Genomic DNA, 230686 nt, shown 5'->3' with positions numbered 1-230686 from the left:
GCGTGCTGTGGTTCCCCGCTACGGGCTCACTCGCAGAAGTCCGCCGCATTGATGAGCGTCCAGCCGGACTTGCGCCGCCATTCCTCGTACTCGCCGTGAAGGACCGTCCGCAGGTCGCCGGGGATTCCGGCCGCCACGTCGTACAAGGTGACCTGCAGAGCCTCAGCGAGCCTCGCGAGCGCGAGGTCCATGGCAGCCGTCAGCTCCGCGTCGAACTCCGGTTCCGCGGGCGCCGTCAGGTCATATGTCCGCGCGATGGACAGCATGTCCCCGAGCAGCTGGTAGGCCGCGTCCTTGATGACGATCCGAGCACCACGGAGGAGATGCCGGGGAGTGCCGTCCAGGACCTTCTCTAGCGACTTAAGCGTGTAGTCGAGCGCGAAGTTCCTGTCGATCCACATCTGCGCGTGGAGGGAGCAGCGTCCGATGCGCCAGTCCCTGAACCGTGCGTCGACCCGGCCCATGGACGGCCTGACCTCGCCGAGGAGCCCCGCGGCCTGCGCCTGCTTGGTGTAGCTCGCTCCGATGAGGCATTCCATCGAAACCATCATGTAGGAGATGGCCTGGTAGAAAGGGCGCCCGATTGTGTTGTTGCTGATGAATCCGTCGTCGCGTACGCCGTCTACGATCTCCTCGGCGGACAGGTGCGAGACGGGATGCAGCAGCAGGTCGGTACGTCCCTGGAACCGGTACGTCTCCTCGAGTTCCTCTAGCGTCATGAGCTGGTCGAAGGTGATATAGGTGAAGCGCGGCGGCACGCCCAGGGCGGTTAGGGTCCGTATTCCCAGGGCGTTCTGTTCCGCCGTCGTCTCCTTGTTGAAGCGTTCAAGCACCGATGTCACGCCGGACTCGATGCCGAATAAGCAACGGCGCAGACCCCGCTCAACCAAGGCCCGCCACATGGTCGCGCGTTCCACATGCCAGTCGCGCCCCTCCGTGCGGGACACCACTTGGTCGATGCGGCAACTGGTCTCCCAGGAGAACCCTGCGTCGTGGATCTCCTCTGCCATGGCCAGCGCTCTGGGTACGGCATCGTCGCCACGCCCAACGAATTCCTCGTCCACGAAGTAGATCGTCCGGGAGGTCGAAGGGTGGCGATCGAACACCTGCCGCATTTCCTGCAGTATCCAGGGAAACGTTTCCGGGACGGCACCGGCCCATGTGCCCTTGTGGCCGCGCGGGCAGAAGGAGCAGAAGTTGGTGCATCCGCGCGACCCTTCCAGCTGGGCGACTCCCCGACGGACGAAGGTTTCTTCGAGGAGATCGAGCTCTGGAAAGTAGTCGGTTTGGAGCCGGTTGGCCACGGCCCCCGTCCGCCGGAACGGCGTGATGGCCAGCGCGCCATCACCCCGTGCGCCACCATGAAAGCCGATGCCACGGATCTGCTGGAGGTTCAGATCACCGTGCCAGTAGGCGAGTACATCCTGGATGGTTGGCTCACCTGCGGCCCGCCCGATGAGTAGTCGAGGGAAGCGCTCCAGGAGGGTGTGCTCGTTGCGCACCGTTAGACTGCCGCCGGCGAGGATCAGCGGCGGGGCTTCTCCCGTCTCCGTCCCTTCGAATGTCTCTTCCAGCAGCCGGAGCATGATGTCATGCTGGCCGAACGTCGCCGATACGCCGAGTATGTCAGTTCCTCCCCGCGACAACTCCTTGAGAATGTCCTCAAGCGTCACCCCAAGCTGCATGTCCATGAGCCGGATCTGACCGGTCAGCGTGGCCCTCGCGGCACGGGCAAGGTCCGAGACGGCCAGCGGGAAGCGGGGGAGCGGGAAGTGCTCCGGATGATAGAGGGACACCAGCAGCACGCGCGGGCGGATCAGCCTCGTAAGCGCGTCGGTCATGAGGTCAGCCGACGAGAGCCACGTGTCCGGTTCGTGAATGCGTATGCGGCCCTCGGTCCACGTCGGCCATCTCCTGCTGGCGTGCGAGCGTCCGGACAGGTCGGCAGCTACCCACTGGTCTGAACCCCCGGCGTCCACGAGGACGAGGCGGCGGTCGAGCGAACCAGTCACGATGACGCGTTCCGGGTCGACGCTGGCCGCGTCGGAGATGGAGTCATGCATGCGATTCGGGTCTGTGAAGTTCAGATCTCTCGCGATCGCTTCGGCCTTCGCTTTCGGCACGCTCAGGCGGTCCAATAACCGAGCGGCCCTCTCAGTCAGCGACATGTCTGGGCTAACGATCACTTCTCCCCCGTTCGGTAGGCTGGAACATGGAGTGTTCTCGCAATTACGATCAGGGGGTATGGAGGTCGACGACTCCCGCTTCAACGAACTCTTCGACAAGTTCCGCCGTGTCGGCGCAAGCCTCTTCTTCCGCCACCTCGTACTCATCTGCCAGCATGCGCCCGATCTCCCGGATCGAGCGGCCACCATCAATCCACAGCCATATGCGTTCGGCCGCCTCGGACAGCTCGAGCACGTCCTCTGACTGCGCACCGGAAACCATGATGTTTCCCCGGTAGCGGCGCACACGTGCGTCGAGTTTGACCACGGGGACGGATTCGTATCTCGAAAATTCGGAGGCGGCCATTCAGGCACCCACCTCCAGCGAAAGCCGCTTACACAGCATGAGGACGCTCTCCACCCACTGCTCAGCGCCCTGAGGTAGATCCCGCATGGTCTCGACGGCCCAGTAGGCCTCAAACGGCAGGGCCTCCAGTGCGCTCTCCCGCACCCGCCGGGCCCGCCACTTCGGGTTCTGTCCGGTCTCTCCCACACTGCACATGAGCGCGTCGACTGTGAAGCCGAAGGCAATCCTTGCAGAGAGCACGGCGCTCTCGATGTCACCGGACTTCAGCTGACCTGCGGCGTCCTCGACGTAGTTGTCCGCAGTGTTGAGCATCCAGGCGGCCATCAGGAATCGAAAGGCCGACTCCTCCACAGCCTTTCGGGTCCGCTCCAGCCAGTCGGCTCCGTGCAGCGGCACTCCATGCCCGATGCGCTCCAGGAAGTCCTTCTCGCAGAAGTTCATCCCAGACACCACTTCCGTGGTCTCCCCCTCGTCCGGCCAGCGGACCTTGCCGAGGAGCTGGTCAACCTGGCTCTCCAGCCAGTACTCGACATCCCAGCGCTGGCCGTCGATGTAGAAGGTCTCCACGGGGATGGCGTCCGGGTCCAGCGCGACAACCTGCGTGCCGACGGTCGGGCCAGACCAGGGCTCTGACGTGATGATGTAGACATCGAGATCGCTGGTGACGTTCCCCCATCCACGGACCAGTGAGCCGCCGACGAAGACGGACTTCATCCCATGGGGAAGCAGTGCACGCGAGCGAAGCTCGGCAAGGCAGTTATCGAAAGACACTTTCGGGTTTCCTTCGTCGCAGGGTCTGGGAGAACCGCGCGGACTGGACGGCTCCGCCTGATCAGCGCTTACAGAGGGACGAGTCCGTCTCCACCGTTTCCAGTAGGCCGAGATCGACCGACTCGTCGAGCAGCGCACCCAGGGGTCCCACCGACAAGCCGGCTATCGCGCACACCTCGTCTACCGCATGCACTCCGTCCAGGTTCCGCAGAAAGGCGAGCCATTCCTGGCTGTCGTCGTCCAGGACGTACTCCAGGGATCCGTTCACGGCGAGGTACCAGGTGGTGTCGTCGGTGGACGACCTGAGAAGGGTCACCTCGTCCGCGAGCCTCAGCACGCTCCGCTCGCTCCACGCTGGTGCTGTCAGCACGCGACGGGACAGGCCCTCCTGCTCGGAGTCCCAGTCCGTGACGGGGACCCGAGGGCGGATCTCGGGGAGTCGTGCGGCGCTCTCCGAGGGGGGAGGCGGCAGCTCGGTGGTCATGACATCGAGGAGACACAGGTTCAGCAGCGGAAGCAGCCGTTCCACGTAGCCGGACATCGGTGCCTTCTCAAGATGCCGCACCGTTTCCCGCATACGGTCCGCGTCGAGGTACTCGCGCCCGCGCGGGGATGCGAGGGCCATCTCCAACAGCGCTCCGCCGTCCTGGACGAGCATCCGGGTGAACATGAGCTGCGTGTGGCGGGTTCCGTCGCCGTAGAAGAAGGGCACCTTCGGCCGCTGGGCCACCTCCGGTGGCAGCAGGTCGCCCACGGCTTCACGGATGATGGCCTTGTCCCACAGGAGTCGTTCGCGCAGCCCCACCGGGATCGTGGAGACCAGTTCCACGAGTCTGCGATCGAGGAAGGGGACTCGCGCCTCGATGCCGCTGCCGGCAGCGGTGCGGTCCTCGTGCCAGCAGTTGTACTGCTGGATATCCCGCATCTTGGCCGTCACGAATGCGCTGTAGGGGTCGCTGACGGGCCCCCAACGTTCCAGTGCCGAATCGGTCAACAGGCCGGACTCGGTGCCCTCCCACCAGGCCGAGAGTCCCGGCCGGCGTTGTGTGGCACCGCCACGCGCCATCTCTGCAAGCGACGCCTCGAAGCCTTGCCAACCTCCTCCGGCTGCTGTCAGCACGGAGTAGCCGCCGCAGTACTCGTCAGCAGCGGCACCGAGAAGCATGCCCTTGATGTGGGGGAACTCCGCTTTAACCACTCTGTGCAGCTCATGTTTGAAGTACTGCTCAGGGCCACATGTCGGCATCTCCGTGAGCCACAGAAGGTGCTGCCACTCGTCGACGGTCGGAACGAGCGAGCCGTGGAACTCGACCTGATGGTTGGGTATCCCCAACTTCTCGGCGATCCTGTGCGCGTGCTCCGCATCACCGTTCGCCATGGTCGAACCGCTCAGCACGGTGAAGGTCTCCAGCTGCACCGTCTGCGAGGCCAGCGCAGCAACGGCCGCCGAGTCGACTCCCCCGCTCAGGAAGAGACCGATGGAGGCATCGGCCGTCGCGCAGTCGGAAACTGACGATGCAAGGATTTCCCGGAAGTCGTGTACCAGTGCCTGCACGTCGGCAGCTGCGCCGGCCTTGAACGAGGGCAGCTTCCAGTAAGTGTGGGTCCTGGTCGTGCCGTCTGCCAGGTCGATGTCGAGGATGGTGGCCGCGGGAACGGACTCCACCCCTTCAAACCAGGTGGTTGGCCGCGCGTGGTCGATGACAGGAGCCGCGGTCAGTGCCGGGCTCGCGAGCGCGTCGTCCCACGCCACTTGGCGGGGGCACTGAGGGTCAGAGAAAAGGGCCTTGATCTCGGAGGCAAAGACAAGCCGCTCCCGGTTGCGGCTGTAATACAGCGGCTTGACGCCGAAGTGGTCCCGGGCAAGGAGCAGATGGTTCCGCTGCCGGTCCCACAAGATCAGGCCGAACATACCGCGTACGTCTTCGAGGAAGGACAGTCCGCGCTGCTGGTAGAGGTGGACCAGGACCTCACAGTCGGACTTCGTCCGGAGGACCGTTCCGGCGGCGAGGGTTCCGGCGAGCTCCCGATGGTTGTACACCTCGCCGTTGGCGATGAGTACAACGGACCCGTCATCGCTGATCAGAGGCTGTCCTCCGCCTTCGGGATCAACGAGTGACAACCGGGTGAAGGCCATCCCCACGGCGCCGTCCCGGAGTAGTTCTTTATCGTCGGGTCCCCGGTGGGCCAGTGTCCGGGCCATGGCCTCCAGAATACCGTCTGCGCTTGCGTCCAGATTTCGACCGTCGAGACGCGCGAGGCCGCCCAGTCCACACATTTCTGTCCTCCACCCATGAAGCGGCGCACCATCGATGCCCGGGGAACGCCATCCGGGGATTACCGGATGACGTTCCCCGACTCTTGGACTACTTGTTGTCCATGAGGACCACGTTGAAGTTGACCTTCTTGGCCTGCGGCTTCTGGTACTTCTTCATGAATGACACCCCCTCTCCGTCAGTACGGTGAGAGACCGCCAGACACTTGGTCCGGCCAGCTCAAGGAACTCATTCATCGTAGAGACGAAAACCCGGAGAGTTCAAGCCCCAATTCTGCTTTTATTTCACACGACGAGAAGTCATTTTTGCGCACGCTGAAACACCATCCGGCACCGATAAAGGAAACGGACGGTCCTAAAAGTCCAGGATGTTAAAGAAGGCCGGCCTCCTGGAAGGCATCCCCCGTCGCCGGGTCTCGCACGGCCCCGACCTCCTTGAAGTACCGAACCGTTGCCCGCGATGCTTGCCTAATGTCCAGGGCCAATCGATCGGCCGGATAAGACTCCACAAGCACCTGCGCAACCTCGTCACGCGTGAGTCCGATGTCCAGGAGGGCAGCGCCGAGAAATGTGTAATCGGGTTCGAGGAAAGCCCGGATCAGTCTGGGGGCCAGCACCCCGGCAGCGCTTCGCTGACGGGCATCGAGCGCACTCCACAGATAGCGAAGGAAGTCCCTGAAGTAGGCGTGATGGCGGCCCTCGTCCTCGGCGTGATCGGCTACCACCTCCCGGACCGGCCGTGGAAGGCGGCGATCCTTCGGTAGATCCGATAGAAGGGTTGACACGAGCGTCTCGCTGACTACCGCGAAGAGTAGATCGTCAACGCCCCGCAGATGCCGCTCGGAGGTCATCCGGATGCCGCGGAGCCGGCCCAGGAATGCGGGGGCGCCCACTCGGAGCCGTGCCACTCCCGTGTGTGCCTCGAGCTGGTCCACAAGATCCCTGGAGAACTGCGCGTGCCACGCCTCGTCGGTAGATATCTTGAAGGCGTCCGACTCCATGGACGGCGGGAGGTCGAGCCCGCTACTACCCGAGCCGATTCTCGCGACCACTGGAATGACTGCAGCGGTTTCCAAATCGGTCGTGAAGCATAAGTAGTTGTAGAGCTGTTGCAGCAGAAGGCGGTGCCTGGCCCCCGGTTGTCCCGCTCCCTCGATGAGGGGATGGGAGGCGGCCGGGACAAGTTCGGGCGGGAAGAACGTAATTCCCTCTAACGCGCCGTCGAGGACACGACGCGGCTTTACCCGAACGCTCGCCCGCTCCTCCCACTTGCCGAAACTGCTCTTGTACTCCATCCCGGACGCCGGCGTGAGGCCGGGTTCGGATACCCCTAACGGGATTCCGCCTTCAATCGCGGGTAGATTGTCGATAGCTTGGTCCCGGTAACTCCGCAGTCCGCCCACACCCCCCACTCAGAGCACCGCGTCCGGCACATCCACGGACGTTGGATCGGCCTGCAGTACAGACCTCAGCCTCTTGGCGGAAACATCGACCTCTTCCCCAGGCGGCAGGTCGAAACGGCGCCAGTTCCAGCGACTGCCGAACTCCCGCAGATTGGCCAGACCGCGCTCCTGGTATTCGATGAACGTCTCGCGGCTGAGCCGGGAGTAGCCGGCGTGCATGCCGAGTTCCCTCGGCTGAAAGGTTGAGCGCCGATCGAAGACCGAGCCGACGTCCGTCTCCATCAGGACGACGACGTCAGGGATGCGCACACCATCGAATATGGTCTCCAGTTGCTCCAGCCGGTAACCCTGGGCGAGCAATTTGGACCAGAACTTGTAGAACCAGCCATCCACGATCACGTTGTACCCCGCCTCGAGGGCGGGTCGCAGGACCGTCTCGGAATGAGCGGTGAACCACGAGGCTTGTAAGGTGACCCAGAAGGATGGTGGTAGATCGGTGGAGTCGCCGCTGTACCAGAGCATAGTAGCGGCTTGTTTCATCAGCTTTGCCGAATATTCAGAGGTGAGCGACTCTTGGCGCCGCGAAATAAACAGATATCGCCCGTCGGGATCGGCCGGTAAACGGAATTCCGGCACCGCCTCGACCGCGAATAAGTCTGGATAGGATAAGTCGGAGATCTCCCGCGCCAGAGTCGTCTTCCCCGCGCCGTCAATCCCTTCCAGAGCAATGAACTTGCCAGTCAATTACCCCTCCCCCGTTGGCCACGTAAGTAAACGTCAGGGACTGCGAACAGCAGTCTCCCTGTACGCACCATCCTCATGGTGCTCTTCGAAGTTGGCCAAGGCAAGCACTTAACGAGATTTACTCTCCTGTAACATCGACAAAACACTAGGACTTACGGCTATTTGTCCGACTATGATCAAACATCAGAGGCAGCCGCGTGAGTGCCTGATTCACCCTCAAGAAGCAGTTCCAACTGCAAGGCCGAGTGGTCACTCAGTCCGGAAAGCCGGGGTTCGTGGAGATAACGGCATGTCACCACCCCTGGCAGATAGGCCTCACTGGTGAAAACATGGTCGAACCGGTAGCCGAGGGCGCTGCGTCGGCCGAACCAGCTGTGCTCCTCGGCGTCCGGATGCGCATGCCGGAAGGCATCAGCCAGGCCGGCTGTGGCGAAGGACCGATAAAAGTCGTACTCCCAGGCTCCGAAGACCTTGTGGTGCGGGCGATGTCCTGGTTCCACCACGTTGAGGTCTCCGGCCACCACCACGGGACCCGGCCCGAGGCTGTGCACCAGAGATGGCAACTGGACGCTCAGAGCATCCTGAAACGCCCGTTTGTCCTCGTTCCGGCGTTCCCGAGAGCCTCGGGACGGCACGTACACGCCTGCGACCCCGACCGGCCGACCTGCGACTCGCAGCCGGAGAGCCACCAGCCGGTGCGGCATCACTACCTCGTGGGCCACCTGCTGGGCGTCGTGGTCCCGAACGGCCGCGACGACACGGTAGTCGCCGCCGGCGTCTTCCCCCACGTAAGCCTGCCAGCCCTGCTCGCCGAGTTCCTGCACCAGAGCCCCCGGCTCACCCACTTCGGTGAGCAGTACCACGTCCGTGCCGGGGGTGTCCCACAACCAGGCGACTTGACGGCGCATCCGCGGCACCGCTGCGTGCTGCACGTTCCACGTGACCACGCGCAACCGGTCCCGCGCGGTAGGCGTGCTCCGGCAACCGTCCATGCCGAATGCGAGTTGCAGATTCACATTACTCACCCATCGATCGTTAGCGCGGTCCCCTGGCTACAGACCGTGGCCGATATGAGGGACGACGCTCACGCCCCGACCTCGTCGAGGAAGACCTCCCCAACGCGATCAAGATCAGCCCGCAGGCGTGCGTACACGCCACGGGCGAACTCAAACTCCTCCTCGCTCAGCGGAGCCCCGAGGCAGGTGTAATTCCGCTCAACCTGCTCCGGACCCGTGAAGCCGCACAGGACGACAGCGTGCTCAGCGCGCTGAAGGCAGTACCGCAACGCGACCCGGGTGAGCGCGTCAGAGTCGTCTCCGAAGCGGTCGCGCAAGGGTCGCAACCCCCGTTGGATCACGTCGAGGGAGCTAGCGGTAAACCACCTCTTGCGCAGCCGAATGTCACCGGGCCCGAACTCCGGGGGTGTGTTTGGGTCGTACTTGCCGGTGAGCAGGCCCTGCGCCAGTGGTTTGTTGAGCAGAAGGGCGACTCCCTGACGGGCCGTAAACGTGAAGAGGTCCTCGTCGCCCACCATCGTCTCAGGGCTGAGGGCGTTGTACCGTGTGCACAGCACGTCGGGGCGGACACGCCGGAACACCTCCGCGAACCGTATCCGCTTGTCGCCCCGCCGATCCTTCGGTATTGCCAACCGCTCCGTGGCCAATCGATGCGGCCCCCGCATGCCCACCGCTCGAATCAGGCCGTCCTGCTTCAGGGCGTTCAATTGCTCCACGGCCTGGTCGAGGTACCGGTCGTCGCCCCCGAAGTCGAAGTTGTGCAGGAAATAAACATCCAGGTAGTCCGTACCCAGGTTCTCCAGCGTCTGCTCGAATTGATGGCGCAGGTGCGGCGCAGCGTATGCGTTCTCCGCAGTGCCCCGCATGTACCCGACCTTGCTGGTCAGAAAGACATCCGCACGGGGTACATCCTTCAAGAATCTGCCGAGCAGGCGCTCCGAGTGCCCGAGCCCGTAGACGTCTGCGGTGTCGAAGAGATTGGCTCCGTGCTGGAAAGCCATGTGCAGACCGTCCAGTGACCGACTGTCGTCGGCGGTGGACCAGCCCATGGGCAGTCCGAGATTGTGAGCGGGGCCCCCAATCGCCCAGCAGCCCACGCCTAAGGGATGCGCAGTAAGTGCATCGAGCAACTTCCGCGGAGCGAGAGCCGAATTGTCCATTATTCCCCATTTCTAGCAGGCAGCCGCGAACCCCATCGGTGCGCGCGATGCTGCAGCCTGTACCCTATCGAGCTGGTCAACTACCCTGCAGATGTGACGTCATGGGGTGCAGCGGAGAGCAACAGGCCATCTGAGACAGGAACCCAGCTTGATCTTCCAGCCGTTCTCGACGAAGGCTGGGCCGATCTGTCCTCTTTTCCGACCAGCGAAGCACTCCGGGCTGAGGCTTTCTACCGACAGATCCGCCAACAGGATCCGCTGCTCCTCCAGTCACAGTCGACGGCGATCCGGGACATCCGACTCCGAACCGGATTCGAGGCCGTCGACATCGGCTCCTTCGGGTTACGGCTCAACCTTCGATCTTCCGACCTCGATCTCGGTATCAGCTGCGCGCGAGCGCAGTGGGATGGACTGACCTCGAAGCTGCTCCCTGGCTTCCGTCTGCTGGGGGAGCATGCCACTCGATTCTCCAACTCCCGGTTGGCCCTTGCATCTGAGTACGAGAACGTACAAGTGGACTTGAGCGTCCTGTCGCCACCGGACTTCGAGAAGGCGTGTCGCATGCACAGGCACATCGCTGCCGCGATGTCCCTCACGGAGCGAATTGCCTATACCTGGGTCAAGCATCTCCTGAACAGGGCAGAGGCATTGGACGAATACGAGCGATGGAAGTGTGTTCCCTACTTCCGCTTTTGCCTCGACTTCCGCCCCTCGAGAACCGTGCGCACGAGGCCGGTTGACTAGCCCTCATGCGTAGACTGCCTGTCCCCAATTTTCGACGATTCCCGTGTCAGGCGTTCTCGTTCCACGGCAGCTTGGTGAGGGAGGGCCAGATTTGCCGCCATCGATCGGTCTTGGTCTCGTAAACAGCCCGGGGAGCAACCCCTTCAGGGTTCGGACGCAGTACCAGGTTGAAGAGGTCCTCGAAACCGAAAGGAGCGGTGACGGTCAGCTTTCCTCCAGAGTCAAGGTGTAGGCCGACACAGCAACACGTCGCCGCAAAGGAGCGGATGGCATCCTCAAGGTCGCGGTAGGGGCGGATCTTCTTCCCGAATTTCGCTTCATACCAGAGATGCACGCGAGCCTCGTTCCGAGGTTCGAGTTCGACGTCTAGACCCTCACACGCTTGGACACAGCGCCGCAACACCCGGTCTTCAGCCTCGTAGGACAGGTCCCCGGACTCAAAGAAGAAAAGGTCGTGGTCACGGATCCCTGTGGAGAGGTCTCCGTAGCCGGAGGCAACGTTCCAAACGGTCTGGAAGAGGCAACCAGCGGTGAGCTGCCACGGTGGGATGTCCAAGCCCGAAAGGCGCTCCAAAACTGCCCTGTTGCTCCGACTGCGAAGCACCGTCGCGGCGAACACATGGGCCTGCTCGTCTAGGTTTGCTTTGCTCAGGTCTCGCAGGTCGTCGCCGTCCAGGTCCCTGTACTGAGGATGGTCGCGGACGACCGAGTAGTCCAACACGATCACCCGCCACACCTTGCCACATCGGGGCACGGCCAGCTACCGACTCGGTTCTTCCACCTCGATCGGACCGCCGAGGAAAGCTGCAAGGGCCGGTGGGTTCAACGTTCCCGTGCCGCGCTGCCGCTGCCTGCCTCTCAGCGGGGGTTGTCGGATGTTCCGCCCAGTACGCGGAGTCATTGGAGCAGCGGGCGTCGGTCGGTGCGCGGGTTCCAGTCCGTGAAGGCGATCGACGTCGGCTAACAGAACGCGGCAAAAGGCCTCCCCCGCTCGAAGGTGAGAGAAGCACACGTTCTGGTGACTGCCGACACGCGTGCTTCTGGAGCCGAAGCAGTCTCGCTAGAGTGCGAGGCTTGGCCTACAGCAGCGTCCGGTCCCCCGACGACGGAGAACGCCCTATGAGCGACGTGTACCAACCGCCTGCGAACCTGCCCGTTCCTGAAGACGACGGCGCGGCCGACCATCTTCCCGGCCGGAAGGTGCCATACCTGGAGCTGCCCGGTACCGACGGCACCGCAATCCACATCAATGCACTCGGCATCGGCCGCGCGGTGCTCTACATCTACCCGCTCACGGGCCGCCCGGACACCGACCTCCCCCAGGGCTGGGACTCCATCCCCGGGGCGCGCGGCTGCACTGCAGAGGCATGCGACTTCCGCGACCACCATCAGGAACTTCTTGCGGCCGGCGCACAACGAGTCTTCGGCCTGTCCAGTCAGGACACCGCATACCAACGCGAGGTCGTCGAGCGGCTCCGCCTGCCGTTCGAGATGCTCTCCGACCCCTCGCTGAGCTTGGCGGCAGCACTTGACCTGCCCACTTTCGAAGTCGATGGGCTGACCCTATTCAAGCGGCTGACCCTCGTCATTCACAACGACAGGATTGAACACGCGTTCTATCCAGTCCGTTCCCCGCACGAGCATGCGCAGCAGGTCTTGGCTTGGCTGCGCGACAGCCCTGCATAAGCGTTGCCGACCGAGTGGTCATGACGGTCTGGCCGACTGCGTGCACCCGAACTGGCGCCGGGCTTAGCTTGAGATTTAACCTTCAGTGATCGTTCAATGTTCGGGTCGTTCACCCACATGGGAATCTCCCTGACATGGCGATGACCTCCGCTTCACGCTGTGTGATGTCTAGTCGCACAACGGCAGTGGAGGTCGTCGGTGTCGAGTGTTGTCCATGAAGCAGGGCATCGGCAGGTGCTTGCCGAACTGTCCTCCTTTCGAATGGAGTTGTACGCGGCGATGCCCCGCCGTGCGGATGCGCTGTTCGAGCTGGTGGACGCGGTCCTGTGCGCGGGTTCTGCGGTGGTGTCGCTGCCGGAGTTGTCGCTGCAGTCGGTGCATCGGCGTGGGCACGGGGCGATGTATGACGCGCTCGCCGCGGGCCGGATTGAGGTGGCCCGCGTACGGATGGCATTGGCCGGCCTGGAGCTGCCCCGTGGAGCGGACCGGCAGATCTCGATCGCGCTGGACGTCACTGCCTGGCCACGGCCCGACGCCGAGTGCTCACCGGACCGGTTGCACTGTCACCGGCCGTGTCGGTGCGACGGGGTCCGGCAGACGATCCCGGGCTGGCCCTACCAGGTCGCCGCCGCGCTCGGCGGGGGCCGCACGTCATGGACCGGCCCGCTGGACGCGGTCCGCCTCGGCCCCAGCGACGATGCGACCGCGGTTACCGCCGCCCAGATCCAAGATCTGCTCGTCCGGCTGCGCGAGGCCGGGCAGTGGCGCGAAGGCGACCCCGAGGTGCTGTTCGTGCTGGACTCCGGCTACGACATTGTGCGCCTGACATGGCTTCTGCGTCACGAGCCGGTACGGCTGCTCGGGCGCATCCGCGCCGACCGCGTCATGTACCACCCGCCCGGCCGCCGCAAGGGCCCCACCAAAGGCCGCCAACCCCGCCACGGTGAAGCGTTCCGGCTCGCCGACTCCACACACCCGGACCCGGTCCAGGAATCCACTACCCGCCATGACAGGTTCGGCCGCGTGACCGCCCGCTGCTGGGGGCGTCTGCATCCCAAACTGGAACGCCGGCAGGGCGGCTGGGCCGACCACCCCGGTGAACTGCCCAACGTCGAGGGCACCCTGGTCCACCTCGCGGTCGAGTACCTGCCCGGCCACCGGGACCCCAAGCCCCTGTGGCTATGGCACTCCGTCCCCGATGCCACCGCCCACGACGTCGACCGCCTCTGGCGGATCTTCCTGCGAAGATTCGACATCGAGCACACCTTCAGGTTCTTCAAGCAGACACTCGGCATGACCCGACCCCGCCTGCGCCACCCCGAACAAGCCGACCGCTGGATCTGGCTGATCATCGCTGCATACGCCCAGCTCCGCCTCGCTCGAGCCCTGGCCAGCGACCTCCGCCGCCCCTGGGAGAAGCCTCTGACACAAGAACAGCTCACCCCCGGTCGGGTCCGCCGCAGCTATCCCCGGATCCGGCAGATCCTGGGCACCCCCGCCAGACCGCCGAAAGCCTCCCGCCCAGGCCCAGGACGCCCACCAGGCCGCAGCACCAGTCCCGCACCCCGCCACCCCGTCGGCAAACAGCGACACAAAAAGGACACCCCTCAACCCTGAGGGCCGAGGGGAAACCTTAAAATTCAAGTTTAGACCGTCCGGCAGTAGGTGGCGGAGCACGGTCGCGATGAGGGGTGGCAGCAGAACGGGCACAGGCCCCGAGTGATCATGGAATTCTCTACGCTCTGTGACCACGAAGGACGACTGTGCCCGCCCTGCCATCATGCCTGTTTGAACCTGCCTGGGACCAGTTCAGGGCCCTGCTGCCCGATCGAGCCGAGTTTGACCCCGGCCATCCGCTCGGCTGCCATCGGCGGCGCATACCGGACCGCGTCGTGTTCGACCATGTCGTCCAGGCACTGGTCCACGGCTCCGGATACGAGCGTGTCTCCTCGCCCGGATGCTCTGACCGCACGATACGACGGCGTGTCAAGCTGTGGGCTCACATGGGGATAGCGCAAGCGCTGCACCGGATCGTCCTGGAGGCGTACGACCGCATGATCGGCCTCGGCCTCGATGAGATCTCGGTCGACGGCTGCATCACCAAGGCGCGGTGCGGCGGGCAGAGAGCGGGGCGCTCACCCGTCGACCGGGGCAAGCAGGGGCTGAAGCGCTCGGTCGCCTCCGACGCGTGCGGGGTCCCGCTTGGGGTCGTGTCCGACGGCGCGAACCGGCACGACTCTCCGCTGCTCGGCCCCACGCTGGCAGCGGCCGAAGAACAGGTCGGCGTGATGCCGGAAGCCGTCAACGTCAACGTCAACCTCGATCGCGGATACGACAGCACAAAGTCACGTGGCGAGTTGGGATTCTCCGCCGAGATCGCCCGCAAGGGCGTGCCAGCCCCGATCCAAGCCGGCAAGCGCTGGGTGGTGGAGCGCACGCAGTGCGCCACGAGGCGCTCTGTTTGTATCCCCGGCTCAACCGGGAGGAACTCGGAAGGAGGTTCCTGGGCCGAATGACTTACCTGGATCCGAAAGGTGAAGGGGACAAGAGCATGTCAGAAAACCGGTGACCGGGCCCAGTTGTCAGGGACGGTGTGCCGGGCGGCCCGCGCGATATGGCGAAGGCTGGATTGTTTGAATCCTAATCTCCAGAAGATGCAAGTTCCCATCCGTCGGAAAGACAGCTGAAACCGACGCCGACCCTGCATTGGTTTCGAATGTGACAACTGGTGCAACTGCCGGGGTTCGGAGCGATGTCCAGCGAGGACATTCAAGGAGATGAGTGGGACGCCTGTGTCGCGCTAGAACGTACAGACAGGGACGAACGTGGGATCGCCTACGGGATGCGAGTCCTATGGCGACGGAGGCCCCGTAGTAGTCGCCGGAGTCACGACCGGCCAGGGAGGACGGGAAAGCCGTCCACATTGGGCGAAGGGGGCCAGGTGATTCGGACACCCGAGACTCGGGAGGTATGCGGAATGCAGAGCGCCAAAACGGTGCTGGGTGTCCTGCGTGAACGCGGCAGACGCGGTCTGCCGTGCGATGAACTGTATCGGCAACTGTTCAATCCGCAGTTGTATCTGCTGGCCTACGGACGTATCTACGCCAACCATGGCGCGATGACGCCCGGGGTCACGTCGGAAACCGTGGACGGCATGTCCCAGCGGAAGATCGACCGGATCATCGAGGCAATGCGCCACGAGCGCTACCGCTTCAAGCCGGTCCGGCGCGTGCACATCCCGAAGAAGAACGGGAAAACGCGCCCGCTGGGGCTGCCGACCTGGTCGGACAAGCTCGTCGGTGAAGTGGTCCGCCTGTTATTAGAGGCGTACTACGAGCCGACGTTCTCCGACCGCTCACATGGGTTCCGTCCCCGCCGAGGTTGCCATACCGCGTTGCGGGAGGTGGACCGCACATGGACCGGGACGTCCTGGTTCATCGAGGGGGACATCGCCGACTGCTTCGGCAGCCTGGACCATCAGGTCCTGCTGTCGATCCTCGGCGAAAAGATCCATGACCAGCGGTTTCTACGGCTGGTGCGCAACATGCTGACAGCCGGATACCTGGAGGACTGGAGATGGGGTGCCACGCTCTCCGGAGCGCCGCAAGGCGGAGTGGCCTCCCCGGTCCTGTCCAACATCTACCTGCACAAGCTGGACGAGTTCGTCGAGACAGTTCTCATTCCGGAGTACACCCGAGGAAAACGCCGGGCCCGAAACCCGGCCTATCTGGAGTTGCAGAATCTGCTGGCGAAAGCCCGCCGGCGCGGCGACCGGGCCCAAGCCCGCACGCTGCGTCAGCGGATGGTCAGCCTGCCGAGCGCGGATCCAGGCGATCCGGCATACCGCAGGCTGCGCTATATACGCTACGCGGACGACCATCTCCTCGGTTTCACCGGACCGAAAGCCGAGGCCGAGCAGATCAAGCAACGCCTGGCCCAGTTCCTGCGTGACGAACTCAAGCTGGAACTGTCCCAGGGAAAGACGCTGATCACTCACGCCCGCACCCGGGCAGCGAGGTTTCTCGGCTACGAGATCACGACCCAGCACAACGACACGAAGAAGACAGGCCGTTACCGACGGGTCAACGGCCAGATAGCACTCCGTGTCCCACGGGACGTGATCAAAGTCAAGTGCGCCCCCTATCTCGCCCGCGGAAAACCCGCGAAGAAGACAGCCCTGATCAACAGCACCGATCACGCGATCGTGGCGACCTACGGGACCGTCTACCGGGGCGTCGTCCAGTACTACCTGCTTGCCGGAGATGTCTTTCGGCTGCACCGGCTGCAATGGGTGATGGAGACGTCCATGCTCAAGACTCTCGCGGCCAAGCATCGCTCGTCAGTGTCGAAGATGGCCGCCAAGCACAAGGCCAGAATCGACACCCCCAACGGGATCCGAGTGTGTTTCGAGGCCCGAATCGAGCGGAAGAGCAGGGAACCGCTGGTGGCACGGTTCGGCGGGATCCCGCTCCAACGGCAGCGGACGGCGGAACTCGCCGATCGTGAGCCGATCCGGGTGGACTTTCCGCAAAAGGAACTCATCGCGAGGCTCCTGGCGGATACCTGCGAGATCTGCGGGAGCAAAGGCAACGTGCAAGTGCACCACGTCCGCGCCCTCGCCGACCTCGCACATGCCGGATGGCAGCCCTCTGACTGGGCGCGCGTCATGCTGCACCGACGACGCAAAACCGTCGTGGCCTGCGACACCTGCCACGACCGCATCCACTCAGAACGGCCAGCCAGACCACTCACGCAGTAGTCACTGGAGAGCCGGATGACCGGGAAACCGTCATGTCCGGTTCGGCGGGAGGCCGCGCGGAACAGGACTCGTCCCCACGACGGGCACCTCGCCGCGCGGCCGACCCAACCTCGTGGATGAACGACTACGGCAAGCAGCGGCGCTGCACGGAGAGGAGTGGCGAGGTCGTGGACTTTTACCTCTACCTCGCCGCCGCACTCGTCACGCTCCGCATGCTCATTCGACGCTCGGCGAGCCGCTACCGCTGGGACGGCCGCCCCACCACCCGATGCCTCAAGTGATCCATTTGCCGGTCGGTCTTACTCAGGCAACTTTCCGTACTGGAAAAGGAATTGACGTCACGTCACTCCGGGGCAATATGTTCGTAACAAAGCGCTGGAATTGCCGTGAAGGAACCGGCTCCCGTCCAGTTGAGGACATTGGCACTCAAGGGACATGGCCTCTTCTTTACAGCAAGACAAAAGGATGGCTGACTACGCACATCTTTCGCACGCCTAGCCTCTTGAGGTTCCCTTGCGCACACCTCCGTCCCCCAGACGCGGGCTGACCGTCGCGGTCTCCGTCCTCGTGGCGCTGACGGCGACCGGGCCGGTCGCTTCGGCCGAGACCCGCACCTCTTCCACGCCGGCCACCGCGTCCCCCGGGCTCGCCGCGCCCAGCGCCGCACGCCCCGACGCGGCGGGCACCGTCACCCTGATCACCGGCGACAAGATCGAGGTGACCGTCAGTAACGGCCGCACCACCGCGACCGTGTCCGATCCGCAGGGCCGGCTGGGCGGCGCCCATGTCATGTCGGTCGGCCCCGACACCTACGTGTACCCGGACGAGGCGCTGCCCTGGATCGCGTCGGGCGCGCTCGACGAGCGACTGTTCAACGTCAGCGAACTACTCAAGGACGGCTACGACGACGCCCACAGCGACGGGCTCCCGCTGATCGTCACGTACACCGACGCCGCCGCCCGTGCCCGCAGCGCGAAGACCCCGGACGGCGCGCGGAAGACCCTGACGCTCAGCAGCATCCAGGGCGCCGCGATATCCGCCGAGCACGCGCGGGCGAGGGACTTCTGGTCCTCCCTCACCGGCGCAACCGCCAAGAGCGCGGCGGGGGCCCAGCCCTCCGGACGGCTGACGGGCGGCATCGCCAAGGTGTGGCTGGACGGCAAAGCCAAGGCGACGCTGGCCGACACCACCGCGCAGATCGGCGCGCCAGAGGTCTGGCAGGGCGGCGACACCGGGCAGGGTGTGGACGTCGCCGTCCTGGACACCGGCATCGACGCCGCGCACCCGGACTTCGCCGGCCGGATCGCCGCGTCGCAGAGCTTCGTACCGGACCAGGACGTCACCGACCGGAACGGCCACGGTACCCACGTCGCCTCCACGGTCGCGGGCACCGGCGCCGCGTCCGGCGGCACGGAGAAGGGTGTCGCCCCGGGCGCCTCGCTGCACATCGGCAAGGTCCTGGACAACGACGGCAGCGGTCAGGACTCCTGGATCCTGGCCGGCATGGAGTGGGCGGCCCGCGACCAGCACGCGAAGATCGTCAGCATGAGCCTGGGCGGCGCCCCCACCGACGGCACCGACCCGCTCAGCCAGGCCGTGAACAAGCTCAGCGCGGAGACCGGGGCGCTGTTCGTGATCGCCGCCGGCAACTCCGGCCCCGCGCCGTACTCCATCGGCGCGCCGGGCGCGGCGGACGCCGCGCTCACCGTCGGCGCGGTGAACGGCCCGGGCAAGGGCGTGGACCAGCTGGCCGAGTTCTCCAGCCGCGGCCCGCGCGTCGGCGACAACGCCGTCAAGCCCGACCTGACCGCCCCCGGCGTCGACATCCTCGCCGCCCGCTCCCAGTACGCCCCCGAGGGCGAGGGCGCGTACCAGACGATGAGCGGCACCTCCATGGCGACGCCGCACGTCGCGGGCGCCGCCGCCCTGCTGGCGGCCAAGCACCCGGACTGGAGCGGACAGCAGCTCAAGGAGGCGCTGGTCAGCACCACGGCGAGCACCCGGCGGTACAGCCCCTACCAGGGCGGCAGCGGCCGGCTCGACATCGCCACGGCCGTGAAGGCCACCGTGGTCGCCTCCGGCGCCGCCTTCGCCCAGGTCCACTACCCGTACACGCCCGGCCAGACGATCCGCAGGGACGTCACCTACACCAACACCGCTGCCCAGCCCATCACCTTGGACCTGGGCCTGATCGCGGAAGGCATCCCCGACGGGCTGTTCACCCTCTCCGACAGCCGGCTGACCGTGCCCGCGCACGGCACCGCCACCGTCGGCGTCGTCACCCACCTCGACCTGGCCGCCGACGACGCCGCCTACACCGGTCAGCTCACCGCCACCGGCCCCGACGGCGCGGTCCGCGCCCGTACGCCGATCGGCGTGAACAAGGAGGGTCAGCGCGTCAAGCTCTCGGTCACCGCGAAGAACCGCAAGGGCGCGGGTCTGCCCGGCACCCTCGTGCTGAAGGACGTCGACCACGACACCGTTCCCAAGCTCTACACCCTGGACTCCTCGGGCACCTTGGACCTCAGCCTGGTCCCCAGCAACTACGCGGCCTGGATGTACGCCGACGTCCCCGGCATCGACGGCACCCACACGCTCGGCTACGGCGTGTTCTCCGCGCCGCAGATCGACCTGAGCAAGGACCGCTCGATCCGCTTCGACGCCGCCGACCTCCGCAAGGCCGCCGCGTTCACCCCGCAGCCGACCGCCAACAGCTACATGCGGATCGACCAGTACCGGTCGTACGGCGACCTGTTCCCCTTCGTGGACAGCTACATGCCGGAGTACTGGCGATACGACAGTCTCTGGGCGGCCCCGACGTCCAAGGTGACGCACGGCTCCTACACCTTCGCCACCCGCTGGCGGCAGATCCAGCCTCCGCTGACGTTCGCGTCGGGCTCCCAGAGCTATGACGGCGTCACCGTGCAGAGCCTGTCGCCCGTGCTGCCCGAGGGCAGCCGCACGTACCGGGCGCTGTGGGCCGGGGACGGCTCCGCCGCAGAGTTCGCCAAGGCCAAGGTCCGCAACCAGGTGGCCGTCGTCCGCCGCAGCGACACGGTGTCCGCCCCCGACCAGGCGGCCGCCGCCGCCAAGGCCGGCGCGAAGCTGCTGCTGATCCTGAACGACGGCTACGGCAAGCTGGACCCGTGGGCCGACCTGCCCGACGCGGCCCCGCTGCCGGTGGCCTCGCTCGGCACCGACGACAGCGTCCGCCTGCGCGCCCGGCTCGGCCGGGCCGGAACGGCGACGCTGAAGGTCGTCTCGCACCCCCACCCGCGCTACCTGTACGACCTGGTCCGGCACTACAGCGGCGCGATCCCCCGGACGCTGACCTACCGGCCCGGCCCGAGCGACCTCGCCAGGATCGACGAGTCGTTCCGCGACACCAAGCAGGGCGAGGCGGTCGAAGGCCGCGACGACCTGTCCGTGGACGGCGGCTGGTCCATGCTCGGCCGGTCTGTCCCGGTCGCGGCGCAGGGCACGCTCACCTCGTGGGTCACGGCGGGTCCCGGTGTCAGCTGGGTCTCGGGCGCGGGCATGGCGGATCTCGGCCAGGGCGGCGCCCCGCGCTCGTACAAGGCGCGCGGCACGTACCGGGAGACCTGGTTCTCACCCGTCCAGCACCCGCGGCTCCTGAGCGACGCGGTCCACACGGCCCCGTTCCGGGTCGGCGACGTCATGAGCCCGTCGTCGATCAGCGCCTGGGGTGACTCCGGCGGCCACGCGGGCGTGGCCTGGGCCGACGGCGACACCTCGAAGGTCTCGCTCTACCAGGGCACCCAGCTGCTCGGTGAGACGGCCAACGACGGGATCTTCTCCGTCGAGGACCTGCCCACCGACCGGCTGCCCTACCGCCTGGTGGTCGAGGGGAACCGGAACCTGCCGGGCCGGCCGTACTCGACCCGCACCCGCACCGACTGGGGGTTCACCTCCGGCACCACGGACTACACCGTCCTGTCTCCCCTGCCGCTCATCCAGCTGGACTACGCGGTGGCCACCGACCTGTCCGGCCGGGCGGGCAGGCGCTCGGCGGTGTCCGTCACCCCCTCGCACCTCAAGGGCGTGACCGAAGGCGGCACGATCCGCACGGTGACCCTGGACGTCTCCTACGACGACGGCGCCACCTGGCACCGGACCACATCGCGCCACAAGGGCGCGGCCTGGACGGCGTCGCTGAACGCCCCGTCCAAGGCCCGCTTCGCGAGCCTGCGCACGACCGCGAAGGACGCCGAGGGCAACACGGTCAGCCAGACCGTGATCCGCGCCTTCGGCCTCAAGTAGGCCGTCAGTACGACCTGTGGGCCCCTGTCCGCCACCGTGCGGGCAGGGGCCCCGCCGTCGGCGGGCCCCTGCCCGCACGGCTGTCACCCCGCGAGGCTGAGGTCCTTGTGGACCGCGCGGGCCACCGCCTCGATCGTGGAGATGCCGGAGGCCATCGTCTTGTTGTCGTGGGTGAGCACGGCGACGCTGTAGTCGTGGCCGCCGCCGGTGAAGGCGCCGCCCAGGCTGTGCACCCGCCAGCCGTGGGTGGCGCGGGACAGCCAGCCGTTCTTGACGTGGACCACCGCGGGGACGGCTCTGGCTCTCAACCGTCTCGCGCCGGCCGTCCCCGACGCGACCGCAGACGAGCAGGCGGAGCAGCTCGCAATCCTCGTGGTAGAAGGGCTGCTCCCGTCGGGAGTCAGGACTCTACATAGAGCCGACCCACTGCCAGTGCGTTGCAGTTATGCAAGACCGCTAATACCAGCGCGCAGCAGGGCGTCGTCGCTGCTCACGGTCCCGCGTGGCTTCGAACCCCAGAGGCGAACGAGACCAGCTGTGGGGCATTCCCCTGGCGGTGCGAAAATGCGCTGACAGGGTGGCAGCGGGCTGCAGTCCAGGGTATGCACCCCGAGCCCGCAGCCAGACACCAGGGAGAAAGCGTCCACAGCCCCTCACGGTCAAGGACTTGCGCAGTCCGGGACGGACTCGTCAAGAGGGTGCCGCCTCGCCGCGGACGATCGGCAGTGCGGACAAGAGGTCGTCAGGACCGACGACGACCACCGCGATGCGCCTCTCCTCCCGGAGCCTGCCGCAGCAACACCGAAGCGGCCGGTACAGGCGCTGCGCAACCAGTGCCAGCCCGTACGCCGTGGCCGTAGCGCAGCGGCGGACGCGGGATCCCGTCCCGATCGGTGAATTCCGACGGCGCCTGTTCCTCGAGGACGGTGAGTTCTCGCGGCAGTGGGATGCGGGTGCGGTAGAGGCGGTGAGTTGCTGCTACTTCCCGGTCGGCAGGAGTGTCGGGGGCGGTGAGTTCCCGGCAGTGGACAGTGAGGGCTTCCTGCACGATGCGGTGGTCCAAGCCCGGGGCGCGGGACTTGCTACGGAGGGTGTGGGCGAGGTGGCGGCGGGCTTCAGCAAGCAGGTGCCGACGGCGGAACCGGCCCTGCCGCATAACCGCCACGACCCCGGTGACGTACGCGGCCGCAGCGCACGGGGTATCTGCACGGGGGCCCGCAGTAGCGGTCCTCCAGACGTACGGAACGCTTCGCAAGGTCTTGGGCGATGCTGCCCATCACGGCGGCCGCACTGCCCTGACCGGCCCCCGTTCCCAGCAGGCGCCATCACCGCGTGTCATATGTGGTGACCCTGCGTGTCTACCTGAGTGCTGTGCATCTGGCATATCCCAGAGGCCCGTGACTGGCCTCCACCCATGAAAGGAACGTCAGTGAACGCTCGATTTGGCGTGCGCCGAGGCGCGCTCGCGGTCATAGCCCTGGCCGCGATAGCGGCGTCGACAGTCCCAGGATCGACGGCTGCCCTCGCGGACGAAAGAGATCTCTTCGCAGACAACTGGGGTGTGATCACCCGTAACACGATCGGCTCCCCCGTCGCCATCCTGAGGAACGGACCGGTCGGCTCCTTCGGCGTACCGGCATCCGCCGCCCGGCCGCCCTACGGCACCGGCAGCCTGGGCATCGAAGTCGCGAACAACTCCACCACGCTGACTCCCCCCAGCGAGAAGGTCGACTTCGGCAACGAACGCGACTTCTACGGCAACCCGGTGCTCGGCCTGACCAAGGTCGGCTTCCACGTCTTCCAGACCAGTGAGAACGTCGGCTACGGCGGCCCGACCAACATGCCGAACATCAGGTTCGAGATCGATCCGAACATGACCGCCGGCGACAACTACTCCACCATGGTGTGGACCCCGCCCGCCTCCCCCGTGGTGGACCGCTGGAGCCCGTACATCGACGCCACCACGACCGGCACCTGGTTCCTCACCGGCAACGAGACCTCCTGCACCCAGGCCACCCCGTGCACGTTCACCCAGCTGAAGGCCTCCTTCACCGGCGGCATCGCACCGCCGACCATCCTCACCGTCGCCGTCGGCAAGGGCCGCGACAACATGTGGATCGGCGCCGTCGACGGCCTCCGCATCAACCACAACATCTACGACTTCGAAGCCGACGGCGTCAAAACCCGCCTCCAGCTCTTCGGATAGGCAGGCAGGCCGAGCCGGCACCAAGCCAGCCCACCACCTGCTCCTCGCGCCCACCGCTGGCCATGGGTAGAAGCCTGCCCGACGAGCGAACACCCCGGCCCCTGACCCCGACACGGGGCCCTTCCGTCGCGATCTCTCGCGCCCACGACAGCAACGTTCACTTGCTCAGTAACACCCCCTGACAGTCACCTCGCGCCATGTGCCGCCGTGAGCGACTCACTGACACGTGACGGCACCTCCCCGCCCCGCTGCTGTCATGAGGCGGCACACGACCGCACAGCCACCCCTACGGCCCGCCCTCTGCGGGCCGCCATCCCACCAACCAGCCCAGCGCAGCAGCTCCCCAGGCCGCCCCCACGACGGCCGGAGAGGCGGGCACACCCCGCGCAGGGACAGCCGCACCACATCAACACCCCCCTCTGCAGGAGAAGTCAGACCGGCAAGCACCCGCAATACCGCCTGTGACCAGGGCGAATGCCGCTCGGCCGCCGGAGGGTACGCAACACCCGCCGCAACCCCTGCCGCAACGCCCGCCGCAACGGCTCTCGCATCGCCTGCCGCAACCCCCAAGGCGGTCCCCAGCGTGCGGCCCCGCCCCTCGGCGGCACTCTCGCTCCCCGGCACAGCGCCAGGCCAGCGACTGTCCGGCCAGGCCCCGCAACGGCCCAAGACCCAGGCACACCCGTGCAGAGACAGCACCCAGGCCCGTCAGCCCCCTCCAGAGGGAGAAGTCCGACCCACCCGCACCGGAAAACAGGGCCCTGACCAGCCACAACGCGCGCCGCCGCCACGTGGACCCGCAAGGGATAGTGCAAGGGATAGTGCAAGCGCCTCCACAGCCGCCGTCACGACCACGGTGCGCCGGAACGGGCTCGTTCCGGCGCACCGTTGGGCAGGCCGCCCCAAACGTGCTGCGGGCGAAGGAAGCCCCGCAGGGCTCAGCAGCATCCGGGCACCTGCCCTCCCCGCGCGCCCAGCCTGGGCGCGCCGCCTCGTGCCAGGCCGGGGTGGGCGCCGGCCGCGCAGCGGGGACGTACCAGCCGCCGGACCACCCAGCGGCGGGGAAGCGTTCCCAGCCGAACCCGCCCGCCTCTTCCCACCTCTCCATCCTGCTGTTCTGGCGTTCAAGGGGCGGTTCCAGGGGAAGTCAGCGCCGCAGGCCCCACTCACCACCAGGTGCGAGCTGCAGCGACATGCCGGTGAGTCACGGCAGACCCGCAGGTGATGCCGCAGGTAATGGCGCAGGTGATGCCGCAGGTAATGGCGCAGGCGTTGCCGCAGGTGATGCCGCTGGCCGGGGCCGGGGTGCACGCGATGGTGCACGGGATCGTGCATGCAATAGTGAACGGGATGGTGCCGCGGGTCTGCCGGGCCGGCCACCGTGCCCCGTCGGGCAATGACTTGGGCCAGCAGACGACGCAGGGTGACATCCCGAGGGGGTGATCAAGAGCGGGTGAGCACGTCATGGCGGAGTACCGCTTCACACTGGCCCGCATCGTGCGCACCGGACCGATCACCGCACACGCGGTCCCGGACGAATGAGCACACGGTCAGATCACCGTTCCCATGCCCACGCTCGGTCGGGGAAGTGCCGCCTGCGGTGTTCGCAGCCGCCGTGACACGGTCGGCCAACTCATCGAAAAGTCTGCGTGCGGCCGCTGACTTCATGTCAGGCGCGGGCCAGTTCGGCAGCGCCGAAGGAGACGTTGAACCGATCGCACCAGATACTCACGCTGGTGTACTTCCCGAGATCTGCGTTGGCGGGCAGCGGGTAGTTGTGGCTGCCCTTGTTGCCCTTGAGCTTGCCGAGACTGAGGTAGGCGCCGTCGTCGAAAACGTCCCAGCCGTCCTTGCCTGGCTTCACCGTCGCGTCCGTGATCCAGACTTTCAGGTCAGGGCCGTTGCTGGTGTCCAGGTCTTCCGGGCGCAGCACCCGGGAGCCATCCGGGAGCCGGACGATTTTCACGCTGCCGGTAGTCGCGTGCTCGTGAATGTGTCCACACCAGCCGTGGGCGCGCCGCTGGCGCGGGCTGGCTTCCAGTTTCGGTAGACCTTGTGCCCTCGCGCAACGCTCAGGTTTGGGCGTGTTCACCTCAGCAGTGCATCAACCAAACGAGGGGCAAGACGCCGGTGCTGCAGCAACGTCCCAAGCCCTGCAACGCGGGATTTGGAGAACGTCCCGCTCGACGCAATCCGGCACCCGCACCACGCTCAGCCGGTACCCCTTCACCAGGCTGACAACAAGCCGTGGCGCACGGTTCCGCAGCCGCGGCACGTCATCACGGCGACCATCACAGGAAGTAGGAAACCGCACTTTGACACCACAACCCTCACCCATTCAGCCCGACCCCAGCCTCACACGCCAGCTTCGGCAGTCACGAGTAGGGACAACTGCCGGTCGCCGCACGGGTCATGAACGCGGTCCGGGGGCCGGACGCGTGTCAGGTCCCTGCGCCCAGGGTGGTGGGCCCGGCGGCCGGGGCGCGGGTGCGGGCTGTAGCGGCAGGGAGCCGGCTTTGCGGCGGCGCAGGGCGTTCAGGCGGGCTTGGACTCGGGTGTGGGTGTAGCGGTTGAGGGCGTTGGTCAGTTCCTCCCATTCACGGGCGCTGTCATCGGTGGGGCGGCGGCCGAGGATGTCCAGGCCGGCGTCGTCGTGGCGCCTGCGGTAGTCCGCGATGGCGATGACCAAACGGGTGTAGGTGTGCTCGTCGGCGGCGCTGTCCTGACCAGGGAGGGTGATGCCTGCGATCCAGGCCTCGGGGGCTGGCCCGCCGGTGAGAGCGGCGGTGAGGGCACGGCGACCCAACGCAGCGGCCTGGGTGAGGTGAGCAACGTCGCTGAGGGTCGGCGCGGGACGGCGGCCGGGGACAGGGGGCACGAGCGTGGGCTGTGCAGGCGGGATGGGTGCGGGGCCCGGTGGCGGGGTCAGGGGCGGTGTGGGTGGTGGGGGTGGCACGGTCGGGCCCTCGACCTTGGGTGGCGCAGGCAGCTTCATGGGCGGTATTGGCGGTGGGGGCAGCGGGATGGGGGCGGGGGTGGCGGGTGGTCTGCTGGGACGGCCGGGAGGTGTGGGCAGTAGCGCCGGGGCCAGTTCGCCGGGGCCTTGGGCGCGGGTAGGACGTCGGCCGGGGGTCAGGTCGCGGATGCGGGCGGTCATGGCGTCCCAGGCCGCGGCATCAACGGGGTTGTCCGGGCGTGGGCCGAGGCCGGGCGCCGTGGTGATGGCCTGGCGGGTGCGCCACAGTTCGGTCAGGGCGCAGGTCAGCTCCCAGGCGGTGCGGCGTTCAGGGGAGTCGGCGGGCAGGGGCGGGCCCAGCGGTCGGGCCCAGGCCGGGGGCGAGGCGGCGAGGGTGCGGCCGCGTTGGGCCAGGGCCCAGTCGAGGATGCGGTGGCGTACGGCGAGGTGGTGGCGCCAGTGGGCGGGAGTCGCGGGGTGGTCCTGGGCGGTGCGGTCGGCTACCCAGTCCGGTATGCCGGACGGGTGCGGGGGCCGTTGCGCGCGCCGGCCCGGCGTCCCCGAGCGGCGGCGCAGTTCGGCGTTGACGGCGTCGGTGAGCGCATCGGCCCCGGCAAGGACGGTGCGGGCGTGACGCAGCCGCTGGTCGGTGTCGAAGACGCGGGCGCTGTGGTGGCGGCGTATCGCGGCCAGGAAGGACTGTGACAGGCGCGGGGTGCGGTCGCGTTGCCAGTCCTCGCGCGCCGCGTCCCGCCAGGGTAGGGCGCGGCGCAGGGCGTCCTCGGCGGTGAGCGCGGCCACGGTGTTCGCAGCGGCAGGCGACATAGGGGTGCCGGTGCGTTCGGCGTCACGGCATGCGGTGCGGACGGTGGCCAGGTGGGTGTCGAGTTCGGTGCGGGTGAGCGGGCCATAGGGGCGGTGCGGCCAGGCCGGGTGGGTGCGGCCGGTTCGGGTGACCGGGACCGGCAGCGCGCTGGCGGCGGCGTCGGCGGCCTGCAGTTCGCTGTGGGCGGCCGCACCCAGGCTCGCGGCCCGGGCCATGAGGGTGTGGAGTCGGTGCGACGGCAGTGCTGCCAGCACCCGCCTACCGGAGGCCGCGCCCTGATCGACGCGAGTCAGGCGCTGCAGGCGCCGGATAAGGGCCGCGGCCGGATCCTGACCGTCAGTGAGACTCGGGCCGTGCACGGACTCGGTGCCGTAGGTGGAATGCGGGTTGGGCATGAAGCCCGGGCCCGGCGCGGGATCCGGGCCGACAGTGGCCTCCCCGGCGGGCGTGGTGGCCCGCGCGAGGAGGCCGGGCAGGTCGGCTCCGGCGTGTTCGGCCTTCAGGAGCGCGCGGGCCACAGTGGGGAAGGTGTCCGCGGCCAGCACCGTGGCCGCCTGGCCCGGGCCGAGGGCGCGCTCCAGGAGGCCGGTCAGGCGGTCGGTAATGGCCGCCGCGGCAGCGTCCGCGTACTGTGCAGCCAGCGTGGCCGGGTCGATGGCCTGACGCTGCAATTCGGCGGTGGCTTCGGTCGCCGACACCTGCCTGCGGCGCCGGGCCGCGATCGTCTCCAGTACCTGCGCGACGTCCTGACCGTCGTAATCCAAGGCCAAGTACAGGCGGTTGGTGTGCCGGCCGCGGGTGAGCTGGACGTAGACGCCTTCGCGGGTGGAGGCGGGTGTGGCAAGCGCGTGGGAGGTGTCGACGGTCATGCCCTGGGCGCGGTGGATGGTGGAGGCGTAGCCGAGTTCGCAGTGCGCGGCCACATAGGCGGCGGTCAGGCGGGTCCGTCCGTGGTGGCCGGTGTGACGGACGAGGAGAGACCCGTCGGGCTCGATGGCTTGGACGGTCCAGGTGTCGCCGTTCTTGACGAAGTCGAGGCCTCCACGCACGGTCCGGCGGCGGTCGTTGCGGCGGGTGACGACAACGTCGCCGACATGGGCGCGCAGCCCCCCGCGCAACCGGGCGGAGCGGCCCGCCGTGACGGTGCCACGGTCAAGGTGCCAGGCCTGCGCCCGGGCGTTTAGCGCCGAAACAGTGGCGGTGTCGGGGGCCGTCATCACCGTGCTGCGCCCGGCCGCGGTGTCCTTGGCCCACGCGGCGAAGGCGGCCTGCTGCATCCGGTGCGGTGTGCCGGCGGTGATACGGCCGCGGTCCCGGTACCAGGCGAATGCCTCCCCCAGGTGGTCGCTGTCCCGCAAGACCAGGGACGCGCCGGCCTCCCCGTCGGTGCGGAAGCGGTGCAGCCGGTCCAGTTCGAGCACTCCCCCGCCCGCGGTGATCATGCGCAGCGCGCCGCCGGACTCGACCGCGGCCAGCTGGCGGGGATCTCCCAGCAGCCGCACCAGCGCCCCGGCCGCAGCGGCATCGGCGACCACCTTGTCCAGCAGCCGGGTTCCGGCCATGCCGGCCTCGTCCACCAGCACCACATCACCTGGCCGCAGATCGAAAGCCTCCCTAACCGGGCGGCCTTGAGCGGCCAGCTCGCGCCCTCGCAGCCAGGAGTGCAGGGTGTGCGCGGGCCGGTCAAGGTCGGTGCCGAGCACCCCGGCGGCGCGGGCGGAGGGCGCGAGCGGGATCAGGCGGCCACCGGCCGCGTCCACGGCCGCGGCGAGCAGTCGCATCGCGGTGGTCTTCCCCGACCCGGCCGGCCCCAGCCCGGCCAGCAGCAACGTGTCCGACACAGCGAACGACGCGGCCAGTTCACGTTGTCCGGCATCCAGCCGCCCGCCGTGTCGCGCGGCCACGCCGGCGAACACCTCCCGCCCGACCGGCGCCGCCGCACGCGTCTTGGTGGCGGCCAGCAGCCGCTCCTCGGCCGCCAGCAGCGAGCGCGTGGTGTAGGCGCGGGACCCGATCGACCGGTAGACGCTCTCACCGTCGGCGCGGGTCAGCTCCGGATGCGCCGGGTGAAGGTCGGGCGGGCTGACCTCCTCGCAGTCCGCGTCGGCCAGGGCCCGATCGGCAATCGCGTCGGCGGCATCGGGCGGGGCCGTCGCCCCGGCCAGCGTGCGGGCCAGGTAGCGACGGGCCTCGGCCAGCACATGCCGGTGACGGAACACCGCACGGCGCGCGGAGACTTCGGCAAGCACCTCGGCCGCCGCCCCGGCGACATCCACCTCCGCCACCCGCCCACCGCCCGGACCTAACCCCGTACCAGAAGCCGCTTCACCGGCAGTACGTCCGGCAGCTGCCCCAGGGCCGGCGATCATCCCCGCGGCGGCTTCCTGACGGACACCGGCCGAGGTGGTTTCCCGGCCGGTGGCCTGGGAGCCGGACGCTTGCCGGGCGGCGGCTTGCGCCGCCCTCAGCACGCCGTCCACCGTCGCCTGGTCCGTGGCGGCGATCGCCCGCCGCCGCCAGCCGGCCAGCAGCGCATCCAGCGACCGCGCGGCAGGCTTGGCCTCACGCGTGGACACCCGGGCCTGCTCCAGCAGCCCGTACCGCACAGCCGGACCGGGCTGACGGCCGTACCGACGCTGGTAGTCCTCCAGCAGATCGCCGGCCAGGTCCCGGATCGCGCTGCCGCGCTGAGAAAACAGCTGCCGCAGCCGCGGATCGATGCCCATGACCTGCATCACCGGACGCTGCCCGGCCGTCACCTCCACCGGCTCGGTCCGCAACCCCAACCGCCCGCACAGCAGCTCTAAGGCACGCTGGTTGAACAACTCCGAGGCGCAGACGATCTCCCGGTACAGCAGGCGGGCATCCAGGTTCTGCCACTTCCCGTCCGGGCCCTGAACGCGGGGGCTGATCACGGCATGCTCGTGCAGCATCGGATCCCCGGCCCGCGACTCGTAGTGCAGATACACCGCCGCCACAACCCCAGGCCTCGCCCTCAACTGGGCGCTTCCGCCGGCCCCTGTGCGCACCGCCAGCGCGTGGTCCTCGATCCACGCGATGGTCTCCGTCCGGGCCTGCCCCTGCACCTCGAGCACGACTTGGCGCACCCGTTCGTCTCCGAGCGCGAACAGCAGCGACAGCTCCTGACACGAAAACGTCAGGTCGTACCCGGTGCGGGCTTGGCGCTGCTTTCCGGTGTGGGAGGCCAGGAACCGGGCGAGTTCCTTTCCGTCGCCCGGCGCCCGCCGGTATGCGGCACGAAACGCGCGCGCGGCCACTCGCATCTTCAGGTTCCTGGCCTCGGCCGCCGTCAGCGGCCGGCACAGCTGCTCACTCGCCTGCTGCAGCACCTGCTCGATCTGCCGGTCCAACGGCGAACCTTCCGCAAGGCTGGGTATCGCAGGACCGAGTTTGGCCGCATCCCACGCCTGCTTCTTCGTCGCGCCCGCCCATGTTTCACGCGCCACGATCGCCTCGGCGTCCGGGTGCATCCCCAGCCCGAACAACGCCCGCATCTGCGGCTCGCTCACCTCACCGGCAAGCCCCAAAACCGCCGCGCCCCGCCCGTGCCACTGCCCCACCGGCACCCCGGGCATAGCCGAGGACACCGCGACCCCGCCACCGCGCGCCCCATCACCCTGGGCGATGTTGCGCCGGTAGTAGGCGTATCCAGCAGCTGTGACGGCCTTGCATGTCATTCCCACCCGGCCACGGCACCACAGCAACCAGCACCCGCTACGGCACAGCCAGCCGGCCTCCCCCACCCCGGGCAACAATCACGCTTGGCGTTCCACCCGACGGAACCAACCCCTCACAACGCCACCCCGACCCCGCAAGTGCCAGAGGTGCGAACAACACCCACCAACACCCAGCCGGAGCCCACACCCGCCACCCCACCGCACGTCCACATCGCGGCCTCAAGCCCCGCCGGCAACCACCCTTACAGCGACCTACCCAGCGCCCCCGCCCCACGCCCGACACGACCACATACCCCACACTCACAGCGAGCCAGACAGCTCAAAGCACGGAGCGGGCCCGCAGCACCTCCGTAAGGAGCGCAGGGCAGCACCAGGCCACCCGCCACAGGATGCAGGCGCGGGCGCGGGCGCGGGCGCGGGCGCACGTGCCCGGCCACGGGTGGTGTCCGCGTGGCTTCCCGCCTGGCCCCAGTTGAACGAGCTCTCCGGCCCCAGTAGGCGATCTTCAGAGGGCGGCGCGAACGAATGTCTGGCCCCGCGCTGCGTCCCACAGATCCCGACCCCTGCCCTACCCGCAGCCGGGCGAATGGTCAGGGCGTGAGTGAGCGCCTGTGTTGGCTGTGTGGGGGCAGTGCGCTTCGCAAGGTGACGGTTCGGCCTTGTACCCGGGCCGCCGTGAGCAGGGTGCTGGCCGCGGCGCAGGCCTGGACCGCTGGGAGCGGGCGTGACTCCGCGGCCGGTGAGCAGATGGGTGCAGGCGATGAGGCGGGGCCGGCTCAAGGTTCGATGGGATCGCCGTTGAAGGTGCTGTCGGTGTCCTTGGTCAGCCTGGGCCGATCGGCTGGTCCCCGCGCAGTTCCCGTAGCCGGGCCAGCAGGTCCTGCATGGCGGTGGCTTTGTCATGAGAACGGGCTCTGGCCCAAATTGTGTGGAGCGGTAACTCTCCGTCGCGGTCTTCGGGCAGGCGCTCAGTCGGTGAAATTACCGGTTTCGGACGGTACACGTGGTGGGCCGTGGTCGACGAGCCGCAGGAGCTGTGGGCTTGGCATGTCAGAAGTGGCCAATAGCCTCAGGCGCCATGGGCATACAGATTGATGTAGTGGCGGGTTACCCGATCAACGATGAGATGGAGAGGGTGCTCGGGTTGGCCGAGGCGGTCGGCGAGCCCGTCTCTGTCACGTTCATGTGGGAGGGGCGTGAAGAGTCGGAACGCGCGGTGCTGGTGCCCGCGGCCACGCTGGCGCTCTGGGAGCACTGGGCCCCCGCCGCGTACCCGACGAGTGGAACTGGAGACGAGAACCAGGCTGTGGCAGAGGAGCCGGAACTGGCCCATCCAAAGGAATTCGGCGCGTTCACGCTCTTTCGTCGTCGCGTAGGAGGGCGTACGGCGGTTGCTCGCAAAGGCGTGGTGGTCGCCGAGCTACTGGACCCCCATGAGGCTCACTGGCTCCAGGAGAAGGCCCGCAATGTCCGCCAAGGCTTCATGGATCCGAAGCAGAGGGCGGCGTTCGAGGACTTCCTTGCCCGGCAGGCATCCCTCGATGAGCAGTGACGCGCCGACTCGCACTTCGTGGCCTTGTAGTGGATCTGCGGCTTTTGTTTGCTTTATGTGATGGACTGACGCCTGGTCACGCCAATATGACTCGTTTGCGAAGGAGTTCGAACCCTGCGCGGCCGAACATCTGGCGCTTGAGCATCTTGATGCGGTTGACGTGTCCCTCTACGACACCCGAGTTCCAGGGTTGTGTGAGGCCGGCGGTGACGGCGTCGAGGTCGCGTTCAAGGTGGTGGGCGAACCGGCTGAGACTGATCAGGTCGGTTGTGGCTCTGGCCGATTCGATCCACTGCGGGAGATAGTCGCCTTGCAGGTGGGTGACCATGTGGGCGAAAGAGCGCACGTGCTCGACGAGGGTTGTCAGCTCAGGGCAGTTCGCCAGCGCGGCCTTGAGCTGGAGCCGGTCATTTTCGGTCAGGGCGTCGGGGTGCGTGAGGATCCAACGTGTGACGGCACGGGGGGATGGGGGCCGAGGCCCAACCGGCTGGGGCTTGCCGCGCAGTACCCGGCTGACGTAGTCGCGGACGCTGTTGTAGCCGCGTGGATAGCCCTGCTCGCAGAGCTCCTCCCACAGTTTCCAGGCGTTGGTGCAGCCCTCCTGCCAGCGCTGGTCGAGGTAGGGCTTGTAGGCGTCAAGCGGGGTGGCACGGCTTTGCCACTGGCCGGTGAACAACTCCTCTGGGGTAGTGGCTCGGGAGAAACGCATGACGGTGTTGAGGCTCATGCCGAGCTGCCGGGCGGCGGACCGCTTGCTGTGTCCGGCTTCCAGAAGCGCGTGGATGGTGGCGTGCTTGGCGCGGGTGCGTTCGGCGAACCGGTGCCCTGTCGGCCAAGGCGATGACGTGGTCGGATCCGTTTCCTTTGGTGGTTCGTCCGGCGGTGCCGGGGCGGGGCGCAGGCAGCCGCGATGCCGGTAGACGCACTTCTCCGCGGCCTCGCCAAGGTTGTGCCAAAGGTGCCACCGGTCAGCGACCTGGAGAGCCTGAGGGGCACCGCGGGTGGCGCCTTCGGCGAAGAAGGGGGCGCGGTCGCGGCAGATGATCTCGATACCAGGGCGCTCGGCGAGCCAGGCGGCGAGCGTGTCCGCGTCCCGGTCGGGCAGCAGGTCGATCGGACGACGTGTCTCGACGTCGACGAGCACAGTTCCGTAGATCCCACCCCTGCGCTGGGCGTATTCGTCCACGCCGACCACGCGAGGCGCGGCGGTGGGCGGGTCCGGGAGCGAGGCGACAAGCCTCAACAGGGTATTGCGACTGACCGGGGCCCCGAAGGTATCCATCATCCGGGCACCAGCCCGGCCCGCGAGCGCGAGACCGACCGAGACCAGAGTCGACCTCAGCCGCTCGGTCCGCCGGCCAAACCGACGCGTCAGGCCGGACACCTGCTCGGCGAAGGTCTTGCGCGGACAGGAGTCCTGCGTGCAGACGAACCGACGCACCCGTAACGACACCACGACGAACCTGCCCACTGCTGGTAGATCACGGGGAAACCGCAGGTAGGAGCCGTGTATTCGGCCTGACGAGCATCCGCATCCCGGGCAGGCCGCCCGACTGGAAGTCGTACGGGCCTCGATCCGTACGACCGTGTCGGTCACCTCGACCGACTCCACGGACACACCGTCGATCGAGGAGAACAGCAATTCATCCAGCTGCGGCGGCACTTCGTTCACGGAGAAGGACTGTCGACCACACCGCATTCCAGCCGGGCGATTTTCGGGCGAACTCAACACACATCACATGAAGATCAACAGTCACCCTGCGTACGCAACCACAAGAAGTGGACCAGAGCCTGAGAACGGACAGCAGATGCTCATCACTTCGGGAGGCGCCGCTGTCCGGCGCTGTTCGATTGGTAACGGCACCCAGGCGGTCCCGCTAGGGCGTGTATCGAAAGTGGATCTTGATGTGTGATGATCTTGGTTCGTGGCGCGTGGAGATCTGACGGACGAGCAGTGGGCTGCGCTGGAGCCGCTGCTGCCAGTGCGCAAGAAGGCCGGTCGACCGGCGATATGGACCCGGCGACAGCTGATCGACGGCATACGGTTCCGGGTCCGTACCGGCATCCCGTGGCGGGACGTGCCTGGGCAATACGGCCCGTGGGGCCGGGTGTACGACCTGTTCCGCCGCTGGCAGCGCGACGGCACCTGGCAGCGGATCCTCACCCAACTCCAGGCCCGCGCGGACGCGAAGGACCTGATCACCTGGGATTTGAACGTCGACTCCACCGTCTGCCGGGCCCACCAGCACGCCGCAGGGGCACGGAAAAGGGGGACCTCCAAAAGGAACCACCCGGCGGAATCACCGTCGAGCCGGACGACCACGGGCTCGGACGCTCCCGCGGCGGGTTGACCACCAAGCTGCACCTGGCCGTCGAGCAAGGCCAAAAGCCCATGTCGATCGTGATCACCGCAGGCCAGCGCGGGGACTCCCCGCAGTTCGAGGTCGTCCTCGGCCGCGTCCGGGTACCCCAGCTCGGGGCTGGTAGACCCCGCACCCGACCCCTGCGCGTGCGGGCCGACAAGGCGTACGCCTCCCGCAAGAACCGCGCCTACCTGCGACGACGCGGTATCCGCTGCACCATCCCGGACAAGGCCGACCAGGCCCGCAACCGCAAGAAGCGCGGCTCGCGAGGCGGCCGGCCACCGAAGTTCGACCCGGAGGACTACAAAGCGCGGCACGCAGTCGAATGCGGCATCAACCGCCTCAAGAGACACCGCGCCGTGGCAACACGGTACGACAAACTCGCGGTCCGCTACGAGGCAACAGTCCTCATCGCCGCCATTAACGAATGGCTGTGACCAGCACTTTCGATACACGCCCTAGAGGCGGCCGGTGCGTACGTGCTGCGTGAGGTTGTCGTGGATCTCGCGTAGCCATGGGGTGCGGACGGCGGGCAGCCGGGTCAGGGTTCGCTCGAAGACCCCCCAGTCGATCTGGAACACGTCATGCACACTCGGTGTCGGCGGGTCGTCGCGAAGGACGCCGTCGGGTAGCAGACCCGATGCGGGGACGGGCAGTTGCCGCTCGGGGAAGACCAGCCGGAGCCACACCCCGAACGGCAACGGCACCAGGCAGGCCGGAGCGGGCGAGGCGTCCGGGGCCCATGCCTTCCCGGTCTGCGGGTGGGATGGCACGAGTAGCGTGTCGTTGCTTAATCCTGGGTTATTTGGTTGGGATGGTGGTGTCCGGCAGATGTTCCTTCCCTTCTGCCGAGCGGGAGTTGGTGTGATGGGTTCGCAGAAGAAGAGGCCGGTGGTGCTGACCGCGGCCGATCGTGATGAGTTGGTTCGGGTGACCACGACGGGGGTCCATCCGGCCTCGGTGATCAGGCGGGCGCGGGTGCTGCTCGCGCTGGACACCTCTGCTGGTGAGATCGACTCCCAGGATGCGATCGCTGCCCGGGTCGGGGTCTCGGGCGAGACGCTGCGGCTGGTGGCCAAGCGGTTCGCCGAGAGCGGTGGTGACGTCGAGGCGACGATCCAGCGGAAACCGCGGGATCTCCCGCCGGTGCCCTCGCCGGTGACTGGTGAAGTCGAGGCCCGGCTGATCGCCCTGGCGTGCTCCCAGCCTCCTGCAGGCCGTGCCCGGTGGTCGCTGCGGCTGCTGGAGAAGCACGTCGCCCTGGTCGAGGGCATCCCCGATCTGGACCACTCAACCATCGGGCGGATCTTAAAAAAACGAGGCTGCGTCCTCATCTGAGGAAGTGCTGGACCATCCCACCACGAGCAAACCCGCAGTTCGCGGCCCGGATGCAAGACGTGCTGGCCGTCTATGCCCGACCTTATGACTCGGCCCGCCCAGTGGTGTGCATGGACGAGAAGCCCTACCAACTCCTCGCCCATGCCCGCGACCCGCTCCCGGCCCGCCCCGGCCGCGACGCCCGCCAGGACAGCGAGTACATCCGCTGCGGCACGTGCTCGATCTTTGTGTGGGTTGAACCCCTGCGCGGGTGGCGCCGAGTAGACGCCCAGCCTCGTCGCACCCGGATCGACTGGGCCGGCCAGGTCAAGCGATTACTGACCGAGGACTACCCCGACGCCGAGACCGTGGTCCTGGTCATGGACAACCTCAACACCCACGGCATCGCCTCACTGTACGAAGCATTCGAACCAGCCGAGGCCTTCGCCCTGGCCCAACCCCTCGAGATCCACCACACCCCCAAACACGGGTCATGGCTCAACATCGCAGAGATCGAACTCTCCGCACTGACCCGGCAATGCCTCGACCACCGCATCGCGGACCTCGACACCCTCAACACCGAACTCTCAGCCTGGCAGAACACCACCAACACCGACCAACGTCAGGTGAACTGGCAGTTCACCACCCACGACGCACGCACCAAACTCCGCCACCTATACCCCACACATTAGCTGCGACAGTCTACTAGCTACGTCGTAGCCGACAATTCCGATGCCCAGGGTGGGGCAGGGAACTCGTCGTCATGTGAAAGCCCCGTCAGTGTCTCTGCTCCGGAGTCAGGACGTGTCGGGTCCGGTCCCCGATCCAGGCCGCTTCGAGGATCGCGGTCAGACTGGCAGTGTCGGTCGGGCCTGGATGGTTCTGGATCAAGCGGGTGACGCCACTGGCCATCTCCGCGAAGCGCGGGAGGTCGGCGCGTGCCACGCCGATGTCCGCCAAGGTGGCAGGGATGCCGATGTCGGCAAGGAGCCCGTGGAGCCAGGTGAGGAACGTATCTGCCGCCTCGGCATCCGAGGCGTCGGTCACGTCGAGCCCGCACACCCCGGCGAGGATGGTCAACCGGTCACCGATGGCATCCCTGGCCGCGTCCAGCGCGTAGGGCAGCAGCAGCCCGACGCCCAGGCCGTGCGGTGTGTGGGTGGCTGCGCCGATGGGGTACTGGAGGGCGTGCGGAGCCGCGTTGCCTGCGTGGGAGAATGCGAGCCCGGCCAGCATGGACCCATAGGACATGTCCGCGCGCGCGTCCTTGTCGCCTCCGTCCCTGACGACCTGGGGCAAGCTGCGGGCGATCCGCTTCGCGGCCAGGAGAGCGTAGTGATCGGTGATCGGGTTGCGGCCGAGGAAGACCTGCTCCACCGGGTCGCGCGGTCCGTGGGCCCGGGGTCGCGCGGTGTAGCTCTCCACCGCGTGACAAAACGCGTCGATACCTGAGTGGGCGGTGACGGTCGCAGGACAGGTGTAGGTGAGCTCGGGGTCGACGATGGCGAAGTCGGGCACGATGTGGACGCTGGAGACCCCCACCTTCAGCTCGCGGTCCGGGTCGGTCAACACCGAGACGGGCGTGAGCTCGGAGCCGGTGCCTGACGTCGTCGGGACCGCGACGAGAGGAATCGTCGGCCCCGGCACCTTCGACTCGCCGTAGAAGTCGCGCGGCGTCCCACCGTGGCGCCGGATGACACCGACGATTTTGGCGAGGTCGATCACCGTGCCACCCCCGATGGCAAGGATGACGTCGGCGTCCACCTCTGCGGCAACCGAGACGGCCAGGGCGACATCGGCGAGTGGCACGTCCGGAGTCGCGTCGGAAAACACTCCGACGACTCCGACCTTCTCCCGCACGGCGGCCACGATCTCGGCCACGCCCGGCTGCCCCAGAAGAACCCGGTCGGTCACGATGAGGACTCGCGAGCCACACTCGGCCACCACTCGTGGGATGTTCTGCGCGACCCCTTCGCCCACTATCAGCTGGCGTGGTCCGCGGACGGTCTCAAGCATGTCAGTGCCTCTCTGGAACGTCGGCGGTGATGTGCTGGGCGGACGTCCAGTTCACCTGCGAGACCAAGACGGCGTCGGCTGCCGGGTGGCGCAGGAGCGCGCCGGGCTCCCGGACTCGGCCGTGCCCGGGCGCCCTCGGGTCCATCGCGATGAAGACGTCGCCCCTGGTGGGCGGGTCGGTCGGGTCGAGGGTCCCGCGGACATCGTTGCCAAGGGCGGTACGAGTCAAGGCCGCGACCAGGACCTCGATCATGAGCCCGAGGGCGTAGCCTTGGGGACCGCCGAAAGGGCTGATCGCGCCATCCACCGCCGCGGCCGCGTCTGTGGCGGGCACACCGGCGGAGTCGACGGCGTCCCCGGGTGCTGGCGGATACGTGCCGGCCATGGCCCGGGTCCCGCCCCACGGGTTGAGAACGGTCAGGTCATGTGTGCACAGGGCGCGGTGATCCTCGGGGGGCACCCGGAGCAGCAAACCGGTCACGGTAGGTCGATCGCCGCGTAGGTGACGTCGAGGTACTCAAGGATGCCCTCGTGCGACCCCTCCTTGCCGATCCCGGACTGCTTCACGCCTCCGAACGGAGCTGACGGGTCCGAGATCAGACCACGGTTGATGCCGACCATCCCCGTCTCCAACCCCTCGGTGAACCGGAGCGCCCGCTGGAGGTCGCGGGTGAAGACGTATCCGACCAAGCCGTGCTCGGTGTCGTTGGCCTTCGCCATTACCTGGTCGTCGGACGTGAACGAGATGATCGGCGCCACCGGGCCGAAGATTTCCGCCTGCAGTATCCGCGCGTCTTCGGGCACGTCGGCCAGGACCGTAGGCGGGTAGAAGTGGCCCGGCCCATCCGGACGCCCGCCCCCCACCACGACACGGGCGCCGCGATTGACCGCGTCGGCGACGAGCTCGTCGATCTTGGTGACCGAGGCCTCGTCGATCAACGCCCCGACGTCCACGCCGTCGTCGAGACCATGGCCCAGCGAGAGCGCGCCCATCCGCTGGGCGAAGCGCGCCGTGAACTCCTCGCGCACCGGCTCCTCGACGTAGATTCGGTTGGCCGCGATGCAGGACTCCCCGATGTTGCGCATCTTGGCCACCATGGCACCGTCGAGCGCGACGTCCAGGTCCGCGTCGGCACACACGATCAAGGCCGCGTTGCCGCCCAGTTCCATGGAGGTGCGCAGCACGTTGTCCGCCGCCTGTCGTAGCAGCACTCGCCCGACCTCGGTCGACCCGGTGAACGAAAGCTTGCGGGTCCGACGGTCGGCCAGCAGTGCTGAGACCACGTCGCCGGCACGCTTGGTTGTCACGACGTTGACGACGCCCGGGGGAACGCCGGCCTCCTCCATGATGCGGGCCAGGAACAGCATGGTGAGTGGCGTCTGGGCGGCCGGCTTGGTGATCGTCGTGCAGCCCGCCGCCAGCGCAGGAGCGATCTTGCGGGCACCCATGGCCAACGGAAAGTTCCAGGGCGTCACGAAGACGCACGGTCCGACCGGCTTCGGCACGGTGAGGATGCGATATCCACCAGCGGGAGCGGTGTTGTAGCGCCCCTCGACGCGCACCGCCTCCTCGGCGAACCAACGGAAGAACTCGGCGCCGTAGGCCACCTCTCCCCGAGCCTCGGCGAGCGGCTTGCCCATCTCGAGCGTTATCAGCCGGGCGATCTCCTCGGATCGCCCGGTCAGCGCCCGGTACGTCGCGGTCAGCAACTCCGACCGTTTTCGCGGCGGTGTCGCCGCCCACTCCGCCATTGCCTTGCTCGCCGCGTCCAGAGCGGCGAGCCCGTCAACGACGTCGGCGTCCGGCACCTCGGCGATGCTCTTGCCGGTTGCCGGGTCCTCGACGACAAAGGTGGCTCCGCCGGCGGCGTCGCGCCAGGCGTCGCCGATCCGGAGCCGCCGGTGCTCGGGGGGCAGGACGTTCATCGGGTCACTCATCGCGTCGCCTCCTGTGATGTTCTAGGTGATGTCCGGCGTGACCGCAGCGATCGCGCCACGCGCGTTGACGAACGGGGTTGCACGACCTGGTCGGGGTCGAGGTTGCCGAGCGGGTCGAACGTGGCCTTGGCCCTGCAGCCAGGGTCCGCAGGGCGACGCCCGCGCCACCGATCGCCTTCTTGGGCCATGGCTGCTTCAGCGTCGTCAGGCCGTGCTCACCGGTGACGGTCCACCCGAAGCTCGATCGCCATGTGCGGGCGCATGGTGGGGTCGCCCTGCGCGGTCACCTACCGGCCTCGGACAGCGCCAGCCCGGTGCCCGCATCGAACAGGTGCGCACGGTCCAGGTCGACCGTGACACGCAGCCGCTCGCCCGGCGTACCCGTGACGGTGGGTCGTGCCTTGACCTTGAGGATCTCCGTCCCCACTCGGACGTCGACCACCGTACGGTCACCGAGCGGCTCAAGGCCGTAGAGCTCACCCGACAACGAGGCGTCCCCACGCTGCTCGATGGACAGGTCCTCCGCCCGCAGGCCCAGCAGCAGCGGACGACCGTCCTCAGCCGTGGTCCAGCGGGGGCGCGGCAGCGTCCAGCCTTCCGACCCGACCAGACGATTCCCCTCAGCGTGGCAGGAAAGGAGGCTGATCGCCGGGCTCCCGACGAAGCCTGCGACCCACTGGTTGGCCGGTCGCTCGTACACCTCGGTCGGCGTTCCGACCTGTTGCACCTTCCCCTCCTTGAGGACCGCGACCTGGTCGGCCATGGACAGGGCCTCGACCTGGTCGTTGGTCACGTAAACGAAGGTTCCCCCGAGACTGCGGTGGATGCGGGTGAGCTCGGTGCGCATCTCGACGCGGAGCTTGAGGTCGAGGTTCGTCAGCGGCTCGTCCATGAGAAACGCGCGCGGGCGACGGACCAGCGCCCGGGCCAGGGCGACACGCTGCATCTCACCGCCCGACATCTGCGCGGGACGACGCTGCAGCAGACGTTCGATGTGCAACAGGCTCGACGTCTGCTCGACGGCAGCGGCGATCTCGCTCGAAGAACGGCGGCGTGCCCGCAGCGGCGAAGCGATGTTCTCGTACGCCGTGAGCCGAGGGTAGAGGGCGTAGCTCTGGAAGACCATGGCCAGGTCGCGTGCGGCCGGGGGGTCACCGGTCGCGTCCCTCCCGTCCAGATGCACCGACCCGGCGTCAAGCTGCTCAAGGCCGGCGATCGCCCGCAGGGTCGTCGTCTTGCCCGCCCCGGAGGGCCCGAGCACGACGAAGAACGAGCCGTCCGGCACGTCCAGCGTCACCCCGTCCAGGGCCTGGACTTTGCCGAAGGACTTGCACAGCCCGTGCACTGCCACGGTTCCCATCAGGCCACCAGCTCTTCCGTGCTCACGTCGTAGACCGGCGGGGGCCCGCCGGTGTGCCGCAGCCCGACCGGCGCGTCAGCGGCGAACCGTACAGTCGGTGACATCCGAACCCGTACGTCGCGCCGGCCGCCGTGGTCGACCACACAGATGATTTCGTCTCCCAGCCACTCCGCCGAGACCACGCGGGCCGGGGCCGAACGCTCCGCCCCTGGTTCCGTGACTTCCAGCGCCTCCGGCCGGACGCCTGCGACCAGGCGACGGTCGCGCGGCAGGCTCGGCGGTGGCGGGAGGACCAGTCCGCCCTGACTGCGCAGCTTCCCGTCGGCCACCTCCACCTCGATCAGGTTCATCGGCGGGGAGCCGAGGAATGCGGCACAGAAAAGACTCGCCGGACGGTCGTAGACCTCCAGCGGCGTGCCGATCTGCTCGACGCGGCCCTTGTTGAGGATGGCGATTCTGTGGCCGAGCGACATCGCCTCGACTTGGTCGTGGGTGACGTAAACCATCGTCGTCCCCAGTTCCCCCTGCAGGTGCTTGATCTCCGTGCGCATGTCCGCCCTCAGCTCCGCGTCCAGATTGGTGAGGGGTTCGTCCATGAGGAACGCGCGCGGTCGTCGCACCAGGGCGCGAGCAAGCGCGACGCGCTGCTGCTCCCCGCCGGACAGCCGGTGCGGTCGCCGGTCCAGGAGCGGAGCGAGCCGCATCAGCCGGGCGGCCTCGTCGACCCGCTCGCGCACCTCCGCCTTGGGCAGTCCCTCGGCCCGCAGTGGGAACGCCAGGTTGTCGCGGGTTCTCAGATGCGGGTAGAGAGCGTAGAACTGGAACACCATGGCGATGTCGCGCTCGGCGGGCGGCAGGTCGTTGACCAGCGTGTCGCCGATGCGGATGTCGCCCGTCGTCTGCCTCTCCAGGCCGGCTACGGCTCGCAGCGTGGTCGTCTTGCCGCAGCCCGAAGGGCCGAGCATCACGAACAGCTCGCCGTCGCCGATGGACAGGTCCACGTGATCAACCGCGACCGTCCCGTCCGGGTAGCGCTTGTGCAGCGCGGTCACCTCGATGCCCGCCATCAGCGTCGCACCGCCCCGAGCGTCACACCGGCGACGAGGTGCTTGCGCACCAGGTAGGCGAAGACGAGCACCGGTAGGGCGAACACCACGGAGGCGGCGGCCACGAGACCCCAGTCCACCGTGGTTCCACCGATGAGGCCGGCGATGGCGGGCGGGGCCGTCCGCACGCTGTCGCTGGAGGTGAGGAAGATGGCGAACACGAACTCGTTCCACGAGAAGATGAGTGCGAAGACCGCCGTCGCGGCGATGCCGGGCAGGAGCAGGGGAAGGGTGAATCGCCGGAACGCCTGCAGGCGGGTGTAGCCGTCGAGCATGGCGGCATCCTCGTACTCTGCGGGCACCTCGTCGACGAACCCCTTCATCATCCAGATCGTGAACGGGACGTTGAACGCGGCGTAGATCAGGATCAGGCCGAGCTTGGTGTCGATGAGTCCGACTTGGCGGTACATGAGGAAGATCGGGATCACGACCACCACGGGCGGCATGAAGCGGGTGGACAGGATGAAGAACAGTTGGTCCTTCTTGGCCTTCACGGCGAAGCGCGAGTAGGCCCAGGCCGCCGGGACCCCCAGCACGGTGGCCAGCGCGGTGGAGACCCCGGCGACCACGACGGAGTTGAGGAACGCGACGGACAAGGCCGAGCGACCGCCGCCGGGGGCGACGAACACGTCCTTGAAATGGCCCATCGTGACCTTGAAGTCGAAGAACTTGGCCGGGACGGCGTAGACGTCCCGGTTCTCCTTGATGGACGTCTCGATCATCCACAGCACCGGAAAGAGCATCACAACGGCCAGCACGGTCAGCAGCGCGACCTCCAGCACGGAACGGCCCCAGCCGCGGAGGCGACGCGCGGGGGGCGTGTGATCCCGGACAGGATCTGTGGGCGCGGCCTCGTCGACGGATACGGCCATCAGTCCTCCTTGAGCTTGTTCAAGTAGCGCAGGTAGAGCTGCGTGAGGACCATGACGACGAGGACCATGAGGATCCCGTACGCCGAGGCGGTTCCGGTGTTGAAGCCCAGGAACGCGACCTTGTAGACGTGGAACGACAACGTCTCGGTGGAGACCCCCGGACCTCCGCTGGTGAGGATGTAGACGAGGTCGAACAGCCGGAAGGCCTCGATGGCCCTGAACAACACCGCAATGAGGAGCAGCGGCCACACCAGCGGAAGAGTGATGGTGCGGAACCGGAACCACTCGGACGCCCGATCGATCGAGGCGGCCTCGTACAGGTACTTGGGAACCGCGGTGAGGCCCGCAAGTGCGATGAGCATGATGAACGGCGTCCATTGCCAGGTGTCGACCACGATCAGGGACATCAGTGCCGTTCGCTTCTGGGTGAGCCACTCCACCTGCCCCAGGCCGAGCGAGCCGAGCATGCTGTTGATCACGCCGAATTGCGCGTCGAACATGAATCGCCAGAACAGTCCGACCACGACCGGCGACAACATCATCGGAACCAGGAACAAAGTGGTCAGCAGTCCTCGCCCGTGCGTGCGCCGTGAGATCAGGTAGGCGATGGCGAAACCGAGCACCGTCTGCAGGGTGACCGCGCCGACCACGTAGATCAACGTCGTCAAGGCCCTCAGGTGGACCTGCGCCGACGTCAGGATGGCGGTGTAGTTCTCGAACCAGATGAAATGGGCCGGCCCCCCGCGGGTGGCCGAGTAGTCGGTGAACGACAGGTACAACGCCCACAGCAACGGGAACACCGACATGCCGAGCAGCAGCAGCAGCGCCGGGGAGATGAAGGCCACGGCGAGCCCGCGGTCGCTCAAGCGGCGGGACCGACGTGGTGCAGGCGGCGTCGCGGACGCCACCTGCACCGCGTGGTCGGTCGTCAGAGTGGTGGGGTCACTCACAATCCGCCGCCGCCCTTGCGGCTGCCGGAGTCGAGCACGCTCTGCTGCTCCTTGGCGATGTCGTCGAGCGCGTCCTTCGGCTTTTTCGCGCCGTTCAGAGCCGCGTTCACGTTGGTGTTCTCGATGTCGACGAGGCGCGCGTACTCGGGCACGTTCCACATGTCCCGCATCCGCGGAACGGAGTCGGCGTACACCTGGTTGAACGGCCCGGCATTGAGGAACTCGGGCGACTGCAGGGCGTCCGTACGTGCGGGCACGCCACCAGCCGCGGCCCACTTCTTCTGGATGTCAGCCTGCTCGAACCACTTCATGAAGTTCAGGGCCTCCGCCTGGTTCGCTTCGGCGGAGTAGGCCGACACGTGCATCCCCATGCCGCCGAGAGGCACCAGGTTCGTCTTCTGGCTCGGCAGGGTGGCAAAACCGAGCTTGTCGAGGATCTGCTCCCGCGTGGTGCCGAGCGTCGACTGCTTCGGGTCGAGCAGGCCGCCGCTCGCGGCGATCCAGTTGAACGCGATGCATGCCTTGCCCTGGGCGACCGCCGCGTTCACCTCGTCGATGAACCAGTTGCCGGAACCCTTGGCGGTCAGCGGCTTCATCTTGTTGACCAGGACGTCCATCGCCTCATGGCCCGCGGTGTCGTTGAGGACGCCGTCGATCTTGCGCGTCTTGGAGTCCCAGAGGTTGCCGCCGTAGAGGCCGTTGACCGTGTTGTAGGTCACGGCTGCGGCGTCGGAGCCGTTGGCCTGGTGGAAAGCCAGCCCGCTGACGCCGGGGTGGTCCGCCTGGCACTTCTCGGCGACTGAGATCATCTGGTCCCATGTCTGCGGTGGCTTGTCGCCGATCAGGTCCTTGCGGTAGATCATCGTCCAGGTGTCGCCGAGCAGCGGCAGTCCGTACATGCTGGCGTTTTCGTCGCGCTTGCCGGTCTCCGCCTGGGGGAACTGGCCGTAGGCCGCCAGGAGGTACGGGTTGTAGGCCTTGACGTCGATGTTCTTCTTGACGAAGTCGGTGATGTCGAGGATGTTGCCGTTCGTCACGGCCTCGCCGATGTGTTGCGAGTCCAGGATCGGGATGTCGAAGTCGGTACGGTGCGCTGCAAACTGGGTGAACATCGCGTCGTGCCAGTTCGCGTTCGGCACGGTGTTGACCTTGATGGTCACGTTCGGCCGCTCCTTGGCGTACTCCGCGTTCGCGAAGGCTTCCAGCGCGTGGGCGGGGGGCCAGTCGAACCAGATGAAGCTGAGGGTCAGCGGGTCCTTGGTGAGCTCCGGGATGGTCGCCGGTGCCTTGGGGGCGCTCGCCTGCGTGTCGCCGCCGCAAGCCGCCACGGTCGTGGCCACCAACATGGCCGCCGTCGCCAGCTGCACCTTTCGACCGGGAACGGACAGTCGTCCTAATGGCTTGGGATACCGCATCCTCGTGCCTGCTTTCTGGGTCGGGACTTCTGGAGCCTTGCTGCGTGCTTCGCCGAGCAGTTGCTGGGTGCAGGCGTGTTGCCGGCTGTCGCAGGGGCTGACCCGCGGACCGGCGTCACGAGTACGCCGCGACGTATTGGGGCTTCAGGCGGTCGAGAGGTCCTTCGGCCCTTGTGCGGCCCGGCGGCGAACCAAGTAGGACGTCGAGCATCTTCTTAGGAGCTCAAACTGATCGAAGCGGAGCGATGGCGGGCGGTTCCGCAATGGGTGAAGGATGGCTGGCGTCCGTCACCTTTCCTATACGATCCAAGCGGGCATCAACATCCCGCAGCATGCGACCGATGTCAACAGGTTCGCAAAGACGATAGAAAGGACCTCACGTCACGATGGACGACGAAGCGATGATCGCGAGGGGCCGTGGGGCCATGACGGACGGAACGCCGCCGGGAAGATCTCGTGGCCGGCTTGCCGACGAGGTGTACGACACGCTGCTCGGACAGCTGATGTCGCTACGGATCGAGCCTGGCTCCCGCGTCACGATCGACGTCCTGGCGCGAGAGCTGGGGGTCTCGCAGACGCCGATCCGAGACGCTCTGAACCGGATGGAGGCCGAGGGCCTGGTGGTGCGTGTGCCCCATGCCGGATATCACATTCCCCCCCAAATCACCCGTCAGCGATTCGAGGACATGCTTGAGCTCCGCCTGCTCCTCGAGCCGGCAGCGGCGCGCAGATCCGCCGAACGTGCATCGTTGCAGCAGGTAGCCGGCCTGCGACGAATGCTGGAGGAGATGGCGGAGCTGGAGGGAGGCAGCGGGCCCACGGCCTATGGCGCCTTCGGACTCCGCGACGCCGCTTTTCACGATCTCGTCGCCCTGGGCGCGGAGAACCAGGTCATCCGCGAAGCGCTCGCTCGCCTGCACACGCACGTGCACCTGTTCCGGCTTCTCCACGACGCCCAGGTCACTCACTTGGCCATGGCCGAGCACGAAGAAGTCGTGGCCGCGATCGCCGCGCGTGACCCCGACGCCGCCGCCTACGCCATGCGTCGGCACATCCTGCTGTCCGGCGAGCGGTTCCGACGGTTGTTCGACGAGGGCATGGGCTCGGACGGAATGGCGTAAAGGGTTGACGGGCGGGCTGGGCCGAGGAATGCTGACGCAATCGGATCAGATCCGATCGGATCCGCCTCACCCGCCTCAGATGCGAGGAGAAGCAGGTGCCCAGAGCGCTGCTTCTGACCGGCGACGCCGCCGAGGAGCTCGACACCATGTATCCCTACTACCGCGTGCAGGAGGGCGGCTGGGGCGTTGACGTCTCGTCACGGACGATGCGTGACGTTCAGCTGGTCATCCACGAGTTCGACCCCAACTCCGACGCCTACGTGGAGAAGAACGGCCGAAAGCTGCCCGTCGACGTGCCCTGGGCCGACGTCGACGTCGAGCGCTGCGACGCCCTCATCATCCCTGGGGGACGTGCCCCCGAGTGGATCCGGGTCGACGCCGACGTCAGGCGCATCACCGAGCACTTCTTCGCACGCAACCTCCCGATCGCGCTGGTGTGCCACGGCGCGCAGGTGCCGGCTGTGTACGGGCTGCTGAAGGGCCGGAAGACAGCGTGCTTCCCTCCCATCACCGGTGACATGGAGAACGCGGGCGCGACAGTCATCGACGCTCCCGACGTCGTGGACGGCAACCTCGTCTCCTGCCGGGGCTGGCCCGACATGCCGCAATTCGGCAGGGCCATGATGGAGCTCTTCTCGAAATCCATCAACTCCGCATCGGCATGACCACACCTCACCTGCCCTGGTGAAGCCCGAGCCACTCTCCGCCCTGTGCCACCGCAGTTGTCATGCACCGGTCGCCAGAGGCCAGGCCTCTGGCGATGTCGGCCACCTGGTGGCTCGATCCTGGCCAACCTGTTCAACCCGCGAGTGATCGTCATCGGAGGCGATTCGCCTCGCCGGCCCAGTGGCTGCTGCCATACGCACAAGATCAGCTGCAACGGCTCGTGGTGGCAGCTCCAGCCGCCCAGTGCCGATTCGTCGCTTCCACGCTCAGCTTCGGCGCCGCCTCCCGTGACGCAGCGAGCATGGTGATCAACCACATCATCGACGCCCCGACCGCGATCACGGATTTACCCAGGCCGGCACCTTGACGACGACCCCACAGACCTGGAGACGGCACCACCCTCCAGCAACCGCAATATCCGCTACCACCAAGTGGCAATGAGCGCGACGGCGCGCGCCGTGCCTGACATCCCCAGGCAGGAAGGGTTTTTCATGTCACCACGTCATCGCCCGTGGGCCAGGCTGCTCGACGCAGCCCCGCCAGAAAACGGACGACGCCCGAGACGTCGCACCGCGACCACGATGGCCTTAGCCCTCATCGCCCCTTTCCTCACGCTCCTCGCGACGCCGGTGAGCGCCGCGGCCCCCACCGCGGCCGAGCCCGCTTTCGTCGCTGCACCGGCGCTGCCGCAGCAGCCCGCGCCTCCCGCCAAGCCCGCACCACCAGACGTCCGCTTCAAGGTACTCGTGGTGCGCAGCACCCAGGACGCGGTGTCATCGGCCGGCCTGGCCGCGATCCGGGATGCGGCCAGAACGGGTCATTTCACGGTCGAGGCGCCCGGGCCCGCTGACGTGGGCGACCATTTCACGGAGAAGAAGCTGGCGCAGTACCGCGCGGTCGTGTTCTTGGACACGGGTCTCGCGAGCCCGCTCACGGACGCGCAACGCGCGAACTTCGAGAGCTACTTCCGCGACGGCGGCGGCTTCGTCGGCGTCGGCTCGGCGGTCGAGACCGACGAGTCCTGGTCGTTCCTGACTGACATCCTGGGGACGCGTGCGTCCGGCAGTACCGACGTGCAATCGGGTGACGTGAAGGTCGCCGACCGCGTCCACGACGCGAGCAAGGAGCTGCCGCAGATCTGGTCGCGGACCGACAAGTGGTACAACTACAAGAAGAACGTCCGCGGTGTGTCACACGTCCTCGACACCGTCGTCGAGGACCCGTTCGGGCCGCAGCCACAGGGCGCCGACCTCGACGGGATCGCCGGGGGCACGATGGGCGCCGATCACCCGGTCTCGTGGTGCAAGGACTTCCAGGGCGGCCGCTCGTTCTACACCGGCCTGGGCAACACGGCCGCGAGCTTCGACCCCGGCCTCACCAAGCACCTCAAGGGCGCGATCGGCTGGGCCGCGGGCCAGGCCGACCCGGCCTACAGCGATTGCGGCGCCACCGTGCTGGCCAACTACCAGCAGACGAAGATCGGCTCGCCGCCGAACCTGCAGGAGCCCATCGGCTTCGACCAGCTGCCGGACGGCCGCGTTCTGCAGACGGACCGCCTCGGCTCGCTGCGCATGCACGACTCGACCACGGGCGTCACCACGGTCGTCGCCAACTTCGCCGATCCGAACCTGCCGATGACGCAGCAGATCTACTCCGCGGGTGAGGACGGGCTCTATGGCCCGGCGGTCGACGCCAACTTCGCGACCAACAAGTGGGTCTACCTCTACTACTCGGCGAAGGAGGTCACCGACGTCAAGCTGAGCGACGGATCGGTCGTCACCCAGATCACGCCGAACACCACCCCGCCGAACGTGGCGGCGTCTAAAACCGCGTGGGATCCGTACGTGGGCTATTTCCAGCTCAGCCGCTTCAAGTTCGTCGACGCCACCGACAGCACGTCGGCGCACCTCGACATGGGCTCCGAGCAGCAGATCATGCGCGTGCCGGTCAACCGCCAGGAGTGCTGCCACGTCGGGGGCGACATCGACTTCGACAAGCACGGCAACCTCTGGATGGTCACCGGCGATGACACGCCCGCGGGCGGCATCAACGCCGGCGGCTACGGGCCGTACAACTCGCAGAAGACCGACGAGCAGCAGACCGTGCGCGTCACCAACTCGACGGGCGGCACGTTCACGCTGACCTTCGAGGGCCAGACGACGGAGCCGATCGCGTGGAACGCGGATCGCGATGCGATCGACGCGGCGCTCGAGGCGCTCTCGAACATCGAGGCGGACGAGATCCAGACCAGCGGCGGCCCGGTCAACACGTCGAACGTCAACGTGTTCTTCCGCCGCGGCAAGCAGCAGTCCGATCAGCCGCAGATCACCGCCGACGGCGCCGGCCTGACCGGCACCGCCACGCCGGCGATCGCCACCAACACGGCGCAGGCGGGCGGCTGGTATCAGCGGCTCACCGGTGACTCGCGCCGCAGCGCGCTGAACACCAACGACCTGCGCGGCAAGGTGCTGCGGATCAAGGTCAAGAACGGCGACATCTCCGCCGCCGACGCCAACAAGGCCGCCCTCGGCTCCCGCACGGGCGCCTACTCGATCCCGCCGGGCAACCTGTTCCCCCTGGTCGCGGGCAAGCCGCGGGACAAGACGCGGCCGGAGGTCTACGCGATGGGGTTCCGCAACCCGTTCCGGATCCAGGTCGACGAGAACGACGTGGCCTACATCGGCGACTACTCGCCCGACGCCCAGACACCGCAGCGCTCGCACGGCCCGGCGGGCACCGGCCGCTACCAGATCGTGCGCAAGCCGTCCAACTACGGCTGGCCGACCTGCTACAAGCGCGACCTCGCGCACTACCAGTGGAACTTCCACGAGTTCGCTCCCGGCACCACCACCGCGGGCACGCCGCTGAACAACCCGCCTCAGAAGTTCGACTGCGACGGGCCGACGCAGCGCAACGACTCGCTGTGGAACATTGAGGGCGGTCCGACGGTCGAGCCGGGCCTGAGGGACGTCCCGCCGGTCACCGACCCGGACATCTGGTACTCCTACCGCGACAACAACTCGAGTGCGCCGCTCGGCACCCCGTGCGAGGCCTACTACGCGCCGAGCCAGGGCCCGATCGCACCCGGCTCGACGACCGAATGCCCGCGGTTGTTCCCCGAGCTCTACACCGGCGGCGTCGGTCCGCACGGGGTCACGAAGTACCACTACGACCCGAAGAACCCGAACCCTCACAAGTTCCCGGCGTACTACGACGACTCGGTGATCATCAGCGAGTGGACGCAGGACACGCTGCGCGAGGTCAAGCTCGACAAGCAGAACCACCACGTCCAGAAGATCAACAACTTCCTGGATTGCGGCAGCCGTGCCAACGCCGGGGCAGGCACGTTCCGGTTCGAGTGCGACAACCCGATGGACTTGCAGTTCGGTTCCGACGGCGCGTTCTACATGCTGACCTACGGCAACGGGTTCAACGTCATCAGCCCCGACGCGGGCATGTACAAGTGGGAGTACGTCAAGGGCAAGCGCGCGCCGAAGGTCGTGCTCACCACGGACCGCACCGACGGCTCAACGCCGCTGACCGTGAACTTCTCCAGCGCCGGCTCGCTGGATGAGGATCCCGGCGACTCGATCCGCTACGAGTGGAACTTCGGCGACGGCTCGGCGATCGAGACCGACCCGAACCCGGCACACACCTACACGCAGTCCGGCCGCTACACGGCCGTGCTGACCGCGCTCGACTCGTCCGGCAAGCAAGCCTCGACCAGCACCGTGATCACCGTGGGCAACACGAGCCCGACGGTGGTCGTCGATACGCCGGTGGAGGGCGGGACGTTCGCGTTCGGCGACGACATCCCGTTCTCGGTCACGGTCACCGACCCCGAGGACGGGACGGTGGATTGCTCCGAGGTGCAGGTGACGTTCGTGCTCGGCCACGACTCGCACGGCCACGCCGAGGAGTCCGTCAACGGCTGCTCGGGCGTGCTCCACACGGACGCCGACGACGTCTCGCACGGCGGCAACGTCTCCGGCGTGGTCCAGGCGCGCTACACCGACCACGGCGGTCCGGGCGGCGTCCCACAGCTGACCACGACCGGCCAGCACCAGATCCGCCAGAAGCACCAGGAGGTGGAGTTCGTCGTCAACCAGTCCGGCACCAACACGGCGACCAACACCGACGGCGGAGCCGGCGTGCACCGCGGCAGCCTGGGCTCGGGCGACTGGCTCCAGCTCAACGGCCCATTCAACCTGACCAACATCGATTCGATCACGTTCCGCGCGGCGGACGCGGCGAACGGCCGCACGCCCGGGTCGCCGCTGGCGGCAATCGAGGTCCGTCAGGACTCGATCACCGGGCCGATCCTGACCACGGCCAACCTCGTGTCCACCGGCGGGACGGGAACCTGGACGAGCCAGACGTTCCCGGTCTCGATGTCCGGGACGCATGAGCTGTTCCTGGTGTTCCGCTCGGTCTCGTCCGGCGCCACGGGCGGCAACCTGTTCAACCTCAACTGGGCCGAGTTCATCGGCACGGGCGTCGGCACCTAGCGAACCCGCCCGTGCCGACGGACCCGGGTTCGTCGGCACGGGCATCCGCACCCAGCGAACCCGCCGGAACAGCGGTAAGAGAGAAGATACTCATGCGAAGAAGGTTTTACACATCGGCAGTGGCCGCCTTCCTGACGGCGGCCGCACTCACCCCCGCGACACCGTCGTGGGCACAGGAAACGACACCGCCGACGATCAACGTGGCGACGCTGTCGCCCTCTGCGCCGACCGGCCAGAACAGCTGGTACACCGGCCCGGTGACGCTGAACGTGTCGGCGACCGACGACGTCGGCATCGCCAAGTTCCAGTACTCGCTCAACGGCGGCGCCGCCTACGTCGACGTGCCCGTCGAGGGGGCGCCGACGTCGGCCACGGCGTCGGCGGTGATCACGCAGGAGGGCAACACCAGCGTCCGGTACCGCGCGGTCGACACGTCCGGAAACATCGCGGCGTTCCGCTCGATCTCGGTCCGGATCGACACGCGCGCGCCGGCCGCATCGTACCCGGCGATCACCGACGGTCACGTCGGTCACGTCGCCACGCTCATCCCGACGCGCACGGACCCCTCCCCCGGCTCGGGCGGAGTGGCTGTGCTGAACATGTACCTCGACGGCAAGCTGGTCCCGCCGTTGCCGGTGCAGACCTCCGACCTGTCGCTCGGCGTGCACACGCTCGCGGTGCATCTGTCTGACGCTGCTTCCCGCAGCGCGAAGTACACGCAGACGTTCATCGTGACGACATCGTTCGCGGACGTCGACACGCTGCTCACCCGGTTCGAGACCGCCGGCAGCGTCCCGGCGGAGGTCGGCGCGACGCTCCAAGCCAAGCTCGACCAGGCGAAGGCGCTCGCCGACGCCGGTTCGGCCAAGCGCGCGAGCCAGGTCTTGAACGGATTCGTCTCGGTCGCCGGCCGGATCCCGCCCGGCTCGGCCCGCAGCACACTCCTGGGCGATGCGCGTTACCTGATCGACCAGCTCAACGGCCAGCTCGCGCCGGAGCCCGCGACGGGCCTCGAGTCCGAGCCCGCGGAGGGCCCGAAGGTCATCCCGGACCCGGTGCTCGCCCCGCTCCCGCACAAGCCGGACGCCGACTACAACGTCCTGGTCTTCTCCAAGACGACGGGCTTCCGGCACGACCACATCCCGCACACCGTGGCCGCGATTCAGAAGCTCGGCGTCGCGCACAACTTCAACGTCGACGTCTACGACCCGCAACTCCCGACGGTCACGCTGCCCACGAGCCCGTTCCTGAGCCTCGCCACGCTCAAGCAGTACGACACGATCGTCTTCGAGTCCAACGTCGGACACCCGGGCCCGCTCGATCGGACCACCGAGCAGCCGAACTTCGAGGCCTACATGAAGCAGGGCGGCGGCTATGTCGGCCTCCACGGCGCCGCCGACTCGTTCGAGATCGGCACCTGGCCGTGGTACGGCAACCTCGTCGGTGGGTTCTTCACCAGCCATCCGAGCGGCCAGAACGGGTTCGGCCAGTGCGGCAGCTGCATCCACGCCGAGGTGGTGACCGAGGACAACACGCACCCGGCGACCGCGCATCTCCCTGCCCGGTGGTTGACGGTCGACGAGCTCTACAACTTCGACCGCAACATGCGAGCCGACGTGCACACGCTGCTCAGCCTCAACGAGGACAGCTACCAGCGCAGCCTCAACAGCGGCAACGCGGCCACCAACCCGCTGCGGCTGATGAACGGCGACCACCCGATCGCATGGTGCCAGAACTGGGACGGTGGCAAGGCGTTCTCGAACATCCTCGGCCACTTCCGGACGGAATACTACGACGACGCGTTCATGCAGATCATCCTCGGCGGGATCGAGACGACCGCCGACCGCACGGACGCCAACTGCTCGTCCTACCGCGAGGCCAGCCGGCTGATCGAGGCTGACCGAGCCGCCGGGCTGCTGACCGCGGACGCCGCGGACGCCGCCGATGCCGCCCTGGACATCGCGCGGGACAGCTACCTGGCAACCAAGTACACCACCGCCATCCCGGCACTGAACTCGATTGTCGACCTGGCGAACGACAAGGCCTCCGGCGACGCTGCGGCGCGTTCCGAGCTCGCGCGGCAGGCGCGCGAGCTGCGGGAGTGGATGCAGAACCTCAACCGCTGACCCGTTCACGCGGCGGGGGCGGCGAATCGCCGCCCCCGCCGCGCTGACGCTGGAGCGCGCACCACTATCGCGGATTCATGCACGACCTTCTCATGATCATCGACGAGACATCGGCAGGGGCCGCACGTGACCCATCTTCCCAAGGGAGCGGTATGCGGTCGGTTCGACGCCCTGCAGGCGGCGAACACCAGGTCCAGGCCGACGGCGGTTGCGCCGGCAGGGGCGATCACCAAGGCCGATCGCGAGGTCGTGTTGAGCCTGCCGAATGAAAGGAAAGAACGCGTTCCGCGATGCGGAGAACGGATGCGTCCGCGATCGGAGGGGAGGAAGACGACGGTGACCCTTCGACGAGTCCAGTAGCATTCCCCACATTTCCTATACGATCCAAGTGGTCGTCACCATGCAGCAGCGTTGCGACCGATGTCAACAGGTTCGCGAAGACGCGAGAAGGAACCCCATGTCACGAGGGACGACGAAGCGACGATCGCGAGGGGCCATGGGCCCATGACGGGCGGAACGCCGCCGGGAAGATCTCGTGGCCGGCTTGCCGACGAGGTGTTACGACACGCTGCTCGGACAGCTGGCTGACGTGCTACGGATCGAGCCTGGCTCCCGCGTCACGATCGACGTCCTGGCGCGAGAGCTGGGGGCCTCGCATACGCCGATCCAAGACGCTCTGAACCGGATGGAGGCCGAGGGCCTGGTCGTGCGTGTACCCCATGCCGGATATCACATTCCCCGCCAAATCGCCCGTCAGCGATGCGAGGACATGCTTGAGCTCCGCCTGCTCCTCGAGCCGGCAGCGGCGCGCAGATCCGCCGAACGCGCATCCTTGCAGCAGGTGGCCGGCCTGCGACGCATGCTGGCGGAGATGGCGGAACTGGAGGGAGGCAGCGGGCCCGTGGCCTATGACGCCTTCGGGCTCCGCGACGCCGCTTTTCACGATCTCGTCGCCCTGAACGCGGAGAACCAGGTGCTGTCCGGCGAACGGTTCCGGCGATTGTTCGACGAGAGCATGGGCGCGGACGTAATGGCGTAAAGGGTTGACGGGCGGGCTGGGCCGAGGAATGCTGACGCAATCGGATCAGATCCGATCGGATCCGCCTCACCCGCCTCAGATGCGAGGAGAAGCAGGTGCCCAGAGCGCTGCTCCTGACCGGCGACGCCGCCGAGGAGCTCGACACCATGTATCCCTACTACCGCGTGCAGGAGGGCGGCTGGAGCGTTGACGTCTCGTCACGGACGATGCGTGACGTTCAGCTGGTCATCCACGAGTTCGACCCCAACTCCGACGCCTACGTGGAGAAGAACGGCCGAAAGCTGCCCGTCGACGTGCCCTGGGCCGACGTCGACGTCGAGCGCTACGACGCCCTCATCATCCCTGGGGGACGCGCCCCCGAGTGGATCCGGGTCGACGCCGACGTCAGGCGCATCACCGAGCACTTCTTCGCACGCAACCTCCCGATCGCGCTGGTGTGCCACGGCGCGCAGGTGCCGGCTGTGTACGGACTGCTGAAGGGCCGCAAGACAGCGTGCTTCCCCCCCATCACCGGTGACATGGAGAACGCGGGCGCAACGGTCATCGACGCCCCCGACGTCGTGGACGGCAACCTCGTCTCCTGCCGGGGCTGGCCCGACATGCCGCAATTCGGCAGGGCCATGATGGAGCTCTTCTCGAAATCCATCAACTCCCCATCGTCATGACCACACCTCACCTGCCCCAGTGACGGCACTTCGGACCATCACAGTCGACGGCTCCCCCGTCCACGTCATGGAGAGCGGCACCGGGCCCGCGGTGCTGATGCTGCACGGCTCCGGACCCGGTACGACCGGATCCGGCGCCTGGACAACGACGGCACAGGCGCTGGGCACGTCCTGGCACCTGGTGGCTCCTGACCAGGCGGGGTTCGGCCGTACACCCATCCCGTCGGGCTCCAGGGGTGGGCTCCGGCTGTGGACGGAGCAGGCCGCGGGCCTGATGGATGCTCTCGGCGTCGAGCACTACGCCGTGGTGGGCCACTCCATGGGCGGTGCCGTGGCCCTGGCGTTGGCGGCCGCGCGTCCCCAGCAGGTCACCCATGTCGTGGCGGTCTCGACGATGGGCGCCCCCGGGGCGCCGCTGTCCGCCGACCTCGACGCGGTCTGGGCCGCCCCCGCCGGCCCGCTCGGGGCACGAGACATGTTGAGTCGCCTCGTCCTCGACCAAGCGCTCGTGACCGAGTCGGCCGTCGCTGCCCGTGCAGCTGCGATGCAAGCGGGGGCGGCCGCATTCGCGTCGTTGTTCCCTCCACCCAGGGCACGTTGGGCCGACGAGCTCACCCTCTCGGCGCAAACGCTGGCAGGGGTCCGCGCGCCCGTGCTGCTCGTCCACGGCGCCGAGGACCGAGTCACCCCGCTCGGGACAGCAGCCCTGCCCCTGCTCGAACACCTGGCCGATGTCCGTCTGCACGTGCTCGGCCGATGCGGGCACGTGCCGGCGCTCGAGCACCCGCACGACTTCAGGCGACTCCTGTCGTGCTTCCTCGGCCGGGAACGAGGTCACTAGTAGCGTGTCGTTGCTTAATCCTGGGTTATTTGGTTGGGATGGTGGTGTCCGGCAGATGTTCCTTCCCTTCTGCCGAGCGGGAGTTGGTGTGATGGGTTCGCAGAAGAAGAGGCCGGTGGTGCTGACCGCGGCCGATCGTGATGAGTTGGTTCGGGTGACCACGACGGGGGTCCATCCGGCCTCGGTGATCAGGCGGGCGCGGGTGCTGCTCGCGCTGGACACCTCTGCTGGTGAGATCGACTCCCAGGATGCGATCGCTGCCCGGGTCGGGGTCTCGGGCGAGACGCTGCGGCTGGTGGCCAAGCGGTTCGCCGAGAGCGGTGGTGACGTCGAGGCGACGATCCAGCGGAAACCGCGGGATCTCCCGCCGGTGCCCTCGCCGGTGACTGGTGAAGTCGAGGCCCGGCTGATCGCCCTGGCGTGCTCCCAGCCTCCTGCAGGCCGTGCCCGGTGGTCGCTGCGGCTGCTGGAGAAGCACGTCGCCCTGGTCGAGGGCATCCCCGATCTGGACCACTCAACCATCGGGCGGATCTTAAAAAAACGAGGCTGCGTCCTCATCTGAGGAAGTGCTGGACCATCCCACCACGAGCAAACCCGCAGTTCGCGGCCCGGATGCAAGACGTGCTGGCCGTCTATGCCCGACCTTATGACTCGGCCCGCCCAGTGGTGTGCATGGACGAGAAGCCCTACCAACTCCTCGCCCATGCCCGCGACCCGCTCCCGGCCCGCCCCGGCCGCGACGCCCGCCAGGACAGCGAGTACATCCGCTGCGGCACGTGCTCGATCTTTGTGTGGGTTGAACCCCTGCGCGGGTGGCGCCGAGTAGACGCCCAGCCTCGTCGCACCCGGATCGACTGGGCCGGCCAGGTCAAGCGATTACTGACCGAGGACTACCCCGACGCCGAGACCGTGGTCCTGGTCATGGACAACCTCAACACCCACGGCATCGCCTCACTGTACGAAGCATTCGAACCAGCCGAGGCCTTCGCCCTGGCCCAGCGCCTCGAGATCCACCACACCCCCAAACACGGGTCATGGCTCAACATCGCAGAGATCGAACTCTCCGCACTGACCCGGCAATGCCTCGACCACCGCATCGCGGACCTCGACACCCTCAACACCGAACTCTCAGCCTGGCAGAACACCACCAACACCGACCAACGTCAGGTGAACTGGCAGTTCACCACCCACGACGCACGCACCAAACTCCGCCACCTATACCCCACACATTAGCTGCGACAGTCTACTAGTGGCTCGGCTCGGATGCCACCAGGTCGAGCTGGTCTTCCTGCCCACCTACGGATCGTGGCTCAACTGGATCGAATCCGAGTTCGCGGCCCTGCGCTACTTCGCCCTCAACGGCACCGACCATCGCAGCCACGGCGAACAGAACGCCGCCATCGGCGCCTACATCCGCTGGCGCAACGCACACGCCTGTCCCGCGTCAAGTAACTGGCAGGTTTTCGGGTTCGGGAAAGTTGGGGACGAGAGGGTCGGCGGCGCCGGTGTGGACGTCGTGGGGGCGGTTCCAGGCGAGTGCCTCGTGGGGCCGGACCGTGTTGTATTCGAGCCGGTAGTCCTCGGCGTGGCGGACCAGGTCGAGGGCGTCGGGTATCTCCTCCAGGAACAGCTTCTCGTACTTCAGCGAGCCGAAGCCGCGCTCGCGTGACCCGTTCTGCCCCGGCGTGCGGACCCGGGTGCGGACGTGCCGTAGCTCGGGGCGGGTGGCGATGAACGCCTCGAACCGGAACGAGCGGAACGGTCCGCCGTTGTCGGTGACGATCGTGACCAGCGGTTGCACCGCGCCGTCGGCGTCCCGTGGGGCAAGCTGTGCCAGCGGCCTGCCGGCCAGCCGCGCAGCTTCTGCCAGGGCAAGCTCGACGGCGGCGATCGCGTCGTGCTGGTTCGCGGTGGGCGAGATGTGCCATCCCAGTTCGTACTTCGACCAGTAGTCCCGGCAGCCTGCAAGCCGCCAGGTCCCGCCCGCAGCGGTCTCGAACTCGGAGCAGTCCAGCTGCCAGACCTGGTTCGGGCCGATCGGCTCGGTGGCGAAGGCGGCCTTGCGGCGGGCAGCGAGCTGCCGTCTTTCTCGCTGGTAGTTCGCCTCCAGTAGCAATGCCCTCGTCCCGTAGTAGCCGTAGCACGGTGGCTTGCGAGACCCGATGGCCGTCCCATCGGCACATCGCCCACACCTTGCGATGCCCCCACGCCGGATGCGCGAGCGCGTGCCGACGGGCGGTGTCCCGGACCTGCTCGCGGGCCGGACGCGGCCACGCCCCCCGCGGCTCGGCATCGCGGCGGGCACGGGCCTGATGGCGGCGCCAGGTCCGCTCGGGCACGCCGATCAGACGGCAGAACCTCGCGGTCGGCATGCCCGCATCGACGCGGATCACCTCGAGGTCCTCGAAGGGCCCGGCCGGCCCTCCGCGGACTTCTTCCACACCCGCAACTCGACCGCGGCCTCGCCCAGCGCCTGCGTCAAGTCGGCGACTTGGGCCTCGAGCTGCTGTTCACGGCTGCTCGGGCCGGACCTCCCCGCCGCCAGCCCGGCCCGGCCGGACTCCAGGAACTGGCGCTTCCAGTTCCCGACCGACTGCTCGGACACCTTCGCCCGCCGCGCGGCCTCGGCAACGGTCATCTCACCGGCCAGGATCGACAGCACGATCCGGACCTTCTCCTCCGGCGGCACCGCCGGCGGTCTCACCATGATCGATCAGACTCCCTCACGGGACAGGACCCACAAGAAACGAGCCCTGCCACAAAGTCTGACGCGCGACACACGCCACCCCTGTGGGAGCGGATGTTCACGGACGCCCGCGCACAGCAGTCATCGAGGCTGTCGTCGCTACCTCCGACCGTCGCGGCTTCGCCGTGGCCCGCGCCATCACCCCGGTGTTGCGGCCGCTGGTACGAGCGGCCGCCGCTCGCTTGTGGCGGGACGATCTGGCGTATGCCGAACGCCGCTGGCAGCTACGGACCCGAGGCCGTTAGCCGCGCAGTGCCGCAGGCGGTGCCCCGGGGGCCTGGTGTTGGCCACGCCCGCAGGCTCGGCGACGGCCTGGGCGCATGGAGGATTCTTCGTCTACCGACGTGCCCCTCCTGCCGCCGGCCGGCAATACGTGCGGCATCATTTCCGCACAGAGCCTTGCCTTGTGCCGTTGTTGTCGCTGGGCTTCCCATCGGGGGCGGAGGCACTGACACCGTGAGAGCCCCAGTTGCCGAAACCTTTCAAGGAGTGAGGCAGGAGTCGGACTCCGTCGCTTGGCCATTCATCCGGTTCTCGCCACTCGGTCACCCGGTGCCGCTCTCCGTCTTGGTGCCCGGGTCCATGGTCCGGGGGGCAGGGCTGGCCGTGTTCCTGCCGCGTGTGCCAAGCTCCGCAGCGGGGCTGGGGCTCTTGCTGCGGCGGAGGTTCCTTGCTGCGGGCCCACACTCCGAGGGACACCGCCCCGACCAGAATGCCGACGAGGAAAATTCCCACGACCAGCGGCGCGATGCCGACAATGTAGCCGTGAGGCACAGCCAGCTGGATCAGTTCGGTTGCTGCCATAACAGACACGCTCCTCTGGTCCTGACACGCACAAGAACGGGCGGATGGTCGAGATCTTCACAGGGCCAATATCCACCGATTGCGGACACTCATCATTCCGGCTGGTTGCGGTCAGCGGATGCAGAGCACAGAGCAATGGTCATGACCTGTGGCCGACCTCGGGGCGGACACGAGGGGCGTCCCCAGCCGAGTGATCGACTTCTGGTCATCGAGCAGGCCGACGTTGCACCGCCGGTCGGGAAGGCACGTCCGGGCTGAGCGCAAAGGCCTGCGGAGATCATGGTGCCGCCCACTGAATACCACAGCTGGTAGACCTGTCCACCGGACAGGTCCGGCATGCGGTCGTAGAGAAAGCCAGCCTGCTCTTGCCCCGGAGAGGTCACGACCGACGTACGGCACGGCCAGCTACATCCAGGCCCTTGAGCGGCACGCCGTCTACGAACTCACGTACGCGCTGGCGAACCTGCCGGCTTCCGATGCGCGGGTTTCCCTTCAGCAGATCGCCGAATCCGTGCTGGGCGTCCTCAGACCTCGGACCGCCCGTTGGGGCCTGACGCTGCACGAACTGCTCCTCAGCGTCGGCGAGGTGACCACCACCGAAGTCAAGGACGAGGCCCGCATGGCCGCGCAGCACGACGACACCTCCGCACAGATCTTCACCGGCCACATGACCATGAACGTCCTCCCGCACGGGCAGATCACCCACCAGGCCAATGGAAGGCTCGAGTCGATGAGCACCTGGAACATAGACCGCCAGGAGATCTCTGGTGGGAACGTGCAACAAGGCGACGGCAACCACCAGTTCAACAGCCCTATAAACCCGGCAAGCGCCGGCAAGGCCAGGGAGGTCGTCGCCGACCTCCTGAGTGCACTGCGCACCGCGGCACAGGCGCGTCCTCCAGTGAGCCGCTGATCGCCGACGCCGAGGTCATCGAAGGAGAACTCACAGCCGCACAGGAGGAAGACAGGGAGCCTGACGCCGGCCTCCTGCGGCGCACCTGGCTGCACATGCGCACCTCGGCCGAACCAGCGGCCATCGCCGTCGCCGTCGCCGTCGCCGGCAGCGCAACCGCATCACTGGTCACCCAACTCGGCCACTTGTTCGGAGTGGCCTGACGCAAGCGCCGTCGTGGATGACCCGCGGCACCGTGGGTCCGGCGCTACCACGTCCGGGGGGCGCAACACCGACACGGCGGGACATCCGCGCGCTGTCTACCCCCTGCCAGGGGTGCGCGGTAGTCGGGGGTGGCACGTACAGGCACAGGCTGCGATGGCCTGGCCCGCGGATCCACCAGGGCCCCGGCCCGCGGCATGCGCACGGCGCGGGGTAAGGATCTCCGGGGGCCCGGCGCACCGTGCCGGGAGCGGTAGCGGCCTCCCGCGCCAGCGGACACTCGGGCCTGAGGGATCCGGGTAGGCCACTCCCCCAGTCGCGCCGTCTTTCGGATCTGGTGCAACCGTCCCTGGCCGGCGGATGTCCGGATCAAGAAACGAGGCCGGCGGTTGCCCCCGGCCATCGCCGCCGTCACGGAGCTGCCGTGCCGGAACCAACCCGTAGAGCCTTCACCGATCCCGGAGAGGGGCACGATGACATTGTGCACACGCGTTCCGATGTCGCCGGTTCCCCGGATTGTGGCCGCCGCCCGCAAGAGGGAGGGTGGTCTCGGGAGGGGCGCACGCGTGTCACGGATGCGGCCGGGGGCTTGGCGAGCGTGAAGCAAGTTGTCAGAGTCCGGAACCGGCGAAGCGGTCGGCGCCGGGGGATGGGGCGCACACCGATGTGCGGTGGCCGACGCGAGATCGTCCACTCCGGGCAGGCGTACGGAGGTGTCGTACATGTCCGAGAAGAACCCAGTGCACGCGAGCCTTGCCGGGGATCACGAGGTCTCGCTGCCGCCTGAAGTCAAGTTGCTGCAGGAAGTCACTCCTCCCTTCTTCCCCGAAGGCGCTTCGGGAATGACCATTCTCGTCGACTGGCCTCCCGGTCACCCCGGGCTCCCCCCGCACCGCCACTCGGGGCCCTCATTCGGCTACGTGATGGAGGGCGCGCTCCGGTTTGAACTCGAGGGCGAGCCGGAACGTGTGATCAAGGCTGGCGAGACCTTCTGGGAGCCAGGCGGAGACATCATCCACTACCAGGACGGTAACGCCCTGTCGGACGGACCGACCAAGTTCCTGGTGGTCATGGTGTGCGCGCCGGGTCAGCCGATGCTCACTGTGGTCGACGAGGAGGAATTGAAGGAACGGGCTCACCTGCGCGCGCCTCGTCCCTCCGCAGGCTGACGCCCGACAACGGCGGCGTCCAGCACCCGGGTGACGACAGCGGAGGAGTTCCCCGGTCTCCAGGACCACGACCTCCTGGGCCGGTCCCTTCGCGACGTACGGCGATGGCCTGCGGACCTTCCTGGCAGGACGCACAGGCGGGCGTCCGGCCTGCGGCGGCCAGCTCCTCGGCAAGAGTGGCGGAGGACAACGTGGGTCTGGCCGAAGCGCGGTTGCCAGCACCACTGAGGAAAGAGGCGAGCACGACGACGCGGCTGCCCGATCCGCGCGTTGATCTCGGTGAACAGCGTTTGAGGGGACGCGCCGGAAGCCGGGACCCGGGCGGTACGCGCCGTGGTCATTTGACGTGCCCGTCGCGACCGGTGCCGGTGCGGACCGGAACTACTCGGCGTCCGAATGGTTGATGCAGTCATGAGGCAGGGTGATCTGGCAGACGCGGAGTGGGAACGGCTGCGGCCGTGCCTGCCGGTCAAAGACATTGGCGTGGTCGGTGGCGGATCACCGCAGGTGATCGCCCGAATCCTGCATCGGGATCGGACCGGGGTACGGAACTGACGTAACTGGCCGGAACGATTCGGGCCGTGGAAGACCGTGTGTGAACGGCGCGTTGTGTCGGCCGACGGAGCCGGGGAGAGCGGCTGGGACGTCTCGGTGGACTCCGCCATCGTCCGTGCGCATGACCACGCGGCCGACGGCACCGACCCACCCCCGGTCCCCGCGTCAAAGGGGACCGAGCAGGCAGAACAGAGACGCCCGATCAGCGGCGGTGGCCGTGACGGGCATCTCCGCCGACCCGGCGGCCGAGTCGCTCCTTGCGCGGCATACGTGGTCTGCGCGAGCACGTCGTGGCGCATATCAGCTCTGCGGTTCGCCCGAACGCAGTGCTGTCGGGGGGAGCTTGGGACCCCACAGTGCCCGGTGTCGCCGGCGACTGAATGCGTCAGCTGGATGGACCGGTCTTCGGGGCCGGAGCGGTCCGGAGTGCTCCGCACGGGCGCTCACCTCCTCATTCCGGTCCTTCTTCAGCGCAGCAGACCAGCCGTCGGCCCGCCAGTCGGGAAACTGCCACACCCACGGGTCCGGGGCACGGGAGAGCCCGCACACGGCCGCGCATTCCCGGCGCACCGCGCCGAACGACCTCTCGGCATCCACGGACGGCGTGGGGCATCCTGGCCTTTGTGCGCACATGAAGGCTCCACGGCGGGGTCCGAACCCGAGAAGGCCCGGCTTGCTGGAGGGCGGAGGCCAGGTGCCAGATGGCCCGGATGGGCCCGGTGGGTGGGGGCTGCCGTCATCGTGGGCGGGGTGGCCCTCCTGGCCGGCTCGCACCGGCGGGAGGTGGCGCAGGCCTACAGCCTCATCTCCCACGTCCGCGGACCGGCACTGACCGCCGCGGTGGCCTGCGAGGCGCTCTCGCTGCTGTGCTTCGCCGCCGTTCCCCGTCGGCTGCTGGCCGGCGGCGGAGTGCGCTGGGGACTGAGTCGCATGGCCGTGATCACGATCGCGGGCAACGCCGTGGCGGGTGTCCTACCCGGTGGAGCCGCCTTCGCCGGCGCTTGGATGTACCGGCAGTTCAGCCGCCGGGGCGTTCCCCCGGCCCTGGCCGTTGCCGTGCTGGTTGCCGGCGGTGTGCTGTCGGCCGTCGGGCTGACGCTGCTCGTCGCCGCCGGTACGGTCGGCTTCGGCGCCGTCGGGACAGCTGCGCCGGTACGGCCCGTCACAGGCGTTCTCCTTGCGGCGACGGCCGCTGTGGCGGCGATCGTGGTCCTGTCCCGGTCCTCGGGCTTCCGAGTCGCTGTGAGGCGCACCTGGGTCTCCGCAGGCCGGCGCTCGTCACTCGTGCATCGCGGGCAGCATGCGCTGGCGGCCGTAGTGGAACAGGCCAGGAGCCTCCAGCCCGGCCTGCGCCCTTGGCTGTGGCCCGCCTTCCTGGCCCTCATGAACTGGCTCATGGATGCCGGGTGCCTGGTCTGCTGCATGTGGGCACTGGGCATCACTGTGCCCTGGCACGGACTGCTCCTGGCCTACGGACTGGCCCAGCTCCCGGGGGGCCTGCGGCTGACCCCGGGCAGTCTGGGCGTCCTCGAGGCGAGCCTGTCCGCGTTGCTCGTCCTCTACGGTCTGGACTCCGGCTCGGCCATCGCCGCAACCCTCCTGTACCGCGTCATCAGCTACTGGGCACTCCAGCCGATCGGATGGACCTGCTGGGCGGCGGTCACCGCCCAGCGCGGCGCGGACCGTGAACGTTCCACCGGCACCCGCCCCCGCTGAGCGGGAAACGTTCTACAGCTGTTGCGAGAGCAGAAGGTCGTGGGCCAGACGAGCGCCGCGTGCCGCTTCGTCCGCCAGGGCAGCGTCGCTGTCCTGTGGAGAGGAGACGCACCCGTGCCCCACCCGGGTGGCGGTGAACGCCTGCGCCGCTCGCTGCCGTCTTCTCCCTCTTCGGCAGCGAACAGACTTCCCGGCCCGGCGGCACAGGGCTGCTCGTCATCGCACCATGGCGAGCGATCTGGGTCTGCGGGGGCGTGGCGGAGCACTTCACGGGTGCGCCGGGACTTGCGGTTGCGGGTTCGGGGTGCGGCCCCATGGATCCCGATTCGCCTGACGGGGTGGGAACGCGCAGCATGGAAATCACCTGAACGGTGTCGTTCACGGAGGTATGAACCGCGATGACTCCGCCCGTACACCAACGGCCCGGCCGCCTCCTCGGAAGTGGCCTCGTCCAGGCGTGACACCGGCCCATCGGCGGCGCGTACGACGCCGTGTCCGCGTATGAATCACCCATCGCGTGACGGGGGCCGAGCGCCGAGGACATCCCACCCTCCCTGAGCTCGATCGGCGTCCTGCGATGCGCTGCTGCGGGCGTTGTCCGCGACGCGGCGGTCGGGCCTCCCGCGGGGTATGTCCGGTCCGGGTTCGGGGAGAGCCCGACGCCACCGAAGCGGGGTTCCGGCGGAACGGTGCGCGGTGCCTGCGGCACCAGCGCACGGCGCAGGGGTCATTGCACAGGCCGGGGCTGTCCGGCCCTGGAGTCCGGGCCTTTCGGCCCGTGCCCTGCCGGCGGAGCCGGGAGAGACGCTGGTGGGGAGTCCCGCAGCGGCTCCGGTCCCCCTCCCGCGGGGGGAGGCCGAGGAACTGCGCGTCGCCAGCCGGACAATCGGCTTCCTCGGCCAGCAGGAGCATCAGGACGCGATGGGGCGGCGCCGACCGCAGTCGAGGACGCGAGCGGCCCGGCTGCGGATGCCGCAGCTTCGCGACGGCTGACCGCGTGGGCTCATGCCCCGACGAGGTGCATCGAGCTCGGAAGGGAAGGAAAGCATGAGCACGTCACATGAGCACGGCGCGGTCGTCGTCGGGGTGGACACCACGCCCGCCTCCAGGCCGGCCCTGGCCTGGGCCGCGGATGAGGCGGCGCTTCGGCGACTGCCGCTGCACATAGTGCTCGCCGTCGACGCGCCCGGCCTGCACGGCGGCTCTGCCGAGCTGACCACGTTGTGGACGTCGTGGGGGCCGGTGGTACGTGCCACGCATGCCCCGGTGCTGGAGGAGGCACGGGACTTCGCCGTTGAGCGGCACCCGGGACTCACTGTGGTCGCCGAACTTGCCGATGGCTCTCCGTTGGACGTTCTGCGCGCGCGGGCACCGGGCAGTGCCATGGTGGTGCTCGGCTCCCGGCACCGCGGCATCGTCCGGGACCTGTTCAGTCGTGAGTCGGTGGGCATGCCCTTGGTCAGGCACGCACCGTGCCCGGTCGCCGTGGTACGGGAAACCGAGCATGTGATCCACGTTCCGCCGGAAGTCGTGGTGGGCGTCGATGGTTCGGCGCTGTCGGCGGAGGCGGTGCAGTTCGCCTTCGAGGAGGCCGCCTTCCACGACGCCCGCCTGCTCGCGGTCGCCACCTGGCAGCCACCCCGTCCGCGCGACTTCCCTTCGGTGGCGACGGGGGACGAAACAGAGGACGAGGTCCGACGGACGCTGGCGGAGTCGACGGCCGGCTGGCAGGAGAAGTACCCGCAAGTCGAGTTCCGGCACGAGGTGATCCCCGGGCACCCGGTACAGGTACTCGGTGACACCGCCCAGCGGGCGCTGGCGCTCGTGGTGGGCAGTCGTGGCCTGGGCGGATTCTCCGGTTTGCTGCTCGGCTCGGTCAGCCAGGGACTCATGCACCACGCGCAGTGCCCCGTTGTCATCGTCCCGCACCCCCACGCCGGGGACGCGAGCGCCTGACCTATCGGTCAAGAGCCCCCGGGGATCAGATGCCTCGCCGTCACGCGCCACGAGGCAAGTCCACGTTCGCCGGTGGACCAGTGCGAAGCGGTTCCCCGCAACGGAACAGGCGCGCCTGTGGCTCGACGATGCCCCACGGCCCTGACGTCGAGCGGTCGCACGCACCGAGGTACGCCCGGCTTCCGAGCCACTCCCGCGGGTCGGCCCTCGGCCCGGGCACATCTCCCTCACGGAGGAGGAGGTGCGGCACGTGCGCGTGGGGAAACCGCGGCAGAACGAGCCTGTGCGTCGTCACGACGTGCCACGGCGGGAACCGCGGCCGAACTGGTTTCGCACACCGGCAGCGCCTGCGTCGTGAGGGGCGCAGGCGTGTCGCTGCGCTGCACGAGCCGAGGTGCGGCCACCGACGGTTGACGGGAACCCGATCGGCCCGTGACCGCGGACCGCCACTCGACGAGCGTTTGAGGGCGCCCGAGGACGCCGCGCCGGGACGTCGCGCTCTCGGTGTGGTGCGGTCGCGCGCGAGCCGTTGGCGGCCGTCGTTCGATCGCCCGTACGACTCCGCCTCAGGGCGCGCAGACGGCCTCGACGAGGTGGCCGACCTTGTCCTCGGGCAGCCGCCTGGAGAGATCGGCTTCGCTGATCATGCCGACGAGCCGGTGCTCCGCGATGACGGGCAGCCTTCGGATCCGGTGATCCTCCATGATGTGCAGGACCTTGTCCACCGCCGCGTCGGCGTCGATCGTGACGGGCTTCCCCTGGGCCAGCTCGCCCGCGGTCATGTGCTTGGGATCCTTGCCCCTTGCCAGGCACTTCACGACGATGTCCCGGTCGGTGATGATCCCGTGGAGCCGGTCGTCCGGGCCGCAGATCGGCAGCGCGCCGATGTCCAGCTCGCGCATCCGACGCGCCGCTGCGTCCAGTGTCTCGGTTTCCTGGACGCATTCGGCGCCCACGTGCATGATGTCCCGCGCAGTGGTCATCGCTGCCTCCGTCGCGTTGTCTCAGGGGCGGACCCCCGATGGGGCCTTGCCCTCACTGCCGGATCGATACGACCAGCCTGATACGCGCGCACTCGTTGCCAATAGGGCCAAACGGGCCACTGCGTCCAACGTCGCGCCACCCCTCATTCAGGTCATCCGTGGCCTATGTGACGGGGAGCCGGGTCCGCGCCCTGCGACGGAGCCGATCGGCCGGTCGCCTCACCCCACGCGGATCAGCGGAGGGCATTCCCAAGTGGCATCGAGCACCTCGGGACGCGGCCGGTACATCCGTAGCACGACGAACCAGGGGCCGTACCTGGAGGTGGGCAGCCAGTTGGCCTCCTTGTCACTCCCGGGAGACCGATCCTGCAGGTGGATGGTCAGCCCGCCCTCGGCATCCCGTGTGAGGCCGTGGGTCCGGTCGCCGACGGAGTAGCGGCCGGCCTCATTCGGAATGAGGTTCATGTCGTCGCCGTAGGCGCTCAGCGACCAGAACGCCTCGGCTGGAGGCATGGTGTCCGCGTCGAAGTGCAGTTCGTAGCGGCCGCCGGCGCTCAGTCTGTTGCCGTCGGCGTCTTGGAAGTTCGTCAAGTACACCGCCTCTGCGGGATCGTTCGCCGTCACCCCGAGCAGGGACTGGTCTGCGGCACGTTTGAGGAAGTCGTCGCCGAAGCGTCCCATCTGCGGAGGCGGGTAGCGCCAGCCGTGGACCAGGTGTGCCCAGTCACCGCTCAGGGTCTGCTGCTTGAGCATGGGCAGGCCGACCGCGGCCGCCCTGACGAGGCTGCGCTTGACCGCATCGGGCTGCGCCTCGATGTCGAGACCGGGTCCCACACCGATCTGGGCGAACTGTTTGAGAAGGACCTCGTGGTGGGCCGGCGGAGGATTCTCTGCCAACATCGCGTTCAGGGTCTTCCAGGGTCCGAGCGGATCCTCCTTGGCGGTGACCGGCTTGAGGACGTCACGGCTCTCTGGGACGTGTGGCTCGGATTCACCGAACAGCGCGAGCGGCGTGAGCCTGTAGCGATCCTGCAGTTCGCGCACGGTGGGGACGTCCCGCACCCCGTCCACGAGAGTCCGGCCGAGGACGAGCACCCAGGGACTGGGCGCCTTCTCCAGTGGACGGACATCCGGCGGCAGGTCTCCCGTCCAGTCGGGGCCGACGAGAGCGAAGTGCCCGGCGGCCGGGCCGGTGGTGCGCTGTCCGACGTAGTCGAAGTTGTCCGACGTGATCCCGATCAGTTCGAAGGTGAAGTACCGGTCGCCCATCTCGGGATGGGAGAGGACGACCGGCCCCTCGCGGAGGTCGACCCACGCCACCGAATACAACGTGTCGTTGTTGGGGCACCCACCGTCGCGATAGGTGGCATCCAGGAGACGTTCGGCGTGCCAGAAATGGTTGACAGGCGCATACGGCACCGTGGCGGGATTCCGCGGTTGCGTCACCCAGTCGTATCGGAGTTGAGCGTTGTACATGTACGGGAAACCGTAGACGAATGCCTGCTCACCGAGCGTGTAGGCGTATTCGCTGTGCCAGTCCCCGACGTTCCCGGTCACGAGAGGTCCCACCGCCTGCCGCAGCGTAGGAATCATGTCCGACAGCCGGCGCACCCTTTGGATGGTCGCCTTGGGGTGAAGAACCGCATGCCCGGTGGTGCGTACTGCCGTTGCCGCGGCTTCTGCCACGTCCTCGGCCAAGCCGCGCCGATGTCGCATCTTCGTCGTTGCCACCATGTCCACATCACTTCACTGAAAGGCCCTCTCTGAGGAAGGGCGCTCCGATTCGTGGCTCATTTCCATGTTGCGTGCCTCCGCTTCAGCGGGCCAATGCAGGGATGACGATGTTCGCACGCGCCGGCGTGGCGTGCGCACCGGTGCCGGGCCGACCTGGCACACACGTTATGTGTCGCGCTGCGAAGGGCTGACCTTCCGGTTGCATGCTCGAGCGGTCCAAGCAGCCTCCCCCTCACGTCCGGGTTCGCGTCCGGGTCCAAACCTCCCACGACGATCGGGGTGGACCGGCGGCACACACGGAAGTGAGCCAACCGGCCTTCCCGTCAGGTCTGCGGGCGTCACGTCGGCCGGGTGCGAAGTGCACCGATGTGCGCGTTGCCATGGCCGCCGCCGGTGCCGCTGCTGCTTCCGGGGAGCGGGCTGAAGCGGATCGCCGACCACCTCAAGGCACTGGCTCGAGCCCAGGATGAGCTCCACGAGGCCGTCTTGGCCCGGAAGTGGGGTTGTCCGCCGTGCTCAAGCTGGTCGTGTCCACCGTCATGGACCTCGTCGGCGCCCGGTACGGCGTGCTGGGCGTGCTCCACGAGGACAGGGAGCCTCGCCCCGTTCGTCCCGATGGGCCTGTCGGAGCAGGAAAGGAGCGACCTCGCGACCGCCCACGCCGCACTGCCACTCGACGGCTTCCTGCAAAGGCCGGCCGCCGAGCACCCAGTGGCGGCCAGGACGACACGGCGATCCGGGCCCTAGGCATCCCCGCCTCCTGACATCATGACATCATGCGGGCCGTCCCGGCCCCGAACCGCGCGTCGTCCGGCCGCTATGTGGTGGCCAGTACGTCGTCCTCGATCCGGCGCCGAACGCGTCGCGTGAGCTCTTCCAGGGCCGGCGAGCGGGTGACCCGCGGCGCGACGGGGCCGTGGATCCTTCGGGCGTTGTGGGGCAGCGCCGCGAGGTCGGCCGCGAACCGGGCGTGTGCCCAGGCCAGGGGTTCCGGCTTCGAGGTCCGCCGGCCGTGCGACATGACGGTGATCAGCAGCGGCTCGGCGCCCGGCGGGACCTCTTCGTCCCTCAGCGCGATCACATCGGCGCAACCCGGATGCCGGATGACCTGCTTGGGTCCCGGAGCGGTCACCTTGGCCGTGGACAGTTTCATCACGGGCCGGCCGTCGTAGGTGACCAGTTTGTACGCCGAGTCCAGGTACGGAGCATCGGCCGACGCTCCCACGCGCGTACCGACGGCGTAGGTGTCGATGGGTGCACCGGCGCGTACCAGCTCCTCGATGCGGTACTCGTCCAGGCCTCCGCTGGCGACGATGCGCACGTCGGGAAGGCCGGACTCGTCGAGGACACGGCGGGTGATCACGGCGAGGGCCGCCAGATCACCGCTGTCCAGTCGGATCGCGCAACCCGGGGGCGGGCCCAGTTCCTTCAGGACACGCGCCGCGGTGACCGTTCCCGCCACGGTGTCGTAGGTGTCGACGAGGAAGGTCACGGGTCCCGGGTGGGTCGCGGCGAACGCGCGGAAGGCCGTTTCCTCGTCGCGGAAGGCTTCGATGTAGGAGTGGGCCATCGTTCCGGTGGCGGTCAGCCCGTACGCGTCTGCGGCGGCCACGTTGCTCGTAGCGGTGAAGCCGACCATCGCGCCCAGCCGAGCCGCTTTCATGGCTGCCTCGATGCCTTGGGTGCGCCGCAAGGAGAAGTCGACGACCGGGTGTCCGTCGGCCGCGAGTACGCACCGGGCCGCTTTGGAGGCGATCGCGGTCTGGTGGCTGATCTGGTTGAGGACGTAGCTCTCGACGAGCTGGGCCTGCGGCAGAGGCGCGGTCGCCTCCAGCAGGGGTTCTCCGCCCAGGACGATCCGGCCTTCCGGTACGGCGCGGACCTCGCCGTCGAAGCCGGTACCCTGCAGGGGGGTGAGGTCGCCGCACGGCCGGTGCAGCAGATCGGCGAAAGCCGCGACGTCCTCAGGACGCACCCGGAACCGGGACAGGTGGTCGAGCACCGCGTCCAGCCCGGCGGCGACCAGGAAGCCCCGCTCGGGAGGAAGGTCCCGGACGAACAGGCTGAAGGTCGCGGGCGCCGTCATGCCCTCGTGGACGTAGGACAAGGCCATCGTCACCTCGTAGAGGTCCGTGATGAGCGCTCGGGACATCTCTGCCGCCTCCTCGGAGGTCCGGGGCGCCCGGCCTCGCCGGCCTCGTACGGATGCCGGGCGCACGATTCGCCGACGCGGGGCCGGGGCGCGTCTCCCAGTGCAACGCGGGGCACCGGACGGGCGGCAGTGCCGAGCGGGCAGGTTTCCGGGCCGATCGGCCCATCCGCGTCTCCTCGGAGGGTGCGTCCGTCGTCCGCGTAGCACCATGGTGGTAGGCGATGCGTGTGATCGTCGTGACGGCCCGCCCCCGCGTGCCGAGCGGCGGCGACGAACCCGGCGGCGCTCCCGCCCCGACGGCGAGGGCCGGCTCTCTGGATGGCGATCATGGACAGCGAAACACTCGACCGCAGCGACTGGAAGATGGTGCTCGAGGGCGTAACCGCTCGTCACGACGGGGACCTTGTGACCGTAGAAGTGCTGGACCCGTTGCTCGGCCCCCAGCACGAGGCCGAGCGGCTGCCCTTCTCCTACCTCGACTACGACCCCAAGGACGACGCCGTGATCGCCGCGGTCGGCGGCCGGCCTCCGCGGTACCCCGTTGTCCTCCGTCACATGATCGTGCGTCCCCAGGAGATCGACATCGCCACCATGGACGTGCCCGAGGCGGCTGTCCGGATCGTCGCGGAGGACGGCACCCCCACCTTGATCACCTTTTACCCGGCACGGCCCCGCGGGGTCTGACGGCCGGGTCGGACATCACACCACGCAGCAGGGGAGATGACGATGCGCGCCCACCTCGGCGACCAACTCATCGTGGAGAGCCCGAGCACCGGGGCCACCCGCCGCGAAGGGGAAATCGTCGGACTGCACCACGACGACGGAACGCCGCCCTATGACGTCCGCTGGTCGGACACGGACCGGACGTCTCTTGTCTTCCCGGGACCCGACGCCCACGTCCACCATCTCGAACAGCGGTCCCCGGACACGACGTGAGAGCGCACGGGCGGACCGGCCCATGACGGCCGGACTGCGAGGGCCTGATCCTCGCAGCCAGGCCATGGAGGGAGTGTCCTGTGGCATGGGAGACGATCCGCAAGGAACCGCACCCGCGCGTGACGCCCAATCTGGTCGACTACGATCAGGGCTGCCGGGACTTCTCGTGGCGGCGGGCGCGCACCGCCCTGGCGGGTCTGCCGGACGGCCGCGGCCTGAACATCGCCCATGAGGCCGTGGACCGGCACGCGGGAGGAAGCTACGGCGGGCGGACCGCGCTGCGCTGCGTGACACGCGACGGCACCACGACGTCCGTTTCGTACGCTGAACTCGCCTGCGCCTCCTCGCGGTTCGCCCACGTCCTGCGGGCCTTGGGCACAGGACGAGGTGACCGCGTCTTCACTCTGCTCGGCCGCTGCCCCGAGCTCTACGTCACCGTGCTCGGCACCCTGAAGAACACCAGCGTGCTGTGTCCGCTCTTCTCCGCCTTCGGCCCCGATCCGGTGGCCCATCGGCTGCGGCTCGGCGACGCGCGAGTCCTGATCACCACAGAAGCGCTCTACCGCCGCAAGGTCGCCGGCCGGCGCGCCGAACTACCCGGTCTGGAACACGTACTGCTGACAGGGCCACCCCCGGCGCAGCCGCTGCCCGGAACCGAATCGTTCGAACACCTCATGGCCGCCGCCCCGGACGACTTCACCATTCCGCCCACGGATCCGCAGGACATGGCCCTGCTCCACTTCACGAGCGGCACCACGGGCACGCCCAAGGGGGCGGTCCACGTGCACGAGGCCGTCGTCGCCCACCACGTCTCCGCGTTCTACGCCCTGGACCTCCATCCGGAGGACGTGTACTGGTGCACCGCCGACCCGGGCTGGGTCACCGGCATGTCCTACGGCTGCATCGCCCCCCTCGTCCACGGGCTGCCCGTGGTGGTCGACGAGGGTGACTACGACGCGCGGCGCTGGTTCCGGATCCTCGCGGATGAAAGGGTGACGGTGTGGTACACCGCCCCCACTGCGGTGCGGATGCTCATGCGGGGCACGTCGCTGCACGGCGCCGAGGAGATGACCCACGCATACGACCTGTCCGCTTTGCGGTTCATCGCCTCGGTCGGGGAGCCCCTCAATCCCGAAGCGGTGCTCTGGGGCCAGGAGGCGCTCGGTCTGCCGATCCACGACAACTGGTGGCAGACCGAGACCGGAGCCATCATGATCGCCAACTTCGCGGGCACCGAGATCCGCCCCGGTTCGATGGGCCGCCCGCTGCCGGGCATCGAGGCGGCGGTCCTGGAACGCGGCGAGGACGGCCGGGCCCGGCTGACCGACGGCCGCGTCACCGTCGTACGCGAACCGGGGACGGAGGGGGAACTCGCCCTGCGGCCGGGCTGGCCTTCGATGTTCCGGGGCTACCTGCACGACAAGGCACGCTATGACGCCGCCTTCGCCGACGGCTGGTACCTGACCGGTGACGTGGCGCGGCAGGACGCCGACGGCTGGTACTGGTTCGTCGGACGCGCCGACGACATGATCAAGTCGGCCGGTCATCTCATCGGGCCGTTCGAGGTGGAGAGCGTGCTCATGGAGCACCCGGCGGTCGCGGAGGCCGGCGTCATCGGCCGGCCCGACGCGGTGGCCGGGGCAGTCGTGAAGGCATTCGTCTCCCTGCGGCCCGGCCACCGGCCGGACGAGGCCCTGCGGCAGGAACTGGTGGCCTTCTCCCGGCGTCGGCTGGGCCCGGCCGTGGCCCCCCGCGAGATCACGTTCGACCAGGACCTTCCCAAGACCCGCAGCGGCAAGGTCATGCGCCGCCTGCTGCGGGCCCGCGAACTGGGACTGCCCGAGGGGGACACCTCGACACTGGAGGGATCATCGTGACCGCCGCCGCGCGCCCCCCGCGGACGCATCCCCGCAAGGCCGCGCCCAAGAGCACACCCGACCGTGACGCGCTGACCGTGATGCTGCGCATCCGCCGCTTCGAGGAGCGCTGTGTGGAGCTGTACAGCGCGGCGAAGATCCGCGGCTTCGTCCACCTGTACATCGGGGAGGAAGCCGTGGCCGTCGGCGTCTGCGCCGCCCTGACGGCCGAGGACGCCGTGGTGTCCACCTACCGCGAGCACGGGCACGCCCTGGCGCGCGGGATCCCGGCGGAGTCGGTCATGGCGGAGATGTACGGCAAGGTGACCGGTTGCAGTCGGGGCCACGGCGGCTCCATGCACCTGTTCGACGCGGCCCACCGGTTCTACGGGGGCAACGCCATCGTCGGGGGCGGCCTGCCCTTGGCCGCGGGCCTCGCACTCGCCGACCGCATGTGCGACCGGCCCCAGGTGACGTGCTGCTTCTTCGGTGACGGGGCCATGGCCGAGGGCGAGTTCCACGAGACCGCCAACCTCGCGGCGCTGTGGGACCTGCCCTTGCTGCTGGTGTGCGAGAACAACCAGTACGCCATGGGCACGGCTCTGCGCAGAGAGCACGCCCAGACGGATCTGGCGATGCGCGCCGCCTCCTACGGCATGGCCGCGTGGGCGGTGGACGGCATGGACGTCCATGCCGTCGCGAGCGCGACCCGCCGGGCGGTCGAGGGCATCCGGGCGGGCAGCGGGCCCCACTTCCTCGAGTTGCGCACCTACCGTTTCCGCGCCCACTCCATGTACGACCCCGACCGCTACCGTGACAAGGCCGAGATCGAGCGGTGGAAGGAACGCGATCCGATCGACCTCCTTCTCGGGCGGATGCGCGCCGCGGGTGAGCCCGTCGACAGGGAACTCCCCGGTATCGAGCAGCGGATCAGCGAGGAGATCGACGCAGCAGTCGACGCCGCCGAGCGGGCTCCGGCCGAACCGGTCGAAGCACTCTTGCGCCAGGTGACGAGCCCGCCCCAGGAGACCGGGGAGGCGAGCGAGCCGTGAGCGACCCCGGGAACGGTACGAAGACCACGTACCGCGAGGCCCTGCGCGAAGGACTGCGACAGGCGCTGCGCGAGGACGACCGCGTCTTCCTGATGGGTGAGGACGTGGGCCGGTACGGAGGCTGCTTCGGCGTGAGCCTTGGTCTGCTGGAGGAGTTCGGGCCGGAGCGGGTCCGCGACACCCCCCTGTCGGAGTCCGCTTTCGTGGGTGCGGGCATCGGCGCGGCCCTGGCCGGCATGCGGCCGATCGTGGAGATCATGACCGTCAACTTCAGCCTGCTCGCCCTGGACCAGATCCTCAACACCGCCGCCACCATGCTGCACATGTCCGGCGGGCAGTTCTCCGTGCCCCTGGTCATCCGCATGACCACCGGGGCCGGACGACAGCTGGCCGCCCAGCACTCACACAGTCTCGAAGGGTGGTACGCCCACATCCCCGGCATCCGCGTGCTCGCCCCCGCCACCTTGGAAGACGCGCGCGGCATGCTGGCCCCGGCACTCGCGGACCCCGACCCGGTGCTGATCTTCGAGCATGGCTCCCTGTACAACGCCTCCGGCGAACTCCGTCCGGACTCCGCTGCGGCAGGGCTGGACGACGCCGCCATCCGGCGCAGGGGCGACGATCTGTCCGTCATCGCCTACGGTGGGTCGCTGCCGAAGGCCCTCGCCGCGGCGGACGAACTGGCCGGCGAAGGCATCAGCGCCGAAGTGGTGGACCTTCGCACCCTCCGTCCCCTGGACGACACCACCCTCACCGGTTCCGTCTCCAGGACCCATCGGGCGGTCGTCGTCGACGAAGGCTGGCGCAGCGGAAGCCTCGCCGCCGAGATCTCCGCGCGCCTCACCGAACAGGTCTTCTACGAACTCGACGCGCCGGTGGAGCGCGTGTGCAGCGCGGAGGTGCCCATGCCCTACGCGCGACGGCTGGAAGAGGCGGCGCTGCCCCAGGTCGGCGACATCGTCGCCGCGGCACACCGGGTGGTCGGCTGACATGCCCGAATTCACGATGCCGTCACTGGGCGCCGACATGGACGAGGGCCTGGTGCAGGAGTGGCTCGTACGACCGGGTCAGCATGTCGACCGGGGTGACGTCGTGGCGGTGATCGAGACCGCGAAGTCCACCATCGAGGCGGAGTGTTTCGACTCGGGGACCGTCGAACGTCTCCTCGTCGAACCCGGAACGACGGTTCCCGTCGGTACGGCTCTGGCGGTCATCGGCGCCGACCGGCCGCGACAACGGACGGCGCGGCAACCGCGATCCGCCCGGCCGTCACACCCGCCTCGTGCCGAACAGGCTCCCGCCGACCGCACCGTACCGCAGACTCCTCCGAAGGGACCGGACGTTGCCGGCCGACCCGTGGCCACCCCCCTGGTCCGCGCGCTCGCCCACGAAAGGGGCCTGGACCTGGCTCGTCTCCACGGCAGCGGACCGGGTGGCCGCGTCACCAAGGCCGACGTCGAGCACGCGGCCCCGGCTCCGGCCCCCGCACCCCGGGTGCACGCCTCCCCGCTGGCCCGCCGCCTCGCCGAGGAACTCAAGGTACGTCTCGAAGACGTCCCCGGAACCGGCAGGAACGGTGTGGTGCGCGCTTCGGACGTCCGCAAGGCAGCCGGATCCGCGGCACCGCAGCCCGACACGAACCGGGCCCGGCGACGGCGGGAGCATCCAGCGGCCATGCGCCGAACCACGGGTGACCTCATGGCCCGCTCCAAGCGGGAGATCCCGCACTATTACCTGTCCACCACCATCGACCTCGCCGATGCCCTGGGCTGGATGCGCGAGCAGAACCGCGGTGGACCCGTCTCCGGGCGACTGGTGCCGGCGGCACTGCTGCTGAAGGCGGCGGCCACTGCCGCCCGGCGGGTCCCGGAACTCAACGGCTTCTGGCATGAGGGCGGCTTCGTCCCTGGTTCCGGTGTCCACCTCGGAGTGGCGATATCGCTGCGCGGCGGCGGCTTGTTGGCGCCCGCACTGCACGACGCCGACACCCTGCCCCTGCGCGACCTCATGGCCGCGCTCAAGGACCTGGTGGACCGGGCGCGCGCCGGAAGACTGCGGGCATCGGAAACCACCGGGGCGACCATCACCGTCACCAACCTAGGCGATCAAGGGGTGGAGTCCGTCTTCGGAGTGATCTATCCGCCACAAGTGGCCCTGGTGGGTTTTGGAGCGGTCGTCGAGCGACCCTGCGCCATTGACGGGCTCATCGGCGTCCGGCCTGCCGTGACGGCCACCCTCTCGGCCGACCACCGGGCCACCGACGGAGCCATCGGGGGCCGCTACCTGACGACGGTGGACCGGCTGCTGCAACGACCGGAGGAACTGTGAACCGAACCGAAGCCATGGCCACCGTCAAGGAGTCCATCGCCCGGATCGTGCCGGACGCAGATTTCACCGACCTCGGACCGGACGACAGCTTCCGGGAGATCCTGGAACTCGACTCCCTGGACTTCCTCGGGTTCGTCGAGACCCTCGTGGAGCGGACCGGCGTCGACATCGACGAGGACGACTATGCCGCGCTCACCACGCTCTCGGACAGCGCCGACTTCCTCGTCGCGCACACGGCGTGACGTCCCGGCGGCGTCGACCCGCGGGCTTGGCCGGGGAGGCAGCGGAAGGAGATGGTCAGGTGCCCGGGCACGCAATCGACACGAGGATCGCGTCGGCCCTCGTGGAGGCCGCCATCGCGGCCCCGTCCATGCACAACGCACAGCCTTGGAGGTTCCGCCTCCTGAGGGCGGAAGGCGCGCTGCACGTACGTGCCGACCCCGCGCGGCGGATGCCACTCGCCGACCCCGACGACCGCGGGCTCCACCTGGGGTGCGGGGCCGCCCTGTGCAACCTGCGGACCGCAGCCGCCGACGCCGGCTGGGAAGCTGTCGTCACCCTGCTTCCCGACCCCCGAGACCCGGGACTCCTCGCGGCGGTACGCCTGGCCGGCAGGGAACACCCGGACTCCGCGCTCGCGCGGTTGTATCCGGCGGTACGGCGCCGGCACACCAGCCGCTCCCCGTTCGAGGCCAGGGAGGTCCCACCGGCCGTCCGCGCAACGCTGCAGGACGCGGCCCGCCGGGAAGACGCACGGCTCGTCTTCCCCGGAGACTGGCACGCACGGGAGCTGCTCGAACTGGTCCACGACGCGGAAGGGCGGGACGCGACCGACCCCGGGCGTTTGAAGGAACTCGAACACTGGACCCGCAGGGGCACCGAGGCGCAGACGGCCACCGACGGCGTTCCCGAGTACGCGTTCGGCCCCGGCGAGCGTCGCGGACACGCCCCGGTCCGCGACTTCGCCGGGAGGCGGCCAGTCACCGGGCGCGAGGCGGTGGCCTTCGAGGAGACGCCGCATCTCGCGGTGCTCTGCACCACAGGTGATCGACCGGCGGACTGGCTGCGCGCGGGACAGGCGATGGAACGCGTGCTGCTCACGGCCACCCTTGGCGGCCTGTCCACCGCGCTCACCTCCGAGGCACTCGAATGGTCCGACCTGCGCTGGGCGGTACGCGACCCGGAGGCACCGGTCGGTCACCCCCAGATGGTGCTGCGCCTGGGGTACGGACCCCGGGGTGCCGCCACGCCACGCAGGCCCGTGGCGGATGTCCTCGACATCGGGTGAGCCGACCGCGCCCACGCGGGGCCGGCGCTCCGCCGGTCCTGTCCGGGGTGCGCCGGGCGGGGCCATGCGGTAGTCCTCGAAGGTGGCACGGCACGGTCCGGCGCCAGGTGGAGAAGCGGACGTCAATCCCGTCCGCAAGCGCCCCCGGGGCATGACGCGGGGTACCCAAGGAACGGAGGCGGCACGATGGATCCGGTCGTCACGGTGGGTCTCGACGGCTCGCCCGAGAGCCTCGCCGCCGCTCGGTGGGCGGCCGGGGAAGCCGAACGGCGCAGGCTCACTCTGCGGCTGCTGCACGCCTGGCCCATGCTCGCGCCGGAACCGACGCGTCTGCCGGCGGAAGTCGACCAGAACTACTGGGCGAAACGGCTGGTCCACAACGCGCGCGCAGAGTTGCAGGCCCGTCATCCGGGTCTGACGATCGTCGGCAACCTGGTCGCCGACGACGCCGAGCACGCCCTGCTCCAGGCGGCGTCGGAGTCCGAGATGGTCGTCCTCGGCTCCCGGGGCCTGGAGCCGGTCGCCAGCTACTTCCTCGGCGACATCGGCATGCCCGTCGTCTCCCGTGCCGCGTGCCCTGTCGTCCTGGTACGCGCGGGAAGCCCCGGCACCGAACGGGAGCCCATCTCAAGCGACCTGGGAGGAGTGGTGGTCGTCGCCCTGAAACTTCACGGCCCCTGCGACGACCTGCTGGAGTTCGCCTTCACCAGCGCTGCGGCGCTGGGCGCGCCGCTTCGCGCGGTCCACGGCCGAAGCCTGCCTCTGCACGCGCACGTCCCCTGGGGTGTGGACCACGATCTCACCGAAAGGATCCGCAAGGAAGCGCACACGGATCTGCTCCAGGTGCTCCGTCCGTGGCGGGAGAAGTTCCCGCAGGTGATCGCGGCCGACTCCGTGCGTCTGGAGAGCCCGGCCAGGGCCGTCCTCGGCGCGGCGGCCGACGCCGCGCTGCTGGTCGTCGGCCGGCGCGAGCACCGGCCCGCCCTCGCGCCGCACCTGGGCGGGGTGGCGTCGGCCGCCGTGCACCACGCACGCTGCCCGGTGGCGGTCGTCGCCCATGACTGAGCAGGGCCGGGGTGTGACGGCGCCACCGCCGCAGGCCGATGCGTCCGTCGCGCCACCCGGACGCGACCCCGGAACGGCCTGGCCCTCGCTTCCGCGCGCCGAGATCTGCGAGACCCACACCGCGGTGCTGATCTTCCTCGGCGACCACGCCTACAAGGTCAAGAAGCCCGTCGACCTGACGTTCCTGAACTACACCTCCGTTGCGGCCCGCCGCGCCGCCTGCGAGCGCGAGGTCACGCTCAACCGGCGCTTCGCGCCGGACGTCTACCTGGGCGTGGGAGAGCTGCGCAGCCCGGACACGGACGCGCCGGAGCCCGTGGTCGTGATGCGGCGGCTGCCCGCGGACCGGCGCCTGTCCCGGCTCGTCCGCGACGGAGTCGCCGTCGACGACGTCCTGCGCGCCGTCGCGCGGCAACTCGCCGCACGGCACGCCGACGCGCCTCGCAGTGGCGAGGTCGACGAACAGGGCACCCGGGACGCGCTGGCCGGGCGCTGGTCGGCGAGCTTCGCGCAGGTACGGGACATGGCCCGCGACCGTCGCTTCGACGACGGCGTCAGCGACGACCTCGATGAGGCCGAGCGACTCGTCGGGCGCTATCTCGGAGGCCGGGCACCGCTGTTCGACGCCCGCATCGAGCAGGGCCGCGTCGTCGACGGCCACGGCGACCTGCTCGCCGACGACGTCTTCTGCCTCGACGACGGTCCCCGCATCCTCGACTGCCTCGAGTTCGACGACCACCTGCGCTTCGTCGACGGCCTCGACGACGCCGCGTTCCTCGCCATGGACCTGGAACAGCTCGGCGCCCCGGAGGCCGCCTCGTTCTTCCTCAGCCGCTACAGCGAGTACTCGGGAGACCCCGCACCCCGCTCCCTGTGGCACCACTACGTCGCCTACCGCGCCTTCGTCCGCGCCAAGGTCTCCCTGGTCCAGGCGACGCAGGGCGCGCCCGAAGGCGCCGCCGCGTACCGGCGCCTGCTCACGGCGACACTGCGCCACCTGCGGACCTCCGCTGTCGGCCTCACCGTCGTCGGCGGCCTGCCCGGAAGCGGCAAGTCGACTCTCGCCGGAGCACTGGCCGACCGGCTCGGTCTCACGCTGCTCAGCAGCGACCGCCTCCGCAAGGAACTGGCCGGCATTCCCGTGGAGGAGTCCGCGTCCGCCGACTACCTCCAGGGCCTCTACACCCCGGAGTGGACCCGCAGGACGTACGACCGGCTCCTCGACCGCGCGTCCGCCCTCCTGTCCCGCGGCGAGTCCGTGGTCCTGGACGCCACCTGGTCCGATCCAGGACAACGCGAAGCGGCGCAGCGCATGGCCGAACACGCGTGCGCCGACCTGGTCGCCCTGCACTGTGCCGTTCCGGATGAGTTGTCCGCGGCCCGGTTGCGTGCCCGCGGCCCCGGCGCATCGGACGCCGGCCCGGCCATTGCCCGGGCGCTGGCAGCCGCGGAACCGCCCTGGGAGGAGGCCGTCGCGGTCGACACCAGCGGATCTCTCGAATCCGCGGTGGCCAAGGCACTTGGCGCACTGCGCCCCTCGGGCACGGCCCAGGCCCCGCCCTTCCGCCGCCCGTACATGGAACCCGGCTGAGCGGGACACCGGGCTGCCCCGCCCGTGGCGGGTCGCGCCTCGTCCCGGCGGACCACGCTCGACTGGCTCCGCCCGACGGGCCGGGCGCACTATGGAAACAAGACCATTACCGTCCAATCGCGGAGGTGAACCGCGATGACCCTGCCCGCCCACCGCCGGCCCGGCCGGCTCATGGAAGGGTTTCCCGCCCTCGGCTGGGGCGAGCCGATGGCGTCCGAGTTCGACGAGCTCTTCGGCCGTATGAACGATCTGCTGGCCTCGGCCGCCGCGACACCCGCGGGCGCCTGGTCGCCCCTGGCGGACATGCACGAGACCGACGACGCCTATGTGATCGAGGCCGAGCTGCCCGGCATCAAGTGCGAGGACATCGACGTCGAGGTGGACGACCAGCACCTGCGCATCACCGGCGAGTACAAGGAACGCGAACGCGAAGGCGTCCTGCGCCGCAGCACCCGGCGGTCGGGACACTTCGAGTACCGCGCCCTGCTGCCCACCGGCGTCAACGCCGAGGAGGTCAAGGCCCAGTTGTCGGACGGCGTCCTGACCGTCACCGTTCCCAAGGCCCAGAGCGCGAAGCCCCGGCACGTCCGGATCACCGAGAGCTGACGGGCAGCCGACCGCACCATGTCCGGCACATGGGGACCCCGGCCCATCGTCGTCGGTGTCGACCCGGATCCGGCGAGACGCAACGCACTGACCTGGGCCGCGGACGAGGCGGCACTGAGGAATCTGCCGCTCACCCTGGTCTACGCCCAGGGAGTGCCCACGGCCGGCTACACCTCGGGGGAAGTCCTGCCTTCCTGGGAGCGCTGGAACGCGGCCCTGCACGTGGAGGGCGAGCGGCTGCTCGAGCGAGCGGTGGCGTACGTCGGGTCCCGGCAGCCCCGCGTGGCGGTCAGCACGCAACTGGTGGAAGGTCATCCAGCCTGGGTCGTACGGGAGATGGCGCCGGGGGCCGCCATGGTGGTCCTTGGGTCGTGGCGCCTCGGCGCCGTACAGGAGTTGTTCACTTCTGCCTCAGTGGCGCTTCCGGTCATCGCTCACGCCCCGTGTCCCGTCGTCGTGGTCCCCGAACCGGAGGAGACCGACGAGCGGTCCCGATACCTCGTGGTGGGTGTCGACGGACATCCGCGTTCCGCCGCGGCCGTCGGCCTGGCCTTCCAGGAGGCCGCGCTTCATGGAGCGGCCTTGCGCGCCCTGTACGTGTGGCACCCGCCGTTGCTGGGCGTTCTGGACGAGGGCGCCGCCGAGCGGGAGTGCCGCCGCCTGCTGTCCGAGTCGGTGGCGGGGCACCGCGCCGCCTACCCCGAGGTGGACCTCACTCAGGAGGTCGTACGGGGTCACCCGGTGGCGGTGTTGACCCAGGCGTCCGAGCGGGCGTGCGCGCTCGTCGTGGGAACGCGGGGGCAGGGCGGCTTCAGCGGCCTGCTGCTGGGGTCGGTGAGCCAGGGTGTGCTCCATCACGCGCGTTGCCCCGTCATCACCGTCCCGCCGTCGGGCACGGCGGCTGCCTAGACCCGGGCGCGTCCGTCGCCCGCCCGGACCGCCGGCCCCCGGCACGGACAGGAGATCCCCATGGACGAGCACTCCCGGCCGCCCGTTCCCGACGGCCCGGTCGTCGTCGGCACCGACGGCTCCGACGTCTCCACCCGCGCGGTGCTGTGGGCGGCCGAGGAGGCCACCGCGCGTGGCCGACCCCTGCAGATCCTTTGCGCGACGCACGTCGATCTGCTTCCCGACGAACTCACGGAGGACGTCATACGGCCCATCCTGGACACAGCGGCGGACAGGGCGGACAGGGCCGCCCGAAAGGCGACCGGCCGCTTTCCGGGACTGCAGGTGACGACGTCCACAAGCCGCGGCGATCCGGCGGAGAGCCTGGTCGAAGCGGCGGGGGCGAGGGGAACCGTCGTCGTGGGCTCCCGAGGACTCGGCGGTTTCTCGTCACTGCTGCTCGGGTCGGTCGGACGCCAGGTGACCAGGTGGGCCACCGGACCGGTGGTGGTGGTGCGCGGGGAGCCGAGGACACCAGCGGTAACGGTCCTGGTCGGTGCCCGTGACGCCCGCGACATCCTTCCGGTCCGCTTCGCAGCCCTGTACGCACAGCGACGGGATGCCGCGTTGAGGGTGCTCGGTGCATGGACCCTGACGCACCATCTGGAGAGCATGGCACCCATGGTCGCTTCCGTCCGGGCCGTGGCCGAGCGGCAGGCCGACCACACCGCACCCCTCGTGGCCGCCGTGCGTGAGGAGTATCCGAACGTGAGGGTCGCGGAGGAGGTGGTACGGGTCCCGTCGGCTGCAGGCGCACTGGTCGCTCAGTCCGCGCACGTCGATCTGGTGGTGCTCGGAAGCCGTGATGCCACCGGGCTCCTCTCGGCCCCGGTGGGGCGGGTCGCCCAGGCGGTACTGGAACACGCGGCGTGTCCTGTGGCCCTGGTGCCACGCGGGTGACACGCCATCGGGGCCTGTTGGCCGCCGTGCTCATCCCCGGCCCGCGGGGCCCCCGTGCCCGTGCCATGCGTGTGCCCGGCGCAGCCGCACCGCGTCCTCGTGTTCGGCCTGCTCCAAGGCGCGGTCCACTCGGTCCAGTTCGCGCTGGAGCCGCGGAATCCAGTGACGGCGCAGCACACGCACTCGACGCTGTGTGCGACTCATCTCGGCTTCCACGATGCGTACCGCCGACGAAGCCGCCGCATACGAGGCGGCCGATGTCACCACCTCCCGGTAGGCGGCCTCGGCGCGCAGCAGGGCCGTGTTGCCGGGCGCCGCCGTATCCGGCGCGCGCGGCGGGACCTGGACCGCCACGGAGGCAGGCCGGCGCACCCCGAGGGAGGTGGTCCACTCCACCGTGACGACGGCGGGGCCGCCCGCACCCGCGGCGGCCGCGATCAGTGCGTGTTCTCCGCCGATCACCACCGCGCGCAGCAGCCAGGTCTCGGCGTCGGTGACGCAGGCCCGCCAGCCGGCGGCGCAGTCCCGCTGCGTACGGGACAGGGCGTCGTGCTCCCTGTGCAGGAGGTGGAGCTTGCGGTCGAGGAGATCCGCACCGTGGGAGGCGACGTGCAGGCTGCGCCGCAGCCGCAGGCGTGCCGCTCGTCCCGGGGCGCGGTGGCCGCCGTTCACGTGGGGCGCTCCATGTGCACGCCGTGAGCGTGGCGCAGCTCCGGTGGAAGCATCGTCAACTGCTCGGGCCCGAGGGTGAGCAGCACGTCCCAGGCGCGTTCGAAAGTTTCGTCGAGAGTCACCGCCTCGTCGGGGCGCTGGTCGACGAATCGGTGCAGGAAGGCTGCCTCGAAGTCCAGATAGCGGCGGTCCGCCGGGCTGAGCGCCTCGAGTCCCACCAGTTCTGCCAGTTCGCCGACCTGGCGGGCGCGGGCGAGGGCGGCCAGGAGTTGGGCGGCCACCTGCAGGTGGTCCGGCCGGGTGCGGCCGGGACCGGCACCCTTGCGCATCAGGCGGGACAGGGATGCCAGCGCGTCCACGGGCGGATAGACACCTCGTGCTTCCGCATCTCGGGACAGCACGATCTGTCCCTCGGTGATGTATCCCGTCAGATCGGGAACCGGGTGGGTGATGTCCCCTGCGGGCATGGTCAGCACGGGCAGTACGGTCACGGAGCCGGGGCGGTCCTTCAGCCGCCCGCAGCGCTCGTACAGGGACGCGAGGTCGCTGTAGAGGTATCCGGGGTAGGCGCGGCGGCCGGGGATCTCCCCGCGGGCCGCTGACACCTCACGCAGCGCCTCGGCGTAACTCGTCATGTCCGTCATGACGACGAGGACGTGCCGGCCCATGGCGAACGCCAGGTGCTCGGCGACGGTCAGAGCGACACGCGGGGTCAGGAGGCGTTCGATCACCGGCTCGTCGGCGGTGTTCACGAGCAGCACGAGTTCGCCGCCGGCCGACCGTTCCTCCAGCGCCTCCCTGACGAACCAGGCGTCGGCGTGCGTCAGGCCCATGCCGGCGAAGACCACGCTGAACGGCTCGCCACCGACGGTGGCCTGGGCGGCCATCTGCACCGCGAGTTCCAGATGCCGCAGCCCCGCGACGGAGAAGACGGGCAATTTCTGCCCACGGACCAAAGTGGCGAGCCCGTCCACCGCCGCCACACCCGTGAGCACCGGTTCCGCGGGTGGCCCGCGCCGCGCCGGATTGATCGGGTAGCCGGTCACGGCCGCCTGCTCCGCCGCCGTGACCGGCGGGCCGCCGTCGGCAGGCTCGCCGCGGCCATTGCAGACCCGGCCGAGCCAGCCGGGCCCCACCGGGATGTGCAGAGGGCGGCCGGTGAAGGCCACGCGCAGCCGCCGTGGGTCCATTCCGGCCGTGTCCTCCAGGACCTGGACCACCGCGAGGTCCCGGTCCGCATCCACGACGAGTCCGTGCCGCCGCTCCCCCGTGCCGAGGGTGATGACCGCGAACTCGTCCCATCCGACGCCCTCGGTCCCTTCGACGACCAGGAGCGGGCCGCGCACGTCGCGGACGTTCGTGTACTCCACCTCGCTCCGCGCCGTCATGACGCAGCCTTCGGCAGCGCGTCGAGCGCCTGCAGCATCTCGTCGCGCCGGCTCGCCACTTCTGCGGCGTCATGGGGCCCGGCTGCCTCACGGGCACGTAGCAGCGGCCCGAAGTCCGTCTGCTCAACGGGCTCGGGGCTTCCTCCGGCGGCGACGATCTCGCGGCACCGATCGGTGACGGCCAGCACGGCCTCGGCCAGCGCGGCCGTCTTCTCCGGGCTGCTGTAGGCGTCCCGTGCCGACAACGCGTTCTGCTGGAGCAGTCCTTCGCGGACGAGGCGGCCCGCGAGCACGCTCATCCGCTCCTGTGCCGGGAGCGCGGTGATGCCCACGAGGTCGACCAGGGGCCCGAGCCGGTCGGCCTCCGCGAGCAGGGCGCCGACACGCCGGCGGTGGTCGGACGGGTCCCCCGCCGTCGGCCCTTCGCTCAGGACCGCCGCGTCCCTGGAGAACGATCCGGCCCAGGAGACGGCGGGATAGTGACGCGCGTAGGCGAGGTCGCGGTCGAGCGCCCACAGGCAACGGACGAAGCGCTCCGTGTGCGCGGTGACCGGTTCGGCCGTATCACCCCCGGGCGGTGAGACCGCGCCGATGACGGTCACGGAGCCCTGCCCGCCACCAAGCGTGGTCACCGCGCCTGCGCGTTCGTAGAAGGCGGCGATGCTGGAGGCGAGGCCCGCCGGGTAGCCCTCCTCGGCGGGGAGCTCTCCCGAACGCGAGGCGAACTCCCTCAGCGCCTCGGCCCACCGCGAGGTGGAGTCGGCGATGACCACCACGTCCAGGCCCATGTCCCGGAAGTACTCGGCCACCGTCATGCCGGTGTGGACACCGGCCTCGCGTGCCATCATCGGCATGTCGGAGGTGTTGGCGACGGTGACCGTGCGATCCGCCAGCCTCCCGCCGGTACGGGGATCCTCCAGTTCGGACAGCTCGTCGATGACGTCGGCCATCTCGTTGCCGCGCTCGCCACAGCCGATGTAGACGATCACGTCGGCGTCGCACCATTTGGCGATCTGTTGCAGCAGCATGGTCTTGCCGGTTCCGAATCCCCCGGGTACGGCCGCGGTACTGCCTCTGGCGACGGGGAACAGCAGGTCGACGACGCGTTGGCCGGTGGTGAGGGGGTGCCGCGGGATCCGGCGCGCGCGTACCGGACGCGGACGCCTCACGGGCCACGAACCGGTCATCGCGATCTCGGTTCCTGCGACGACGGCCACCACCGCGTCGCGTTCGCGGTCCCCGGCGGGCGCGATCCACTCCACCTCGCCGGTGACGCCGGGAGGCACCAGGACGCGCAAGGTCACCGGTCCTGCCGTCCGCACCTCCCCGACGGCCTCGCCCTCGCCGACCCGCTGTCCCGGGCAGACGCAGGGCACGAAGCGCCCATCACCTTCCCGGCCCGTGGTTTCCACGGCCGCACCTGGCCGGATACGGTCGCCGATCCCGGTCAGCGGGCGCAGCAGACCGTCGAAGATCCCTCCGAGCAGTCCGGGTCCCAGGCGGGCGCAGAGCGGGTGTCCCGCCCCACGGGCGGGGTGTCCCGGCGCGAGACCGCCGGTGTACTCGTAGGCCTGGACGGTGACCACCCCCGCCTCGATGCCCACGACCTCACCGGGCAACCCGGCCTCGCCGAGGAGGACCAGGTCGTGCATCGCGATGCCGCCGGTGTACTCGATCTCGACGAGCGGTCCGGTGACGCGCAGCACGTGACTGGGCGGGCCGCCGGGGCTCAGGGCGTCCACAGGCTCTCCAGCGCGCAGCCTGCGCCGTCCACCACCCGCAGGGCTGCCGACTCCAAGGTGAGGTCGGCGCGGCGTCCCGGCACCCGGGCCTCCACGCCTCCTGTGGGGTGTTCCCGGACCTCGGCGTCCGGCCCGAGCAGGGCTCGGGCCCGCCCGGTGAGCGTGTCGAGGAGGCGGGGGTAGTCCGGCTCGTCGCGGAGCGCCATGACCCGCTCGGCGACCCGGCGGCGCAGTTCGCGGTAGGCCCTGGCCTGTGCGTGGAGCCGATCGGCGCGTTGCTGCCGGTGTGCCGCCGTGATCGCGGCGGCACGGGCTCTCGCAGCCTCGGCCTCGCCCATGCTGCGGCCCTTGGCGATGATCGCCCGGGCGAGGTCCTCAGCCTCGGCCAAGGTCGCCTCGGCGTCGCTGTCGGCCCTCGCGAGGAGGTGGTCGGCTTCCGCCCGTGCACGACGCAGCAGGCTGTCCCGTACGGGCTGCAACGAGTCCGTCACTGCGGCATCACCGCCGTCAGGGGGTGGCCGCACGACAGCCGCTCGGATCCCAGGGCCGCAGCCGCCGCCGGACTGAGGATGACGAGATCGACGTCCGCCGGCAGGGCCTGCCAGGCCTCGTGGACGGCATGCGCGCCCTCGGCGACGATGACGTCGACCCCGGCCAGGGCCAGACCTGCGACTCGGGGCTGTTCCCCGACGGCTGTGACACGTCCCATCGTCAGGCCTTCCCGATCAGGAGGATCGCGACGACGAGACCGTAGATGGCGATCCCCTCGGCAAGTCCCACGACGACGATGGCCCGGCCGAACAGCTCGGGTCGCTCGCTCAGCGCGGCAAGGGCGGCGGCTCCGGTGTACGCGACGGCGATGGCCGCGCCGATGGAGGCTCCGGCGACCGCGATGGCCGCGCCGATCAGGGCGGCCGAGTTGCCGGACGACGCGGCGGCCGTCTGCGTGCCACTGGCGGCGGCAGGCGTGTCGGTGAGCGCGACCGCCACCAGGGCGACGGCCCCGACCAGCAACAGCAGGTTCATCACGGTGATCACCCGCAGGACGGCGCGTCCCCTGCGGCGCAGGACTCGGTGGGTGAGGGTGAAGGCCGCCACGACGGCGGGCAGGGCGATGAGCCAGGCGATCACGGTGGCGCCTCCTTGTGCTGAACGGGTGGGTGCCAGGGCTCGAATGGGTGGCCCTGCCCCTCGAAGACCCGTGAGAACAGCTCGTAGAACTCCAGCCTGAGCGCCTGGACCCCGGCCACCAGGGCTTCCAGGGCGAAGGTGACTGCGGTACCGACGACGAACAGGGCGACGGCCGCGACGATGCCGGGTGCGCCGTGGGCCGCGAGCGCGCGCGTCCCCTGCCAGACGACGGCGGCGAGTGCCGCGTGCGTCAGCCCGAAGGCCGCCACACGGGCGAAGGAGAAGACGTTGGCGCCGATCCGGATGACACCGTCGACGAGCTGGATCCCGGCCTGGAGCACCCCAGGGGCGCCTCCGGGGGTCAGCGCGTACAGCCCGGTTCCTGCGAGGACCAGTCCCGCGGTCGCCGCCGAGCCCCCCAGCACCCACCAACTGGTGCGTCCGAGGGCGAGGCCGACACCGACGCAGACCAGCCCGGAGAAGAGCACGGCTCCTGCTATCCCCGACAGGGCGTACAGGGCCGTTGTGCCTCCCCCCTCTCTCCACCGGTTGGCCGCTCCGGCCGCGTAGGACAGGACGAGCAGGACGCCGCCGAGGCCGAGAGCGGAAAGCAGCAACCGCATCGGCTCCTGCAGGGGATCGAGCCACAGCACGGGCAGTACACCGGTGGGTCCGAAGAATTCGCCGTAGGCGGCTCCAGCCAGGATGCCGGCCACGCCGGCCGCAGTGACGAACGGCCACAGGTGGCGCCACCTCGCCAGCGGTCCAGGCTTTCCCCGCCGAAGGAAGAAAGCCCCCAGGACGAGCAGGCCCCCGTATCCGACATCACCGAACATCAAACCGAACAGGACGACGTAGACGAGTCCGGCGAGCAGCGTGAGGTCGAGGTTCCTGTAGGGCACGGTCCCGTAGACCCGTATCAACGGGGCGAAGGAGCCTCGCAGGGAGCCGGCGGCCCGCAGGAGGGTCGGCGGCTCGGATCCCGGGGGCAGGGGCAGCGCCACCAGTGACCCTCCGCAGGCGGCCAGTCGGTCGGCCGCGGCCGCCAGCCGGTCGCGTGGACACCATCCCGCCAGGGCTGCGACCTGGGCGCGCCGTACGGCGCTGTCCATTCGCTCTTCCATTTCGCGCTCACCGGTCAGCAGGTCGATGCGGTGGTCCTGTTCGAGGGTGTCGAGGTCGGGCGGGGTCTCGGCCAGCACCGGCGTCACGTGGGCGGCCTGCACAGCGCCAAGGTGACGCGCGGCGGGACCGGGTGTGATGTGCGCTGGGTCGTCGATGAGGTCGATCTGCACGCAGCCGCTCTCGGCGACCCGGATCAGCGTCTCGCGCAGGTTGTCGTAGGGAGCCACCACCGCGACCCGCTGCATGCGCACGGGAAGTGTCTGCTCAGTCCACCGCATCGAGGGCCTCCGGATCGCCACCGCCGCGGGCGGCCAGCTCCAGCGCGGCCCGAACCCGCCAGGCGTTCACGGACAGGAGGGCGACCGCGCCGAGTACCGGGGCGAAGCCGAAGGCCGCACGCCGAAGCAGTCCTCGCCCGTCCCGCTCGACCCTGTCCCACCAGCGCAACTCTGCCCTCCACAGCTCACCGGGTTCCTCGATGCCGCTGACGGCCCACCGCGCGTCGGCGGGGAGGCGGCGGACGAAGTCGCCGTAGCTGAGCGCCCGCATGGCCGCCGGCCCGATGGTCCGTGCCGCGCGCCGGGCCGCGGGCCCGGGCACTTCCCTGCCCATGAGGTACGTCTCTCGTGCCACCAGCAGAGCCAGCCGGCCGGACGCCCAGGCAGCGGCGCCGGGAACCGCGGTTGCGATGCGCTGTGCGGCCGATACGCGCAGGCTTGTCGCGAGGGCGGCCGCGGTGGGTGCGCCTGGGTCCCCCCATGCGGAGGCCGCGAGCGCGGACCTCAACCCGCCGGGTGACGCCGTTGCCGAGATCGGTCGCCAAGCCGTGTTCAGCGTGCCGAGCCGGTAGGGCGGGTAAGGGGGGACCCCAGCCTGCAGGGCCCTGGCATGTGCCTCGATGCAGGCGATCTCGAAACCCGACGCCAGCAGGCGGACGGCGGCTGCTCCGGAGCGCGACTGCCAGCCGGCCAGCACGCGCAGATGCCACAGCAGGGTGGCTGCGACGGAGCGCTGCGCTTCGGCGAGGCCGGCCGCCGGGGCCAGGTCGTGGCGGTAGGGCGTGGCCGTCAGACGGGCCAGGGCCTGGTGCAGCGTGGCGGAGGCCGCCACGTCGGCGACGGCGGCCGGTGCCAGGCATCGCGAGAGCATCGACCGGGCGCGCACCGCGCCCGCCACCTGCACGGCGCTCATGGATCCCGCGCCTCCGGCCCGCCGAGGAGCGCTTCGGTGGAGTCGGCGGCCAGCCGGTCGACGAACCCGGGCATACGGCGCTCCACACGGGAGCGCAGTTCGGCCAGCTCCCGTTCGGCTCCGGCCCGGATTCGTACCAACTCGGCCCGCGTTGCGGATCGCTCCCGGTCCATCACGCGAGCCGTCTCCTTCTCGGCGCGGACGTGCGCGGCCTGGACGATCTCGGCAGCCTGACGACGAGCCGTCTCGCGTCGTCGGGCGGCCTCGTGGTTCGCCGCCTCAAGCATCGTCCGGGCCAGGGCCCCGGTGGAGTCCAGGGCGGCGAGCGCGGGCTCCAGTTCGGCCCTGAGCTCGGCGCTGCGGTCGGCGGGCACCCCTCCGGCGGCGGCGGCACCCGGCAGGCCGGTCGGCCGGAAGCGCATCAGGAAATCGCGGAATGCCACCACACGATGCTCCTCGGGTTCCCACGGTTCCCCCTCTCTCCACTGTCCCCGTCGATGGCGGCCGCCGCCTGTTCAGGTACGGGCGGCCGGGTTCCGTCCTCGGGACGTCGCGACGTGGCTGCCGGTGCACGAATTGCGACCGTGCGCGGCGGCGATCACGATGAGGTGAGGGCGTGCGCTCGACAGCCCGGAGTTCTCGCGACGGCCGATGCCGACCGGCTCACGACTGTCGTAGCCTCTTCCGGCCCGTCGGCGTTCCGCGACCGTGGGCGGCTCCTTCGTGGAGGGGAGGGACCGGTGCCATCACCTGGTGCGACGGCCCGCCCCGCGCGACCGGAGAAGATCTTCGACCGGGAGTCCGAGTGGTCGGCCCTCGTCGACTTCGTCTGCGACCCGGGGCCCGGACCCGCACTCGGCGTTGTCACGGGCCGGCCACGACAGGGCACTTCCTTTCTGCTCGAGGCCTTGGCGAATGCCATGGGCGGCTTCTACTTCTGCGGCCAGGACGAGTCGGCTGCGCAGTCCCTGCAGCGTCTCGGCGACCAGTTGGAGCGCCGCACGACCGGGCCCGCGCCCCGAGAGCCGCACAGTTGGAAGGACGCTGTCGATGCGCTGCTGGCTCTCGGGGAAGACCGCCCCGTACCGGTGGTCGTCGACGGCATCCCGGGGCTCGTGGAGCAGAGCCCGTCCCTGCCCGCGCTACTCCATCGAGCGCTCCACGATGCCGAGGCGAGCCTTCGGCCGCCCCGTACGCGTCTTTTCCTGTGCGGAAACTCCACGCCGGTCATGCGCAGGCTCTTCGGGGCCCCGTCACCGCTGCGTGGTCATGTCCGGCTGGAACTCGTCGTGCCGTCACTGGACTTCCGGCAGGCTGCGCGCTTCTGGGGCATTGAAGACACCCGACTGGCGATGCTGGTGCACGCGGTCGTCGGCGGGACACCGGCCTACCGTGGTGATTTCGTCGGTGACGACGTACCGGCCGGACTCGACGACTTCGACGACTGGGTGTGCAGGACCGTCCTCAATGCGCGACTACCGCTGTTCCGGGAGGCCGGTCACCTGGTCGAGGAGGCAACGGACCACCGGGACCGGGCCCTGTGCCACTCCGTGCTCACCGCCATCGCCTCGGGTCACGTCACCGCCGGCGAGATGGCCGGCCATCTGGAGCGGCCCCTCACCGACGTCTCGCACGCCCTTGCCACCCTGCACGACCATTGCGTGCTCGAGGAGAGCCGGGACATCCTGCGCCCCGCTGTCACCCGGTACCGGATCGTCGAGCCCCTGCTCGCCTTCGACCACGCGATCATCCGTCCCCACGATTCGGTCCTCGAACGGGAACCTGCTCCCACGGTGTGGCAGCGGGTTCGGGGCACGTTCCACACGGACACCGCCGGACGTCATTTCGCAGACGTCTGCCGCGACTGGGCCGAGCGGTTCGCCGCCGCCCCTACGTTCGGCGCGCCGGCGATCTCCGACGCGGTGGTCACCGCGGTGTCGTCCGGCTCTGTGCCAGTCCCGGGACGAAGCACCGGCATCGACGTGGACGTGGGCGTCCGTGGCCGGGTGGGCAACCGTCCGGGGGTCCTGCTCTCGGTCGGCACGGCCTGTTGGAACGACGTCATGGGGCTGGAGCACCTGGAGCGGCTCCGCCACGTGCTGTCCGACCTCTCCGAGCGGGGCGAGGACGTGAGTCGTGCCGGGCCCGTCTGCTACGGCGGGGCGGGTTTCAGCTCCGGCCTCCTCCAGGCGGAGCTGCGCGGGGACGTCGTCCTGGTCGGCCCCGAGCGTCTGTACCACGGTGAGTAGCGCACGGACCCGGTCCGCGTCCGCCAGGAAGCCCCTCGGGAGTGATCACATGGAAGCGAAGCAGTGGAGCGTTCAGATCTACATCACCGAGCACGGGGACGAGACCCACGCCCGTGCCCTCCTGACGACCCGGGACACCTCGAACGTCGCCGGTACAGGTGTGGCCCGACGCGCGTCTGCCGATGCCGTCCCCGAGATCGGTGACGAACTCGCCGCCGGCCGCGCTCTGGAGGACCTGGGTCGTCGGGTGCAGGCCGCGGCCGCCGAGGACGCACGTGGCCGCTCGGCACAGTGGGAGGGACCGCCAGGTCCCACGGCCGACGAGCAATAGCGCCGCGGTGACGTCTTCTCGCACGCCCCGCCGGCCGGGGCGGTTCGGCCCGTACGTCGGGCCGTCCGGCCCCGGGCCTCCGCCTGCCGGCGCGTCCACGCTGGGTGTGGAGGTCGGCGCGGTGCCGTGCCGCACGAGCGGAGGGGACACCGCCAGATGGACACCGGCATCGACAGGGACATGGGCTCCACATGGTGGGAGCCGCCGCCGAACCCGGAGTTGTTCGGTCACGTGGTCGTCGGCGTGGACGGATCGGCGCACTCCGGGACCGCGCTGGAGGCGGCGGTCGCGGAGGCCGATCGCCGAGGCGTGCGGCTGGAGATCGTTCACGGGCGGCCCTGGGGCGGGCGCGGACAGGGGCTGTGCCGTGGGCCCCGGCCCTACCACACAGCTCAGGCGGTACTGCGTCAGGCCGCGGCGCGGGCCGAGGAGCTGCGGCCGGGGCTACGGGTGAGCACGTCCCTGGTCGACCGGCCCGCTGGCAGCGTCCTGGTCCGCCGCGGCCATGACGCGGCCCTGACCGTGGTCGGGACGCGTGGACACGGCGGCGTCACCGGGACGCTGCTGCGCTCGGTGAGCCTGCGCCTGGCCGCGCACTCCCCCTGCCCGCTCCTTGTGGTGCGTGGTGGGGCAGCCGCGCATCCGGCGCGTGGCCGTGTGCTGCTGGGTCTGCGCAGCGGCGCGGACACCGAGGCGGCCGCCTTCGCCTTCGCCGAGGCCGGACGTCGCGGCGTCCCGCTGACGGTGCTGCACGTCTGGACCCGCCGAACGGGCGGGTCACCCGGCTGTGCAACGGCGGGGTTCACCGAGCGCGCACGCGCCGAGCAGGGCGTGCCGGTCAATGCGGTGGCCCGGTTGCGTACGGACCAGCGCGTGGTGGCCACGGACATCGAGACGGTGCGCGGCAGGGCGACAGACGTACTGGTCGGGTCAACCGCTGACGCCGACCTCGTCGTGGTGGCCGCGCACCGCCGCCCCGGAAGGACCGGCATGCGGCTCGGCCCGGTCGCCCGCGTCCTGCTGCACCATGCCCAGTGCCCCGTGGTGGTCGTCCCCGTCCCGGCGCCCGGGCGGCGGTAGGAGGCGGGTCCCCCGCTCGCCGCGTCAACGCGTGCGCCGGCTTCGCGGGTGGTGCAATGGCCCGCGGAGGAGGTGAGCAATGCGCGATCGAGCGGGTGCGGTGGTCATCGGGGTGGGAAACGTCTTCCGGAGGGACGACGGCGTCGGCTGGGCCCTCATCGAAACGCTGCGCGGTCGCTCCGCCGGGATCCGGCTGCCGAAGGAAACGGTGCTGCGGGAGTCCGCCGGCGACCCCGGGCAGTTGATCGCGCTGTGGGAGGACGCCGACCGGGCGGTCGTCGTCGACGCCTGCTTCCCGTCGGCCGCGCTTCCCGGGCGTGTCCACCGTTGGTGCCCGTCGCCCGGCGAAGTACCGCCGCCGGAAGCCGGCCGGCACAGCACGCACGGACTCGGCGTGGCCCACGCCCTCCGTCTCGCCGACGCCCTGGGGCGCCGACCGGCCGATCTGGTGGTGTACGCCGTCGAGGGAGCCGACAGGTCGCTGGGGACGGGGCTGAGCCCCGCGGTCGCGGACGCCGTCCAGCCCTTGGCCGAACGCATCGCGCGCGATCTCACTTCGCGTACCGGCGGCCGGCAGGGGCCGTAAGGGCGAAACCGCGCGCGGCACCGCCGTGGTTCAGGCGCGAGCGCCGCAGCCCCGTGGTGCAGTGGACACCGGCTGCTCCGAGCCACCCTCCCCGGCCCGGAGCGCGGACTGAGGGACGACATGACGGAACCTGGAAACACCGGAGCACTCACCTACGAGGCCGCGGAAGCCGTGCTGGACCGGGACGGCCTGGAGACCCTGGTGCGGGTGCTCCGGCGGCGTGGCCGGACCGTGGTCGGCCCCACGGTCCGGGACGGCGCCATTGTGCTGGCCGAGCTGGAGTCCGCCGCGGAACTGCCGCACGGGTGGGGGGTCGAACTGGAGGCGGGCCGGTACCGGATCCGCAGGCGCGCGGACACGGCGGCTTTCGCGCACAGTGCGGGCCCGCAGTCGTGGAAGTCGTTTCTGCACCCGGAGCGAGTACGCCAGTGGAGCGCGGACCGCGGTCCTGAGGGGGAGCTGACCGTACAGGAGGAGACGCCTGACCCCGTCTCCTACGCGTTCCTCGGTGTCCGTCCCTGCGACCTGCGGGCGATCCGGATCCTGGACCGCGTGCTGACCGGCGGCCGCCACCGCGATCCCGCCTACGGTTCGCGCCGTACCGGGGCCTTCCTCATCGCGGTGGAGTGCACCGAGCCCGGGGCCACGTGCTTCTGCGTCTCCATGGGCGCGGGGCCCGCCGTGGACGAGGGGTACGACCTCGCGCTGACCGAAGTGCTGGACGCCGACGGCCACCGCCTGCTGTGCCGCAGCGGAAGCGCGGAAGGCGCCGCCGTGCTCGCCGAGCTCCCCCGGCGCCCCGCCGATGACGCGACAAGACGCGCCGCCGCGGACGCGGTCGGCAGCGCGGCCGAGCGCATGGGCAGGAGCATGCCCGCAGTGGACCTGCGTACCCTGATGCGCGACAACCTGGAGGCCGACCGGTGGGACGATGTCACCTCCCGCTGCCTGAGCTGCGGCAACTGCACCATGGTCTGCCCCACCTGCTTTTGCACGACCACCGAGGACGTCTCGGACCTCACCGGTGACCACGCCGAGCGGTGGCGACGCTGGGACTCCTGCTACGACTTGGATTTCTCGGCACTGCACGGCGTCCCCGTGCGCGAATCGGCGCGCAGCCGCTACCGGCAGTGGCTGACCCACAAACTCGGAACCTGGCACGACCAGTTCGGCAGCTCCGGCTGCGTGGGCTGCGGCAGGTGCATCGTCTGGTGCCCCACCGGAATCGACCTCACGGTGGAAGCACGCGCCCTGCACGAGGAGGCCACGGGCACGGAGGACCTTCGGTGACCCCACAAGCGCGCCCCATGGAGACCAAGGGCATCCTCGCCGCCCTCCCGGCCGAGCACCGGGACCGGCTCATGGCCCTCGCCGAGGAGGTGGCCTTCCCGACGGCGGTGCGGATCTTCGAGGAGGACGAGCCGGCGGACCGCTTCTGGATCATCCGTACGGGCAGCGTCGCACTGGACGTGCAGAACCCCGGCCGCGGCCGGGACGTCGTCGAAACCCTGGACAGCGGATCACTTCTCGGCTGGTCGTGGCTGTGCCCGCCCCGTCGGTGGCATCTCGGTGCGGAGACCCGGGAGGCCGTTACGGCTTGGCAGTTCGACGCCGCGGCCGTCCGCGGATTGTGCGCCGAGCAGCCGGCTTTCGGAATGGCGCTGGTCACCCTGGTCGCCCAGACGATCGGGCACCGGCTGCGCGCGACGCGCGACCGGCTGCTCGACCTGTACGGCCCGCGGGGAAGCGGGCCGGGGACATGAGCGACGTCGTACCCCTCCCCCACCGTGTCGTCGGCCGGCGTCGCGACACCTGCGACACGGTCACCGTCGAACTGGCTCCGATCTCGACGGCACTCCCGCCTTTCGCTCCCGGCCAGTTCGCCATGGTCTATGCGTTCGCCGTGGGTGAGATCCCCGTCTCGGTGTCACGTATGACCGCCGGAGGACGCCTCTCGCTCACCGTCCGGTCCGTCGGGGCGGTGTCCGCCGCACTGTGCCGTGCCACCGTGGGGGCGACGGTCGGCCTGCGCGGACCATTCGGCACCGGCTGGGACACGACGGCCCCGCTCGGCCACGACCTGCTCGTCGTGGCCGGGGGGATCGGACTGGCCCCCCTGCGTCCACTGGTCCACACCGTCCTGTCCCGCCCGCAGGCCTACGGCCGGCTGAACGTCCTGATGGGTGCCCGGACCCCGCAGAATCTGCTCTACCAGGACGAGCTACCCGAGTGGCAGCAGCCTTTCGCAGCGGTCACCGTCGACCGGCCCACTCCGGACTGGAGAGGCCGGGTCGGCGTCGTCACCGGACTGCTCGGCGAGGCCCGGTTCACGCCGGATGACACCGCGGCGTTCGTCTGCGGCCCCGAGGTCATGATCCGCGCCACCGCCCGCCGGCTGATCCACCTCGGCGTACGTCCCGACCGCGTACAGATCTCCCTGGAGCGGAACATGCGATGCGCCACCGGTCACTGCGGTCATTGCCAACTCGGCCCCCTGCTGCTCTGCCGTGACGGACCCGTCGTCTCGTACGACCTGGCCCGACCGCTGCTCGCAGTACGGGAACTGTGACATGACCTCCTCCACCGCCCCCGAAAGGCCCTCCCGCCCACGACTGGGAGTGTTCAAGTTCGCCTCCTGCGACGGCTGTCAGCTGACACTCCTGGACTGCGAGGACGAACTTCTGGGCCTGGCCCACGAAATGGAGATCGCCCACTTCCTGGAAGCCTCCGGTGACGTCGGGCCGGGGCCGTACGACCTCGCACTGGTCGAAGGATCGGTGAGCACCCCCGAGGACGCGGCCCGCATCCGGCGTGTCCGTGCCGAATCGCGTCACCTCGTCACCATCGGCGCCTGCGCCACCGCGGGCGGCGTCCAGGCGCTGCGGAACTACGCGGACGCCACGGAGTACCTGACAGCGGTCTACGCCCGCCCCGACTACATCGCCACCCTCGCCACCTCCACTGCGATCTCCGCTCATGTGAGGGTCGACTTCGAGCTGCGCGGGTGCCCCATCGACCGTGGTCAGCTTCTCGAGGTCATCACCGCCTTCCTCTCCGGCCGCAAGCCGGACATCCCCAACCACAGCGTGTGCTTCTCGTGCAAGAGGCGTGGCACCGTGTGCGTCGTAGTCGCCCACGGCACGCCCTGTCTGGGTCCCGCCACCCACGCCGGTTGCGGCGCCCTCTGCCCGGCCTACGGGCGTGGCTGCTACGGGTGCTTCGGTCCCGCCGGCACGACGAACCTCCCCGCGCTCATCCCGCTCCTGCGGCGCGACGGCCTGAGCGACGAGGACGCCGGACGCCTCCTGCACACCTTCAACGTCACCGCGTTCGCCAAGGTCCAAGAGGAGGACCAGCGATGAACGTGAGCGATGCCGGCGACGGGTCACGCGTCCTGCGGCTTCCCGCGCTCGCGCGCATCGAAGGCCAGGCAGCCCTGCGCCTCCTGCTCCGCCAGGGCACGGTCGCCCAAGCCCAGCTCGCGATCTACGAACCGCCACGGTTCTTCGAGGCCTTCCTGCGGGGCCGCGCGCACACCGAGCCGCCCGACCTCACCTCCCGCATCTGCGGGATCTGTCCCGTCGCCTACCAACTGACGGCGTGCAGGGCCGTCGAGGACGCGTGCGGGGTGACCGTCGACGGCCAGTTGGCCGCACTCAGGCGTCTGCTCTACTGCGGTGAGTGGATCGAGAGCCAGACCCTGCACATCCATCTCCTGCACGCACCGGACTTCCTCGGCCATGACGACGTCATCGGCCTGGCCCGCGACCACCGGCAGCACGTCGAGCGCGGCCTGCGGCTGAAGCAGACCGGCAACGCCGTGATGGAGCTGCTCGGCGGGCGCTCCATCCATCCCGTCAACGTCCGGCTCGGCGGTTTCCACCGCACCCCCACGCGTGCCGAACTCCGCCCCCTCGCGGAAAGGCTGCGGGTCGCCCTCGACGACGCGTGGGACACCGTGCGATGGGTGGCGGGCTTCGACTTCCCCGACGCCGAATGCGACGCCGACCTGTTCGCCCTCGCCGAACCTGACACGTACGCCATCGAGTCCGGAGTGCCCACCGTCATGCGCTCCGGCGCGGCGGTGACGCGTGACTTCCCCGTCGCCGACTTCTGCACCCACGTCGTCGAGGAGCAGGTCCCGCACTCCACGGCGCTCCATTCACGGCTGGACGGCCGCCGGCAACTCACCGGCTCCTTGGCCCGCTACGCCGTCAGCGGCCACCTTCTGTCGCCCCTGGCCCTTCAGGCGACCCGGGAGGCCGGGCTGGCGGAACCACCTCTGCTCACCGGCGCCGGCTCCCCTCCGAACCCGTACCGCAGCATCATCGTGCGCGCCGTGGAGGTCCTGTACGCCGTGGAGGAGGCCCTGCGCATCATCGACGGCTACGAACCGCCACCGCGGCCCTGCGAGGATGTGCCGCCACGACCCGCGGTGGGGCACGGCGCCACCGAAGCACCCCGCGGACTGCTGTACCACCGCTATGCGATCGACGGCGATGGTCTGGTCACGGACGCACGTATCGTGCCGCCGACCGCCCAGAACCAAGGAGCCATCGAGGACGACCTCCGCCGCCTCGTGGAGAGGGAACTGGAACGCGGCGATGTCCCTGACGACGCGCTGGCCCGTCTGTGCGAACGCGTCATCCGCAACCACGATCCGTGCATCTCCTGCTCGGCACACTTCCTGGACGTGGACATCGCCCGCGCCTGCGGCCCGTGAAGAGGGCTCCGCGCCTTCCCGGCCTCTTGTAGCCTCGCCGTTTCATCGGGCCGGCAGGTCGAGCAGCCGGAAGCGGCCCGGTGGGATGGACCAGGTCCGGCCGTCCAGGTGGACGCGGACGGGTGCCGCGTCGGAGGCAGGGACGGTGATGCTGACATGGGTGGCGTCGACGTGGATGCGTACGCCCCAGTGGCCGCGGTAGCGGACCGTCAGGGCGAAGCGCGACAGCTGCGGCAGCGGCGCCGGATCGAGCCACAGGGCGTCCTCGCGGGCTTCCAGGCCGGTCAGGCCGCGCTGCACGAGGTCGAGGGTGCCGGCCATGGCGCCGAGGTGGATGCCTTCCCCGGTGGTGCCTCCCTGGAGGTCGGTGACGTCGCCCAGCAGGGCCTCCTGCGCATACGACCAGGCGTCGGCCCGGTGGGCCCGGGCCAGTACCCAGGCGTGCACCACTTTGCTGAGGGTGGATCCGTGGCTGGTGCGCCGCAGGTAGTAGTCGACGGTCGACCGCCAGGTGCCCTCGTCAAGCCCGTACCCCAGCCGTTCGAAGAGGCCGCGCAGTTCGGTGGGCGGGAAGAGGTAGCCCAGCATGAGCACGTCGGCCTGTTTGGACGCCTGGTAGCGGTTGACGGAGTCCCCCTCGGCCTCCAGGATCCGGTCCAGCCGGCGGATGTCCCCGTACCGTGAGCGATAGCCCGCCCAGTCCAGTTCGTCGAGCTCGTCGTACCCGGCGAACTGGCTGATCACACCGGCGTGGCGGGGGACGTACAGCTTGCGTGAGACGTCCTCCCAGCGGTCGGTCTCCTCCGCGCCCAGGCCCGTGCGCTCGCTCAGTTCCTCGCGACGCGGGGCGGGCAGCATGCGCCATAGGTGCACGGCCCGGGTGAGCACCCACGCGGCGGTGACGTTGGTGTACGCGTTGTCGTCGACGCCGGGCGTCGCGCAGCCGGGGTAGGCGTCGTGGTACTCGTCGGGCCCGACGACACCGCGGATGCGGTACCGGCCGGTGCCATCGCACTGCGGATCCCAGGTGGCGGAGGATGCCCAGAAGCGGGCGATCTGCAGCAGCATCTCGGCGCCCTTGGTGTACAGGAACTCCGTGTCGCCGGTGGCCTGCCCGTACCGCCAGATGTTGTAGGCAACGGCGGAGCCGACGTGGTGCTGGAGCCTGGTGTGATCGGGCAGCCAGCGTCCCGAGCGCGGGTTGAGGTGGAGCGTCTGGGTCTCCTCGCGTCCGTCGCTGCCGCTCTGCCAGGGGTACATCGCCCCGGCGTACCCAGCCTGTTCCGCCGCCCGGCACGCCTCCTCCAGGCGGCGGTGTCGGTACTCCAGCAGTGACCGGGACACCTCGGGGAAGTGCAGGTCGAGGTAGGGCAGGACGAACAGTTCGTCCCAGAAGACGTGGCCGCGGTAGGCCTCGCCGTGCAGTCCCCTGGCGGGCACGCCCACGTCGAGTTCGGCGGAGTGCGGGGAGAGGGTCTGCAGAACGTGGAAGGCGTGCAGCCGCAGGATCCGGCCGGCTTCGCCGGGGACGTCCAGGCCGGCGCGGCGCCACAGCCGCTCCCAGGCGGCGGAGTGCGAGTCGAGGAGGCCGGCGAAGTCCGGGGCCCGTTCGACCCGGTCGAGGGCGGCGTGCAACGGGTCGCTGATCGCCGGGTCCCGGGAGGTGTGCAGGGCGACCGTCTTCTCGACGACCGCCGGCCGGTCCGGCCGCACGGGGACGGTCAGCCGGTGGACCACGGTGCGCTCCCCCGTTTCCAGGGAGCGTGACGCCGCAGGGCCTGTCGTGGCACGGGTGCGGGCGGCGAGCGCGATGCGGATGTCGGAGGTGGTCGTACGGCACCGCAGCCAGACCGTGTCGGGTTCCGAGGTGCCGGTGTGCATCCGGGTGAGGTGACGGCCGTTCAGGTCCCGGTAGCGGGCGACACCCGCGTTGCACACGTCGCCGTCGAGCGCGGACTCCACCTCCAGGTCCGCGGCCCAGCCTCCCTCGGCGCGGAAGACGGTACGCAGGGCGGCGAGGTGCGGGTCGTGCATGTGCACCAGCCGGGTCTGCTCGACGGCGAGGATCCGCCCGCGCGGGTCACGCAGCCGGAACGTCCTGGCGAGGGTGGCGTGTCGGAGGTCGAGGTCCTGCCGGTGCTCCAGCAGCGAGCCGTCGTCGGGGGTGAACCACGCACCGCCGTCGCCGAGTCTGAACCTCAGGGGCAGCCAGTTGGGCAGGTTGACCATGTCCTCGTTCGCGACTTTCCGCCCGGCGACGGCGGAGTGGAGCCGGTTGTAGCAGCCGGCGGCGTAGGTGCCGGGATAGTGGTGGGGGCCGGCGACGGTCTCCGGGGCGGCGCCGCGGGTGGCGAAGTAGCCGTTGCCCAGGGTGCACAGTGCCTCGCGCAGGCGCTCCTCGGCGGGGTCGTAACCCTCGTACGACCAGGTCCACTCCCCCATCGTCACTCCTTCTAGGACCTGGTTGCCGGGCAAGTCCGCTGCACGGCGCTTCCGGCGCCGCGCTGTGGTGGTTCGACAGGCCTTTGCCAGCCAGTCTTCCGTGGATGCACCTGCCCCGCCCCAGGGGCCGGGGCAGGCTCGTGCGCCGAGTCAGCTGGGCTGAGGAACGACGGCCACCGGACACGGCGCGTGGTGGAGCATCGCGTGATTGACCGGGCCGAGCTGGAGACCGAACGGGTTGTTTCGGCGGCGGGCACCTACGACCAGCAGATCCGCGTCGTCCAGCGTGGCAAGCAGGACCTTTCGGGCGTGGCCCTCGCCTGCGTACCGTCGGTAGCGGACGCCGGGGCGGGCGGTCGCCGCAGCGCGCAGGGCCTGGTCGAGGTGTTCTTCGGCACGGCGCTGGTGTGCCTTGACGGCCTCGTCCTCGTAGACGGTCCATTCGGCTCCTTCGCCCGGCGGCATACGCCAGGCGTGGACGGCCCGCACTCCGCATCCGCGCAGCTCCGCCTCGCGGAAGGCGAACTCGATGGCCGCAGCGGAGTTCTCGTCCGGTCCTACACCGAGAACGATCCATCCCTGCTCGTCCTTGGTTCCCTGTTCTTCGCGGTCGCCCCTCACCACGACCACCGGGCACGGCGCACGGCCGGCCAGGGTCAGGCCGACCGATCCCAGCAGCAGGCCCGCCATGTCGCCGCGGCCGCGGTGGCCCACCACCAGTGCGGTGGCGTGGGTACCCTCACGCAGCAGCGCGTACTGAGTGTCCTCGGTGAGGACCTCGGCCGTCATCTCAAGGCCCGGCTGCCGCAAACGGGCCCGCTCCTCCGCGGAGCTCGCGATGTGCTGGGCGAGGATCTGCCCTTCAGGAGGTTCCCGGGTGAAGGAAGGTGCCCGTCCCTCGTACCGCTCCCACAGGGAGGCGTACACGATCCGCAGCGGCACTCCCCGCACGGCAGCCTCATCCGCGGCCCAGTCGACCGCCTTCAGGGCGGCGTCCGATCCGTCGGTACCCACGACCAGGGGAAGCGTCATGGCCTCCACCGCCTCTCACTGTTGCGGCTGCTGTATTGACGACACTGCCGAGTGCAGACCCGTGCGCACATGGCCCGATCGGCCCGACCAGAGGGACGCCCGGCCGTGGCGGTGGCCCCACCGGCCCATGCGGGTCAGGGTGGAATCGGCCGACAGTGGGACCGGACGAGGCGAAGCCCGCCGGCGGCGGGCATGGCCTGAGACAACCGTGCAGGAGGCGGGGACGATGTACCACCGCAACGTCGGCGATCTGATGACCAAGGCGGTCGTATCGGTACGGCCGGACACGCCGTTCAAGGAGGTCGCGAAACTGCTCGCCGAACACGACGTCACCGCCCTCCCCGTCGTGGACGAAGGGAACCGCCCGGTGGGCGTGGTGTCCGAGGCGGACCTGCTGCGCAAGGAAGCGGGGCAGCCGGACCCGACCGGCCTGCTGCAGGCCCGCCACCCGCGGCCGGACGACCGCGCCCGCATTACTGCCACCACCGCGGAGGGCCTGATGAGCAGCCCGCCGGTCATCGCGCGACCCGAGTGGTCCGTGGTCGAGGCGGCCAGGGTCATGGAGCGCCGAGGAGTCAAGCGGCTGCCCGTGGTCGACGAGACGGGCCGGCTGGTGGGGGTGGTCAGCCGCGCCGACCTGCTCCGGCTCTTCCTCCGCAGGGACGGCGCCATCCGTGAGGAGATCACCGGCGAGCTGCTGGTGAGGACACTCGGACTCGCCCCGGGCGCCGTCGCCGTCCAGGTGGCCGACGGGAAGGTCACCCTCGAGGGCGTGGTGGACCGCCGCAGCCTCGTGCCGGTCGTCACGGAGCTCTGCCGCGGCGTGGACGGCGTCGTCGACGTCGAGGCCCACCTGGGCTACAAGGCCGACGACACCGTCCGGCCGGCCCCCGCGCACCGGTGACCCCTGCCGCCGTGGTGAGAGCGGTTCGGTCATGTGCGACCGCGGAAGGCATGAGGACGGACTGCGGGAGCAGGCCGTGGGCGGTGCCCTCGTCGTGGAGGTATCCGGGAAGTCGACGTCGTCACGGTACCGTTGCTGGCCGCGCGGCTCGAAGCGCTGGCCGTGGGGCCGCATCCACATGTGGTCGTGGACCTGCGCAACGTCACCTTCATGGACTGCAGTGGGCTGAGTGTCCTGTGCCGGGCAAGGCTCCGGGTCACAGAACGTGACGGAAGGCTGTCGCTCATTACGGGCGAGGGGTGGATGCCGCGACTCCTGCGGCTGGCGAACCTGGCCCACGTCTTCGACCTTCACAACGATCTCGCCGGCGCTCTGCCCCTCTCCCGGGACCCCGAGTCATTGCGGGAACCGGACGAGGCACCGTCTTGACTCCCTTTCTGGCTTCGTCGATCGATTCGGGCAGCGCTTGATGAGTTTCGACGGCGCCCGGAGCCGACAGACGGTGGTCGCGGCGGCGATCCGGGCGTCGGTGTTCAATCGAACCGTGGCCATCGGTGACATTGATCTTGAACAGGGGTGGTCCCCGGCCGGTTGGCCGGGGCCTGCGTCGTGAGTGTGTCGGTGTCAGGCTTCGGCCGCCATGGTGTGACTCCTGGAGTGCGGGTCGGTGGTGCGGTTCAGCGCTCGGGCGATGGGTGAGGTGTATCCGGTCAGGGGCCTGGGCTGAGGACCAGCTCGATGCCGGTGCGGTGGGCGAGCCGCTCGACGAGGTCGGCGGGGAGGGCCTGACAGGGGTTACTGCGGGAGGGCACGACCAGGGTGGTGGTCCGGGCGGGTCCGGAGCGGCCGATGACGGGCGGCACGCCGCCGAGGATCGCGCGAGTCTCGGCCCGGATGCGGCGCCCGCGGGCCAAGTGCAGCAGGGCCTTGACGCTGAAGCCGGTGCTGCGGACACATGGCCCGCCGGTCACCGTGTGCCCGGTGCCGGCCACGTGGCCGGCGGCCCGGGCGGCGACAGTGGCGTCGGCGCGGGATCCGGTGAACAGGGCCAGGACATGGCCGCCGCACCGGAGGGAGGGGTAGTCGTGTATCGCGGGTGCCGCTGACGCGGTGATCGGTCGGCGGTGTGGGTCGTGGTCAGGGCGATTCCTTTTCGTGTGTGCCGCGGGGTGCGGGCTGATGGGGTGCGGGGGCCGTCTTGTCGCTGCCGTGGGCGGGACCGGCCCCGGTCCGGGTCGCGGCTGGCTGATCGTCGCCGTTCGCGGCGTGGTTACGGGTGGCGATCAGCGACCAGGCGATGGAGACGGTGATCGTGACGGTGATGACGCCGAGGGTGAGGGGGATGGGGAGCTTGCCGACAGGGGTCTCGGACAGGATGAGCTTGACGCCGGCGAAGGCCAGGAGGACCGCCAGGCCGTAGTGGAGGTAGGCGAAGCGGCGCAGCAGTCCGGCGAGGCAGAAGTAGAGGCTGCGCAGGCCGAGGACGGCGAAGGCGTTGGCGGTCCACACCAGGAAGGTGCTGGTGGTGATCGCCAGGACGGCAGCGACGGAGTCGACGGCGAAGATCAGGTCGGTGGCCTCGACAGCGACCAGGACCACGAAAAGCAGCGTGGCCACGCGCTTGCCGCTGACGCGGGTGAAGAACCTGTCGCCGTGGAACGTGGGGTCGGTGGGGATCAGCTTCCTGACCAGGCGGACGATCGGGTTGCGGTCGGGGTGGACTTCCTCGTCCTTGGAGACGGCCATCTTCCAGCCGGTCCAGATCAGGAACGCGCCGAAGAGGTAGGCGGTCCAGAAGAACACCTTGAGCAGTTCGGCGCCGACGAAGATGAACACCAGCCGGGCCGCGAGTGCGCCGAGGACGCCCCAGAACAGGACTTTGTGCTGGTAGGCGTCGGGGACGGCGAAGAAGGAGAAGACCAGCGCGAAGACGAATACGTTGTCGATCGACAGGGCCTTTTCGATCAGGTAGCCGGCGTAGTAGGTGGAGGACACCTCCCCGCCCTGCCACGCCCACAGGATGAGGCCGAATCCCAGGCCGATGGCGATCCAGATGCTGCTCCAGATCGCCGCCTCTTCGAAGCCGATGACGTGGTTGTCGCGGTGGGCGATCAGGTCGACGGCGAGCATCACGCAGATGCCGACGGTGACGGCGGCCCACGCCCACAGTGGGACGGCGAACGACAGGTCATTCATCGCGAAGCGTTTCCTCTCCAAGGGCCGGACGGCAGGTCACCCGCGGGCGGCGCGGACACGGCGAGGGCGATCGCAGAGGAACCCAGGCGGCTGGGGCGATGCCGTGGACGTAGGGGCCGCCGCGCAGGGCCGCGGCCTCGATCAAGGCGTGCGCGTCGAGCCCGTGGGGCGCGCGGCGGGCGGCCACCACGTCCGGGGCCCGGTGCCGGGTCGCCAGCGCCAGCAGCTCCTTCGCCGCCGCCAGCCGCGACCCGTTGCCTGGAGGCAGGTGGAACACCTCGGGGATGTAGCCGGTGGCGTGCCGGCCGACCTTGGGCATGACCCGGGCGAGGACCGCCTGCACCGACGCGGAGGCCGGACCGAGGGAGGAACGCCTGACGTGCGGGGGCATGACGTGCGGGGGCATGACGGCGATCAGCAGCAACGGCACGCGGCGGGCCAGCGCCATCCGCGCTGCGGCCGCGGCCACCGCCACATCGTCGATGCGGTCGGTCAGCACGGCCGCCACCGGCTGGACCAGTCCCGCCCGACCGGGGCGGGGAGCGCTGTCGCGTACGGGGTGGGAGCGCAGTCCGGTCATGGCACTTACCCGCCTTCCTTAACGGGAGGAATCCCCTCCAGCGTCACTCGCGAACCGGACATGCGTCAACAGTTACGCGAAAACCTTTTCGCCAATAAAGGTTCGCATGAGGGGATGAATATGCGAACCTGGCTTCGTATGATGGAGGTCATGAGCAGCTCATCGGCACGCGGCGACCAGTGGACGTTCCTGACCAATCACGCAAGGGTGCTGCTGTGGCTGGCCCGCGACCCGGAGGTCCGGCTGCGGGACGTCGCCGCCGGGATCGGGATCACCGAGCGGGCGGTGCAGATCATCGTCGCGGACCTGGAGGCGGCCGGGTATCTGACCCGGACCCGGGTCGGGCGCCGCAACCGCTACACCATCGACCCGACCGTCGCGCTGCGCCACCCGTCCGAGGCCGACCATCCCGTCGGTGACCTCCTTGGCGCCCTCCTGCACCGCGAGGAGACCCCGGACGGGCCCCCCGAGGCGGAGGCGGCGACGCGGTGACACGGGAGTCGCTGCCGCCTGGGGTACGCGAGGTCCTCGCGGGCGTCGCCGACACGGTGGGTGACGGGGGCGATGCCCGGATCGACGGGCTACTGGAGCAGCTGGTCCGTATCTGCAGCCCCGATGTCCTCTGTGAGCTGCGCAGGTAGCTTGCCGGGGGGCGGGATCGCCGTTGAGGGCGGCGACCGGCTCCCGGGCTCGGGCCTCGCCGTTCACGTCGTGCAGCACGAAGCATCCTCCCCGGAGCCGGTCGCTCCCGGCCCTGGGCGGGGTCGTTCCTGCGTGGCTGGGGCCCGGGCGGACCGTACCGTCGTGCGTATGCGCACCCGCGTCCCGACCTCGGCGGAGGAGATGCTGACGGCCGCGTACGCCGCCCTGCTGCCCCGGGTCTCGGAGCACGCCCGGACCATCGAGAAGTACCGCCGCGGTGGTCACGCCGGGTCGCCGGGTACAACTCGACCGTCGACATCCGCGGCATGACCAGCACCTTTCACAGGGAGCGCCTCGATGCTGCCCTCGCAAGAACCCCAGTGCCTCCCAGACTCATCGACAAATGACTTCACTATGCTCGACAAAATGAGGGCCCATCGGCCCTAGCCGTGCCCCTGCCGACCCCTGGGAGTGTCTCTGCGGCCGCCCGATCGTGGAGGTGAGCCAAGGAGAGGAAACAGCGATGACGGACACGGCGCTGCGCCACCCGCGACCGGCCCATGCACTGCTGGTGGACGGCAGGACCGTGGAGATCCGGGCCGCCGGGCCCGACGACCACGACCGGGTGCAGGACCTGTACGCGCACATGTCGGCGGACAACCTGCGGCTGCGGTTCTTCTGCGTGGGCCGGCGCTCGGGGCAGCTCGCCGCCGACCGTCTCCGTGAACCGGCCCGGCCGGGCCGGCTGACCCTGCTCGCGATTCTCGGCGATCGGCTGGCCGGTGTCGCCGAGTACGCCACCGGTCAGGACCCCGCGGCGGCCGACGTAGCGCTGGCCGTCAGCGACGACGTCCACCACACGGGCATCGGGACTCTGCTGCTGGAACACCTGGTGCACGCAGCCCGCGCCGAGGGCATCAAGGTGTTCGACGCTGATGCTCTCGCAGAAAACCACACGATGCTCAAGGTCTTCGCTGATCTGGGGCTGCGGACCGCCCGCCACTTCGACGGCCCGGACGTGCACTGCACGATCCGACTCGACCCCGACGAGCGGTACCTGGCAGCGTGCGACGAACGGGGCCGCGGCGCCGACACGGCTAGCATGCGGCCGCTCCTGCGCCCGCGCTCGGTGGTGGTCATCGGGGCCGGCACCAAACCGTCTTCGATCGGTCGGGCAATCCTGCGCAACCTGCGCCGGGGCGGCTTCGCCGGCCCCCTGTACGCGGTCAACCCGCACGCCGGCGCCATTGAGAACGTCCCCGCGTACCCGACCCTGGCCGAGCTGCCGCAGGTGCCCGAGTTGGCGGTTCTCGCCGTCCCGGCCGCCGCGGTACCCGAGGTGGCACGGCAGTGCGGTGCCGCAGGGGTGCGCGCACTGGTCGTCGTCACCTCGGGACTGGACTCGGGCCAGGCCGTGGCGCTGCTGGGCGCCTGCCGCCGTCACGGCATGCGTCTGGTGGGGCCGAACTGCCTGGGCATCGCCAACACCGCAGACGACGTACGGCTGGATGCCACCTTCGCCGCGCATCGGCCGCTGCCCGGCACGGCCGGGGTCGCCGTGCAGTCGGGCGGGGTGGGCATCGCGCTGCTCGGCGGGCTGACGCGGCTCGGCATCGGCGTATCGGAATTCGTCTCGCTCGGCGACAAGTACGACGTCAGCGGCAACGACCTGCTGCAGTGGTGGGAGGGCGACGGCCAGACCGACATGGCGCTGCTGCACCTGGAGTCCTTCGGCAACCCGCGGGCCTTCTCCCGCACCGCCCGCCGGGTGGCACGCGTCATGCCCGTCCTGACCGTCGACGCGGGCCGCTCCGCGGCCGGACGGCGTGCCGCGGCCTCGCACACGGCCGCCGCCGCGACACCGACGATGACCCGGCAGGCGCTGTTCGACCAGGCAGGCATCATCGCGACACGCACGATCGGCGAACTCCTGGAGACCGCCGCGCTCCTGCACTCCCAGCCTCTGCCGGCCGGCACCCGCGTCTCCGTGGTGTCCAACGCGGGCGGCGCCGGGGTGCTGGCGGCTGACGCCTGCCAGGAGGCGGGCCTGACGGTGCCGGTACTGCCGCACTCTCTGACCCGTGAACTGCTCGATCTGCTGCCCGCAGGGGCGAGCGCGGTCAATCCCGTGGACACGACCGCCGCGGTGAGTGAAAGCGCGCTGCGTGCCTGTGTGGACCGGCTCGCCGGCCACGCCGCTGTGGACGCCGTCCTGCTGGTCCTCGTCCCCACCGCCTTGGCGGCGGCGACCGGCGACGACCCGGTGCGGGCCCTCACCCACGCCGAGCCCGCCCAACGCTCGGGTACGGTGGCCGCGGTCCTGCTCGACCAGCCCGAGGGCGTACGCCTGCTGCACACCGCCGGCGGTGGGGTGGTGCCCGCCTACAGCGATCCGCGGGCCGCGGCGCAGGCACTGGCCCACGCGGCAAGGCGCGCCCGCCGACTGGCCCGGCCGCAGGGCACCGTCCCCGTCCTGAAGGGCACCGACCCGGCCGCCGCGCGGGCCCTGGTGGAGGCGTTCCTCGCCGAACACCCCGACGGGGGCTGGCTCGACCCGCGCGCCTGCGGGGAGCTGCTCGATTGTTACGGGATCTTCCGCGTGCCGCAGGCCTGGGCGGAGCACGAGCAGGCGGCCGTGGACGCCGCGGCGCGGCTCGCCGGGCCCGGCGGACGGGTGGTACTGAAGGCCCACTGGCCGGGGCTGGTCCACAAGAGCGAGCACGGGGCGGTCCTGCTCGATCTCCAGGGCGAGGAGCAGGTCCGCGCCGGATACCGCGAGCTGACCGGACTCTTCGCCGAGGTGCTGACGGGCATGCTGGTGCAGCCGATGGCGGCCCGGGGCACCGAGTTGTTCGCGGGCGTCGTGCAGGACGAGGTGTTCGGGCCGCTGGTCCTGTTCGGCCTCGGTGGCACCGCCACCGAGGTCCTGGCCGACCACTCCGCGCGCCTGGCTCCGCTCACCGACCTCGACGTCCACGACCTGATCACCGCGCCGCGGTGCGCACCGCTGCTGTTCGGTCACCGCGGCGGCGCGGCGGTCGATTTGGAAGGGCTCGAGCAACTGCTGCTGCGGCTGTCGGCGATGGCGTCCGACCTGCCGCAGCTCGCCGAGGCCGACCTCAATCCCGTGGTCGCACGTCCGGACGGCGTGGAGGTCCTCGACATCCGCGTCCGCGTCCTCCCACGACACGCCCACGACCCGTACCTGCGCCGGCTGCGGTAACGCGGCCTCGGCGAGGAGGAGACGACGATGAAGCACCGCCAGACCGGGCATGTGATGACGGCGGACGTCGTCAGCGTCCGTGAGGGAGTCCCGTTCAAGGACGTCGTGGCATTGTTCGCACGGCACCGGATCAGCGGTCTGCCCGTGGTCGACGACGACGACAAGGTCCTCGGGGTGGTCTCCGAGACCGACCTGATGCTGCGCCAGGCATCCCGGCAGGACGGCACGAGGCGGCGTCTGCCGACGCTGTCCCCCACCGGCCGCCGGAACGCCGCCCGCGCCCGTGCTCGGACAGCGGCGCAGCTGATGTCCAGCCCGGCTGTCACCGTCAGCGCGGGCGAATCCATCGCCGTCGCCGCCCGCACCATGGCGGAACACCGCGTCAACCGGTTGCCGGTGGTCGACGACGAGGACCGTCTCGTCGGTATCGTCACCCGCGGCGACCTGCTGCAGGTGTTCCTCCGCCCGGACCCCGACATCCGCGCCGAGATCATCGACGATGTCGTCGTCCGCACGCTGTGGCTGGCCCCGCACGCGATGGGGGTGAGCGTCCACCACGGGGTGGTCACCCTTGAGGGCCGCCTGGAGCGTCGCAGTGAGATCTCGGTCGCCGAGGGGCTGGCCCGCCGGATCGACGGCGTGGTCGCCGTGGTGAACCGGCTCACCTACCGGCGCGACGACACGCACCAGCGGCCCGTCGAGCCCGCCGCCGGCGACCGGCTGCACACCTTGTGAGGAGGACGCCATGTTCGTCTACGACCACATGAACGGCTGGGGCTGGGCTCTGATGTCCCTCGGCTGGCTGGTGCTGCTGGTCCTCGTCGGCCTGGCTGTGGCGGTGCTGCTACGGCGCACCGCCGACGGCGGTCCCGGCCGGGCTGCCGACCGGCGTGACCCGAGTCCGCGGGAGCTGCTGGCGGAGCGGTACGCCCGCGGTGAGATCGACGATGAGGAGTACCGGCGCAGGCTGCAGGTGCTGGAACAGGCCACCGGGCACTGGCAGGGATCGCAGTGACCGAACAAGACCGGCGGGCGCGTTCTCGTGATGGGTCACGACGTGCCGCGTCCGGTCTGCCTCCCGCGAGGTGACGCGGGTGAAGATGACCCCCGTCGCCCCCCAGCAGTTGCCGGTTGCCGCAAGCACACGCGGCGGCGCCCCTTCGGATGTGCCCGGTCTGCCTTCGGAACAGGTGTTCACAGCGCTGGGTGGTTCGGCGCGAGGTCTCACCTCCGCACAAGCCTCCTCAGACCTGGCGCACTACGGCCCCAACGAGTTGCCGGCCTCGGCCGGGCGAGGCCTGTGGCGGCGGCTGCTGTCCCAGTTCACCGATCTGTTCGCGGTCGTGCTGCTGATCGCCTCCGGTATCACGTTCCTGGCCTACGGCCTGCAGGAGCCCCGGGACGAAGGGACGCTCCAGCTCGCGTTCGCGATCGCCGCGGTAGTTCTGCTCAACGCGGTGATCGGATTCACCCAGGAGTACTCGGCGGAGCGCACCGCCGAGTCCCTTCAGGCGATGGTGCCGCGCACCTGCACCGTGCTGCGCGACGGGGAGCGGGCCGTGCTGCCGGTACGGGAACTGGTACCCGGTGATCTGCTGGTCCTCGAGGCCGGCGACGCGGTGCCCGCCGACTGCCGGCTGGTCGAGGCACGAGCGGTCGCACTGAACAACGCCGCGCTCACCGGGGAGAGCGAACCCGCACGGCGGACGGCGGACGCGGTGGCGCCCGGCCCTCTGCTTCAAGCCCGCAACTGCCTGTTCATGGGCACGGACGTGGTGGCCGGGGCCGGAAAGGCCGTCGTCTTCGCGACCGGTTCGGCGACCGAGTTCGGCCGGATCTTCAAGATGACCGCACGGGCGCCGCGGCAGCGGACCCCGTTGCAGGTGCAGGTCGCGGTGATGGCACGCCGGGTCGCTTCGGCCGCCCTGGTGATCGGCGCGCTGCTGTTCGCGATCCGGATCCCGTCGGGGCAGCCGGTGGTGGCGTCGTTCGTCTTCGCGCTCGGGGTCATGGTCGCCCTGGTTCCCGAGGGACTCCCGGCGACGCTGTCGGTGTCGCTGGCCATCGGTGTGCGGCGGATGGCCCGGCGTCACGCGCTGGTCAAAAAGCTGCTGGCGGTGGAGGCACTCGGGTCGACGACGGTGATCTGCACCGACAAGACCGGCACGCTCACCCAGGCGGAGATGACCGTGACCCGGCTGTGGGCGCGGGGGGCCTGGCATGAGGTGTCCGGCGTCGGATACGAACCTGCCGGGGCAGTGGCCGATCCCGGCCCCGTACGCGAGCTGCTGCGGGTGGCGGCTTTGTGCTGCGACGCTCGGCTGCTGCCGCCGGTTGAACGGGGAGGCTGGCGTGTCCTGGGCGACACCACGGAAGGCGCTCTGCTGGTGGCGGCCGCCAAGGCCGGGGTCGACATCGCAGGAGAAGAGGAGGGGGCGCCGCGCGTCATGGAGTTCCCTTTCGACTCCGACCGCAAGCTGATGACCACCGTTCACGCCCTCGCGGACGGCGGCAGCACGGTCTGTGTGAAGGGGGCGCCGCAGGAACTGCTGGCGCGCTGTACCCACGTCGACGGCGAGGGCGGCCCCGAGCCGCTGACCACTGCGATCCGGAGCACGGTGATCGAGGCCAATGACTCGATGGCAGCTCAGGGCCTGCGTGTCCTGGGGGTCGCGCGGCGTGCGCTGCCGCCCGGGCAGGTGGCCGGATCACAGGAGGAAACCGAGTCGCACCTGGTGTTCCTGGGCCTCGCGGGCATGCAGGACCCGCCACGGCCGGAGGTCACCGACGCCGTCGCGTCCTGCCGTCGGGCGGGGATCCGCATCGTGATGGTCACCGGAGACCACCCGCTCACCGCCGAGGCCGTGGCGCGCCGGGTGGGGATCGTCCGCGAGCCGGCGCCCACGGTGGTGACGGGCACGGACCTGGACTCCATGGACACGGCGGCGCTGCGCGACCTGCTGGGGCGTCCCGCCGAGCTGCTGCTGTGCCGGGTCAGCCCCGAGCACAAGATGCGAGCCGTGGCGGCACTGCAGGAGCTCGGCCAGGTGGTGGCGGTGACCGGTGACGGCGCCAACGACGCCCCGGCTCTCAAGCACGCCGACATCGGGGTGGCCATGGGGGCCGGGGGCACCGACGTGGCACGTGAGGCCGCGGAGATGGTGCTGCTGGACGACTCCTTCGCGTCGATCGCCGCGGCGGTCCGGCTCGGCCGCTCGGTCTACCGCAACATCCGCAAGTTCTTGATCTACCTGTTCAGCCACAACATCGCCGAGCTGGTCCCGATCCTGGTCGCGACGTTCGTGGGCTTCCCGCTCGTTCCGATCACCGCCGTACAGATCCTGGCGATCGACCTGGGATCGGACGTGCTGCCCGCACTCGCTCTCGGCGCCGAACCCCCCGAGCCGGACGTGATGGATCGCCCGCCGCGTCCTCGGCGCGAACCGCTGTTCTCCGCGGCCGTGGTGCGACGGTTCCTGTTCCTCGGCAGCATCCAGGCACTGGGAGTGTGCGCCGTCTTCTTCTGGCACATCGGCTCCGCCGGCATCCCGTACGCGGACTTCACAGCCGACAACCCCGTCTACCGGGAGGCGATCACCATGGTCCAGGCGGGCATCGTGGTCAGCCAGTTCTTCAACGCCCAGGCGGTACGCACCGACCGCGAGAGCGTCTTCCGTATCGGCCTGTGGTCCAATCCCGCGCTGATCGCCGCAGGACTGCTCGGCGTCGCCATCATGGCGGCAATCTCTTATGTGCCGTTCCTGCAGGCCGTCTTCCACACAGCGGCGCTGGACGCCGCCGACTGGGCCGTGCTCGTGGCGTTCGGGGCGCTGCTGCTGGCCGCCGAGGAACTGCGCAAGTGGTGGCTGCGGCGGTTGAGGCCGCCGGCGGCGGCTCCGCTCGCGAAAGGAGCACGACGATGAGGGTGATCATCGTGGGCTGCGGCCGCGTCGGCTCCGCACTGGCCCTCCGGCTCACCGCAGAAGGCCACGACACCTGGGTCATCGACCGCCGTGCACAGGCAGGGCAAGCCCTGCCCGACGGGTTCACCGGGCACTTCATCGAGGGCAACGGCTACAACCGTGCGGTGCTGGACGCCGCCGGAATCACGCACGCCGACGCCCTGGTGGCCGTCACCGACCGGGACAACGGCAACATCGTCACCGCCCGCGTGGCGAGACAGACCTACCGTGTGCCGGTCGTCCTGGCCCGGATCGACGACCCGCGCAGGGCGGAGACATACCGTGGCCTGGGCATCCGCACCATCAGCAGCGTCAGCTGGACCGTCCACCGGCTGCACCAGTTGCTGTTGCACCGGCACCTCGCGCCGGAACGGGGATTCGGGAACGGCGAAACGCTGCTGATCCGCTCCGGCCTTCCCGACTACCTCACCGGCCGGCCCCTGTCGGCGTTCGAGGTCGACGGCGAGATCCGCGTCGCGGAGGTCACTCGCGGCGGGCACTCACTCGTTCCCTCACACCACACTCTGGCCGAGCGCGGGGATGTGGTCACCTTCACCGTCGCCGCCAGCGCCCTCGGCCGTCTGCGCGGTTTCCTCGACAAGGAGCTCGGGACGTGAAAGCCATCGTCGCCGGCGCCGGACGGCTCGGCGCCCAAGTAGCCCAGGTGCTCGCTGCCGCCCGGTACGACGTCACCGTCGTCGAACGCGACGAGGCACGCGCCGCCGAACTCGGCCGGCGGCTCGCTGTACGGATGCTGACCGGTGACGCGAGCGACCCGGACCTGCTCGAGCACGCGGGCGCGCTCAACGCCGACCTTGTCATCGCCACCACCGGGGAGGACGAGGACAACCTCGTCGTCAGCCTCCTGGCCAAGCGGCACTTCGGCGTCCCGCGGGTGGCGGCCCGTGTCAACGACGAGGACAACGCCTGGCTGTTCGACGGCAAGTGGGGGGTGGACGCCGCAGTCCCCGCCGCCACACCGCTGATCTCGCTGATCGAGGAGGCGACGGGAGCCACCGACACGGTGGCTTTGCTGCGGCTGAGCAAGGCCGGGGTCAACGTCATCGAAACCACGATCAGCGCCGCGTCCCGCGTCGCCGGCCGTTCCCTGGCCGAGGTCCCCCTACCGGATGGCACGGTGATCGCCACTGTGGTCCGCGAGGGCCGGCCGAACGTGCCGACGCCGCAGATGGTGTTGCGGCCCGGCGACGAACTCCTCGTGGTCTCTCACACAGCTACCGAACAGGAGATCCAAGCGGCCGTTCAGTGAGCTGCCGAGACCCCGCTGGACCGGTCAGGCGGCGGAAAACCGGGCGATTCACGCGACGGCAAGTCCGTCGGATTGGACAGACCATGGCTTTCGTCCGAGGCTCCATGAGACGGCTTCCACCCCCCGTCCTTGAGGGGGCGGCTCGCCGGTCCTCGCCCTCTGGTCGTGGCCTGCGCGGCCCTCGGCGTGACTCGCAGCGGCGGAGGCAGCGGAGGGGGAAGGAAGGTCAGCCCGGTCGACCCTGGAGCGTCACCCGGAACGCGGTGTGTCCCGGGTGGCTGGTGAGTTCGACGGTGCCGTGGTGGGCGGTGACGATCGCGTGGACGATGGCGAGTCCGAGGCCGGTGCTGCCGGTGCTGCGTGAACGGGCCTGGTCGGCACGGACGAAGCGGGTGAAGACCTCGGGCTGGAGTTCCACGGGGATCCCGGGGCCGTTGTCGCTGACGGTGAGGCGGGCGCCGTCGGCGTCCGGGGTGAGGGCGACCGTCACTTCCGTGCCGGCGGGAGTGTGGGTGCGGGCGTTGGCGAGGAGGTTGCCGAGGGCCTGCTGGAGGCGGTGGCCGTCTCCGGGCACGAGGACGGGTTCTTCGGGAAGGTCCAGGAACCAGCGGTGGCCGGGTCCCGCGGCGCGGGCGTCGTCGACGGCGTCCAGGACGAGCCGGGTCAGGTCGACCTCTTCGTGCTCGAGCGGGCGTCCCGCGTCTAGACGGGCCAGCAGCAGGAGGTCGTCGACGAGGTGCGTCATACGCTGCGACTCGGACTGGATGCGTTCGAGGGCGTGGCGGATCTCGGCGGGGACGGGGCCCCCGTGGCGAAGGGCGAGTTCGGCGTGGCCGCGGATGTTCGCGACGGGGGTGCGCAGTTCGTGGCTGGCGTCGGCGGCGAAGTGCCGGAGGCGTTCCTCGCCGGCCTGGCGCCGGACCAGGGCGTCCTCCACGTGCCCGAGCATGTGGTTGAGCGCGGCGGCGACCTGGCCGACCTCGGTGTGCGGGTCGGTGTCCGGCAGGGGCCGCGGCATGGCGACCTCGCCACTGGCCAAGGGGAGGCGTGCGACAGCGGACGCGTGCTCGGTGACCCGGTGCAGGGGGCGCAGGCTGACCCGGACCGAGAGGGTCCCGGCGATGCCCGTGGCGAGGAGTGCCGCGCCGAAGACCACGGCTTCCACGGCTTCGAGGCGGTGCAGCGTCGCTTCGACGGGGTGCAGGGGAAGTCCGGTGAGCAGGATGTCGCCGTCGTCGCCGCGTACCGCCGTGACGCGGTAGGCGCCGAGCGAGGCGATGCGGATGCTGTGTCCCCTTTCGTCGGCCGGGACGCGGGCCAGGGCGTGGCGGTCGTCGGCGGAGAGCGCCAGGGGCCGGTCGGCCGCGTCGTCGACCACGGCGGCATGGGTGACGTCGCCGCCCAGCAGGCGGGCGCCGAAGGTCGCGTCGGCCTGCCCCCGGGTGTCGGGGCGGTTGTCCGCGTCGGGGGTCCTCTCGTGCTCCAGGCTGGCCGCGAAGCGCCCGCCGGTCGCCGTGAGCTGCTCGTCCAGTCGTCCCAGCAGGAACCCCTTAAGCGCGAGAACGGTGCTGACACCGACGGCCACGCACGCCACGGCCAGCAGGACGAGGAGCCCGGCGGTGAGCTGGCCCCGCAGGGTGCGGGGAGGAAGCCGTCTCATGGTGCCTCGGGCTTGAGGACGTATCCGACGCCGCGGACCGTGTGGATCATCGGGGGGCGTCCCGCGTCGATCTTCTTGCGCAGATAGCTGATGTAGAGCTCGACGACATGAGCCTGGCCGCCGAAGTCGTACGCCCAGACCCGGTCGAGGATCTGGCTCTTGGACAGCACCCGGCGGGGATTGCGCATGAGAAAGCGCAGCAGTTCGAATTCGGTGCGGGACAGTTCGATCAGGGTGCCGGCCCGGCGGACCTCCCGGGCCTCCTCGTCCATCGTCAGGTCGCCGACGGCCAGCCGGTTCGCATCCGTCCCGGCGGTCATCCCGGCCCTGCGGAGCAGCCCGCGCAAGCGGGCGATGACCTCCTCCAGGCTGTAGGGCTTGGTCACGTAGTCGTCGCCGCCCGCCGTGATGCCGGCGACGCGGTCCTCGACCGCGTCGCGAGCCGTCAGGAACAGCACGCACACGCGGTCGGCCTCTCGCCGCAGCTCGCGCAGGACGTGCAGGCCGTCGGCGTCGGGAAGCATCCAGTCCAGGACGACCGCGTCGGGCCGGAAGTCCCGGGCGGTCGCGAGCGCCGAAGCACCGTCGGCGGCCGTCCGCACCTGGCAACCCTCTCCCGTCAGGGCAGCGGACAGGACGTCGGTCACATCGGGCTCGTCGTCGACCACCAGGACGCGTACCGGCTTCCCGTCGGGCCGGTACATGCCGGGAGGTGATGTGCGGCTCTCTTCCATGGTGACTACAGCATCCCTCGCGCACATGGCCCGGCGTCTCCCGGGAACCTCTGCGTTTCCTCTGAGTTCCCGGCGGGGTGCCCGGATCAGAGGGAACACAGAGGTTCGGCGGCCAAGCTGGGGCGCTCGACGACGATCACGCTCCGAGGAGCCCCATGGCCGCCACCTCCACCACCGCCCACGCCAGTCGCGGACTGCGCCACCGGCGGCCGCGCCGCAGTCCCGTCCCGGTGCTCACGCCGCTCGTGATCTGGACGGGCGCCGCGGGGGTGCTGGCGTTGTGGTGGTCCGACACCACCTCCGTCGTGGGACCGGCGGGGTGGCTGACCGGTGCGGGCCGCATCACCGGCCTCCTGGCCGGGTACGCCTGCGCGGTCCTGCTCGCCCTGATGGCCCGCGTCCCCCTCGTCGACCACAGCGTGGGAACCGACCGGCTCGCCCGCTGGCACGCCTGGGGCGGACGCTGCACCGTTTCGCTGACGCTCACCCACACGCTGCTGATCATCTGGGGCTACTCCGCCGCCTCCCACACCTCCTTCACGGGACAGACCACGACACTCGTCCTCGACTATCCGGATCTCCTCAAGGGCACCGCCGGGTTCCTGTTGCTCGTCGCGACGGGCGCTCTCTCCGCTCGTGCCGCCCGCCGGAAAATGAGCTACGAGACCTGGCACTACCTGCACCTCGCCACCTACCTGGCGATCTTCCTGGCCTTCGGGCACCAGTTGTCCAACGGAGCGGACTTCGTCGGCAACCGGGCCGCCCAGGCCGTCTGGTACGCCCTCTACGCCGGCGCCGCCGCCCTGGTCGCCTGGTACCGCTTCGCCGTCCCGATCCGGCGCGGGCTGCGGCACCAGCTGAAGGTCGTCGCGGTCCACCCCGAGGCACCCGGGGTCGTGTCGGTCCACCTCGGCGGTGAGCACCTGGACGAGCTGGGCGGCGCGCCGGGACAGTTCCTGCGCTGGCGTTTCCTCACCCGCGGGCTGTGGTGGACCGCCAACCCCTACTCCCTGTCCGCCCCGGCCCACCCCCGGCGCCTGCGCATCACCGTGAAGTCCGCGGGCGGCCACAGCGCCGCCCTGGCCCGGCTGACCCCGGGCACCCGCGTGTGGGCGGAAGGCCCCTACGGCGCGTTCACCGCGGACCGTCGCAGCGCGTCGAAAGTCCTGCTCCTGGCGGGAGGTGTCGGCATCACTCCGCTGCGGGCCCTGTTCGAGACCCTCCCCGGCCCGATGACCCTGGTCTACCGGGCACGCCGTCCGGAAGACCTCGCCCTGCGCGGCGAACTCGACGCGATAGCGCACAGGCGCGGCGCCACGGTCCACTACGTGGTGGACGACCCCGCTCGCTACCACTCCCCCCTGACCGCGCAGGCGCTGTCCACCCTCGTCCCCGGGCTGGCCGGTCACGACGTCTACCTCTGCGGCCCGCCGCCCATGACGGAAGCCGCCGTGCGGGCCTTGCGCGAGGCGGGAGTGCCCGCCCGCCGCATCCACCACGAGTCGTTCGCGTTCTGAGGAGAACCACCGCATGCGTCGCGCCGTGCTCACCACCACCGGGACCAGTGCCCTGATCGTCGGGATGCTTTTCCTCAAACCCCACCAGCCCTCCGTCGTGGCGGGCGGTCCGGCCTCCTCGGCGGCCTCCCCCACGCCCCAGCGTTCGGAGCCGGCGTCCGCAGGCGGCCACGGCGCCGCCAACGGCACCTTCACCGGTGCGCCCGTCGACACTCCCTACGGGACCGTGCAGGTGGCGGCCACGCTCGCCGACGGGAAGATCACCGCCGTCCGGGTCCTCCAGGCGCCGGATGAGAACGGCAGGGACCGGCAGATCGCCTCCTACGCCCTGCCCCGCCTGACGCGTGAGGCCCTCGGCGCCCAGAGCGCCCGCATCGACGCCGTGTCCGGGGCGAGCTACACCAGCCAGGGGTACGTCCAGTCCCTGCAGAGCGCACTGGACCAGGCCCGTGCGTGACCCCGCCCTCGGCCTGCACCACGTCGAACACGTCATGGGCACCGTCTTCTCCTTCGACGTCCGGGACCGGGCCACGTCCGCGATCCGCGATGCCCTGGACCGTGCCGTCCGCCATCTGCATTCCGTGGACGCGATCTTCTCCACGTACCGGCCCGACAGCGCCGTCAGCAGGCTCGCCCGCGGCGAGATCGGCCTCGCCGACTGCCCGCCCGAGGTGCACGAGGTGCTGGCGCTGTGCGCCCGGGCGGCCGACGACAGCGACGGCTGGTTCAGCATCACAGCCGGCGGCGCCCTCGACCCCTCGGGGCTCGTCAAAGGCTGGGCCACCGAGAACGCCTCCCGGATGCTCCACGAGGCCGGCGCGCACCACACCTGCGTCAACGGAGGCGGCGACATCCGCGTCCGGGGCCAGGCGGCCCCCGGCACACCATGGCGCATCGGCATCGCCGACCCGCTTCACCCGGGAGCGCCGGCCGCCGTCGTGACCGCGAGCGGCGACCTGGCCATCGCCACCTCGGGCACCGCGGAGCGCGGCCCCCACATCCTCGACCCGCACGACGGGGCCCCCGCCACCGACCTGGCGTCCATCACCGTCATCGGCCCGGACCTGACGACGACCGACGCCTACGCCACCGCGGCCTTCGCACATGGCAACGGATCTCACGCCTGGCTGGAGCTACTGGACGGATACGAGGCGCTCGCCATCCTGCCCGACGGCCGTACGTGGCGAACGTCGGGATTCAGCGCCCACGTCGCCTGAGCGGTGACCCCGCGGACCCACGCGCGCCCGACGGCATCCGCGACGTCGACGACGCGGGAAAGAGCCATGCCTGCAGGCGCATCGCCAGGTAGCCGAGGGCCGACAGACCGCACGCGATGCCGAGGTCTCCGGCCGAGAGCGGCTCCGTGCCCAGCAGCGCGCGCAGCGGCGGCAGGCAGACGCCTGCGATCTGCAGGGCGAGCGCTGTCGCGACGGCGACCAGCAGGAAGGGGTTGGCCCAGCTGCCGTGGCGGGCCCGGGATGCGAGGGCGATTCCGAGCTGGGTGGCGCCGAGAACGAGGAAGATCATGCTCTGCCACGGACGCCCGGTGTCGTGGGCCCACATGCCCGTGAGCAGCGTGAGGGCGGTGACGAAGCAGCCCATCAGCAGGATCCGCGGCCACAGCCCGGCACCGAGCACGCTCTCGCCGGGCGGGCGGGGCGGGCGGCGCATGACCGCGGGGTCGACCGGCTCGGCGCCCAGTGCGACCCCGGGAAGGCCGTGGGTGAGCAGGTTGATCCACAGGATCTGGGCCGGGAGCAGCGGCAGTGGCATGCCCAGGAAAGGGCCGAGGAGCATGACGAGGATCTCGGCCGTGCCCCCGCACAGGGCGTAGAGCAGGAAGCGGCGGACGTTGGCGTAGACCCGGCGGCCTTCCTCGACGGCGGAGACCACCGTGCCGAGGTCGTCGTCGGCCAGGACGAGGTCGGCTGCCTGCCGTGCCACCTCTGTGCCGCGGCGTCCCATGGCGACGCCGATGTCGGCCTGGTGCAGGGCTGGGCCGTCGTTGACGCCGTCGCCGGTCATGGCGACCACATGTCCGGTCTGCCGCCATGCCTGGACGATGTCGAGTTTCTGCTCGGGGGTGGTGCGGGCGTAGACCCGGGCGTCAGTAAGTTTCCTCACGGTGTCGTGCCTGATGTCGTCCCCAGTGGTCACGGCGCCGCCGTCGGCGCCGTCGAGCATGCCGAGGCGGGCTGCGACGGCGCCTGCAGTCAGCGGATGGTCTCCGGTGATCATGACGGGGACGATCCCGGCGGTGCGGCAGGCGGTGACGGTGTCTGCCGCCGTGAGGCGGGGCGGGTCGAGGATGGCGATGAGGCCGAGCAGCGACAGCCGTCCGTTCTCCCAGTCGGCGGGGGTGTGGGACGAAAGGCGCGGGCTGCGGTCGGCGACCGCGACGGCGAGCACACGGTAGCCCTCGCGTGCCAGCTCCTCGGCTCGGTTGACAGCCGCGGTGAGCACCGGAGGGCCGTCGTCCAGGACCTCGGCTCGCAGCATGACCTCCGGTGCGCCCTTGGACACCACATGGCTCGCGCCGTTCGGTCGACGGTGGACAGTGGTCATCCGTTTGCGGCCGCTGTCGAACGGCACCTCGTCCACGCGTGGCAGTTCCCGTGCGAGTGCCGCCCGGTCCAGGCCCAACCGTGCGCCGGCGACGAGGAGGGCGGCCTCGGTGGGATCGCCCAGGGCATGCCAGACCGTGTCGCCGTCCGTGCCGGACGGCGGCTGCAGCCCGGCGTCGTTGCACAGCAGGGCCGCGCTCAGCAGGCCGGCCAGGTCGGGTGCGTCATCCAGGGTGACGGTGTCGCCGTCCCGCACCACCTGGCCGGACGGATCGTAGCCGCTGCCGCGTGCCTCGGCCTCACCGACTGGTGTCCAGAACCGTTCAGCGACCATGCGGCCCTCCGTGAGGGTGCCGGTCTTGTCCGTGGCGATGACGGTGACGGAACCCAATGTCTCCACCGCCGGCAGGTGGCGGACGATGGCGTTGCGGGCGGCCATCCGCCGGGCGCCAAGGGCGAGGCCGAGGGTGACGACGGCGGGCAGGGACTCGGGCACGGCCGCGACGGCCAGGCTGATCGCGGCGACGACCATCAGCTCCACTGGCTGTCCTCGCAGTAGCCCGATGGTGAGGACTACGGCGCACAGCACGACGGTGACAGCGGCGAGGACCCGTCCGAACCCGGCGAGCCTGCGCTGTAGTGGGGTCGGCCCGGGTGCCGTACCCATCAGTGAGGCGATGCGGCCGGTGGCGCTCGCGGCTCCTGTGGCGGTGACGACGACCGCGCCCCGGCCGCGGACGACGACGGTGCCCGACGCCGCCGTGCCACCGGTGTCCTTGTCCACCGGAACGGACTCGCCGGTGAGTGACGACTCGTCCACCAGGAGTGCCGCCGCCTCGAACACCTCACCGTCCGCGGGCACGATATCCCCTTCGCCAAGGAGCACTACGTCCCCGGGCACGACGTCCACCGCCCGGATACGGCGCTCCTCACCGTCGCGGACGACGCGGGCCGCGGGTGCGCTGAGAGCCGTCAGCGCCGTGACGGCGCGTTCTGCGCGGACTTCCTGGGCCACGCCGACAGCGGTGTTGACGGTGATGACGAGCAGGATGACGCTGGCGTCCGGGAGGTCTCCTGTGGCGAGGGTGAGTACGGCAGCAACGAGCAGGACCAGGATCAGCGGATCCCGCAACTGCTGTGTCACTCGACGCCACAGAGGAGTCGGCGGCGGCGGGGCCACCTCGTTGGCGCCGTACCGGACGAGCCGCTGCTCCGCCTCCCCCTGCGAAAGCCCCTCAAGGGCCACCGTCGTGCCGTGGTTCGTTCCCAGTCCCACGGGATCACCTCGTCTGGGGGACGGCTGCAGGTCGCGCTACGTGCCAGGTGGACAGACCCCATCCCGGCGGCCCGTCCCCCTGGTGGTGGCTCCGCGCCCGGCGACTGGGGCCGCAGCACCATCGCCTTCAGGCTCTCCTTGCCCGACCGTCCAGGTGCAGGGGCCGCTGGTCCCCTCCCGGGTCCGAGTGGCCCTGGCGAACGGCATGCCACCAGCGCTGAACAGTGCGTCAGCGCGTGGTCGGCAGTGGGGGCACCCTGTAAGGAGGGGCGCCCCCGCGATGTCGACATGCCGGGCCCGCTCCTCGCCTGGCGACGACGTCATCCTGCTCCTGGCCTGCAACCGGATACTCAACGAGCAGCAGGTCGCCATCTGGCCGTTCCTGACCAGCCCGAGGCTGTTGCCACGGCCCGGGCCCATGCGGTGCAGCAGCTCACCGACTGGAACGTGGCCGGCGATCCTCTCGCGACGGAGATCGTCGTCAGTGAACTGGTGACCAATGCCATCCGCCATAGCTCGCCCCCCTGCAGCTGCGCCTGTTCAGGAACGGGACGCTCACTTGCGAGGTCTCGGACACCAGTCCGGCCGGCCCGCTCCTTCGGCATGCCCGCACCGTCGACGAAGGCCGCCGCGGCTTCTTCATCATGGCCCGACTCGCCCAGCACTGGGGCACCCGGCACACCGTGCAGGGGAAGACCACCTGGACAGAGCGAGCTCTCAGATGACGCCCCGCCAGGTGGGCCTCGCGGCGGCCGCGAGTTCGGTCGCGCCGTCGTCGGGCGGTTCCTTCAGGACCGTCCAGGCCACCGGCCCGAGCAGGTCGGCCAGGTGCTGGAACACGTCGAGGAAGAGGTCGTCGACGGTGAGCATCCCTACCAGTCGGTGGCCGTCCAGCACCGGGAGACGCCGCACGCCGCAGCGACGGAACGTCCGGTAGGCGTCGGCGATGTCATCGGTCACGTCCACCGTGGTCACCGGCGCCGACATCAGCTCCGACACCGGCGTGTCCGGGTCGGCGCCCTGTGCCAGGCAGCGCACCACCAGGTCGCGGTCGGTGATGATCCCGAGCAGCCGATCGGCCTCGGCAACGAGGACGGATCCGACTGCCGCGTTCTCCATGCGCAGCGCGGCCTGCCGCGCGGGAGTTCGGGGCGACACGGTGATGATCGGTGCGTTCATGAACTGGGAAACGTTCACGATGTGCTCCCGGTGCCGGTGGTGAGGTCGAAGGTGACCTCGGGCGGCGCCCCCAGGGTGTTGTGGACGGTGCAGTGCCGCGCCACGGCCAGCAGTCCGGCAGCGCGCTCGGGCGGCAGCCCGGGAACCGTCAGTCGCAGGGCTATGGTGCCGATGCGGGCGGTGGGGCCGGGCGCCTTGGTGACGTGGGCGCTGACGCGCAGGTCGTCGCCGGGCAGGTGGTGCCGGTCGAGGTAGCGGCCCGCGTAATGGGCGACGCAGGAGGCGAGGGAGGCCACGAACAGTTCTACTGGTGTGGGGCCTTCGTCGGTCCCTTCCGTGGTGAGCGGCTGGTCGGTTTCGATCCGGTGTCCGCGCACGACGGTCGTGTAGTGGTCCCCCTTGATGCGGCGCGCCTCCAGCGGACCGTCACCCTGCCCGGCTGGTTCGTCTCGCTGTGCTTCTTCCTCCTCGACGGCGCGGGCCTGCGCTGTCAGCAACCTGGCCAGGCCACGCGCCTCGGCGGGCGTCAGGCTCGCCCAGCTGCGCTGTTCACCAAAGCACTCGCGCGGAAGGTCCAGGACGATCCGTCCCGAGCCGACGGGCAGCTCAGCGGGGTCGAACCGGGACACGGTGATTTCACAGCCGCCTCGGGTACGGATCGGGACGGGGCCGGCGGAAAGCCTGTCACGCAGCATCGCAGCCTCCCTCAGTCGTGCCTTCTTCCAGCAGACCGCCGCAGCCCCGGGCAGCAGCAGAGGGCTTTGGGCCCGTCCACGGGGCCGGGTGGCCCAATGGCATCGGCTACCGGCGCATCCGAGACTGGTGCAGGAGGGCATATCCGTCCCGCGTCGAAGGAGGCGGCCATGAATGCCAGCCGGCACCCGGCGACGGTGAGCGACGTGATGACGCGGAAGGTCGTCGCGGTCACCCTGGGCACGTCGTTCAAGGAAATCGTGCGGACTCTGGAGCAATGGAAGGTGAGCGCCCTGCCGGTAGTGGCCGACGGCATCCGGGTGGTCGGCGTGGTCTCCGAGGCGGATCTGCTGCGCAAGGAGGAGCATCGCGAGGACGACGCCCCACCGATCGGCGCGGGCCCGGACAAGGCGGCCGCGGTCACCGCCGAGCAGTTGATGACGGCAACGGCGGTCACCGTGCGAGAGGACGCGCCCGTGGCGCAGGCGGCGCGGGCCATGGCATTGCATCGGGTGAAGCGGCTGCCAGTCGTCGACGCCGACGGCGCGCTGCAGGGTGTGGTGAGCCGGGGCGACCTGCTCAAGGTGCTCCTCCGGGCGGATGAGGACATCGCCCGCGACGTGCGGGGAATCGTCATGGTCGAACTCCTTCCCGAGGAGTGGCAGTGCGTGGACGTCGAGGTGGCCGACGGGATCGTGACGGTGAGCGGGCTGCTTGCCGACCGGTCCCTGGTACCGGTGGTGGCACGGCTGGTGCGCTCCGTCGAAGGGGTCGTGGACGTGCGATTCGACCTCACCTCGAGCCGAGTGTGACATCACCTCAGGCATCGGCCGGGACGCTCTTTCCCGGCCCGACGCGCCGATCCGGCACCCCGGCATCGGTCAGGACAGGTCGGCGACCCGCTCGGCCCCGTGACGGGTCCGACCGGCCCAAGCGCCAGCCGGGCGCCGCGCACGACCCTGGCAGCAGGACTGGTGTCCACCCGAGGAGGGGAAGGCCATGAAGGCGTGGGTTTTCCAGGAGCCTGGGCAGGCCCGCTGGCAAGAGGTACCGGATCCGGAGATCAAGGACGCCGGCGACGCGATCATCCGCGTCGACGCCGTCAGCATCTGCGGAACCGACCTGCACATTCTCAAGGGGGACGTGCCCGACGTCCGACCCGGCACCGTACTGGGCCACGAAGCCGTCGGCGAGGTCGTCGAGACCGCTCCCGGGGTCACGACGGTGCGGCCCGGCGACAGGGTTCTGATCTCCTGCATCTCCGGGTGCGGCCGGTGCCGTTTCTGCCGCGAGGGCGCCTACGGGCAGTGCCTGGGCGGTGGAGGCTGGGTGCTCGGCCACCGGATCGACGGGACGCAGGCCGAGTACGTGCGCGTGCCGTTCGCGGACGTGTCCCTGCACCCGCTGCCCGCCTCGGTGAGCAGTCAGGACGCGGTGCTGCTCGCCGACATCTTCCCCACGGCCTATGAGGTGGGCGTCCTCAACGGCCGGGTCCGGCCCGGCGACACGGTCGCCGTCGTCGGCAGCGGGCCCATCGGACTGGCCGCGATCGTCACGGCCCGTCTGTTCTCGCCCGACCGGATCATCGCGATCGACCTGGCGGAGGCCCGTCTGGACGCGGCCAAGCGCCTGGGGGCCGAGGCGGTGGCCAATGCCGCCGAACAGCCTGAGCGGCTGGTCCAGGACCTGACCGAGGGACTCGGTGCCGACGTGGTGATCGAGGCGGTGGGCGTTGCGGACAGCTTCGAGCTGTGCGCGCGCATCGTCCGGCCGGGCGGGCACCTGGCCAACGTCGGCGTCCACGGCACGCCCGCCACCCTCCACCTGGAGGACCTGTGGAACAGGAACGTGACGATCACTACGGGTCTGGTGGACACCTACTCCACCCCGACCCTGCTGCGCATGATGGCGGCCGGACGCCTGCCCGCGGCATCGCTGGTCACCCACACCTTCGAACTCCACGACATGGCGGAGGCCTACGACATCTTCGGACGAGCGGCTGACACAGGGGCGCTCAAGGTCATACTCGGCGGCCCACAGCACACAGCGGTGGCGCTCACCGACTGAGCACTGAGGAAGGGACGTGACCGGTCATGACAAAGCACCCCACAACAACCGTGGCCGGGGACATCGGCCGGCGCATCGCGATGCGCCGTGAGGAACTAGGTCTGTCCCCGGAGGACGTGGCAGCCCACGCTGGCATCGACCCCGGCTACCTGCGGTACGTCGAGCGGGATTCCACCGCAGCTCCCGGCATCGCGACGCTGCATGCTCTGGCCATGACGCTGAACACGAGTGTGTCCGCGCTCAGCGGCGGCGAGGCCGACCTGCCGCCGGGCCGCGGGCAAGCGGCGGGCCGCGCGCGACTGGTGGAACTCGGCGCGGAGGAATGCTGGCAGTTGCTGTCCACTCACGGGGTCGGCAGGATCGCCCTGTCCATGCCCGAGGGTCTTACCGTCTTGCCGGTCAACTACTGCGTCGTCGATGGCGGGATCGCGTTCCGCACCGCTGCGGCCGCCACCCCGACGGAGGCGTCCGACACCAAGTGCGCATTCGAGGTGGACGAGGTGGACGACGCGCTCAGCCAGGGCTGGAGTGTCCTCGTCCGTGGCATGGCGCACACCGTCACCGACCCCACGGGCGTCCGGCGGCTGGACGAGCAGGCCTACAGCGGGCCGTGGGCCGGCGGGGACCGCGATCTGTGGGTGCGCATCACCCCGGCGAGCGTGACGGGCCGCCGCATCGTGGTCGGCTGACAGGGCACCGATGGGAGGCCGGACATGACCGACACCGGATTCGGCCCGCACGAAGGGCTCCACGCGCCGCGTGGGGAGGTAGTCGTGGGGGTCGACGGATCGGATCCCGCCGTGCGCGCCCTGGACCGGGCGGCCGACGAGGCACACCGGCGGGACACCGCCGTGCGGATCGTGCTCGGTCTGCCGTGGCCCGATCCGGGCGACGTCGGATTCGGACTGGACGCCGATCGCGAACGCCCGGCGGGTGAAGCGGCCCGGGCCGTCCTGGAATTGGCCGCCAGGCGTGTGGCCGACCGGCACCCGGGTGTGCCGGTCGCACTGGACCTGGCGGCCGAACCGGCAGCGACAGCGCTGGTGCGTCTGGGCCGGACGGCCGCGCTGACCGTGGTCGGCACCCGAGGCCGCGGCGGCTTCGCCGGGCTGCTCCTGGGCTCCGTCAGCCTACGGGTCGCGGTCCACACCGCCGGCCCGCTGATGGTCGTCCGCGGGGAGGACGCAGCCGCCCGGCGCGGTCTGCTGCACGACAGGGTGCTGCTCGGTCTGGAGGATGAAAGCGACGCCGAGGCCGCCCTGTTCGCCTTCGAGGAGGCCGAACGACGCGGCGCACGCCTGCGGGTACTGCACACCTGGACCCACCCGCACATCTCCATGGGAGAGTGGCCCGTCTCCCACCGCCAGGACCTGGCCTCCCAAGCCCGGCAGCACAAGGAACTCGCCCGGTTCGCCGTGTCCAAGCCGGCCGAGCGCTTCCCGGATGTCGCCGTGCGGGTGGACACCGCCCCAGGTCGCGCTGCCGCCGCACTGGTGGAGGCGAGCCGCGCGGCGGACGTGGTGGTGGTCGGCGCCCACCGGCGGGAGGCCAGCCCACTCGGGATGCGTCTGGGCCCGGTCACCCACGCGGTGCTGCATCACGCGCACTGCCCCGTCGTCCTGGTCCCGATCGGCTGAGCGCACGATCGAGGCGGGGCCACGTCGGCAGGGCAAGCAGGTACCGGCCGGGCCCTGCAACAGGCCGGTCGGCCCCAGCGCACGGCCGTCGTCACAGCACAGGCTGAAGGTGAGGGGCGCCGGACGGCCGCCCGCCGTAACTTCCGCCGCCGCGACACGGCGGGCTCCAGCAGGGAGGGTCACGATGACCACCGCAACCACCATCGGCCTGCTGGATGCGCTGCCGCCGCAGGCCCGCGAGCGCCTGACGGAGCTCGGCCGTGAGGTGTCCTTCCCGGCCGGGTCACGCATCTTCGAAGAGGGGCAACGAGCCGACCGCTTCTGGATCATCCACACCGGGTCGGTCTCCCTGGACCTGCACGTCCCCGGTCGGCAAGCCGCCGTGGTGGAGACCCTCGGCCACGGCGACCTGCTCGGCTGGTCCTGGCTGTTTCCCCCGTACGTCTGGCACCTGGGCGCCCAGGCGCAGAGCCCGGTGCGGGCGGTGGAGTACGACGCCACGATCGTTCGCGCGCTGTGCGAGGCGGATCCTGCCTTCGGCCGGGCCGTGTCCCGCCGGGTGGCGGAGATCGTCGCCCAACGCCTTCTGCAGACCCGCACCCGTCTGCTGGACCTCTACGGTCCTGCCGGCAGTGCTACCGCGCACTGAGAGGAGGACTGATGCATGGCAGCCCGCACATCGTGTCCGATGTGATGACCGAGGCCGTCGTCGCCGTCGGCCGAGACGCCTCATTCAAGGAGATCGTCACAACGATGGAGCGGTGGAAGGTCAGTGCCCTGCCCGTTCTCGAGGGCGAAGGACGCGTCGTCGGGGTGGTGTCCGAGGCTGATCTGCTGCCCAAGGAGGAGTACCGCGACAGCGCCCCCTCACGCAACGACCAGATGCAGCGGCTGCCGGATCTGTGCAAGGCCGGCGCCACCACCGCCGACGAGCTGATGAGCGCGCCCGCCGTGTGCGTGCACGCCGACGCCACCTTGGCTCAGGCAGCACGGGCCATGGCCTTTCGGCGCGTGAAACGGCTGCCGGTCATCGATGGCGAGGGGATGCTGTGCGGGATCGTCAGCCGGGGAGACCTGCTGAAGGTCTTCCTGCGCCCGGACGAGGAGATCGCCGAAGAGGTGCGCCGCGAGATCGTCGCCTACCTGTTCCCCGGTGAGCCTTCGCCGGTGCGGGCACACGTCGAGGAGGGCGTCGTCCACTTCTCCGGCGCGCCAGGTGATCCCTCGCTGGCTCCGGTGGCGTCCCGGTTCGCCCGCGCGGTGGAAGGCGTCGTCGACGCCGTGTGGGATTGAACCGCCGGGCGCCGGGCGTGCCCGGCGCATGCTGTCAGGCCCTTCGGTGGCCCCAGGAGGGTTCGACCTCGGCCCACTCCCGGTCCCACGCCTGCGCGCGATGGCAGTCGATGCGCACCCGCACGACCCGGCGACCCGCGAGAACAAGCCCGCATGCTCCGACGGCTGCGAAGACACCGAACACCTGCCCCTGCACCTCCGCCTGCACCGGGGTGAGCGGCGGTTCCCGGAGCTCGTCGTTGCGGTCCACCCAGACACTTGTGGTGGAGCCGGCCCGGCTGTTCGGGTCCACGCGGGCGCTGCCGGTGCGCTCGGATCCTTCAGGCGTGATCCACCTCGCGGTGGCATGCACCTTGCCGGTGGAGCCGGTGTAGTCGTTTTCCGCGTCTGCGGCGTTCTCGGTCACGACAGCCGTCACCTGGTGCAATCCCTGACTTTGGTGGAGCGCGTCGTGTTCCACCGCGACGGCGGTGGCGGCACCAGCCGCCGGGCCGCCGACGGCGATCAGCACCGCGGTTGCCACTCCCGTCCATGCCTCCGCGACATCCGTTCCGCGTCGCAGCGGATTGCGCCTCCAGCGCCAGAACCTCACCGCATTACCCATGGCCGCGCCCCCTTTCCCTGTGGTGACGGTCTCACGGGGCCAGGCTGCAGAGCAGGGGCCGGAAAGACCGTCCGGGTGGGCCGGGCAGGCCGTTCTCGCCCGCCCGTGGGTCCGATCGGCCCTGGTGCGGGCACCGCGGGTGGGACACGATCAACAAAGAAGGGAGCTGTCCTGGAACGCTGTCCAGGGCCTCGCGACAAGGAAGTGAACAGCATGGCACCCAATCCGTATCCGGCCGCCCCTGGTGACATGGGGCGCCGTGTGGCCAAACGGCGGGACGAGCTGGGCCTGACCCGTGAGGAAGTCGCGTCCCGGGCCGGCATGGCCACCAGTTATCTGCGGTTCATCGAAGAGCAGTCCACCGCCGCTCCGGGCCCGGGAACGCTGGGAACCCTCGCGGCGGTCCTGGACACGACGGTCGTCGCGCTCAACGGAGGGGAGGCCGACCTTCCGCCCGGCCGCCTCGGACGCGCTTCACCGCACGCACAGTTCCTGGAGCTCACCCCCCAGGAGTGCTGGGCGCGCCTGAACCGACACGGAGTGGGCCGTATCACGGTGACCACTCCCGGCCGCGAGGCCATCCTGCCCGTGAACTACAGCGTGGTCGACCGATCCATCGTCTTCAGGACAGCGCCCGGCTCGGGACCTGCCGAGGTCACCGGAACGGAAGTCGTCTTCGAGGTGGACCACGTGGACGAGGCGCTCAGCCAGGGCTGGAGTGTCCTGGTCCGCGGCCGGGCCCATCGTGTCGAGGACCCGGAGGCCGTGCAGTACCTCGGCAAGCAGGTGTACAGCGGCCCGTGGCCGGGCGACGACGACCGCAGCATGTGGGTGCGGATCGATGTGGAAGGGATCAGTGGGCGGCGCATCGACGTCCCCTGAGGTGCCGCCGGCGCTGATGGGTCCGTTCGGCCCTGGCGTGCGCAGGGCTTGTGGCTGACGATCGCAGGGTCATGGGACAACAGCGCAGCGCACATGGGCAGGGGGCCGGGATGACCGGTGCAGGACAGTTTTCACCGCAGACGCCGATCAGGGTGTTCCTGGTAGACGACCACGAGGTGGTGCGGCGGGGCGTGCACGATCTGCTCGACGCCGAGCCGGACATCGAGGTCGTCGGGGAGGCCGGCACGGTCGACCACGCGCTGGCCCGGGGACCTGCCCTGCGGCCGGACGTGGCGATCCTGGACGTGCGCCTGCCGGACGGCGACGGCATCGGCATCTGCCGGGAGCTGCGCTCGCGCATGCCGGAACTGGCCTGTCTGATGCTGACCTCCTTCGACGACGACGACGCCCTGCTGGACGCGATCATGGCCGGGGCCGCAGGCTACGTGCTCAAGCAGATCAAGGGCTCCGATCTGATCTCCGCGGTCCGCACCGTGGCCTCGGGCCAGTCGATGCTCGACCCGGCGACCACCGCCCGGTTGATGAACAGCCTGCGCCACCAGGAAGAACCGGCGACCCCGCAGAACGAGATCCTCGCCACGCTCACCCCGCGCGAGCGGGAGATCCTGGAACTCATCGGAGAGGGCCTGACGAACCGGCAGATCGGCAAGCGCCTCTTCCTCTCGGAGAAAACGGTCAAGAACCACATCTCCCGGATGCTGGCCAAGCTCGGCGTCGAACGCCGCATCCAGGCCGCTGTCCTCGCCACCCAGCACCAGCCCAACGGCGGAGAGGCGGAGCCGCGCCGCTGAGACCATGCCACGCGGCCCCTGCCGCCGGGACGGTCGACCCCTCCCCCACCGGGATGGCAGCGGCGGAACCTGGGGACAGGTTCCGCCGCAAGGAGAGCGCCATGATGCCCGAGACCCTTGACGGGGCGACGCTGGAAAAGCTCATCTCCGCTGCTGTCGCCGCGCCGTCCTTCCACAACAGCCAGCCGTGGCGTTTCCGGCTGGAGCCGGAGACCGCCACGATCCTGGTCCGCGCCGCCGGTGAGCGCGGGCTGCGGGAGACCGACCCGCTGGGACGGGCGCTGCACCTGTCCGTCGGTGCCGCAGTGTTCAACCTGCGGGTCGCGGTCGCCCACTTCGGCTGGGAGCCCGTCGTCCGGCTGCTGCCCGTCCCGGCGCAGCCGGACCTGCTGGCCTCGGTGCGGCCGGCCGGTCCGCACCGCAGCGTCGGCGTGAACCGCGCGGACCTGTACCAGGCACTGTGGCGCCGCCACAGCAGCCGCGCACCCTTCTCCGCGCACCGGCCCCCGGGACCCGTTCTCACCGAACTGAACGAGGCGGCCCACGCGGAGGGGGCCACGCTGTACCTGCCGGACACCGGCGAGACCCAGCGGATACTGCGGCTGACCTCGGAGGCGGAACAGCGCGGCGTCACCGACCCCGCGCGCCGCGCCGAAAGCCGCGGCTGGATCCATGACGGCGCTGCGGACGGGCTTGCCCCGGCCGCTCTGGGCCCGCGGGACGCCGCCGACAGGCTGCCCATGCGGGACTTCTCCGCACTCCGGCCGGAAAGGCAGCTCCCCTCCGCTGTCTTCGAACGGCGGCCCCTCATCGCCGTGCTCTCCACCGCCCACGACCGGCGGGCGGACTGGCTGCGGGCCGGCCAGGCGCTGGAGCGCGTCCTGCTGGTCGCCACCGCGCACGGAGTGCGGGCGTCGCTGCTGCATCAAGCGCTGGAGTGGCCCGACCTGCGCTGGGCGCTGCGCAGTACGGACGGCGGCCCGGGGTACGTCCAGATGCTCGTCCGGCTCGGATACGGTCCACAGGGCCCGGCAAGCCCCCGGATCCCGGCGCACCAGGTCCTGGACAGGACGTAGCTCCCTCGAAGGGCAGTATGGCTATCGGCTCACGGGGACATGCCATTCCAGGTGGGTGCCGCCGGAGGCCCGCGCCTGAGCGGTGAACGTCCCGCCGAGCTTCTCCGCCCGTCGGGCGAGATTGGCCAGGCCGCTGCGGCGGCCGCCTTCGGACAGTCCCACGCCGTCGTCGGTCACGGTCAGGGTCAAGGTTCCGGAGCCGACCACCAGGGCCACCTGGGCCGAACCAGCGTGCGCGTGCCGGGCGACGTTGGACAGTGCCTCGCCCAGCACCGCGACGACCTCGTCGGCCACGGCGGCGGGGACGTCGGTGTCGATGAGGCCTTCCATTCGCAGCGACGGGGTGAATCCGAGGACAGTCACGGCCTCTTCCACCGCCTTGACGGTGCGCACCCGCAGACCCTGCCGGGCCGGGGCCGTGTCGTGGGCGCGGAGCCCGAAGATCGTCGACCGGATGATCTTGATGGTTTCGTCCAGGTCGTCCACCGCGCGCAACAGCCGTTCGCTCGCCTGGGGATGGTCGACGAAACGCGCCGCGCTCTGCAGGGTCATGCCGGTGGCGAACAGCCGCTGGATGGCCAGGTCGTGCAGGTCCCGTGCGATCCGGTCGCGGTCCTCGAGCTGGGCCAGCTGCTCCGCGGCACGGCGCCGCTCGGCCAGTTCCATGGCGAGCGCGGCCGATCCGGCGAACGCCAGGAGCAGCGCCGTCTCGGTGTCGGTGAACAGGGCTCGCCCCTGGGCGCGGGCCAGCAGCAGCGCGCCGCGCACCCCCTGGGGGGTGCTCATCGGGACGGCCACCGCCGGACCGAGCCCGACGAACCGGGGCGGACCCGCGGTGATGCGCGGATCGTGCGCGACGTCGGGACTGGTGATCGGTTCGCCGGCCTCCATGGCGGCCCCTGCGAACGATCCCTCACGGGGCAGAATGAGGCCACGGTGGATGTCCGCGTCGGTGCCGGTGGCGATCGCCACCTCGACGTCCGTCGTCCCGTCGATCGGGCGTGCCACCACGCCGAGGTCCGCGCCGGTGATGCCGCGGGCGTGCTCCACGATCAACTCCAGGACGCCCGACTCCTCGACCCCCGACAGCAGGCTGGCGGTGATCTCCGAGTTCGCCTCCAGCCACCGCTGCCTGGACCGGGCCTCCTGGTAGAGCCGGGCGTTGTCGATCGCGACCCCGGCCGCCACCGCCAGGGTGGACAGCACGGTCTCGTCCTCGCCGTCGAACTCCTTGCCGCCGCGCTTCTCCGTCAGGTACAGGTTGCCGAACACCTCGTCGCGGACCCGGATCGGCACGCCCAGGAACGAGTGCATCGGGGGGTGGCCGGCCGGGAAGCCATACGAGGCCGGATGCTGGGAGAGCTCCTGCAGGCGCAGCGGCTCGGGGTGCCGGATCAGCTCACCGAGGATGCCGTGCCCGGACGGCAGAGGGCCGATCGCCTGGCTCTGCCGGTCCGACACACCCACGGTCAGGAACTGGGCGAGCTTCGCGTCATCGCCGATCACCCCGAGGGCTCCGTACTCGGCGTCCACGAGCACGACCGCCGCCTCCACGATCCGCCGCAGCACGTGCGGCAGGTCCAGCTCACGGCCGACCGACAGCACCGCCTCCAGCAGGCTGTGCACCCGATCACGGGTGCCGCGCACCGCGTCGATGCGTACCTGCAACTCGTCCAGCAACTCGTCGAGCCTCAACCGGGGCAGGCGCTCCGCGCCCTCGCTGCCTTCCATCCCCACGGATCCTCCATCCGGCGCAGCTGCAGCTCTGACCAGCTTCAACATAGCGGGATCCGGGCCGTCTCGAACGCTCTTCCACAGCCGTTCGGCCAGATGCCAACGGGAGGGTGCTCCCGCCGCCGCTTCGCTGGCGCCGAAGCCGCGGCGCAGAGCCCCGCTGTCGCTGCCACAGGGACCCCGTGGCCCCTCAATGACCCCGACGACCCTGCCCGCGGTGCCGGGCCCACACGAGGAACGACCTTGCGGCAACAGGTGCTCCAAAAAGGACAACCCGCGAGGGCTACGACATCGAAGGTCCTCAGGGGGACACACGGCGCGGCGCGGCTTCACCCGCCGGTGCTGGCGGGACCGGATCTGCGTGCGAAGCTTTGCACGCCCCGAGTACATAGATCGCGAACGGGAACTGATCGTCGGCCTGCCGACCGCCGCACCGCTGAAGCGGTCGATCATACCGAACGGCGGCCTGCGCGGCACGCCCGTGCCGGACCGACCGGCCGCGGGCGCGAGTAGCTCCGTGCGCGAGGCCTGCACGCCAACGACGCACCAACCGGCCGCCACAGCAGGGACGTTCGGCCCCATACGGGCGGGCCTTCGGCCCACGGCGAAGCACCCCGTCCCGCAGGACAGTGAACACGCAATGAAATCCGCCGCGTTCACGCTCTTTACGGACTGGAAGGGATCGACACCATGGCCATCCAAGGACACCCTCAACGGCACACCGGCTTCCGCCTCCCGGGGTGGCTCAAGACCGGCACCGCCCCCACCTCCGGTGAGGCGGCGGCCACGTCCGCCGCGGCCGCCGGCGCGTATGTCTTCGCGGGCCTGCGCGTCCTGACCGGGTTCGTCTTCCTGTGGGCCTTCCTCGACAAGACCTTCGGTCTCGGCTACGCCACCGGTTCCGGCAAGGGCTGGATCGACGGCGGCTCGCCGACCAAGGGGTTCCTCAGCGGCGTCGCCGCGGGTCCCTTGCAGTCCACCTTCCACGCCTGGGCCGGGGCCGCCTGGGCGGACTGGCTGTTCATGCTGGGCCTGCTGGGCGTCGGCGTCGCGGTCATGAGCGGTGTGGCGCTGCGGATCTCCGCCGTGGCCGGCACCGCGATGATGGCCCTGATGTGGGTCGCCGAGTGGCCTCCGGCCCGGCACCTGGCCGACGGGGCGCCCAGCATGTCGACCAACCCCTTCGCCGACTACCACCTCGTCTACGCGGTTGTGCTGATCGCCCTTGCCGCCGCCTCCGCGGGCACCACCTGGGGCCTGGGTCGCGTCTGGGCCCGGCTGCCCCTGGTCCGCGACCACGCCTGGCTCCGCTGAAGCGCACGGCCCACCACCGGCCCGGGGAGCTCGGCTCCCCGGGTCTCGCCCACGAGGAGAAAAGAGGAGGACCGACATGACCGTGCGCATCGGCATCAACGGATTCGGCCGGATCGGACGCAACGACAGATCGTTGAACGGCGTCCCTCGGGGCAGCACCGCCCCGATCGTCTCCCGCGGCGTCATCGGCGACCCCGCCTCCTGCATCGTGGACACCGCTCTGACACAGGCCCACGGCAACCTGGTGAAGGTCTTCGGCTGGTACGACAACGAGTGGGGCTACTGCAACCGACTGCCCGACCTCACCGAGTACGTCGCCGCCCGCCTACAGGACCGCCTCCGGCATGGGCCGACCGGTCCCCTGCCGGGACCTGCGGCCCATCCCGTCGGCCGGGCCACCAGGGAACGCTGAAAGCAGAGAGGCTCCAGCGGCCTCTCCCCGACTCCCGCAAGGAGGTCATCGCCATGGTGCGGTGCGTCATCGCCGGTGTGGACGGCTCCCCCGAGAGCCTGGCGGCCGCCGACTGGGCGGCCAGGGAGGCCGGCTTGCGTGGCCTGCCCCTGCGGTTGCTGCACGCCTGGGAGTGGCAGCCGTACGCCAACGCCCCCCTGGCCGGGCCGGTGACCATGCGCGCCTGGGCGGCAGGGGTTCCCCGGGAGGCGGCCGTCGCCCTGCGCGAGCGGTACCCGCAGTTGGAGATCACCTCGGAGGAGATCGCCGGGCAGCCCGTGGCGGTCCTCGCAGCCGCCGCCGGCGAGGCCGAGGTGATGGCGCTCGGCTCCCGCGGGCTGCACGGCATCACCGGCTTCCTCGTCGGCTCCGTGGCCTTGGCGGTCATCGCCACCGTGCACCGCCCGGTCGTCCTGGTCAGGGCTGGGAAAACGGCTGAGGACGAGCACCTGCCGGACGCCGGCGGGCTGGCGTCGGCCACCACCGGATACCGGGACGTCGTCCTCGGCCTCGACCTGGACCGGCCCCACGAGGACCTGCTCGCCTTCGCCTTCGACGCCGCCGCAGACCGGGCCGCCCGCCTGCGGATCGTCCACGGCTGGACCCTGCCACCGAACGTGCACGGATCCGGCATAGTTCTGCCGGATCTGATCCAGGCGGCGACGTCGGAACGCGACACGGCGCTCACCAAGGCCCTGCGCCCGTGGCATCTGAAGTACCCCGAGGTGGACGTCCACGCCCGCCAGATCATCGGCCGAGCGGCAGACCACCTGGTGGATGCCTCCGCCGACGCCTGCCTGATCGTGGTCGGCCGCCGCATCCGCCGCTCGGCGGTCGGCAGCCACATCGGCCCGGTCACGCACGCGGTCCTACATCACAGCGCCGCGCCCGTGGCCGTCGTCGCTCACCCCTGACCCCGTTCACCGCCCCCTGCCAGGAGTGGAGGCTGAAAATGACGCAGTACGCCACGCAACACAGATCGTGCCGCTGTGGTGATCATCATTTTGGTTGGACGGGTGATAGTCGTCGCTTGGAACGGGGGCACGGATGAGCAGCATCGCGCGACAGAACGCTGAGGGCAGCGCTCGCTCAGCACATCTCTCGGCGAACGCCGAGGCCCTGGACAAGTTGCTGGTTTCTGCGATCCGCCAGGCGGTGGTCGAGTTCGACGCGGTGGCCGGGATTGCCTACCTACTCGAGGACGACGGCGAATGGCTGAGCGCGGCAGTGATCGGCGGCACGCCTCCGGCCGTCTTCAATATGCCAGAGCGCATGCCACTGCATGGGCCGCGGGCTTCAGCGCTGGCGTGCCGAACCGGAAGGACGGCCATCATCGGAGAACCGGGCGTTCGTCCGGACGACGTAGGCCCCGTCCGTGCACCGTATGCAGTGGTGGCCGTACCCCTGGCCGACCCGGACCACCGGTACGGGGCGCTGGCTGTCAGCCGGATCCCCTGGAGGGACGGCGTTCTCAGCGAAGACCAGCGTAAGAGGCTGCGGGAAGTGGGCGCGAACTTGACGCGCGAGCTGGCGGACTTGGCTGCAGGCGGAACATCGATACGGCCGGGGAGGCAACCGCTGATCTTCCCTGTGTTCAAGCCTCGCAGCCCCCTGACCGAACCTGCGACCCGGTGGGGACTGCCCGATGTTCCCGGCTCGGCCGGCCTGAGCTGGATCTACCAAGTCCTCAGGCTGGCCGACGAACTGAACTCGGTGGTGACCCCGCACGGAGTCGTAGAAGCCGCCCGGTCACGAATGATGGGCACTCTCGGTGCGCAGAGTCTCATCGTGACGGTCGTCGCTGACGGCAGGCTGTGGGTCGTCGGACACGCTGGCCCGGCTTCGAAAGTGGTCAGGCAGGTCCACGGATCCAGCGCTGTCAGGAACAGGGCTACTCCTGTGGCCGACGTCCTGCGCGGCTGCGACCCTTACTTCTTCCCACAGCGTACTGACCTGCTCACGGCCTACCCCGACGCGCAGGACGACGGCAATCAGGCGTGGGCACATCTGCCCATGCGGGCAAGCGGGCACCCGGTCGGTGTCTGCTCCCTCGGGTGGGCAGAGCACCGGCTTTTCGGTGCGGAAGCACAGGCAGTGATGATGACGATGGCCGATTCGCTCGGCCAGGCATTGGAACGGGCTCTCCTGAGCGAAGGCGAGCACGCTCTCGCAGAGAGCCTGCAAAGGCGGCTGCTGCCCCGCGCCCTGTCCGACCTGCCGGAGGTGGTCACCACCGCTCGTTACCTGCCCGCTCCGTCCAGAAACAGCGGCGGGGACTGGTACGACGTGGTCGCCCTACCGTCCGGAGGCATCGGGCTGGTCATCGGTGACGTTGAGGGCCACTCCATCGAAAGCTGCGTGGTCATGGGGCAGATGCGCAGCGCAGTACTCGCGTACGTGAGCGAGGGCCACAGCCCGGAAGCGGTGCTGACACGCGCCAGCACCATGCTCAGTCAGTTGGAAAGCGAGCTGCTGGCGACGTGTTGTATCGTCTATTTGAATTCGGCCGACGGGACAGCCGAGGTGGCCCTGGCCGGTCACCCGGCGCCGCTGATCCGTGGTCCCGACGGCGGTATCGAAACGCTTGACACGCTCATCGGCGTTCCCCTGGGTGCGCCATCACCCGTGCCCTATCAGGTCTTTGAGGCGAACCTCTCAGCAGGGACGGTGCTGTTTCTGTACACCGACGGCCTCAGCACGGCACACGGGCCTGACGTGGTCACCAGTGCAGGCAAAATGCTCACCGCTGCCAGCCAGAAAGGTGCCGACCACTGCCTGGAGGACCTAGCGGACCGTCTCACGTCCATGGTGCCCTCCCCCCCTGAACGCAGAGATGACGTTGCCCTCCTGTTCGCCCTCTGCGCCGGCACAGGACCACAACACCGAGCCAGCCGCATGGAGATCCAGCGGCACGATCTGCACGGCGTCAAAGCCGCCCGCGAGTTCGTCAGAGACTGCCTGAAGAGCTGGAAGTTGGAAGCCATGACGGACGACCTGGAACTCATGGCGTCGGAAGTCGTGACGAACGCCTTGACTCATGCCGACAGTTACGTCGAGCTGCGGCTGCGTCTGCATCCGGACCGCATCCGCCTCGAGGTCCGTGATACCGACGTGACACCACCGCTTCCCTCCTCTCTCTCAGCATGCGAGGAGGAGAATGCTCAGGCAGAACACGGCCGCGGCCTGATCATCGTGGACGCTCTCGGCGAGTGGGGAAGTTCGCCCAGCGGCCGCGGCAAAGTGGTCTGGTGTGAAATCGCCGTTCCCCGTTAAATCCTGCGCTGGCAATGGCTGGCGAGGCGCCGGAATCATCACGCGCCTGAGCAGAAGGACCCCCGTTGGAACTGTCATCCACACTCGAGCCCGCTTCAGCTGCACCGTAGCTCCTGGCAGCGCCGGCGACGCTCTCCGCCACTGATCAAGCAGGGCCCTGTCATCGCGGTACGCGGCTGCCTGTTCAAAGCCCGGGGATGCTGCCGCAGGCGAGAGTGCAGCACGATGCCGGGTGGCTATGACCCGAACTTCGTCCACTGCCCTTCGGAGACCACCTCGACGGAGCCGTCGACGACCTTGATGGCCGTCTGCTCGTCGATGGCGTAGGCCGGGCCGCCGATGTCGGCGGCCCACCGCTTCGCGTGAGCCAGGGTGTTCTGCGGGAAGAGGTCCAGGTGCGGGAAGATCGAGAAGTCGACGACTCCCAGGGCGCGGTCGTCCGGCGCGGACTGCCACTCGACGAAGTACGCTCCGATCCGGGGCGTCATCACCATGCTTCCGGCGCTCTCCCACCCAGACCGTGTCGGGCAGCGAAGGCAGCAGATCGGCCAGCCCGGACTCCCGCGTCCAGTGGCACAGGTATGTCGCGTCGCCGCCGTCGACCAGGAGCACGTCTGCCTCCCGGACCCAGGGAACCCACCGCTCCGCGCCGATGGTGGGCAGTGCGGTGAGCTCCAGGACACCGAGCGACGCCCAGCCCAGGCCGGACAAGTGCTGGAACCTGGGCTCGACGGCCACGAAGCCCCACACCGATGCCGGACCGCACATCGGGTGACCCCACTGTCTGCGCGACATGGGGCGAACCGGCTTGGTCGCTGGCCGCTTGTCCGGTCCCGCGCTGATGGCTTCAGAAGCCGTCTCGCCCGTGGACCCTCCTGGCGTGTGAGGCGAAGGCGCGCGGTCCCAGCACGGGCATGATGATGCGCGGCACCAGGGGGGCGGTGGACAGCATCAAGGTGACGACGGCAGGCTCTGCGAGGGAGGCCAGCATGCCGAAAATGACGGGCAGCTTCCTCTTGGGGAGTCCGTTGATCGCGTGATCACCCAGTTCGTGCCACTCGGCCGCGGTCACGTACTGGCCGACGATGGGCAGCACCTCTGCCTCTTCGACGGCCAGGTGCTCCGTCAGCGCCTCGGCAAGCGCCCGAAGGGCGCTGGCAAGTTCATCACGGTCGGATGCGCCGGCGTTCCTCCGCCACCGCGCCAGCGAGGACGAGCACTCGACGAGCAAGCCGTCGATCTGCTCGTGCTGCTTCTCCATGAGCTCCAGGGCGGGAAACAGGTCATGGGTAGCCCGTGCTGCAAGCTTCGGCCACAGCAGGACGTCCTCGCCCTTGTGGTGCAGGTGCAGGAACTCCTCGATCATCTGGATGTGGTCCGACATAACGGCGGCACGGGCCGTGTCCCCGGGCGTGACAGCGAGGACGAGGCCGGGCATCCTGCCGTAGGCCCTTCGGAACGCCTCATGGACGACGAGCATGTCGCGGATGTCGGCGCGGTCGAGCTGGTTGGTCACCGTTCTCCTTCGGTGGGTGAGGGGTGTCCCGTCGGTCCTGCCTTGGGTCGACGAGCGGGCAGGTGGCGGGGGGTGCCGTCGCAGGGCACGGGTGGACCTGCGGCCGGCCGGCGAACGGCCGTGGACCGGCTCGGGCCCCGGTTCGGCGCCGCCCGTTCGCGGCCGCTGTGCGGGGGTGGGGGCGGGCCGTGGGGTGATCAGAAGACGTAGGGGATGTCGTGGATGACGTCCTGGTGGCGGATGCGCCACGCTCCGTCGGTCCGGCGGAAGGTGAAGCGGTAGTACCCGGACTCGATCGGCTTGATGGTGCCCTGGGCGCCGAAGGTGCCGGCGGGCCACCCTCCCTCGGGCTTCTTGGTTCCGACCACGTCGAAGGTGATGAACTGGGTCTCGATGCCGGCTTCGTCGCCGTCGATGGAGACCAGGTGGTCGTAGGTAGTGTGGTGGCTCCAGCCCAGGGGCGGGTGCGGAGCCATGGCCGTGGACATGGCCGCGGCGATCTGCGCTCCTCCGGAGAGGGTTCCCAGCAGTTCCATCCCGTCGGGGCCGCGGTAGTGGATCTCGACGACCGCGTCGGCCTCGTAGAGCTTCGCCAACGCCTCTCCGTCGCGCCAGTCCGCGGCCCGGGTGTACCGGGAAACGATCTCCCTGAGCTCGTTCTCAGTGTTCATGGTGTTCTCCGGTTCCCTGTGTGTGAGTGTCTTCTGTGGCGAATCGCCGCCGGGTTGCACGCGTGCCGGGCCCTCGTGCAGGTGGCTGCCAGGGCAACGCAATGTGCATGTGTGAAAAGTACATATCCTCGGGCCGGAAGTGCAACTTTGATAGTTGCTAATATGGGTGCGTGGGGAACCATCCGGATCAAGCGGTGGAAGGAAGGAGTGGGGTCATGCTGGACGTAAGGTTCTCCAGTGCGCTGAAGGCCATGCTCCTGCTGGGTCATGCCGAGGAGGAGGGCAGTCCCGTCCTCAGCTCGACCCAACTCGCCAGGAGCCTGGACACCAACCCGAGCCTGGTGCGCAAGCTGATGGTCCCACTGGTACGGGACGGTCTCGTCGCGTCCATCAAGGGACGCAGCGGGGGTGTTCGCCTCGGCCGGCCCGCGGACCGGATCACACTGGAAGAGATCTACCGCTCGTCCATGGGCGACAAGCCGCTGTGGGCCCCCCGGCCGGAGGGGCCGCGGGAGTGCCTGGTCACCAACCACTCCGCCGAGTACTTCGTCAGACTCACCGACGAGACCGAGGCGGCCGTCCTGGGCGCGCTGGCAGACCGCACCCTCGCCGACAGCCTCGACGAGCTGCGCGCCATCGACCGGGCTGAGGGTGCTCCCGCTTCACGCACCCGTGACGGGCGACCTGTCTGACGGCGAGCCCCGGCCGGGGACAGGGCGCAGCGATCCCTCACGAACGGCAAATCGCTGACGGGCCGACTCCCGGAGCCTCGAGCTCGAAGACGGCACGCGCCGACGCGACGCCGTTGACCTGCAGCGCGATGGCCTGCGGGCCTGGATGGTAGCGGCGGGTGGTGATTGGCCGGAAGGAATGTTCACGACTCACCCCCATCGTCTCGCCGGGGGCAAGGCTGCGGGTGGTGAGCTTGAACGTCTTTGCGGTCTGCGAGCCGTTGGCCTTGTGGTGGTGGACCACGTAGTCGATTGCCAGCCGGGCCTTGCCGGCGCCGACGTTGCGGATGCTGGCGGTGAAGCGAACGTTTCCGCCGAATGGCACCGTGGTGCGGTCGAGTACGGGGCCGTTGATCTCCAGTGTTGCGGGAACGAAGCCGAGCAGTTCCAGGGCGCCGGGGTGACCGCGTTTGACGAGGGGTACGCAGTCCGTGGCGCACGAGCCGTCCGGTCGCGGGGGCCGGGGCGGCGAGCCAGCGTCGAGCGGTCGTGACGGCAAGGTCGGCGTGGTCACGGCTGACGTCGTTGAGGTGGTTGGCGACCGACCTGCGGACGTACTCGCTCTCGTCACCGTAGAGGGCGTCGAGGACAGCCACGGTCGCGCCGGGGCTGGTGATGAGCTCCGGAACCCGGATTGACCATGGAAGGTAGGGCCGGGTGCCCTCCGAGGCGAGGCGGCGCACATCGGCGTCCGGCGACCCTGTCCACTCGGCGATGATCCTAAGAGCACGGTCGATGTCGTGTCGCAGCAGGGTGCGCAGGGCGAATTCAGAAGTCAGCCGGCCCGTGAGGTCGGCCAGGATCGCCATCGCGTCATCGAAGGCATCGTCGCTGTGTTCGGCGACGGCCTTGGTGGCGATGGCGCTCGTGACCGGCCAGATCAGCCACCCGCTGAACACCGGGGCGCCGTCCTGTGCGGTCCGCACGACTCGCGCCAGCTCGGCATAGCCCCCAGGCACATCCGTGAGCAGGGCGTTGGTGAGCAGATCGGCCCGTTCGCGCAGCCCGAGGGGCCGAGCTGCTGAGCGGTCGCCCGCAGCGAGGCGAGTTCCGCACCCGGGAGCGCGGCGTGGATGGCACGGGTCAGGGACTGTGCGGTGTAGCCGTTGATGAGTTCATCGGCGAAGGGCATGGTCGTCTCCTCCGGGGTGAGGGCAGGGCAGGTCACTCGACGTGCTGGAGCACGGTGGTGAATTGCCAGTCGACACTGCTGTGGTCGATCGCTTCGTGAACCGGCGAGTCGCCCATCTCGCCGGTGATTCCCGCGGCTCCGGAGCGGGCGTGCTTGATGCTGTCGTAGGAGACGATGTCCAAGATCGTGCCGTCGCCGCGCAGGACAATGCGGCGCCACTGGAACCCCGGCTGGCGCTTCAGATACTCGTTGATGTCCGCGTTGGCCGCGACGAAGTCCTCCGGCGTGAGGCCGGGCGCGGGCCTGAGTACGGTCACTTCCAGGATCTCGGTCATGCTGGGGATTGCCCTCTTCCGATGGTGGCTGATCATGGCAGGCCGGGTATCCCCCGCCGGCGTCCCCATCAGCGTGAAGGACTGATCGCCGGGCAGGAAGGCAGCGTCTTCCTGGGTGTGGGGCACCTAGGAAGACGCCGAGGATCCGGCAAGGCGACTGAAGATCAGGCCGGACCGACCCCGGAGGCCAGATAGACCACAGCCTCCTCGCTTCGGCTCCCCGGCTCGGGCGTGCCGACGAGCAACAGTTGCCCTGGGGCGTCAATCACGTCGAAGGTCTGGTACGTCAACTCGATGCGCCCCACCTGGGGGTGCACGAACACCTTGAAGGCCCGGGGCAGGCTTCCCACGCTGTGCTCCTCCCACAGCGTGCGGAACTCCGGCGAGGTCTTCGTGAGCTCGTCGACAAGGTCGCTGATGCCCGCGTCGCCGGGAAACCGTCCGGCGTTCAGGCGCAGCGCGTGAGCAGTGCTGCGCTGCAGCAATTGCCAGTCGGTGAACACCGTCTTGGCCTGGGGGTGGGTGAACAGGACACGCGGCATGTTCCGCTCCGCCCCGAACGGCGACAGCAGTGCATCGGCGACGAGGTTGGTGGCCAGCACGTCGAAGGCCGGGCCGAGCACGTAGGCGGCTGCTTGCGGGAACGCTTCCAGCAGTTGCAGGAGGGACGGGTGCACAAGATCGCATGGGCTGTCCGGCGCGAGCCGGGGGTTCAGTCCCGCCATCCGGTGCAGATGCTCGCGTGCATCGGGCGCGAGACGAAGCGCACGCCCGATGGCACCGATCACCTGTGCGGACGGATTGCGCTCACGCCCCTGCTCCAAGCGTGCGTAGTAGTCCGCGCTGACGCCCGCGATTACGGCGACCTCTTCGCGTCGAAGGCCGCGGACGCGTCGCCCCGATACGCCGCCGGCGAGTCCGGCATCCGCCGGCTCCACTCGTGCGCGACTCGCGCGGAGAAAAGCGCCGAGTTCGTTGTCGCGCATCTGCATGACCTCGATGCTAGCGGTGCTCGTCGGGTTCGCGGTTCGGTGAACGGGGACCGTCAATCGTGTGACCATGCGCACTGTCCTGTCCTGCTCGCAACATTTGCCCGGAGGGACACGATGGGGGGCGGCCGCGTCCCGCCCCAGCCAGTGCCCCCTCGATGAGTGCGGGTCGAGGGTCACCTGCCGACACGGCCAGCGGAAAGCAGGACTGCGCGGGAACGGCGGATCTCACCGGTGTTCGGCGACTGCCCACAGCGCCGCGTTAACGACAGCCTCCGGCAACCCGGGGCGACGAAGAAGGGAGGGGGTGCCTGGGTGTGGCACACCCAGGCACCCCCTCCCTTCCCGGATCTGCCCCGGCGTACTTGGGTCGAGGAGGCGGCGGCCGTCGCCGAAACACCATGAGGGATCAACATGACCACGTCACAACCCAAGGCCGTTCTCATCACCGGCGCCAGCAGCGGCATCGGCGAGGCCACCGCCCGCCGTCTCGCCGAGCTCGGCCACCGTGTTCTCCTTGGCGCCCGCCGGACCAAGCGCCTTGCCGCACTTGCCGAGGAATTGCGCGCGGAGGGGGCCTCGGTTTCCCACCACGAGCTGGATGTGACCAGCCTTGACTCCATGCGCGCCTTCGCCGACGCCGGACTGGAGGCGTACGGGCACATCGACGTCCTGATCAACAACGCAGGAGTGATGCCGCTCTCACCGATCGCCGATCTGCGGATCGCCGAATGGGAGCAGATGATCGACGTCAATCTGCGTGGCGTGCTTCACGGCATCGCCGCCGTGCTGCCTCAGATGCAGCGCCAGGCAGCAGGGCACATCGTGAATGTCTCCTCGGTGTCCGGGCACCGGGTGGACCCGACCGCTGCGGTCTACAGCGCCACGAAATTCGCTGTGGCAGCGGTGTCCGAAGGACTGCGCCAGGAGAGCCGGGACATCCGCGTCACTGTCATCAGTCCCGGCTTCACACAGAGCGAGCTGACACACCGGGGCGGCTCGACACAGGCCCAGGCCACCGCCCGCGCAGCTGCCGAGCAACTGGCGATCCCTGCCTCGGCCATCGCGGACGCGATCGCCTTCGCCATCGACCAGCCCGCCCACGTCGACGTCAACGAACTGATCGTGCGACCCACCGCTCAAGGCTGACATCCAAAACGGCTGGAAACAACGCGCTTCACATGATCGCTGAGGCGCGCGCCAGACGCGCAGGAGGCTTCCGAGGCGCCGCGGGGCCGGGTATCCGCGCATGTCGCGACCAGTTCGGCACGCGACCACGGCCCCGCCAGCGGCGTGACCGGTCGTACGTTGCGTGACCCGAAGGTGCCGCCAATCACTGTTTGACCTTGGGGACCTGGCCTCCGAGCATGTCGGCGACGGTGTCGACCTGGGCCCGGACCGCGCTCTGGCCAGGCTGGGCGAAGATGGTGCGGATGGTCGCTGCGACCATCTCACCGGCGTCCTTCGGGATCACGCCGAAGACGTTGCGTAGGAAGTGGACACGACATCTTTGGTAGGCGGCGCCGATCATGACCTTGCGGATCGCGTTGACCAGGCCGGTGTGGTGGTCGGCGAGGACCAGGCGGACCCCGCTCAGGCCGCGTTCGCGCAGGTGACGCGGGAACTCGGTCCAAAATGCCTCAGTCTCGCTGTCGCCGACCATCACGCCGAGGACCTCCCGGCCGCCGTCCTCGGTGATGCCGGTGGCGATCACCACGGCCCGGGAGGCGATCTGGTGGTTGACCCGGGCCTTGCAGTAGGTGGCGTCGAGGTAGATGTAGGGGAAGCGAGTGTGGTCCAGCGGCCTCGTGCGGAAGGCGGTCAGCTGCTCGTCCAGGGCGGCGCAGATCCGCGAGACCTCGCTCTTGGAGATACCGGTGTCCGCCCCCAGGGCCACGACCAGGTCGTCGACCGACCGGGTGGACACCCCGTGCACGTATGCCTCCATGATGACCGCGTACAGAGCCTGGTCGATGCGGCGACGTCGCTCCAGCAGGCTGGGGAAGAAGCTGCCGGCCCGCAGTTTGGGAATGGCCAGCTCCAGGTCGCCGGCCTGTGTGGTGAGCGTCTTGTCCCGGTGCCCGTTGCGGTAGTTGGTGCGGGTGTCGGTGTGCTCGTTCCACTCGGCGCCGATCTTCGCCGCGGTCTCGGCGTTGATCAGCTCCTGCAGCATCCGCTCGGCGACGCTGCGGACGAGCTCGATTCCGTCGGACGAACGTAGTGACTCCAGCAGGCGTATCAGTTCAGACTGGGACAGGGCCACCGTGCACCTCCTCTCCTCGATGAACTGGGCGTTTATCAGGGAGAGTTGCACGGTGGCCCACCCCATGCGCAGGGAGCGGACGCCACCAGCTGGAGCACACCGGCGCACTACTCAATGTTGATCGGCTACACCATCACGCGGGACGCCATCCCTGGACCTGGCCGGCTATCGGCCGGCCCCTCCCGTGCGGCGTCCGTCCGCAGGTCAGCCGCCTGTGGGTGGGGAATCTCAGCGAGCAGGTCTGTCCCACCGCCGAGCGTCGGATGGGGAGATTCGTGGTTCTGGCCGCGATTCCGTGAATGACCTTGTCACTGCCCGTCACAGGCTCAGCAGCAGGTCCCGGACCACGGCGGGCTCGGACAGGAACGGGTGGTGGCCGGCGTCGAGCTCGACAACGCTGTCGGCCCGGCGGGCGAACCCGCGCTGCAGGCGTGGCGGGGTGCCCCTGTCCTGGGCGCAGATGAGGTAGGTCGAGGGCACCTGCTGCCATGCGGCCGCCTTGACCGGCTGCCCGGTCACCTGCAGGCTCTGCCGGGCGAGGTGGTCCGCCGCCTGTGCTTGGACCTCGGGGCCGCAGTCCTGCAGGAACGTGTCCACGAGGAGCTCGGGGCGGACCCCGAAGGTGCCGGCGTCGGAGTCGATGTCGAGGAACGGGGCGGGGCTGCCGTCACCGAAGTCCGACAGGCTCTGCCCGACCTCGGGCAGGTAGCTGGAGACCAGCACCAGGTGGCGTACCGACCCGACGCCCGCGGCGGCTTCCGCGGTGATGATGCCGCCGTAGCTGTGGGCGACCACAACGGTGGGTTCGTCGCTGTCCAACAGCGCCTGCCGCACCGCCGCGACGTCCTCGGAAAGCCCCGGACCGCCGCCGCCCCCGGGCAGGCCCGCCTCACCGCAGCTCGGCAGCGCCGGAGCCACACTCAGCACCCCTCGCTCCTGCAGCAGCTCAGCAGTGCGGTGCCACCACCACGACCCGTCCCGCACACACGCCCCATGAACGAACACGACCCTCATCGCGGCCTCCACGTCTGCCTTGGCTGCCTTTCGACCAACCGTAGACGTAGCCGCCGTTACGACAGGGAGCCGAAGATCATTCACGGAATCGCGGCCAGAACGAGATCCGTCGAGCCCCATCACTGTGCCCTGCCGGGCATTGACGTGGGCCAGCAGACGACGCAGGGTGACACCCGGGGGAATGATCAAGGGGGTGACCCGTTGTGGTGGAGTACCGCTTCACACTGGCCCGCATCGTGCGCGCCGGGCCGATCACCACGCACGCAGTCCTGGACGAATGGGCCCACGGACAGATCACCATTCCCGTGCCCACCCTCGCCCTGTCCCAGATCACCGGACTGACCCAAGAAGAACTGGCCGGGGCGGTGTTCGAGATCATGGCCAACACCGCCGCCGTAGCGGACACCGACGTCGACCCACACGGCTGGCACCTCCTGCCCCGCGACGGCGAAAACCACCTCGCAGCGGCGCAATCGTGGAGCGCCGCAGCCACATAACCCGAGACTCGCGCCCCGCGCCGACACCGGACCGTTACTCTTCCGCGGGAGAATCACCGGGTCAACCTTCGATCACCGAGAAGGCATGATGCGCTACACTGAGCTACCAACAAGCCCCCGATATTGGTGAGTTGACTGTGCCCACATCACTCGGCCCACCGGATCGGGGGCCTTGTCGCGTCGGCAGGCGCACAGACACCTCACGACGCCCGGTACCAGGCCACTGAGCTGCCGGACAAGGCCGGGGTCGGCGGGCCGGGCCCGCTCTGCGCGTGGCCGTCGCGGAGGTCATGAGCTCCACACCAGCCCGCGATTCGGAACTGTCAGCGACCGGCGGTTACACCGTGTGTCCGCCTCGGCTGGGGCCGCCGCGGGCACCCGCCCGCCCGGGGCAGCCCCACCCACCACCGAAGGCACGAGCCCGGCCCACGGCTTCCGCGGCCGGGCCCGATCACCTTCCGTCAGTTCTGGTACGCGCCGGCATCCACGAGGTCCGACAGCGCCGACTTGTGCCCGTCGACGACCTTGGACTTCTCGTTGCACTGGCCACAGCCAATTCACCAGCGCCGGGGGCTTGTTGGTCGCTCGGTGCAGTGCGTTACATCCCGCTTCTTTGTGATCACGCGCGGGAGTTGGCCAGGCGGCCCTCTCCCAAGGGAACGAACGCGTTCGCACGGTGTTGCCCTCTGCCGTCGTTGCTCGCGAACAGGTGGATGTGGCTGGCCTTGGTTTCTGCGACTGCACCGGCCCATAGCACGTGACCTGCGAGAACCGTTTGCGAGAGTTCCTGGTGGTGCGCCTCGGCTCGGAGCCGTTGTAGCAGCTACAGTAGGATTGAAGAGTTTTTCAATTTATTAGTCTTCGGGAGGGCCGGAGTGGTCGCAGTGCAGGTTCCTCTGTACCAGGCCAAGGCGGAGTTCTTCCGGATGCTGGGGCATCCGGTCCGGATCCGAGTCCTGGAGTTGCTGCAGGATGGCCCGAAGCCGGTGCGGGATTTGCTGGCAGCGATCGAGATCGAGCCGTCGAATCTGTCCCAGCAGCTGGCGGTGCTACGCCGTTCCGGCATTGTCACGGCGACCCGTAGTGGGTCCACGGTGGTGTATGCGCTGGCGGGAGGGGATGTCGCCGAGCTGTTGCGGGCGGCCCGGCGGATCCTGTCCGAACTGCTTACCGGCCAGCAGGACCTGCTGGCCGAGCTGCAACAGGGCGCCGCCACGGCCGCCGTTGCCGGACCGGATCAGGCGGGTAACCCGGAGTGAGCAACGATGCCGCCAAGGCACCTGCGGGGTCGGGCGCGGGCACGGACAAGTACAAGCAGCGGGCGGTATTGCTGCGGGTTCTGGTCTATGTGTTCGTCACGCACTTCATAGCCGGGTTCATCACGCTGCTGTTCTACCTGGGAGAGCACGCCCCGAAGTAACCGCCGCCCGGCTCACAGGTCGTTGCCGGCGTAGGAGAGATTGAAGCTTTTGTTGGTCAGGGGGAAGTCCGGGACAATCGTGTCGGCAGGGCGACCGGCAGCGCGGGCCAGTTGAAGAAGGACGGGGCGACGGGTTTGACCCGGCTCAGCGTTCCGTCGGCCGAGATTTCGACGCGGGTGGTGATGGTGCCGCACCAACCCTCGACGATGCCGACGCCGGAGCACGGTCCCTTCCCGCGCCCCAGGGGGGTGCATGCGGTGCCGGCCGTCACGGTGTCCGTGAGCTGCTCGATCAAGGCATGAGGCGTCAATTTCTTGTGCCCTGACCAGGAAGCGGGCCAGGACGTCGCCGGTCGTGTGGATGGGGACGGCCGGCGCCGGAGTACTGTCGCAGAAGGGGTGTGTCATGCGGGCGTCGGTGATTAGGCCGCTGGCGCGGGCCACGTAGCCCAGGCAGCCGATGTCGCGGGCCGCCTGGGTGATCAAGGCGGCGGTGCCGGTGAAGCGGTCGCGTACGGTGCCGTTGCGGAGGGCAAGGGCGATGATTTCGCGGATGTCGTCTCCAATGCGGCGCTACCTCGTCCCAGGTCGCCTCCTTCCACACGGTGACAGCCTGCTCGTCCCGCTCGGCGACCCGCCGAGCGGGGACCTGCGGGCTGAAACCCAGCCGGTGCATCAGCCGCGTCACACCCGAGACGCTGTAGGAGACGTGGAACTTCCGGCCGATCAGCGTGGCCACCCTCGCCGCCGTCCACACCTGGTCCTCCACCCAGCAGTGCGCGGCCGGACCCTCCTCCAAGTACGCGACCGGCTTCTCCAGACAACGCGGAGACAGACGACACCGCGACCCACTCGGGCCACGAGAGACCAGAGCCCCTTCACCGTCATGCCGCCACAACTGGTGCCACTGATAAGCCGACTTCCGGCTCACCCGCAGGCGCCGTGCCACCTCCAGCGGCTTGACCACCCTGACCAGCTACTTCAAGAGGGCGCAGCTTCGCTGAAGCCCGCAGCCACGGGACATCACGGGCGCCACGTAGGTTTCCGAAACTCGATCACCGGTTACCGAAAAGTCACATTCGGCGCGGTAGGGCTCCGTCCTGCCAGCGGTAGAGGTCGCGCAGCAGGGAAATCTCGGCGCCGTGATGGATCAGCTCCCTGTTGACGTGCAGGACCCTGTTCTCCATGGGAAACCGCTCGGGACCCACCGTGGGCGGATTGTCCAGGTCAGCGTCCGAGAGTTCGCGGACCCCCGCGTTCCATCTCCCATACATCTCATCGAGCTGTTTTAGCGCCTCGTCAGTGGTCCCCGCGTAGGCGAATGTCTCGGAGTCGACATCCTGGCCGCCGAAGTACCATCCGACCCGATAGCCCAGGCACGAGACGATGATGTGCGCCAGCCGCCAGGCAATCGTGGTCACCGGCGCCGGCACCGGGCCAGGGGACGCGGAGTCCATCGTCCACTTCCCCGAACCTGCCGACATCGGTGCGACCGACGTGCCACGTAGGCGGATGCTCCAGCAGCCGCGCACCGGCTCCCAGAAGTACTCCTCATCGGTAAGACCGTCCAGCCGCGGCCGCAGGTTCTTGCGCCAGTACCAGTCCAACTGCTCCGCGAGCCGCTCGCCTCTTGTCATTTCCGCACACTACACACAACGCACACCTGGCTACGACCCGTGCGGACGCCCGTCGCCAGCCGTGGGCCGTGAGAGCGCACCGCACCGGGAGATGACGTTGGGTGCTGATGTGCCCTTCGGGCCGCGCCACCCCGAGCAGCTGTTTGACATTCCCAACCCGTCTGGCTGGGCTGGGTTCAACGCCCCAAATGCGACAGCCCGACCGATGACATGACGGATAATCAAGACCGCAGACTCCCACCCGAGATCAACATGACCATCCCGACCGAGCGCCACGCCGGAGACTCCGACCTGCATGTTCGAAGATGGCGAAGACTCAGCGGTCGCTCCAGCCACCGGATCGCCACTGCCGCTCGCTGACTGGTTCGTCGCAGCTTGCGCCGTGGGCAGCCAAGGCGGAGGTCAGGTCGTGGTACACGGGGATGAACGGGGTTCCGTTGTAGATGACGGCGGCGGTGCCGTCAGCGGGAATCGCGGAAAGCTCCAATGGTCGGCCTCGCTCGGCGAGGCGGCGGGCGGCCTTGACGATGGCGGCCTGTCCCGCATGTGACCAGGTGTGCAAAGCGGTCAGGTCGAGGATGAGCGGCCCGGCACCATGGGCGAGAACCCAGTTGACGGCGCCGGTGAACTGGCCGGCCGCGGCGTCGTCGAGGTGCCCGGCCAGAGCGAGGATGCCCAGGTCGTCCCGGGCGGTGTAGTGCCACTGGAAGGTCTCGGTGCGCATGGGGGTCTCTCTTGGGGAGGGGTGACTGGCTACTGCAGGGGAAGGGTGACCCAGATGCTCTTGCCGCCGCTGTCGGCATCGGGACGGACCGTGCCGGTGCCGCCCAGTTCGGCGAGGATCTCCGCCACCACGGCCAGACCACCGCCGGGGTTGGCGAGGTTGATCAGGTCGGGGCGGTAGGGATGCCGGTCATGGACGGCGAAGGCCAGCACCCCGGCGCTGGCGGCGTATATGACGTCGAGACTGGGCGAGGCCTCGGCGGCGTGCCGGACGCTATTGGTGACCAGTTCGCTGAGGATCAGCAGGGCCGGTGCGAAGACCGGATGACTGGGGCTGACTCCCCAAGAGGGATAGACGTACTCGGCGGTCTTCCGTGCGATCGCCACTGCGGCCGGTTCCGTCGGCAGGGTCAGCACATGGCGATGCCGCAGCGAGGCGTGAGCGGTCACGGGGTACCAGACCTACCAATGCCGTGTGCGGGAGTCTCGGCTCCCGCAGGGGTGCCCAGGCGGTAACCGTGGACGATCTGAGGGTGGATGCGGATCAGCGTGTCGTGGGGGCCGTGGGTCCAGCCCATGAGCGTGCGGCGGTAGTGAGCGGCCTCGTTGGGATCCCTTATCACCTCGGCCGGCCCGGTGGCGGTGACCGACCAGCCACGCCCGGAGGTGACGCTCACGTGGTCGCAGTGGAAGGTGACCGTGGCCGAGTCGCTGAAAGCGGCGGCCGGGGCGGGAACGCGGACGATGAGACGGCCGTACTCCAGGACGTGGGCGGCCGGGCGAACAACGGGCACCTCGCGCTGGACATAGACCAGACGTCCTCCAGGAGCGCCCTCGAGCAGCCATAGGGCCTCCGCGCCGGACACCTCGATCATGCGGCGGGCGGGCGTGATCATCGGACAGACTCCTCAACGGCCGGAGATGTTGTGGCTGGGGATCCTCCCCCTGCTCCTGCCGGGGGCAGCGGGCCGACGGGCAGTACCCCGGTGTGGTGCAGATGAATGCGGGCCGCGCGGATGGCGTCCGGCGTCGTGGCATGGACCCGGCCCTCGGCGCGCAGCATGTCCAGAACACCGAGAGAGTCCAGCGTGCGCAGTTGCCCGGGCCGTACCCCGGAGGCCATCACGACGATGCCGCGCCGGGTGAGCTTGTCGACGGCGTCCTTCAACACCAGCGCGCCGGTGGCATCGATGGTGCTCACCCGTGACATGCGCAGGATGACCACCCGGACGTCGGCAACGTCGGTCAGCTCCAGCAGAAAGCGGTGGGCGGCGGCAAAGAACAGCGGACCATCTATCCGATAGGCCACGATGTGCTCGGCCAGCAGCGTGTGTTCCTCAGCAGTGTGATCGCCCCTGGCCAGGGGGACCCGGTCCAAACGGGTCTGGCGGGCCACCGCCCGCAGCGCCAGCGCGCCGGCCACGGCCATGCCGATCAGCACCGCCTTGACCAGATCCAGGGCCAAGGTGGCGGCGGCGGTGAGAACCAAGATGATCGCGTCGGAGCGCGTGGCGCGAGCCATCGCGCGCAGTGAACCGACCTCGACCATACGGCTCGCGGTGGCAATTAGTACGCCCGCCAGGGCAGCCAGCGGAATGCCGGACACCAGCGGAGCGGCGGCGAAGACGATCACCGCGAGCACACCCGCGTGGGTGAGCGCGGCCAGCCGCGAAGTGGCCCCAGAGCGCACGTTGACCGCGGTACGGGCGATGGCACCGGTAGCTGCGACCCCTCCGAACAGCGGGGCGGCAATGTTGGCCAGGCCCTGCCCGAACAGCTCCTTGTCACTGTCGTGCCGCTGACCGACGCTCATCGCATCCGCTGCGCTGGCCGACATCAGTGACTCCAGTGCGGCCAGCGCCGCCACCGCGACCGCCGGTGCCAGCAGCGACGGCACCTCGGAGGGGTGAACAAAGCCCAGCGAGGGAGCCGGCAGCCCGGACGGCAGGTGACCGATCGTGCCAGCGTCCAGGTGCAGCGCCTTGCCCGCGACCGTCGCGGCGATCACAGCGATCAGCGAGAACGGTACGGCCGGTCTCCAGCGGGCCCCGGCCAGCATCACAGCGACCACCCCGCTGCACAGGCCGATGGCCGTCCAGTCCGGCTCGTGCCAGAACACCCCGGCAGCACGCCAGGCGATGGCGACGACGTTCCCGCCCTCCGGCTTGGACACGCCCAACGCGGAGGGGACCTGCTGCAGCCCGATCACCCCCGCGATACCGAGGGTGAAGCCTTCGATCACCGGGGCCGGAACGTAACTCATGTAGCGGCCGGCCCGCGCCACCGCCAAAGCGATCATCATCAGCCCGGCCAGCAACCCAACGGCCAGTACCCCGCTCGTGCCGTACTCGGCGACGATCGGCACCAGCACTACCGTCATCGCCCCCGTGGGGCCGGACACCTGCAGATTCGACCCGCCGAACACGGCGGCCAGGGCCCCGGCCACCACGGCCGTGGCCAGCCCCGCCTCCGCTCCGGCGCCGGAGGAAATCCCAAAACCCAAAGCCAGCGGCAGCGCCACGATCGCCACAGTCAGGCCCGCGAGAAGATCGCGACGGGGAGCGCGGCTCATGAGCGCCAGGTCAGCCGGGGCAGGCAGCAACAAACCGACCGGGCCCCAGGCCCGGTGGAACAAGGACTTCACGGGGCCACGACCTCGGCTTCATACAGCTCGGCCAGCAGCTCGTTCTGCCCGGTGAGCATCTCGGTCAGGATCCGGCGCGCGGACCGCAGTAGCTCCGCCACATCCCCACCTGTCAGCGCATACACCACGGTCGCCCCCTCACGCGACGAGGTGACGATCCCCGAACGGCGCAATACCGCCAGCTGCTGAGACAGCGCCGACGGTTCGACCTCGATCCGGGCGAGCAGGTTCCGCACCGGCATCGGCCCGTCCTGCAACAGCTCCAGCACCCGGATCCGCATCTCGGATGCCCGAGCATGCGAAAGAACTCTGCCTTGGCCTGATACAGCGGCACCGACACCGGTTCCCCAGTCCTCATCTCATCGCCCCGACACGCGGGCACAGCATGGTGCTGTGCCCGCGGCTACCTAAGGACACAGCCAGTACAGCATGTAGCGAATTGATGATTTTTGCAATTTATGCAAATGCTGATGACCTTGCACCCGGCGCCTACGGCATCACCACAGGACAGCTCAGGGTGCGGAACACCCCCTCGACCTGCTGGATCCGCCCGATCACCGGGTAGCCCAGGCCATCCACAGTCTCGCCTTCGGCCCAGACAATCACGTCGTACGGACCCGTCACGGCCTTGGCCCGCACAACGCCAGGAATGGCCGAGATCGCCGCGACCACATCAAGTGCCATACCAGCTTGCGTCTGGATCAGGACGTAGACCTCGACCATGACGAACCTCCCAGCACCTCGGCGTGAGGGCCAGTGTGCGCCGCCACGAGAACCCCTCACCAGGGTGCATGCGGTCGACCACCGTGGCCCGAGGCGGGCCTGACGATACGTTGAAGACTCCTGGGCAGCGCACCGCAGGCGGTCTTGCTGGCCTGCTTGGCGGCGGAGGCGGGCCCCGCCCCTTTGCGCTCCCACGCCGGGGAACCGCACACAAAGTCTGCACCGAAGCCTGGAACGCCAAGCGTCCCGGCGAGATCCGGTTCATGTCCGACGCTCTCCGGCGCAAGCGCAACGACACTCATGCCTGATTTTCCGTTTCTGATCTCATTGCTGGGAGGATTCGTTCCATGAGCAGTCCCGGGCAACCCCACCACCTGGTCAGCGAGGCCGACCCGCGCATCCCCTTCCCCCACAGCGTCACCCCCACCGCGTGCCGGTCCAACTACGCACTGTTCGCCCACAATCACGGCGACAGCGTCGAGGACACCGACGGCCGGATCGCGCAGGCCAACGCCGCCTGCCGCGTCTGCACCCTGGCGGCCGACTGCCTGAAATGGGCCCTGGCCAACCCGCAGCTGACCCCGAACGGCATCTGGGCCGCCACCACCCCTCGGCAACGCACCACCCTCCGGCAGCGCCTGGTCGCCCGGCTCGGACGGGACTGGGTGGCCGTCGTCGCCGAGCACGACCGCCGACGCAGCGAAGCTCACCGGCAGCGCGTCCCTGCAGTGCGTGCTCAGAGCGGGCGCCGCGCCAGCCACAAGAACCCATAATGCAATGGGGTGGCGGTCGCACACCTGGCCGGGCGACGATCTCTCGGTACTTGCCGATGAAGGGGGAGCTATGGGCGACGTCGCTGCTAGGGAACTCATCTCTCTCGCCGATGACGAGGGGAACAGTGTCACCGTCAACGTTCTGGGGCGCGCCCTCGGATGGAGCGCCGGGCTCGACGCCGAGATCGTCGTCAGGACACCGTTCGTGTCCGGTCGTGTCGACTTGGTGCTGTCAGCCTCGAAGCTGGAAAGCTTGGCCACCACGTTAAACAGACTCGACGCCGGCGAAGACGTGGTCTGGATGGAGTGGGATAGAGGACCGTCCATCTCCATCCAGCTCACAGGCGAGCGTGACTGCCCGGAGGTGGTCGTGGAGGACGAGTCCGGGTCCATGGTCACCGTGCGGGTCCCGCTCGTCCTGCCGGACGGCTGGATTGCCGACCACCGCCAGCTTCTGCGCCATGTGATGGATCACTGGGTTCCGATGCTGTCAGGGTAGGGAGACAAGTCGCCGCCAGCAGATGAGGGCACATCCGAGGGTGAGGAAGGCTTCGTGGATGTCATCGCGTAGCTCCCAGCGGATCCGCAGGCGGCGGAACCAGTGCAGGTGGGCGAACGCACGCTCCACGACGCAGCGTTGGACGCCCCCAGTCCCGAGCCGTGCTCAGCGCGCCGGCGCGCGATCACCGGCTTCACGCCGAGAGCCCAGACGAGGTGGCGGTACTTGTCGTGGTCGTAGCCGCGGTCACCGAGCACGATGCCCGGCCGACGCCGGGGCCGGCCGCGCTTGCCCCGCACCGGTGGATCGGCTTCGAGCAATGGAATGAGCTGGGTGACGTCGTTACGATTGCCGCCGGTCAGGGTGACGGCGAGCGGGATGCCGGTGGCGTCCGTGATCAAGTGGTGCTTGCTGCGGGCAGCAGCAGGAAGAGCCGGACGAACGGGGACGTGGCGCGGCGGCGGGTGAACCGCCCTGGGTTCGGTAGAGATCTCAGATTGTGGTTGTGACCTGGTGTTTCGTGAGTTCGGTGTAGTAGTTGGCTTCGTACTCGACCGGCGGGACGTGGCCTATCTCACCGTGGAGCCGTCGGTGGTTGTACCAGTCGACCCACTCGGCGGTGACCAGCTCGACCTGGGAGAGCGTCTTCCAGGGCCGTCGAGGCTTGATCAGCTCGGTTTTGTAAAGGCCCACCGTTGATTCCATCAGCGCATTGACGCTGATCGGAAAATCGATCTTCGGGAGGGCAGGCGGCAGCATCCGGGCCGCTTGCGGACCGGATGTCGGGTGGGGCTGGTCAGGCGGTCGCGGGTTCGAGGGTGACCTGGTGGCCGAGGGACTGGAGCTGGCGGACGAGGTCGCGGGTTTTGCGGGCGGGGTCGAGGTGGCGCCTGTGCCAGTCGGAGCCGAGTTCCTGGTAGGAGGCGTCTGGGTCGTTGATCAGGTGCCAGGTGATGACGAGGATCGAGCGGGCGACGGCGACCAAGGCGATCCGGTTCGCGATCTGCTCCGGACTCCATGCCCGAACCCACGCACGATCCTTGCGATGCGGCTTGTTCCGCCCCGTCCACGAGCCTGTCACCGGTCCCGCGATCGACATGCCGCCAAATGTGGTGATCTGGCCGGACAGTCTCTCCTGGACGTAGGCGTGCAGCCTCGGATTGGCGACCAACTTCGCCGTCTTCGGACGTCGGGCCGCCATATCTGATTTCCACTGCGCGACCGAAGCCCGGTAGTCGAGCTTCCCACTTCTTGTGGAGGCGTTGCGTCGCAGCTCGCGGGAGATCGTGCCGGGATTACGGCCGACGTCTCGGGCGATCTCGCGCACTCCCTTGCCCTGGGTTTGAGCAACGCGATTTCCTCTCGTTCGGAAAACGACAGGTACCTGCCCGAGGGCGGCTTCGAATCGAACGGTCGCATGCCGCCACACTGGCGGTACCAGCGCGTCGCGACTGCCGGCGCCACGCCGATGACGGCGGCGGCCTCCTCGGCGAGAAGGCCCTTGGCGATCTCCGTCCAGAACGCCGCCTCGACATGACGCTGATACTTCGGATGCCCCGGAGACCTCAACTTCGGACGCACCGCCCGGTCCGCTGCCTGCTGACGACGCATCGTCCAACACCTCCATGTGTACGAGTACGAGGTGTTGCGACGACCAGTTGAATCCGCCCTGCGACCCGGCATCCGAGTGATGGATCAACTCGCCTGGCTTCACCGGCCGTTGGTCGCGGTCTCGTTGCCAGATCGCCATCTCCAGGGCGTCCAGGACGAAGACGGTCTCCTTCACGGTGGCAGCTGACCAGCCGACGATCCGGCGGGAGAAGGTGTCCACGACGAAGGCGACGTAGACGACCGAGGACCACGTTTTCACGTGGGTGAAGTCCGCTACCCAGCAGCGGTTCGGCGCGGAGGCGACGAAGTCACGGTCGACCAGATCGGGCGCTCGCTCCACCTGTCCGCCGGGAATCGTGGTGATGACGCGTTTGCCGCGGACCGCGCCCTGGATGCCGAGTTCGCACATCAGGCGCTCGACAGTGCAGCGGGCCACCGGATGGCCCTGCCGGTTCAGCTCGCACCAGATCTTCCGGGCCCCGTAGACACGGTAGTTGGATGTGTAGACCTGCTGGATCTTCTCCTTGAGTTCCGCGTCGCGGACGCGACGGGCGGAGGGCGCCTGGAGGCGTTTGCGGTGGGCGTAGTAGGTGGAAGGGGCGATCTTGCAGTCGTGCTCGGTGAGCGTCTTACAGATCGGCTCGACCCCGCCGAAGCGGCCCCGGTACTCGTCGATGAAGGCTACGAGCGCGTGTGTGGCCGGTCGAGCTCGGCCGCGAAGAAACTTGCCGCGGCCTTGAGGATCTCGTTGGCCCGCTTGAGCTCGGCGTTCTCCTTCTTCAGCGCCTTGAGCTGGGCCGACTCCTCCGTCGTTGTCCCCGGCCGCTGTCCCGCGTCGATCTCGTGCTGCTTGACCCAGTTCCGCAGCGTCTCACGGGAACCGATGCCGAGCTTGTCCGCCACCGCCTGCAGGGCGGCCGTCTCGTTCGGATAGTCGCCGCGGACCTCGGCGATCATGCGCACCGCACGGCGGCGCAGCTCAAGCGGGTAACGGGAGGGTCGTGCCATGGCTCAATCCTTTCATGGAATCGAGCCTCCACCTGATACGGGCCGGTTCACATCAACTACGCTGACACCGGCCACATAACCCGTCTCCAGGATTCGGGGTCAAGGCCCACGTGGCCGCGCGGGGACCATCACGCGGATGAGGAGCGGGGGTGGTTCTGGTCGCGCCAGGCCCGGGGTGAGAGTCCGTATGCCTGTTTGAACATCTTGCTGAAGTGGGTCGCGTCCATGAAGCCCCACCTTCGTCCTGTCGCTCCGATGGTCCGCAGTCGGCCGTTCGGGCCGGCCAACTCTCGCCTGCATTCGGCCAAGCGGCGTGTACGGATCCAGTCTCCGAGGCTGATGCCCGACCGGGACAGCACCGCGTAGAGATGACGCACGGAGATGTCGTGTGCGGCGGCGATCCGTGCCGCCGACAGATCGGGATCAGCCAGGTGGGCCCGGATGTATTGAGTGATCCGCAGGCTGAGTGTCGCCTCCAATGGTGCTCTGGCCAGGCTGGAGTTGCCGTGCTGGGACGTCAGGACGGCGCGGAGCAGTTCGATGCTGGGTTCCACGACGGCGTCGGCGTGCACGCCCTGATGCAATTCGTCGCTGACGGCCAGTTGGGAGAAGTAGGGGAAGGCGAGGCGTGCAATGGGGTTGTCGGATCCCAGGGGGACAGCGGTGATGTCCCGTAGCAACCGGTCGGGGAGCGCGAGTGCCGCGCGGGGGAAACGGATGAAGCGGTAGTCCACTCCCTCGTCGAAGAGATGTGTGTAGGGAGCGATCGATTCGTAGACGGCGAATTCCCCCGGCCTCAGCAGGCACTCGCGACCGTTCTGCACCACCACGCTGCTGCCCGTCATCTGCACACCGAGAGTGACGGCCGACTCCTCGTCCTTTCGGGCGAGCCGCTCCGTCCGTCGGAGGGTGACCGCGGTCGCCCGCGCCGAACAGATCCTGATGGGCCCCGCGGTGCCGAGCCCGATGCGAACGGAGATGTCCTCAGCCGCAGGACGGTGGTCGATATCGACTGCCACCATGGATTCCCACACCGCGTTGCGGACCACTTCCTCCCGGTCCCGCGGCGGTATGAACGCGGTGTCCAGGACCGGGCTCATGAGGCAGACCTTCGACTACATCGGTCACAGAGTCGGCCTGACAGTACCTCGATCCGTTCCCCCACAAGTCCCCCTCGACGCGGACGGTTCGGACATCAGTTTGGCTGGATTCGATCTTACTGCGCAACGGATTCGACGGGCGTACACAGGATCCACACCTGATGCAGCGTCAAGTTGGGGCGGTGCACTACTGACAAAGTTCCCTGCACGGATGACAAAGTTCCGAAGCCACGATGGCCCTAAAGTCCATGGGCGAGGCCAGAGAAAGGGGAGTCACATGCGCGCCATTTCGCGCAGGCTGCAGGTTCTGCCCGGCCCCCCATGTCCTGGCCTCATTCTGCATCAGCCGTCATGGCGAACGGAGGGTCCCGCCCTCCTGCAGAATCGGCCATCGCCCGCTCGCGGTCGTCCCGCCGTAGTGACTCGGCGGGCAACGTTTCAGCAGGTCAGCGTCTGGGACGTCCCGGGATGATGCCACTTCTGGGTCAACTGTGGCCGGACATCGCGCCGGAGCCGCAGTCTCGTTGCGGAGCCGGCCCGTGCGGTCGGTTCCGTTCATCGCAGGTCAACGGAGGGGAACATCATGCGAGCTCTCACGAAGGCATTCGTCAGTGTCACCGTCGCGGTCGGTATCGCCTCCGGTGGCCTGGCGACCGCGGGCACGGCCATGGCGGCCCCCGCGCGGGCCCAGCAGCAGGCGGTGACCGGTGAGGTCGGCACGCTCGCGGTGAACAACCTGGGGCTGAACACCGTCCAGGCGAAGAAGTGGCAGTGCTATCTGCGCTATTGGAATTTCAACCCCGGCACGATCGACGGGCAGCTGGGTACCGACAGCTGGAAGGCAGCGCAGAGGTTTTTCAACTATTACGGCTATAACGGCGATGTCGCACTCGTCGTCGACGGAGTCGTCGGACCCAACACGATCAGGGCGCTGCAGCGCTTCCTGGACGGCCGCAACGGGATCAACCTTGACATCACCGGGATCGCCGGACCGAAGACCAAGGACGCGTTCGCGACATTCGCCGACGGAATCTGGCAGGAGTGCTGAGTCGATCCGACGCCCGCACACACGCCACGGCCCGTCCACTCAGCTTGACGTTTAACCTTGCTGCGCTTTGTGTTCTTTGATCGACTCGGCACGTTTGACGGTTTTGCCGACGTCGTGGTGCTTGGCGCGGTGCTTGTGCTTCGATCCGGGAGGCCTGCCCGGTCCCGGCCGGGACGGTTTCGGTGCGGCCGCTGGGTGGGCCGGAGGCTGTCGCAGGACTTCCGCTCGGTAGAGGTCAAGAGCGAGTCCCGGTTGTCCGGCTGAGGAGCTTATTGAGGTTGTGTACCGTGCCGAGGAGCTTGAGTTCGGTGTCCACGGCCTGGCGGCCGCGATAGTTGAGATGACGGCCGAACCGCTGGAAGAGTTGGGCGAATCCCGGCTCAACCAGGGCACTGCGTTGACGGTACTGGGCTCGGCCGGTCGGGGTGGCCAGGCGGCTGGCCATCTCCTGGTGGGAGGCCCGCGCCTGCTCGCGCTTGGCGGAGAATCCTGCCTGGTTGGCTTCGCTGGTGACCGAGACCAGCAGCGGTAGGCCAGCGAGTGCCTCGAAGGCGGCGGCGGAAGCGTATCCGCTGTCGGCGAGCCAGAGCTGGATGTCGCCGACGAGTCCGGCGGCCTGGTGGTTGCGCTGGGTCTGCTTCACCATCGGAACGAGGGCTGTGGTGTCCGAGGGATTGTCGTGCACCTCGATGGCCAGGAGAAGCTGGCGGCGGGTGCACGCGATCTGCACGTTGTATCCCTGTAGGTAGCCGCCGCGTTTGCCAGGTATCAGGCGAGAGTCCGGATCGCTCAGACAGGCACGAGACTCCGGGGAAGGGACCGGCCGAGGGTTGCGAGCTCGCTCCAGCCGGGCCCGCGCCTTCACCAGCCGGTCCCGCTGCCGCACGAGGACGGCCTTGTGTTGCAACGGGACCGGCGGTCGGCCGTTCGCCCCGCGGCGGCCAGCCGCCCGGTCTTCCTCGGCCCGAGCTTCGTACCGCCTCAGCCTTTCCTGGTGAGCTGCGGTCTCCGCGGCCAGGCGATGCTCCGCTCGGGTCACCACTCGCTCCGCGGCCTCCACCTTGATCCTCATCTCGCCGGGCGATGGCAGGGCGCGTTCGTGCAGCTTGTCCCTCGCCGAGCAGGCGCGCGCAAGCAGGTCGGACAGCCGCAACAGACGGGGCAAATCGTCGGACCCGGCAGTGCTGTTGGCGCGATCGGAGTCATCGGCCTCGGCCTCGACGTTGCGCGCGTGCGCCTTCCATGAGTTCGTGTATCTCCACCTGACACCGGGAGATGGCCTCCTCAAGCCGTTGCAGCCGCTGGTTGGAGCCGCGGGATGCGTTCGCCTCCATCGGTGAGCCGTCGATCGCCACTGCCGAGAGATTCACCAGGCCCCGCTGACCGCACAGCGCCAGCACCTGCACGAACAGAGCCTTCAACGCCTCGCGGTGACGTCGGACGAACCGCGCAACAGTGGAATGATCCACTGGGCGGTTCCCGGTGATGACCCGACAGCCCACGTCGTCCCAACAAGCCCGCTCGATCTGGCGGGAGGATCGCATGCCCTTGCTGTAGCAGTACAGGAGCAACCCAACCAGGTTCGCCGGCGGGTAGGCCGCCCCTCCCTGTCCGTCGGCGCGGTAGCTTCTCTCGAAAGCCGAGAGATCAAGCTCTCCAACGACTTCGAGCACCTTCCAGCACAGGTGCTCGGGCGGCAGCCAGTCCCGTGCATTCCTCGGCATCTCAAGATCACGTTCATGGTCACACACCAGGAAGTTCGACCCCACCTGCGAAGATTCCCAAGCCTGCGCGACAGCTGGAAGCGAACACCGACTCGCTCTTGATCACCAGCAGGGTGAAGTCCTGCGACAGCCTCGCCGTGGTCGCGCGGACGTTGCGAAACCCCCGCCGCACCCGGGCGGGGGTGAGGCGGCGGGGTGCGGTGGGACGTTCCCACGGCCGGCGCAGGTCCTCGGCGAGGGGCCGGGCGAGGCGAAGCTGGGTGTGTGCGGCGATGATGAGCCAGGTCCACAGGTCGGCGGTGTCCCCGTGGCGGACCTTCGGCGCGGTCCAGCCGAGGGTCTGCTTCATCAGCCGAAAGGTGTGCTCGAGATCGAAGCGGCGGAGGAAGGACTGCCACCAGCGGTCCACGTCCGCTGGCGTGGCGGCGGAGGCCGAGCACCACAACCAGACCGGTTTGGGATCGCGGTCGCCCGGCAGGCGCTCGACCTTCAGGCGGAGCAACGTGCCATGCAAGACAGGCAGTTCCTCCTCCGTGTGGTTCAGCCAGGGGCCGCGGTGAGTGAGTCTGGGGTGCATCCTGTCCCAGGCTCGGGCCTCGGCCTTGCCGTAGCGGGTGGTGTCCGTGACGGTGGTTATTTCGGGTTCGTGCCAGGTGTCGGGCTTGGCGAAGGTGAGGACGCCGCCGTGCCGGCGGGGCCGCCCGCCCTTCGGTCCGGAGCGGGCGGGGCCGGGGTCGCGGAGCATCACGCGGTCCGAGCGCAGTCGGCCGATCAGCACGATGGGCAGGTCTGCCAGGGCGTGGGAGAGGTAGGTGATGTCGTAGCCGGAGTCCATCACGATCAGGATCTCAGGATCGCCTGGCTGCCATGGGTGGGCCTGTGTCAACCGCTCGACCTTCCCGCGTAGTTGGACTGCCGTGACGGCGGTCGCGTCGTCGGCGGGCCCGAGGCGGACGGCGTCCAGCAGCGCGACTCAGGAGGTGCGGCCGGTCTCCAGGGCGGCGACGAAAGGCACAAACTGGTCCGTGCTGCGGTCACCACGTCCGTAGACATGGCAGAACAGCCGGTCGTCGCTGGTCGGGGCATCAGGACGCAACCAGTTGCTGACGTCGACCGCCAGGACGATGCGTCCGTCGGCCGCCTTCGGCAGCGGCAGGCCGGCCAGTGCGCGGCGCAACCGCACCGGCTCCAGCCAGCCCCGGTCCAAGGCGGCGTACAGAGCGCCGTGCCGCGTCGGGGCGCGGGAGCGCCACAGCCACAGGCACCGGCACCGGCACCGGCAAGGACACGGAAGCGGGCATAGCGAAGGATTCTACGGCCCCGGCAGGCACGTGACCCCCAGGTCCATGCGTCCCTGGGGGCCAAGCGGGGGTGTGCTTCGGATAGTCCAACGACGGAACCCTGCGGGCGTCACCCCACACCAATAGCCAAAGCCCCTCTGCGGCCGTGTGCCGCCCTGTGTCGGTGGCGGGGCGGGATTGTGCCGCCTCGTGTCAGCGAGGCGCTCACGGCGACGGACAGGGGCTGGGCCGGACTCCCCGGCGAGCGAGCCCGGTCCGGCTTGTCATCGTGCTGCCTCTACCAGCGCATGCCGAGCGCTTCGAGTTCCACCTACCGTTGTTCGGTCAGCTTCCCTGCCCGGCGGCGGAGGTTGTCCACGAACTGACCCAGCTTGACCTCGGTCACGATCCCGTCGGGCTCGGTGAGCTGCTCCACGTGTTTGCGGGGCGCCTGCAGGTGGCCGTGGCGGGCGTGGAACTGCCGGGCGGCCGAAGGTTCACCGCCCACTTGTCGGCCTGCGTACTGCGCGCCTGCGGCCTCTCGCCAGAGGCCGCGGGTCAGTGTCCGGGCCTGGTGTGGCGGAGGACGATCGGCACCGAAGCGATGGCCCCGTCGGAGAGGGCCGCGGGGAACCCAATTGACGTGACGGGCTCCTTGCGTCGAAGGTCGGCCAGGTGGCACTGTTCGCACGATTGAACAGATGTACGGCCACCAGGAACTGCAGGCGGGGGATGGACGAGCAGGCGTTCGACGCCTTTTATTCCGGGAGCGTGGGGCGGCTCATCGGCCAGCTGTACGCCATGATCGGCGACCGTGCTGAGGCGCAGGACGTGGTCCAGGAAGCCTTCGTCCGGGCCTGGGAGAATCGGGCCCACCTGGACAAGGACGGTGCACCCGAGGCATGGGTGCGTACCGTGGCCTGGCGGCTGGCGGTCAGCCGGTGGCGGCGAGTGCGAACCGCGCTCTCCTTCGCGCGGCGCCAGGGCCCGCCCCCGAACGTACCGCCGCCGGACACCCACCATGTGCTGCTGGTGCAGGCGCTGAGGCAGATCCCCGCGGCGCAGCGGCGGGCCATCGTGCTCCACCACCTGTGCGATCTGGAGGTTAAACAGGTGGCTTCCGAGACCAACTGCCCTGTCGGCACGGTTAAGGCACAGCTGAGCCGGGGGCGGGCCGCGCTGGCAAGGATTCTGGCCGATACTGAGCTGGATCCGCGGGCGGGCCGAGTTTCGGAGGTGGAGCATGGTTGACGAGACCAGCTTGGATGATCACCTGGCCGGCCTTGCCGCCGAGGGCCGGCGGTTCGCCGTGCCGCTGGCCGCGGAGCAGATCCGGGTGCGCGGTGACCGGCGTCGACGCCGTAAGCGGGCAGCCCGGATGTCGGGCGGCGTGCTGCTGGCCGCTGCTGTCGCCGTGGGAGGCCTGTCGCTGGCCCGGCCTGGCCCGGAGTCGGCACCGACCGCCGTGAAGCCGACGCCGTCGCGGAGCGCTCCTCAGTTCGTACCCCCGACGCCGTCCCCGGGTGATGAGTACGCCAGCGAACTCGGCTACGTGTACAACGCAATGGTGGTGGAGGACGCGGTCCAGGTCACCGTGGAGCAGCTTCGTACCGAGCGGGGAACGGCCGTACCCACCGGAGTGGTGCACCAGGTGACCCTGTCGCCGCAGACGCCGGTCGAGGTGGAGCAGGTGGCCGGCGGGAAGGCAGGGGACGTGCCGTTGGGCGAACTGGTCGACCGGCTGCGTGACGGGCCACGGTGGGTGTTCGCCGTCGACTACGACGGTGAGGGCCGGATTCAGTCGCTGCGGGAAGCGTCCTGGCTGACCGTGAGTGAGCGTCAGCAGAAGCCGTAAAAGTCTGACTGGGATGCAACCCGAGGGACGGTGTGCGGCGTAGAGACCGTGTAACCCGCCCACACCGGTTTCCAGGAGAACGTTGACCATGTCTACCTCACACCGCCGGGCCACCCTGGGCCTGCTCACCGTTGTCGCCTTCGGCGCCCTCGTCCTGACCGGATGCGGCCAGAAGGGAAAGGCGCCCTCGGATGATCCCGCTGCGGTCGCGGCGACGGACACCGCACCGGTCGGCAGTGGCGAGACGGCCGCCCCGTCGGACGACGGCGAGGGTTCGCAGGACATGCAGGCGTCGACCAGTAAGACCCCGTGGGCCGGCACCAAGCAGTTCGTCACGATCGACAAGGCCTGGACCAAAGGCGGACTGACGTATCTGTCGGTGCGGCCCGCCCAGAAGGAGGTCAACACCCAGTTCGACACCTGGGAGATTGTCCCCGGCACGGGGGCCTTCACCTCGGTGACCATGGCCAAGGACGCCCGGGTTCTGCTGACGGCCCCGGTCCGCGGCGACGACGATGCATCCGGCGCCAGCCGGGGCGAGCCTCTGCCGTCCTCCCAGACCGAGTTCGTCACCCTGCTGAAGCAACTGGACTCCGGGCTCTCTGCAGGCATCGGGTACGACCTGAGCTTCGACGGAGAGGGGCAGGTAACCAAGCTGCAGTCCCAATACAAGCCGTGAGTCGCGCCCGCCTGGGCTTCATGGGGACGGCAGAGGAGGTGGTGCATGGTTGACGAGACCGGCTTGGGGGATCACCTCGCCGATCTTGCCGCCTCGGGGCAGCGGTTCGCCGTGCCGCTGGCCGCGGAGCAGATCCGGACACGCGGCAACCAGCGGCGGCGCCGCAAGCAGGCGGTTCAGACATCGGTCGGCGTGGTGGTGACCGCTGCTCTGGCCGTGGGAGTCCTGTCTCTGGTCCGGCTCGCTCCGGAGCCGGCCACGACCGCCGCGAAGGCGACAGCACCGAACATTCTACGGTTCATGCCCCCGACGCCGGCCCCAGGTGAGGAGTACGCCAGCGAACTCGGCTACGTGTACGACGCAGTGCTGCTGGAGGGGGATACGGTCCAGGTCACCGTGGAGCAGCTTCGTACCGGAGTGGTGCACAAGGTGACCATGCCGACGGAGACCCTGGTGGAAGTGAAGCATGTGGCCGGCGGGAAGCCGGTGGACATGCGGCTGGGCGAACTGGTGGGCCGGCTGCGCGCCGGACCGCACTGGGTGTTCGCAGTCGACTACGACGGCGAGGGCCGAATTCGATCGCTGAGAGAAGCCTTCTGGCTGACCACCGAGTGAGGTAATCGACGACAGTTCCTGACGTCGTTCGGGAACGAATGACGAGATCCCGCCGATCTTTTTGACCGGTCGGGATCTTAGTCGTTGATATCACAGTTCGGCGCGCTCGTGAAACGCCACAAGATAATCTGATCGGGATGCAACCCGGTGGGCGGCGTGAGGCGTAGAGACCATGCGACCCAACCACACCCGCCTTCAGGAGTAGTTGACGATGAACACCTCACGCCGCCGGACCACCAAGCGCTGGCTCACCGTTGTCGCCCTCGGCGCCATTACCCTGACCGGATGCAGCCAGAAGCCCGCGGATCGAATGGACCCCGCGGCTGCAAAGCCGAGGTCGTCTTCCGCGGCAGCCGACAAGACGGATGCCCGGTCCTATGGCGGCAAGGAGTCCGCAGGCCCTGCCGAGGCCACGAAGAAGGCGTCGCCTTCCGCACCGGCCGGTAATTCGGGCACCCGGTGGGACGGCGTTCAGAAGTCCGCGGTGCCCACGACGGTCGTAAAGACACAGTCGCCTTCCACGCAGACGGGCACCCGGTCCGACAGCAGCGAGGCGGCGAAGGACACGTCGGCCTCGACCAGCCGGGCCCCCTTCGCCGGCACCAAGCAGTTCGTGACGATCGACAAGGCCTGGAGGACCAACGGACGTACCTATCTGTCGGTGCGGCCCGCACAGAAGAAGATCAACACCCAGTTCGACACCTGGGAAATCATCCCGGGCACTGGCCCGTTCACCACGGTGCCCATGGCCAAGAACGCCCAGGCTCTCCTGACCGTCCCGGTTCGCCACGAGGTTGCCGGGGTCAGCCGCGCCGAGCTGCTGCCGTACTCCCCGGAGCAGTTCGTCACCCTGCTGAATCAGCTGGACTCCGGCCTCTACGACGGCATCGGATACGACCTGGTCTTCTACGGAGCGGGCCAGGTGGCCAGCCTGAAGTCGCTGTACAAGCCCTGACGGGGGCCTTGTCCCAAGGCCGGGTAGTTACTGATTTCGGCTCGTCGGGGTGAACTTCCGCAATGTTCCTGATGGGTCCGTCTTGGTAGCTGTATTCCGTTGTGTGTGAGATATGCGGATGGGGGCGGGCTGACCGCTGCGGGTCGGCTGCGCCGCGAGTCGGTGCGGATGCAGGCGGCCCAGCTGTTCGAGCAGGGCATCAAGCCGCTGGAGGTGGCACGGCGCCTGCGGGTGAGCGCGAAGTCGGCCTACCAGTGGCACCAGTTGTGGCGGGAGGGCGGTGTGCGGGCTCTGGCTACGCTTGGCCCGAGCGGTTCACGGTGCCGTCTGTCCCCGCGCAGTCTGGAGAAACTCGCCGGGTATCTGGCTGCACGCCTGTCGGACTCAGGGCGCGTCGGACCGAGTCGTAAGGACTTCGTATCATCTCTGGCCGAGACAGAAGGACTCCGCATCGCGTGGAATCAGTCGTGGGATCGCGCTGCATGTGGGAGGCAAGGATGAGTCGTCTGGCAGGGTTGATGCGCAAGCCGCTGGTCATCGGGGTGCTGGTGGCCGGCTTGGCGGTCGTCGCGGTGGGGATGAGCCTGTTTCAGCCATGGAAACTGTGGACGGACAAGACCGTGGATGAGGCGCTACCCGCCACACCGCCTACGGCCACATCGACGGAACGTACGGAGCCCGATGAGGCGCCCGCATCCGGCGAACCCACACAGCCAGCCGGGCCGACGACGCTGGCCTCGGGCGAGTTCATCACTCACGAGCATGCGACTACCGGCAGCGTGAAAATCGTCCAGCTCCCGGATGGTTCCCGAGTACTGCGCCTGGAAGACCTGGACACCAGCAACGGCCCTGACCTGAAAGTCTGGATCACGGACGCGACAGTGAAGCCAGGTAAGGACGGCTGGGACGTTTTCGACGACGGCGCCTACCTCAGCCTCGGCAAGCTCAAGGGCAACAAAGGCAGCCACAACTACCCACTGCCCGCCAGGGCAGATCTTGAGAAGTACACCAGCGTGAGTATCTGGTGCGATCGGTTCAACGTCTCCTTCGGCGCTGCCGAACTGGCCCGCGCCTGACACGGAACGGCGGCTCGCGCCGTCCCGGGTCCCTGGAACAGGATCGCGCATCGCTCATGCGGCGGCGGTCCCGTTCACGGTTTATCCCGCACCTCCGCCCTGCCTCAGGCGGAGGGCGGAGCCGTGAACGACGAGTCACCTCCCGAGGGTTTCCCCGATGCCTGCGCCGCTCCCCGCGGGGTCGGCTGAGGGCTCTGGTCCTGGTGGTGGTCCCCGGCTCGTTCGAGGAAGCGCAGGAGTTCGACGGGGAAGGGCAGGACCAGGGTGGAGTTCTTTTCGGCGGCCACCGCCACGACGGTCTGCAGAAGCCGCAGTTGGAGCGCGGCAGGCTGTTTGGACATGACCGCGGCGGCCTGGGCGAGCTTCTTGGACGCCTGGAGTTCAGCGTCGGCGTTGATGAGCCTGGAGCGTCGCTCGCGGTCGGCCTCGGCCTGGCGGGCCATGGAACGTTTCATGCCCTCGGGCAGGGAAACGTCCTTGATCTCGACCCGATCTATGGTCACGCCCCACTCGACAGCCGGACTGTCCATCATCAGTTCCAGGCCCTGGTTGAGCTTCTCCCGGTTGGACAGCAGTTCGTCGAGGTTGCTCTTGCCCAGGATCGAACGCAGCGAGGTCTGCGCCATCTGCGAGACCGCGAAGCGGTAGTTCTCGACGCGGATGATCGCGTCCACTGGGTCGACGACCTTGAAGTAGATGACCGCGTCCACGCGCACGGTGACGTTATCCCGGGTGATGCCGTCCTGTGCCGGCACCGGCATGGTGACGATCTGCATGTTCACCTTGTGTAGCCGGTCGATCCCGGGAACGACCATGGTGAACCCCGGCCCGCGGACCGAGCCCATCAAGCGGCCGAAGCGCAGCACGACACCTCGTTCATACTGCCTGATCACCCGGGCCGCAGCCGCCACGTACAGCACGGAGCCGCTGCCCACGATGGCCAGTATGGTCAGCAGTCCCTCCAGCATGGTGATCACCAACAATCACGTAAATTTCATCTCTTTTTAGGGTTCTTCCCGCTGAGGGTGAGGGTAGGCCGCGGTCTGCGGCGTCCGAGGACATTGGCCGTTCGCCGTACGAGTGGCTGCCGACGGGCCTCGGTGGGGTCAGCGATTTTGTGGTCGCCGGCGCTCTGCCCGGCCACGCGATATGACTGCCATCAGGCGCTGGCGCCATCTTCCGCCGCGCTCGCTGTAGCCCCAACCGCGCGTCGTCAGCGGCCGAAGCTGCTCGCTTCCCTGGGATCGGTCAGTCCGCGCGCTGCCACGTATGCCAGGTGCCTATCCGTGAGGCCAGCGGGTGGCGAGCTGGATTCCGCTCCGGAACGCAGGCGGGTAGTGGTCAGGGCGGAGGTGGCGGCGCACAGCCGGTCGAGATGATCGCCCTCGCCGTGGAGGGCGGCGATCCGCCGCGATGCGGCCAGGACGTGGTCCACGCGATGGCACCGCCGCTGCTGGCGAGGGCAGGCACTGCCAGCCCGCGTTCATGGACCAGCAGGCCCTGTCGAAGAGTCGTTGGGTGAGGCGGCGCCAGGCGTTGCGCTGCTACCGGATGTCCGCGATCGCGGTCCGGATGACCGACCAGGGCGGCGAGGAGGATTGCGCATGCCAGCACCAATGCTTGCGTGGGGGCCATCAGCCGGACTGCCCGTTCTGCCTGCCGACGGGGGCCGTGCGGGACGGGCCGCTTCGCTGGTAGATGTCGGGGATGCCGTCGGCGTCCTGGTCGAGGTTTTCTTCCTCGCACAGGCGTCGGTAGATCGTGTTGCGCCGCCGTAGCAGGAGGGACGCGAGGGTGGCGGCGATGAGGGAGCCGACGAGGACGGCGGCTTTGACGTGCTCGCCGACAGCGGTGCCGGGGAAGGCGAGTTCGCCGATGAGCAGGGCGACGGTGAAGCCGATACCGGCCAGGACGGAGAGGCCGAGGACGTCGGCCCAGGCCAGGTCCGGGTTGAGGCGGGCGCGGGTGAAGCGGGCGGCCAGGTAGGTGCCGGCGAAGATGCCGAGGGTCTTGCCGAGGAGCAGGCCGATCACGACGCCGAGGGGTTCGGGGCTGGTGAAGACCTCACCGAGGGCGGCGCCGGAGATGCTCACGCCGGCTGCGAAGAGGGCGAACAGCGGTACTGCGATCCCGGCGGAGAGCGGGTGCATCAGGTGCGCGACCCGTGAGGCGGGGGAAGCTTCCTCGCCCTGGTCGCGGGTGGTGCGCAGGATCAGGCCCATGGCGACGCCGGCGACCGTGGCGTGGATGCCGCCGTTGTACATCAGCGCCCAGATCGCTGTCCCCAGCGGCACGTACCACCACCAGCCGCGCACCCTGAGTCGCTGGAGCAGGTAGAAGACGACAAGTCCGGTGAACGCACCGGCCAGCGCCCAGTAGTTGAGGTCGGAGGTGAAGAACACCGCGATGATCAGGATCGCACCCAGGTCGTCGACGACTGCCAGGGTGAGCAGGAACGCGCGCAGCGCGGCCGGCAGGTGTGTGGACAGGACGGCCAGGACCGCCAGTGCGAAGGCGATGTCGGTTGCCATCGGTACTGCCCAGCCGTCCAGGCTGCCGCCGCCTGCGGTGGCGGTGACGGCGTAGAGGAGGGCGGGTGCGGCCATGCCGCACACGGCGGCGATGATCGGCAGGGCGGCGGTGGCGGGGGTGCGTAGTTCACCGGTGACGAGTTCGCGCTTGAGCTCGATCCCGGCGACGAGGAAGAAGATGGCCAGCAGCCCGTCGGCGGTCCAGTGCCCCACCGACAGATCCAGTCCCAGGGCCGGGATCCCGAAGTGGACGTTGCGGATCTGCTCGTAGGTTCCGCTCCACGGGCTGTTCGCCCAGACCAGGGCCACCACGGCTGCGGCCAGCAGGACCAGGCCGCCGGTGGTCTCGGTGCGCAGGGCCCCGGTGATCGCCTGCCGCTCGGGCAGTGGCAGCAGGCCGAGGAAGAGGGGGCGCGAGCGGTCAGCGGCCATAATGGGAACTCCAGGCGTCGGTGAAAGGGGCACACGGCCCCTCGGACGCCGACCAGACTTCCCGGCACACCCCGCGCCTGTTCTTGACGCGTTCTTTACACCCTAGCGGGATCGGTCCTCCCCGCCCAGCCCGCCAGTCGCCGGGACGGTCCCTGCGGCGCGTTCCAGGCGGTCGCGGAGTGTCGCGGCGAAGTCTTCGGCGCGGGACAGCTGGACCCGCAGGTCCTCGATCTTGCCGGTGGCTGCCTGCTCGTAGGCGCGCACGCGTTCCAAAAGCGCGTCGCGTTCATCGCCGTCGGGCAGGTCCGCGGCGTCGAGGCGGTCGGTGGCATCGAGCAGGTCGCGCATCTGATCGAGGGTGAAGCCGAGCGGCTTCATCCGGCGGATGACCATGAGGCGGGCGACGTCGGCCTCGGTGTAGAGCCGGAAGCCGCCCTGCGAGCGGGCCGACGGCGTGACCAAACCGGTCTCCTCGTAGTGCCGGATGGTGCGCAGGGACAGTTCGGTCCGCGCGGCGACCTCACCGATCTGCATGTGCTTGCTGTCCACGCCCGTGGCCCTGGCCCTTCTGTCCCGGGGTGCCGCCGCGCCGTCCCGGCGACCCCACAACTTCTACTCTAACGTTAGGGTAGAGTTGCTGGCGTTGAGAGTCGGCCTGCCGCCGTTTTCAACCGTGTGCGGTGTGGGCTCTGCGGCCCGGCCGCTGCGTGTCGGGGCCGATGGCGCCCCCGGCGAAGATCCGAGCCTGCAGGAGAACCGCGTGCGCGTGTCCATGGTGCCCAGCGCCGCCCCCTGCCCACCGTGATGCTTCGTCTCTGACACGAGCCCGGCCGCACCTGTGTGCTGCTCGTGTCCCCTTCCGAGACTTCCGGCCCGCCCAGCGGGTCGTCCGCGAGGCGCCGGCCCGGCCTCCCGCGCCCTTTCCGCACACCCCGCCCCTGCCCATGGGGCCGTGCCCGAGCACGACAGGTTCCCGCTCCCTTGTCTTCTTCTGCTCTGTCTCCCGCCGCACGGCTGCGCGGCCTGCGTCCAGACTGGCTCGCCGACCCGAAGGTGTGGCGCACCGAGGTGCTGGCCGGCCTGGTGGTCGCCCTCGCGCTGATCCCCGAGGCCATCTCGTTCTCGATCATCGCCGGGGTCGACCCGGCGATCGGGCTGTTCGCCTCCTTCACCATGGCGGTGACCATCTCCGTCGTCGGCGGACGCCGCGCCATGATCTCGGCCGCGACCGGGGCCGTGGCCCTGGTCATCGGGCCCCTCAACCGCGAGCACGGACTCGGCTACCTCGTCGCCGCCGTCATCCTCGCCGGGGTCTTCCAGATCGTCCTGGGAGCGCTCGGGGTCGCCAAACTCATGCGCTTCGTGCCGCGCTCGGTCATGGTCGGCTTCGTCAACGCCCTCGCCGTCCTGATCTTCGTGGCGCAGGTCCCGGAGATGCACGACGTGCCGTGGGCGGTCTACCCGCTCATCGCCGCGGGCCTGGCGCTCATGGTGTTCTTCCCGAAGGTCACCAAGGTCGTCCCGGCACCGCTGGTGTCCATCGTGACCCTGACCGTGATCACGGTCGCCGCCGGGATCGCGGTGCCGACCGTGGGCGACAAGGGCGCCCTGCCGTCCTCGCTGCCGGTGCCCGGCCTGCCCGACGTGCCGTTCACCATGGACACCCTGACCACCATCGCCCCCTACGCGCTCGCCATGGCCCTGGTCGGCCTGATGGAGTCGCTGATGACGGCCAAGCTCGTCGACGACATCACCGACACCCGCTCCTCCAAGACCCGCGAGTCCATCGGACAGGGCATCGCCAACATCGTCACCGGCTTCTTCGGCGGCATGGGCGGCTGCGCCATGATCGGCCAGACGATGATCAACGTGAAGGTCTCCGGCGCCCGCACCCGGCTGTCCACCTTCCTCGCCGGCGCGTTCCTGATGGTGCTGTGCATCGTCTTCGGCCCCGTCGTCTCCGACATCCCCATGGCCGCCCTGGTCGCGGTGATGGTGATGGTCTCCTTCGCCACCTTCGACTGGCACTCCATCGCACCCAAGACACTCCGCAGGATGCCCGCCGGCGAGATCACCGTCATGGCCATCACCGTCGCGGTCGTGGTCGCCACCTCCAACCTGGCCATCGGCGTCGTCGTCGGCTCCATCACCGCCATGGTCATCTTCGCCCGCCGCGTCGCCCACCTCGCCGACGTCACCGCCGTCACCGACCCCGACGGCATGACCGTCGTCTACTCCGTCACCGGAGAGCTCTTCTTCGCCTCCGTGGGCGACCTCGTCGGCCGGTTCCACTACGCCACCGACCCCGACAAGGTCGTCATCGACCTGTCCGCCGCGCACATCTGGGACGCCTCCTCCGTCGCCGCTCTGGATGCCATCGAGACCAAGTACGCCCAGCGCGGCAAGACCGTCGAGATCACCGGCCTGAACCAGCCCAGCGCCGCCCTCCACGGCAAGCTCACCGGCGAACTCACCAGCCACTGACACATCACGCCTCGGGAAAGACCGCCCGGGCCATCGGCTCCCGGGCGGCCACGAACCAGCGCCCCGTGCCGCCCGCCATAGGCAGGAGCGCGCCCTGGCCGGGATCCGCCTCAGGCGCGGAAATCGGGGCCGGTGTCCGCCGGCCGCTGGATCGCCTCGTGACGGGCGTCGACTGCGGGCAGCCGCGCGTGCTCGGATGACTTCGACGGGCGCCCACCATGACCTCGGGCCGCGACTTTGGGGACCGACATCGGCCTGCTGCCGCGCGTCCTCAAGAGCCAGTGGATGAATACAGCCACCCCCGCCACTACCGCCACCGACGGCAACTCGCTGATACTGCCCGCGCTGCCGTGGTGCGAAAGCATCGCGAAATCGACGAAGATCGCGCCAAGGCCGATCAACGCGGTGCCCACCAATGACAGCCACAATGCGGCAATCACCGGGGCAATCAGACAGAACGCGACGCTGCTGACCTCGGGGGCTGAGAAACGCTCCACCACCAGGCCGGCGCCCAAGAGCACAACCGGGAGCCACCGGACACCGCCCCTCACGCCCGCTGACGCTCGGGTGCCACCTTCATCGGTCCCAGCCATGTGCTCCCGCCACGGATTCCGCGTCTCCTCTGTCGATTCAGCCTGCCTGCCTGCACCTATTCGTGCCATCGGGGTCATGCCCGTGGGCGACCATGAGGATGAACCCCCTCCGCACGGCAGCCCTTGCCCCGTCTGCACCCCACCCCCGAGCGCAGCCGCGCTTGCACGCAGCAGCGCCCGGCTTGGGCAGATGCTGGAGGTCTTTGCCTCACCCCCTGCTGCCACGAGGCGATCGACCGTGAGCCATGGGAGATCACCTTCTGCCACAGCAGCGAGTTCGGCGGGAAGGAACGGTGTGATCAGGCCCAAATCGCCTGGGCGAGGGCGGCTCCCATGAAGGCGGCCCCGAGGCCGGCGACGACACTAGCGACGACGTTGGCCGCAGCGAAGAACCTCGCTCCGGTCTCGGCCAGCCGCAGCGTCTCGTAGGAGAACGTCGAGTAGGTGGTCAGCGCCCCGCAAAATCCGGTGCCGACGAGTAGCTGCACCGAATGGGAGGCGGCACCGTAGGTGACCGCGCCAGCCAGTGCCCCCAGGATGAGAGAGCCGATGATGTTGACCGTGAACGTGCCCCAGGGGAAGAGGGTGTCGTGCCGCGCCTGGACGGTGCGGTCCGTGAGGTACGGCAGCGGCGCCCCCACCATGGCCCCGGCAACGACCAGTGCCCAGTTCATCGATGGTTCCCCCGCCCGACGTATCGGATGACCTCGACCTCGTCGAGCGTCACCAGACCTTCGCTGACGAGCTCGTCCAGCTGGGGCAGGAACGCGCGGATGCGCTCGCCCTGGTCGACGATGATGATCGCCACGGGCAGGTTGTCATTCAACGAGAGCAGTCGGGCGGTGTGGACCAGCGAGGAGGCACCAAAGCCCTCGACACCGTGGAAGACGCTCGCCCCTGCCAGACCGGCGGCGTGCGCCCGGTGGACGATCTCGGTGCACAGCGGCTTGTGATGCCAGGTGTCGTTGTCGCCGATCAGGATCGTCAACCGGACGGCAGTGCCACTGAGCCGTGTCACGTCTGCCTCCATGCAATCAGGCGGCGCGTCGCATGAGCCGCACCCCACACCGCAGCCAGCGCAATCAGCGGCGTGGCGGCAAGGTAGGCCAGCCCGGCCTCGGCGTGCCCGCCTTCGACCAGGCCATGGACGTCGGCCGTATACGTGGAGAAGGTGGTGAAACCCCCCAGCACGCCCGTACCGAAGAACGGGCGCACCAGCTGGTGCGCGGCCCACGCCTCGGTGATGACCACCATGAAGATGCCGATCACGGCGCAGCCGACCGCGTTGACACCCAGCGTGGTCCACGGAAAGGCGCCCGGTGCGGTGGGCCACAGCAGGGCGGCTCCGTAGCGGGCACACGCTCCCAGCGCGCCACCGACCGCCACCACGCCCACCACCGGTCCCTGCTCCCGCAGCAGCGAGGATTGCGGCGCGGACGTCGGCGGCTGAACGTCCGGGTCCACGGGCTTGGCCATCAGAGGAAGGGGGGCTGGTGAACTCATGGATCTCCTACTCGTGCGGCACCCTGAAGCGGGCACGGATCATCACAAGTAGGGACCGTTGGCGGCATCCTCACCGCGGTTCGGGTACGGCGGGCCCCACCGCCGCGCGGCAGTCACCACGGACTACCGCTACCCCTCACGCTACCCCCAGCCAGGCAGCCCCCTCCTCATATGACTCCCCACGCGCGCTCCCAAGCCTGCCCGTCACCGACGGTGTCCGCCCTGACTGATGAGGCATCGATCGCTCCGGGTTGCGGCTGTGACATCTGCAAGGTCGTCGAGACTGTCAGCAGGCCTGAAAGGCCTTGCCTCACCCTGACCGGGGCCTGCCGGCGCGCATCCTGTCGTCGCGGGGTAACCGGCAGCGTGGGGTGGGGAGAATGCCGTCCGTGACAGAGACCTCATGCACTGCTGCCGACGGGACCCCGGCTAACAACGAGAAGTGGCTCACGCCCGGCGTGCGCGGGATCGGCTCGGCTAGTTTCCTGGCGGACGTCGGCCACGAGATACCCACCGCCCTGCTGCCGTCACTGCTGACATCGACGCTCGGGGCGCCGGCTGCGGCTCTCGGTGTGATCGAGGGCGTCTCCGATGCCCTGGCCGGCTCCGCACGCTTCGGTGGCGGCGTCCTGGCCGACGATCCTTCCCGACGCCGCAAGGTCGCGGTGGGCGGCTACGCCACCACCGCCGTCCTCGGCGCGGCCACCGCCGGCGCCACAGCAGTCTGGCAGGTGGGGCTTTTGCGGGCAGCCGCGTGGACCGCGCGCGGCCTGCGCGTCCCTGCCCGCAATGCGTTGCTCGCCGACATCGTCCCGCCCAAGGCCTACGGGAGGGCGTACGGCTTCGAGCGGATGATGGACAACCTCGGTGCGATCTTCGGCCCGCTGCTCGCGCTGAGCCTGGTGGCATGGCTCGGGGTGACGTGGGCGATCGGCCTGTCCGTCATCCCCGGCCTACTGGCCGCAGCCGCCATCGTCTACGCCATCCGCAAGACGTCCCGTCCCACCGGCCGCGACCGTGTTCCGCTGAAGATCAGGGTCCGGCCTGTGCTGCAGGGTGACTTGGGCAGGCTCATGGCCGCTGTAGCGGCTTTCGAGGTCGGCAACGTGGCGGCCACCCTGCTGATCCTGCGCGCCTCGGAGCTGCTCACTCCGGACCATGGTGCCAAGACCGCGACCACCATCGCGCTGGGGCTGTACACCGCCTACAACGTCGCCGCCACGATCGCCTCGATCCCCGCCGGACGCCTGGCCGACCGACTCGGAACCCGAGGCCCGATCCTCGTCCTGGCCGGCGGCGTCCTCGCCTTCGCCGTCGCCTACGGCATGTTCGCCGCAACGGGCGCCACGATCGCCGTCCTGACCGCGCCTTTCATTCTGGCCGGCATCGGCATCGGAGCCGTGGAAACCGCCCAGCACTCCGCCGTCGCCGCCCTCGCCCCCAACAACCTGCGGGGCTCAGCCTTCGGCATGCTCGCCACCGTCCAGTCCCTCGGCAACCTGGCTGCCTCCACCATCGCGGGCATCCTGTGGACCACCGCATCCCCGACCGCGGCGTTCACCTACCTCACCGGCTGGATGCTGCTCGCCCTCGTCGGCCTGCTCGTGGCATGGCGCGCTTTGACTGACCGGCGCGGTAAATCGTCGACGAAAAGCGTTCCCCAAGTGTGAGGAGCGGCTCGCCTACCAAGTGCACTCCCACTGTGGCCGCAGGCAGCTGACTGGGATTCATGCCCGCCAACGACGCGTACCAATACCGGCCGCATGGCAGCCATCGACGTAACCGTGAGATGCACGGTGTAGGCGGAGTCCGGGGACTCACCAACTCAGCCCCTGATCACCCAGATCAGCGATGGCGCCACAGCTGTTGCACTGGTTAAGGTTCCAACACATGCTGCTGAGCAGTGCCAACGCGGGATCACGCCGTACGCACGATTTCGATACCCCAGAGAAGGGACGAGCGCGAAGACGTGGAGGTCCCGCAGTCGGAGATCGCGCGTGGCTGGGAGCGGTCCGACGGCCGCACCGTCGTACTCCTCGACCAGGACCTGAACGCCCTCCCCCTTCCCACGAAGCGCACCGTCGACGTCCTCGGCTTCGTCAACGAGCGCGACGTCGACCCACTGCTCTACGCCAAGCCCTACTGGGTCGGCGCGGCCAGCGAGCAAGGCCAGCGGCCCTATGCGCTCCTGGTGCAAGCACTGGCCCGGCACGGGACGGTCGCCGTCGCCAAAGTCACCTTGCGCACCCGGGAGCGGCTGGCGATCCTAAGGCCGCGCCACGGCATGCTCGTCCTCCACACGCTGCTGTGGCCGGAAGAGATCCGCGAGCCCGACGACCTCTCCAGCCCGGCGCCGGTGACCGAGCGCGAGCTGGAGCTCGCCGAGTTGCTCATGGACCAGCTCACCGGAGTCGACAGCGCAGGGCTGCACGACGACTACGCGGCTGCCCTGGAGCAGCTGGTGGCCGCGAAGATGACCGGAGCCGGGCTGGAGGAGCCGGAAGAGCCGGTGCCGCCAGTGGACCTGATGGCGGCACTGGAGGCCAGCATCCGCGCGACGGGAAAGCGCTGAAGCAGACCGAACTGGCCGTGTAGATCGACTCAGCCTGCAAGAGCGATCAGGTCCTCAGTCGGCCGGGGGTGTGACCCCGGAGGGTTTCCGTCGGGGTGTTCGTTGATCCATTCCAGGCCGCCGAGGTCAAGTCGGGTGCGGGCGCGGGTGACGGCAACGTAGGCGAGGCGGGCGTCGGCGTCGTCGATCGGCCCGGGCAGGGGGTTGCCGTGCTCGTCCTTGTCGTCGCTGTCCTTGGGCGGGTAAAAGTCGTCGGCGATCTCGACCTGGGGCCATTCGCGGCCCTTGGATTTGTGCGCGGTGGAGATCGTCACCTGGGCGTCGCTCTCGGGTACGAGGCGGCCCACCGCGGCCAGGACGGCGTCCGTGCCGTGATGGTCGACGAGGTCGACCAGGGGCTGCAGGTCACCGCCGGCGGGGTCGTGTTCGGCGTACTCCTGCAGCTGCCCCCAGGAGGTGAACAGCACCAGCTCGGGGTGGGAAGTGCGGCGTCCGTCCTGCAGGTCCCGAGCGGCCAGCGCCAGAGCGCGCAGGGCCTGGCCTCCCCCGACCAGCGCGACCCTGCGCCCCTTGGCGAGAAAGCGGAAAATCTGGGCCATGGCTCCGATGTTGCTGCGGCACAGCACCGCATCCGGCCTCGTCACCGTGCCCACCTCGGTCGGGATGGTGTCGGTGCCTTCCAGGCGGATCGGGGCGCCCGCGATCGCCAGCCACCGGTTGGCCTCTAGCGCAAGGAGGGGACCGAAGCGGAAGGACCGGGTCAGCGACAAGGCGGTGCCGTCGAAGCCGGTCATGACGTCCTTCGCACCGCGCCAACCGTAGATGGCCTGCGCCGAATCCCCCACCATGACCAACTGGGCGTGACCGCGCTGGTTCAGCAGGACCTGCTCGAGGACGGGGTTAGTGTCCTGCGCTTCGTCCAGGAGCACAAAGTCGGTGTGCAGTTTCGGGTCGGACAGCGCCCAGATCTTCAGGTAGTGGTCGTGTCCGAAGCGGACCGCCCCGGACTCGGGGTGCTGCAGGTCGGCCCAAGCGGCGCGGGCGTAGGGCAGGATACGGCGCGCGAGCTCGGCGTGCAGGCTTGCGGCCAGACCGCGAAGCGGAGGCACATGGTGCTGCTCGATGACGGGGTCAGCGGACTGGCAGAACCGGGTGACGATGCGCTGCGCCGTCGAGGTCAACGTCGCGGGCCAGACGACCTGGTTGCCGATGCGCATGGGCTTGGTGATCCCCAGTGCGTCGGCGGTGTGCCGACCGGGCAGCCGGGGGCCGTTCAGGCGGGCCCGGTAGCGGTGACCGACGGCGGCGTAGGCCAGGGAGTGCGCGGTCTTGCACAGCACCGTGCCGGGGAAGCGGCCGGCAGCGTCTAGGGCGATGGACCGGTTGAACGCCACATACAGGCCCCGGCGTGAGGTGCTGGTCGCAAGCTGGGTGAGCGTGGTGGTCTTCCCGGTGCCGGCACCGGCCTGGATCACCAGGTGATCCCCGGTGGCGAAGGCGTCGGCGGCCGCAATCTGTTCGTCAGTGGGCTTCAGCATCGTTGAGCTTCATCGATCCGTGAGGGCGCGACAGGCGCGTGTCGGTGGTCAGGTGTCGTCGTCGGTGAGGAAGCCGCGCATCGGCATCGACGGCATCCCCTCAGAGTGCGCGGCCGCGTGGCGGCGCAGCGCGGCCAGGTCCCGAACGATCGCCACGTAGTGCACCACCACCGGCTCCGCCGGGGCCGCGGCACGAGGAAGGTCATGGATCAGGCTCTTCCTCGCCTCGCCTGCGGAGTCGTCGGCGCCGGTTTGCTGCTGGCGCTCGAGCTCGGCGGTGACGGCTGCCGGGGTGCAGGGCTCCTTGTGGCGGTGGACCGCGGCTGCGGCACGGAAGACGTCCCGGCAGGCCGGGCTGCTGAAATGCGTCGGTCGCAGGACCGCCATCAGGTACGGGACCAGCTGCGAGTGCTGGAGCAAGGCCACCAGGACCATGCGCTCAGCATGCTCGTCGCACAATGCAGGCCCAGGTGAGGGCTGATCGGGGTCGGGAGTACCGATCAAGGTCTTGGACATGGGCGCCTCGCAAATAGGCAGAGAACGGACTCGACATCTAGGGCGTGTATCGAAAGTGCTGGTCACAGCCATTCGTTAATGGCGGCGATGAGGACTGTTGCCTCGTAGCGGACCGCGAGTTTGTCGTACCGTGTTGCCACGGCGCGGTGTCTCTTGAGGCGGTTGATGCCGCATTCGACTGCGTGCCGCGCTTTGTAGTCCTCCGGGTCGAACTTCGGTGGCCGGCCGCCTCGCGAGCCGCGCTTCTTGCGGTTGCGGGCCTGGTCGGCCTTGTCCGGGATGGTGCAGCGGATACCGCGTCGTCGCAGGTAGGCGCGGTTCTTGCGGGAGGCGTACGCCTTGTCGGCCCGCACGCGCAGGGGTCGGGTGCGGGGTCTACCAGCCCCGAGCTGGGGTACCCGGACGCGGCCGAGGACGACCTCGAACTGCGGGGAGTCCCCGCGCTGGCCTGCGGTGATCACGATCGACATGGGCTTTTGGCCTTGCTCGACGGCCAGGTGCAGCTTGGTGGTCAACCCGCCGCGGGAGCGTCCGAGCCCGTGGTCGTCCGGCTCGACGGTGATTCCGCCGGGTGGTTCCTTTTGGAGGTCCCCCTTTTCCGTGCCCCTGCGGCGTGCTGGTGGGCCCGGCAGACGGTGGAGTCGACGTTCAAATCCCAGGTGATCAGGTCCTTCGCGTCCGCGCGGGCCTGGAGTTGGGTGAGGATCCGCTGCCAGGTGCCGTCGCGCTGCCAGCGGCGGAACAGGTCGTACACCCGGCCCCACGGGCCGTATTGCCCAGGCACGTCCCGCCACGGGATGCCGGTACGGACCCGGAACCGTATGCCGTCGATCAGCTGTCGCCGGGTCCATATCGCCGGTCGACCGGCCTTCTTGCGCACTGGCAGCAGCGGCTCCAGCGCAGCCCACTGCTCGTCCGTCAGATCTCCACGCGCCACGAACCAAGATCATCACACATCAAGATCCACTTTCGATACACGCCCTAGGCGATGGACCGGTTGAACGCGATGTACAGGCCCCGGCGTGAGGTGGAGGCGGCGAGCTGGGTGAGGGTGGTGGTCTTGCCGGTGCCGGCACCGGCCTGGATCACCAAGTGTTCCCCGGTGGCGGAGGCGTCGGCGGCCGCGGTCTGTTCGTAGGTGGGTTGCAGCATCGTGGGGCTTCGTCGATCTGTGAGGGCGCGACGGGGGCGCGCAGGGGTAGTCAAAGTGCCGTCGTCAACGAGGAAGCCGCGCATCGGCCGGTGGCAGACCGTCGGGTACACGGGTTGCACGGCGGCGCACGTTGGCCAGATCCCGGATGATCGCCGCATAGTGCGGGACAACTTCTCCCGCCGGTGCCGCGGCACGAGCAAGGTCATGGACCAGGCGCTCCGCGGCCTGTGCGTGATCAGCCTTCCCGGCGTGCTCCCGTAGATCGAGTTCGGCCGCAAGAGCTGCCGGGGTGAACGGCTCGTTGTGGCTGCGAACCGCGTCCATGGCGCAGTAGACGTCTTTGTGGACGGGGCTGCTGAAGAACGTAGCGCGAAGGAACGCCAGCAGGTAATGGGTGAACCGCCGGTCGTGGAGAAGAGCCGCCAGGACCATGCGCTCGGCGTGCTCATCGCACAGGGCTGGCCCAGGCGAGGGATGATCCGGGCCGGGAGTGCCGATCACGGTCATGGACATAGGAACCTCCGAGATAGCCAGGAGACAGGAAAGAAGCTGCCGCAGCGAGAACTACACACGATGTGTGGCAATAGAGGCCGCCGGGCTTACGCCAGCGGGGCACCGAGCTAAGCGACCGGTCGAGGGCAGGGGGGGTTACCCCAGGCAGCGGCCGGGGGCGGGCCCTCGCAGCGACGGAGCAGGAAGCCGGTCGCGGATGTACTGACGGTGGCGGACTGAGTCAAAGGGTTCCCAGTCAATCACAGCACTGTCCGCAGCATTGCGAACAGTGACGTGAGCGGTACAGCGCTGGGCAGCCAGCGCATTTGTTCGGCATACGGCAAGCCCGTGAGGTCGTACAGGGCCATCACCTCCGGGTCGGCCGGCAGGTGCCCGTCGCCGGGGCGAAGGAGCGGATCGACGAGCTCGAGCCGCCACGTGCCGGGCAGGGCCTCAGGGTCCAGGACAGGTAGGGAGCAGCGACGACGGGCGCGGGTCTGGGCCACACACTGGAGGTCCTCGAGAGGGCCTGGGGCGAGATAGCGCGCGCAGATGATGCGCACGACCGGCCGGACAGGCACATTCGGCGCGGCCGTGGGTGACTGCTCGGGCCGGGGTGTGAAGAGTCCGGCATCTTGCAGGCGGCGGGAGTTCAACGCGAGGGCCCGGCAGATCTCCTCCAGAAGCGGGCTGCGGCTGCCCGACGGACCGGCCGGACACAAGGCGTGGTGCCGGACGCGGCACCACGCGCTCCCGTCATGGGAAGCATGAGCGACACCGGAAGTGACGTGCCAGCGCTCCCCCGGCGGCACCGACCCTGCGGGCAGCTCTACAGGATGCAGTGGAACAGCGGTACTGCCGGGGCGCTGGTACCACTCAATGGCGTTCCCGCAGAAATCACACCAGGCGCTCTGCGCAGTGCGCAGCAGTCGGCTGGGACTGTCTTCGGCGATGCGCAGGAACCGGCGGGGCCGGTAATTCTTGCGGCTGCCGTCCCAGGCACAGCCGTCGTCAGCGAAGGAGTTGTTCGTCGAGCGCATGACCGCAGACAATGACGGCCGACACGCTGCAACTCGGCTGACCAGGCCGCTTACGTCACCTTGGTGGTCGCATCGGTCGTCCTGGCGTTCGCTTCTCCGTGCGTGCGTTCGGTGCTGGTCGCCGTTTCGGCCGCGTCCCTCATTCGGGCTTCCAGCCGCGCTCAGCCGCGTGCCCGCGCGATCACCCGTCTCTGCGACCGCTGCCGTGGTCCGGCAGAACAGGCCGACTCTGGTTATGTCTCGACCACGGTCGCTGCGGCGTCGAGCGCCCGGTGCCAGGGATAGTCGACGGGCTTTCCCGTCCCTGGCGGATTGGGTACGAAGCCGCCGTCGCCGTACAGCACGGTCACGCCCATCGCTCGCAGTTTCGCAACGCTCTCCTCGAACTGGTGGTGCTGCACGTAAGCCGCGTTCACACACGGCATCGCCACGATCGGGACGCCCTTACCGATACCCTCGGCGACGACTCCGATCACGAAGTGGTGCGTAAGCCCCAGCGCCCATGAGTTCACCGAGTTGAACGTGGCTGGTGCGAAGACGATGACGTCGGCAGGTGGCCACACGTCCGGCTCGCCGGGCAGTTTGTACTGCGACCGCACGGGATGCCCGGTGAGCGCCGCGAGCCCCTCGAGGCTGTCGTCCAGCCACCGTGCTGCAGTCGGCGTGAGCCCCAGGCACACGTCCCAGCCACGCCGCTGCGCAACATCGATCACACTCGTGATGTCGAAGACCGGCGGGGCAGCGCTGGCGAACAGATACAGGGTGCGCGTCATGCCCCCACCCAACCCCCCGTGATCCACTGCGCGCAACCGGCCGTACTGACGGCAGGTGTCGAAGCGATCACAGATCCCACCCAACGTGTGGCGGGTACTGTTCCAGATGTCTGCAGGGACGGAGGCCAGAGATGCCCAGAGGTGACCACGAGCACACCGGTACGCGCATCGCCGCCGCCCGAAAGCTCGCCAGCCTCACCCAACGAGGCCTCGCCCAAACCATCGGCTACTCCTACAGCCTCGTTCACCAAGTCGAGTCCGGCCACAAGCCCGCCAGCCCAGACCTCGTCGCGGCTGTCGCCCGCGCGCTCCGTCTCGATGTCACCACCCTGACTGGGCAGCCCTACGTGACGGAACTCCAGCAGGACCGGCTCGAAGGGCTCATTCGGCCGATCCGCGAGGCTCTGGATCTGTACGACCTGGGAGCAGACCCTGATCTGCCCGTGCGCCCCGCCGATCAACTGGTCGCCGCTGCTGACGACTTGTGCCGTCAGGTCCGCGCCGCGCGCCTCAACGCTGCGGCGACGCTGCTGCCAGCCGTCATCGCCGAGCTCACCACCGCCGCATACCGCATGCCATCGACCGCGCTGTGGCGCGCGCTCGGATCGACCTATCGCACCGCCCACGACATCACCGTCAAACTCGGCTACTTCGACCTTTCGACGATCGCCCTGGATCGCATGGCCTGGGCCGCCGACCGCGCCTGCGATCCCCTGCTGGCGGCGGTCCGCCAGTACATGCGCGCACTGGTCTACCACCGCGAAGGCGAGCACCGCATCGGACTACGCCTCATCGCCTCTGGGCATCGCCTGGCCGCCGACACCAAACCCACCCCCGACGCCGTGGCCGTCACCGGCCAGCTTCACCTGGGTGCCAGCGTGATTGCCGCCCGTGCCCGAGACGCCGCCCTTGTCGAGGGCCATCTGGATCAGGCGAAAGTCTGCGCGGACCGCACGGGTGAGACCCCCACCCACTGGCTGTCGTTTGGTCCGACAAATGTCGCCTGCCATGCCGTGTCCGCCCAGGTCGAACTCCACCACTACGACACGGCCCTCGCCCTGGCGGCGGGCATCGAACTCCCCCATAGTTGGGCGACCTCCAGACAAGCCCACTTCCACATCGACCGGGGCCGCTGCCAGATGGAGACCGGCCGCACCGACGCCGCCCTGGCATCGATCATCACTGCACGCCGTCTTGCCCCGCAGCAGACCCGCTACCATCCCGGCGCCCGCGAGACCATCACGGGCCTGGTCTACATGCGGCGCACCACCCCCGACGCCCTGGACAACCTCGCCGCGTGGATCGGCTTGTAGACCCCGGCCCTACCTGGTGTCCCGGCCAGCACAGCCGAGTGTCACCCAACGGTGACACTTAGGCACAACCGGCGTCCGCATTCTGGGAGCACCTGAACCAGACACCGACGCCGGGGGCAACCGACATGAACGCCGTGGGAAGGCCAAGCGCTTTCGTCGACGACCGTCTCGCACCACGCCAGGCGGAGCTCGCCAGCGGCCACCTCGAACAAACCGTGGCCCACACCCGCAGTGCCGAGCCGCAGTACACGCAGCAGTGGGCTGGCAGGGAAAGGGACGCTCGCAGCCCGGACCGTCCCGACCTTTCGGCAGCCGGAACGCCTGTGGCGGACATGAGCGACCTTGCGGCTGCAATGCGCAGACTCACGGGCAGCGCCTACGCCGGCTGCACCCAGACCTTGTGCGGTGCGGACTTCGACGTTGTGCTGACCACCTTCGGCGACACAGGCGACCGAATGCTGCGCTGGATGGACCGCTACCAGACCGACGGCTGCGGTCCGGTCATCGCGAACTACGAGCGTGACGCGCTGATGTGGCTTGTGCCGCCCGGCACCGTCCACGCCTGGGAACATGCGCACGGGTTGTGCTTCGGCGGCCCCTTCAAAATCCTCCTGCCGCCATCCGGCACCCGCACCGCCCCGGGACCGCACTGGCGCAGGCCACGACGGCTCGGTCACCCGGTCGATGCGGACTGTCTACGACATGCTCTCAGCCGCTTCCGTCCGGACCTGCCGCGCCCGGTGATGCGCCTGGTGGGCACACCCCTACTGCCCGGAACACCAGCCATGCCGCTCCTCCCCTCATGAACCCCGGCTCAGGCAGGGCCCGGAGCTACCGGAGCTGACCAGCACCGAGTCCTTGCTGTTGGACGGCGGCCCATGGACAACGGGTGCGTGCCTCTTGTGCGGAGTAGTCGACGCCCCGGTGACCCCCATCGTGAGCGTGTATGCCGCCGGGTTCCCTGCGGCGCTGGCCAAATGCCGGGCCTGCATGGTGGCCAGCCTGATCAACCAACGCGCCACCGCAGCCGCGCTCCAACGCCCCTACACCCCTGCCCTCCCCCCGATCCCCGAAGGAAGCCTCATGTCGCCGGTGACAGCCTTACGCACCACCACTCGCCAGGCCGAGCAGCCCGCCACGCACCGGGCCGCGCCACCTCGGAACTGCCGGCCAGCGCCGCACCGGTTCGGCGTCCTCGGCCTGGTCTGGCTCCTCGGCAACAGCGCCGCTCTCCCCTTGCTGTGGGCACAGGTCGCAACCGCGCAGCACGACGGTGCCTCATCTGCCCTGAGTACGTCCGATAGCAACGCGGAAGCGGCCTGACACCAGTAGACCCATCGGTTCCTCCCCTGCAGGGGAGGCCGCCCTCGGCGCCCCTGCCCGGGGGCCAACGACCCGTCCATAAGGAAGGACCGGGTCGAGCACCATCCCGCCGCGCGCTGGCGAACCTGCCCGGATGATGACCCGGTGCGCGTGGCGGGCACATCGGTTCCACGACCTTGGAAGACACCGTGTTCCTTTCTGCTCCTCGGCTCCCAGCCGGAACACTGCTGCCGTCCGTCCGGACTGCCCTTCGCGCCGCCGTGGCGAGTGCCGCGGGCTCCGGACTCGGTCGACGATCCGGCGGCATCTGCATGCTGCGACAACGGCCTGGGCCCCTGCCACCTCAGCGAGAAGCACCTTCGGTTGCCGGGGCAGGGTCCGGCAGGGGCGCGAGATCAGGCGCCGCCTGCCTCCCCGCCCAGAAGCCCGCTGGAGGCCGACGGCCGGGCGCCGGGCAAGGGGCGTCGGCTTATGCAGCGTGACACGAGCCCGGGTCCGCTGCGACGGGCGTGGACGGTGGAAGTCCGGCCCATGGGGGCGGAGGTGGTCATGACGTGCGAGGAATGCGGCCGGCTTTCTAGCCGCCCAGGAACGGAATCGGTGCGTGGCGCTGTCGTGGCGCACCTGGTGGCGCATGTCCGTGCCGCACCGCTCGCAGCGCATTTGCGGACGTGCCAGTGCGGCCAGTACGGCTGCCGCTGGCATCCGCGTCACCGTGGGTGTGACGGTCTTGTCCGGCTGGTACTGGCTCGCTGCGCGGGAGGGCGGCTGTGGCGTCTGGCCGACACCTGCCAGGCCTGTGCCACGGCCACACCGCAGGCGGCGAACGTACCCGAGCCGCAGGGTGCGCCCGTCATGAGTCCCACTGCGGCCCGGGGTGCGGAACCGGTGCGTTGTGTGTCGCCGCTGGTCGTGGACTGTACCGGCGGCCCTGCAGCAGACGTGTGGGGGTGCGATGACGGAACAACGGCCCCGTGGGGCTGACCTCGAGGCGGGCTGTTGTCGGCGGCCCGGTGGCTGGCGACTCATCGGCAACGGGCGGGCCTGCGGTCAGGTGCAGCTGTGCCATCGCAAACGCTGCGGCGGCTTCGGCCGCGCGCCACCTGGCGCCCGCGGGTGCGGTGGACACGCCCCGCCGTGTCGGCCTCGGCGTGGCCCCACACCACCCAGCTCCCTGCCCAAGCCCGCGGAAGACAGCCCCACCCCCCTCCTTTGAGTGGAGGGGGCGGCCTCTCAGAGCCCGGCCATGCACCGCACCGCGCCGTGCACCGGCACACCACCCACCGTGTCCCCACCCCGGAGCGCACGGACGGACCCATTGAGATCAACACCGTTGGAGGAGACCGTTATGTTCAGCCACGCCGATCGTTTCCCGACCGGGACTCCGCTGCCGTCCGGCCAACCCACTCCCCCGCCGTGGGGCTTGGCGCGGATGGCCCCGTATCCGGCCGCCGCCCCAGCGTACGCTCGCTCCGTACTGGACCCGATCACGCAGACCACCCGGTACTTCGACGCAGCCGGTGGCGTGGTGGAGATGCCCGGACACGGCACCAGTACCGGAACGAACCCGTCGACCGGGACCAGCCCGGACGGCAACGCCGGCTCCGGTGACACCGACACCGACACTGGGAACGACGCGGACCAGTGACGGACAGTCCGGTGCTGGTCGTCACCAATCTCGACGACCCCACGACGGACCTGGTGATCAACGAGCTGCACGGCCGGGGTGTGCCGGTCGTGCGGTTCGACTCCGGGGACTTCCCCGCCACCTTGTCCGTCGCGGCCACCATCGATCACCAGGGCATCGCCGGCACGCTAACCACACCCACCCGCACCGCGAACCTGACCCGTGTCCGGTCGCTGTACTACCGGCGCCCTTCCGGTTTCGTCTTCCCGCACCTGGACGAGCAGACCGCGCGGTTCGCCGCCAGGCAGGCCCGCTACGGACTGGGCGGGGTCCTGGCGTCTCTGCCCGGCTGCCGGTACGTCAACCACCCGCACCGCATCGGCGACGCCGAGTTCAAGCCTGCCGGGCTGGCTACGGCCGTGGCAGCGGGCTTCCGGGTCCCGCCCAGCCTGATCACCTCCGACCCGGACGCCGCACGGGCCTTCGTCAAGACCCACGGGCCGGTGATCTACAAGCCGCTCAGCACGCCGCTGTATCTGGTCGACGGCGTCTCGAGCACCGTGCGGGTCGAAGAGGTGAGCGTCGATCAGATCGACGAGCGGGTGGCGGGCACGGCGCATCTGTTCCAGCAGCGTATCCACAAGGTCGCCGATGTTCGGGTGACCGTGATCGGCGACCGGGTGTTCTGTGTGCGCATCGACTCCGGCCTGCTGGACTGGCGCACCGACTACAGCCGCCTCACCTACACCGTGGTGCAGCCCCCGAAGGGGATCCCCGAGGCCCTGCACCGGTACCTGGGCCGGTGCGGACTGGTCTTCGGTGCCTTCGACTTCGCTGTCGACGCCGACGGGACATGGTGGTTCCTGGAATGCAATCCTTCCGGTCAGTGGGCCTGGCTGGAGCCGGAGACCGGGTTGCCGTTGGTGGCAGCCATGGCCGATCTACTGGAGGGGCAGACCGCATGAACGAGCAGGACCTGCGCCGGCAACTGCTGGACCAGCTCACGGTCGGCGGCAGCGTGCGCTCGCCGCAGTGGCGGCAGGCCGTCGCGGTCACCGGGCGGCACGAGTTCCTGCGTGGCGGCTTCTTCCGCCAGGTACACGATTCGGCTCCTACCGCGTGGGAGCCGGTGATGCCCGGTGACAAGGGCTGGTTGTCCGGTTGCTACAGCGACGTCTCGCTGGTCACCCAGATCGCCGGCACCATCGTGCCCGGCGACATCCACGGCCGGATCCTGCGCCAGCCCACCAGCTCCAGCACCCTGCCCAGCCTGGTCGTGCGCATGCTGGAAGACCTCGAGATCGAAGACGGCATGCGGGTGCTGGAGATCGGCACCGGCACCGGCTATTCCACCGCCCTGCTGTGCCACCGCATCGGCGACGGCCTGGTCACCTCAGTGGAGGTCGACTCCGTGGTGGCGGCCGGGGCCGCGACCACGCTGGCCATCCTCGGCCACGCCCCCGACCTGATCACGGGCGACGGTCTGGCCGGACACAAGGACGGCGCCCGGTATGACCGGGTCATCGCCACCTGCGGCGTGCTCACCATCCCCGAGCAGTGGATCGCCCAGACCCGCCCCGGCGGCCAGATCCTCGCCACCGTGGGCGGGTGGATGCACGCCTCGGAGCTGGCCCGTCTCACCGTCCACGACGACGGCAGCGCCACCGGACGGCTCCTGGGCGGGCAGGTCTCCTTCATGCTCGCCCGACCCCACCAGCCCCCGCCACCGGGTATGCTCCCCGACACCGACGCGGCACCGAACGCGACACCATGGTCGACGCGAGCATCCTGGACGACTGGACAGCCCGGTTCGTCGCCCAGACCGCAGCACCCGCAGCCCAGCGCCTCAACCTCGGCAACCGCGGCCAGCTGCTCTTGGACACCGACGCGGAAAGCTGGGCCCTGCTCCGGCCCTACCAGCGCGGCTGGCGGGTCCGCCAAGGCGGCCCGTGTTCCCTCTGGGACCCTATCGAAGACCGCCTGCGGGAGTGGCTCCACGATGGATCCCCTAGCCTGGACCAGTTCCGCATCTTGATCACCCCCGATGGGTATCACTTTTACTCTTGGCCTCACGCCCGATGATGCAGGGGGTCAGCGCCAGCCGTGCACCAGGGCGCGCGCTGACGGCAGTCGGTGCGCGGGCCCGCGATGCTCGCACCACGTTGTGCACGGCAGCCCCCAGGGGACCCGAGGGAAGACCTGGCACTCCCCCGCGGCGTCGGGCGGCGGTGCAGACGGAGGAGGACAGGCGGCTTGGGGTGTTTCTTCTCAGCTGGTTGCATGTCTCGGCGTTGTGCGAGGCGTGGACGCCGGTGAGGGTTGGGCCTGCAGTGGCGGCGCGGCAGGGCCACGGATGGGAGCAGTCGGGGCAGCCGGCTTGGGCGATGACCCAGGCCGCGCGACGCTGCTCGTGCGCGCCGTCCCACCTATTCTTGGTGCCGCGCTGGTTGGTGCATAGGAGTCGGCCGGCGCCTTCCACCAGAAGCACGCGATTGTCAGCTCCGGTCAGCGGAGCGGGCGGCCCGTCACGCGCCAGGGCCCTTCACGGCACGCCGCGGGTGGGCGGCGTTGAGGACCCGGGCGACGGCGTGCCCGCCGTACAGGCCGACGGCGGCCCGCTCGCCGAGTTGCTCGATGGCGGACGCCACGGTCTCGGCGGGCGCGTTCCCCGCCACGGCCTTGGCGGCCAGGCCATGCCGTTGCAGGCAGATCAGGCAGCCGCCGTCGGTGCCGGGCTCGACCGCACCGGACGGGTGCTGTCGGCACTTCGTGGTGTGCGCGGCTCCGCCGGCGTCGGTGACCAGGACGAGCGCCCGTTGCAGGTCCTCGCGGATCTGCTGCAGTTGCTCGCTGGTGGCCGTGGCGGGGACGAGCTGCTCGCTGTAGTCGCCGAGGACGCGGAGCGCGCGGCCGAGGTCGGAGACCCGGGCGCGGTTCACGCCCCGCCCCCTACGGCCATACGGTCCGCACGGCAGTCGATGCAGATGCCGTCGTCTGGGAGCGACCGGGACGGTCGCTCGCAGCCGCGGCACGTCCTCATGGGCTGCGCAGGGGCCGCGGCAGGGCGCCCAGGCGGCAGAGTGGCCGCCGTGCCAGGTACGGCCGTAAAGAAGGCTCCCTGCAGCGGCGCCGCCGCGGCTTTCGAGCGGTCCTCCGCCTCCCGCTCGCAGGTCCGGCACGCCTCGCCAGTGTCGAGGTCGCAGCCGTCATCGCAGCGCGGCGAGGTGCAGGCGCCACGACGGACGAGGGCGATGGCGACGCCAACGGGGCGGCGCAGGCCAGCGCCGCGTCCCTCGGTGTCGGTCTCGAGCTCGTAGCCGTGGGCGCGCCAGCGCCGTGCGATCCGTGCAACGATGACGTCCCGGTCGACGCCTCGGCGGAACTCCGCGCTGACGGCGTCGACGATGGCGCCGGGGACCAGGTCCGGCAGACGGCGTGTCAGTGCTCCCGGGAGAGCGGCGATGACGCCGCTGATGGCGCCCGGGGGAATCCGATCTGCCCCGGGCTTGTCAGACGCGGCAAAGCCGCCGACGCCTTCGTCCCCACTACCTGTACCGGGCCTACGGCCGTCAGGGTACTGGTTCTCTGGTGGTTCACTGATGGTTTGGGCGGCGTTGAGTGCGTGACGTGCGGACGCAGAGTGCGTGACGTCACGCACTTCCAATCCGTGACGTGCGTACGCAGAATCCGTGACACTGCCGCTTGTCACACGTCCTGCGTCCATGACAGGCCTTGCCGTCACGTCGTCAGACTGCGTGACCGTCACGTCGTCAGTGTGCGTGACGCGCTCTGCACGGGATCGACGCTGCCGTTCGGCCGCTGCCTCCCGTTCCGCGGCATCCTCGGCCTCGAGGGCCGCCCAGTCGGACTGCGGTCGGTTCGCCAGCAGGTCAATGCGCCACACAGTGCGACCCTTCTCGGTCCCGGTGGCCTTGATCAGCCCGGCGACCTCAAGGCGCCGCAGTGCCCTCTGTACCGTCCGTCGGTCAAAACCTGTCCGGTACCGCAGCCGCAGGAGCGAGGGGCATGCGCCTGCGCCGTCCGCGTGCGCGTGCTCGGCCAAGGCCTGCAAGACGTGACGTGCCGTGGTGTCCGCCTTGCCCTTGTCGGTCAGCAGCATCGGCGCGTCATCCATCGCCCATTTCACCGCTTCTACGCTCACTCGATCTCGTCTCGGGTTGGGTGGGGTGGGGGATCACAGTGGGTGTGTCCACACCAGTTGGTCTTCGGCTCGACGCCTGCCCGCCCAGGCCTGCCGCTGCGGGGCTGCACATTCGGGTGCCGCGGCTACGCATCCGCGGCGCGCAATCCGCTGCGCCAGAAGACGACAGCCAGGACCACCGTGACAAGCTGCGCGAGAACGATCAGGACGCTGGCTGCATGCAGGGGGTGCTGGCGCATGCAGTTAAGCAGGCAGTTCACCGCACACTCCTTGGCCAGATGTACGGACGGGTGGCCGACCATGCGGCGAGGCGGGTACGGGCAAGATCCGCACCCGCGAGGCAGAGCGCGGCTTGACGGCGATAGCCATCACTAGCCGACGCAAGGGGTCTGGAGGTCGTTGTCACCTCAGCAGTGCACCAGCCAAAAGAGAGGCCGGACGTCGGTGCTGCAGCAACGTCCCAAGCCCTGCCACGCAGATTGGGGAGGACGTCCCGCTCGACGAAATCCGGCACCCGGCACCCCCACACTGCCGGTACCCCTTCACCAGGCCGACAACAAGCCGTGTCCACCGGCGACGAGACGCAACGTTCTGCAACCGCGGCAACGCCACCAGCCGCGACCATCACAGGAATCCGAAAACTCGCACTATGACACCGCGACCCCCATCCCTTCAGCCCGATCCCAACCCCTCGCCCCAGCTTTGGCAGTTTGGGGAACACAAGAGCAGGCCGAAGCACGGGATCATGGACGCCGTCCCGGGGCCTGGTGAGTGTCAGGCCTCTGCGAGCCGGGTGGTGGGCCCGGTGGCCAGGGCGCGGGCGCGGGCTGCAGCGGTGGGGAGCCGGCGGTGCGGGCGGCCGTGCGTCCGCGCAGGGCGTTCAGGCGGGCTTGGACGCGGTTGTGGGTGTAGCGGTTGAGGGAGTCGGTGAGGCGCTCCCACTCTCGGGCGCTGTCATTGGGGGGGCAGGGGCCGAGGACGTCCGGGCCGGTGTGGTTGCGGCGCCGACGGTAGTCGGTGATGGCAGCGATGAGGCGGGTGTACTCGTACATCTCGCCGAGGTTGTCGGGATCCGGTGCCGGGATGCTCTCCATCCAGGCTTCGGGGGCGGGCCCGCCGGTGAGGGCGGCGGTCATGGCACGGCGGGCCAGCGCAGCGTGGACGGTGTGGGCGGCGTGGCTGGCGGTCACGCCGTCACTGTCACCGGAAGCAGGGGGTGCGGGCGGCGGAGTGTGGTGCGGCGGCTGGGTCGGAGCGGGGCTGGGCGGCAGGCTGAGGGGCGGTACGGGCGGTGGGGGCGGCACGACCGGGGCTGCGACGTTGGGCGGCGGCGCAGGAAGCTTCGCTGGCGGGATCGGCGGTGGGGGCAGCGGGGTGGGGACGGGGGCGGCGGGTGGTCTGCTGGGACGGGCGGTGTGCGCGGGCAGTATCGCCGGGGCCGGCTCGCCGGGGACCTGGTTGCGGGCAGTAGCGCAGGGGCCGGTGGTCAGAGCGCGGATGCGGGCGGTCATGGCGTCCCAGGCCGCGGCATCAACGGGGTCGTCAGGGCGCGGGCCGAGTCCGGGCACCGTGGTGATGGCGTGGCGGGTGCGCCACAGTTCGGTCAGGGCGCAGGTCAGCTCCCAGGCGGCGCGGCGCTCAATGGATTCGGCGGGCGGGGGCGAGCCCAGCGGCCGCGTCCAGGCCGGGGGCGAACCGGCCAGGGTGCGGCCGCGATGGGCCAGGGCCCAGGTGAGGAAGCGTTGGCGGTAGGCGAGGTGCATGCGCCAGTGGGCGGGGGTCTCCGGGTGGTCCTGGACGGTGCGGTCGGCGACCCAGTCCGGTATGGCGGCCGGGTGCGGGGGCCGTTGCACACGCCGACCCGGCATCCCCAGGCGGCGGCGCAGTTCGGCGTTGAAGGCGTCGGTGAGCGCATCGGCTCCGGCAAGGACGGTCAGGGCATGGCGCAGCCGCTGCCCGGTGTCGAAGGCGCGGGCGCTGTGGTGGCGGCGGATCGCGGCCAGCGAGGACTGTGACAGGTCCGGGGTGCGCTCACGCTGCCAGTCCTCGCGCGCCGCATCCCGCCAGGGCAGGTCGCAGCGCAGGGCGTCCTCGGCAGTGAGCGCGGCAACGATGTTGCGGGCGGCGGGCGACAAGGGGGTGCCGGTGCGTTCGGCATCCCGGCAGACAGCGCGGACGGTGACCACATGGGTGTCGAGCTCGGCGCGGGTGAGCGGACCGTAGGGACGCTCGGGCCACGTCGAGTGAATACGGCCGCTGCGGGTGGTCACCGGGACCGGCAGCGCGCCAGCGGCGGCGTCAGCGGCCTGCAATTCGCTGTGGGCTGCCACACGCAGGCTCGCGGCCCGGGCCATGAGGGTGTGCAGCCGGTACGACGGCAGTGCGGCCAGCACCGGCCCGGCGGCCGTCGAGGCCACGGCTGGGGCGGATGCCGTGGCCTGCCCCACCTGGGCAGTCACGCCGGACTGTTCGGCTCGTGCGGCGTGTGTCAGGCGGTTCAGCCGCCGCGCAAGGACTGCGGCTGGGTCCTGACCGTCCGTGGGACTCGGGCCCGCCGTGGAGTCCGGGCCGGGCGCGGGCTCCGTGTCGTCCGTGGACTTCGGGCCGGGCATGGGCTCCGGGCCCGGCGTGGTGGCGTGCGCGAGCAGGCCGGGCAGGTCGGATCCGGCGCGTTCGGCATCCAGGAACGCGCGGGCCAGGGCGGGCAAGGCGTCTGCGGCCAGGATTACCGCGGCCTGGTCGGCGCCGAGGGCCTGCTCCAGGACAGCGGACAGGCGGTCGGTGGTGGCCGCCGCTGCGGCGTACGCGTACTGCGCGGCGAGCGTGGCCGGGTCGATGGCGTGCCGCTGCAGTGCGGCGGTGGTCTCGGTCGCCGACACCTGCGTGCTGCGCCGGGCTGCGATCGACTCCAGCATCTGCGAGACGTCCTGACCGTCGTCATTCAGGGTCAGGTACAGGCGGTTGGTGTGCCGGCCGCGGGTCAGCTGGACGTAGACGCCCTCGCGGGTGGAGGCAGGCGTGGCCAGCGCATGGGAAGTGTCGACGGTCATGCCTTGGGCGCGGTGGATGGTGGAGGCGTAGCCGAGTTCGCAGTGCGCGGCCGCATAGCCGGCGGACAGCCGCACACGGCCGTGATGGGTGGTGTGGCGCACCACGAGAGCTCCGCCGGGCTCGATGGCCTGGACGATCCAGGTGTCGCCGTTCTTCACGAAGTCGAGGCCGCCGCGCACGGTTCGTCGGCGGTCGTTGCGGCGGGTGACGACGACGTCGCCGACATACGCGCGCAGCCCTCCGCGCAACTCCGTAGAGCGGCCAGCGGTAACAGTGCCGCGGGACAGGTGCCAGGCCTGCGCCCGGGCGTTGAGGGCCGAAACGGTGGTGGTGTCGGCGGCCGTCATCACCGTACTGCGCCCGGCAGCGGTGTCCTTGGCCCACGCAGCGAGCACGGCCTGCTGCATCCGGCGTGGTGTGCCGGCGATGATACGGCCGCGGTCCCAGTACCAGGTGAACGCCTCCCCGGGGCGGTCGCTGTCCCGCAAGACCAGGGACGCATCGGCCTCACCATCAGTGCGGAAGCGGTGCAGCCGGTTCAGTTCGACCACTGCCCCACTTGAGGCGATCAGGCGTAGCGCGCCGCCGGATTCGACCGCGGCCAGCTGACGGGAATCGCCGAGCAGCCGTACCACCGCCCCGGCTGCGGCGGCATCGTCCAGGACCTGATCGAGCAGGCGCGTGCCGGCCATGCCGGCCTCGTCGACCACGATCACATCGCCCGGCCGCAGGTCGGTGGCCTCCCCGGCCAGGTGGCCCTGGGCGGCGAGTTCGCGTCGACGCAGCCAGGAGTGCAGGGTGTGCGCGGGCCGGTCAAGGTCGGTGCCGAGCACGCTTGCGGCGCGGGCAGAGGGTGCGAGCGGGATCAGGCGGCCACCGGCCGCGTCCACCGCACTGGCGAGCAGTCGCATCGCGGTGGTCTTCCCCGACCCGGCAGGCCCCAGCCCGGCCAGCAGCAGCTTGTCCGACACGGCGAACGACGCGGCCAGCTCACGCTGCCCGGCATCCAGCCGGCCGCCGTACTGCGCGGCCACGGCCGCGAAGACCCCCCGCTCGACCGGTGGGACCACGCGCGTTTGGGTGGCGGCCATCAGCCGCTCCTCGGCCGCCAGCAGCGAGCGCGTGGTGTAGGTGCGGGACCCGATCGACCGGTAGACGCTCTCGCCGTCTTCGCGGGTCAGCTCCGGACGCGCCGGGTGAAGGTCGGGCGGCGTGACCTCCTCGCAGTCCGCATCGGCCAAGGCCCGGTCGGCGATCGCGTCCGCGGCACTGGGCGGGGCCGTCGCACCGGCCAGGGTGCGGGCCAGGTAGCGGCGGGCCTCGGCTAGCACGTGCCGATGGCGGAAAACCGCGCGGCGCGCGGAGACTTCGGTCAGCACCTCGGCGGCCGCCCCGGCGACATCCACCTCCGCCACCCGGTCACCGCCCCGCCCAAACCACGTACCAGAAGCCGCTGCACCGACGGTGCTGGCGGCAGCCGCCCCAGGGCCAGCGGCCTCGGCGGCGACCTTCACCCCGGCGCCGCGGGCAGCGGTCGCCTCGTGGGCAGCAGCCTGCGCCGCGCGCAGCACACCGTCCACCGTCGCCTGGTCCGTGGCGGCAATCGCCCGCCGCCGCCAGCCGGCCAGCAACTCATCCAGCGACCGCGCGGCAGGCTTGGCCTTACGAGTGTCTAGGCGGGCCTGCTCCAGCAGCCGGTATCGCACAGCCGGACCGGGCTGACGGCCGTGCCGGCGCTGGTAGTCCTCCACCAGATCCTCGGCCATGTCGCGGATCGCCGTGCCGCGCCGGGAAAACGGCTGCCGCAGCTGCGGGTCAATGCCCACGACCTGCATCACCGGACGCTGCCCGGCAGTCACCTCCACCGGCTCGGTCCGCAACCCCAAGCGGGCGCACAGCAGCTCCAGTACGCTCTGGTTGAACAGCTCCGAGGCTGAAACGATCTCCCGGTACAGCAAGCGGTCATCCAGGTTCTGCCACTTCCCGTCCGGGCCCTGAACGCGGGGGCTGATCACCACATGCTCGTGCAGCATCGGGTCCCCGGCCCGGGACTCGTAGTGCAGATACACCGTCGCCAGCACCCCAGGCCTCGCCCGCAACTGGGCCGGTCCGCCGGCCCCTCTGCGTACCGCCAGCGCGTGCTCCTCGATCCACGCGATGGTCTCGCTCCGGGCCTGCCCCTGCACCTCGAGCACGACCTGGCGCACCTGTTCGTCGCCGAGCGCGAACAGCAGCGACAACTCCTGGCAGGAAAACGTCAGGTCGTACCCGGTGCGGGCCTGGCGCTGCTTTCCGGTGTGGGAGGCCTGGAATCGGGCGAGTTCCTTTCCGTCGTCCGGCGCCCGCCGGTACGCGGCGCGGAACGCCTGCGCGGCCACTCGCATCTTCAGATCTCTGGCCTCGGCCGTAGTCAGCGGCCGGCACAGCTGCTCACTCTCGTGCTGCAGCACCTGCTCGATCTGCCGGTCCAACGGCGAACCTTCCGCAAGGCTGGGTATCGCAGGGCCGAGCTTGGCCGCCTCCCACGCCTGCTTCTTCGTCGCGCCCGCCCGGGTTTCACGCGCCACGATCGCCTCGGCGTCCGGGTGCATGCCCAGCCCGAACAACGCCCGCATCTGCGGCTCGCTCACCTCCCCGGCAAGCCCCAGCACCGCCGCGCCCCGCCCGTGCCACTGCCCCGCCGGCACCCCGGGCATGCTCGAGGACACCGCGACCCCACCACCGCGCGCCCCATCGCCCTTGGTGATGTTGCGCCGGTAGTAGGCATATCCCGCGGCTGTGATCGCCTTGCACGTCATAACCACGCAGCCACGGCACCACAGCAATCACCGCCCGCCACGGCCCATCCAGGCCGCCTCCCCCCACACCGGAAACGATCACGCCTGGCGTTCCGCCCGACGGGACCAGCCCCCCACCCCGCCACCCCGGCCATTGCGAGTGCCAGAGGTGCGAACGACACCCACCCGCACCCAGCCGGGGGACCACCCCGTCACCCCACCGCAGGGCGTCCGACACCACACCCGACACTGTTGGGCTCTCTGCATCTGGCTCTGACCAGATCTGCGTGCACGCTCAGGTAGGTCTTCCGGACTTAGAGGTCGTTTTGTCCCGTTGTTTTATCCCGTGATGCGGGCTTGGTCTGGTGATGTCGGGTCGCGCCAGGAGATGGCGTTCTCGCCGGTGAGGCGGCGAGCCATGAGGTCGGTCATGGCAAGGTAGATCATGGCTTCGGACCTGCCGGGGAGGGTTTCGTAGTCCCGGGCCAGACGGCGGTGAAGCATGAGCCAGCCGTACGTCCGCTCGACTGTCCAGCGTTTCGGGATCGGGGTAAAGCCCCTGGTGCCGGGAGCACGTTGGACGATTTCGAGGTCGATGCCGAGGGTGGCGGCGTGCTCGACGAAGTGCCTGCGGTAGCCGCCGTCGACCCAGACCTTGCGGATGGTGGGATGGGCTGCGGCCACCTGGCCGAGGAGAGTCTGACCTGCGGTGGAGTCCTGGGCACTGGCTGCGGTGACCAGGACCGCCAGCAGGAGGCCGAGGGTGACGCGAGGGCGCTGAAGTCGTACGCCGGATCTCGGGCCGCACCGCCCAGGAGACCGCGAGCCAACGTACATGGCTGCTGAATCCTCCGGGCCGCCCGCTCATCCGGCCCCGGCCCGCGCCCCGCGCCCTGTTCTGTCCAAGTCCGTCTCGATGACGCACACTTCACGCACCCGGACTTGCCGATGTCTTGACGATACGTTCAATGGCCATTCAACCGACCGTCCCTGGCGGGGGCCCACACACTTCCTAAGGTCCATGGGCGTTGAGGAAGAAGGGACTCATGGACACACTCCTCGCGGTCCGTGCTCGCGGAATCACGAAGTGCTTCGGGGACGTCGTCGCGCTCGACGGCGTCGACCTCGACGTGACACAGGGACAGATACACGGCCTGGTCGGACCGAACGGCGCGGGCAAGACCACGTTGCTCGGCCTGCTGCTGGGCCTTGCGGTCGCCGACGGCGGCGGTCTCGAGATCCTGGGCACGCCGGTCGGGCGGGCGCTCGCCGCGCCCGACGGTGTCGCCGGCTTCGTGGACGGGCCCGGCCTCTACCCGTCGCTCACCGCCCGGCAGAACCTGGCCGCGCTGGCCGCGCTCCGCGGGCAGGACGCGCGGACGGCCGGGATCGACGACGTACTGGCCCAGGTCGGCCTCACGGACGTCGCCGACGACCGGGTCCGCGGGTTCTCGCTCGGCATGCGCCAGCGGCTCGGGCTCGCCGCCGCCCTGCTCACCAGGCCCCAGCTGCTCGTGCTGGACGAACCGTCCAACGGCCTGGACCCGGCGGGCAAAAGACACGTTTACGAAGTCCTCACCCGGCTCGCGGACAAGGGGACCGCCGTCGTGCTGTCCAGCCACCGCATGGACGAGCTGGAGGCGCTGTGCTCCGAGGTCACCATCCTCGCCACCGGGCGGGTCGTCTTCTCGGGCCCGCTGGGCAAACTGGCCGCCGAGAACCGTGAACTCGACTACCGGCTGCTCACCTCCGACGCGCACGCCGCCCGCGAACTGGCCGTCGCCACGGACGGCGTCCGCGTCGTCGACGACGCCGGCCCGCGGAACGACGCCGATGTGCTCGTCGTGCGCGCGCTGGTGCCCGCCCTCGACGACCTCGTGGTGGCTCTCGTGCGGGCGGGCATCGCTCTGCGCGAACTCGCACCCGTCGTCTCCCCGCTCGAGGCGGCTTTCCTCGCCCTCACCCAGCAGCAGGAGGCCGGTCGATGACCGCCGCGACCGTCGTCGCCGACAACGTTGTCCCCACCCGCCGCGTCCCGGTGTCGCGCGGCTACCGCTTCGAGCTGGTCAAGCTGGTCTCGCAGTGGCGGATCCGCCTGCTGGTCCTGGCCTGCTGGATCGCGCCGGCGCTCTTCGTCGCCGCGGTGAGCCAGCAGGGCACCCTCCCCGTCGACACCCTCTTCGGCCGCTGGATGCACGCGACGGCATGGGCCGGGCCGCTGGTGGTGCTCGGCTTCGCGGGCACCTGGGCGCTCCCGCTGCTGACCTCGGTCGTCGCCGGCGACGTGTTCGCCTCCGAGGACCGGCTCGGCACCTGGCGCCACCTGCTGGTGGCGGTCCGCTCGCCGGGCCGGATCTTCGCGGCGAAGGCGCTGGCCAGCCTCACCGTCCTGCTCCTGCTCGTGATTGGGATGGCCTGCTCCAGCGCGGTCGGCGGGGTCGTGGCGGTCGGCAACCAGCCCCTGGTGGGTCTCGACGGCCACCTGCTGACGCCGTCCGACGCCGCCGGGCAGGTCTTCCTCGCCTGGGCCTGCGCCCTCGCCCCGACCCTGGCCCTGGCCGGGATCGGACTGCTCGGCTCCATCGCCCTCGGGCGGTCCCCGATGGGGCTGTTGCTGCCCGCGCTCGTCGCCCTCGCGATGCAGCTCGCGCAGATGATGCCGCTCCCCGTCGCCGTACGCCTGGCCCTGCCCGGATACGCCTTCATCTCCTGGAACGGCCTGTTCACGGGCCCGCAGCAGCTCGCACCGCTGCTCATCGGCATCGCGGTCAGCCTGGTGTGGGCCGTGACCGCGACGGTCCTGGCCTATCTGCTCTTCCTGCGGCGCGACTTCACCAACCTGACCGACGACGGTTCGGCGCGCCGCGCGCTCCTCGCCGGAGCCGTGCCGCTGGCCGGGCTGCTCGCGGCGACGGTCGCCGTCGTCACCGTCGCGACCCCGGCCACGGGCTCCGGGATCGAGCAGGAGAAGGTGCAGCGCTCGGTCGCCACGGCCTTCGCGCACCTGTACCGCATGCAGACCGACCAGCTCAACCGCCCCGCCGTCACCGAGAACCAGCTCAAGGCCGCGGCGGCGTGCACCAAGGGCGGCGTCGCGAACGGCGCCGAAGGCGCCGGCAACGACTGGCGCTGCGTCGTCTCCTGGCACCTCCCCGACGTCGCGACCACGGGCCAGGCCATCTACCAGCTCGACGTCACTCCGGACGGGCGGTACGTCGCCGACGGCGACGGACCGAAGGAAGTCAACGGCTACTTCCTGGTGCGGACCCCCGGGGGGGACGCGCCGAACCCGCTCTGGCAGTTCGACGGCAACGTCGAACTGCTCGCCACCTCCCCGAAGGGATAACTCAAGATGCAGGTCACTCGCCGCCGCCGCACGGGCGCCGAGAGGGACACCCACGCCCTCCTCGGCCGTCGGTTCGGCAGCCGCAGAAGCCTCACGCTGGCTGCCGCGACCGCCGTCGTCCTCGCCACCGGCACCGGGATCGGGTTCGCGCAGACCACCCAGTTCGACCACGACCAGGTCGGCCAGGTCACCGACCGCGGTCAGGTCGTCTCCAGCGACCAGTACATCGCCCCGTACGGTGAGCGCCTCGTCATCGACAACGGCAAGATCATGTCGTCCTCGGTCAGCCCGGACGGCACCCACCTCGCGGCCTCGGTCACCGACGGCGGCGTGGCGCTGGCCGTCGTGGACCTGAAGAGCTGGAAGGTCCAGCAGCTCGTCGGCAACTCCGCGTCCGCGAACCTACGCATCGCCAGCAACAGCGTGGGGCAGGAGGGACCCACGTACTCGCCCGACGGCACGCAGCTGTGGCTGGGCCAGACCGACGGCTACACGCGGTTCACCGTCAACCCGGACGGCAGCCTCGCCAACCCGACGTCCGTCACCATCCCGGCTGACGGCTCCAAGCACGCCCTGGTGGGCGAGCCGGTGTTCTCCTCCGACGGCTCCACCGTGTACGTGGCGGTCAACGGCCAGAACCGCGTGGTCGCCATCGACGCGGCCACCGGGACCGTCAAGCAGAGCTGGGCCGTGGGCAACGCCCCGCGCGACATGGTCGTGGTCGGCTCCAAGCTGTACGTCAGCAACGAGGGCGGCCGGCCGGCGAAGCCCGGCGAGACGACGATCAACTCGTACGGCACCCAGGTGCCGGCCGACCCCAGGACCGGCGCGACCACCACCGGCACGGTCAGCGTCATCGACCTCGCCGACCCGGCGGCCGCCGTCGCGAGCATCGACGTGGGTCTGCACCCGACCGCCCTGTACGCCAAGAAGGGCGCGCTGTTCGTCACGAACACCGCCACCAACGACGTGTCGGTCATCGACACCCGCAAGAACAAGGTCGTGCAGACCATCGCCACCCAGCCGTGGCCGGAGTCGTCGGTGGGCTACGAGCCCAACGCCGTCACGCTCACCGACGACGGCCACCTGCTGGTGACGCTGGGCCGCGCCAACGCGGTCGCCGTATACCGGTACGACTCCCCTCAGGAGCCGGTCAGCTACGTCGGCCTCCTCCCGACGGACTACTTCCCCGCGGAGATCGCCACCGTCGGCGACCAGGTCGTGGTCTCCAACACCCGCGGCATCGACGCCCGCCGGCCCACCAACGGCGCCGGGCGCGGGACCCACGACACCACCTCTAGCGTCCAGCGGTTCACGCTGCCGAGCGAGAAGGTCATCAAGGCGCAGACGGCCAAGGTCTTCCAGCAGAACGGCTGGACCAACGGCTCGGTCAAGCTCGCGAAGGACAAGGGCCACGCGAAGCCGGTGGCCGTCCCGAAGCGGCTCGGCGACCCGTCGACGATCAAGCACGTGTTCATGATCGTCAAGGAGAACCGGACCTACGACCAGGTCTTCGGTGACATCCCGCAGGGCAACGGCGACCCGTCGCTGGCGGAGTTCGGCGAGAACGTGACGCCGAACCAGCATGCGCTGACCCGGCAGTTCGGCCTGTACGACAACACGTACGACATCGGCACGAACTCCGCCGAGGGCCACAACTGGCTGATGCAGGCCGACAACCCGGAGTACACCGAGTCCTCCGCCGGTGAGTACGCGCGCAGCTACGACACCGAGGACGACGCCCTCGGCCACCAGCGCACCGGCTTCATCTGGAGCGGCGCGCAGGCGGCCGGCAAGAGCGTGCGGGACTTCGGCGAGTTCCACCAGTTCCTCACCAAGCCGGCCGGCGCGACCTGGCAGAACCTGTACTGCGACACCAAGAACATGCGGGCCACCGGGCAGGACACCGCCTACAACCTGGTGTCGTCCTCGCCCATCCCCTCGCTCAACAGCGTCTCGGTTCCCGGCTTCCCGAAGTTCGACACCAGCGTCCCGGACGTCTACCGCGCCGAGATATGGAAGCGGGACTTCGAGAAGAACGGTCCGGCGAACCTGAACATGTTCTGGCTCTCCAGCGACCACACCGGCGGCACCGCGGGCCCCGCGGCCCAGGTCGCGGACAACGACCTCGCGGTCGGCCGTATCGTCGACGAGATCTCGCACAGCAAGTACTGGAAGGACTCCGCGATCTTCGTGGTCGAGGACGACTCCCAGGCCGGCCTCGACCACGTCGACGGTCACCGTGCCCCGATCCAGATCATCAGCCCCTGGGCGCGGCACGGCACCGTCGACAGCCGTTACTACTCGCAGATCACGATGATCCGCACCATCGAGCAGATCCTCGGGATCCACCCGATGAACCAGAAGGACAGCGCGGCCACCCCGATGTTCGGCGCGTTCACCAAGAAGGCGGACTACACGCCGTTCACCGCGCTGCCCAACCGGACCCCGCTGACCGACGGCGTGAAGACCGCACCCGCCTGCGGCCTGGACGCCCCGGCCCCGCAGGACCCGAACGCCGCGGCCGTCCCGTCGACGAAGGTGCCGGCAGGCAAGAAGGCCCTCGCGGAGCAGTGGGAGGACTGGCAGTCCAAGCAGCGACTGACCGGCCCCGACGCCAGGCCCGACTTCGCCAACCCGGCGCAGCTGAACCACCTCACCTGGTACCAAACGCACGCTTGGACGGAGCCGTACCCCGGCGAGCACGAGATCTTCGCGCCGGATGACGTACCGGGCGCCTACATCCCGTCGGCGGAGAACGACGGCTGAGGCACGCGGCCCGCACGTACCGCACGCAGGGGGCCTCCGGCCGGCACCGCCGCCGGCCGGAGGCCCCCTGCGTTCCCCGGGTGGCACAACAGGACGAGCATCGCCCGTTTCGCCTTCCCGCGATGCCACCCGCGCTCGCCGCCTCGCTCAGGCGGTCGCCTCGAGGGCGATCCGCGCGAAAAGGGATGCGCAGGCCGCGGGCATGGACAGGAACGGTGAGTGGTGACTGGGCAGCCGGTGCACCGGTCCGGCGGTGCGGACGGCCATGTCCTCCTGGCGCGCCGGCGCCAGGGCCCGGTCCCGCTCGCGGACCACGTAGCCGGACGGGACCGTGCACCAGGCCGCGCGGGAGAGCGGCTGGGTGAACGACTTCAGGCTCTGCGGCACCAGCCTCGCGACCGCCGCCTCGGCCTCCCGCGCCGGCACGTCGCCGTGGAAGGTGGCCAACGGATCGTCGGGACCGGACGGAAGCCCCGCGACTCGGCCTGGACGGGAGCCCCGTGATAGCCCAGGACGGTCTCGCCGATCTCCATCCGGTACGCGGCCAGGTAGGTCACGTGGGCGACCCCGGCGCCTGCGCCTACGGCTTCGGTTGTGCTCCACCGGGGGCAACTGCATTGCCTGTCACCCGGTACATGCCGATGGAGTCGTGGGTGGCGGTGTCGGCGAAGCCGAACTTTTCGTAGAGGTGGCGGGCGGGGCCGTCCGCGATCAGCGAGACGTAGGCGGTGGCGGGGGCCCGGCGCTCCAGTTCGTCGGTGAGCGCGGCCATGATGCGCCTGCCGAGGCCGCGTCCTTGGTGTTCGGGGTGAACGCATATGTCGACGATCTGGAACGCGGTGCCGCCGTCACCGATGATGCGCCCCATGCCGATGGGCTGCCCCTCGTGGTGGACGAGCACGCCGTACCAGGTATTGGGCAGGGCAAGCACAACCGCCTCGGGGGCTTTGTCCGAGAGGCCGGCCTCGGTGCGCAGTCGGCGGAAGACCTCGACGGAGGGCACACCGGGGCTCAGCTCGTAAGGGTCATACACGCTGGTCTCTTTTCTGGTGCGGGCGGATGTCCGGCTCCTGCCTACTGGTTCTTGGCCGGGATCAGCCACGGGGCGATGACGGCGGAGGCTGCGGCCATGCCGGTGGCGGCGAGGAACGCGTTGTCGAAGCCGGAGCCGCCTTGGGCGCCGGTGTGGACGGCGATGCTTGTGGCAGCGGCGGTGGAGGCGGCCGCGGCTCCGACCGATGCGCCGAACTCGTGGAAGGTGCTGACGATGCCTGAGGTCACACCGGCCTCGTGGGGTGCGACGCTGGCGAACGCGGTGGCGGAGGCGACGACGAACAGGGCACCCAGTCCCGCCGCGGCGACGCTCACGCCGGTGACCATCGCGGTGGTTCCGGACCAGAGCACCGGTACGAGGAACCCGGCCGCTGCCACGGCCAGGGCCGCCACAGCCAGCAATCGTGCCCCCATCCGGCCGATCAGGGTGCCGGCGACGGTGGCGGCGGCCATGGTCAGCAGCGCCACCGGCAGGAACAGCACACCGGTCGTCAGGGGGCCGTGGCCCTGGCGGTCCTGGAGGTAGAAGGAACCGAGGAAGAAGACCCCCACCATCAGCGCGGTGGCGACAGCGATCACGAAGGTGCCCGCCACGACCGGACGCCGGCCGAGCAGGCGCAGGTCCATCAGCGGTGCGGCCGCCCGGCGTTGCCAGGCGGCGAAGCCGGCGTAGGTGGCGGCTGCGGCGGCGACGAGGAGGACGGTGGCGGCGTTGACCCAGCCGTGGTCGCCGGCACGAATGAGGGCGTAGATGAGGGCGCCGGTCGCGGCGGCCACCAGGGCGGCGCCGGGTATGTCGAGTGCGCCGGTGGCCGCGCGGGGCAGGCGGGGCAGGATCCGGGCGAGCAGGACGAAGACGATCAGGCCGACGGGGACGTTGATGAAGAAGACCCAGGCCCAGCCAGGGCCTGCGGTGATCAGCCCGCCCATCAGCACGCCGAGGGCGGCTCCCCCGCCACCGAGTGCCGACCAGATGCCCAGCGCGCGGTTGCGTTCGTCGCCGTCGAACAGCCGCACCACCACGGACAGAGCTGCAGGCGACAGCATTGCGGCGCCCGCCCCCTGCGCGATCCGGGCGGTGAGCAGCAGCGGGGCGCCGGTGGCGAGTCCGGCGGCCAGGGATGCGGCGGTGAAGATGGCAAGGCCGGCCAGGACGACCCGCTTGGGGCCGAACAGGTCGGCGGCCCGGCCGCCGAGCAGCATCAGGCTGCCGAAGGTGAGGGCGTATCCGCTGACCACCCAGGTCAGTGCCGCGCGGTCCAGGCCGAGTTCGGCGCCCATGTGTGGAAGTGCGATCGCGACGACGGTGATGTCGAGGATCAGCATCAACTGGGCCAGTCCCAGCAGGCCCAGGGCCGGCCAGCGCATCGGATGCGGTGTCTGCGGTGCGCTGGTGGTGGTTTCCGTGTCGCTCATGACGCTCAACCCCTCTTCACTAAGCCGTACAGCGATGTTCAGGTTATACACGTGAGGGATCCAAACCAAACAAGGTTGTTCGAGTTCTGGGGTACGGTGAGCGCATGAGCAGCAAGAGCACCCCCAAGCGCGCCGACGCTCTGCGCAGCATCGAGGCGATCGTGCAGGCCGCGGCCGAATGCCTCGGACGCAACCCCGACGCGAGCCTGAGCGAGATCGCGCGGGCCGCGGGTGTGGGCCGGGTGACGCTGTACGCGCACTTCGCCTCCCGGGCGGAGGTCGTCGATGCGGCGATGAGCCGCGCCCTCGACCGGGGCAACGAGGTGCTGGACGCGGTCGACCTGACCGGTGATCCGCTGCTCGCCCTGGAGCGCTACATCGATGCAGGCTGGCACCTGGTGGACCAGGCTCAGGCACTTCTCGTCGCCGCCCAACGGGAGCTCCCCGCGGGACGTATCCGGGAGCTGCACGCCGGGCCCGCCGCCCGGGTCGAGGCGCTGGTTGCCCGCGGACGGGCCGAGGGCGCCTTTCGTACGGACCTGCCCATCGCATGGCTGATCAATGTCCTGCAGGCGGTCATGCACAGCGCGACGGAAGAAATCCGCGCCGGTCGTCTGAACCCCGACCGCGCGGCCGACCACATCACGGCCACGGTGCTCGCCGCCTTCACACCGCCGGGCACCCCGGTACCCGAGCCTCGCGGCGGAGCGTGACACCGGCGGCCCTCCGCGAAAAGCTCACCAGCGGGTTCTCCGGAGCCAGCTCCAGGTAAACCGTCCGCATCTGGATGTGCATCTCCGGACGGCTGTCGTCACCGCGCCGCTTACCACCCCTCGTTGTCCCCCACCAGCGCCCGCGAAACGGCGCCCGGCTCGGTCAGCAGCCACCGGTGCCCGGCGGTCACGTCGGAAACGGACCGTCCGCTGAGCAGGCACTGGCGGGCAGTTCCAGCCTGAGTTCGTAGCCGCCGTCGGCCGTCGGGCCCGAGGTGACGGTGCCGCCGAGCAGCGCGGCGCGCTGCCGCAGACCCACGAGGCCGTAGTGGGCGCTGGGCAGCGGGAGCGCGGGCCGGGTGGGGGCGGTGTTGGTGACCGTGACCCGGACTGTGCCGCCCTGGCGGTGGATCCGGACCCGCGGAGGCCCTGGGCGCGTGCTTGCGCACGTTGGTCAGTGCCTCCTGGACGGTGCGGTACACCGCGCGCTGCACCGTCGGCGGCAGCCCGTCCGGCAGGTCCGGCTGCAGCTCGGCCTCGATGCCGCTGCCGCTCACCAGCCGTTCCAGCTCGGCGAGGGAGGGCTGCGGGGTCAGCTCCGTGGGGCGGCCGCCGGCGGCGCGCAGCACGCTGACCATGTGCCGCAGCTCGTCCAGGGTCTGCACGCTCAGCCGCCGGATCGTCGCCGCGGCCTCCTTGACCTCGGCGTCCCGTGTGCCGACCTGGAGCGCCCCGGCCCGCACCGCGATCAGGCTGACCTGGTGGGAGACCACGTCGTGCATCTCCCGGGCGAGCTGGGCGCGTTCCTTGGCCAGCACGGTCTGGGCGGTGAGCAGCCGCTCGTGGTCGCGGGCCTCCGAGATCTCGGCGAGCCGCAGCGACAGGTCCCGCCGGGCCTGCACGAGCTGGCCCAGGAAGACCGGCGCGGCGGCCGTCACCGCCGTGTAGCTCAGGGTGATCAGGGTCGAGGGCTCGGACAGGTCGAACTTCGGCGCCGGCCACGGCGCCATGTCCGCGATCGTGAAGGCCAGCGCGCACCCCGCCAGCAGCCACCGGCGCCGGGTGAACGAGGCGAGGGTGTACAGCGCGGCCAGCGCGGCAAAGACGGCGTCGGAGACCAGCACCGCCGGCATCGTGAGGAGGAACGTCAGCACTGGCAGGCGCCGGCGCAGCAGAAGTGCGAAGGAAGCGGTCAGGGCCCACGCCAGGAGCACGGGTTCGTCATAGTGGACATGGACTGCGACGTCGAACAGCGCGACGGCGACCACGGTGAGGTCCACCAGGAGCGCCGGCGGGTGGTGGAGGCTGATCCGCTTTTTGGTCTGGTCGCTGAGTACCGTCGTCACGGCCTGTCCCTCGCCATCGGACGGTTGTCCGACGCGTACCACGCCGGGGTGTCCTGCGAAGACCTGGGCCCGAGTTGAGGCAGGTCACGGGGGTGCAGGCGGTCGGCGGGCACGGCTCGGACACTTGTCGGATGGATCGCGCCGGGCTGGTTCCGGGAGCCTTGAGTACATGGTCAACGTAACACCGGCACGGGCGTCGGTACCGGCACCGGCGCCAGCACCCGCGGTGGCGGCGGGGCGCTCTGCCTTCATGCGTCCCGTGCCGGTGGGCCGGCTGGTGGGTCTGGACCTTGCCCGCGGCCTGGCGATGCTGGGCATGTACGCGGTGCACGTCGGTCCCGACCCGACGGTGGGCGGGCCGCTGGGCGGAGTGCTGGAGTTGGCGCGGGGCCGCTCGGCCGCGTTGTTCGCGCTGCTGGCCGGGTTCACGCTGGTCATCCTCACCGGCCGGCCTGAGCCGCGGACTGGGCGGGCGGGGCAGCAGGCCGTCGGCCGGGTGCTGGTCCGGGCCGTTGTCCTGGTCGCCATGGGGTACGCCCTGACGGCTTTGGACACCCCGGTCGATGTGATCTTGTCGTTCTACGGGTTGCTGTTCGTTCTCGCCGTGCCGCTGTACCGGCTGCGGGCCCGCACGCTGGTGTTCATCGCTGCGGCGGCCGCGGTTGTGATGCCCGTGGTCTTGTATGTGCTCCGCGCCTCGGCTGAGGACGGAAGCTGGGCCGATGCTGTCATCGCACGCGATCCGCTGGCCCGGCTCACCGGCACGGACGGCGTGGTGGAGTTGTTCGTCACCGGCGAGTACCCGGTGCTGACCTGGTTGCCGTTCATCATTGCCGGTATGGCCGTGGCCAGGCTTGACCTGAATCGGCCCGGTGCGCGGTCCCGGCTCGCGCTGGCCGGTGCGGGCCTGGCGGTGGCCGGCTACGGCGGATCGTGGCTGGCCCTGCATCTGGTGCCGAAAGCGCTGTCGATCGTGGGTGCGGCCGCCGATGGCGGGTCGTCCGCCTCCGCGTGGTGGTCCGACACGGTCGGCGAACCCGAGACGACAACCGGGTACTGGCTGCTGGTGGGCGCCCCGCACAGCCAGACGACGTTCTCCATTCTGGGCAACACCGGCGTCGCCCTCTTGGTCGTCGCTGCCTGCCTGGCCGCCACGGACCGCTCCAGGCGCCTGCGGTGGGTGGCCACGCCGCTCATCGCGGTCGGCTCGGTCTCCCTGACCGCCTACGTCGGCCACATCCTCGCCATCAAGGCCCTGAGCCTCGACGAACTGCCGGATTCCGCTGCCCTTCCCGCGCTGCTCGGCCTCGCTGCGGCTGCCATGCTGCTGGCGTGGGCCTGGACATGGATCATCCGGCGCGGCCCCCTGGAATACGTCCTTCACACCGCCACCACGTCCGCACGCTGGATCAGATAGCCGGCTCCAGGCGGTGCCCCTGACCGGCCGGGAGGGGCCCACCGACCGTCACTCCCGCCGTGTTGCGAGGTTCCGCGGGCCTGTGCGCGCGGGCCCTGGCTTTCGCCGGGATTGCGGGCGCCGGGAGGGCTCGGGAAACGCTGGTGCAGCACCGCATGATCGCCGTAAGGTTCATCCCCGGCCTAGTCATCGGGGACCTGGCCCTACACCTGCCGCTGCCCCGGGGCGTCCTTGGGCCACGAGGGCCGCCCCGTCCTCGCCGGTCTGTCACGATGCCTGCTGCGTCCTTGCAGCCGGGCGCATTCGGCCGTGCGGAACAGGAGACGACGGTGAGCCGTCACAGCAAGAAGGCGGACCCCGCCGCGGGGACGGCCCGGCCCACTGTCACTGTGTGCCGAGGCTGCTGCTGCGGCACCACGGAGGCAGTCCCCCACCTCGATCACGCCGCTCAACTCGCCGAGCTGCGGACCTCGCTGGCCGGACTCGCCACGATACGGCTGGCGGACTGCCTGGACGCGTGTGAGCGTGCCAACGTCATCGTCGTCCAGCCCTCCACGGAAGGCCGCCGGGCCGGTGGCCGCCCCGTCTGGCTCGGTGAGGTCAACGACCCCGACGCCGCCGGCGACATCGCCGCTTGGATAGAGAAGGGCGGGCCCGGACTCGCCGACTCGCCCGGCACCCTCGACATGTACGCCTTCACTCCTCCCCGGCGCGCCGACCGCGAGATCGGCGCGTGACACCGGCGACGGCAACAACCCGCTGAACCCGGGCTCCTCGGCTTTCATGCCCAGGAGCCCCCTTTGTCCCTCAAGTCGGGCCGATGACACGGGGTGTGGGGCGCGGCCCGCCGGATCCGGGGACCGGCGATGTCATGCTTCCGGCCGGCAGGTGTGACGTGACTGGAGCCGTGGTGGGGCGAGGGGCGACGCTCACCGCAGTCGGCCCGCGGCACGGGCACCCGTCCGGGGTGGTGTTCGGGCACGCGAGCGGCCAGGCGCGAGCGGTGGATGGCTCTCCCCCGTTGTGGGGAATCAGCCTCCGCCCAGGAGGCTGTCGCCGTCAGGAGCGCACAAGGCGGGCGATTGCTTCGTTGGCTTCCTTGATCTTGATGGCGCCTTCCTCGCCGCCGTCGGCCACGGCGTCACGGACGCAGGTGTCCAGATGTTCCCCGAGCATCTGCAGGGCAAAGGACTGCAGGGCCCGGGTGGTGGCGGAGACCTGGGTGAGGACGTCGATGCAGTAGGTGTCCTGCTCGACCATGCGCTGCAGTCCCCGTACTTGGCCTTCGATCCGCCGCAGGCGCTTGAGTACGTCGTCTTTGTGGTTGCTGTAGCTGACCATCCGCCCTCTCGACTTCCCCTTCGCGGAGGCTGCTGCCCCGGTCCGTATCGGCAGGCCCCCGCTTCCAGCATCGCCTGAGGCTGCCGGTCGTCTCCAGCAGCGCGTTTGATCCTGGAGCCGGGACCGCCGTGCGGGCGGAGCCGGCACAGACTCGCATCCGGCGGGCAACGGATCCAGCACAGATGCCGAGTATACCGGGGGGTGGTATGCGAGGGGATGATCGCAAGTGGGCGGTGGTCAGGTCTGGCCTTCCTCACCAGGGGCCTGGAACTGGTCCTGCGCCATGCGCGGCCCCACGCAGCGGCGCTGTGGCACAGGGCCGGGGGCGGGCCAGGGCCCGCCCCCGCCGGTGTGATGCCTGCGCTCAGTCGGCGGCGTTGAAGCTGCGCAGGCGCAGGCTGTTGCCGACGACGAAGACCGAGGAGAACGCCATCGCCGCTCCCGCGATCATCGGGTTGAGCAGGCCGGCGGCCGCCAGCGGCAGGGCGGCGACGTTGTAGGCGAACGCCCAGAACAGGTTCGACTTGATCGTGCCCAGGGTGCGGCGGGACAGGCGGATGGCGTCGGCGGCGGCCCGCAGGTCGCCGCGGACCAGGGTCAGGTCGCCGGCCTCGATGGCGGCGTCGGTGCCGGTGCCCATGGCCAGGCCCAGGTCGGCCTGGGCCAGGGCGGCCGCGTCGTTGACGCCGTCGCCGACCATCGCCACCGAACGGCCCTGATCCTGCAGGCGCTTGACGACGGCGACCTTGTCCTGCGGCAGTACCTCGGCGATCACTTCGTCGATGCCCACCTCGGCGGCGACGGAGTGGGCGACGGCCTGGTTGTCGCCGGTGAGCAGGATCGGGGTCAGGCCCAGGGCGCGCAGCCGCCGGACGGCTTCGGCGCTGGTGGCCTTGACTGCGTCGGCGACTTCGAGGACGGCCCGGGCCTCGCCGTCCCAGGCCACCGCGATGGCGGTGCGGCCGGCCGTCTCCGCTTCCTCCTTGGCCCGGGCCAGGCCTACAGGCAGTTCCATGGCCCATTCAGCGAGCAGCCGCTGGCGGCCGACGAGGAGGGCGTGACCTTCGACGACGCCCTGCACGCCGAGACCGGCGATGTTCGCGAAGTCCTCCAGCGCCGGGAGCGGTCCGACCTTGGCCTCGGCTCCCTTCGCCACGGCCTGGGCGATCGGGTGCTCGGAGGCGTGCTCGAGCGCGCCCGCCAGCCGCAGGACGTCGGCCTCGTCCACGCCGTCCGCGGTGTGGACGGCCAGTAGCGTCATCTGCCCGGTGGTGACGGTGCCGGTCTTGTCCAAGACGATGGTGTCGACCTTGCGGGTGGTCTCCAGGACTTCGGGGCCCTTGATGAGGATGCCCAACTGGGCGCCGCGGCCGGTGCCGACCATCAGCGCGGTGGGCGTGGCAAGTCCGAGCGCGCAGGGGCAGGCGATGATCAGCAGGGCGACGGCGGCGGTGAAGGCGGCGGTCAAGCCTGCGCCGTTGCCGAGCCAGAAGCCGAGGGTGGCCAGGGCCAGGCCGATGACGATTGGGACGAAGACCGCGGAGATCTTGTCGGCGAGCCGCTGGGCGGCGGCCTTGCCGTTCTGTGCGTCCTCCACCAGCTTGGCCATCCGGGCCAGTTGGGTGTCCGAGCCGACCCGGGTGGCCTCCACCACGAGCCGTCCGCCGGCGTTGAGGGTGGCGCCGGTGACCGTGTCGCCGGCGGTGACCTCCACCGGCACGGACTCGCCGGTGAGCATCGAGGCGTCCACGGCCGAGGAGCCCTCGACGACCGTGCCGTCGGTGGCGATCTTCTCGCCGGGCCGCACCAGGAACCGGTCACCGACGGCCAGGTCGGCGGTCGGGACCAGCATCTCGCGTCCGTCGCGCAGAACGGTGACTTCCTTCGCGCCGAGCTCCAGCAGCGCCCGCAGGGCCGCGCCGGCCTTGCGCTTGGAGCGGGCCTCGAAGTAGCGCCCGGCCAGGATGAAGGCGGTCACGCCCGCGGCGGCCTCGAGGTAGATGTTGCCCGCGCCGTCTCTGCGGGCGATGGTCAGTTCGAAGCCGTGGGTCATTCCGGGCATGCCCGCGGTGCCGAAGAACAGCGCCCACAGCGACCAGCCGAACGCGGCCGCGGTACCGACCGAGATCAGCGTGTCCATGGTGGCGGCGCCGTGCCGCAGATTGGTCCAGGCGGCCCGGTGGAACGGCCAGCTGGCGTAGGTGACGACCGGCGCGGCCAGGGTGAGCGAGAGCCACTGCCAGTACTCGAACTGCAGGGCCGGGATCATCGCCATGGCGATGACCGGCACGGCCAAGACCACGGCGGTGATCAGCCGCTGCCGCAGCGGCAGCAGTTCATCGGCCTCCCCCGCGGCGTCCTGGCCGCCGTCGCCGGCCTGGCCGTCGGCGCGGGGAGGAGCGGGGGGCGTGGCGGTGTAGCCGGTGGCTTCGACCGTGGCTATCAGGTCGTCCACGGCGACGTCGCCGTGGTAGGTGATCTTGGCCTTCTCTGTCGCGTAGTTGACGGTGGCCTCCACACCGTCCATGCGGTTCAGCTTCTTTTCGATGCGGGCGGCGCAGGAGGCGCAGGTCATCCCGCCGATGGCGAGTTCGACCTCGGAGGTCTGCGGGACGGTGGTTGTCATCACTGCTCCTCGAGCTGACGGGGGGACGCAGGCGGGCAAGTCAGGCTGCTCCCGTGCGCGGGGCGGATTCGGCTGATGCGCGGGGTGGCCGGTTCAGGCGGCCCGGCCGGTGAGTTCGTATCCGGCGTCGTCGACGACCTTGGCGAGCAGAGCGTCGTCGGGTTCGTGCGTGGTGGTCACGGTGACGCGGCCGGTGTTCAGGTCCACGTCGACGGACCGCACGTCGTCCAGCGCGCCAATCTGCCGGGTGAGCGTGGCCTTGCAGTGGCCGCAGCTCATACCGGCGACGATGTAAGCGGTGGTGCGGGCATCAGCGGCGGTCATGGCTTTCCTCCAGACGACGATTGGCCTTGTAGACCAGAACCATATACCCCCCTGGGGTATTCCAGGCGGCTCCCCTGCATACCCCCCTCCCCTATCCGTGCACAACCGTGTGCAGGCAGTGATGCGTCACACTCCGCCGCACCCCTCCTGCGAAGAGGGCGGGACGGATCCGCTAGTGAATGCGCGGCAGGTGTGTGAGCCTGGAAGCGACGAACACCGCTGCCACCAAGAGATGTGCCGCGTCCCCGTGGGACGGCGGCCGACGATCATTTCTCCATTCCGAGCAGACGTATGGAGGTGCAGCGCAGTGTCGGACAAGGAACCGGAAGACACGGCCGGCGAACAGTCGCGGTCGGAGGTATGGAAGACGCAGTTGCGGACGCTGCTGGACGTCAAGCCGCCCTTCGTCCCCGAGGGCGCTTCGGCGATGACCCTTATCGTCTGGCGGGAGCCCGGTGATATCGGGGCTCCTCCGCACCGCCACCCGGGGCCGGCTTTCGGGTACGTGACCGAGGGCGCGGTCCGCTTCGAACTCGAGGGCGAGCCCGAACGCGTGATCAAGGCCGGTGAGACGTTCTGGGAACCGGGCGGTGATGTGATCCACTATCAGGACGGCAACGCCCTGACGGACGGGCGGACCGAGTTCATCGTGACCATGATGTGCGCGCCGGGCCAGCCGATGCTCACTCTGGTCGAGGAGGAGGAACTGGCGCAGCGGGCGCACCTGCGTGCCCCGCGTCCGAACGGTGCCGGCTGACCCGACGTCGAGACCGGACCGGGCCCGGGACCGTGATAGGGGTCCCGGGCTTGGCTTCGCCGCTGCTCCGACACGGTGACAGGTGGCGCGGGCTGCTCGGACCGGGACGGCTGATCTAGTGCCCGGTGTGGGCGCCGTCTGCCCGGTACAGCACGTTCCAGGTGCGTCCTGCGTCGGTGGATTCATAGATGGTGTTCGCGGTGTCGGCGGCGAGCAGGTGGCTGGAGGTGACGACCGCGAGCACGGTGGGCTGGGCGCCGTCGGGCAGCGCCCCGCGCCTGCTCCACAACGTGCCCTGCGGGCTGGTCATCACTTGTCCGTCGGAGGTGAGGGCGACCAGCAGGTCCTCGGCGGGGCGGTCAATGGCGGCCAGCGCGGGGGCACCGTTGACGAGGGTGAAGGTGCGGCCTCCGTCCTGGCTGAACTTCAGCCCGTCTTGCGTGCTGGCCCAAAGCTGCTGCGGCTGACCGGCGTGTGCGGCCAGGTCGCCGATGGCTTCCTGGGGTCCCTGCTGCCAAGTGCGGCCCTGGTCGGTGCTGGCCCACAGGCGGCCGGACTGGCTGTCGAAGCCGTAGAGCCGCTCCCCCGCGGCCTGCAGGGCATGGAAGTCCGCTTCCCCGGAGACCGAGACGTTTTTCCAGGTCGCGGCCGCGTCGGTGGAGCGGACCACCAGGTGCGGGGAGGTTGCCGTGGGGTCGGTCGGATCGGGGTGGCCGCTGGCCAGGAACGTTTTGGGTCCGGTGACGGTGAAGCCCATCGTGTCCTGGTAACGGTCGGCGATCCTGGTCGCCTTGCCGTTCGCTACGCGGAAGACACCGAGGTGTCCGGCCGCGTAGACGGCGCCGTCGGCCGGGTCGACCCCCAGGCCGTGCAGATGCCCGGTGCCCGGGTCGGGAGTCACGGAGGCCAGGCCGGGAGGGCCGGAGGCCGGGTTGGTGGTGTCGCCGGAGGAGGAGCAGGCGGCGAGCAGAACCGTGGCCGCTGTCAGCAGCAAGGTGGCAGCAAGGGTGCGCCCGCGGCGGGGCAGGCGTGAAATCGTGATCACAAGATGTCCGTCGTTTGAGGTGGCCGGGAAGCGTGCGCGAGCGTGGGGGCGGCACGGGCGTGCCGCCCCCACGGTGGCTGGGGGTCAGCCGGCGTGGAGCATCTTGCGCATCTCCGTGATCTCCGCGGTCTGGGCGGTGACGATGTCGCCTGCCAGAGCCTTGGCGGGGGCGTAGGCGCCCTGGTCCTTCTCGGTCTCGGCCATGTCGATCGCGCCCTGGTGGTGCTCGATCATCATGGTCAGGAACATGGTGTCGAAGACCTTGCCGGAGGCGCCGTCCAGGTCGCCCATCTGATCGCTGCCCATCATGCCGGGCATGGACGAGGCGTCGCCGTGGTCCATGCCCGGCATCTCGTGGTCCATTCCGCCCATGCCCTGCGGGACATCCTTGCCCCAGGCCGTCAGCCAGCCGGACATGGTGTTGATCTCCGGGTCCTGCGCCTGCTTGATCTTGTCCGCGAGGGACTTGACCTCACCGGAGGAGGCGCGGGTCGCAGCCATCTCGGCCATGGCGACGGCCTGGCGGTGGTGCGGGATCATCTGCTGCGCGAAGGTGACGTCGGCCTGGTTGTGCTGGCCCGCCGAGGCCGAGGCCGAGGCCGATGCGGAGGCTGTGGCAGCGGGGGCGGGGTGGGTCCCACCGGCGTGGTCGGTACCGCCGCAGGCGGCAAGGACGAACGCGGCGGCCGCAGCGACAGCAGCCAGGGCAGCACGGCGGGAAAGAGAACGACTCAGGGTCATGACTGGGGAACTCCAGGAGTGGAGGGGATCAGGGCATGGCTGCGCACGGCGGCACGCCGGTAGGGAAAGGCGCGCGCCGCGGGAGTTTGCCTAGATCCGCAGGAGTTGGAGTTCGGCGAGCGAGGGCGGGCCACGTCCACCGGCCGGCTCGTGGGGCACCCGGGTGATGGGGTGCGATGTCGTGACGGGATCGCCGGTCACCGAAACGGTCAGCGCCGGGACGGCGGCCGCGCCGGGAAGGGCCCCAGAGGAACACATCTGAAGGGCGTGGGCGCCATGGCCGTCCATGCCGCCGTCGTGGCATGCATGCGGCCCGCCGGTCTCGGCCGGCGCCATGTGCGAGGTGTGGGACCCGGTGTGCCCGCCCGGAACAGGATTGGCAAGAGCCAGGCCGTGCATGCCCAGCAGCCCGATCAGCACGGTGAGCACCAGCAGTGCCGGCGTCCGCTGCCGGCGACGGGGCCGTTCAGACGGCGTCGGCTTGATCGGGCTCACGGCGTCATCCTAAGCGGAGCCGACCGACTCCTGGCGGGTGAGATCCGCAACGCGCCACCGGTCCAGCGGGCACTGGCGCTTCCATAAGAGTGCGTCCTTGACTCTGTCGGGGATCTTGGCGTTCGGCTGCCTGTGATCATGGTGGTGCGTCAGTCTCGCGGGTACGTGGGTCCGCGAGAATCCTGAGGAGTGCGAGATGTCGGTCCGTCCCCGGCCGGGTGCCGAGGTCCCGGTGTTGACGGCGCGGACGGCTCAGGCCAGCAACCCCGGTGGTACGACGGCGATGTGGGTGCGTGACCGCCTCGACGGCCTGTGGAGGGACGAGGACTTCGCCGACTGGTACCCGTGCGACGGGCGCCCCGGGCTCTCGCCCGCCCAGTTGGCCACGGTGAGCGTGCTGCAGTTCCTGCTGGGCCTTTCCGACCGCGACGCCGCCGAGGCCGTGCGCTGCCGCATCGATTTCAAGTACGCGCTCGGCCTCGAGCTCGACGACCCCGGCTTCCACCACAGCGTGCTCAGCGACTTCCGCGACCGGCTGCTGCAGGACGGCCGGGCGGACCGCCTCCTCGATCTCGCTCTGGCCCGCCTGAAGGAGGCCGGACTGGTCCGCGAGCGCACCACCCAGCGCACCGACTCCACCCACGTCCTGGCCGCCGTGCGCGACCTGACCCGCCTGGAGCTGGTCACCGAGGCGGTGCGCGCGGCCCTCGAGGAACTCGCCCGCACCGCCGGCCACGCGCTGACCGGCCTGGTCAACGAGGACTGGGGACGCCGCTACGGCCGACCGGTACGCCTAGGCAAGAACCCCACCCGGCCCAGACCAGGATCAACACCGCCGGGGCAGACGCCCGCCACCTGCTCGAACACCTCAGCCGGAACCATCCCGGCCTGCTGGACGGCCCGCAGGTGCAGTCCCTGCGGCAGATCCTGGTGCAGAACTACTACTGGGACCCTGCGGGCCGCCTGCGCTGGCGCGACAATGACGCCGGCAGCGGCCTGCCACCCTCGGCGAACCGGATCGTCTCGCCCGACGACCCGACGGCCCGCTACGCGCGCCGCGGGCAGGTCACCCGCTGGACGGGATTCCTCGCCCACGTGACCGAGGCAGTCGCTGCCCGAGAGGGAATCGAAATGTTCACGGGATTCGACAGCAGCACAGGCACGGAGAGGGTGCTGCTGGGATGCGATGGCCGACGCCGTCGAGGTCTAGTGCTCCGACTGCATCGGTGCGCCGTACTCAGGCCGGTGGAAGTGGCCCTGCGACGGTGACCGTGCCGGTCCACCAGTCACGTTGATGGGGTGCATGCCAGAAGACGTCGAGCCGGCGGTGGGTGAATTCCCCGCCTTCTGAACCAGGGGCACTAGCGCGATGTCCGGCTCGGCCGAGGGCGTAGCACCGGTGAGCGCGCCGTAGGCAATACCAGCCGACCTGGTGAAGTGAACGGCGTACCTCCATCCGTCCGGAGTCCGGTACAGGACGAGACTGGTCAACGTCCCCCCCCCGGGGGCGCCACGGCCGCCGTTTACCCGCCATGCCGACGAGGGACTGCGCACTCGCCGCCCATGCGGCGCGTTCGGCGTCACCGGGGCGTACGCGCCCCCGACCGTCCGGGTAAACGGATGGTCGAGGGCGAGCGTGACGCGACAGGATGCTCCGCATGACATTGCCCACCCCCGAACTGCACACCGCTCGCCTGCGACTGCGGCCGTTCACCGACGCCGACGCGGCGCCGCTCTACGCGCTGCACAGCAGCACCCACGTGCTGCGTTACTGGGACTCCCCGCCGTGGACCGAACCGGCTCGCGCCCAGCGATTCATCGCGACCTGCCGGACGATCGAGGAGGAAGGCACGGGAGCACGGGTGGCCGTCGACCGCGTCTTTGACGGCGCGTTCATCGGCTGGTGCGGCCTGACCAGATGGAACCCGGACTTCCGCAGCGCGTCCCTGGGCTACGTCTTCGGCGCCGCCGCGTGGGGCCACGGCTACGCCACGGAGACCGCGCACGCCGTCCTGCAGTGGGCGTTCGACACCCTGGACCTGAACCGCGTCCAGGCCGAGACCGACACCCGCAACGTGGCGTCCGCCCGGGTCCTGGAGAAACTCGGCTTCGTCCGCGAAGGCACCCTCCGCGAGGACTGCGTCGTCAACGGCGACGTCTCCGACTCCTGGGTCTTCGGCCTCCTCCGCCGCGAGTGGCACCCGACGAGCACGCCGACGGCCGGCCGATAGGACCGAGACTTGCCCGCTTTTCATTCCACAACCTCCACCGAGGTCACCGTGACTCACTCCGGCGAGCTCAACGTCTTGGCTTGCCCCACCGATCCCGACCATCCGCACCGCTGGAGCATGCAGCGGCAACATTCTCATCTGCGTACCCGGGTGCTGTCGCTACTCGTGAACATCGAACACGCTGCGGCCCGGGTGTGGTGCCTTCCGAAGCACTGAACAACTGCTGTCGTAACCGGTGAACGAAGCCACCACGCACCTCTGGCACTGTTCGCCCGTATCCCCGGGCAACTGCCCCGGCCTCGCATGGACAGGGCATTATCCAAACCGGCGTCTCTCCTTCGGCCTACCACTGGGCCGGTGCCCGGCGAAGTCGCGACCGATCTGGGGTGCACCGGCTGTCCACCAAGGCGTGGGGCGGCTCGATCATCCGCCGCAACCGCACGAAATCATGGCCGGGGCGCGGAGTTGGGTCGCGTCCGGGTGCCACCGCTGCGGCGGCTGACGGGTGCCTTGGGCTGAGGTCTTCCACCCAGCCGGGGTACTCCTACGGGCGCGACGGCCTGGTGATGCGGGTCCAGGTGGCTCAGGACGCTCCCCGGCACACGCTTGGGGCCGCCAGTGGCGCCGCCGGGCGCGTTGCGGACAACCTCAGCCACGGAAAACGGGCGGGCCGCGCGCCGGGACGGCACGGCCGCGCCCGCCCGGCGGGACAGTCGGGCAATCTCCCGTCTATCCCCTTGGCACGTGTCCGGGTCGCGCAGCCCGGGAGCCCACAGCAGGTGCGACCGTCGGGGCAGGCTCGCCGCACCCGGCGGCCAAGACCTGCCGTCTGCGCTCCCCCGCAGACGGCAGGTCTTCACTTCGACGACCCAAGTGTTCCGCCAGACGCTGCTGACAGCGTTGCGGGCCGAGGAGGATGCGTGACCCATTCCAGTCCCCTGTATCCAGGCGCCTTTGTCCCGCACCAGCCCGCTGCTCACACTGCCCCAGGGCCGCAGCCGCCCGGCCAGGTAGAGGCGGGTGGCTTCGCGGCCGCCCACTCCCCCAGCACCGCGCCCGCGCCCGGGCCCGCCTCCCCGAGCGGCTCCCCGCCCCCCGAGCCGGAACCGACCCGGTCGCACCTCGAGAAGTTGCTGCTGGGCGCCACCGTCACAGCGGGCATCGCCCTCGGCGCGCTCGGCGTGACCTCTTCCTACCAGGCGCTGCTGAACAAGGCTGCCGCCTCACCCGCAGCGGGTGGATGGGGGTGGGGCGCCCATCCGTGGATGCTGCCCATCGGCGTGGATGTCACCATCCTCGCCTTCTCCCTGGTCCACCTGCTCATGATCAAGACAGAAAGGCCCCTGGCCTGGGTGCGGTGGCTGCCCCGATTCCTGGCAGCGGTGACCATTGTCTTGAACTGGTCCAGCGGCGTCACGTTCCAGGGACGGCTTGGTCACGCCGTGCTCGTCAGCGTGTGGATCGCTTTCAGCGAGGTCGCCGCCCACATCTACGCCTCACACATCAACGCGCTGTCACAGCGTCAGCAGATGGAGCGCATCCGGTTCGTCCGATGGCTGTTCATGCCGTTGAGCTCTGTCCGGCTGTACCGGCTGATGCGGTGCTGGGAAATCACCTCGTACAGGGAAGCGCTGGAGCGGGACCGGCAGCGGATGGGCTACCGCTCCGGCCTGCGCGACAAACACGGCCGGGTGTGGCGGGTCAAAGCCCCTGAGGACCAGCTTCGGCCGCTGCGGCTGCTGGGCTACGGCATGACGCTCGAACAAGCCCTGGAAGAGCCCGACCGTCAAGATGAGGCCCAGGCATTGCGGGCGGAAAGGCGAGAGCTTCGACAGGCCGAAGCGCGCATCCGCGCGGTGGAAGTCCAAGCCCGTGTCCAGGCCGCGCACGCTCGGGCCGAGGCCCTCGCGATGGGCGCCGCGGCTGACCTGCAGGCACCACACGCGCAGACCGACACGGCAGCACCGGGCGCGCACGGCCACGAAGGGGACCTCCACCCATGTCGCGGCCCGGCCACGGCGCAGCTGACGCCGTATGCCACCACACCCGGCACACCGACCGGACATCCGGGGCCTGCCGACCCTGTAGGCCCGCCGGCCCCGACCCGCCAACCAGACCAGCACAGCCGCCATCACGAACCAGCCCGACTCCTGACAGGACACTCAGACCACCAGCGGCACCCTCACGCCACAGGCGGCCAGCGCGCCGCCTCACCCGAGCTGAAGCACACCACGACAACGCCCACCACACCCCTGACGACCGGCAAGGAAACCCACGAACCGGGCCCGCCGCACCCACGCAACACCGCAACGCTGACCGCACCAGCACACGGGGCAACGGCAGAGGCCCCGGCCGACCCCGCGGCAACGCAGACCCCCGGCAAAACCAGCCGCCAGCACACCGCCCACAACACGCAAGCCCAAACAGCAACAAGCCGCCCCAGCACCACTCAACACACGCCCCAGACCACCAAAACGCATCCCGATACCCCCCACTCCCCCGGTTGAAGCGTCTCGCGGCAATCGCTCGGAGCCTCGGGCTACGCCTCGATCCAGTCCGGATTTCAGACCGTCCTCTGCGCGTTCACGCAGGCCTCGAACCGAGCGCTTGGTTTGTTCGGGTCTGCTGCAGGTTTGGGTGACAGGTTGATCTGCCCCACCTGTGCAGCAGACCCCACTGACAGTCCCTGTCCGCCGCCCGGAAGCCGAACACGGCTTCCGGGCATCGCGTTCGTGCCGTCGTCAGTTGCTACGGGTCAGCCTGAGAGTCACCATCTGGAAGGGTCGCAGCAGGAGTTCTACGGCGCCGTCGACCAACTCCGGGCTAGCCACGCTCGGCAGCGGCCGCTCCAGCAGGTCGGTCGCGGTGACTTCGGCCGCCGCGAAGTCCGGCCGCAGCCGTGTGGTCGCCCTCCCGCCCCGCGACTCGTACACCCGGACGATCACATCGCCGCTCTCGTCGTCCGCGAGCTTGACCGCGCTCACGACCACTGCGTCGTTGTCCACGACGACCAGAGGCTCGACCGCTGCTCTGCCCGGCACACGGCGCTCGGGGAGGTTGATGCCGTAGCCCTCGGCGACCGCGTCGCCGATCGAGGCCCCGGGCACCAGGGCGTGCCGGAAGCGGTGCACCCCCTGGTCGGTCTCCGGGTCGGGGAAGCGCGGCGCGCGCAGCAGCGAGACCCGCACAGTGGTGGTGGTCCCGCCGTCCTCGTTTCGTACGGTGCGCGTCACGTCGTGCCCGTAGGTGGAGTCGTTGACCAGGGCGACCCCCCAGCCCGGCTCCTCGACGTGGACGAAACGGTGGTTGCACGCCTCGAATTTGGCCGCGTCCCAGCTGGTGTTGGTGTGGGTGGACCGGAAGACGTGTCCGAACTGGGTCTCGGAGGCGTATCGCTCGGCGTGCACGTCCAGCGGGAAGGCGGCCTTGAGGAACTTCTCCGTCTCGTGCCAGTCCACCTCCGTGTCGATGTCGAGGCGCTTGGTGCCCGGAGCCAAGGACAGCAGCTGGGTGACCGAGGAGGAACCGAAACGGCGCACCACTCGTACCGACGCGGTGCCGTCGCCGGCCGGGGCCATTTCGTCCAGGTCGGTCAGGTCGGTGACGGTGTTGCGGTAGAACTCGTCGACGTCCCAGGCATCCCACTGGTTGGGGAAGTCGGGGTGGAGCTGCAGCAGGTTGGCCGCCGTTCCGGGGGCCACGGCCTCGCGGCGTGCGCTGAGGTCGAACGCGGAGACGACCAGGCCGCGCCCGTCGATCTCCACCCGGAGCAGGCCGTTGTCGAGGACGAATCCGCCGCCGTCGCGGGGAAGCGGTGCCGTGGCCGCGGCCGGGGCCACGGGGGCGGCGGCGCCGGCGGGCACGCCGGCACGGGTGTGAGGCGCGGCGTTGAAGACCAGTTCGCCGCCCGTGGCCGGGCCCGCGAGGGCACGCTGCGCGGCGTCGATGATGCCGAGCAGTTCCTCGGCGACGGCGGCGTACGTGGCGCGGGCCTCGCGGTGCACCCAGGCGATCGACGAGCCGGGCAGGATGTCGTGGAACTGGTGCAGCAGGACCGTCTTCCAGAGCCGGTCCAGCTGCTCGTAGGGGTAGGTGAAGCCGGTCCGCACGGCGGCGCTGGCCGCCCACAGTTCCGCCTCGCGCAGCAGGTGTTCGCTGCGCCGGTTGCCCTGCTTGGTCTGGGCCTGGCTGGTCAGCGTGGCACGGTGCAGTTCGAGGTAGAGCTCGCCCACCCACACCGGCGGGTCGGGGTACTCGGTCTCGGCCTTGGTGAAGAACTCGCGGGGGGTCTCCCAGTGGACCGTCGCAGAACCGTCGAGGTCGCGCATCCGGGCGGCCTTGGCGATCATCTCGCGGGTGGTGCCGCCGCCGCCGTCTCCCCAGCCGGTCGGCGCGAGGGAGTGCCGGGCCCTGCCCTTCTCCTTGAAGTTCCGCGCGGCGTGCGCGATCTCGCTGCCCTTCATCGAGCAGTTGTAGGTGTCGACGGGCGGGAAGTGGGTGAAGATCCGCGTGCCGTCGATGCCTTCCCAGGTGAAGGTGTGGTGCGGGAACTTGTTGATGGAGCTCCAGGAGATCTTCTGGGTCAGCAGCCACTTGGACCCGGCGGCCTTGATGATCTGAGGGAGACCGGCGGCGAAGCCGAAGGTGTCGGGCAGCCATGCCTCCTCGTTCTCGATGCCGAATTCCTCGAGGAAGAAGCGCTTGCCGTGCACGAACTGGCGGGCCATCGCCTCGGAGCCGGGCATGTTGGTGTCGGACTCCACCCACATGCCGCCCGCCGGCACGAAGCGTCCCTCCGCGACGGCCTTCTTGACCTTCGCGTACACCTCGGGGCGGTGCTCCTTGATCCAGGCGTACTGCTGGGCCTGGGACATGGTGTAGATGAAGTCGCCCTCGTCCTCGAGCAGGGCGGTCATGTTCGACGTGGTACGGGCGACCTTCCGCACGGTCTCGCGCAGGGGCCAGAGCCAGGCGGAGTCGATGTGCGCGTGCCCGACCGCGCTGATGCGGTGCGCGGTGGGCCGCGCGGGTACGGCGAGGACGCCGGCCAGCCGCTCGCGGGCGGCGGCCGCGGTGCTGTTGACGTCCTGCAGGTCGATGGCGTCCAGGGCGCGGCTGATGGCGCGCAGGATGTCGTGGCGGCGGTCGGAGTCCTCGGAGAGCTCGACCATGAGCTCGCCGAGCACCTCCAGGTCCTGCACCAGCTCCCAGACGGTCTCGTCGAGAACGGCCAGGTCCATGCGGGTCAGGGTGTACTGGGGGTCGTTGCCCGCGGTGTCCTTGTCGCCTAGCTGGGTCGGCAGGAAGGGGTGGTAGTCGAGCAGGACCGGGTTGGAGGCAGCCTCGATGTGGAGCAGCACCTGCTCACCGCCGGTGGCGTGGGAGGCGATCCGGACCCACTGGTTCCGGGGGTTGAGGCCCTTCACCGGGGTGCCGTCGGGCCGGTAGACCAGGCCCTCGCACTGGAACCCGGGCATGTTCTCGTCGAAGCCGAGGTCCAGGACCGCCTCGACGGTCCGCCCGGCCCACGCCTCTGGCACGGTGCCTGAGACACGGAACCAGCTGGTGCCCCAGGGGGCGCCCCAGCGATCGCCGACGGCGATCGGCTCTGCGGGGGCGGTCAGGCCCTCGGCGACGGGTACCGGCTCTCCCGGGGCGGTCCACACGGAGACGTCGAGCGGTGTCGAGTCCGGGTAGAGGGCGGGACGAATGCGTTCGTCGAGGACGCGCTTGAGGCGGGCTTCGACCAGCTTGCGGTCGTCGTGCATGGGATGGCTCCTGTGCGGGTGGGGCGGAAGGAGTGACGTCAGGTGGGAGTGCCGCGGCTCAGTGCACCTGGTCGGGCCTGACGACTTCGGTGATGCCGCGTGCGGCGAGGTGGGCGGCGTCGTCGGCGCGGGAGGCGAGCACGGCGGCGGGGCGGACACCGTCGGCGGTGAGTCGGACGAACGCCTCGTAGAACACGCCTCCGGGCGCGCACACGGAGCGGTCGGGGGCCGCATCGTCGTCGCCGACGTTGACCGCGAGCGCGGTGGTCCGGGGGGCCGGCCGTCGCGGTTCGACGCGGCGCTCCCCCACGATCCTCCGGATGGCCTCGCCGGCCGGCTTGACCTCGCCCTCGTTGGTCAGCAGGCCGAGGGAGTACTCGAGTTCGGGGAAGTCGGCGAGGTCGCGGGAGACATCGTGCGAGCACCACCAGGTGATGCCCCACACGTCCTCGCAGTCCAGGGCGTTCGCGACGGTGGCCTCGGTGAAGTCGGCGGCGTGCTCGGCGGGTATCAGGGGTGCGGGCGCGCCGACCTCCTGGAGCCAGACCGGGCGGTGCGGGTCGCCGGCCCATGCCTTGGACAGCTCGATGAGGTAGGCGGCGTGGTGTTCGGTGGCCGTTCCGGTGCGGCCGTGCCGCTGGGCCGTGCCGTTGAAGACCCATGAGTGCACGGCGGTCATTGCCCCCAGGTTCGCCGCGTGCGCAGGGGTGAAGGGGTGCCCGTCCAGGTACCAGGCGGCGTCGTAGGCGGCGTGCAGGTGCTGCCTGCCGGGGGCGGCGTCCTCGCATGCGGCGAGCACGGTCCGCAGCCAGGCGGCGGCCTGGGCCGGGGTGATCGGGTCGGGGTCGGGATGGGGCGGCCCGGAGAATTGGTTGATCTCGTTGCCGATGGTCATGCCGATGAAGTTGGGCAGGTTGTCGAGGGCGGCGGCCAGCGTGCGCAGGTAGGCGGTCTGGCCGGCGACGACGTCGGGGTCGGTGAAGATGTTGCGCCGGTGCCAGGTCTGGGTCCAGGAGGGCAGGAAGTCGAAGCTGGACAGGTGCCCCTGCAGTCCGTCCACGTTGACGTCGAGGCCGCGTTCGCCGGCGGCCTCGGCGAGCGCGACGAGCTGCTCGACGGCCCGGGGCCGGATCAGGGAGCGGTTGGGCTGGAAGACCGGCCACAGCGGGAAGACCCGGACGTGGTCCAGGCCGAGGTCCGCGATCGCATCGAGGTCCCTGCGCACCGCATCGAGGTCGAAGTCGAGCCAGTGGT

At 69.6% G+C, this 230686-nt stretch carries 200 protein-coding genes and 19 pseudogenes (1 of these 219 running past the window's edge); 110 read left to right on the top strand and 109 right to left on the bottom strand.

The window, feature by feature from the left end:
* Positions 1-26: 26 nt before the first annotated feature.
* From OIE69_RS42500 to OIE69_RS42465, 8 genes are all read right to left on the bottom strand, one after another.
* Positions 27-2168 (bottom strand): B12-binding domain-containing radical SAM protein, encoded by a 2142-nt coding sequence (locus OIE69_RS42500; protein ID WP_326580829.1) that lies wholly within the window; start codon positions 2166-2168, stop codon positions 27-29.
* Between the two features lie 67 nt (positions 2169-2235).
* Positions 2236-2532, bottom strand: coding sequence for a PqqD family protein (locus OIE69_RS42495; RefSeq protein ID WP_326580828.1), 297 nt, complete (start codon positions 2530-2532; stop codon positions 2236-2238).
* A complete protein-coding gene (locus tag OIE69_RS42490; RefSeq protein ID WP_326580827.1) occupies positions 2533-3303 on the bottom strand; it encodes a hypothetical protein in 771 nt (256 codons plus the stop codon).
* Between the two features lie 61 nt (positions 3304-3364).
* The gene (gene asnB / locus OIE69_RS42485; RefSeq protein ID WP_326580826.1) at positions 3365-5581 is read right to left on the bottom strand and encodes an asparagine synthase (glutamine-hydrolyzing); all 2217 of its coding nucleotides are present in this window, start codon (positions 5579-5581) and stop codon (positions 3365-3367) included.
* A 368-nt stretch (positions 5582-5949) separates the two neighbouring features.
* Positions 5950-6873 (bottom strand): diiron oxygenase, encoded by a 924-nt coding sequence (locus OIE69_RS42480; RefSeq protein WP_326580825.1) that lies wholly within the window; start codon positions 6871-6873, stop codon positions 5950-5952.
* Between the two features lie 117 nt (positions 6874-6990).
* Positions 6991-7725 carry a dTMP kinase gene (locus tag OIE69_RS42475; protein ID WP_326580824.1) on the bottom strand — a complete coding sequence of 245 codons (735 nt, stop codon included), beginning with the start codon at positions 7723-7725 and terminating at the stop codon, positions 6991-6993.
* 176 nt (positions 7726-7901) lie between these two features.
* Positions 7902-8750, bottom strand: a complete 849-nt coding sequence (locus OIE69_RS42470; RefSeq protein WP_326580823.1) for an endonuclease/exonuclease/phosphatase family protein — start codon at positions 8748-8750, stop codon at positions 7902-7904.
* A gap of 59 nt (positions 8751-8809) precedes the next feature.
* The gene (locus tag OIE69_RS42465; protein WP_326580822.1) at positions 8810-9901 is read right to left on the bottom strand and encodes an aldo/keto reductase; all 1092 of its coding nucleotides are present in this window, start codon (positions 9899-9901) and stop codon (positions 8810-8812) included.
* 93 nt (positions 9902-9994) lie between these two features.
* Here OIE69_RS42465 and OIE69_RS42460 point away from each other — a divergent pair, with 93 nt between their 5' ends.
* Positions 9995-10645 carry a hypothetical protein gene (locus OIE69_RS42460; RefSeq protein ID WP_326580821.1) on the top strand — a complete coding sequence of 217 codons (651 nt, stop codon included), beginning with the start codon at positions 9995-9997 and terminating at the stop codon, positions 10643-10645.
* A 46-nt stretch (positions 10646-10691) separates the two neighbouring features.
* Here the strand turns inward: OIE69_RS42460 and OIE69_RS42455 are convergent, their stop codons facing one another.
* Complete coding sequence (locus OIE69_RS42455; RefSeq protein WP_326580820.1) at positions 10692-11372, bottom strand: nucleotidyltransferase family protein; 681 nt, start codon at positions 11370-11372, stop codon at positions 10692-10694.
* Between the two features lie 392 nt (positions 11373-11764).
* Between OIE69_RS42455 and OIE69_RS42450 the strand changes: the two genes are divergently transcribed.
* The 6 genes and pseudogenes from OIE69_RS42450 (at position 11765) to OIE69_RS42425 (ending at position 21371) form a co-directional block, all read left to right on the top strand.
* Positions 11765-12331 (top strand): peroxiredoxin, encoded by a 567-nt coding sequence (locus OIE69_RS42450; RefSeq protein WP_326580819.1) that lies wholly within the window; start codon positions 11765-11767, stop codon positions 12329-12331.
* A gap of 261 nt (positions 12332-12592) precedes the next feature.
* Positions 12593-13948 carry an NF041680 family putative transposase gene (locus OIE69_RS42445; RefSeq protein WP_392567640.1) on the top strand — a complete coding sequence of 452 codons (1356 nt, stop codon included), beginning with the start codon at positions 12593-12595 and terminating at the stop codon, positions 13946-13948.
* 146 nt (positions 13949-14094) lie between these two features.
* Positions 14095-14847: an IS5/IS1182 family transposase gene (locus OIE69_RS42440; RefSeq protein ID WP_392567639.1), complete on the top strand. Its 753-nt coding sequence runs from the start codon at positions 14095-14097 to the stop codon at positions 14845-14847.
* Positions 14848-15308: 461 nt separating this feature from the next.
* A complete protein-coding gene (locus OIE69_RS42435) occupies positions 15309-17090 on the top strand; it encodes a reverse transcriptase domain-containing protein (RefSeq protein ID WP_326580817.1) in 1782 nt (593 codons plus the stop codon).
* A gap of 110 nt (positions 17091-17200) precedes the next feature.
* Positions 17201-17371 (top strand): annotated as a pseudogene (locus OIE69_RS42430) (IS5/IS1182 family transposase); the annotation flags it as partial.
* Positions 17372-17603: 232 nt separating this feature from the next.
* Positions 17604-21371 (top strand): S8 family serine peptidase, encoded by a 3768-nt coding sequence (locus OIE69_RS42425; protein WP_326580816.1) that lies wholly within the window; start codon positions 17604-17606, stop codon positions 21369-21371.
* An 83-nt stretch (positions 21372-21454) separates the two neighbouring features.
* On the opposite strand, the pseudogene OIE69_RS42420 reads toward OIE69_RS42425, so the two are convergent.
* A pseudogene (locus tag OIE69_RS42420) lies at positions 21455-21652 on the bottom strand (serine hydrolase); the annotation flags it as partial.
* Positions 21653-22800: 1148 nt separating this feature from the next.
* Here OIE69_RS42420 and OIE69_RS42415 point away from each other — a divergent pair.
* Both OIE69_RS42415 and OIE69_RS42410 read left to right on the top strand, forming a co-directional pair.
* Positions 22801-23577, top strand: a complete 777-nt coding sequence (locus OIE69_RS42415; RefSeq protein ID WP_326580815.1) for a hypothetical protein — start codon at positions 22801-22803, stop codon at positions 23575-23577.
* A gap of 1236 nt (positions 23578-24813) precedes the next feature.
* On the top strand, positions 24814-25020 hold the full coding sequence (locus OIE69_RS42410) for a hypothetical protein (protein ID WP_326580814.1): 207 nt from the start codon (positions 24814-24816) through the stop codon (positions 25018-25020).
* Between the two features lie 226 nt (positions 25021-25246).
* Here the strand turns inward: OIE69_RS42410 and OIE69_RS42405 are convergent.
* Positions 25247-25567, bottom strand: a pseudogene (locus tag OIE69_RS42405) (DM13 domain-containing protein); the annotation flags it as partial.
* Positions 25568-25987: 420 nt separating this feature from the next.
* Complete coding sequence (gene mobF / locus OIE69_RS42400; RefSeq protein ID WP_326580813.1) at positions 25988-31057, bottom strand: MobF family relaxase; 5070 nt, start codon at positions 31055-31057, stop codon at positions 25988-25990.
* Between the two features lie 1078 nt (positions 31058-32135).
* Here mobF (OIE69_RS42400) and OIE69_RS42395 point away from each other — a divergent pair.
* A complete protein-coding gene (locus OIE69_RS42395) occupies positions 32136-32609 on the top strand; it encodes a hypothetical protein (RefSeq protein WP_326580812.1) in 474 nt (157 codons plus the stop codon).
* Between the two features lie 76 nt (positions 32610-32685).
* Here OIE69_RS42395 and OIE69_RS42390 read toward each other — a convergent pair whose 3' ends face one another.
* Entirely contained in the window at positions 32686-34281 is a 1596-nt protein-coding gene (locus OIE69_RS42390) for an ISL3 family transposase (RefSeq protein WP_326580811.1), read from the bottom strand.
* Between the two features lie 253 nt (positions 34282-34534).
* Here OIE69_RS42390 and OIE69_RS42385 point away from each other — a divergent pair.
* Positions 34535-35409, top strand: a protein-coding gene (locus OIE69_RS42385; protein ID WP_392567635.1) for an IS5 family transposase whose coding sequence is annotated in 2 segments (ribosomal slippage) — positions 34535-34925 and positions 34925-35409 — 876 coding nt in all. Because the reading frame shifts where the segments join, the coding sequence is not laid out codon by codon here.
* A 21-nt stretch (positions 35410-35430) separates the two neighbouring features.
* Here the strand turns inward: OIE69_RS42385 and OIE69_RS42380 are convergent.
* Positions 35431-35745 (bottom strand): hypothetical protein, encoded by a 315-nt coding sequence (locus OIE69_RS42380; RefSeq protein ID WP_326580810.1) that lies wholly within the window; start codon positions 35743-35745, stop codon positions 35431-35433.
* Positions 35746-35839: 94 nt separating this feature from the next.
* Between OIE69_RS42380 and OIE69_RS42375 the strand changes: the two genes are divergently transcribed.
* The gene (locus OIE69_RS42375) at positions 35840-36310 is read left to right on the top strand and encodes a helix-turn-helix domain-containing protein (protein ID WP_326580792.1); all 471 of its coding nucleotides are present in this window, start codon (positions 35840-35842) and stop codon (positions 36308-36310) included.
* Positions 36199-36981: an IS630 family transposase gene (locus OIE69_RS42370; RefSeq protein WP_326580809.1), complete on the top strand. Its 783-nt coding sequence runs from the start codon at positions 36199-36201 to the stop codon at positions 36979-36981. The genes OIE69_RS42375 and OIE69_RS42370 overlap by 112 nt, the downstream gene beginning before the upstream one ends.
* Positions 36982-37066: 85 nt before the next feature.
* On the opposite strand, the gene OIE69_RS42365 is transcribed toward OIE69_RS42370, so the two are convergent.
* From OIE69_RS42365 to OIE69_RS42330, 8 genes are all read right to left on the bottom strand, one after another.
* Positions 37067-38305, bottom strand: coding sequence for an iron-containing alcohol dehydrogenase (locus OIE69_RS42365; RefSeq protein WP_326580808.1), 1239 nt, complete (start codon positions 38303-38305; stop codon positions 37067-37069).
* A gap of 1 nt (position 38306) precedes the next feature.
* Positions 38307-38765, bottom strand: a complete 459-nt coding sequence (locus tag OIE69_RS42360; protein WP_326580807.1) for an Ldh family oxidoreductase — start codon at positions 38763-38765, stop codon at positions 38307-38309.
* Between the two features lie 17 nt (positions 38766-38782).
* The gene (locus OIE69_RS42355) at positions 38783-40243 is read right to left on the bottom strand and encodes an NAD-dependent succinate-semialdehyde dehydrogenase (RefSeq protein ID WP_326580806.1); all 1461 of its coding nucleotides are present in this window, start codon (positions 40241-40243) and stop codon (positions 38783-38785) included.
* A 283-nt stretch (positions 40244-40526) separates the two neighbouring features.
* Positions 40527-41540, bottom strand: a complete 1014-nt coding sequence (locus tag OIE69_RS42350) for an ABC transporter ATP-binding protein (protein WP_326580804.1) — start codon at positions 41538-41540, stop codon at positions 40527-40529.
* 62 nt (positions 41541-41602) lie between these two features.
* Positions 41603-42670 carry an ABC transporter ATP-binding protein gene (locus tag OIE69_RS42345; RefSeq protein ID WP_326580803.1) on the bottom strand — a complete coding sequence of 356 codons (1068 nt, stop codon included), beginning with the start codon at positions 42668-42670 and terminating at the stop codon, positions 41603-41605.
* Positions 42670-43581 (bottom strand): carbohydrate ABC transporter permease, encoded by a 912-nt coding sequence (locus OIE69_RS42340; RefSeq protein WP_326580802.1) that lies wholly within the window; start codon positions 43579-43581, stop codon positions 42670-42672. The genes OIE69_RS42345 and OIE69_RS42340 overlap by 1 nt, the downstream gene beginning before the upstream one ends.
* Positions 43581-44447 carry a carbohydrate ABC transporter permease gene (locus OIE69_RS42335; RefSeq protein ID WP_326580801.1) on the bottom strand — a complete coding sequence of 289 codons (867 nt, stop codon included), beginning with the start codon at positions 44445-44447 and terminating at the stop codon, positions 43581-43583. Before OIE69_RS42335 ends, OIE69_RS42340 begins: the two co-directional genes overlap by 1 nt.
* An 80-nt stretch (positions 44448-44527) precedes the next feature.
* Positions 44528-45946: an extracellular solute-binding protein gene (locus OIE69_RS42330; protein ID WP_326580800.1), complete on the bottom strand. Its 1419-nt coding sequence runs from the start codon at positions 45944-45946 to the stop codon at positions 44528-44530.
* 386 nt (positions 45947-46332) lie between these two features.
* On the opposite strand from OIE69_RS42330, the gene OIE69_RS42325 reads away from it, so the two are divergent.
* From OIE69_RS42325 to OIE69_RS42285, 9 genes are all read left to right on the top strand, one after another.
* The gene (locus OIE69_RS42325; RefSeq protein ID WP_326580799.1) at positions 46333-47067 is read left to right on the top strand and encodes a GntR family transcriptional regulator; all 735 of its coding nucleotides are present in this window, start codon (positions 46333-46335) and stop codon (positions 47065-47067) included.
* Between the two features lie 95 nt (positions 47068-47162).
* Positions 47163-47732 (top strand): DJ-1/PfpI family protein, encoded by a 570-nt coding sequence (locus OIE69_RS42320; RefSeq protein WP_326580798.1) that lies wholly within the window; start codon positions 47163-47165, stop codon positions 47730-47732.
* Between the two features lie 582 nt (positions 47733-48314).
* Positions 48315-52241 (top strand): ThuA domain-containing protein, encoded by a 3927-nt coding sequence (locus OIE69_RS42315; RefSeq protein WP_326580797.1) that lies wholly within the window; start codon positions 48315-48317, stop codon positions 52239-52241.
* A gap of 11 nt (positions 52242-52252) precedes the next feature.
* A complete protein-coding gene (locus OIE69_RS42310; RefSeq protein WP_326580796.1) occupies positions 52253-54367 on the top strand; it encodes a ThuA domain-containing protein in 2115 nt (704 codons plus the stop codon).
* Between the two features lie 535 nt (positions 54368-54902).
* Entirely contained in the window at positions 54903-55406 is a 504-nt protein-coding gene (locus OIE69_RS42305; RefSeq protein WP_326580795.1) for a GntR family transcriptional regulator, read from the top strand.
* A 95-nt stretch (positions 55407-55501) separates the two neighbouring features.
* Complete coding sequence (locus OIE69_RS42300) at positions 55502-56071, top strand: DJ-1/PfpI family protein (RefSeq protein WP_326580794.1); 570 nt, start codon at positions 55502-55504, stop codon at positions 56069-56071.
* Positions 56072-56090: 19 nt separating this feature from the next.
* A complete protein-coding gene (locus tag OIE69_RS42295) occupies positions 56091-56912 on the top strand; it encodes an alpha/beta fold hydrolase (protein ID WP_326580793.1) in 822 nt (273 codons plus the stop codon).
* A 91-nt stretch (positions 56913-57003) separates the two neighbouring features.
* Complete coding sequence (locus tag OIE69_RS42290; protein WP_326580792.1) at positions 57004-57474, top strand: helix-turn-helix domain-containing protein; 471 nt, start codon at positions 57004-57006, stop codon at positions 57472-57474.
* Positions 57363-58145, top strand: coding sequence for an IS630 family transposase (locus OIE69_RS42285; RefSeq protein ID WP_326580791.1), 783 nt, complete (start codon positions 57363-57365; stop codon positions 58143-58145). Before OIE69_RS42290 ends, OIE69_RS42285 begins: the two co-directional genes overlap by 112 nt.
* Positions 58146-58356: 211 nt before the next feature.
* Here the strand turns inward: OIE69_RS42285 and OIE69_RS42280 are convergent, their stop codons facing one another.
* Positions 58357-59028: an integrase core domain-containing protein gene (locus OIE69_RS42280; RefSeq protein WP_326580790.1), complete on the bottom strand. Its 672-nt coding sequence runs from the start codon at positions 59026-59028 to the stop codon at positions 58357-58359.
* Positions 59029-59301: 273 nt separating this feature from the next.
* On the bottom strand, positions 59302-59619 hold the full coding sequence (locus OIE69_RS42275) for a helix-turn-helix domain-containing protein (protein WP_326578341.1): 318 nt from the start codon (positions 59617-59619) through the stop codon (positions 59302-59304).
* Positions 59620-59687: 68 nt separating this feature from the next.
* Between OIE69_RS42275 and OIE69_RS42270 the strand changes: the two are divergent.
* Positions 59688-59903: pseudogene (locus OIE69_RS42270) on the top strand (DUF5914 domain-containing protein); the annotation flags it as partial.
* A 136-nt stretch (positions 59904-60039) separates the two neighbouring features.
* Here the strand turns inward: OIE69_RS42270 and OIE69_RS44885 are convergent.
* Both OIE69_RS44885 and OIE69_RS44880 read right to left on the bottom strand, forming a co-directional pair.
* Positions 60040-60462, bottom strand: coding sequence for a DUF6479 family protein (locus tag OIE69_RS44885; RefSeq protein ID WP_392567638.1), 423 nt, complete (start codon positions 60460-60462; stop codon positions 60040-60042).
* 92 nt (positions 60463-60554) lie between these two features.
* Positions 60555-60845: an anti-sigma factor gene (locus tag OIE69_RS44880; protein WP_392567637.1), complete on the bottom strand. Its 291-nt coding sequence runs from the start codon at positions 60843-60845 to the stop codon at positions 60555-60557.
* 203 nt (positions 60846-61048) lie between these two features.
* Between OIE69_RS44880 and OIE69_RS42265 the strand changes: the two genes are divergently transcribed.
* From OIE69_RS42265 to OIE69_RS42250, 4 genes are all read left to right on the top strand, one after another.
* A complete protein-coding gene (locus OIE69_RS42265) occupies positions 61049-61375 on the top strand; it encodes a hypothetical protein (RefSeq protein ID WP_326580789.1) in 327 nt (108 codons plus the stop codon).
* A 923-nt stretch (positions 61376-62298) separates the two neighbouring features.
* Entirely contained in the window at positions 62299-62745 is a 447-nt protein-coding gene (locus OIE69_RS42260) for a cupin domain-containing protein (protein ID WP_326580788.1), read from the top strand.
* Positions 62746-64023: 1278 nt separating this feature from the next.
* Positions 64024-65016, top strand: a complete 993-nt coding sequence (locus tag OIE69_RS42255) for a lysylphosphatidylglycerol synthase transmembrane domain-containing protein (RefSeq protein WP_326580787.1) — start codon at positions 64024-64026, stop codon at positions 65014-65016.
* Positions 65017-66063: 1047 nt separating this feature from the next.
* On the top strand, positions 66064-66972 hold the full coding sequence (locus OIE69_RS42250; RefSeq protein ID WP_326580786.1) for a universal stress protein: 909 nt from the start codon (positions 66064-66066) through the stop codon (positions 66970-66972).
* 566 nt (positions 66973-67538) lie between these two features.
* On the opposite strand, the gene OIE69_RS42245 is transcribed toward OIE69_RS42250, so the two are convergent.
* From OIE69_RS42245 to OIE69_RS42235, 3 genes are all read right to left on the bottom strand, one after another.
* Positions 67539-67955, bottom strand: a complete 417-nt coding sequence (locus OIE69_RS42245) for a CBS domain-containing protein (protein WP_326580784.1) — start codon at positions 67953-67955, stop codon at positions 67539-67541.
* Positions 67956-68174: 219 nt separating this feature from the next.
* A complete protein-coding gene (locus OIE69_RS42240; RefSeq protein WP_326580783.1) occupies positions 68175-69689 on the bottom strand; it encodes a DUF1254 domain-containing protein in 1515 nt (504 codons plus the stop codon).
* Between the two features lie 817 nt (positions 69690-70506).
* Positions 70507-71841 (bottom strand): nicotinate phosphoribosyltransferase, encoded by a 1335-nt coding sequence (locus tag OIE69_RS42235; RefSeq protein ID WP_326580782.1) that lies wholly within the window; start codon positions 71839-71841, stop codon positions 70507-70509.
* Between the two features lie 327 nt (positions 71842-72168).
* Between OIE69_RS42235 and OIE69_RS42230 the strand changes: the two genes are divergently transcribed.
* The 13 genes and pseudogenes from OIE69_RS42230 to OIE69_RS42170 all read left to right on the top strand — a co-directional run bounded on the left by OIE69_RS42230 (position 72169) and on the right by OIE69_RS42170 (position 84411).
* A complete protein-coding gene (locus tag OIE69_RS42230) occupies positions 72169-72525 on the top strand; it encodes a DUF5335 family protein (RefSeq protein ID WP_326580781.1) in 357 nt (118 codons plus the stop codon).
* 42 nt (positions 72526-72567) lie between these two features.
* Positions 72568-72771: pseudogene (locus OIE69_RS42225) on the top strand (DUF1918 domain-containing protein); the annotation flags it as partial.
* Positions 72772-72857: 86 nt separating this feature from the next.
* Entirely contained in the window at positions 72858-74654 is a 1797-nt protein-coding gene (gene acsA, locus OIE69_RS42220; RefSeq protein WP_326580780.1) for an acetate--CoA ligase, read from the top strand.
* Positions 74651-75685 (top strand): pyruvate dehydrogenase (acetyl-transferring) E1 component subunit alpha, encoded by a 1035-nt coding sequence (pdhA, locus tag OIE69_RS42215; RefSeq protein WP_326580779.1) that lies wholly within the window; start codon positions 74651-74653, stop codon positions 75683-75685. Before acsA ends, pdhA begins: the two co-directional genes overlap by 4 nt.
* The gene (locus OIE69_RS42210; RefSeq protein WP_326580778.1) at positions 75682-76674 is read left to right on the top strand and encodes an alpha-ketoacid dehydrogenase subunit beta; all 993 of its coding nucleotides are present in this window, start codon (positions 75682-75684) and stop codon (positions 76672-76674) included. Before pdhA ends, OIE69_RS42210 begins: the two co-directional genes overlap by 4 nt.
* Before the next feature lies 1 nt (position 76675).
* On the top strand, positions 76676-78013 hold the full coding sequence (locus OIE69_RS42205) for a 2-oxo acid dehydrogenase subunit E2 (RefSeq protein ID WP_326580777.1): 1338 nt from the start codon (positions 76676-76678) through the stop codon (positions 78011-78013).
* Positions 78010-78255, top strand: coding sequence for an acyl carrier protein (locus OIE69_RS42200; protein ID WP_326580776.1), 246 nt, complete (start codon positions 78010-78012; stop codon positions 78253-78255). Before OIE69_RS42205 ends, OIE69_RS42200 begins: the two co-directional genes overlap by 4 nt.
* Positions 78256-78314: 59 nt before the next feature.
* Entirely contained in the window at positions 78315-79301 is a 987-nt protein-coding gene (locus OIE69_RS42195; RefSeq protein ID WP_326580775.1) for an Acg family FMN-binding oxidoreductase, read from the top strand.
* A 186-nt stretch (positions 79302-79487) separates the two neighbouring features.
* A complete protein-coding gene (locus OIE69_RS42190) occupies positions 79488-80366 on the top strand; it encodes a universal stress protein (RefSeq protein WP_326580774.1) in 879 nt (292 codons plus the stop codon).
* Between the two features lie 103 nt (positions 80367-80469).
* Positions 80470-81957 carry a bifunctional aminoglycoside phosphotransferase/ATP-binding protein gene (locus tag OIE69_RS42185; protein ID WP_326581570.1) on the top strand — a complete coding sequence of 496 codons (1488 nt, stop codon included), beginning with the start codon at positions 80470-80472 and terminating at the stop codon, positions 81955-81957.
* Between the two features lie 135 nt (positions 81958-82092).
* Positions 82093-82563 carry an Hsp20/alpha crystallin family protein gene (locus OIE69_RS42180; protein WP_018557445.1) on the top strand — a complete coding sequence of 157 codons (471 nt, stop codon included), beginning with the start codon at positions 82093-82095 and terminating at the stop codon, positions 82561-82563.
* 18 nt (positions 82564-82581) lie between these two features.
* Positions 82582-83472 carry a universal stress protein gene (locus tag OIE69_RS42175; protein ID WP_326580773.1) on the top strand — a complete coding sequence of 297 codons (891 nt, stop codon included), beginning with the start codon at positions 82582-82584 and terminating at the stop codon, positions 83470-83472.
* A gap of 60 nt (positions 83473-83532) precedes the next feature.
* Entirely contained in the window at positions 83533-84411 is an 879-nt protein-coding gene (locus tag OIE69_RS42170; protein WP_326580772.1) for a universal stress protein, read from the top strand.
* 30 nt (positions 84412-84441) lie between these two features.
* On the opposite strand, the gene OIE69_RS42165 is transcribed toward OIE69_RS42170, so the two are convergent.
* Genes OIE69_RS42165 through OIE69_RS42125 form a run of 9 tightly spaced genes read right to left on the bottom strand, consistent with a single transcriptional unit; the run spans position 84442 to position 92103 of the window.
* Positions 84442-85083, bottom strand: coding sequence for a V-type ATP synthase subunit D (locus OIE69_RS42165; RefSeq protein WP_018557448.1), 642 nt, complete (start codon positions 85081-85083; stop codon positions 84442-84444).
* Positions 85080-86471: a V-type ATP synthase subunit B gene (locus OIE69_RS42160; protein ID WP_326580770.1), complete on the bottom strand. Its 1392-nt coding sequence runs from the start codon at positions 86469-86471 to the stop codon at positions 85080-85082. The genes OIE69_RS42165 and OIE69_RS42160 overlap by 4 nt, the downstream gene beginning before the upstream one ends.
* Positions 86468-88213, bottom strand: a complete 1746-nt coding sequence (locus tag OIE69_RS42155) for a V-type ATP synthase subunit A (protein ID WP_018557450.1) — start codon at positions 88211-88213, stop codon at positions 86468-86470. Before OIE69_RS42155 ends, OIE69_RS42160 begins: the two co-directional genes overlap by 4 nt.
* Complete coding sequence (locus tag OIE69_RS42150; protein ID WP_018557451.1) at positions 88201-88704, bottom strand: V-type ATP synthase subunit E family protein; 504 nt, start codon at positions 88702-88704, stop codon at positions 88201-88203. Before OIE69_RS42150 ends, OIE69_RS42155 begins: the two co-directional genes overlap by 13 nt.
* The gene (locus OIE69_RS42145) at positions 88701-88922 is read right to left on the bottom strand and encodes a hypothetical protein (RefSeq protein ID WP_018557452.1); all 222 of its coding nucleotides are present in this window, start codon (positions 88920-88922) and stop codon (positions 88701-88703) included. The genes OIE69_RS42150 and OIE69_RS42145 overlap by 4 nt, the downstream gene beginning before the upstream one ends.
* Positions 88923-88924: 2 nt before the next feature.
* Entirely contained in the window at positions 88925-89344 is a 420-nt protein-coding gene (locus OIE69_RS42140) for an ATP synthase subunit C (protein ID WP_018557453.1), read from the bottom strand.
* Entirely contained in the window at positions 89341-90714 is a 1374-nt protein-coding gene (locus OIE69_RS42135) for a V-type ATPase 116kDa subunit family protein (protein WP_326581569.1), read from the bottom strand. The genes OIE69_RS42140 and OIE69_RS42135 overlap by 4 nt, the downstream gene beginning before the upstream one ends.
* A 19-nt stretch (positions 90715-90733) precedes the next feature.
* Entirely contained in the window at positions 90734-91660 is a 927-nt protein-coding gene (locus OIE69_RS42130; RefSeq protein ID WP_018557455.1) for a serine/threonine-protein kinase, read from the bottom strand.
* On the bottom strand, positions 91657-92103 hold the full coding sequence (locus OIE69_RS42125; RefSeq protein ID WP_158689659.1) for a hypothetical protein: 447 nt from the start codon (positions 92101-92103) through the stop codon (positions 91657-91659). Before OIE69_RS42125 ends, OIE69_RS42130 begins: the two co-directional genes overlap by 4 nt.
* A 297-nt stretch (positions 92104-92400) precedes the next feature.
* On the opposite strand from OIE69_RS42125, the gene OIE69_RS42120 reads away from it, so the two are divergent.
* From OIE69_RS42120 to OIE69_RS42080, 9 genes are all read left to right on the top strand, one after another.
* Positions 92401-93909: an AAA family ATPase gene (locus OIE69_RS42120; protein ID WP_326580769.1), complete on the top strand. Its 1509-nt coding sequence runs from the start codon at positions 92401-92403 to the stop codon at positions 93907-93909.
* A gap of 49 nt (positions 93910-93958) precedes the next feature.
* The gene (locus tag OIE69_RS42115) at positions 93959-94240 is read left to right on the top strand and encodes a dsRBD fold-containing protein (protein ID WP_326580768.1); all 282 of its coding nucleotides are present in this window, start codon (positions 93959-93961) and stop codon (positions 94238-94240) included.
* A gap of 156 nt (positions 94241-94396) precedes the next feature.
* Complete coding sequence (locus OIE69_RS42110; protein ID WP_326580767.1) at positions 94397-95320, top strand: universal stress protein; 924 nt, start codon at positions 94397-94399, stop codon at positions 95318-95320.
* A 79-nt stretch (positions 95321-95399) separates the two neighbouring features.
* On the top strand, positions 95400-95906 hold the full coding sequence (locus OIE69_RS42105; RefSeq protein ID WP_026250688.1) for a hydrogenase maturation protease: 507 nt from the start codon (positions 95400-95402) through the stop codon (positions 95904-95906).
* Positions 95907-96026: 120 nt separating this feature from the next.
* Positions 96027-97196 (top strand): 4Fe-4S dicluster domain-containing protein, encoded by a 1170-nt coding sequence (locus OIE69_RS42100; protein WP_326580766.1) that lies wholly within the window; start codon positions 96027-96029, stop codon positions 97194-97196.
* 17 nt (positions 97197-97213) lie between these two features.
* Positions 97214-97669, top strand: a complete 456-nt coding sequence (locus tag OIE69_RS42095; protein ID WP_018557462.1) for a cyclic nucleotide-binding domain-containing protein — start codon at positions 97214-97216, stop codon at positions 97667-97669.
* Complete coding sequence (locus tag OIE69_RS42090; RefSeq protein ID WP_326580765.1) at positions 97666-98475, top strand: FAD/NAD(P)-binding protein; 810 nt, start codon at positions 97666-97668, stop codon at positions 98473-98475. The genes OIE69_RS42095 and OIE69_RS42090 overlap by 4 nt, the downstream gene beginning before the upstream one ends.
* A gap of 1 nt (position 98476) precedes the next feature.
* The gene (locus OIE69_RS42085) at positions 98477-99268 is read left to right on the top strand and encodes an NADH-quinone oxidoreductase subunit B family protein (protein ID WP_026250689.1); all 792 of its coding nucleotides are present in this window, start codon (positions 98477-98479) and stop codon (positions 99266-99268) included.
* Positions 99265-100629 (top strand): Ni/Fe hydrogenase subunit alpha, encoded by a 1365-nt coding sequence (locus OIE69_RS42080; RefSeq protein WP_326580764.1) that lies wholly within the window; start codon positions 99265-99267, stop codon positions 100627-100629. The genes OIE69_RS42085 and OIE69_RS42080 overlap by 4 nt, the downstream gene beginning before the upstream one ends.
* A 42-nt stretch (positions 100630-100671) precedes the next feature.
* Here the strand turns inward: OIE69_RS42080 and OIE69_RS42075 are convergent, their stop codons facing one another.
* Together OIE69_RS42075 and OIE69_RS42070 are read right to left on the bottom strand one after the other, a co-directional pair.
* Positions 100672-103071, bottom strand: coding sequence for a glycoside hydrolase family 65 protein (locus tag OIE69_RS42075; protein WP_326580763.1), 2400 nt, complete (start codon positions 103069-103071; stop codon positions 100672-100674).
* A 150-nt stretch (positions 103072-103221) separates the two neighbouring features.
* Positions 103222-104103: a universal stress protein gene (locus OIE69_RS42070; protein WP_326580761.1), complete on the bottom strand. Its 882-nt coding sequence runs from the start codon at positions 104101-104103 to the stop codon at positions 103222-103224.
* Positions 104104-104329: 226 nt separating this feature from the next.
* Here OIE69_RS42070 and OIE69_RS42065 point away from each other — a divergent pair, with 226 nt between their 5' ends.
* Positions 104330-105007 carry a CBS domain-containing protein gene (locus tag OIE69_RS42065; protein WP_326580760.1) on the top strand — a complete coding sequence of 226 codons (678 nt, stop codon included), beginning with the start codon at positions 104330-104332 and terminating at the stop codon, positions 105005-105007.
* 162 nt (positions 105008-105169) lie between these two features.
* Positions 105170-105436 (top strand): STAS domain-containing protein, encoded by a 267-nt coding sequence (locus OIE69_RS42060; RefSeq protein ID WP_326581568.1) that lies wholly within the window; start codon positions 105170-105172, stop codon positions 105434-105436.
* A 281-nt stretch (positions 105437-105717) separates the two neighbouring features.
* Here OIE69_RS42060 and OIE69_RS42055 read toward each other — a convergent pair whose 3' ends face one another.
* The 3 genes from OIE69_RS42055 to OIE69_RS42045 all read right to left on the bottom strand — a co-directional run bounded on the left by OIE69_RS42055 (position 105718) and on the right by OIE69_RS42045 (position 107783).
* A complete protein-coding gene (locus OIE69_RS42055) occupies positions 105718-105978 on the bottom strand; it encodes a hypothetical protein (RefSeq protein ID WP_326580758.1) in 261 nt (86 codons plus the stop codon).
* 166 nt (positions 105979-106144) lie between these two features.
* Positions 106145-107203: a TerC family protein gene (locus OIE69_RS42050; protein ID WP_326580756.1), complete on the bottom strand. Its 1059-nt coding sequence runs from the start codon at positions 107201-107203 to the stop codon at positions 106145-106147.
* Positions 107196-107783, bottom strand: coding sequence for a universal stress protein (locus OIE69_RS42045; protein ID WP_326580754.1), 588 nt, complete (start codon positions 107781-107783; stop codon positions 107196-107198). The genes OIE69_RS42050 and OIE69_RS42045 overlap by 8 nt, the downstream gene beginning before the upstream one ends.
* Before the next feature lie 150 nt (positions 107784-107933).
* On the opposite strand from OIE69_RS42045, the gene OIE69_RS42040 reads away from it, so the two are divergent.
* The 9 genes from OIE69_RS42040 (at position 107934) to OIE69_RS42000 (ending at position 116880) form a co-directional block, all read left to right on the top strand.
* Positions 107934-108275, top strand: a complete 342-nt coding sequence (locus OIE69_RS42040) for a helix-turn-helix transcriptional regulator (RefSeq protein ID WP_326580752.1) — start codon at positions 107934-107936, stop codon at positions 108273-108275.
* A complete protein-coding gene (locus OIE69_RS42035; RefSeq protein WP_326580750.1) occupies positions 108272-108424 on the top strand; it encodes a hypothetical protein in 153 nt (50 codons plus the stop codon). The genes OIE69_RS42040 and OIE69_RS42035 overlap by 4 nt, the downstream gene beginning before the upstream one ends.
* 169 nt (positions 108425-108593) lie before the next feature.
* Positions 108594-108755: a hypothetical protein gene (locus tag OIE69_RS42030; protein ID WP_326580748.1), complete on the top strand. Its 162-nt coding sequence runs from the start codon at positions 108594-108596 to the stop codon at positions 108753-108755.
* Between the two features lie 193 nt (positions 108756-108948).
* The gene (locus OIE69_RS42025; RefSeq protein WP_326580746.1) at positions 108949-111648 is read left to right on the top strand and encodes a bifunctional acetate--CoA ligase family protein/GNAT family N-acetyltransferase; all 2700 of its coding nucleotides are present in this window, start codon (positions 108949-108951) and stop codon (positions 111646-111648) included.
* 27 nt (positions 111649-111675) lie between these two features.
* Positions 111676-112383 carry a CBS domain-containing protein gene (locus OIE69_RS42020; RefSeq protein WP_326580744.1) on the top strand — a complete coding sequence of 236 codons (708 nt, stop codon included), beginning with the start codon at positions 111676-111678 and terminating at the stop codon, positions 112381-112383.
* A gap of 10 nt (positions 112384-112393) precedes the next feature.
* The gene (locus OIE69_RS42015) at positions 112394-112663 is read left to right on the top strand and encodes an SHOCT domain-containing protein (protein ID WP_326580742.1); all 270 of its coding nucleotides are present in this window, start codon (positions 112394-112396) and stop codon (positions 112661-112663) included.
* Positions 112664-112748: 85 nt separating this feature from the next.
* Positions 112749-115571 (top strand): cation-translocating P-type ATPase, encoded by a 2823-nt coding sequence (locus OIE69_RS42010; protein ID WP_392567707.1) that lies wholly within the window; start codon positions 112749-112751, stop codon positions 115569-115571.
* Positions 115568-116227: a potassium channel family protein gene (locus OIE69_RS42005; protein WP_326580738.1), complete on the top strand. Its 660-nt coding sequence runs from the start codon at positions 115568-115570 to the stop codon at positions 116225-116227. The genes OIE69_RS42010 and OIE69_RS42005 overlap by 4 nt, the downstream gene beginning before the upstream one ends.
* Complete coding sequence (locus tag OIE69_RS42000) at positions 116224-116880, top strand: potassium channel family protein (protein WP_326580736.1); 657 nt, start codon at positions 116224-116226, stop codon at positions 116878-116880. Before OIE69_RS42005 ends, OIE69_RS42000 begins: the two co-directional genes overlap by 4 nt.
* 226 nt (positions 116881-117106) lie before the next feature.
* On the opposite strand, the gene OIE69_RS41995 is transcribed toward OIE69_RS42000, so the two are convergent.
* Together OIE69_RS41995 and OIE69_RS41990 are read right to left on the bottom strand one after the other, a co-directional pair.
* The gene (locus tag OIE69_RS41995) at positions 117107-118540 is read right to left on the bottom strand and encodes a sensor histidine kinase (RefSeq protein WP_326580734.1); all 1434 of its coding nucleotides are present in this window, start codon (positions 118538-118540) and stop codon (positions 117107-117109) included.
* Entirely contained in the window at positions 118537-119274 is a 738-nt protein-coding gene (locus OIE69_RS41990) for a response regulator transcription factor (protein ID WP_326580732.1), read from the bottom strand. The genes OIE69_RS41995 and OIE69_RS41990 overlap by 4 nt, the downstream gene beginning before the upstream one ends.
* A 155-nt stretch (positions 119275-119429) precedes the next feature.
* Between OIE69_RS41990 and OIE69_RS41985 the strand changes: the two genes are divergently transcribed.
* Genes OIE69_RS41985 through OIE69_RS41975 form a run of 3 tightly spaced genes read left to right on the top strand, consistent with a single transcriptional unit; the run spans position 119430 to position 122008 of the window.
* Complete coding sequence (locus OIE69_RS41985; RefSeq protein ID WP_326580730.1) at positions 119430-120791, top strand: ferredoxin reductase family protein; 1362 nt, start codon at positions 119430-119432, stop codon at positions 120789-120791.
* A 13-nt stretch (positions 120792-120804) separates the two neighbouring features.
* Positions 120805-121248 carry an FMN-binding protein gene (locus tag OIE69_RS41980; RefSeq protein WP_326580728.1) on the top strand — a complete coding sequence of 148 codons (444 nt, stop codon included), beginning with the start codon at positions 120805-120807 and terminating at the stop codon, positions 121246-121248.
* A gap of 34 nt (positions 121249-121282) precedes the next feature.
* On the top strand, positions 121283-122008 hold the full coding sequence (locus OIE69_RS41975; protein WP_326581567.1) for an FAD:protein FMN transferase: 726 nt from the start codon (positions 121283-121285) through the stop codon (positions 122006-122008).
* On the opposite strand, the gene OIE69_RS41970 is transcribed toward OIE69_RS41975, so the two are convergent.
* From OIE69_RS41970 to OIE69_RS41960, 3 genes are all read right to left on the bottom strand, one after another.
* A complete protein-coding gene (locus OIE69_RS41970) occupies positions 121989-124631 on the bottom strand; it encodes a cation-translocating P-type ATPase (protein ID WP_326580726.1) in 2643 nt (880 codons plus the stop codon). The genes OIE69_RS41975 and OIE69_RS41970 overlap by 20 nt on opposite strands.
* Before the next feature lie 717 nt (positions 124632-125348).
* Positions 125349-125828, bottom strand: a complete 480-nt coding sequence (locus OIE69_RS41965; RefSeq protein WP_326580724.1) for a CBS domain-containing protein — start codon at positions 125826-125828, stop codon at positions 125349-125351.
* Positions 125825-126439: an OsmC family protein gene (locus OIE69_RS41960; RefSeq protein WP_326580723.1), complete on the bottom strand. Its 615-nt coding sequence runs from the start codon at positions 126437-126439 to the stop codon at positions 125825-125827. The genes OIE69_RS41965 and OIE69_RS41960 overlap by 4 nt, the downstream gene beginning before the upstream one ends.
* Positions 126440-126673: 234 nt before the next feature.
* Between OIE69_RS41960 and OIE69_RS41955 the strand changes: the two genes are divergently transcribed.
* From OIE69_RS41955 to OIE69_RS41930, 6 genes are all read left to right on the top strand, one after another.
* Positions 126674-127315: a CBS domain-containing protein gene (locus tag OIE69_RS41955; protein ID WP_326580722.1), complete on the top strand. Its 642-nt coding sequence runs from the start codon at positions 126674-126676 to the stop codon at positions 127313-127315.
* A gap of 187 nt (positions 127316-127502) precedes the next feature.
* Positions 127503-128570, top strand: a complete 1068-nt coding sequence (locus OIE69_RS41950) for a zinc-dependent alcohol dehydrogenase family protein (protein WP_326580721.1) — start codon at positions 127503-127505, stop codon at positions 128568-128570.
* 26 nt (positions 128571-128596) lie between these two features.
* Positions 128597-129259, top strand: a complete 663-nt coding sequence (locus tag OIE69_RS41945; RefSeq protein WP_326580720.1) for a helix-turn-helix domain-containing protein — start codon at positions 128597-128599, stop codon at positions 129257-129259.
* Between the two features lie 24 nt (positions 129260-129283).
* The gene (locus OIE69_RS41940; protein ID WP_326580719.1) at positions 129284-130207 is read left to right on the top strand and encodes a universal stress protein; all 924 of its coding nucleotides are present in this window, start codon (positions 129284-129286) and stop codon (positions 130205-130207) included.
* Between the two features lie 184 nt (positions 130208-130391).
* Positions 130392-130856 carry a Crp/Fnr family transcriptional regulator gene (locus tag OIE69_RS41935; RefSeq protein WP_326580718.1) on the top strand — a complete coding sequence of 155 codons (465 nt, stop codon included), beginning with the start codon at positions 130392-130394 and terminating at the stop codon, positions 130854-130856.
* Between the two features lie 11 nt (positions 130857-130867).
* Entirely contained in the window at positions 130868-131500 is a 633-nt protein-coding gene (locus OIE69_RS41930) for a CBS domain-containing protein (RefSeq protein ID WP_326580717.1), read from the top strand.
* A 34-nt stretch (positions 131501-131534) separates the two neighbouring features.
* Here OIE69_RS41930 and OIE69_RS41925 read toward each other — a convergent pair whose 3' ends face one another.
* Entirely contained in the window at positions 131535-132104 is a 570-nt protein-coding gene (locus tag OIE69_RS41925) for an Rv1733c family protein (protein ID WP_451916775.1), read from the bottom strand.
* A 213-nt stretch (positions 132105-132317) separates the two neighbouring features.
* Here OIE69_RS41925 and OIE69_RS41920 point away from each other — a divergent pair, with 213 nt between their 5' ends.
* The 3 genes from OIE69_RS41920 (at position 132318) to OIE69_RS41910 (ending at position 134874) form a co-directional block, all read left to right on the top strand.
* Positions 132318-132986: a helix-turn-helix domain-containing protein gene (locus tag OIE69_RS41920; protein WP_326580715.1), complete on the top strand. Its 669-nt coding sequence runs from the start codon at positions 132318-132320 to the stop codon at positions 132984-132986.
* Between the two features lie 110 nt (positions 132987-133096).
* Positions 133097-133798, top strand: coding sequence for a response regulator transcription factor (locus OIE69_RS41915; protein WP_326580714.1), 702 nt, complete (start codon positions 133097-133099; stop codon positions 133796-133798).
* A gap of 101 nt (positions 133799-133899) precedes the next feature.
* Positions 133900-134874, top strand: a complete 975-nt coding sequence (locus OIE69_RS41910) for an Acg family FMN-binding oxidoreductase (RefSeq protein ID WP_326580713.1) — start codon at positions 133900-133902, stop codon at positions 134872-134874.
* Positions 134875-134895: 21 nt separating this feature from the next.
* On the opposite strand, the gene OIE69_RS41905 is transcribed toward OIE69_RS41910, so the two are convergent.
* Positions 134896-136605, bottom strand: coding sequence for a sensor histidine kinase (locus OIE69_RS41905; protein WP_326580712.1), 1710 nt, complete (start codon positions 136603-136605; stop codon positions 134896-134898).
* Positions 136606-137298: 693 nt separating this feature from the next.
* Here OIE69_RS41905 and OIE69_RS41900 point away from each other — a divergent pair.
* From OIE69_RS41900 to OIE69_RS41885, 4 genes and pseudogenes are all read left to right on the top strand, one after another.
* On the top strand, positions 137299-137922 hold the full coding sequence (locus OIE69_RS41900) for a hypothetical protein (protein ID WP_326580711.1): 624 nt from the start codon (positions 137299-137301) through the stop codon (positions 137920-137922).
* A 133-nt stretch (positions 137923-138055) separates the two neighbouring features.
* Positions 138056-138241, top strand: a pseudogene (locus tag OIE69_RS41895) (type I glyceraldehyde-3-phosphate dehydrogenase); the annotation flags it as partial.
* Positions 138242-138387: 146 nt separating this feature from the next.
* On the top strand, positions 138388-139287 hold the full coding sequence (locus tag OIE69_RS41890; protein ID WP_326580710.1) for a universal stress protein: 900 nt from the start codon (positions 138388-138390) through the stop codon (positions 139285-139287).
* A 133-nt stretch (positions 139288-139420) separates the two neighbouring features.
* Positions 139421-141646: a SpoIIE family protein phosphatase gene (locus OIE69_RS41885; RefSeq protein WP_326580709.1), complete on the top strand. Its 2226-nt coding sequence runs from the start codon at positions 139421-139423 to the stop codon at positions 141644-141646.
* Positions 141647-141882: 236 nt separating this feature from the next.
* On the opposite strand, the gene OIE69_RS41880 is transcribed toward OIE69_RS41885, so the two are convergent.
* The 3 genes from OIE69_RS41880 to OIE69_RS41870 all read right to left on the bottom strand — a co-directional run bounded on the left by OIE69_RS41880 (position 141883) and on the right by OIE69_RS41870 (position 143833).
* Complete coding sequence (locus OIE69_RS41880; protein ID WP_326580708.1) at positions 141883-142140, bottom strand: hypothetical protein; 258 nt, start codon at positions 142138-142140, stop codon at positions 141883-141885.
* A 353-nt stretch (positions 142141-142493) separates the two neighbouring features.
* Positions 142494-143162 carry a hemerythrin domain-containing protein gene (locus OIE69_RS41875; protein ID WP_326580707.1) on the bottom strand — a complete coding sequence of 223 codons (669 nt, stop codon included), beginning with the start codon at positions 143160-143162 and terminating at the stop codon, positions 142494-142496.
* A 197-nt stretch (positions 143163-143359) separates the two neighbouring features.
* Positions 143360-143833 carry a nuclear transport factor 2 family protein gene (locus tag OIE69_RS41870; RefSeq protein ID WP_326580705.1) on the bottom strand — a complete coding sequence of 158 codons (474 nt, stop codon included), beginning with the start codon at positions 143831-143833 and terminating at the stop codon, positions 143360-143362.
* Positions 143834-144048: 215 nt separating this feature from the next.
* On the opposite strand from OIE69_RS41870, the gene OIE69_RS41865 reads away from it, so the two are divergent.
* Entirely contained in the window at positions 144049-144525 is a 477-nt protein-coding gene (locus OIE69_RS41865) for an RrF2 family transcriptional regulator (RefSeq protein ID WP_018557506.1), read from the top strand.
* A 37-nt stretch (positions 144526-144562) separates the two neighbouring features.
* On the opposite strand, the gene OIE69_RS41860 is transcribed toward OIE69_RS41865, so the two are convergent.
* Positions 144563-145078 (bottom strand): hypothetical protein, encoded by a 516-nt coding sequence (locus tag OIE69_RS41860; RefSeq protein WP_326580703.1) that lies wholly within the window; start codon positions 145076-145078, stop codon positions 144563-144565.
* Positions 145079-145304: 226 nt separating this feature from the next.
* Between OIE69_RS41860 and OIE69_RS41855 the strand changes: the two genes are divergently transcribed.
* Positions 145305-145589: a hypothetical protein gene (locus tag OIE69_RS41855; protein ID WP_326580701.1), complete on the top strand. Its 285-nt coding sequence runs from the start codon at positions 145305-145307 to the stop codon at positions 145587-145589.
* Positions 145590-145728: 139 nt separating this feature from the next.
* Here OIE69_RS41855 and OIE69_RS41850 read toward each other — a convergent pair whose 3' ends face one another.
* On the bottom strand, positions 145729-146031 hold the full coding sequence (locus OIE69_RS41850) for a hypothetical protein (protein ID WP_326580699.1): 303 nt from the start codon (positions 146029-146031) through the stop codon (positions 145729-145731).
* 164 nt (positions 146032-146195) lie between these two features.
* Entirely contained in the window at positions 146196-147023 is an 828-nt protein-coding gene (locus OIE69_RS41845; RefSeq protein ID WP_326580697.1) for a helix-turn-helix transcriptional regulator, read from the bottom strand.
* Between the two features lie 411 nt (positions 147024-147434).
* Here OIE69_RS41845 and OIE69_RS41840 point away from each other — a divergent pair, with 411 nt between their 5' ends.
* Complete coding sequence (locus tag OIE69_RS41840; RefSeq protein ID WP_326580695.1) at positions 147435-148169, top strand: SDR family oxidoreductase; 735 nt, start codon at positions 147435-147437, stop codon at positions 148167-148169.
* 187 nt (positions 148170-148356) lie between these two features.
* On the opposite strand, the pseudogene OIE69_RS41835 reads toward OIE69_RS41840, so the two are convergent.
* Positions 148357-149283, bottom strand: a pseudogene (locus OIE69_RS41835) (IS256 family transposase); the annotation flags it as partial.
* 318 nt (positions 149284-149601) lie between these two features.
* Positions 149602-150297: an alpha/beta hydrolase gene (locus OIE69_RS41830; RefSeq protein WP_326580693.1), complete on the bottom strand. Its 696-nt coding sequence runs from the start codon at positions 150295-150297 to the stop codon at positions 149602-149604.
* 206 nt (positions 150298-150503) lie between these two features.
* On the opposite strand from OIE69_RS41830, the gene OIE69_RS41825 reads away from it, so the two are divergent.
* From OIE69_RS41825 to OIE69_RS41815, 3 genes are all read left to right on the top strand, one after another.
* Positions 150504-150794, top strand: coding sequence for a hypothetical protein (locus tag OIE69_RS41825; RefSeq protein WP_326580692.1), 291 nt, complete (start codon positions 150504-150506; stop codon positions 150792-150794).
* Positions 150795-151678: 884 nt separating this feature from the next.
* Positions 151679-152053 (top strand): ArsR/SmtB family transcription factor, encoded by a 375-nt coding sequence (locus OIE69_RS41820; RefSeq protein ID WP_326581566.1) that lies wholly within the window; start codon positions 151679-151681, stop codon positions 152051-152053.
* Positions 152050-152214, top strand: a complete 165-nt coding sequence (locus tag OIE69_RS41815) for a DUF6126 family protein (RefSeq protein WP_326580691.1) — start codon at positions 152050-152052, stop codon at positions 152212-152214. The genes OIE69_RS41820 and OIE69_RS41815 overlap by 4 nt, the downstream gene beginning before the upstream one ends.
* Before the next feature lie 56 nt (positions 152215-152270).
* On the opposite strand, the gene OIE69_RS41810 is transcribed toward OIE69_RS41815, so the two are convergent.
* The 10 genes and pseudogenes from OIE69_RS41810 to OIE69_RS41765 all read right to left on the bottom strand — a co-directional run bounded on the left by OIE69_RS41810 (position 152271) and on the right by OIE69_RS41765 (position 157941).
* Positions 152271-152510: a hypothetical protein gene (locus tag OIE69_RS41810; protein ID WP_326580690.1), complete on the bottom strand. Its 240-nt coding sequence runs from the start codon at positions 152508-152510 to the stop codon at positions 152271-152273.
* Between the two features lie 13 nt (positions 152511-152523).
* A pseudogene (locus OIE69_RS41805) lies at positions 152524-152769 on the bottom strand (NADH-quinone oxidoreductase subunit D-related protein); the annotation flags it as partial.
* A gap of 19 nt (positions 152770-152788) precedes the next feature.
* Positions 152789-153178: pseudogene (locus OIE69_RS44875) on the bottom strand (winged helix-turn-helix domain-containing protein); the annotation flags it as partial.
* 109 nt (positions 153179-153287) lie between these two features.
* Complete coding sequence (locus OIE69_RS41795; protein WP_326580688.1) at positions 153288-153851, bottom strand: DinB family protein; 564 nt, start codon at positions 153849-153851, stop codon at positions 153288-153290.
* Between the two features lie 316 nt (positions 153852-154167).
* Positions 154168-154575, bottom strand: a complete 408-nt coding sequence (locus tag OIE69_RS41790; protein WP_326580687.1) for an STAS domain-containing protein — start codon at positions 154573-154575, stop codon at positions 154168-154170.
* Positions 154576-154604: 29 nt separating this feature from the next.
* Positions 154605-155024 (bottom strand): ATP-binding protein, encoded by a 420-nt coding sequence (locus tag OIE69_RS41785; RefSeq protein ID WP_326580686.1) that lies wholly within the window; start codon positions 155022-155024, stop codon positions 154605-154607.
* Complete coding sequence (locus OIE69_RS41780; RefSeq protein ID WP_326580685.1) at positions 155021-155470, bottom strand: pyridoxamine 5'-phosphate oxidase family protein; 450 nt, start codon at positions 155468-155470, stop codon at positions 155021-155023. The genes OIE69_RS41785 and OIE69_RS41780 overlap by 4 nt, the downstream gene beginning before the upstream one ends.
* On the bottom strand, positions 155467-157218 hold the full coding sequence (locus OIE69_RS41775) for a SulP family inorganic anion transporter (protein WP_392567636.1): 1752 nt from the start codon (positions 157216-157218) through the stop codon (positions 155467-155469). Before OIE69_RS41775 ends, OIE69_RS41780 begins: the two co-directional genes overlap by 4 nt.
* Positions 157215-157558, bottom strand: a pseudogene (locus OIE69_RS41770) (ArsR/SmtB family transcription factor). The gene OIE69_RS41775 and the pseudogene OIE69_RS41770 overlap by 4 nt, the downstream one beginning before the upstream one ends.
* 149 nt (positions 157559-157707) lie before the next feature.
* Entirely contained in the window at positions 157708-157941 is a 234-nt protein-coding gene (locus OIE69_RS41765) for an Lrp/AsnC ligand binding domain-containing protein (RefSeq protein WP_326580684.1), read from the bottom strand.
* A gap of 347 nt (positions 157942-158288) precedes the next feature.
* Between OIE69_RS41765 and OIE69_RS41760 the strand changes: the two genes are divergently transcribed.
* Both OIE69_RS41760 and OIE69_RS41755 read left to right on the top strand, forming a co-directional pair.
* Complete coding sequence (locus OIE69_RS41760) at positions 158289-158714, top strand: WhiB family transcriptional regulator (protein ID WP_326580683.1); 426 nt, start codon at positions 158289-158291, stop codon at positions 158712-158714.
* A 70-nt stretch (positions 158715-158784) separates the two neighbouring features.
* Entirely contained in the window at positions 158785-159213 is a 429-nt protein-coding gene (locus OIE69_RS41755) for a DUF5959 family protein (RefSeq protein ID WP_326580682.1), read from the top strand.
* On the opposite strand, the pseudogene OIE69_RS41750 reads toward OIE69_RS41755, so the two are convergent.
* The 6 genes and pseudogenes from OIE69_RS41750 to OIE69_RS41725 all read right to left on the bottom strand — a co-directional run.
* Positions 159205-159626, bottom strand: a pseudogene (locus tag OIE69_RS41750) (IS5 family transposase); the annotation flags it as partial. The gene OIE69_RS41755 and the pseudogene OIE69_RS41750 sit on opposite strands and share 9 nt — an antisense overlap.
* 79 nt (positions 159627-159705) lie before the next feature.
* A pseudogene (locus OIE69_RS41745) lies at positions 159706-159927 on the bottom strand (integrase core domain-containing protein); the annotation flags it as partial.
* Between the two features lie 268 nt (positions 159928-160195).
* Positions 160196-160824: pseudogene (locus OIE69_RS41740) on the bottom strand (transposase); the annotation flags it as partial.
* Positions 160825-160894: 70 nt separating this feature from the next.
* Positions 160895-161500: pseudogene (locus OIE69_RS41735) on the bottom strand (IS3 family transposase); the annotation flags it as partial.
* 5 nt (positions 161501-161505) lie between these two features.
* On the bottom strand, positions 161506-161832 hold the full coding sequence (locus OIE69_RS41730; RefSeq protein ID WP_326580681.1) for a transposase: 327 nt from the start codon (positions 161830-161832) through the stop codon (positions 161506-161508).
* A gap of 128 nt (positions 161833-161960) precedes the next feature.
* Positions 161961-162932 (bottom strand): AraC-like ligand-binding domain-containing protein, encoded by a 972-nt coding sequence (locus OIE69_RS41725; protein ID WP_326580680.1) that lies wholly within the window; start codon positions 162930-162932, stop codon positions 161961-161963.
* 583 nt (positions 162933-163515) lie between these two features.
* Between OIE69_RS41725 and OIE69_RS41720 the strand changes: the two genes are divergently transcribed.
* Positions 163516-163980, top strand: coding sequence for a peptidoglycan-binding domain-containing protein (locus OIE69_RS41720; RefSeq protein WP_326580679.1), 465 nt, complete (start codon positions 163516-163518; stop codon positions 163978-163980).
* 235 nt (positions 163981-164215) lie between these two features.
* On the opposite strand, the gene OIE69_RS41710 is transcribed toward OIE69_RS41720, so the two are convergent.
* The 4 genes and pseudogenes from OIE69_RS41710 to OIE69_RS41695 all read right to left on the bottom strand — a co-directional run bounded on the left by OIE69_RS41710 (position 164216) and on the right by OIE69_RS41695 (position 167492).
* On the bottom strand, positions 164216-165133 hold the full coding sequence (locus tag OIE69_RS41710) for a transposase (protein WP_326580678.1): 918 nt from the start codon (positions 165131-165133) through the stop codon (positions 164216-164218).
* A 49-nt stretch (positions 165134-165182) separates the two neighbouring features.
* Positions 165183-165749: a transposase gene (locus OIE69_RS41705; protein ID WP_326580677.1), complete on the bottom strand. Its 567-nt coding sequence runs from the start codon at positions 165747-165749 to the stop codon at positions 165183-165185.
* 97 nt (positions 165750-165846) lie between these two features.
* Positions 165847-166965: pseudogene (locus OIE69_RS41700) on the bottom strand (transposase); the annotation flags it as partial.
* Between the two features lie 350 nt (positions 166966-167315).
* Positions 167316-167492 (bottom strand): helicase associated domain-containing protein, encoded by a 177-nt coding sequence (locus tag OIE69_RS41695; RefSeq protein ID WP_326580676.1) that lies wholly within the window; start codon positions 167490-167492, stop codon positions 167316-167318.
* 224 nt (positions 167493-167716) lie between these two features.
* Here OIE69_RS41695 and OIE69_RS41690 point away from each other — a divergent pair, with 224 nt between their 5' ends.
* The 7 genes and pseudogenes from OIE69_RS41690 to OIE69_RS41660 all read left to right on the top strand — a co-directional run bounded on the left by OIE69_RS41690 (position 167717) and on the right by OIE69_RS41660 (position 172164).
* Entirely contained in the window at positions 167717-168235 is a 519-nt protein-coding gene (locus OIE69_RS41690; protein WP_326580675.1) for a SigE family RNA polymerase sigma factor, read from the top strand.
* Positions 168228-168839 carry a hypothetical protein gene (locus tag OIE69_RS41685; RefSeq protein WP_326580674.1) on the top strand — a complete coding sequence of 204 codons (612 nt, stop codon included), beginning with the start codon at positions 168228-168230 and terminating at the stop codon, positions 168837-168839. The genes OIE69_RS41690 and OIE69_RS41685 overlap by 8 nt, the downstream gene beginning before the upstream one ends.
* 88 nt (positions 168840-168927) lie before the next feature.
* The gene (locus OIE69_RS41680; RefSeq protein ID WP_326580673.1) at positions 168928-169518 is read left to right on the top strand and encodes a hypothetical protein; all 591 of its coding nucleotides are present in this window, start codon (positions 168928-168930) and stop codon (positions 169516-169518) included.
* A gap of 45 nt (positions 169519-169563) precedes the next feature.
* Positions 169564-170133 (top strand): hypothetical protein, encoded by a 570-nt coding sequence (locus OIE69_RS41675; protein WP_326580672.1) that lies wholly within the window; start codon positions 169564-169566, stop codon positions 170131-170133.
* A gap of 211 nt (positions 170134-170344) precedes the next feature.
* Positions 170345-171088 carry a hypothetical protein gene (locus OIE69_RS41670; protein WP_392567706.1) on the top strand — a complete coding sequence of 248 codons (744 nt, stop codon included), beginning with the start codon at positions 170345-170347 and terminating at the stop codon, positions 171086-171088.
* A gap of 105 nt (positions 171089-171193) precedes the next feature.
* Positions 171194-171454 (top strand): annotated as a pseudogene (locus OIE69_RS44965) (helix-turn-helix domain-containing protein); the annotation flags it as partial.
* Positions 171455-171585: 131 nt separating this feature from the next.
* A complete protein-coding gene (locus tag OIE69_RS41660; protein WP_326580669.1) occupies positions 171586-172164 on the top strand; it encodes a DM13 domain-containing protein in 579 nt (192 codons plus the stop codon).
* Between the two features lie 104 nt (positions 172165-172268).
* On the opposite strand, the gene OIE69_RS41655 is transcribed toward OIE69_RS41660, so the two are convergent.
* From OIE69_RS41655 to OIE69_RS41645, 3 genes are all read right to left on the bottom strand, one after another.
* Positions 172269-173132, bottom strand: a complete 864-nt coding sequence (locus tag OIE69_RS41655; RefSeq protein ID WP_326581564.1) for a slipin family protein — start codon at positions 173130-173132, stop codon at positions 172269-172271.
* Positions 173133-173798: 666 nt separating this feature from the next.
* On the bottom strand, positions 173799-175127 hold the full coding sequence (nhaA, locus tag OIE69_RS41650; protein WP_326580668.1) for a Na+/H+ antiporter NhaA: 1329 nt from the start codon (positions 175125-175127) through the stop codon (positions 173799-173801).
* Between the two features lie 102 nt (positions 175128-175229).
* Positions 175230-175676: a MerR family transcriptional regulator gene (locus tag OIE69_RS41645; protein WP_326580667.1), complete on the bottom strand. Its 447-nt coding sequence runs from the start codon at positions 175674-175676 to the stop codon at positions 175230-175232.
* A 432-nt stretch (positions 175677-176108) separates the two neighbouring features.
* Here OIE69_RS41645 and OIE69_RS41640 point away from each other — a divergent pair, with 432 nt between their 5' ends.
* Positions 176109-177611: a SulP family inorganic anion transporter gene (locus OIE69_RS41640; protein WP_326580666.1), complete on the top strand. Its 1503-nt coding sequence runs from the start codon at positions 176109-176111 to the stop codon at positions 177609-177611.
* A 110-nt stretch (positions 177612-177721) separates the two neighbouring features.
* On the opposite strand, the gene OIE69_RS41635 is transcribed toward OIE69_RS41640, so the two are convergent.
* From OIE69_RS41635 to OIE69_RS41620, 4 genes are all read right to left on the bottom strand, one after another.
* Positions 177722-178111, bottom strand: coding sequence for a hypothetical protein (locus OIE69_RS41635; protein WP_326580665.1), 390 nt, complete (start codon positions 178109-178111; stop codon positions 177722-177724).
* 392 nt (positions 178112-178503) lie between these two features.
* Positions 178504-178878, bottom strand: coding sequence for a fluoride efflux transporter CrcB (gene crcB, locus OIE69_RS41630; protein WP_326580664.1), 375 nt, complete (start codon positions 178876-178878; stop codon positions 178504-178506).
* Positions 178875-179222 (bottom strand): DUF190 domain-containing protein, encoded by a 348-nt coding sequence (locus tag OIE69_RS41625; protein ID WP_326580663.1) that lies wholly within the window; start codon positions 179220-179222, stop codon positions 178875-178877. Before OIE69_RS41625 ends, crcB begins: the two co-directional genes overlap by 4 nt.
* Positions 179219-179680 carry a fluoride efflux transporter FluC gene (locus tag OIE69_RS41620; RefSeq protein WP_326580662.1) on the bottom strand — a complete coding sequence of 154 codons (462 nt, stop codon included), beginning with the start codon at positions 179678-179680 and terminating at the stop codon, positions 179219-179221. Before OIE69_RS41620 ends, OIE69_RS41625 begins: the two co-directional genes overlap by 4 nt.
* 416 nt (positions 179681-180096) lie before the next feature.
* Here OIE69_RS41620 and OIE69_RS41615 point away from each other — a divergent pair, with 416 nt between their 5' ends.
* The gene (locus OIE69_RS41615; RefSeq protein ID WP_326580661.1) at positions 180097-181377 is read left to right on the top strand and encodes an MFS transporter; all 1281 of its coding nucleotides are present in this window, start codon (positions 180097-180099) and stop codon (positions 181375-181377) included.
* 233 nt (positions 181378-181610) lie between these two features.
* Positions 181611-182279, top strand: a complete 669-nt coding sequence (gene ku / locus OIE69_RS41610) for a non-homologous end joining protein Ku (protein ID WP_326580660.1) — start codon at positions 181611-181613, stop codon at positions 182277-182279.
* Between the two features lie 29 nt (positions 182280-182308).
* On the opposite strand, the gene OIE69_RS41605 is transcribed toward ku, so the two are convergent.
* The 7 genes and pseudogenes from OIE69_RS41605 to OIE69_RS41575 all read right to left on the bottom strand — a co-directional run bounded on the left by OIE69_RS41605 (position 182309) and on the right by OIE69_RS41575 (position 187791).
* Complete coding sequence (locus tag OIE69_RS41605; protein WP_326580659.1) at positions 182309-183817, bottom strand: UvrD-helicase domain-containing protein; 1509 nt, start codon at positions 183815-183817, stop codon at positions 182309-182311.
* A 48-nt stretch (positions 183818-183865) separates the two neighbouring features.
* Positions 183866-184333 carry a DnaB-like helicase N-terminal domain-containing protein gene (locus OIE69_RS41600; protein WP_326580658.1) on the bottom strand — a complete coding sequence of 156 codons (468 nt, stop codon included), beginning with the start codon at positions 184331-184333 and terminating at the stop codon, positions 183866-183868.
* 62 nt (positions 184334-184395) lie between these two features.
* Positions 184396-185270 (bottom strand): IS5 family transposase gene (locus OIE69_RS41595; protein WP_392567635.1). Its coding sequence is split into 2 segments (ribosomal slippage): positions 184396-184880 and positions 184880-185270, totalling 876 coding nucleotides; the frame shifts between segments, so codons are not numbered across the junction.
* 47 nt (positions 185271-185317) lie between these two features.
* Positions 185318-185482, bottom strand: a pseudogene (locus OIE69_RS41590) (UvrD-helicase domain-containing protein); the annotation flags it as partial.
* A 67-nt stretch (positions 185483-185549) separates the two neighbouring features.
* The gene (locus tag OIE69_RS41585) at positions 185550-185993 is read right to left on the bottom strand and encodes a DnaB-like helicase N-terminal domain-containing protein (RefSeq protein WP_326580657.1); all 444 of its coding nucleotides are present in this window, start codon (positions 185991-185993) and stop codon (positions 185550-185552) included.
* A 245-nt stretch (positions 185994-186238) separates the two neighbouring features.
* Complete coding sequence (locus OIE69_RS41580; RefSeq protein WP_326580656.1) at positions 186239-187018, bottom strand: DUF6083 domain-containing protein; 780 nt, start codon at positions 187016-187018, stop codon at positions 186239-186241.
* A 233-nt stretch (positions 187019-187251) separates the two neighbouring features.
* The gene (locus tag OIE69_RS41575; protein ID WP_326580655.1) at positions 187252-187791 is read right to left on the bottom strand and encodes a flavoprotein; all 540 of its coding nucleotides are present in this window, start codon (positions 187789-187791) and stop codon (positions 187252-187254) included.
* A 131-nt stretch (positions 187792-187922) separates the two neighbouring features.
* Between OIE69_RS41575 and OIE69_RS41570 the strand changes: the two genes are divergently transcribed.
* From OIE69_RS41570 to OIE69_RS41550, 5 genes are all read left to right on the top strand, one after another.
* Positions 187923-189104: a helix-turn-helix domain-containing protein gene (locus OIE69_RS41570; RefSeq protein WP_326580654.1), complete on the top strand. Its 1182-nt coding sequence runs from the start codon at positions 187923-187925 to the stop codon at positions 189102-189104.
* Between the two features lie 125 nt (positions 189105-189229).
* Entirely contained in the window at positions 189230-189910 is a 681-nt protein-coding gene (locus OIE69_RS41565) for a hypothetical protein (protein WP_326580653.1), read from the top strand.
* A gap of 1763 nt (positions 189911-191673) precedes the next feature.
* Entirely contained in the window at positions 191674-192075 is a 402-nt protein-coding gene (tgmA, locus tag OIE69_RS41560; RefSeq protein ID WP_392567634.1) for a putative ATP-grasp-modified RiPP, read from the top strand.
* The gene (tgmB, locus tag OIE69_RS41555) at positions 192072-193019 is read left to right on the top strand and encodes an ATP-grasp ribosomal peptide maturase (RefSeq protein ID WP_326580651.1); all 948 of its coding nucleotides are present in this window, start codon (positions 192072-192074) and stop codon (positions 193017-193019) included. Before tgmA ends, tgmB begins: the two co-directional genes overlap by 4 nt.
* Complete coding sequence (locus tag OIE69_RS41550; protein WP_326580650.1) at positions 193016-194089, top strand: methyltransferase domain-containing protein; 1074 nt, start codon at positions 193016-193018, stop codon at positions 194087-194089. The genes tgmB and OIE69_RS41550 overlap by 4 nt, the downstream gene beginning before the upstream one ends.
* A gap of 490 nt (positions 194090-194579) precedes the next feature.
* Here OIE69_RS41550 and OIE69_RS41545 read toward each other — a convergent pair whose 3' ends face one another.
* From OIE69_RS41545 to OIE69_RS41525, 5 genes and pseudogenes are all read right to left on the bottom strand, one after another.
* Positions 194580-194993: a hypothetical protein gene (locus OIE69_RS41545; RefSeq protein WP_326580649.1), complete on the bottom strand. Its 414-nt coding sequence runs from the start codon at positions 194991-194993 to the stop codon at positions 194580-194582.
* A complete protein-coding gene (locus OIE69_RS41540; protein ID WP_326580648.1) occupies positions 194990-196216 on the bottom strand; it encodes a helix-turn-helix domain-containing protein in 1227 nt (408 codons plus the stop codon). The genes OIE69_RS41545 and OIE69_RS41540 overlap by 4 nt, the downstream gene beginning before the upstream one ends.
* 125 nt (positions 196217-196341) lie before the next feature.
* Positions 196342-196476, bottom strand: coding sequence for a hypothetical protein (locus OIE69_RS41535; RefSeq protein ID WP_326580647.1), 135 nt, complete (start codon positions 196474-196476; stop codon positions 196342-196344).
* Between the two features lie 483 nt (positions 196477-196959).
* Positions 196960-202065 (bottom strand): MobF family relaxase, encoded by a 5106-nt coding sequence (gene mobF / locus OIE69_RS41530; protein WP_326581563.1) that lies wholly within the window; start codon positions 202063-202065, stop codon positions 196960-196962.
* Positions 202066-202383: 318 nt separating this feature from the next.
* A pseudogene (locus tag OIE69_RS41525) lies at positions 202384-202809 on the bottom strand (transposase); the annotation flags it as partial.
* 281 nt (positions 202810-203090) lie between these two features.
* On the opposite strand from OIE69_RS41525, the gene OIE69_RS41520 reads away from it, so the two are divergent.
* From OIE69_RS41520 to OIE69_RS41510, 3 genes are read left to right on the top strand one after another with little or no spacing between them, the layout of a single operon-like run.
* Positions 203091-204032: an ABC transporter ATP-binding protein gene (locus OIE69_RS41520; protein WP_326580646.1), complete on the top strand. Its 942-nt coding sequence runs from the start codon at positions 203091-203093 to the stop codon at positions 204030-204032.
* Positions 204029-205390: an ABC transporter permease gene (locus tag OIE69_RS41515; RefSeq protein WP_326580645.1), complete on the top strand. Its 1362-nt coding sequence runs from the start codon at positions 204029-204031 to the stop codon at positions 205388-205390. The genes OIE69_RS41520 and OIE69_RS41515 overlap by 4 nt, the downstream gene beginning before the upstream one ends.
* Positions 205391-205396: 6 nt before the next feature.
* Positions 205397-208159, top strand: coding sequence for a bifunctional YncE family protein/alkaline phosphatase family protein (locus tag OIE69_RS41510; RefSeq protein WP_326580644.1), 2763 nt, complete (start codon positions 205397-205399; stop codon positions 208157-208159).
* Positions 208160-208306: 147 nt separating this feature from the next.
* Here the strand turns inward: OIE69_RS41510 and OIE69_RS41505 are convergent, their stop codons facing one another.
* The 3 genes from OIE69_RS41505 to OIE69_RS41495 are packed head-to-tail and all read right to left on the bottom strand — an operon-like array spanning position 208307 to position 210628.
* Positions 208307-208777 (bottom strand): alpha/beta fold hydrolase, encoded by a 471-nt coding sequence (locus OIE69_RS41505; protein WP_326580643.1) that lies wholly within the window; start codon positions 208775-208777, stop codon positions 208307-208309.
* The gene (locus OIE69_RS41500) at positions 208740-209192 is read right to left on the bottom strand and encodes a GNAT family N-acetyltransferase (RefSeq protein WP_326580642.1); all 453 of its coding nucleotides are present in this window, start codon (positions 209190-209192) and stop codon (positions 208740-208742) included. The genes OIE69_RS41505 and OIE69_RS41500 overlap by 38 nt, the downstream gene beginning before the upstream one ends.
* A gap of 41 nt (positions 209193-209233) precedes the next feature.
* Positions 209234-210628, bottom strand: coding sequence for an MFS transporter (locus OIE69_RS41495; protein ID WP_326580641.1), 1395 nt, complete (start codon positions 210626-210628; stop codon positions 209234-209236).
* A 104-nt stretch (positions 210629-210732) separates the two neighbouring features.
* Here OIE69_RS41495 and OIE69_RS41490 point away from each other — a divergent pair, with 104 nt between their 5' ends.
* Positions 210733-211341, top strand: a complete 609-nt coding sequence (locus OIE69_RS41490; RefSeq protein ID WP_326580640.1) for a TetR/AcrR family transcriptional regulator — start codon at positions 210733-210735, stop codon at positions 211339-211341.
* Positions 211342-211528: 187 nt separating this feature from the next.
* On the opposite strand, the pseudogene OIE69_RS41485 reads toward OIE69_RS41490, so the two are convergent.
* Positions 211529-212651 (bottom strand): annotated as a pseudogene (locus OIE69_RS41485) (sensor histidine kinase).
* A 286-nt stretch (positions 212652-212937) separates the two neighbouring features.
* Between OIE69_RS41485 and OIE69_RS41480 the strand changes: the two are divergent.
* Together OIE69_RS41480 and OIE69_RS41475 are read left to right on the top strand one after the other, a co-directional pair.
* Positions 212938-214104, top strand: a complete 1167-nt coding sequence (locus tag OIE69_RS41480) for a heparan-alpha-glucosaminide N-acetyltransferase domain-containing protein (protein ID WP_326580639.1) — start codon at positions 212938-212940, stop codon at positions 214102-214104.
* A 329-nt stretch (positions 214105-214433) separates the two neighbouring features.
* Complete coding sequence (locus tag OIE69_RS41475; RefSeq protein ID WP_326580638.1) at positions 214434-214841, top strand: (2Fe-2S) ferredoxin domain-containing protein; 408 nt, start codon at positions 214434-214436, stop codon at positions 214839-214841.
* A gap of 322 nt (positions 214842-215163) precedes the next feature.
* Here the strand turns inward: OIE69_RS41475 and OIE69_RS41470 are convergent, their stop codons facing one another.
* The 3 genes from OIE69_RS41470 to OIE69_RS41460 form a co-directional block, all read right to left on the bottom strand.
* On the bottom strand, positions 215164-215499 hold the full coding sequence (locus OIE69_RS41470; protein WP_392567704.1) for a metal-sensitive transcriptional regulator: 336 nt from the start codon (positions 215497-215499) through the stop codon (positions 215164-215166).
* Positions 215500-215809: 310 nt separating this feature from the next.
* The gene (locus OIE69_RS41465; protein ID WP_326580636.1) at positions 215810-218071 is read right to left on the bottom strand and encodes a heavy metal translocating P-type ATPase; all 2262 of its coding nucleotides are present in this window, start codon (positions 218069-218071) and stop codon (positions 215810-215812) included.
* Between the two features lie 93 nt (positions 218072-218164).
* Positions 218165-218395 carry a heavy-metal-associated domain-containing protein gene (locus tag OIE69_RS41460; protein WP_326580635.1) on the bottom strand — a complete coding sequence of 77 codons (231 nt, stop codon included), beginning with the start codon at positions 218393-218395 and terminating at the stop codon, positions 218165-218167.
* Between the two features lie 307 nt (positions 218396-218702).
* Here OIE69_RS41460 and OIE69_RS41455 point away from each other — a divergent pair, with 307 nt between their 5' ends.
* Positions 218703-219152 carry a cupin domain-containing protein gene (locus tag OIE69_RS41455; RefSeq protein ID WP_392567633.1) on the top strand — a complete coding sequence of 150 codons (450 nt, stop codon included), beginning with the start codon at positions 218703-218705 and terminating at the stop codon, positions 219150-219152.
* Positions 219153-219267: 115 nt separating this feature from the next.
* On the opposite strand, the gene OIE69_RS41450 is transcribed toward OIE69_RS41455, so the two are convergent.
* From OIE69_RS41450 to OIE69_RS41440, 3 genes are all read right to left on the bottom strand, one after another.
* Positions 219268-220146 carry a F510_1955 family glycosylhydrolase gene (locus tag OIE69_RS41450; RefSeq protein ID WP_326580634.1) on the bottom strand — a complete coding sequence of 293 codons (879 nt, stop codon included), beginning with the start codon at positions 220144-220146 and terminating at the stop codon, positions 219268-219270.
* Positions 220147-220281: 135 nt separating this feature from the next.
* The gene (locus OIE69_RS41445) at positions 220282-220938 is read right to left on the bottom strand and encodes a DUF305 domain-containing protein (RefSeq protein WP_326580633.1); all 657 of its coding nucleotides are present in this window, start codon (positions 220936-220938) and stop codon (positions 220282-220284) included.
* A gap of 90 nt (positions 220939-221028) precedes the next feature.
* Positions 221029-221433, bottom strand: a complete 405-nt coding sequence (locus OIE69_RS41440) for a DUF6153 family protein (RefSeq protein ID WP_326580632.1) — start codon at positions 221431-221433, stop codon at positions 221029-221031.
* Between the two features lie 196 nt (positions 221434-221629).
* On the opposite strand from OIE69_RS41440, the gene OIE69_RS41435 reads away from it, so the two are divergent.
* The 3 genes from OIE69_RS41435 to OIE69_RS41425 all read left to right on the top strand — a co-directional run bounded on the left by OIE69_RS41435 (position 221630) and on the right by OIE69_RS41425 (position 226171).
* Positions 221630-222532, top strand: a complete 903-nt coding sequence (locus OIE69_RS41435) for a transposase (protein WP_326580631.1) — start codon at positions 221630-221632, stop codon at positions 222530-222532.
* Between the two features lie 559 nt (positions 222533-223091).
* On the top strand, positions 223092-223664 hold the full coding sequence (locus tag OIE69_RS41430; RefSeq protein ID WP_326580630.1) for a GNAT family N-acetyltransferase: 573 nt from the start codon (positions 223092-223094) through the stop codon (positions 223662-223664).
* Positions 223665-224794: 1130 nt separating this feature from the next.
* The gene (locus OIE69_RS41425; RefSeq protein WP_326580629.1) at positions 224795-226171 is read left to right on the top strand and encodes a DUF2637 domain-containing protein; all 1377 of its coding nucleotides are present in this window, start codon (positions 224795-224797) and stop codon (positions 226169-226171) included.
* Positions 226172-226405: 234 nt separating this feature from the next.
* On the opposite strand, the gene OIE69_RS41420 is transcribed toward OIE69_RS41425, so the two are convergent.
* Both OIE69_RS41420 and OIE69_RS41415 read right to left on the bottom strand, forming a co-directional pair.
* Positions 226406-229432: an alpha-mannosidase gene (locus OIE69_RS41420; RefSeq protein WP_326580628.1), complete on the bottom strand. Its 3027-nt coding sequence runs from the start codon at positions 229430-229432 to the stop codon at positions 226406-226408.
* Positions 229433-229490: 58 nt separating this feature from the next.
* Positions 229491-230686 carry the 3' portion of a glycoside hydrolase 5 family protein gene (locus OIE69_RS41415; RefSeq protein ID WP_326580627.1) on the bottom strand. 58 nt of this gene lie beyond the right edge of the window, so only the last 1196 of its 1254 coding nucleotides appear in the window; the start codon falls outside the window, past its right edge — the gene reads right to left on this strand; it ends in the stop codon at positions 229491-229493.

This window comes from Actinacidiphila glaucinigra (assembly GCF_035918135.1).
GTDB lineage: Bacteria > Actinomycetota > Actinomycetes > Streptomycetales > Streptomycetaceae > Actinacidiphila > Actinacidiphila glaucinigra.
Note: the sequence above shows the minus strand (reverse complement) of the source record. Positions and strands in the feature narration are given on the sequence as shown.

What these genes read in the sequence shown, in the direction of transcription:
- OIE69_RS41755 (WP_326580682.1), top strand. Translation starts at nt 158,785, where the DNA reads ATGGGCGACGTCGCTGCTAGGGAACTCATCTCTCTCGCCGATGACGAG.
- OIE69_RS41675 (WP_326580672.1), top strand. Translation starts at nt 169,564, where the DNA reads ATGGTTGACGAGACCGGCTTGGGGGATCACCTCGCCGATCTTGCCGCC.
- OIE69_RS42480 (WP_326580825.1), bottom strand. Translation starts at nt 6,873, where the DNA reads ATGGAGTACAAGAGCAGTTTCGGCAAGTGGGAGGAGCGGGCGAGCGTT.
- OIE69_RS41565 (WP_326580653.1), top strand. Translation starts at nt 189,230, where the DNA reads ATGAACGCCGTGGGAAGGCCAAGCGCTTTCGTCGACGACCGTCTCGCA.
- OIE69_RS41480 (WP_326580639.1), top strand. Translation starts at nt 212,938, where the DNA reads ATGCGTCCCGTGCCGGTGGGCCGGCTGGTGGGTCTGGACCTTGCCCGC.
- OIE69_RS41885 (WP_326580709.1), top strand. Translation starts at nt 139,421, where the DNA reads ATGAGCAGCATCGCGCGACAGAACGCTGAGGGCAGCGCTCGCTCAGCA.
- OIE69_RS42230 (WP_326580781.1), top strand. Translation starts at nt 72,169, where the DNA reads ATGGACAGCGAAACACTCGACCGCAGCGACTGGAAGATGGTGCTCGAG.
- OIE69_RS42245 (WP_326580784.1), bottom strand. Translation starts at nt 67,955, where the DNA reads ATGACCACTGCGCGGGACATCATGCACGTGGGCGCCGAATGCGTCCAG.
- OIE69_RS42015 (WP_326580742.1), top strand. Translation starts at nt 112,394, where the DNA reads ATGTTCGTCTACGACCACATGAACGGCTGGGGCTGGGCTCTGATGTCC.
- OIE69_RS42160 (WP_326580770.1), bottom strand. Translation starts at nt 86,471, where the DNA reads ATGACGGCGCGGAGCGAGGTGGAGTACACGAACGTCCGCGACGTGCGC.
- OIE69_RS42070 (WP_326580761.1), bottom strand. Translation starts at nt 104,103, where the DNA reads ATGACGCTTCCCCTGGTCGTGGGTACCGACGGATCGGACGCCGCCCTG.
- OIE69_RS41655 (WP_326581564.1), bottom strand. Translation starts at nt 173,132, where the DNA reads ATGCTGGAGGGACTGCTGACCATACTGGCCATCGTGGGCAGCGGCTCC.
- OIE69_RS42105 (WP_026250688.1), top strand. Translation starts at nt 95,400, where the DNA reads ATGCGCGATCGAGCGGGTGCGGTGGTCATCGGGGTGGGAAACGTCTTC.
- OIE69_RS41490 (WP_326580640.1), top strand. Translation starts at nt 210,733, where the DNA reads ATGAGCAGCAAGAGCACCCCCAAGCGCGCCGACGCTCTGCGCAGCATC.
- OIE69_RS41975 (WP_326581567.1), top strand. Translation starts at nt 121,283, where the DNA reads ATGGGCACCGTCTTCTCCTTCGACGTCCGGGACCGGGCCACGTCCGCG.
- OIE69_RS41435 (WP_326580631.1), top strand. Translation starts at nt 221,630, where the DNA reads ATGTCGGTCCGTCCCCGGCCGGGTGCCGAGGTCCCGGTGTTGACGGCG.
- OIE69_RS42355 (WP_326580806.1), bottom strand. Translation starts at nt 40,243, where the DNA reads ATGAGTGACCCGATGAACGTCCTGCCCCCCGAGCACCGGCGGCTCCGG.
- OIE69_RS41790 (WP_326580687.1), bottom strand. Translation starts at nt 154,575, where the DNA reads ATGCGCACCGAGACCTTCCAGTGGCACTACACCGCCCGGGACGACCTG.
- OIE69_RS41520 (WP_326580646.1), top strand. Translation starts at nt 203,091, where the DNA reads ATGGACACACTCCTCGCGGTCCGTGCTCGCGGAATCACGAAGTGCTTC.
- OIE69_RS42465 (WP_326580822.1), bottom strand. Translation starts at nt 9,901, where the DNA reads ATGGACAATTCGGCTCTCGCTCCGCGGAAGTTGCTCGATGCACTTACT.
- OIE69_RS41720 (WP_326580679.1), top strand. Translation starts at nt 163,516, where the DNA reads ATGCGAGCTCTCACGAAGGCATTCGTCAGTGTCACCGTCGCGGTCGGT.
- OIE69_RS42340 (WP_326580802.1), bottom strand. Translation starts at nt 43,581, where the DNA reads ATGGCCGTATCCGTCGACGAGGCCGCGCCCACAGATCCTGTCCGGGAT.
- OIE69_RS42275 (WP_326578341.1), bottom strand. Translation starts at nt 59,619, where the DNA reads ATGGTGAGACCGCCGGCGGTGCCGCCGGAGGAGAAGGTCCGGATCGTG.
- OIE69_RS41780 (WP_326580685.1), bottom strand. Translation starts at nt 155,470, where the DNA reads ATGATCACGCCCGCCCGCCGCATGATCGAGGTGTCCGGCGCGGAGGCC.
- OIE69_RS41765 (WP_326580684.1), bottom strand. Translation starts at nt 157,941, where the DNA reads ATGGTCGAGGTCTACGTCCTGATCCAGACGCAAGCTGGTATGGCACTT.
- OIE69_RS44885 (WP_392567638.1), bottom strand. Translation starts at nt 60,462, where the DNA reads ATGGCAGCAACCGAACTGATCCAGCTGGCTGTGCCTCACGGCTACATT.
- OIE69_RS41585 (WP_326580657.1), bottom strand. Translation starts at nt 185,993, where the DNA reads ATGACCGTGATCGGCACTCCCGGCCCGGATCATCCCTCGCCTGGGCCA.
- OIE69_RS42435 (WP_326580817.1), top strand. Translation starts at nt 15,309, where the DNA reads ATGCAGAGCGCCAAAACGGTGCTGGGTGTCCTGCGTGAACGCGGCAGA.
- OIE69_RS42260 (WP_326580788.1), top strand. Translation starts at nt 62,299, where the DNA reads ATGTCCGAGAAGAACCCAGTGCACGCGAGCCTTGCCGGGGATCACGAG.
- OIE69_RS42180 (WP_018557445.1), top strand. Translation starts at nt 82,093, where the DNA reads ATGACCCTGCCCGCCCACCGCCGGCCCGGCCGGCTCATGGAAGGGTTT.
- OIE69_RS41845 (WP_326580697.1), bottom strand. Translation starts at nt 147,023, where the DNA reads ATGCAGATGCGCGACAACGAACTCGGCGCTTTTCTCCGCGCGAGTCGC.
- OIE69_RS41890 (WP_326580710.1), top strand. Translation starts at nt 138,388, where the DNA reads ATGGTGCGGTGCGTCATCGCCGGTGTGGACGGCTCCCCCGAGAGCCTG.
- mobF (WP_326581563.1), bottom strand. Translation starts at nt 202,065, where the DNA reads ATGACGTGCAAGGCGATCACAGCCGCGGGATATGCCTACTACCGGCGC.
- OIE69_RS42075 (WP_326580763.1), bottom strand. Translation starts at nt 103,071, where the DNA reads ATGGGGGAGTGGACCTGGTCGTACGAGGGTTACGACCCCGCCGAGGAG.
- OIE69_RS41830 (WP_326580693.1), bottom strand. Translation starts at nt 150,297, where the DNA reads ATGAGGGTCGTGTTCGTTCATGGGGCGTGTGTGCGGGACGGGTCGTGG.
- OIE69_RS42450 (WP_326580819.1), top strand. Translation starts at nt 11,765, where the DNA reads ATGAGCGACGTGTACCAACCGCCTGCGAACCTGCCCGTTCCTGAAGAC.
- OIE69_RS42175 (WP_326580773.1), top strand. Translation starts at nt 82,582, where the DNA reads ATGTCCGGCACATGGGGACCCCGGCCCATCGTCGTCGGTGTCGACCCG.
- OIE69_RS41460 (WP_326580635.1), bottom strand. Translation starts at nt 218,395, where the DNA reads ATGACCGCCGCTGATGCCCGCACCACCGCTTACATCGTCGCCGGTATG.
- OIE69_RS41870 (WP_326580705.1), bottom strand. Translation starts at nt 143,833, where the DNA reads ATGAACACTGAGAACGAGCTCAGGGAGATCGTTTCCCGGTACACCCGG.
- OIE69_RS42090 (WP_326580765.1), top strand. Translation starts at nt 97,666, where the DNA reads ATGAGCGACGTCGTACCCCTCCCCCACCGTGTCGTCGGCCGGCGTCGC.
- OIE69_RS41930 (WP_326580717.1), top strand. Translation starts at nt 130,868, where the DNA reads ATGCATGGCAGCCCGCACATCGTGTCCGATGTGATGACCGAGGCCGTC.
- OIE69_RS42020 (WP_326580744.1), top strand. Translation starts at nt 111,676, where the DNA reads ATGAAGCACCGCCAGACCGGGCATGTGATGACGGCGGACGTCGTCAGC.
- OIE69_RS42030 (WP_326580748.1), top strand. Translation starts at nt 108,594, where the DNA reads ATGCGCACCCGCGTCCCGACCTCGGCGGAGGAGATGCTGACGGCCGCG.
- OIE69_RS42395 (WP_326580812.1), top strand. Translation starts at nt 32,136, where the DNA reads ATGGGCATACAGATTGATGTAGTGGCGGGTTACCCGATCAACGATGAG.
- OIE69_RS42190 (WP_326580774.1), top strand. Translation starts at nt 79,488, where the DNA reads ATGGATCCGGTCGTCACGGTGGGTCTCGACGGCTCGCCCGAGAGCCTC.
- OIE69_RS41995 (WP_326580734.1), bottom strand. Translation starts at nt 118,540, where the DNA reads ATGAGACGGCTTCCTCCCCGCACCCTGCGGGGCCAGCTCACCGCCGGG.
- OIE69_RS42235 (WP_326580782.1), bottom strand. Translation starts at nt 71,841, where the DNA reads ATGTCCCGAGCGCTCATCACGGACCTCTACGAGGTGACGATGGCCTTG.
- OIE69_RS42095 (WP_018557462.1), top strand. Translation starts at nt 97,214, where the DNA reads ATGGAGACCAAGGGCATCCTCGCCGCCCTCCCGGCCGAGCACCGGGAC.
- asnB (WP_326580826.1), bottom strand. Translation starts at nt 5,581, where the DNA reads ATGTGTGGACTGGGCGGCCTCGCGCGTCTCGACGGTCGAAATCTGGAC.
- OIE69_RS42325 (WP_326580799.1), top strand. Translation starts at nt 46,333, where the DNA reads ATGGACGACGAAGCGATGATCGCGAGGGGCCGTGGGGCCATGACGGAC.
- OIE69_RS41670 (WP_392567706.1), top strand. Translation starts at nt 170,345, where the DNA reads ATGAACACCTCACGCCGCCGGACCACCAAGCGCTGGCTCACCGTTGTC.
- OIE69_RS41940 (WP_326580719.1), top strand. Translation starts at nt 129,284, where the DNA reads ATGACCGACACCGGATTCGGCCCGCACGAAGGGCTCCACGCGCCGCGT.
- OIE69_RS41920 (WP_326580715.1), top strand. Translation starts at nt 132,318, where the DNA reads ATGGCACCCAATCCGTATCCGGCCGCCCCTGGTGACATGGGGCGCCGT.
- OIE69_RS41950 (WP_326580721.1), top strand. Translation starts at nt 127,503, where the DNA reads ATGAAGGCGTGGGTTTTCCAGGAGCCTGGGCAGGCCCGCTGGCAAGAG.
- crcB (WP_326580664.1), bottom strand. Translation starts at nt 178,878, where the DNA reads ATGAACTGGGCACTGGTCGTTGCCGGGGCCATGGTGGGGGCGCCGCTG.
- OIE69_RS41795 (WP_326580688.1), bottom strand. Translation starts at nt 153,851, where the DNA reads ATGACAAGAGGCGAGCGGCTCGCGGAGCAGTTGGACTGGTACTGGCGC.
- OIE69_RS42240 (WP_326580783.1), bottom strand. Translation starts at nt 69,689, where the DNA reads ATGGTGGCAACGACGAAGATGCGACATCGGCGCGGCTTGGCCGAGGAC.
- OIE69_RS41600 (WP_326580658.1), bottom strand. Translation starts at nt 184,333, where the DNA reads ATGTCCAAGACCTTGATCGGTACTCCCGACCCCGATCAGCCCTCACCT.
- OIE69_RS41760 (WP_326580683.1), top strand. Translation starts at nt 158,289, where the DNA reads ATGAGCAGTCCCGGGCAACCCCACCACCTGGTCAGCGAGGCCGACCCG.
- OIE69_RS42115 (WP_326580768.1), top strand. Translation starts at nt 93,959, where the DNA reads ATGGAAGCGAAGCAGTGGAGCGTTCAGATCTACATCACCGAGCACGGG.
- OIE69_RS42345 (WP_326580803.1), bottom strand. Translation starts at nt 42,670, where the DNA reads ATGGCGGGCATCGAGGTGACCGCGCTGCACAAGCGCTACCCGGACGGG.
- OIE69_RS41605 (WP_326580659.1), bottom strand. Translation starts at nt 183,817, where the DNA reads ATGCTGAAGCCCACTGACGAACAGATTGCGGCCGCCGACGCCTTCGCC.
- OIE69_RS41690 (WP_326580675.1), top strand. Translation starts at nt 167,717, where the DNA reads ATGGACGAGCAGGCGTTCGACGCCTTTTATTCCGGGAGCGTGGGGCGG.
- OIE69_RS41910 (WP_326580713.1), top strand. Translation starts at nt 133,900, where the DNA reads ATGATGCCCGAGACCCTTGACGGGGCGACGCTGGAAAAGCTCATCTCC.
- OIE69_RS41865 (WP_018557506.1), top strand. Translation starts at nt 144,049, where the DNA reads ATGCTGGACGTAAGGTTCTCCAGTGCGCTGAAGGCCATGCTCCTGCTG.
- OIE69_RS41935 (WP_326580718.1), top strand. Translation starts at nt 130,392, where the DNA reads ATGACCACCGCAACCACCATCGGCCTGCTGGATGCGCTGCCGCCGCAG.
- OIE69_RS42110 (WP_326580767.1), top strand. Translation starts at nt 94,397, where the DNA reads ATGGACACCGGCATCGACAGGGACATGGGCTCCACATGGTGGGAGCCG.
- OIE69_RS42010 (WP_392567707.1), top strand. Translation starts at nt 112,749, where the DNA reads ATGACCCCCGTCGCCCCCCAGCAGTTGCCGGTTGCCGCAAGCACACGC.
- OIE69_RS41660 (WP_326580669.1), top strand. Translation starts at nt 171,586, where the DNA reads ATGAGTCGTCTGGCAGGGTTGATGCGCAAGCCGCTGGTCATCGGGGTG.
- nhaA (WP_326580668.1), bottom strand. Translation starts at nt 175,127, where the DNA reads ATGGCCGCTGACCGCTCGCGCCCCCTCTTCCTCGGCCTGCTGCCACTG.
- OIE69_RS41905 (WP_326580712.1), bottom strand. Translation starts at nt 136,605, where the DNA reads ATGGAAGGCAGCGAGGGCGCGGAGCGCCTGCCCCGGTTGAGGCTCGAC.
- OIE69_RS42135 (WP_326581569.1), bottom strand. Translation starts at nt 90,714, where the DNA reads ATGCAGCGGGTCGCGGTGGTGGCTCCCTACGACAACCTGCGCGAGACG.
- OIE69_RS42500 (WP_326580829.1), bottom strand. Translation starts at nt 2,168, where the DNA reads ATGTCGCTGACTGAGAGGGCCGCTCGGTTATTGGACCGCCTGAGCGTG.
- OIE69_RS42315 (WP_326580797.1), top strand. Translation starts at nt 48,315, where the DNA reads ATGGCCTTAGCCCTCATCGCCCCTTTCCTCACGCTCCTCGCGACGCCG.
- OIE69_RS41915 (WP_326580714.1), top strand. Translation starts at nt 133,097, where the DNA reads ATGACCGGTGCAGGACAGTTTTCACCGCAGACGCCGATCAGGGTGTTC.
- OIE69_RS41840 (WP_326580695.1), top strand. Translation starts at nt 147,435, where the DNA reads ATGACCACGTCACAACCCAAGGCCGTTCTCATCACCGGCGCCAGCAGC.
- OIE69_RS42025 (WP_326580746.1), top strand. Translation starts at nt 108,949, where the DNA reads ATGACGGACACGGCGCTGCGCCACCCGCGACCGGCCCATGCACTGCTG.
- OIE69_RS41880 (WP_326580708.1), bottom strand. Translation starts at nt 142,140, where the DNA reads ATGGTGATGACGCCCCGGATCGGAGCGTACTTCGTCGAGTGGCAGTCC.
- OIE69_RS41570 (WP_326580654.1), top strand. Translation starts at nt 187,923, where the DNA reads ATGCCCAGAGGTGACCACGAGCACACCGGTACGCGCATCGCCGCCGCC.
- OIE69_RS41620 (WP_326580662.1), bottom strand. Translation starts at nt 179,680, where the DNA reads ATGGCCAAGCCCGTGGACCCGGACGTTCAGCCGCCGACGTCCGCGCCG.
- OIE69_RS41495 (WP_326580641.1), bottom strand. Translation starts at nt 210,628, where the DNA reads ATGAGCGACACGGAAACCACCACCAGCGCACCGCAGACACCGCATCCG.
- OIE69_RS42065 (WP_326580760.1), top strand. Translation starts at nt 104,330, where the DNA reads ATGTACCACCGCAACGTCGGCGATCTGATGACCAAGGCGGTCGTATCG.
- OIE69_RS41515 (WP_326580645.1), top strand. Translation starts at nt 204,029, where the DNA reads ATGACCGCCGCGACCGTCGTCGCCGACAACGTTGTCCCCACCCGCCGC.
- OIE69_RS41850 (WP_326580699.1), bottom strand. Translation starts at nt 146,031, where the DNA reads ATGACCGAGATCCTGGAAGTGACCGTACTCAGGCCCGCGCCCGGCCTC.
- OIE69_RS42205 (WP_326580777.1), top strand. Translation starts at nt 76,676, where the DNA reads ATGCCCGAATTCACGATGCCGTCACTGGGCGCCGACATGGACGAGGGC.
- OIE69_RS41925 (WP_451916775.1), bottom strand. Translation starts at nt 132,104, where the DNA reads ATGGGTAATGCGGTGAGGTTCTGGCGCTGGAGGCGCAATCCGCTGCGA.
- OIE69_RS41420 (WP_326580628.1), bottom strand. Translation starts at nt 229,432, where the DNA reads ATGCACGACGACCGCAAGCTGGTCGAAGCCCGCCTCAAGCGCGTCCTC.
- OIE69_RS42045 (WP_326580754.1), bottom strand. Translation starts at nt 107,783, where the DNA reads ATGACCGGACTGCGCTCCCACCCCGTACGCGACAGCGCTCCCCGCCCC.
- OIE69_RS42290 (WP_326580792.1), top strand. Translation starts at nt 57,004, where the DNA reads ATGGGTTCGCAGAAGAAGAGGCCGGTGGTGCTGACCGCGGCCGATCGT.
- OIE69_RS42410 (WP_326580814.1), top strand. Translation starts at nt 24,814, where the DNA reads ATGGCGCAGGTGATGCCGCAGGTAATGGCGCAGGCGTTGCCGCAGGTG.
- OIE69_RS41550 (WP_326580650.1), top strand. Translation starts at nt 193,016, where the DNA reads ATGAACGAGCAGGACCTGCGCCGGCAACTGCTGGACCAGCTCACGGTC.
- OIE69_RS41955 (WP_326580722.1), top strand. Translation starts at nt 126,674, where the DNA reads ATGAATGCCAGCCGGCACCCGGCGACGGTGAGCGACGTGATGACGCGG.
- mobF (WP_326580813.1), bottom strand. Translation starts at nt 31,057, where the DNA reads ATGACATGCAAGGCCGTCACAGCTGCTGGATACGCCTACTACCGGCGC.
- OIE69_RS41430 (WP_326580630.1), top strand. Translation starts at nt 223,092, where the DNA reads ATGACATTGCCCACCCCCGAACTGCACACCGCTCGCCTGCGACTGCGG.
- OIE69_RS41680 (WP_326580673.1), top strand. Translation starts at nt 168,928, where the DNA reads ATGTCTACCTCACACCGCCGGGCCACCCTGGGCCTGCTCACCGTTGTC.
- OIE69_RS41510 (WP_326580644.1), top strand. Translation starts at nt 205,397, where the DNA reads ATGCAGGTCACTCGCCGCCGCCGCACGGGCGCCGAGAGGGACACCCAC.
- tgmA (WP_392567634.1), top strand. Translation starts at nt 191,674, where the DNA reads ATGCACCGCACCGCGCCGTGCACCGGCACACCACCCACCGTGTCCCCA.
- OIE69_RS42145 (WP_018557452.1), bottom strand. Translation starts at nt 88,922, where the DNA reads ATGGGACGTGTCACAGCCGTCGGGGAACAGCCCCGAGTCGCAGGTCTG.
- OIE69_RS41990 (WP_326580732.1), bottom strand. Translation starts at nt 119,274, where the DNA reads ATGGAAGAGAGCCGCACATCACCTCCCGGCATGTACCGGCCCGACGGG.
- OIE69_RS41980 (WP_326580728.1), top strand. Translation starts at nt 120,805, where the DNA reads ATGCGTCGCGCCGTGCTCACCACCACCGGGACCAGTGCCCTGATCGTC.
- OIE69_RS42365 (WP_326580808.1), bottom strand. Translation starts at nt 38,305, where the DNA reads ATGCTTGAGACCGTCCGCGGACCACGCCAGCTGATAGTGGGCGAAGGG.
- OIE69_RS42495 (WP_326580828.1), bottom strand. Translation starts at nt 2,532, where the DNA reads ATGGCCGCCTCCGAATTTTCGAGATACGAATCCGTCCCCGTGGTCAAA.
- OIE69_RS41445 (WP_326580633.1), bottom strand. Translation starts at nt 220,938, where the DNA reads ATGACCCTGAGTCGTTCTCTTTCCCGCCGTGCTGCCCTGGCTGCTGTC.
- OIE69_RS42250 (WP_326580786.1), top strand. Translation starts at nt 66,064, where the DNA reads ATGAGCACGTCACATGAGCACGGCGCGGTCGTCGTCGGGGTGGACACC.
- OIE69_RS42445 (WP_392567640.1), top strand. Translation starts at nt 12,593, where the DNA reads ATGGAGTTGTACGCGGCGATGCCCCGCCGTGCGGATGCGCTGTTCGAG.
- OIE69_RS41685 (WP_326580674.1), top strand. Translation starts at nt 168,228, where the DNA reads ATGGTTGACGAGACCAGCTTGGATGATCACCTGGCCGGCCTTGCCGCC.
- OIE69_RS42375 (WP_326580792.1), top strand. Translation starts at nt 35,840, where the DNA reads ATGGGTTCGCAGAAGAAGAGGCCGGTGGTGCTGACCGCGGCCGATCGT.
- OIE69_RS41575 (WP_326580655.1), bottom strand. Translation starts at nt 187,791, where the DNA reads ATGACGCGCACCCTGTATCTGTTCGCCAGCGCTGCCCCGCCGGTCTTC.
- OIE69_RS41945 (WP_326580720.1), top strand. Translation starts at nt 128,597, where the DNA reads ATGACAAAGCACCCCACAACAACCGTGGCCGGGGACATCGGCCGGCGC.
- OIE69_RS41900 (WP_326580711.1), top strand. Translation starts at nt 137,299, where the DNA reads ATGGCCATCCAAGGACACCCTCAACGGCACACCGGCTTCCGCCTCCCG.
- OIE69_RS41580 (WP_326580656.1), bottom strand. Translation starts at nt 187,018, where the DNA reads ATGCGCTCGACGAACAACTCCTTCGCTGACGACGGCTGTGCCTGGGAC.
- OIE69_RS42080 (WP_326580764.1), top strand. Translation starts at nt 99,265, where the DNA reads ATGAACGTGAGCGATGCCGGCGACGGGTCACGCGTCCTGCGGCTTCCC.
- OIE69_RS42040 (WP_326580752.1), top strand. Translation starts at nt 107,934, where the DNA reads ATGAGCAGCTCATCGGCACGCGGCGACCAGTGGACGTTCCTGACCAAT.
- OIE69_RS42100 (WP_326580766.1), top strand. Translation starts at nt 96,027, where the DNA reads ATGACGGAACCTGGAAACACCGGAGCACTCACCTACGAGGCCGCGGAA.
- OIE69_RS41985 (WP_326580730.1), top strand. Translation starts at nt 119,430, where the DNA reads ATGGCCGCCACCTCCACCACCGCCCACGCCAGTCGCGGACTGCGCCAC.
- OIE69_RS42050 (WP_326580756.1), bottom strand. Translation starts at nt 107,203, where the DNA reads ATGAATGACCTGTCGTTCGCCGTCCCACTGTGGGCGTGGGCCGCCGTC.
- OIE69_RS42085 (WP_026250689.1), top strand. Translation starts at nt 98,477, where the DNA reads ATGACCTCCTCCACCGCCCCCGAAAGGCCCTCCCGCCCACGACTGGGA.
- OIE69_RS41725 (WP_326580680.1), bottom strand. Translation starts at nt 162,932, where the DNA reads ATGAGCCCGGTCCTGGACACCGCGTTCATACCGCCGCGGGACCGGGAG.
- OIE69_RS41730 (WP_326580681.1), bottom strand. Translation starts at nt 161,832, where the DNA reads ATGGCACGACCCTCCCGTTACCCGCTTGAGCTGCGCCGCCGTGCGGTG.
- OIE69_RS41505 (WP_326580643.1), bottom strand. Translation starts at nt 208,777, where the DNA reads ATGCAGTTGCCCCCGGTGGAGCACAACCGAAGCCGTAGGCGCAGGCGC.
- OIE69_RS41465 (WP_326580636.1), bottom strand. Translation starts at nt 218,071, where the DNA reads ATGACAACCACCGTCCCGCAGACCTCCGAGGTCGAACTCGCCATCGGC.
- OIE69_RS42005 (WP_326580738.1), top strand. Translation starts at nt 115,568, where the DNA reads ATGAGGGTGATCATCGTGGGCTGCGGCCGCGTCGGCTCCGCACTGGCC.
- OIE69_RS42130 (WP_018557455.1), bottom strand. Translation starts at nt 91,660, where the DNA reads ATGAGCGCCGTGCAGGTGGCGGGCGCGGTGCGCGCCCGGTCGATGCTC.
- OIE69_RS42170 (WP_326580772.1), top strand. Translation starts at nt 83,533, where the DNA reads ATGGACGAGCACTCCCGGCCGCCCGTTCCCGACGGCCCGGTCGTCGTC.
- OIE69_RS42330 (WP_326580800.1), bottom strand. Translation starts at nt 45,946, where the DNA reads ATGCGGTATCCCAAGCCATTAGGACGACTGTCCGTTCCCGGTCGAAAG.